The sequence below is a fragment of the Microbispora sp. NBC_01389 genome (genome assembly GCF_045040095.1).
Taxonomy (GTDB): Bacteria; Actinomycetota; Actinomycetes; order Streptosporangiales; family Streptosporangiaceae; genus Microbispora.
Genome location: NZ_CP109552.1, coordinates 675,001 through 905,686, shown reverse-complemented (window position 1 = coordinate 905,686; position 230,686 = coordinate 675,001). Strand labels below are relative to the sequence as shown.

The window sequence follows — 230,686 nt, the reverse complement described above, 5'->3', positions numbered from 1 at the left end:
ACAGGAAGCCGGGGCTGGTCCGCAGGAGTTCGCCGTACGTCACGATCACGGTGCGTTCCGGCGCCTCCAGCGCGTGCACGACCTGGCCGAGGTCGTCCTCGGTGACGGTGGCGTCGCTCGGCCAGACCACGTCGCTCACCCCGATCGGCAGGGTGGTCCTGGACAGCATCTCGCGTACGTCGGCGACCGCGCTCCGCTCCGCGCGGTCCAGCAGGCCGCGGCGGACGATCTGATAACCCAGGCCGGCGACGACGGCGGACGCGGTGACCGCCACCAGCAGGAAGGTGATCACCAGTCGGCCCCGAAGCCCCGAGGGCAGCCAGGTCATGGCGGGCTGAAGCGGTACCCGAAGCCGCGGACGGTGTGGATGTAGACGGGATCGGCGGGCATCGGCTCGACCTTGGCGCGGATGCGCTGCACGCAGGCGTCGACCAGCCGGGAGTCCGCCACGTGCGTGTGGTCCCAGACGGCGCGCAGGAGATAGCGGCGGGTGAGGACCTGGCCGGGACGGCGGACCAGTTCGAGCAGCAGGCGCAGTTCGGTCGGGGTGAGGTGGATCTCCCGGCCGGCCAGGCTCACCTTCAGCGCGCCGCGGTCGATCACCAGGTCGCCGAAGACGAGCCGGTCGGGCGAGGCCGACTCCAACCGGCGCAGGATGGCCCGGATGCGGGCGTCCAGGACGCGCGGCTCGACCGGCTTGACCACGTAGTCGTCCGCGCCGGCCTCCAGCCCGACCACCACGTCGAGGTCGTCGCCCCGGGCGGTGAGCAGGATGATCGGCAGAGGGTCGAGCCTGCGGATGCGGCGGCACACCTCCACGCCGTCGATGCCCGGCAGCATGACGTCGAGGATCGCGATCTCGGGACGCCGGGTGCGGATGTGGTCGAGCGCCTCCTCGCCCGTGGCGTACGCGGTCACGGCGTGGCCCTGCCGGGTGAGCGCGAGCTCGAGCCCGGTGCGGACCGAGGGGTCGTCTTCGACCAGGAGAATGCCTGCCACCTGGTCATTATGCGACGTACACAATGAATCCCCTATTCGTCCTAATCTCGATGCCGAGTTGTCATCGGACGAGGTGTGACGAAAATCACATCGGCGGGGAAAGCGCATGTGATCGGTGGTGGGGTCAAGGCGTCACCAAACAGGTACCACGTTTCGGTTGCGGACCACCCCCCGGGACAGGGCAAGCTCAGTGGCCGTGAGCTCTGGTCAGCAGTTGAAGGATCGCCCCCGCGCCCCCCGGTCCCGGCGGGGCGGAAACGGCCAATCCGGGCCTGGCTGGCTGACACCCAAGCGGATCGCGATCCTCGGTGCCTCGGTGGCCGTGCTCGCCGGGGGGACGTTCTACACGGTCCGCACGGCCGTCGAGCATTCGAACGCGCCGGCCAAGCCACTGGAGCCGGGCGACTTCCTGGCCCTCGACCCCGCCGCGCCCGACCCCCAGGGCGACACGCTCAAGGAGAACGCGGTCCAGGCCCTGCGCAAGGACCGGCTGGAGAAGGCCCGCGACCGCACGAAGGTCCTCGACCCGGTCGAGATCGTGGAGAAGGCCCCCGGTGGCGGCGGCCTGCCCCCCGCGAACTTCCCGCCCGGTTCGTCCCCCGACCCCGGCAGTAACAAGGCCCTCGGCAAGCAGATGGCCGAGGCGCGCGGCTGGGGCGGCGAGTGGGGCTGCCTGGAGAAGCTGTGGGACCGGGAGAGCCACTGGAACGAGCGGGCTGCGAACCGCTACAGCGGGGCGTACGGCATCCCCCAGTCGCTCCCCGGCAGCAAGATGGCGAGCGCGGGCGCCGACTGGCAGACCAACCCCGCGACCCAGATCAAGTGGGGCCTCGGCTACATCGCCGGCCGCTACAAGACGCCCTGCGGCGCCTGGGCCCACTCCCAGTCCACCGGCTGGTACTAGACACCCGGCCGTAGACACCGGGCGGCTCCGCGAAACTCTGGTCAGGGTTGGTCGATCCTTCGGCAAGCCCGCGCGTCCGGCGGGGCCCGCGCTGCACCCTTGGCGTCATGGGTGTGAAGGTCAGCGTGGTTATGCCCGTGTCCAACCCCGGGCTGTCGAACGACGACTTCGGCGCCGCCGTGCGTTCGGTGCTGGAGCAGTCGCTGCCGCCGGACGAGTACGAGGTCGTCTTCGCCGACGACGGGTCGACGGACGGGACCCGCAGGCGGCTCGACGCCATCGCCGGGCAGCGCGGAAACGTGCGGGTCCTGCACCTCGACCACACCGGCTCGCCCGCGCGCGGGCGCAACGTCGGCCTGTCGGTGGCCCGCGGCGAGTACGTCTACCTGCTCGGCCAGTACGACAGGCTGGAGCCGCACGCGCTGGAGCGGATGTACGACAGGGCGGTGGAGACCGACGCCGACGTCCTGGTCGGCAGGCTGGCCGACGGGGGCCCGCCTCCGGCCGCGTTCGCCCGCGACCACGACCGGGCGGACGTGCTGCGCGACCATCTCCTCGCGCTGCCGACCGCGCACAAGCTGTTCAGCCGGGAGTTCCTGGAGACCGGCGCGCTCCGCTTCGCCGACCGGCCGCTGTCGGAGCAGGCCTTCGTGACCCGGGCGTACCTCGCCGCGAAGGTGGTCGCCGTGCTGTCCGGCGAGATCTGCTGCCACCTCGGCCCGCCCGCCCCGGGGACGGCGGGGGAGGAGCGGCTCGACGCCGAGGCGCTCTTCGACGGGCTGAACGCGGTCTTCGACGTGGTCGACGCAGGCACGGAGCCGGGGCCACAGCGCCGGCGGCTCCAGGCCCACTGGTTTCGGGCGCTCGGGCTGCGCCGTCTCGCTGGGCCGCGCTTCCTCGCCGCCGAGCCCGACGAGCGGATGCTCCTGTTCTCCTTCCTGCGCCGGTTCACGCTCGACCGGTTTTCCCCGGAGCTCGACGTCCACCTGCCCGCGCACCTGCGCGCCCGTACGGCGCTGCTGCGGCAGGACCGGCTCGACGCGCTGCTCGCCCTCGCCGAGGCGTCGCGCGGCACCGGGATCAGCGCGGAACTGCGCGGGCTCCGGTGGGACCGGGGCGCGCTCCTGCTCGACGTGAGCGTCGAGGTGCTGCGGGCGGGCGGGAGCCCGATGTGGCTGCGGCAGCGCGACGACCGGCTGCTGTGGACGCCGCCTCCGGCCGTGGATGGGCTGCTCGACGGGCTGCTCGGCGACGAGGAGGCCGACGTGACCGAGGCGGTGCGCCGGGCGCGGGTGGAGGTCTGCGTACGGCATGCGGAGACCGGGGTGACCCACGCACTGCCGGTCACCTGCGCGGTCGGCCAGGCGACAGTGGGTCAGGGCACGGCGGGCCGGGGCCCGCGAGGTCAGGGCGCGGCAGGTCAGGACGCGCGAGGTCAGGGCACGGCAGGTCAGGGCGCGGGAGGCCGGGACGCGGGAGGCGAGGGACAGGCGCGCGTCTGGGTGAACGGCCAGGCGCGTCTCGACGTCGGCTCGGCGGCCCTCGGCCGGCCGCTGCCCGCCGGGCTGTGGGAGATCCACGTGCGCCTGCGGAGCCTGCCGGGGGGCCGGGCCAGGATCGTCCGCCCCACGCATGCGACGAGCTGCGCGGGAGCCCTCGCCGGAGAGCCCGGACGGCTGGTGGTGCCGTGCTGGTCCGAACGCGGCGAGCTGGGCGTGTGCGTGGAGCCGAGGTCGTTCCCCGAGTCGATCGCGCTGGTCTCGTCCCGGGCCACCGTGGCCAGGCAGGAGGGGCACGTCTTCGTCGTCGTGCCCGTGCCGTACGTGCCGCCGAGCGGTGGCCCGCCGGCCGAGCTGGTGCTGCGCGAGCAGGACGGGCGCGGGCGCAGCATGGTCGTGCCCGCGCTGGTCGAGCCGGGGATTCCCGGCCGGGTGGCCGGGCAGCTCGTCGCGCGGGTGCCGGTGAGCCGGCTCGGCGGGGACGACTGCCTCGGCCCCGGCCTCTGGCGGCCCGCCCTGCGGATCGGGCAGAAGGACGTCGACCTGCTGTTCGGGCTGACGATCCGCCGTGGCGGGCAGGTGTCCGTCCTGCCCGCCGGAGCCCCGCCGCGGGCGCCCTCGCCGCTGCGCCGCCTCGCCGTACGGGTGCTGCGCGACCGTCGCTGAACGGACCGGCCCCGTGGATCAGAGGGGGATCAGAGGGGGATCAGCCCCGCAGGTGGGCGAGCAGGGCCGCGCGGAACTCGGCGGGCCGGTCGAGGTGCGGGCCGTGGCCGGCGCCCTCGACGACCATCTCGCGGTAGGCGCCGTAGCGCTCCAGGACGGCCCGCGTCTGGGTGACCATCGGCTGGGCGGGCGTGCCGTCCCAGCCGGGCACGGCCCCGATCGCGCCGAGATGCGCGAGGTCGAACAGCGAGGTGTCCGACACGATCACGTCCTGGTCGCCTCTGATCCACAGGATCGGCGGCTTGGGGTCGATCTCGTGCAGGTCGTCGATCCGGAAGTTCGTCGGCGCGATCGAGTTGAGCACGCCGCGCTTGCCGGGCGCGAGGTTCGGCCAGGCCTCGGAGGGCAGGGCGTCGCCGGGGTAGTGGTCGTCGCCGATCCGGGTGGACAGCATCGACTCGACGAACGCGTCCTCCTCCTCGCCGAGGTCGGTCCCGGGCGCGACGTACGTAGCGCGCAGCACCGACCGGGGCGAGAGCGGGGAGCCGTCCGAGCGGTCGCCCTCCCGCAGCAGCCGGACGAACTCGGGGTTGGCCCCGCCGCCGCCGGAGCCCACGCCGTCGGGGGAGTTGAGCACGCCGTCCACGCCCGTCGTGCCGCCGAAGCCGTACGGCGAGACGGGGTTGACCAGCGTCAGGGTTCGGACCGCCGCCGGCCGGTCGCGCAGGACCTGCATGACGACCCCGCCGCCGAGGCTCCACCCGACGAGGTGCACGGGCCCGAGGTGGTCGAGCAGCGCGAGCACGTCATCGGAGTAGTCGCGCACGCCCCGGCTCGCGTCCACCGGCTCGGGATCGGAGCCGCCGAACCCCCGCAGATCCACCGCGTACGGCTGGAACCCCTCGCCGAGCGAGATCATCGTGGACCGCCAGAACGCGCTGCAGGAGACGTTGCCGTGCACGAACAGCACCGGCTCGCCCGACGATCCGGGGACTGACAGGACGTTGAGCGTGAGACGGTCCGTGCGGATCCGCTCGGCGGTTACCGTCTCGCTGGATATGGGCGGGGTCATGGTGTCGCTCCCAGTGTGCGGGTGTTCTCGAGGTCGCCCGTCTCCGGATGGCGCGGTGCCGGGCGGTGCGGTGAGGTGAGGTGCGGGGCGGTCCGGTGCGGGCGGGGCGGTGCGGGGCGGCATGGGGTGGCTGCCACGGTACGCAGTGACCGGGGTCACTCCTATGGTTCTTCTCCACACACCTCACACGTCGGGCATGTGGGTCCTGAGCCGGTGTAGCCGCAGGGCGAGCTGGATCTCCAGCGCGTGGTCGGGCTCCTGCCAGTCCACGCCCAGCAACTGCCCCACCCGGTCGAGCCGCTGGGTGACCGTGTTGACGTGGATGTGCAGCGCCTCGGCCGTGCGCGACAGCGAGCCGCCGGTGCCGAAGTAGGCGTTCAGCGTCGTGACCAGGGCGGTGCCCCGCCGCGCGTCGTAGTCGAGCACCGGCCCGAGCGCCCCGGAGAGGAAGCCCGCCACCTCGCGTCGCTCGCCCACCAGCAGGCCCACGAACCCCAGCTCTTCGGCGCTCGCGCCGTCGCCCGTACGGCCCAGTGCCACGAGCGCGCCGGCGCAGCGCCGTGCCTCGGCGTACGCCGCGGCGACCGACGTCACCGGCCCGCCACTCCGCTCGCCACTCCGCTCGCCGCCCTGCTCGCCGCCCTGCTCGCCGCCCTGCTCGCCGCCCTGCTCGCCACGCTGCCCGCCGGACTGGACGGCACCCTGCTCGCAAACCGGGCCGACCGGGCCGGCCGCGGGGGCGGCCCCGGCCGTCGCCGGACGCCCGAGCGAGGCCGTCAGCTCGGCGGCGACGCGCCGGGCCAGCGGGCCCGGCCGGTCGCCGGGCAGCAACAGCACCACCTCGTCGCCCCGCGCCGCGGCCAGGCCGTGGGCGAGCGCCGCCTGCGACGACGCCCAGAAGGCGGCCCGCTCCCGCTGCCCGTCGTGCCGGGCCACGACCAGCACGTGCGGCGCGCCGAGGTCGACGCCGAGCCGCCGCGCCCGGTCGCGCAGCCCGCGCAGCTCGGGCCGGGAGACCAGGTCGTCGAGCAGCTCCCCGCGCACCCGCCCCTCGGCCTCGGCCACGCTGCGGCGGAACAGCAGCAGCAGCGCGGTGACGAGCGCGGCGCGTTCCAGGATGCGCTGGTCGGTGTCGGACACCGGCCGGTCCGTCCGCAGCACCAGCGTGCAGAGCGGCGCCGCCCCCACGTCCACCGAGGCGACGTACGCGTCGGCGCGCTTGACCGTGCGGCCGAGCGCGCGCGACGACCGGGCGGCGTCGAAGACGCCCGCGTCGAGCTCGCGGGTCTCGCCCACGAGCGGGCGGCTCTCGTCGTCCAGCACGGTGAGGCGTCCGCCCAGCACCTCCGTGACCACCGCGGCGACGTCCTCCACGCCGCCGCCGCGCAGCACCAGGCCGGTCATCCGGTCGTGCGCGTCGGCGGCCCGCTCGATCGCCTGGCTGTGCGCGCTGATCACCGCGTTCGCCCCGCTCAGCTCGGCCAGCGCGGCGCGGGTCTCCTGCAGCAGCCGGGCGGTGTCGATCGCGACGGCGGCGTGCGCCGCCAGCGAGCATAGCAGCGCGACCTCCTCCTGCGCGAACGGCCGGGCGCCGCGGTTGGCCGCGAAGAGCACCCCGATCACCCGGGCGCCGAGCCGCAGCGGCACTCCGAGGATCGCGACCAGGCCCTCCTCGTGGACCGCGCCGTCGATGGTCGTGGTGTGCCGGAATCGCGGGTCGGCGAAGTAGTCGGCCGTGTTGTAGGGCGTGCCCGTCTGGGCCACCAGCCCGCCGAGCCCGGCGCCCAGCGCCAGGCGCAGCCGCCGGAAGTCGGCCGAGATGGACCCGTCGGTCACCCGCATGTAGGTGTCGCCGCGTTCGGGGTCGTTCAGCGTCAGGTACGCGATGTCGGTGCCGAGCAGCTGCCTGGCCCGGTGGACGATCGCCTCCAGCACGGCGTCGAGGTCGCGCAGCCCGGCCAGGTCGCCCGCGGTGTCGAACAGCGCCGACAGCTCGGCCTCCCGCCGGGCCCGCCGGCGCAGCATCGCCCGCACCCTCAGCGCGGCGACCTTGGCCTGCTCCAGCTCCTCCAGCGTGGCCGCGTCGGCGCCGGCCGCCCGGGCCTGGAGGACCGGGCCCTCGAACTCGAGCGCCGACGCCTCCCGCGCGAGCAGGTCGAGGTACGCGCGGGCGCCCTCCGCGGACGCCGGGGCCGGGGTGGTCAGCGGGCGCTCCATCCGCCGTCGATGGGGATCGACGCGCCGGTGACGAACGACCCACTCGGCCCGCACAGATAGGCGACCATCTCGGCGACCTCGTCCGGCTCGATCAGCCGCTTGATCGCCGCCGGGGCGAGCATGATCTGCTCCACGACCTCGTCGGGGCCGATCCCGTGCGTACGCGCCTGGTCGGCGATCTGGTTCTCCACCAGCGGCGTGCGCACGTAGGCGGGGTTGACGCAGTTGGAGGTCACCCCGTGCGCCGCCCCTTCGAGGGCGATCACCTTCGACAGGCCCTCCAGCGCGTGCTTGGCCGTCACGTACGCCGCCTTGTACGGCGAGGCCCGCAGGCCGTGGACGGAGGAGATGTTGACGATGCGGCCCCAGCCGCGCTCGTACATGCCCGGCAGCACGGCCCGGGCGAGCAGGAACGGCGCCTCGACCATCACCCGCAGGATCGCGCTGAAGATCTCGGGCGGGAAGTCCTCGATCGGGGCCACGTGCTGGAACCCCGCGTTGTTCACCACGATGTCGGCCCGCAGGCGGGTGTCCGGCGACGGCGGCAGCTGCCCCCGCCAGGCCACCAGGAACTCCGGATCCGACAGATCGACGGTCACCGGCGTCCCGCCGATCTCGGCGGCGGTCCCGCCCGCGGCCTCGGCGTTGACGTCCGCGACGACGACGTGCGCGCCCTCGGCGGCCAGACGGCGGGCACACGCCCGGCCGATGCCGCTCCCCGCGCCGGTGACCAGGGCCGTACGGCCTTCAAGGCTCATGCTGCCTCACGATAGGAACCACACCGGGCCCGGCACATGGCGGGGGGCGACATATCTCTCCGGTTTCCTATGTGGGCCGGGTCATCGAGAGGACGTCGAGGGCCTCGTCGAGTTGCCGTTCGGTCAGCGCGCCGCTCGCCACGTGGCCACGCTCGATGACGACCTCCCGGATCGTCCGGCGTTCCCTGAGCGCCTGCTTGGCGATCTTCGCGGCCTCCTCGTACCCGACGTACCGGTTGAGCGGGGTGACGATGGACGGCGACGACTCGGCGTACTCACGGAGGCGGTCCACGTTGGCGGTGATCCCGCTGACGCAGCGGTCGGCGAGCAGCCGGGAGACGTTCGCCAGCAGCCGGATCGACTCCAGCACGTTGCGCGCCATCACGGGCAGCATGACGTTCAGCTCGAACGCGCCCGAGGCCCCGGCCATGGTGACGGCCGCGTCGTTGCCCACGACCTGGGCGGCCACCATCGTGACGGCCTCGGGGATCACCGGGTTGACCTTCCCCGGCATGATCGACGACCCCGGCTGGAGGTCGGGGAGATTGATCTCGGCGAGCCCGGCCCGGGGGCCCGACCCCATCCACCGCAGGTCATTTGCGATCTTGTTGAGCGAGACGGCGATCACCTTGAGCATGCCCGACAGCTCGACCAGGCCGTCCCGCGCGCCCTGCGCCTCGAAGTGGTCCCTGGCCTCGGTGAACGGCAGTCCGGTCGTCCGGCTCAGCTCGGCGATCACCGCCTGCGCCCACCCGGGGCCGGGCACGTTCACCCCGGTGCCCACCGCCGTGCCGCCCAGCGGCAGCTCGGCCAGGCGCGGCAGCGCGGCCTGCAGCCGTTCGAGGGCCAGCTCGATCTGGGTGGAGTAGCCGCCGAACTCCTGGCCGAGCGTGACCGGCGTCGCGTCCATGAGGTGGGTGCGGCCCGACTTCACCACGCCGGCGAACTCCGTCGCCTTCTCCTCCAGCGCCGTGGCCAGGTGCTCCAGCGCGGGCGTGAGCTCGTGCACCACCGCGTACGCCGCCGCGACATGGATGGAGGAGGGGAAGACGTCGTTGGACGACTGGGCGGCGTTGACGTGGTCGTTCGGGTGGACGGGACGGCCCAGCCGCTCCTGCGCGAGCGTGGCGACGACCTCGTTCATGTTCATGTTGGAGGAGGTGCCCGACCCGGTCTGGAAGACGTCCACGGGGAACTGGTCGTCCCAGCGGCCCTCGGCGACCTCGGTGGCCGCGTCCCCGACGGCCTGCGCCATGTCGTCGTCGATCACGCCGTACTCGGCGTTGACCTTCGCGCAGGCCGCCTTGATCCGGGCGAGCGCCGCGATGTGGGCGGGCTCCAGGCCCCGGCCCGACACCGGGAAGTTCTCCACCGCCCGTTGCGTCTGCGCCCGCCACCTGGCCCGGGCGGGCACCCGCACCTCGCCCATGGAGTCGTGCTCGATGCGGAAATCGTCCATGCTCAGTCCTTCGGCCGCTCGTCGATGCCCTTCCTGCCCGGATCCACGGCCCTCCGAACGTGGTTCCGGGCACCGGGGAGGGCTCGACGACAAGGGCCGTCTCCGCCGAGGTCAGCGCCGGGCGTACAGCCCTCTGCGACGCATGATCACGGCGAAGGCGCCGAGGGCGAGGACCGCCACCAGGACGATGAGGCCGATCTTGAGCAGGGAGGAGTCCGTCGAGTCATCGCTGTCCGCCGCGGCCACCCGGTCGCGGGTGGCCGCCTCGGCCGCGGCCATCGGCGAGGCCGCGAGGTCCTGCGCCGTCACCTTCGTCTTCGCCTGCGCCTTGGAAGGCTTGGTCGCCGTCACGGTGACGTTCCACTCGCCGTTCGGCAGCGGCTCCGCGGGCTGGTAGACGTTCTGGCCCTCGGACGCGGACATGAGTCGTACGGGCCCGAAGGAACGGCCGTCGGCCGACTTGGCGGTCAGCGTCGCCTCGACGATCTCCTCGACGGGCTTGCCGTTCTTCCACGTGGCCACCACGTTGACGTTGTGGCCGCCGTCTCCGGTCACCTCCAGCTTGATCGGTCCGTTGTCGGCGGACGCCGCCGATGCGCCGAGCACCAGCACGAGCCCGGCCAGCAGCAGGGTCACGGCGTGGCGCAGTGTCTTGTTCACGAGTGGTGCTGCCCTTCGGGTCGTTCCTTCGGGTCGTTCAGGGGTGGTTCTCGGGGTGGTTCGCCGGGGTGGCGCTGGGGGGCGTTTCGTGGACGTGGCACCGCGCGCTCACGCGCTGAGCGGGGTGCTCCGGCCGTCCATGACGAGCAGCTTCTCCCTCCGCCTGCGGCGCAGGACAGCCGATACCCGGACGGCGACCAGGACGAGGACGATGAGAGCGAGGAGAGCCAGCTGCGGCCACGGCAGCGCCCACAGAGAGGTGACGCTCGCCACCCGCTCGGCGGTGATGCCCGGGAGCGGCTTGCCCGCGGGAGCGGGGATCGCCATGATCGTCGTGTCGATCGATCCCATCGGCCAGGCACCGGTCACCCGTGCGCTGAAACTACGGCTGCCGCCCGGCATGATCTCTCTGGCCTTGGCCTCGGACTTGTCGTCCCAGACGCTCTCACCCACCAACGTGGACGTCAGGACCCGGGCGTCCGGCGCCAGCCGGACGTTGCCGACGTTGGCGAGGGTGTAGCTCACGTCGACCGTTCCCGGGGCGAAGGGGTTCCACGACCAGTGGTAGTCGGCCCGCAGGCCGGTCACGGCGACCTTGGCCACGTAGTCGCCGGTCACCCGGATGTTCAGGCGGACGCCCACCCGGTTCTGGACGCGCACCTGGCCGGAGACGGTGTCGATGGACGCGGTGACCCCCGCGGGGTGGTCTCCCGGCGTCGCGTTCTGGGGGATCGAGACCTTGACGGGCACGACGGCGGTGGCTCCGCCGTCGATGGTCACCTTCTCGGGGAGCTCGATCCACGAGCCGCCGTCGGTCGGCTTGACGTCCGAGGGCCGCATGTCGAAGTAGCCCTTGGCGGTGAGGTAGCCGTCGTTGGCGTCGATGGCGAAGTCGACGGGCTGGGTGGAGCGGTTGACGACCGCGATGTGCTCGGTCACCTGCTGCCCGCCGGCGAGATCGATGTCGATGACGCTGCGGCCGTCGGGGCCTTTGGTGTCGGCCGGCACGACCGACCAGGTGGTGTCGGCGCTCGCCGGGGTGGCGAACGCGACCAGGGCGACCAAGACGGTCGCGCCGACAGCGTGAAGCACGGCGAGGAGGGCGAAGGCGCCCCGCGAACGGCTCTTGGTCACAGAGGTGTCTCCTGTCTCAATGCGGACGTCCGGAACGTTTGAGTCAGACTCGCACACGTTCCGGACGTTCGCACTGGGGCGGTGGGTTCCTGCCTCCTCGGGATGTCTCCCGGATAGGTCAGGACTGGTTGAACAGTGAAAGCGTGAGGGTGGAGTGGTACTGGCCGGCGGCGACGTCGACGGGGGTGCGCAGGGCGAGGTCGGCGTTGACCTTCGAGGTGCCGATCTCGGTGGCGGAGTCGGCGGTGGAGACGAGGAGTTCCTGGCCCTGGAGACCGACGTTGGGGGCTCCGGTGCCGTCGGAGACGACGGAGGAGATGGGTTCGCCGGCGGAGACGGCGCCGGTGGTGCTGTCGGTCAGCAGGCGGGGCTTCCAGCCGAGGTACTGGGGGCCGATGGGGGGTGCGGCGCTGCCGGTGGCGGTGAACGCGCTGGCCTGGCCGACGACGGCCCAGAAGTCGCCGGCGGGGATCTCGTCGGGCTGGCGGGTGTCGGTGACGGTGACGGTGGGCAGGGTGCCGACGAACTGGCGGGCGGCGGCGTCGGAGCCGTTCTCCTGGAGGGAGACGCCGTTGTTGTCGGCGACGGTCATGGAGACCTGGCCGGGGGTGGTGGTGGGGGTGATGGTGACGGAGACGTCGATGCCGTCGCTGGGCTCGTCGCCGGCGAGGGCGGGGGAGACGCTGAGGCCGGTGAGGGTGAGGCCGAGCACGGAGGCGGCGAGTATCTGGGTGGTGCGGGTCATTCGCATGGGGTGATTTCTCCGAATTTATGAGGGGGCGGGGCCGGCCGGCTGTTGTGCCGGCCGGCCCCGGTTGTGCTGTGGTGGTGGGTCAGCGCGTGCGCCTTGTCACCACCGGTGCGGTCAGCCGCAGCTGGCCGCGGGGTAGGCCGCGTCGTAGGACGTGGTGACCTGCTTGCCGCCGATGGTGGCGGTGCCGGTCACCGTGGCCTTGCCGGCGGCGAACTGGGTGGTCCGGGTGTTGAAGGACTGGTAGGCCTGCTTGCCCGGAGCCACGTCGGTCACGGTCTGCGAACCGAACGGGGTCTCCAGCTTCACCGTCGCCGGCACGTCACCGGCGTTGACGGCCGTGACCGCCAGGTACGCCGTGCTGCCGATGCAGCGGGGGACCGCGGTGACGGTCAGATTGACCTTCGGCGTGGCGATCGTCAGCGTGAGCGTCTTGATCGCCTCGACGTTGCCCGCCTTGTCGGTCGAGCGGTAGGTCAGCTGGTGCTGGCCGTCGCCGGAGACGGTGACCGGGGCGGTGTAAGCCGTCCAGGCGCCGCCGTCCAGCGCGTACTCGGTCTTGGCCACACCGCTGCCGCCGGCCTCGTCGACCGCGTTCAGCGTGACCGTGACCGGACCGGTGAACGAGCCGCCCTCCGGCTGCGCCGGGTTGGTCGTCGCGGTGGTCACCGGAGCGGTCTTGTCCTCGCTACCCGCCTTGACGAGCTTGAAGTAGTCGAACTTGACCGTCTTGGACGCCGCCTGGGCGGTGCCGATGGTGTAGACGCCGACCTTCGACGCGTTCGCCACGGCGCTGTTCTTCACCGGGGTGATCGTGCCGCTGGTGGTCAGGTCGGTCCAGGTGGTGCCGTCGGAGGAGTAGGCGCCGGTGAAGCTGTCGCCCACCTTCTTCAGGCGCAGCCACCACACGCCGGTGGTGCGGTTGGCGATCTGCGGCTGCGGGTTCTGCACGACGCCGCCGACCTCGCTGCGGAGCTCGATCGTCCGCGCCACCGACGACCCTGCGGCGTTGGTGGTGACGAAGTCGAACTTCACGTAGTTGTCGTCGTCGCCGTAGACGATCAGGCCGCCCTGCTGGTAGCGCTCGTTGAGCGCCGAGCCGTCGACCTTGGTCTCCAGCGTCCAGTCACCGCTCGGCGCGGTCTGGAGGATGAAGTTCTTCGTGCCGTCGTTGGGCGTCCCGTAGATGTCACCCGTGGCCGTGTCGATCTCCAGGTTGCCACCGGTCACGCGAACACCCGTGGCGTCGTAACGCACGTTCTGGTTCCAGCGGCAGGTGTCGAGCGTGGTGCCGTTGAAGTCGTCGTCCGGCGTCGGCGCGGTCGCCTTGTCGTCCGGCGTGATGTGGAACCAGTCGAACGACGCGTCGATTACCGTGCGGTTGCCGGTGTTCGCCAGCGAGATCAGGCCGATCTTCGGGTTGTTGATCCCGGCGAGCGGCTTGGTCTCCGGCATCGCCGTGAAGGTGGTGCCGTCCGGCGAGTAGTGCGCGGTGATGTTGGTGCCGTCGCTCATGAACCGCACGTACACCGTGTCGGGGTAGGCGTCCCCGAGCTGGGCCGTGTTGCTCGCCGTCACCTCGTTCGCGTTTCCGTTCACCTCACGGATGAACTGGAAGATGCGGTTGGCGTGGCTGGTCCCGGAGGTCGCCCGGCCCTGCAGCACCATCTTGGCGTAGTTGTCGTCGTCGCCGTAGATGATCAGGCCCGCCTGCTGGTAGGCGCTGGTCGCGTTCAGCGTGAGCTTGGCGGTGGCCGTCCAGGCGCCCGACGGCATCGGCTGCACGACGATGTTCGGCGTGTTGCCGCCCGCGCCGTAGATGTCGGTGGTCGAGGTCGGGATGATCAGGCTGCCGTTGGCGACCCGCAGGTCCTGGTTCTCCCGGATGACCGACCAGCGGTCCCGGTCGAGCTGGTTGCCCAGGAAGTCGTCCGAGCGGCCGCTGAAGCACACCGTGGCCGGCGCGTCCACCTTGACCTGCACCTGAGCGGTGCCGGCGGCGCCCTTGGCGTCGGTCACCGTCACCGTGGCGGTGTAGGTGCCCGGGGCGGTGTAGGTGTAGCTCGCGTTGGCCGTGGTGGGCTGCGGCGCGCCGTTGACTCCGAAGTTCCACTTGTAGGTGATCGCGTCACCCTCGGGGTCGGTGGCGGTCGAGGTGAAGTCGACCTTCAGCGGCGCGACGCCCGAGACCGGGTTCGCCGTCGCGGTCACGATCGGGCGCTGGTTCTCCGTGGCGCCCTTGCCGATGAAGTCGACCCAGTTGAAGTTGAGCAGGAAGGCGTTGTTGGCCGCGCTCGCCGGCTTGCGCACGACGAAGTACAGCGGGCCACTGGTCGTCGGCGGGTTGGTCAGGTTGACCGTGACGTCCTTGAACGTCTGCCAGTTGCCGGTGGGCGTGATGTCCACCGAGCCGATCAGCGTGCCGTCGTCGGGGTTGCCCTGCCGGATCTGCACGGTGCCGCCGGCGCCGGCCGAGGAGGCCCGGAGACGGATGGCGGTCATGCCGGTCAGGTTCACCGGGTCGAACGACCACCAGTCGCCGTCCTGGATGTTGGCGATGGCCTTGTTGCCGCCCGCGGTGTCGGTCGTGTCCTCGACCGTGACGCCCGCGGCGTCGGTGCCCACGCCGCCGGTGACGCGGCCGGTGGCGTTGAAGTGCTCGGCCTGCTTGTGCTTGGGCTGCAGGATGACCTGACCCCGCCCGGTGAGCGGCTTGGCCGACCCGGCGCCCTTGTCGGTGTAGCTGGCCTCGATCACGTAGAACAGGTTGTCGTACTCACCGTGGCCGCCCATCGCGGTCTGCACGGTGCCCTCGCACCCGGTCATCTGGTCGAGCGGGTGACCGTGGGTGTCGTGACCCAGGATCGCCTGGATCTGCACCTTGGCGCAGTCGATCGTGCCGTCCTCGGCGTCGGTGACGGTGACCTTGAACTTCACCTGGTCGCCGAACTCGAAGAACGAGCCGCTCGACGGCACGTCGACCGTGACCACGGGCTTGGTGTTGCCCGCGTTGATCGTCACACTCGCCTTGCCGGTCAGACCGTCGGCGTTCGTCACGGTCAGGACCGCGTTGAACTCGCCGGCCTGGGTGTAGGTGTAGGTGGGGTTGGCCGCGGTGGAGTCGGTCGTGCCGTTACCGTCGAAGTCCCAGGCGTAGGTGATCGCCTTGCCGTCCGGGTCCTTCGAGCCGTCGCTGCTGAACTTGACGGTCAGCGGAGTCGGGCCGTCCGTCTTGTCCGCGCCGGCGACGGCCGTCGGGGGACGGACGCCCTTGACGTAGTCGATGCGGTAGACGCCGGAGTCGGCGTTGTCGCCGCCGAAGCCCGAGCCCCACTCGATCAGGTACATCGACCCGTCGGGACCGAACTTCATGTCCATGGGCTTCTTGAAGCTCAGGGTCTGAAGGATCCGGTTGATCTTGACTAGCGAGGTGCCGTCCTCGTTGAGCTGGAACGAGAAGATCTGGTTGTTGTTCCACTCACCGAAGAGCGCCTTGCCGTCCCAGTACGCCGGCCACTTCGTGGTCGACTGCAGGGCGGCGTCGTAGCGGTAGACCGGGCCGCCCATCGGCGCGCCACCGGACAGCTCGGGGAAGACGTTCGCGTCTCTGGCGTAGTGGTAGTAGACCGTCGCCGGGATCGCCGCGGGCAGGTTGGTCAGACCGTCGTTGTTCGGCGAGTTGTTGACCGGAGCCGCGCAGTTGAACGCCGCGCCCGACTGCTTCGTGTTGAAGTCGTAGGCGATGAAGGGGGTGTTGTTGCCGAGGCAGTACGGCCAGCCGTAGTTACCCGGCTTGGAGATGAGGTTCCACTCCACCGTGTTCTGCGGGCCACGCGTGGGGCTGGAGGCGTTGGCGTCGGGGCCGTACTCACCCAGCATGATGTTGCCGGTCTTGGAGTCCAGCCCGATCCGGAACGGGTTACGGAAGCCCATGCCGTAGATCTCCGGCTTGGTCTTCGCGGTGCCCGGGGCGAACAGGTTGCCCGCCGGGACGGTGTAGGTGCCGTTCGTCTCGGGGTGGATGCGCAGCAGCTTGCCGCTCAGGCTGTTGGTGTTGCCCGAGGAGCGCTGGGCGTCCCACGAGGACCGGCCCGACCGCTCGTCGATCGGCGTGTAGTTGTCGGAGGCGAAGGGGTTGGTGTTGTCACCCGTTGCCAGCCACAGGTTGCCGGTCTTGGGGTCGATCACCAGGCCGCCGCCGTGGTGGCAGCACTCGGCCCGCTGCACCGGCACGTCCATGACCTTCTTCTCACTCGCCAGGTCCAGGGTGTCCCCGGTGACGGTGAACCGGCTCAGCCGGTCGACGTTCTCCGAGCCCGCGGGCGAGTAGTAAAGGTAGATCCACTTGTTGGTGGCGAAGGCGGGGTCCAGCGCCATGCCGAGCAGACCGCTCTCGTTGGCGGTGAACACGTTGAGGTGTCCCGCCGTCACGGTGCCGCCGGTGGGCTTGATGATCCGCACGTCGCCGAGCCGGTCGATGTAGAAGACCCGGCCGTCCTTGGCGACGTCCACCATCATCGGGTTGGACGTCTTGTTGTCCAGGGCGACCTTCTCGAAGCTGCCGCTCTGCGAGGCCGAGCAGTCGGCCTTCTCCGCACCCGCGGCGGTCTTGATGCCGCCCAGGAGCATCTTCACGAACAGCGGCTCGCTGTAGTTCGCCTTCGAGTGACCGAGCGCGGTGTACCACGAGCGGCCACCGTCGTAGTCCTGACACCACGAGTTCGGGTGGTCGACGCCCATCGTGCCGCCGGTGTAGGACTTCTCGTCCATCGACGTCAGCACGTGCACGTTGGCGCGAGGGTTCGACTGGAAGTCGTACCACTCGTCCGTGCGGGTCCACGACGTCGGCAGGTCCTTGGTGGACGGGTGCGCCGGGTCCTCGACCTTGATGGTGGCCTGCTGGATCGCCGGGTGCTGCTTGAAGTACGCACCCACCAGCTTGCCGTACCACGCCCAGTTGTAGCCGCTGTCAGCCGCGGCGTGGACGCCGACGTAGCCGCCGCCCTTCTGGATGTAGCGCTGGAACGCGGCCTGCTGATCCGGCGTGCTCACCGGGTCGCCGGTCGTGGACATGAACACCACGGCCTGGTACTGCGCGAGGTTCGCGTCGGTGAACGCCGCGCTGTCCTCGGTCGCGTCGACCGCGAAGTTGTTGTCCTGGCCGAGCTTCTGCACCGCCGCGATCCCCTCGGGGATCGAGTCGTGCCGGAACCCGGTCGTCTTCGAGAAGACGAGCACCTTGAAATCGGGGGCCGCCGCGGCCGCCGTCGTGGCGGCCTGGGCGCTCACCGGCGTCGCGAGGAGCGTGATCACAGGCGCGGCGAGGGCGATGGCCGTCGTTGCCGCACTGAATCGTTTCGGACGTTGTCCGTTGGTTGGCAGGGCCGCGTTGAGCAGCCTGGCCCACGTTCGAGAACGTGGAGACATGGAGAACCCTTTCCTGACTGGGGGGAAGGTCAGGCAAGGCGCGCGCCGCCGCGCTTGTTGCCACTTGGTTGTCGTGGATATTCCGGGGTGTTTCGGGTGCTGGAAGGTGCCGTTCCAGGTCTGTGGGGGCCGTCAGTGAACTGCCGGCCGGGGTAATGAATCGAGGATCGAGGTCGGGTCGGCGATGATCTGGTCGACCACCATGCTCGCGGCGCCGCGTGACGCGGCGCCGAAGCCGAGCGTGGACGCGACGAACCGGCACTGGGCGCCGGAGCCGGCCACCACCAGCCGGTTCAGCTGGTCCTGCGCGTGGGGCAGCAGCCACTGAGCCAGCGAGGCGAAGTAGCCTCCGATCACGATCACGCGGGGGTTGAACAGGTTGGCCAGGATCGAGCCGCCGAGCCCGAGCCACTGGCCGACCTGCGCGACCGCCTGCGTCATGCGCCGGTCGCCGGACGTCAGGCCCCGGGCGATGTCGGCCACGCGCTCGTCGGGGTCGGGCACCGGCATCCCGGGCAGCCCGTACGCCTGCTCCGGCATGGCCGCGCGGACCAGTGCGGCCAGCCCGACCTTGGTCTCCCAGCATCCGACGCGGCCGCAGCCGCACTGGTCGCCGTTCGGGTCGACCCGCAGGTGCCCGACCTCGCCGGAGTAGCCGTCCGCTCCGCACAGGAGCCTGCCGCCCGAGATGATGCCACCGCCGACGCCGACCTCTCCGGTGAGATAGACCAGGTCGGGCGTGCCCGCGGCGACGCCCGAGGTGAACTCGGCCAGCGCGGAGAGGTTGGCGTCGTTGTCCACTCTCACCGGAACGTCCAGCGGCCTGAGCATGGAGGTCAGTTCGTCCGCCAGCGGCAGGTCGTGCCAGTAGAGGTTCGGGGCGAGCGTCACTACGCCGCGCGCGACGTCCACGAGGCCGGGGACGGCCACCGCGATGCCGGCGGGGACGGCTCGGGCACGTTCCAACGCCTCCGCTGCCTCCTTCGCGACGAGCCCGAGGCGGCGGACCGCTCTGTCGGCGCCGCTGCCCATCGCGTCGAAGGCCACGCGGCGCTCGACCAGCACCCGGCCGCTGAGGTCGGTGCCGTGGACCGCGATGTAGTCGACATTGATCTCCAGTCCGAGGGCGCCGACGTGCGCGCCGTGCATTGCCACGGCCCTTCTGGGCCGGCCGATCGCGCCCACGTGCTCGACACCGACCTCCCGCACCAGCCGCCGTTCGAGCAGCTCGGCCATGAGGTTGGAGACGGTGGCCCGGTGCAGCCCGGTCGCGTCGGCGATGTCGGCGCGGGAAAGGGAGTCGTGGTCGCGCAGCTCGCGCAGCACCAGCGAGAGGTTCGCTCTGCGCAGGGCCGCGGGGCCCGCCGCGGGCGGCGTCGCGCCGCCCGGGGTGCGGAGGAGGTTCGGCTCGTACGTCACCTGATCCTCACCCGCCCTTTGTTTGTCTCTGAGATCAATTAATCAGCGTTGTAACACGAGCATGTCCGGACCTGCACCCATCTGTCGAGTAACGAGTTGGCATCGGCAGCCCTGCCGCAGCTCAACGGCTATATGACCTTGGGGTTACCGGACTGTTACGGAACCTGCAACCGGTTTCAGTCTTGCGTCTTCCGGAAGACGCTGGCATTAATTCGGCGAGCCACACGAACTAATTGAGGGAGAGGCGTGGACCGAAGCAAGGCCGACGGCCGTACGGGCGACTCGCTGAGTCGCGGCCTGTCCGCGGGTGTTCCCGCTGACCAGGCCACCGTACGCCGTTCCAACCTCGCTCTGGTGCTGCGTCACGTGAGCGCCTCGGGCCCGTGCTCCCGGTCGGCCGTCGCACTCGCCACCGGGCTGAACAAGACCACCGTCACCAGCCTGGTCAGCGAGTTGCAGGCACGCGGGCTGGTGATGGAGACGGGGCCGCAGCACGCGGGCTCCGTCGGCCGCCCGAGCGTCGCGCTCGCCCTCGACGGTTCACGGGTCGGCGCACTGGGCGTGGAGGTCAACGCCGACTACATCGCCGCCATCGCCACCGATCTGGCCGGCCGGGTGCTCGTGGACCGGCGCGTCGGCTTCGACGCGATGGGGTCCAGCCCGGAGCGCTCGCTCGACGAACTGGCCCTGGTGGTCGAGAAGACCCTGGCCGACCTCGACCGGCTCGGGGTGACGCCCGCGGGGATCACCGTGGCCATCCCGGGCCTGATCGACACGATCACCGGCACCGTCGTCGTGGCGCCGAACCTCGGCTGGCACGGAGTGGCGGTGGCGGAGCGGCTGTCCCAGGCGGGCATCCGCCCGGACATCCCCATCGTGGTGGACAACGACGCCAACCTCGCCGCGCTGGCCGAGTACACCTCCGGGTCCGAGGCGGGCACGTCCGACCTGGTCTACCTCACCGGCGAGGTGGGCGTCGGGGGCGGTGTCATCTCCGGCGGGCGGTTGCTGGGCGGAGCGGACGGATTCGCCGGGGAGGTCGGCCACATCATGGTCGATCCCGCCGGTGAGCCCTGCCGCTGCGGCCGCGTCGGCTGCTGGGAGACCAAGGTCGGACTGGCCGCGCTGGTGCGCATGGCCACCCCCGACCGGGCGTACGGCAGGGGCCGGCAGGTCGTCCGTGATCCGGAGGAGCGGCTGGCCGAGATCGAGCAGCGGCGGGCGGAAGGCGACCCGAGGGTCGACGCCGCCGTCGCGGAGGTGGGCCGGTGGCTCGGGCTCGGAGCGTCGGTGCTGGTCAACCTGTTCAATCCACGTGTTATCGTGCTGGGCGGCTACTTCGCCAGGCTCGCCGACCGGCTCATCCCCGCCGCCCGGCAGGAACTGGCGCGTCTCGGCATGACCGGCGCCGTCGAACGCTGCAGCTTCGCCGCATCCGATCTCGGCTTCGGCGCCGCGGCACGTGGGGCGGCGGGTGTCGTCGTCGAACGAGCCCTGTCCGACCCGACCGCCATATCGATCCGACAACCCCTGCCATCGGGGTGATCGAGGACTCCGACGACCTGTCCGGCGGCGGACGCCTCTGTCCGCGAGCCGGTTCCGCTCCCCCACTCCTCTGATCAGCCGTCCCCTTCGAACGTCCCGTCCGCCTGACCGTGCTCCCCCGCTCGGTACTCCCCCCCGCCCATCCCGCGTGCCGTGGCGATGGGACATGCGGTCAGGCGGACGGGATCACCACCACCTTCCGAGCCATTCCGAGCCCTTTCCCACAAGAACGTCCCGCCCGCCTGTACGGCTGTCCGGAGCCGCGTCGGCATCGTTGACGCCGACATCGGTGCCGTAGCGGCGGTGCAGCCGGCGCCGTCAGGCGGGCGGGGCCCGGCCGCACCCACCCCTAGGAGGCTTCTGTGCAGCCGTCATCGTCCGAGTCGTCCCTGCTGGAGATGCGAGGCATCGTCAAGCAGTTCCCCGGCGTGCGCGCCCTGAACGGCGTCGACCTCGACGTCCGTGTCGGGGAGGTGCACTGCCTGCTCGGCCAGAACGGCGCCGGGAAGTCCACTCTGATCAAGACTCTGGCCGGGGCGCACATGCCCGACGAGGGAACGATCACCTTCGACGGCCAGGAGGTCCGGCTGACCAGCCCGACGGCCGCGATCCGGCAGGGCATCGCCACGATCTATCAGGAGCTTGACCTGGTGGACGGGTTGAGTGTGGCCGAGAACATCTATCTGGGTCATGAGCGGGCGCGGTTGGGGTTCTCGCGCCGGGGGGAGGCCGAGCGGGCGGCGGCTGAGCTGTTGGGGCGGTTGGGTCATGGGGAGATCCGGCCGCGGATGGAGGTGGGCCGGTTGTCTCCGGCGCATAAGCAGATTGTGAGTATGGCGCGGGCGTTGTCGCATTCGGCGCGTTTGATCATCATGGATGAGCCGTCGGCGGCGCTGGCGCATGACGAGGTGGACAACCTGTTTCGGGTGATCCGGGATCTGACCGCGCAGGGGGTGGCGGTGATCTATATCTCGCATCGGCTGGAGGAGATCCGGCAGATCGGGGATCGGGTCACGGTGTTGAAGGACGGGGCGACGGTCGCGGTGGGTTTGGCGGCGAAGGACACGCCGACGCAGCAGATCGTGGCGTTGATGACGGGGCGGAATGTGGAGTATGTGTTTCCGCCGCGTCCGGAGGTCGGTGCTCATGAGGGCCGCGACGAGGTGTTGCGGGTGGAGAACCTGAGTCTGCCTGGGCGATTCGCGGATGTGTCGTTCAGCATCCGGGCGGGGGAGATCGTGGGGTTGGCGGGTCTGGTGGGGTCGGGTCGTAGTGAGATCGTGGAGGCGATCTACGGGGCGCGGCGGGGCAGTGGCCGGGTGGTTCTGGACGGTCAGGTGGTGCGTCCGGGCAGTACGAGCCGGGCGGTGCGGATGGGGATGGGTCTTGCGCCGGAGGAGCGTAAGGCGCAGGCGTTGTTGCTGGATCATCCGGTGGCGCAGAACATCACGCTGGCGTCGTTGAGCCGGTATACGCGGCCGCGGTGGCTGGGGTGGCTGGATCGTAGGAGTGAGTTCGCGGAGGCCAAGCGGTTGTCGGAGGCGTTGGACATCCGTCCGCCGGATGTGCGGCGGCCGATCCGGACGTTGTCGGGGGGTAACCAGCAAAAAGCGGTGCTGGGGCGGTGGCTGGCCGAGGATCGCAAGTTGTTGTTGCTGGACGAGCCGACGCGTGGGGTGGATGTCGGTGCCCGGGCCGAGCTGTACGCGCTGGTGCGCAAGCTGGCCGACGACGGGATCGGTGTGCTTTTGGTGTCGAGTGAGGTGCCCGAGGTGTTGGGTCTGGCGGATCGGGTGCTGGTGGTCCGGGAGGGCCGGATCGTGCATGAGGCCCCGGCGCGGGAGTTGGATGAGCATCGGGTGCTGGATCTGGTGATGGTCTCCGCTGGGGAGACGGCTGGGTCTGAGGTAGTGGGTTCTGCGGTGGCAGATTCTCCTGAAGGAGCGTTCCATGACTGAGGTCGATCAGGCCGCGCCGGCCAACGCGCCGGTCAAGCCGGCGGGTGCGGGCGGGCCGTTGGGCCGGTTGGGGTTGGCCCGGGTGGGTGAGGCCCGGCATGTCGGGCTGGTGGCGGCCCTCGTCCTGCTGGCGATCGTGGGGGTGGTGACCCGCCCGGAGAACTTCGCCACCTCCTCCAACCTGGTGAGTATTCTGGCGCTGGCCTCGACCATCGGGGTGATCACGGTTGGGATGACCTTCGTGATCATCGGTGGGGGGATCGACCTGTCGGTCGGCGCGGTGATGGCGTTGGCGTCGGTGTGGGCGACCACGTTGGCCACGCAGGCGTACGGGCCGGTTGTGATGATCGTGTGCGCGGTCGTGGTGGGCACCGGAGCCGGGCTGCTGAGCGGGTTCCTGATCGCCTACGGGCGGATGGTGGCGTTCATCGCGACGCTGGCCATGCTGGTGGCCGCGCGGGGTCTGGCGCAGCGGATGTCGAACCAGCGGACGCAGCTGGTGCAGCCGGACAACTCGATGATCGTGGATCTGTCCACGACCCGGGTGCTGGGGCTGCCGCTGCTGGTCTATGTGTTCGCGCTGGTGGTGCTGGTCGGGTGGCTGGTGCTGAACCGGACCACGTTCGGGCGGCGCACGTACGCGGTCGGCGGCAACCCCGAGGCGGCGCGGCTGGCCGGTATCAATGTGCGCAGGCACACGCTGATGTTGTATGCGCTGTCGGGGTTGTGCTGCGGGATCGCGGCGGTCCTGATCATGGCGCGGACCACGACGGGGTCGTCGACGCACGGTGATCTGTACGAGCTGGACGCGATCGCCGCGGTGATCATCGGTGGCACGCTGCTGACCGGTGGCCGGGGCACGATCATCGGTTCGATCCTGGGTCTGCTGATCTTCACGGTGATCACCAATCTGTTCATCCTCAACGGGCTGAACACCGCCGACCAGCTGGTCGCCAAGGGCGTCATCATCGTCGCCGCCGTGCTGCTGCAGCGGCGAAGTCTCAAGTCACACACATAGAGAACTAGGGAGAAAAAGATATGGACAAGAACGTCGCACGGCGCGGTTTCCTGGTGAGCGGAGCCGTCATCGGCGCAGGCGCTCTCATCACCGCCTGCACCAGCAACGAGCCGGCCGCGCAGGCCAGCGCCCCGGCCGCGGCCCCCGCCGCCGCCGCCGGCGGCAACGACACCCCCGGCGACAAGGTCGTCATCGGCTTCTCGGCCCCGGCCGCCGACCACGGCTGGATCGCCGCGATCAGCAAGAACGCCGCCGACGCCGCCAAGCAGTACTCCGACGTGGAGCTGAAGGCGGTCGAGCCGACCAACGACATCAACCAGCAGATCTCCGCGGTGGAGTCGCTGATCCAGGCCAAGGTCAACGCGCTGGTGATCCTGCCCAACGACGGCCAGCAGCTCAACCAGGTCGCCCGTCAGGCGATGGACGCCGGCATCCCGGTGATCAACCTCGACCGGGTGTTCCCCGACAAGCTGTCGTACCGGACCTGGATCGGCGGCGACAACTACGGCATGGGTGTGGCCGCGGGCAACTACATCGGCAAGACGCTGAAGGACAAGGGTGTGGCCGACCCGGTGATCCTGGAGATCCAGGGCATCGCGACGCTGCCGCTGACCCAGGACCGCAGCAAGGGCTTCGCCGACGCGCTGAAGACCTTCGGGTTCAAGGTGACCGCGCAGCAGGACGCGAAGTTCACGGTGGAGTCGGGCACGCAGGTGGCGAGCAACCTGCTGCAGGCGCACAAGAAGATCGACGCGATCTGGAACCACGACGACGACCAGGGCATCGGTGTGCTCGCGGCGATCAAGGAGGCCGGGCGCAGCGAGTTCTTCATGGTCGGCGGCGCCGGTTCGGCGAACGCGATGCGTGACATCCAGGCCGACAGCGGTGTGCTGAAGGCGACGGTGACCTACAGCCCGACGATGGCCGCCTCGGCGATCAAGCTGGCGCGTCTGATCGCGCAGGGCAAGGGCATGAGCGACCTGCTGGAGCAGCAGGTGCCGCAGTCCATCACGCTGACGTCGGAGACCGTCGTCAAGGACAACGCCGACAAGTACCTGCCGACCGGGTTCGAGTCGTGAGTCTCGGTAGCCGCTGCACGAGTGTGGAGGACTGATGACCAGGCCGATCACGTTGTTCACCGGTCAGTGGGCGGACCTGCCGTTCGAGGAGGTCTGCCGGCTGGCCGCCGAGTGGGGCTACGACGGTCTTGAGATCGCCTGCTGGGGCGACCACTTCGAGGTCGACAAGGCCGTGGCCGACGACTCCTACGTCGAGCGCAAGCTGGAGACCCTGGCCAAGTACGACCTGAAGGTGTGGACGATCTCCAACCACCTGGTCGGCCAGGCCGTCTGCGACCACCCCATCGACGAACGGCACAAGGGCATCCTGCCCGCCCGCATCTGGGGCGACGGCGAGCCCGAGGGCGTCCGCCGCCGCGCCGCCGAGGAGATCAAGGACACCGCCCGCGCCGCCGCCAAGCTCGGGGTCAAGACCGTGGTCGGGTTCACCGGATCGTCGATCTGGCACACCCTGGCCATGTTCCCCCCGGTGCCGCCGTCGATGATCGAGGCCGGCTACGCCGACTTCGCCGAGCGGTTCAACCCGATCCTGGACGTCTTCGACGAGGTCGGGGTGCGGTTCGCCCACGAGGTGCACCCCAGCGAGATCGCCTATGACTACCACACCACGGTGCGGACGCTGGAGGCGATCGGCAACCGGCCGGCGTTCGGGCTGAACTGGGACCCCTCGCACATGGTGTGGCAGGGTCTGGACCCGGCGGGGTTCATCCTGGACTTCGCCGACAAGATCTACCACGTGGACTGCAAGGACGCCCGGGTCGCCACCCGCGACGGGCGGCGGGGCCGGCTGGCCTCGCACCTGGCGTGGGCCGACCCGCGCCGCGGCTGGGACTTCGTGTCCACCGGCCGGGGCGACGTGCCGTGGGAGGAGTGCTTCCGCGCGCTCAACCACATCGGCTACGACGGCCCGATCTCCATCGAGTGGGAGGACGCGGGCATGGACCGGCTGCACGGCGCACCCGAATCCCTCGCCTACATCCGCTCGCTCAACGCCATCACCCCACCCGACGCGGCCTTCGACGCCGCCTTCTCCTCCGAGTAAGGCCTCACCCCCAGGCGGCGGCCGCGGTGTCCCCACCGCGGCCGCCGCCTCATTTCGCGAAGACCTCTCATTTCGCGAAGAGCACGACGGCCAGCAGGATCAGCACCACGAGCCCGGCGAGCACGACTCCCATCGTCACCAGCACCCGCACCCGCGTGCCGGGGGCCGGGCTGGAGGGGCCGCGCATCGCGAACAGGTCCGTGCCCAGGCTGTTCGACCCCGGTACGCCGTCCCCCGGCCCTCCGGGACCCCTGGGGCCCTCCAGCGGACTCCCGGAGCCGCCGCCCGGGCCGCCGGGCCAGGCGGGGCCTCCGGGCCCGGGAACCCCCGGCCCGCCGGGATACGCCGAGGGATGCGGGCCGAAATGCGGGCCGAAATGCGGGCCGAAATGCGGGCCTGAGTGGGGCCCGGCGGGTGGACCGGGGCGTGGACCGGGGCGTGGACCGGCGGGTGGACTGGGGCGTGGACCGGCGGGTGGGCCGGGATGTGCCGGCAGCCTGCCGGGGACGGTGGTGTCGTGCCTGCCGGTGGGACCGGAACCGGGATCTGAACCGGGCTCGGGGCGTGGCGGGGGAGGAGGCACCCGCGGCACGCCCGTCGGGCGGGCCACGACCATGGTGCGGTTCACGTCCTCCTCGTAGCCACCCAGCTCGCCCCCCGGAGCCGCGCCGGGCGGAGCCCCGCTGTTTGGGCCCCCGCTGTTTGGGCCCCCGCTGTTTGGGCCCCCGCTGTTTGGGCCCACGCTGTCTGGGCCCAGGCTGTCAGGGGCCAGGCCGCCCGGAGTCGCGTTGCCCGGAGCCGCGCCGGGCGGACTCGCGCTGCTGGGGGTCACGCCGGCTGGGGTCACGCTGCTGGGAGCCACGTCTGACGGGACATCCCCGGGTGCCGGGGCGGCGGCGGGTGCGGGGGCCATCCCCGCGATCTCTTCGGGCCGGGCCTGCTGATCCGTCCTGTTGTCCGTCCTGTTGTCCGCCCTGCTGTCCGCTCTGCCACCCGCCTTCCTGGCGGGTGCCGGGCGGGCGGGGGGAGCCTGAGCGGGGGCGGGTGACGCGCCTGTGGGCGTGTCGGCGACCATCCGGAGCAACGCGGCGGCGCGTTCGGGTGTGAGGCGCGCCCTGTGGTCCTTCTCCAGCAGTCCCTCCAGCACCGGGCGCAGCGGCCCGGCCTGCGCGGGCGGGTCGGCGCTCTCGGTCATCAGCGCCGCGAGCGTCTCGCCCACCGTGGCCCGTTCGTACGCCGGTCGTCCCTCGACGGCGAAGTACAGCGTCGCGCCGAGCGACCACAGGTCCGACTCCGGCCCGGTGTGATCGCCTCGCGCCCGCTCCGGGGCGGTGTATCCCGGGGAGCCGATGACCATGCCCGTCTGCGTGAGGGCGGTGTCGCCGAGGGCCTTGGCGATGCCGAAGTCGGTCAGGACGACCCGGCCCGTCTCGGTCAGCAGGACGTTCGCCGGCTTCACGTCCCGGTGCAGGATGTGCTGCGCGTGCGCGGCACGCAGCGCGCTGAGCAGGTCACAGCCGATCTCCGCCACCAGGCGTGGCGGCAGCGGCCCCTCCTCGTCGATCACCTGCTCCAGCGACCGGCCCTCGACCAGTTCCATGATGATCCACGGGATGCCGTCGGCCAGGATGACGTCGTGGATCGTGGCGACGGAGGGATGGCTGACGCGGGCCGCCATGCGGCCCTCACGCAGCATGCGTTCGCGCAGCTCCTGGCGTTGCCGGGGGCTGAGCGCCGGATCCTGGCGGATCTCCTTGACCGCGATCTCCCGGTCCAGCGACCGGTCGTACGCTCGCCAGACCGTGCCCATGGTGCCCCGACCGATGCGGACGCGTAGCTCGTAGCGCTCAGCGAGCATCCGCCCATGCTGTTCCGGCATGAGAAGAAAGATAGCGATTCCGCCTTGAAAAGCGCTTTCCCGTTACTTGATAAACATCCTCGGCCAGTACCGGCGCGGCAGCAGGATCTTGATCATCTTGGCCACGTGCCGCATCATGGGGATGCGCACGACCTGCTGGAGAGCCGGCTCCGCCGGCTTGCGGTGCAGCCCCTCGCTCGGCCGCCGCCGCTGGAACGGCACGGCCGCGACGTCGCCGCCGCTTCCCGGATCGCGAGGGTAGGCGAGGTGCCGGCCCGACTGTCCGTAGCCCGACTGTTCGTAGAAGGTGTGCGGCCCGCTGTGCCGGAACTGACCGCTGTGCCCGTACGGCCCGGTCTGTCCATAGGACCCTGACTGGCCGTAGGACCCTGACTGGCCGTAGGGCCCGGTCTGCCCGTACTGGCCGGCGGGCGGGAAAGACGGGCCGCCGCTCGGGCCGTACACCCCGTAGGCGCCGGACGGATCGTACGGTCCGCCCGCCTGGTACGGCTGGCCGTACGGCCCCGGCTGCCGGTGCGGCCCGGAGTCGCGGTCGCGCGGAGCGACCTTGGGGGCGGGTCGCGACTCGGCGCGGTGCTGGCCCCGGTGCTGCCCCCGGGGCGGATTGCGGTGCGGCGGCTTGCGGCTGCTGGGGGGAGCGGGCGCGGTGGGCGGCGGCGAGGGCCGTCCGCCGCGGAAGGGAGAGACCAGCGGATCGTCGACCACGCCTCCGGCCGCGACCCTGGACAGAACATGCGCCGCGCGCACGCCGTCGATCCTGGCCGCCGGGTCGATCTGCAGCAGCCCCCGCAGGACCGGGGCGAGCGGGCCCGCCTTCTCCATCGGGATGGGCGCCCCGCTGGTCAGCGCCGCGAGCGCCGCCGCCGCCGTACGGCGGCCGTGCAGACCGCGCCCCTCGACGGCGGTGTAGAGGGTCGCGCCGAGCGACCACAGGTCGGCGGCCGGGCTCGCCCGGTCACCGAGGACGCGTTCGGGGGAGATGTACCCGGCGGAGCCGAGCACGATCCCCGCCTGGGTGATGGACGCGTCGCCCTCCAGGGCGGCCAGCCCGAAGTCGGTCAGCACCGCCCGGTCGTCATCGGTGACCAGCACGTTGCTGGGCTTCACGTCGCGGTGCAGGATGCCCTTGCCGTGCACGGCCCGCAGCGCGCCGAGGACCTGCCGTCCGATGTCGGCGACCCGGCGCGGGGGCAGCGGGCCCTCCTGGCGGATGAGCTCCTCCAGTGACCGCGCCCGGAGCAGTTCCATCACGATCCATGGCCGGTCGTCCTCGGTGATTACGTCGAAGAGCGTGATGACCGAGGGGTGGGCGACCATGGCGGTCGCCCGGCCCTCGCGCTCGGTGCGCGCGCACAATTCCGCCCGCAGCTCCTCGTCGAGGACCAGCGGAAGCCGCACCTCCTTGACCGCCACCTCGCGGTCGAGCAGTTCGTCACGCGCCCGCCACACAGTGCCCATGCCGCCGCGCCCGACCGGCTCGATAAGCCGATAGCGCGCGGCTAGCAGGTATCCGGACGGCGCACGCATGGGTGGCAGCTTACCGATTTGTGCCATGCGACCTGTAGAGACCATGCCGGGAAATTGTTGAGATCTTCTGTCAAAGATCCTGACAACAAGCCCGTAGGGTCAGCGGCGGCCGATGGTAAGGACGGGACCGGTGGTGTCGGTGAAGAAGTCGCCGCCCTTGTCGTCGACGACGATGAAGGCCGGGAAGTCGACGACCTCGATTTTCCAGACCGCTTCCATTCCCAGCTCCGGATATTCCAGGACATCGACCTTCTTGATGCAGTCCTGGGCCAGCCGGGCGGCCGGGCCGCCGATGGAGCCGAGGTAGAAGCCGCCGTGCTTCTGGCACGCCTCGGTGACCTGCTTGGACCGGTTGCCCTTGGCCAGCATCACCATCGAGCCGCCCGCCGCCTGGAAGCGCTCGACGTACGAGTCCATCCGGCCCGCCGTCGTGGGCCCGAAGGAACCGGACGCGTAGCCCTCGGGGGTCTTGGCCGGGCCGGCGTAGTAGACGGCGTGATCCTTCAGGTACTGCGGCATGTCCTCGCCGGCGTCGAGCCGCTCGGCGATCTTCGCGTGCGCGATGTCGCGGGCGACCACGAGCGGCCCGGTGAGCGACAGGCGGGTCTTCACCGGATACCTGCTCAGCTCGGCGAGGATCTCCGGCATCGGGCGGTTCAGGTCGATGCTCACCACGTCGCCGCCGAGGTGCTCGTCGGTGGTGTCGGGGAGGAACCGGGCGGGGTCGGTCTCGAGCTGTTCGAGGAACACCCCCTCCGGCGTGATCTTCGCCAGTGCCTGCCGGTCCGCGCTGCAGCTCACCGCGATCGCGACCGGGCAGGACGCGCCGTGCCGGGGCAGTCGGATCACCCGCACGTCGTGGCAGAAGTACTTGCCGCCGAACTGCGCGCCGATGCCCAGCTTCTGGGTCAGCTCGAAGACCTTCTTCTCCATCTCCAGGTCGCGGAAGCCATGGCCGCTCGCCGAGCCCTCGGCAGGGATGGAGTCCAGATAGCGGGCCGAGGCGTACTTCGCCGTCTTCAGCGCGTACTCGGCGCTGGTGCCGCCCACGACGATGGCCAGATGGTACGGCGGGCAGGCGGCGGTGCCGAGCGAGCGGATCTTCTCCTCCAGGAAGGCGAGCATCCGCTTCTCGTTGAGCACCGCCTTCGTCTCCTGGTAGAGGAACGACTTGTTGGCCGAGCCGCCGCCCTTGGCCATGAACAGGAACTTGTACTCGTCCGGGTGACCGTTCGGGTCCTCGGCGTAGAGTTCGACCTGCGCCGGCAGGTTGGAGCCGGTGTTCTTCTCGTCCCACATCGTCAGCGGCGCCATCTGCGAGTAACGCAGGTTGAGCCGCGTGTAGGCGTCGTACACGCCTCGGCTGAGGTGCTCGGCGTCGCGGCCATCGGTCAGCACGTGCCGGCCGCGCTTGCCCATCACGATCGCGGTGCCGGTGTCCTGGCACATCGGCAGCACGCCGCCGGCTGAGATGCTCGCGTTCTTCAGCAGGTCGAGGGCCACGAAGCGGTCGTTGCCGCTGGACTCGGGGTCGTCCACGATCTTGCGAAGCTGGGCCAGGTGGGACGCGCGCAGATAGTGCGAGATGTCGTGGATCGCGGTCTCGGTGAGCAGCCGCAGCGCCTCCGGCCCGACCTCCAGGAACCTGCGCCCGGCCGCCTCGGTGACCCGCACCCCCTCGCCGGTGATCAGGCGGTACTCCGTCTCGTCGGGTCCCAGCGGGAGCAGGTCGGTGTAGTCGAACTCCGGCATCGTCCTCGGTCCTCGTGGTCTGCCTCGTCGGGCGCGCCCGACGCGCGGGCCGTCCATGTCCTGTCCGTGTCCCTGCACAGCGTACGGCGAACGAACAATGGTCATCATGCCCGGGGCATGAGTAGGTTTTGAATAAATTCAACCAGACGATATGCGCATAAAGCGGGATAATCGAGACGGGACGAGAGGAGGGGCCATGAACGGCGAAGTCATCGTAATGATCATATTCGCGATCGGCATCCTCGTGGCCCTCGCGCTGTCGCTGCTCGCGCTCGTGCTGCGGCAGGTCAAGGAGGGCGAGATGACCTGGTTGATTCCGTCCGGCGCGGCGCACGACCGTTCGCGCGACGGCTCGCGCGACGGCTCGCGCGACGGCTCGCAGGACGGCTCGCGGCCTCCGGGGCCGGACGCCGGGGCCGGGGTGAACGGAGCCCGAGAGCGATTCCGCTGACGACGAGGGCCGCTCCGGCGAGGTCGGCCGGGGTGGGGACGGCGATTCCGAGGAGGGCGGCCGTGGTGATCGCCCCTATGGGGATCATCCCGGCGAACAGCCCGGCCCGGTCCGGGCCCAGGCGGGGCAGCGAGCGGTACCACAGGAAGAACGCCACGGTCGTCACGACGAGGGCGAGGTAGGCGAGGCCCGCCGCCTCGGCGGGCGTGGGCGTCCGCAGGACGTCCCGGCCGTCCAGGGCCAGCCCGGCGGCCAGCAGGAGCGGCACGGCGAGCGCGGCCGACCAGGCCGACAGCCGCACGGGCCCGACCACCGGCAGCAGGGGCAAGGCCAGCAGCGAGAAGCACAGCTCGCAGGCGAGCGCGCCGAGCGACCACAGCAGGCCGGGCAGGTTCCCGCTCCCCGCGCCCGTTGCGAGAAGGGCCCCGGCGGCCACCACCAGACCCGCCCCGACGACGCGCGGGGACGGCCGCCCGCCCGTGGCCATCGGGCCCACGAGGGCGAGCGCCAGCGGCACGGTGCCGAGGACGATGCCGGGCAGCGCGGGACCGGACGCCCGGGCCGCCTCGACGACGCACACGTTGAACAGCACCAGCCCCGTCAGCGACAACGTGGCGAGCAGCCCCCACTGGCGCGGCCGGAGCCGTACGGGACCGAGACCGCGGGCGCGGGCCGCGGCGAGCAGGACCACGGCGGCGAGGGCATAGCGGAGCGCCTGGCCGCCGTAGACCGGATAGTCCGCGATCGCGCCGGAGACCGCGGCCAGCGTCCCGACGAGGAACATCGCCCCCGCGGCCCCGGTCGTGTAGGTGTTCACGTCTGACGATCCTAGGAAGCGGTTGGTCCCCGTAACCGGTCCAATCGGATGGCCCTAGAGTGGTCCAATGGCCGATCTTCATCTGGTGGTAGACCGGGCCAGAGGCGGGCTCGCCGCGCAGATCGCCCGCGAGGTGCGTGAGGCGGTGCGCTCCGGACGGCTCGGCCCGGGCGCCCGCCTGCCGGCCACCCGCGACCTCGCCCGCGATCTCGGCCTGTCGCGCGGCGTCGTCGTGGAGGCGTACGAGCAGCTCGTGGCCGAGGGGGTGCTCGAAAGCCGGACCGGCGCCGGGACCCGGGTCGCGGCGGGGGCCGGGCGGCACGTCGCCGCGGAGCCGGCCGGGCGGGAGGGGGAGGGCCGGCCCCACTACGGGCACCGGCCCACGTCGCCGGACCTCGGCGCCTTCCCCCGGCAGGCCTGGCTCGCGGCCGTCCGCCACGTCCTCGCCACGCTGCCGAACGACGCGCTCGACTACGGCGATCCCGGGGGTGTGCCCGCCCTGCGCCGTGAGCTCGCGGCGTACCTGGGCCGGGTGCGCGCCGCCGACGTGGTGCCGGACGACGTCGTGATCCTCACCGGGATGGCCCAGGGGCTCAGCCTCGTCCTGCACGCCCTGGCCCGCGAGCGGGGCCGCGACGTCGTCCTGGCCGTCGAGGACCCGACGAGTGAGCGGCAGCTTCCGCTGCTCCGCCGGACCGGGGCGCGGCTCGTCCCGGTGCGCGTCGACGGGGAGGGGATCGTCGTCGGAGACCTCCCGGCCGAAGCCGACGCCGTGCTCGTGACCCCCGCGCACCAGTACCCCACCGGTGTGGTGCTGTCCCCCGGCCGCCGCGCCGCCCTGATCGCCTGGGCCGCCCGCACCGGCGGCCTGGTGATGGAGGACGACTACGACGCGGAGTTCCGCTTCGACCGCGATCCGGTCGGGTGCCTGCAGGGGCTCGCGCCCGGCCGGGTCGTGCTCGCGGGCAGTGTGAGCAAGGCCCTCGCCCCGGGGCTGCGGCTCGGCTGGATCGCCGCGCCGCCCGGCCTCGCCCGCGCCGTACGGCTCGCGCGTGAGGAGCTCGACCTCGGTTCACCCGTCATCGAGCAGTACGCGCTCGCGCACCTGATCGCCGGCGGTGCGTACGACCGGCACCTGCGCCGGATGCGGAGAGAATACCGGCGGCGCAGGGACGCGCTCGTCGGCGCGCTCGCCGAGCACCTGCCCCGGCTCGCCGTACGCGGCATCTCGGCCGGGCTGCACCTCTACGCGGTGCCGGATCCCAAGGCCGGTGCCGGGACGGACGCGTCCGGCCTGGCCGGGGCGGCCCGGGCGGCCGGCCTCTCGGCCGAGGTCGCGACCCCGGCCCTCGGAACGGCGGAAGGGCGGCCGGCGGGGCTCGTGATCGGGTTCGCGCGCCTGCCCGCCCACCGCGTCCGGGAGGCCGTACGCGCCATGGCCGAGCGCGTCAGGACGCGATAGGGGCCGTCGTGGCGGCGTTCCCGGCCGTACGCGGCTGGAAGCCCCGGGCGAGCAGGATGATCGCGGCGGCCAGCACGAGCGGCGCGGCGAAGGCGACCTGGTAGCCGGAGGCGTCGGCGATGCCGCCGACGAGGGCGGCGCCGACGACGAACCCCACGTAGTTGAACATGTTGACCCGGGCGATGGCCACGCCCGTGCCCGCCGGGTCGAGGCGGCCGGCCGCGCTGAACGACTGCGGGGCGACCACCGACAGGCCGATCCCGGTGAGGGCGAAGCCCGCGATGGCCGCGGGCGCCGAGGGGGCCGCCACGATCGCGGCGAAGCCCAGCGTCGCGACGGCGCCGCCCGCGCGCACGATCGCCGCCGAGCCGAACCTGCGCACCGCGAGGTCGCCCCCGACGCGGACGAGGAACGTCGTGAGCTGGTACGCCCCGAGGGCCAGCGGGATCACGGGCGTGGCGGCGTGCACGACCCGGTCCATGAAGACGGAGCCGAAGTTGGAGATCGACGAGTCGCCCACGTAGAGGAACGCCATCGCGAGGCAGAGGGGAAAGATCGGACGCCACGCCACCTTCGCCCCGGCCGTCGGCTCCGCCGGGGAGCCGGCCCGGTGGCGGTGCTCCTCGCCCGGCAGGTAGAGCCAGGCCGAGGCGGCCAGCGCGACGGCGACGGCCGGGACGAGGGCGATCGTGAAGGTGGCGGGCAGCCCGAGGCCGAGCCCGGCCGCCGCCGACGCCCAGACCGCGCCGGCGACCGCCGCCGCGCTCCACAGCGCGTGGAATCCGGTGAGCACCGCCCGGCCGTACTCCCGCTCGACCGCCACGCCCTGCATGTTCATGCCCGCGTCCACCCCGCCGAGGCCGAGGCCGAACAGGACGTTCGCCGCGACGAGCGCGGGGATGTTCGGCGCGAGCCCGGCGAGCACCACGGCGGCGCAGGCGAGCGGCTGCGCGAGGCGCAGCACCAGGCGGCTGCCGTACCGGGAGGCGGCGGCGCCCGCGAGCACGCTCCCGGCGCCCGCGATCACCGGCACGACCAGGAGCAGGATGGACAGCTCGCCGTCGGTGAGACCATGCCTGCGCTGCAGCGTGGCCACCTGGGTGAGCAGCGTGGCGAAGGTGAGGCCCTGGACGGCGAACACCGCGAAGGCGGCCAGCCGGGCCCGCCGGTCACGCGGCGTGGGCACCGTACCCCCAGCCATGCCCCCGAAGGCGGCGAGTCCCGCGGACGGCGACCCTCACGGACATCGCGGCCTCCTGGAACATGAGGATGGTTCAGGTTTTCGCCAGCCTAGGAGCCGCGCCGCGCTCGGTCAATGGCCGGAACGGCGGGAGACTGTGAGGCGCGCCGCGGACCGAATACCCTCGAAGATGTGAGCAGCGAGTCCTCAGCCGCGAAATGGATCGCCACCTTCCTCGCGTCGCGCGCTCCCGGCGCCCCGGGCGGTCCCGCCACGCCCGATCCCGGGCTGATGCGCGCGTCGGACGCCGACCGGGAACGGGTCGTCACGGCGCTGACGGACGCCGTCGTCGACGGGCGCCTGACCCCGCTGGAGCACGAGGAACGGGTGGAGCGCGTCTGGGCCGCCCGGACCCTCGGCGAGCTGGCCGAGCTGACCGCGGACCTGCTGCCGCCGGAGAGCCAGCCGTTCCGCATGGACAACCGTCCCGTCACCGCCTTCTTCCGTACGGAGACGCGCGGCGGCCGGTGGGTGGTGCCCTCGCAGATCCCGGTGACGTCGCTGGGCGGCACGGTCTCGATGGACCTGTGCGAGGCGCTCCTCCAGTCGCGGCACGTGGTGGTCCAGCTCGCCGTCATGGCCGGCACGGTCACGCTGCTCGTTCCTGAGGGCGTGCGGATCGTGACCGCCCCCACCGCCCGCGTCCGGTCCTTCCGGAACGATGTACGGCTCCCGCCGGGCGCGACCGGCCACGCGCCGGACGCGCCCGTGATCGAACTCGCCGGGTTCGTCCTCGGCGGCAAGGTCGTCGCCCGTTCGCCGAAACCCCCCCGCCGCCGCCTGTTCGGCCGGTGAGCGCGGCCCTCTAGACGGCCGTGTCGAAGTTGATCGCGCTGTAGGCGCCGAGCTTCCAGAGCTGGTGTTCGCTCTCGATCTTCCGGATCGTCCCGGAACGGCCCCGCATCACGAGGGAGTGCGTCACCGCCGCGCCGCCCTGGAACCGCACGCCGTGCATCAGCTCGCCGTCGGTGATGCCCGTGGCGGCGAAGAACACGTCGTCGGAGCGTACGAGGTCGTCGGTGGTGAGCACCTGGTCCAGGTCGAGCCCGGCGTCGAGGGCCCGGCGGCGCTCGTCGTCGTCGCGCGGCCACAGCTTGCCCTGGATCACCCCGCCCATGCACTTGAGCGCGCAGGCGGCGACGATGCCCTCCGGGGTGCCGCCGATGCCCAGCATGAGGTCGACGCCCGTGCCGGTGCGGGCGGCCATGATCGCTCCGGCCACGTCGCCGTCGGTGATGAAGCGGATGCGGGCCCCGGTCTCCCGGATCTCCTTGACGACGCGCTCGTGCCGGGGCCGGTCCAGGATCACCACGGTCACGTCGGACGGCTTGGCGCCCTTGGCCCGCGCCACGGCCCGGATGTTGTCGGCCACCGGAGCGTCGATGTTCACCTGCCCGGCCGCCTCCGGGCCGGTGACGAGCTTCTCCATGTAGAAGACCGCGGAGGGGTCGTACATCGAGCCGCGCTCGCTCACCGCGATCACGGAGATCGCGTTGTTCATGCCGAGCGCGCACAGGCGGGTGCCGTCGATCGGGTCCACGGCCACGTCGCACTCGGGCCCGGTCCCGTCGCCGACCCGCTCGCCGTTGTACAGCATCGGGGCGTTGTCCTTCTCGCCCTCGCCGATCACCACGGCGCCCTTCATCGAGACCGTGTTGATCAGCTGGCGCATGGCGTTGACGGCGGCGCCGTCCGCGCCGTTCTTCTCCCCGCGCCCCACCCAGCGGGCCGCGGCCATCGCCGCCGCCTCGGTCACCCTCACCAGTTCGAGAGCGAGGTTGCGGTCGGGCGCGCGTTCTCCCGCCGCCAGTGCCGCCGGTACGTGATCAGCCATTGATCCCCTCACGTCGCAAGCTCCACTATGGGCGATCGTAGTGTGCGAAGAGTGCCCTTGTCCGATTGGTCTGAACCTGTCGGGCCAGGTCGCAGGCCTTCCCGGGCTGCGCCACGGGAATCGGGGGCCGTGGATGACGGGCGGGCGGGGATATCGTCACCGCTTGGCATCCTCCCCTCCCTGAAGGGAGGGGGTTCCAACCCTCACAGGTTGGTCTTCCTGTTTCGCTGCCGGTTGCCCGCTCGGAGGACTCCGTTGAGGTCTTACACCAGCTCCACAGGCGTTTTACCTCTCCGCCAGCCCGGCGGCGAGGATGTTCCTGGCGGCGTTGACGTCCCGGTCGTGGACCGCCCCGCAGGCGCATTCCCAGGTCCGGACGTGCAACGGCATCACGTCTTGCAGGGTCCCGCAGGCCGAGCACAGTTTCGAGCTGGGAAACCACCGGTCGATCACCACGAGTTCACGCCCGTGCCACTGCGCTTTGTACGCCAGCATCGAGCGGAGTTCCCGCCAGGAGGCGTCGGAGATGGCGCGGGCGAGGGAGTGGTTCTTGACCATGTGGCGGACGGTGAGGTCCTCGATCACGACCGTTTGGTTTTCACGGACGAGCGAGGTGGTCAGCTTGTGCAGGAAGTCCCGGCGCCGGTCGCTGATGCGGGCGTGGGCGCGGGCGACCTTGAGCCGGGCCTTGGCCCGGTTCGCGCTGACCGCCGCTTTGCGGGCCAGCGAGCGCTGGGCCTTGGCCAGTCTGCGCCGGTCTGTGCGCTCATGCCGGGGGTTGGCGACCTTGCCGTCCTGGTCGGTCACTCCGGGGATCGGGCGGGACAGGGCCACCAGGCTGGTGATCCCGGCGTCCAGGCCGACCACGTCCCCTATGGGGGTGAGGGGGTGGATCGTCTCCTCGACCAGGAGGGACACGAACCATCGCCCGGCCGGATCCTTGCTCACGGTCACCGTGGACGGCTGCGCCCCTTGCGGGAGTGGACGCGACCACACGATGTCCAGCGGGGCGTCCATCTTCGCCAGCGTGAGCTGCCCGTCGCGGTAGCGGAACGCCGAGCGGGTGTACTCGGCCGACGCCCGGGACTTCTTACGCGACTTGAAGGTGGGGTATTTGGACCGCTTGGCGAAGAAGTGGGCGAAGGCTGCCTGCAGGTGCCGCAGCGCCTGCTGCAACGGCACACAGGACACCTCGGCCAGGAACGCCAGCTCTTCGGTCCGCTTCCATGCCGTCAGCAAGGCCGAGGACTCCGCGTAGGAGACGCGGCGGCCTTCCCGGGTGTAGGCGCGGGTCCGTTCTTCAAGAGCCTTGTTGTAGACCAGGCGCACGCACCCGAACGTCCGGGCAAGCTCGGCGGCCTGCTCGGGGGTGGGATAGAAGCGGTACCTGTAGGCCCGCTTCACCGTCTGCGCCACGCCGCACATCATGCCACCCGCTCAATCGAGGATCGCGTAAATTCGTACGCGGTTCGCCTTCCGGCGAACCGCCTATCCCCGCCCTGCTCCGCAGGGAGTCCGATTCCTCCCCCGCCCGAAGGCGAGGGTTTCCTCGGAGGCTTTGATTGAGCGGCGACACCGGACGAGCACCCGTACGGCCGGCCGAGCGGCCCCTTGCGACGCGTACGTCGGACCGCGGGGCGGCGACGAGGGTCGTGCTCCTGGACGCCGCCAAGGAGACCTTCGTCACCAGCGGCTTCGCGGAGGCCTGCGTGACCGAGGTCGTGGCCCGGGCCGGTGCCAGCGTCGGCAGCCTCTACCACCACTTCTCGGGCAAGGCCGACCTCTATCTCACACTGTTCGAGGAGTTCCAGAAGCGTCAGGCCCAGCGCACCCGGCAGGCCGTGCAGGAGGCGAGGGCGGCGGGGGAGACCGACCCCATGCCCCAGTTCCTCGCCGCCGCCCGCGCCTACCTGGAGGGCTGTCTCGCCGAGCGCGACCTCGCCGCGCTCTTCCTGCGGGGTGACGCGCCGCCCGGGTTCGAGGTCGTCATGCGGGAACGGCTCCGGCAGTGGGCCAGGCGCACCGCCGCCCTGTTCGAGCACGAGGACGCGCTGGTCCTGGTCGTCACCGGCGCCCTCGCGGCGGTCGTGCAGGAGGTGACCTTGTCCGACGACCCGGAGGCGGCCCGGAGGATGGCTGGGGACGCTCTTCGCATCATTGGCAATATCCGGCATCCCTGACCGCCGGTACGGAGGGCGGCCACCCTGACGGCTAGTCTGACGTGACGTGGGACGATTCACCCAGGGTTTCTTCGGCTACGCGTTCGCGCTCCTCGTCTGCCTCGCGGGCGTGGGATTGTTCCTGCTCGTCACCCCGCAGAGCCGCACCGAGCACATCCCCCGGGTGCAGTACGGCATCGACCAGGCCAACGCGGTCCGCGCGGCTCCGTACGAGGTCGTGGCGCCCAGCCAGGTCCTGGCGAACTGGGTGCCTAACAGCTCGCGTCTGACCCAGGACGGCGGCGTCGTGACGTGGCGGCTGGGATTCGCGACCGGCGAGCGGGAGCACGCCATGGTCGCCCAGAGTGACGAACGCCCGATCGCGGCGTTCGTCAACCGGATGACCAACACCGACAAGCCCGGCGGAAGCCGCCAGATCGACGGCGTGACCTGGGAGGAGCGGGTGCGGGAGGACAAGAACCAGCGGTCGCTGGTCCGCGTTCTCCCCGATCACGCGGTGGTCGTCACCGGAACGGCCGGCTGGGACGAGCTGAGCGCACTCGCCCACACCCTCGCCCCCCAGGTCAAACCCTCTCCCGCTCCGTCGGCCGGCTGACATGTTCCGGTGCCGTAGCAGTACGACCGTGGTGAATTCGGAGGAGGTCACGTGCGGATCGCGGTAGTCGGCGCCGGGCTTGGCGGCGTGGCGGCGGCGGTGGGGCTGCATCGCCTGGGTCACGAGGTGACACTCCTCGAACGGGGCGCCAGGCTCCGGGAGGCGGGCACAGGGATCGTGGTCATGCCCAACGGGCTTCGCGCGCTGGACGCGCTGGGGCTGGGTGAGGACGTTCGCGGTCACGTCGTGCACACGGCCCGCGGCGGACTGCGGGACCGGCTCGGACGGCCGCTGCTGGTCACGGACCTGACCCGGGCGCGGCGGGAGGTCGCGCTGCCCGCCATGATCGATCGAGCGGAACTGCACCGGGCGCTGCGCGCCCCGCTGCCGGCCGAGCTGGTGCGGACCGCGACCCCGGTCGAGCGCCTGGAGCCCGGCCCCACCGGAGTGACCGTGATCAGCGATGGAAGCCCCATGGTGGGGGCGGACGCCGTGATCGCGGCCGACGGCCTCGGCAGCACGCTGCGCGCACAGGTCTTCCCCACCCACCCCGGGCTGCGGCGAACCGGCCGGATGGACCTGCGCGGCATGCTGCCGCGCCCGTCCGGCCTGGCCACGGAGCTGCTCGCCAGTCAACTCGTCGACCGCCGCAGCGGGGCGATGTTCGGCCTGTTCCCCGTCGGTGCGGACCGCCTCTACTGGTTCACCGACTCGCCCCTGCACGGTCCACCGCCCGGAGCGGACGAGGCGCGCCGGCAGATGCTGTCCCTGATGGCCGACTGGCACCCCCTCGTCACGACCCTGATCGAGGCCACCCCGCCCGGCGCCGTCTACGTCGATCCGATCACCTGCCTGGCCGAACCCTTGCCCTCGTTCGCGGCCGGCCGGATCGCGTTCCTCGGTGACGCCGCGCACGCCATGTCGCCCGACCTCGGTCAGGGCGCCAGTCAGGCATTCGAGGACGCGGCCGCGCTGTGCGGCCACCTGGCCGGCGCCGAGCCGGCGGACGTCGCCCAGCGGTTCCTGCGCTACGACGCCGAACGCAGGCCCCGCGCCAACCGCATGATGCTGGCGGCGTCCCGGCAGTCGCGGCTGACCTCCCGGACCGGCGTCGCCGCGTGGCTGCGCGACACGTTGCTGCGGGCCGTACCGTCCCGGCTGGCCAGCCGGCAACTCGCCGCCCTCTGGCACGCCTAGCGCCACGACCGCTGGCGCCACGACCGCTGGCGCCGCGACCGCTGGTTCCGCGACCGCGTCCGCCGGTCGGGACGGCCGTTGGTCACCGCCCGCTCGGAGTCAGAAGGGGGCGGCCTCGGGGCCGCTGGGCTGGGGCTCCTGCCGCTGGGCCATCGCGGCGGCGAGCTTGGCCCGCGCGCCCTGGAGCCACTCCTCGCAGACCGCGGCGAGTCTCTCGCCCCGTTCCCACAGCTCGATCGACTGCTCCAGCGTGAGCCCGCCGTTCTCCAGCCGCCGCACCACGTCGGTCAGCTGCTCGCGCGCCTGTTCGTACGACGGGGTCTGCCCGTCCTGCGCGGAAGCCTGTCCGTCCTGCCGGGAAGCCTGCTTGTCCTGCGGGGGAGTCTGCCTGTCCTCGCTCACGTCTCCACCTTAGAGGCCGGGACCGACACTTCGCGGCCTCATAGTGATGCCCGATTTGGGCATAAAAGTCCTGATTGGTGTGTTAGTTAGGTGTACTAACCATCTGCGGGAGTGATGAACCGGGGGGTCATCTCGATGTGCGGAATCAGTGGCTGGGTGGACTACGGACGCGATCTCCGGGAGGAGCGGCAGACCGTCCAGGCGATGACGGACACGATGGCGTGCCGGGGGCCGGACGCAGAGGGGGCCTGGCTCGCGCCGCACGTCGCGTTCGGCCACCGGCGGCTCGCCATCATCGACATCGAGGGCGGACGCCAGCCGATGACCGCCGAAGCCGGCGGCGAGGTCCTGGCCGCCCTCACCTACAGCGGCGAGGTCTACAACTTCCGGGAGCTGCGCGACGAGCTCGTACGGCTCGGCCACGCCTTCCGGACCAGGAGCGACACCGAGGTCGTCCTGCGGGCGTACCTCGAATGGGGCGACGACTTCGTCTCCCGGCTCAACGGCATGTACGCCTTCGCGATCTGGGACACCCGCCGCGAGGAACTGCTGCTCGTGCGCGACCGCATGGGCATCAAGCCGCTGTACTACTACCCGACGCCCGACGGGGTGCTGTTCGGCTCGGAGCCCAAGGCGATCCTGGCCAACCCGCTCGCCGAGCGGGTCGTCGACGCCGACGGCCTGCGAGAGATCCTCGCCTTCGTGAAGACCCCGGAGAACGCGGTCTTCCGGGGCATGCACGAGGTGCGGCCCGGCCAGGTGGTCAAGGTGCGCCGCGAGGGGCTGAGCAAGCGCCGCTACTGGCGGCTGGAGGCCCGCGAGCACACCGACGACCTGCCGACGACCATCCGGACCATCCGCGAACTTCTCGACGACATCGTCGCGCGGCAGCTCATCTCCGACGTTCCGCTGTGCACGCTGCTGTCCGGCGGCCTCGACTCCAGCGCGGTCACCGCCCTCGCGGCCCGCGCGCTGCGCGGCCGGGGCACGGTGCGGTCGTTCTCGGTCGACTTCAGCGGCTACACCGAGAACTTCCAGCCCGACGACATGCGCGACACCCCCGACACGCCGTACGTGCACGACGTGGTGCGGCACGTGGGCTCCGACCACACGGACATCGTGCTGGACTCGGCCGACCTGATGGATCCGGCCGTGCGCGCGGCCGTGCTGCGGGCGAGGGACGTCCCGCTCGGCATCGGCGACATGGACATCTCGCTCTACCTGCTCTTCAAGGCGATCAGGGAGCGCTCGACGGTCGCGTTGTCGGGGGAGTCCGCCGACGAGGTGTTCGGCGGATACCGGTGGTTCCACGACCCGGAGGCGGTCGGCGCGCACACCTTCCCGTGGCTCGCCACGCAGACCCAGACCGGCCTGACCACCCGGGGCGAGTTCCTGAACGAGGAGCTGCTGCGCAAGCTCGACGTCCCGGCCTACCGCGCCGACAGCTACCAGCGGGCGCTGGCCGAGGTGCCCCGGGTGCCGGGGGAGGCCGGCTTGCAGAGGCGGATGCGGGAGATCAGCTACCTGCACCTGACCCGGTTCGTGCAGATCCTGCTGGACCGCAAGGACCGCATGAGCATGGCCGTCGGGCTGGAGGTCCGCGTGCCGTTCTGCGACCACCGCCTGGTCGACTACGTCTTCAACGCCCCCTGGGCCATGAAGACCTTCGACGGCCACGAGAAGAGCCTGCTGCGCGCCGCGACGGCCGACGTGCTGCCCCGGTCGGTGGTCGAACGGCGCAAGGTGCCCTATCCCTCCACCCAGGACCCGGCGTACGAGCACGCGCTGCGCGCCGCCGTGGCCGACCTGCTGAGCGGAGAGCCGGCCATCGGCTGCCTGCTCGACACCGGCAAGGTGCGGAGCATCCTCGCTCAGCCGGTGGGCGCCGTCAGCCTCCAGGGCTCCCGTACGGCTCTCGAAGGGCTGCTCCAGGTGAACGCGTGGCTCGACGCGTACGGCGTCCGGCTCGCCCTCTGACACCTGCTCGCCCGCCCGCCCGCCTGCCGTCAGGCGGGCGGGCCGTCGGGGTCGGCGGTCACTGTGACGCGGTCGTCGGAGAAGCGGATGGTCAGCCCGTCGCCCGGCTTGACGTCCGCCGCCAGGCGGACGACCTCGCCCGACGGGCGCTGCGCGATGGCGTAACCGCGTTCCAGGGTCGCGGCGGGAGAGAGCGTTACGAGCCGGGCCCTGAGGTGTTCGAGCGAGTCGGCCGAGCGGTCGAGTGACGAGGAAAGACATCGCCGGGACCGCTCGCGCAGCGCGTCGACCTGCTCGGCCCGCCGGTCGAGCTCCCGCACCGGATCGGCGAGCGACGGCCGCGAGCGTACGGACTCCAGCCAGGACAGCTCCCGCTCGACCCAGCCGCGCAGCACCCGGCGGCCCCGGTCCCTCAGCTGGTGGACCAGGGTGAGCTGCTCGCCCACGTCGGGCACGACCTTCTTGGCCGCGTCCGTCGGGGTGGAGGCGCGCACGTCGGCCACGAGGTCCAGCAGCGGGCTGTCCTGCTCGTGGCCGATCGCGCTCACCACGGGCGTACGGCAAGCCGCCACGGCCCGCACCAGCGACTCGTCGGAGAAGGGCAGCAGGTCCTCCAGCGAGCCGCCGCCCCTGGCGATGACGATCACATCGACCTCGTGGTCGGCGTCCAGCCTGCGCAGCGCCTCAGTCACCTCGCCCACCGCGTACGGCCCCTGCACGGCGACCTGCTCCACCCGGAACCGTACGGCGGGCCAGCGGCGGCGGGCGTTCTCCAGCACGTCACGCTCGGCGGCGGAGTCGCGCCCGCAGACGAGCCCGACCGTGCCAGGCAGGAACGGCAGCCGTCTCTTCCGGTCCACGTTGAACAGGCCCTCGCCCGCGAGCACCTGCCGCAGCCGTTCGAGCCGGGCCAGCAGCTCGCCGATCCCGACTGGGCGGATCTCCAGAGCGGTGAAGGCGAACGATCCTCTGTTGACCCAGAAGTCCGGCTTGACGTGCACCACCACGCGTGCGCCGTCCACCGGGCGCGGCACGCTCGCCTCGTAGACGCCCCGGGCGCAGGTGACCCGCGCCGAGACGTTCGCCACCGGGTCCCGCAGGGTCAGGAAGACGGTGCCGCCACGTGCCGTCAGCTCGGTGATCTGCCCCTCGACCCAGACGGTGCCCAGCTTGCCGATCCACTGGGCGACCATCTGCAGCACCGACCTGATCGGCAGGGGCGCCTCCGGAGACGTCTTCGCGCTCAACCAGTCCTCCTCGCCCGGGCCCGGCGGCCATCGCCACCTCATCGCCCACGGTCATCGCCCACGCTTCTCGCCCACGCTTCTCGCCCACGGTCATCGCTCACCGTACGCTCGCCGTGCCACACTCGCAGGCTAGCCACAGCGCCCGACAGTTCCGGGCCCGACAGTTCCGGGCCCGGCGGCCCCGACCGGTGCGCGACTCGGGATGTGCCCTGTGCTCGGGATGTGCCCTGTGCTCGGGACGTGCCCTGTGCTCGGGGCGAGGCCGACGCTCAGGACTCGGACTGGAGCTTCGACAGCCGGTTCTGGAACATGCGGACCACCTCGGGACGGTTCGCGTGCGCCTTCTCGTAGTCGAGCAGCGCGTGCACCTGCTCGGCCGACTTGCCGCGCAGCCTCGACCGCAGCGACGCGAAGGTGAGGTTTGCGTAACCCGGCAGCGGCTCCGCCTGCTCACCTCCGCCCCCGCCCTCGCTCGCGGCGGTGCCCTCGCTCAGGGCGGCGCCCTCGCCGCCGGCCGCCGAGCCGGTTTCCTCGACGGCGCTTTCCGGTGTCTTCGCGGCAGTGGTCTCGGTGACGGGCTTGCGGCGGGCGCGTGGCTTCTTCGCGGGAGCAACCGGGGCGGCCTCGGCCTCCGTCGCGGTGTCGGCGGCGGGCTGAGCGGTGGTCTCCGCGGCGGGCTCGGCCTCCGGGGTCGCGGCGGTTTCCCCGGCGGCGCTTTCCGGTGTCTTCGCGGTGGTCTTCCTGCGGGTCCGGGCGGGCTTGGGCGCGGCGGCCTCAGCCGTCTCTCCGCCCGTCGCTGCATCTTCCGCGGCCTTCGCCGTTTCCTCGGCGGTCTCCGCGGCGGGCTTGCGGCGGGCGCGCGGCTTCTTCGCGGGAGCCACCGGCGCGGCCTCGGCCTCGGGGGTGGGCTCGGCCTCCGTGACCTGCGAAGCCTCCGTGACCTGCGCGGTCTCGGCGGTGGTCTCGGGTGCCACGGCCTCGGGCGCGTGCGCGGTCTCGGGTGCGGGCTTGGGTGCCACGGCTTCGGGTGCGGTCTCGGGCTTGGGGGCGCCGAGGGATTCCTGGACCTTCGCCTCGGAAGACGGCACCGCTTCCGTCTCCGCCGGAGCGGGCGTAGGAGTGACAGTGGGAGCGGCGGTGGGAGCCGGTGCGCTCGCGGCCGTCTTCTCGCCGTCCTTCTCGCCGTCCCGCTCCGCCTTGCTCGGGCGGGGCGCGAAGATGACGGGTTCCCTGCGCGTGGCCGGTTCCGCGGCCTGCTCGTCGCGGGTGGCGGCGTCCGGGGCCTCGGCCTTCTCGGGGCCCTCCTCCTCACCCACGACCAGGCGCTTGATCCGCGACCTGACCTTGTCGCCGATCAGCAGCGCCTGGCCGACGCCGTTCAGAGCGGTCTGGAGCATGAGCACTGGCAGCGCCCGCAGCCGTTCCCCACTCTCCATTGCGTCGCGAAAAGGTTTTGTTATAGCCCTAAGGACGGACATTTCGGCTCCCGGGGAGATGTGTATAGGTACACCCAGTCTCGCAAGACCAGGGTCAAGAGGCGGCTCGCGTTCCACATAGCATAGGAACATGGACGTGCAGACCTCAGCGAACCGCCGTGTCCTGGTCGCCAAGCCCCGTGGCTACTGCGCGGGAGTCGACCGCGCGGTGCAGGCGGTGGAGCGGGCGCTGGAGCAGTACGGCGCACCCGTTTACGTACGCAAACAGATCGTGCACAACACCCACGTCGTGAGGACGCTGGAGGAGCGCGGCGCCGTCTTCGTGGAGGAGACCGATGAGGTTCCCGAGGGCGCGATCGTCGTGTTCTCCGCGCACGGCGTCGCCCCCGCCGTCCACGAGGAGGCCGCCGGCCGCCGGCTGAAGACCATCGACGCCACGTGCCCGCTGGTCACCAAGGTGCACAACGAGGCCAAGAGGTTCGCGGCCAAGGACTACGACATCCTGCTCATCGGGCACGAGGGGCATGAGGAGGTCGAGGGCACCGCCGGGGAGGCCCCCGAGCACATCCAGCTCGTCGACGGCCTCGACGGCGTCGGCGAGGTGTCCGTCCGGGACCCGGAGAGGGTGGTCTGGCTCTCCCAGACGACCCTGTCGGTGGACGAGACGACCGAGACGGTCGCCCGGCTGCGCACGCGTTTCCCGAACCTCATCGACCCGCCGAGCGACGACATCTGCTACGCCACCTCCAACCGGCAGACGGCCGTCAAGGCGATCGCCGCGGAGTCCGACCTGGTCATCGTCGTCGGCTCGGCCAACTCGTCCAACTCCAAGCGGCTGGTCGAGGTGGCCAAGGACTACGGCGCCGCCGCCGCCCACCTCGTCGACGACGCCTCCTTCGTACGGGAGGAGTGGCTGGAGGGCGTGCGCACGGTCGGCCTCACCAGCGGCGCGTCGGTGCCGGAGGAGCTGGTGGAGGGAGTGCTCGCCAAGCTCGCCGGCCTCGGCTTCACCGACGTCGAGGAGGTCGAGTCGGTGCACGAGAGCATGCGCTTCGCCCTGCCCCACGAACTGCGCCGCGACCTCCGAGCCGGGTGAACGAGGCCGCGCCCCCCTACACGCGCTCCATACAGACGACACGACCGGCCGTGCGTACGGCCTATTCGTCGGCCGCCTTGCCGTACACGCGGGGTTCGAAGTAGCCCTCGGGCTCGGGGTCGAAGGCCTGGCCACGGTTCCCACGGCCCCCACGGCCCCCACGGCCCCTGCGGGCACGGCCGGGCGCGGTGGCGCGGGCCGCCCCGGCCCCAGCGCCGGCCGCCGTGCCGGCCCTCGCGGCGGCGGGTTCGGGCACGGCGCCCGTACGCAGCTCCCTGAGGTGGGCGGGCAGGCCGCGCGCCCAGGCGACGCCCAGCGCCAGCGCCGAGCCGGCGAACAGCCACGGGGCGGCCGACGACAGCGTCGTGAAAATGCCGAGCCCGAACGTCGGGAGCATCGAGCCGGACCCGAGCGACCGCAGCAGCTCCACCAGCAGGGCCGCGAGGAAGAAGACCAGCGGGGGCGTCACCACCAGCGGCAGCAGGTCGCGGGGCCGCACGAGCAGGACGGCCGCGAGGCAGCCGGCCACGAACGCGGGCCCGGGCAGCTTCGGCAGGAGACCCACCACAGTGATCACGAAGAGCATGACGATCGCCCCCCGAGCGGTCAGCCGCAGCCCGGCTCGACCGGTGCCTGTCATCGGGCCCCCCTCACGACAAGTCTCGCGCCAATTTACCGTTCTGACGATGCGGGGGAGGGGAGCTTACCCGCTCTTCACCTTCGAGTTCGGGGATCGCGACCGGCCGGGGGACCTCCTCCACCGCCGCCGGGGCGTCGAGCGAGTAGTCCACGAGACCGAGATCGTTCATCCTCCGCGCGCTGACCAGGACGCGGCTCTCCAGGCTGCCGACCGTCTGGTTGTACGCGGTGACCGCCCGGGTCAGCGCCCTGCCCAGGGTGTCCACGTGCCGCCCGAGGTTGCCGAGCCGGTCGTACAGCTCCTTGCCCAGGTCGAACACCGCCTTGGCGTTCTCGCTGACCGCCGCCTGCTGCCAGGCGTACTGCGCGGTGCGCAGCATCGTCACGAGCGTCGTCGGGGTGGCGATGTGCACGCGCCGCCGCATCGCGTACTCGAGTAACCCGGGATCACGCTCCAGCGCGGGCGCGAGGAAGGCCTCGCCGGGGATGAACAGCACCACGAACTCGGGCGACGGGCTGAACGCCTGCCAGTACGCCTTGGCCGCAAGCCGGTCCACGTGCTCGCGCAGGTGCCGCGCGTGCGCGTCGAGCCGGGTCGAGGCGAACGAGGGATCGGCGGTCTCGGCCGCCTCCAGATAGGCCGCGAGCGAGACCTTCGCGTCCACGATGACGTTCTTGCCGCCGCTGAGCCGCACCACCATGTCGGGACGGACCATCCCGTCTCGGGTCATGGCGCTCACCTGCTCGTCGAAGTCGCAGAACCGGGCCATCCCGGCGATCTCCGCCACCCGCCGGAGCTGCAGCTCTCCCCAGCGTCCCCGGGCCTCCGGCCGCTGCAGCGCCCGCACCAGCGCGTCCGTCTGGGCCTTCAGCCGTTCGGAGCTCTCCCGTACGAACTCCATCTGCTTGCTCAGCTCGGCCCGGGCGGCGCGGGTGCCCGACTCGCTCTCCCTGAGCTGGCTCTCCACCTTGGCGAGCGTCTCGCGCAGCGGCGCGACCAGGTTCTCGACCGCCTGGCGGCGCTGGTCGAGGTCGCCCGCCGCCTCCGCCCTCGTGGTGTTGAGCCGGTTCTCGGCCAGTTCGAGGAAACGCAGGTTGGCGACGTCGAGAGCGTGCGCCGAGATGGCCTGGAACCGCTCGGTGAGCTGGTTCTCGACGTAGCCGACCTTGTCCTCCGCCGCGCGCGTCCTCGCCTCGGCCTCCGCCACCCGGGCGGCGGCCTCGGCCGTACGGCCCGCGGTCCGCATTCCGGCGAGCGCCAGACCGGTCACCAGGCCGACGGCGAGTCCCAGTACGAGCGCCACGACATCCACGGTCTGGATGATTTCAGGCGTTGGCGTGCCAAACGGGGAGGCGCGCCCAGGAGGGAGCCGAGGCCGCCGATGTCCGGCGCACCCGCCGAGACCCCTAAACTCGTGGTACGTGAGCCTGAGCATCGGCATCGTCGGCCTTCCCAACGTCGGTAAGTCCACGCTTTTCAACGCGCTGACCAAGAGCGGGAACGCCCTGGCGGCCAACTACCCGTTCGCCACGATCGAGCCGAACGTCGGCATCGTCGGCGTCCCGGACGCGCGGCTGGACACGCTGGGGGAGATCTTCAACTCCGCCCGCATCCTGCCCGCCAAGGTGGAGTTCGTCGACATCGCCGGACTGGTGAAGGGCGCCTCCGAGGGGCAGGGCCGGGGCAACCAGTTCCTCGCCAACATCCGCGAGACCGACGCGATCTGCCAGGTGATCCGGGTCTTCTCCGACCCCGACGTGACCCACGTGGACGGCGAGGTGTCGCCGCGGCGCGACATCGAGACCATCAACACCGAACTGATCCTCGCCGACCTGCAGACGATCGAGAAGGCGGTGCCCCGCCTGCAGAAGGAGGCGCGCACCAACAAGGACCGCAAGGTCCTGCTGGAGGCGGCCGAGGCCGCGGCGAAGCTCCTCGACACCGGCACGACCCTGTACGCCGGGGGCAGGGGCGCCGGCATCGACCTCGCCGACCTGCGTGAGCTGCACCTCCTCACGGCCAAGCCGTTCCTGTACGTCTTCAACCTCGACGCGGACGAGCTGACCGACGACGACCTGCGGGCCAAGCTCTCGGCGCTGGTGGCCCCGGCCGAGGCCGTGTTCCTCGACGCCAAGATCGAGTCGGAGCTGGTGGAGCTGCCCGACGACGAGGCGCTGGAGCTGCTGCAGTCCGTCGGCCAGGAGGAGTCGGGTCTCGCCCAGCTCGCCCGGGTCGGGTTCGAGACGCTGGGCCTGCAGACCTACCTGACGGCCGGGCCCAAGGAGGCGCGGGCCTGGACGATCCGCAGGGGCGCCACCGCCCCCGAGGCCGCCGGGGTCATCCACACCGACTTCCAGCGCGGGTTCATCAAGGCCGAGGTCATCTCGTTCGGCGACCTGGTCGAGGCGGGCTCGATGACCGCCGCCAGGGCCGCCGGCAAGGCCCGGATCGAGGGCAAGGACTACGTCATGCGCGACGGCGACGTCGTGGAGTTCCGCTTCAACGTCTGATCCGGCTGCCGTTGCCAGGGCTCTCCGGTGCCGTCGGCCGCGAGGTGCCGCTCGTAGGCGGCCACCTTGCCGTCGATGAGATCCAGGCAGTCCCGCAGCTGTGCGAGCCGCTCGGTGACACGGCTCTGGTGCTCGCGCAGCACCTCGAGCCGTTCCGCTTCGTTGCCGGTGCCCTCGCGCACGAGCCGGGCCAGCCGGCTGATCGTGGCCAGCGGCATGCCGGAGGCCCGGAACTTCACGCAGTTGCCCAGCCACTCGACATCCCAGGCGCTGTAGACCCGCCGCCCAGCCTCGTCACGCCGCACCTCGCCCGCGAGCAGCCCTGCACGCTCGTACAGCCGCAGCGTGTGCACGCTCAGGCCGGTGCGCCTGGCCACCTCGCCGATATGCAGGACCTCAGCCGTCACGCGGTGATCGTAACCGGTTGACCTAGACCTCGGTCGAACACCTAGCGTCTGCGCCATGACCAGCGACATGACGGGTGACACAGGGCAGGACACCAGACACGGCGGGTTCGGCCCCGGCAGCACGGACGCCGAGGTTCTCGCGGGGATCGACCTGACCGGCAGGACCGCGGTCGTCACCGGCGGATACTCCGGCCTGGGTCTCGCGGCGACCCGCGCGCTCGCCGGGGCCGGGGCGCGCGTCGTCGTCCCGGCTCGCCGGCCCGAGACGGCGCGGCAGGCACTCGCCGGCGTCGACAGGGCCGAGGTCGAGCGACTCGACCTCGCCGACCTTGATTCCGTACGGGCGTTCGCCGAACGGTTCCTGCGCCGGCGGGCTCCCCTCGGCATCCTGATCGCCGGCGCCGGGATCATGGCCTGCCCCGAGACCCGGGTGGGGCCCGGCTGGGAGGCGCAGTTCGCCGTCAACCACCTGGGCCACTACGCGCTGACGCACCTGCTGTGGCCCGCCCTCACGGCCGCCGGCGCGGCCCGCGTCGTCTCGGTCTCCTCCGGGTACGACGCGGACTGGCGCATCCGGTGGGACGACCCGCAGTTCACCCGCGGCTACGACAAGTGGGCGGCCTACGGCCAGTCGAAGCTCGCGAACATCCTGTTCGCCCGCCACCTGGATCAGCTGGGAGGTCCGTACGGGGTCCACGCGTTCTCGGTCAATCCGGGCTGGATCCGCACTCCGCTCCAGCGACACCTCACGACCGGCGAGATGGTCGCCGCCGGCTGGATCGACGCCGCGGGCAACGCGGCGCCCGGCCTGTTCAGGGCACCCGATCAGGGTGCGGCGACATTGGTCTGGGCCGCCACGTCACGCGAGCTCGACGGGCGCGGCGGTGACTACTGCGCCGACTGCCGCGTCACCGGAGACGGCCCGGCGGACGACGGCGCGGCGGCCCGTCTCTGGGCGCTCTCGGCCGGACTGACGGGTCTCGACCGCATCCATTGATCGTTTCGCCGCGGAGGGGTAGCTTGGTCGTGATTACATAATTACAAAGGGGTTGATGCTGGTGATCGTCGAATACATCCGTTACCGGGTCCCCGACGGGGAGGAGTTCGAGGCCGCCTACCGGCGCGCCGTCGTGCCGCTCGGGCGGGCGCCGCAGTGCCTCGACTACGAACTGTCCCGCTGCGTGGACGAGCCCGCGTGCTACATCCTGCGGATCACCTGGACCTCGGCCCGCGACCACCTTGAGGGCTTCCGCGGCAGCGAGCACTTCCGGGAGTTCTTCGCCGAGATCAAGCCGTACGTGTCGGACATCGAGGAGATGCGGCACTACGAGAAGGTGATCGAGAAGACCGAGCCCACGCTGTTCGAGTGGGCGGGAGGCGCGCGGGCGCTGGAGCGGCTGACCGAGGCGTTCTACGGGCGGGTCAAGGACGACGACCTGGTCGGACCGCTCTTCGCGCACATGGACAGCCGCCATCCCGCGTACGTGGCGATGTGGCTCGGCGAGGTCTTCGGCGGCCCGGCCCGCTACAGCGAGGAGCGCGGCGGTCACTCGCACATGGTCTCCCACCACCTCGGCAAGGGCATCACGGAGCAGCAGCGCCGCAGGTGGGTGAGCCTGCTCATGGACGCGGCCGACGAGGTGGGGCTGCCCGCCGACCCGGAGTTCAGGGCGGCGTTCGCGGGTTACGTCGAGTGGGGCACCCGTCTGGCCGTCCACTTCTCGCAGCCGGGAGCCACGCCGCCGGGCGAGGAGCCGGTGCCGCGCTGGGGCTGGGGCGTCATGCCGCCCTACCAGCCCTGACGCCGGGGCCGGCGGCCAACGGCCATCGGTCTCCTCACTCCTCCTCCCACCTCGGACTCCCCTTCCGTACAAGCCGGTCCCAAGACGCGTGCCGGTAACATCCGTCGCGGTTCTCCCATCGGTCAGATCCTCCATGGCCTGCGGAAACGCTTGTATCAAATGCCCTGGACGCCCTTGGGACGCTCCACTGAGCATCGAATTGAGGCCGTTGGGTGGCGACTCGTCAGGTGAACCCTCCCTTTTCAGTAATTGATCCCATTTCGGGCTGTGTGTCGGCTTGATCGGGGAGAGGGAGACGCCCGCGGCGTAATTCGGGAACCGGGGAAAAGCCCAGGTGGCACGACCTGCGCGGCCCGATACGGGCCCAAGGAGGGACCATGCACTGGAAGTCCGGACAGCTCGCTCTCTCGGCGATCATCGCCGCGACGCTCACGGCCGGAGGGGTCGCTCTGGCGAGCGGCGCGGCCTCCGCCGGCCGCGGGCGATCTCCGGCCTGAGCGGCCTGAGCGGCGCGATGGAGGAGACGCGGGCCGACATCAACGCGGAGGCCGCCGGCGCCATGCAGCGCATCAGGGACGAGGCCGCGAGCGCCCAGCAGCGCATCCAGCAGCTGGCGAGCGACGCCACGGCCCAGCTGCCGAGCGAGTCCTCCTCGCTCCCGTCCTCGCCGGAGTCGTCCCTGGAGTCGGCCGAGCAGTCCTCGCTGGAGTCGGCGCAGCGGTCGTCGTACCAGGAGGAGGAGTCGAGCCTCGGGCAGGAGAGCGCGCCCTACTCGTCCTCCTGCGAGTGACGGGAGAGCGCGCACGACCGATCGGAGAGGGTCCCGCACGTGCCGCGTGCGGGACCCTCGCGTGCGGGGGCCGGCTCCGAGCGGTACGTCCGCACCGCCATCTCTCCAGGCTGTGAAGACACCAATAGATGGCGGTTAGGTAATCGCCAGCCCCGCTGGCCAGGCATAACGCACTTTTCCGCAGAGTGGATAGGCTTGGCGCCCCGCAACGCGATGTAGACCTGGTTTGCTCGCTCGCGGCGATGCTTGCACCATGGGCGTGGCTTACCTGGAAGAATTGGCTAGACCGCTAGGGTGAATACTTCAATGCGGCTAACCGGAACGAGAGCAAGAGGAAACCGCGCCAGCCGGATGGATCGGCGCGAGCGGAGGCGTGATGGCTCGCAGGTCAGACGTCCAGCAGGATCCTCGGATCGCTGGCGACCCTGAGCTGTACCCTCCGGAGGGCTTCGACCGGTCGGCAGCCCCTCACGGCACCGCCCCCCGGCGCAGGGGATGGAGCGGCGGCGGAGGCCGCTGGCTCGTCTGGGCCGGGCGGGCGATCCTCTGGGCTCTGATCATCGTGATCGTGGTCAACGGCGTCCGGGCCCTGTTCGAGCGCTCCATGCAGGACACCGGCACCGCTCCGGCCGAGACGGCCGTGTCCGCCTTCCCGACGACGCGGGCGGCGGCCTTCGCGGACCAGTTCGCGGCGGTTTACCTCAACTACGACGCGGCCAATCCCCAGCAGCGTGCGGAACGGCTGAAGGCGTTCCTGCCGGAGGGCGCCGACGCGCAGTTCGGCTGGAACGGCTACGGGCGCATGTCCGCCGGAGCCTTCCAGTACGCGGGGATCGACGTGATCGACGACCGCAATGCCCGGGTGAGCGTGTCGTACCAGTCCGGGGACTCCCGTGGCCTGCTGTCCGTGCCGGTCTACTACGACGGCGGCAGGTTCGTTGTCTCGGCGCAGCCCGCCCTGCTGCCCGACCCCGGCCCGGCCGGTCTGCCCCAGCTTCCCGAGCCCGACAGCGACTCCACCACCGGGGCCGAACTGCGGCCCCCGCTCGAAGGCTTCTTCAAGGCGTACGCGGCGGGTAACCAGGCGGATCTGCAACGATACGTCGCGAACGGCGTGACGATCGAGGGCTTCAACGGCAGGTTCACCTTCGCAGAGCTCAAGAAGATGTTCGTGCCACCAGGTGGTGCCGACAGCAGGAAGGTGACCGCGGTGGTGGTGTGGGCAGTGGCGTCCGGGGACGCGGCGGCGCCGAGTCCGTCCCAGGACCCGGCCGGCGAGCCGGGGGGCCTCGAGCAGGCCTACGAGCTGACGGTTGAGAAGCAGGGCGGCAAGTGGTTCGTCAAGGACATCCAGGGTGCGAACCGGTCCGTGGGGTAGCGCATGCCCGGCACAGACATCGCTGATCCATACCCCCGGGAGGGCGAGAGTTGATTGTGAAGACCATCGCGGATCATTTCCTTGATCTGGCCGCACCGTCGTCACCGGCGCCGGTGACGGGCATCAACACCGAAGGTCTCGCTGATTTCCTCAGGAAGTTCTTCGCCCCGCTGTTCCTCGCGGTCGTCTCCGTCGTGGCGATCTTCTTCCTCTTCACCCGCGAGATCACCAGGTTCGTGCAGTTCATCATCCTGGCGATCGCGATCGGTGTGATCTTCTATGTTCCCAACATCATCGAGGTGACAGCGAAGGCCATCGCGGGCGCGCTCGGGATCAAGTGATCGGGCGGAGAGGAGGTTCGGGGTGGATCTGCCCACATATACCAATATCTGGCGTATCGAGAAGCGGCTGTACAAGCTGTACGACCTACGGCTGCCGATGCCGCTTCCGGTCGTCTGGATCGGTGTGTTCGTGGGTGTCTCCGTACCCTGGTGGCTCTTCCTCCTCCTGGTGAGGCTGCCGCTGGAGGCGCCGTGGCACGTCGTCTACCTGGTTCCTCCCGGCGTGCTCACCTGGCTGTCCACCCGTCCGGTCATCGAGAACAAGCGTCTCACCGAGCTTCTCCAGTCGCAGGTTCGCTACATGGCCGAGCCCAAGACCTGGTGCCGGATGGCTCCGTTCGACGAGCCGGACGAGATCGCCCTCACCGGGCGCGTCTGGCGGGCCACCCCGCCCGCCCCCACCGGCAACGGCGGAGCCGTCTCCCGCGGGGTCAGAGCCAGGGCGCGCCGCCCGATCTCGGTCAAGATCGCCGCCGGTCCGGAGACCGCGCACCCCGCAGGCGCCGCACGGGCCGCCGCGGCGCGGGCGGGCGGGCCGCCGCTCGACCCGTCCCGCGTCGTGCGCCCCGCTGTGGCCGCCGCTGCCGCCGCGGCCGTGCCGGTCACCACCGGCAGCCCCGCCCCGCTCCCCTGGAGCGGCGCCGCGGCCGCCGCCAAGCGTGACACGACGGGCGACGTCACGGGTGAGCGGGTCTACTCCCTGCCGCACCCACCCGCGCCGGTGAGCCCCGCCCGCACGGACGATCCCGTGCGGGACCGTCGCACAGACGGGCCACCCGCCGGACGGGACGACGGCGCTGCCCACAGCAGCACGGTCCTTGGCAGCACGGGCCACGACAGCACGGGCCTTGGCAGCACAGGCCTTGGCAGCACGGGCCACGACGCGGAGCCGCGGGACCGGGGCTCGGACAGGCGGGCCCCCGGCGCGAGCCCCACCGCCGCCTCCGAGGCCAACTCCGAGGCCAACTCCGAGGCCAACTCCGAGGCCAACTCCGAGGCCAACTCGGAGACGCATTCCGAGCCCCGGGCCGAGTCCTCTTCCGAGACCCATCCCGTGCCGCCCATCGGCACGGAGACGCTGCGCCGCCTGCGCAGGCTCGCCGCGTCCTCCGAACCCCGCGCCGTACGGCCCGCCGCCCCGGCCTTCTCGACCCCGGACCGACACGATGCGGATGACGAGCGGGCCGCGGACCTCCCGGCCGCACCGGCCGTTCTGGAAACCACCGCAGACACCGCCCCGGAAGCTGCCCAGGAAGTCGTCCAGGAATTCGCGCCGAGGACAGCTTCCGACCGCGACGAGGCCGCGCGACAGGACGCGACCGCGCCTGGCGGGGCCGAGCCCGGCGCTCTCCAGGCTGCCTCCGAAGCCGCCGCCGGGCGGGCGGACGACGAGCGGGACCACGACGAGCGGGACCACGACGAGCGGGACCACGACGAGCGGGACCACGACGAGCGGGACCAGGGCGGCGGGAGGAGCGAAGCCCCCACGCGGCCCGACGACGCCGATGTCCTCGCGCAGCACCGCAGGGGGCGGCCGCCTCGGCTGGTGCGACCCCGTGAGCAGGGCGGCGCGTGGGGAGAGGTCATTCCCGCGACGGTCCATGCCCAGACCTCGCCCGATCGGCCCGCGGACATCGCGGACGCCAATGACATCGGGGACACCGGGGACGTCCCGGAGAACGCCGAGCCCGCGGGCGTGACGGTCATCGGGCCGGTCCGGATCGGCCCGACGGCGGCTGCCGGTCCCTCGGACGCCAACGCCAACCCCCAGGACAACCCCAAGGACAACCCCAAGGACAACCCCAACCCCAACGCCAACCCCAAGGCCAACCCCGACGCGGACGCGGACCGGGCCGGTGAGGTGCCTGCCCCGGCCGCGCAGCCGATCAGGATCAGGCCGCCCTATTCACAGCCCCCCGCCGCGCACCGCTCCGAGCCGCGGCCGCCCGGCGTCCAGACCGGGGATGCCCAGCCCGGTGACGCGGCGGGATCGCCCGGTCCGGCGGGCAAGGGGAGCGTCACGCCTCCGGCGGGTCCCACCGGAATGCCGATCCGGACGGTCCCGGCAGTGCCCCGCCACGCGGCCCCGTCCGGCGCGCGGCCCACGCTGCCGGCCGCCAGGCCCGCGACCGGCCGTCCGGGGCACGAGGAGCAGCCGAGGCTGCGCCGGGTCGAGGCGGTGGTGGGCCGCGACCCCTCCGGCGGCTGGCGGCGCCTGGCCCAGGTGGTCGTGGGCGGCAGCCGTACGGACGGCATGGAGGTCGACGAGGCGCGCGCCCGTGTCCCGCTGACCAGCAGCAGGCGGATCATGGTGCTCGGCTGCACGGGCGGCGCCGGGCAGACGACCACGGCCTTAATGCTGGGCCACACGCTGGCCCGATACCGAGACGACCGGGTGCTCGCGCTCGACGCGAACACCGGCGAGGGCACGCTGACGACGAGGATCGCCGCCGAGTCCCCGGAGACGCTGAGCTCGCTGCTGGAGGGCTCCGAGGAGGTGAGCGGCTACCTCGGCATGCGGTCCTACACGACGCGCTGCGAGTCGGGGCTGGAGGTCGTCGGAGCGGACACCGACGACCGGGTGACCCAGCGCCTCGCGGAACGCGCGTTCCTGGCCGACTGGCGCCGGACGCTCGCCGCGCTCGACCGGCACTATCGCCTGACCGTCATCGACCCCGCGGCCGCGCTGGCCGCCCGCCTCCTGCCGTACGCCGACCAGCTCGTGCTGGTCGCCCCCGCGAGCGAGGACGCCTCCGAGGCGGTCGCCATGACGTACGAGTGGCTCGACGGCCACGGCTGCTCCGACCTGCGGCGGCGGGCGGTCATGGTGATCAACGGAGTGAGCCGCCGCAGCCTCCCCGACGTGGAGCAGGCGGAGGCGGTCGCCAGCGGCCGGTGCCGGGCGATCGTCCGCATCCCCTGGGAGGACGAGCTGGCGCCCGGCCGGCCGGGACCGGTCGACATCACCCATCTCCGGACAGGCGGCCGCAGGGCGTACGTCGCGCTCGCGGGAGTGATCGTGAACGGCCTGGCGGCGGCCCAGGCCAAGCAGGAGGTGGCGAGATGAACGCCGGACGCGGGCCGCGGCGAGGGCGGTCGCGCGGGTCCGACGGGTCCCGGGACGTGCGATCAGGAGAGCTGGTGAAAGGTCGATGAGCAGGGCGCGCAGTCGCCTGGCGGTGCGGTACTTCGATGATCGGGTTCTGCTCACCGACTCGGCGGCCTGGGCCTACTTCCGCCTGCCGACGGTGAGCTACGAGTTCCTCACCCCCGAGGAGCGCGAGGCGCTGGCCACGAACGTCACGATCGCGCTGGCCGCGATCAGGATGCCCGACGCCGAGGTGCACCTTCGGGTCGCGCACCGGGCGTATCCCGCCGCGGAGTGGGCGATGGCCCTCAACGCGACCTCCGACGAGGGCCCCGGGTGGCGGGAGTACCTGGAGGAGATGTACCGCCACGTCTGGGCCAAGGACTTCTGGAGCAAGGAGGTCTACCTCGGCGTACGGCTCGGCCCGCGCGGCGCCCAGCTCGGCACCGGCGTCCTGGCCCAGATGTTCGGCTTCTACCAGCGCGGTGAGAAGAAGCTGGGCATCGAGGACGACCACGTGCCGGACCGGGAGATCGCCCGGTGGACCGAGGCCGCCGAGCGGCTCGGCCGGGCGCTGGGCTCCAGCGCGCTCTACGCCCGCCACGCCACCTCGACCGAGATCGCCTGGTTGTTCCAGCACGCCGCGGCGGCCGGTCTCGGCGAGCCGCTGCCCTCGGCGTCGTCCCGCCGCAGATGGGGCAAGGGCGAGATCGAGGCGCTGGTCGAGGGCCAGATCCACAACGGCAGGTCGCTGCTGCGCATCCAGCAGCCGGCCGGCGAGGCCTATGTCGCGCACCTGTCGTTCGCCCGGTTCCCCGATCTCATGCCGTTTCCCGACGGCGAGCCGTGGCTGCACTTCGCCGACCAGCTTCCCTTCCCCGTCGAGATCTCCAGCCGGATGCGGCTGATCCCCCCCGTACGGGCCAGCAAGGACGTGGCGCGCAAGCTCGCCCACGCCCGTGACATGGACATCCACATCCGCGAGGCGGGAGCCGAGGCCCCGCTGGCGCTGGCCGAGCAGATCGACGCCGCCCGCATGCTGGAGCACGGCATCACCAAGGAGCGGCTGCCCTTCGTCTACGGCTGGCACCGGCTGAGCGTCAGCGCGCCGACCGAGGAGATGTGCGTCCAGCGGGTCGAGGCCATCGTCGAGCACTTCCGCGACCTCGGCGTCGACGTCGTCAACTCCACCGGCGACCAGTTCTCGCTGTTCTGCGAGGCGCTGCCGGGGGAGCGGCTGCGGGTCAACGCGTACGCCCAGCGGCAGCCGCTGCGGACGATCGCGGGCGGCATGGCCACCGCGACCGTCGAGATCGGCGACCGGGTCGACGAGTCGAACGCCGGGTGGATCGGGCCGTACGTCGGAGAGACGCTGGGCCGGGCGCGCAGCATCGTCCACTTCGACCCGCTCGTCGCGGCGGCGCGCAACCGCCCGACGGCCATCGCGATCACCGGTGAGCCCGGCGGCGGCAAGACCACGCTGGCGCTGCTGCTGATCTACCAGATGGCGCTGCGCGGCGTCACGATCGCGGTGATCGACCCCAAGGGCGACGCCGAGTCGCTCGTACGGCTGCTGCGGGCGCGGGGCCGCAAGGCGAGGGTCATCCCGCTGGGGTCGGCCGCGCCGGGCCTGCTCGACCCGTTCGCGTTCGGCGACGACATCGCGGCGAAGAAGACGATGGCGACCGAGACCCTGCGGCTGCTGCTGCCGAGGATGTCGGAGGAGCGCGAGTCCGCCATGATCCAGGCGGTCGCGGCGGTGTCCAACGAGCCCGACCCCTCGCTGGGGAAGGTGGTCGGCCACCTGGAGCAGTCGTCCGACCCCGCGTCCAAGAACCTCGGGGCCGTGCTGCGCTCGATGTCGGAGATGCACCTCGCCCGGCTCTGCTTCGACGCCTACGGCGGCGAGCAGATCGACACCGCGGGCTGGACGACGGTGTTCACGCTCGGCGGCCTCACGCTGCCCGACGTGGCGACGGTCAGGGACGACTACTCCTACGAGCAGCGGCTGTCGGTGGCGCTGCTCTACCTGGTGTCGCAGTTCGCCCGCCGCCTGATGAACGGGCTCGACCGGCGCACGCCGAAGGCCATCTTCCTCGACGAGGCGTGGGCGATCACGTCCACCCCGGAGGGCGCCAAGCTCGTGCCCGAGGTCTCCCGGATGGGCCGTTCACGCAACACGGCGCTCGTCCTGGTCTCGCAGAACGCCGGTGACCTGCTCAACGAGCAGGTCACCAACTGCCTGTCGTCGGTGTTCGCGTTCCGGTCCACCGAGCGGGTGGAGGTCGAGCACGTGATGGAGCTTCTCGGCGTGGACCCGTCGGAGGATCACAAGGGCGTGCTGCGCTCCCTGGGCAACGGGGAGTGCGTCTTCCGGGATCTGGACGGCCGGGCCGGCCGTATTGGGGTGGACCTTATCTCCGAAGAGCTGCTGCGCTGGCTTGACACCAATCCGACACACGACAAACCCGGCGAGAACATGCATGATCTCTTTGACGGGGGCTCCGGTCGGTCGGGGGTCGCGCAGGAGGTGCGATCGTGAGCGTGCGCAGGAACGGTCCCAGAGGCCGCACCAGAGAGGGCGCAAAAGAGGGCGGCAGACGCGGCGGGAGGCTCCGGCGGAGCCTCGCCCTGCTGTTCGTCGCCTTCGCGGCGTTCGTGACGCTGCCGCTGGTCTTCCCGGCCGGCACGGCGAGCGCCGACGGGATCTGCGAGCTGTCGCCCAAACTCGCCCCCGAGATCGTGGGCGGCGGCGTCGACGGCCTGGTGCGGCCCCCGGCGCCGGAGGACGCGACGGCCGCCACCACCGGCAAGCCGCCCACCGGCGCGACGGACGGTGCCGGGGGTGCTGCGGACGGCACGGCGGGGGGCTCGGCGGGGGGCACGGCGCCGAAGGAGCCGCTCACCAACTACGAGCGGTACGGCATGGCCGGGCAGTTCTGGCACACCTACGGCCTCGGGTGCTCCGACGTCACCGCCGTCCTCGGCAACGCGTGGGCCAACACGGTCTTCTCCTGGGCCAAGGCCGTCGACCGGCTGACGATCAGCACGTACCAGGCGGCGGCCACCGAGGGCCCGCTGCAGCCCATCAAGGAAGTCGCCGACGACATCGTCAAGAACCTCGCCGACGCGATGTACTGGCCGTACCTGCGGCCGGTCGTCATCCTCGGCGCGATCTGGCTGGCCTGGTACGGCCTCATCCGCAAACGCGCGACGACGACCACCGAGGGCGTCGTCTGGATGGTCCTCGCGGTCACGGTCGCGATCTGGTTCTTCAGCCGCCCGGGAGACTTCACCGGCCTCGGCAAGACCGTGACCGACAAGACCGGCGAGATCGTCAACTCGGCGTTCTCCGGCCTGCCGGGAGCGGGCGGCGCGTCCTGTCTGCCCATGAAGGCGACCGAGCCGGGCGAGGTGCCGGGCGAGCCCACGGCGGGCGGCTACGGCCGGCAGGGCACCCCCGGCGTGGCCCAGAACGCCGACGCGCTGTGGTCGATCCTCGTCTGCAAGCCGTGGCTGATGGGTGAGTTCGCCACGGCCGACCCCAACGCCGGTCTCGTGAAGGGCCTCGGCCAGAAGGTCCTCGACCTCCAGGCGATCGACGCCCAGGAACTGGCCGCCAAGCAGACTCCGGCCTCCGACTCGCACCAGCAGCGGTTCGAGGAGGAGGTCGCCAAGCCGCTGCAGAGCACTCCGGTGTTCTTCCTCTTCCAGGGCAAGGACTGGACCAGCCGCCTCGGCATCGCCATCGGGGCGTTCATCGCGGCGATGGTCGCCGGTCTGCTCATCTTCCTCGTCGCGGTGTCGCTGCTCGTGCTGAAGGTCGGCTTCCTGCTGCTGCTGATGCTCGCGCCGGTCTTCCTGCTGATCGGCGTGCATCCCGGCTCGGGACGGATCATCGCCATGCGGTGGCTGGAGATGCTGGTCGGCACGCTGCTCCGCCAGGCCGTGCTCGCGCTGGTGCTGGGCATCCTCGTGTACGGCTACGCGCTGATCATCTCGACCAACCTGCCATGGGGCATGCAGATCCTCTTCATGGCGCTGATGACGATCGCGGTCTTCTTCTACCGCCGGCCGTTCCAGCATCTGTTCGCCTCGATGGACGGGCACACGCTCGCCACCCGGATGCTCGGCGAGGCCGCGACCGCGCCGACCCTCTCCCGGGCCGCCTCCGTGCTGCCGCCGGTCGCGGCGGCCCGGGCGGGCCGGTGGGGCCTGCGCAAGGCCGAGCCCGTCATCGGCGCCGCCGCGATGGCGAGCGGCGCGGGCGCCGCCGCCGCTGCCGCTGCCGCCTCCTCCGTGGCCCAGGGCCGGGTGCGCGGAGAGGAGGGCGCGGGCAACGTCCCGGCCCAGGCCGGCGCGCGCGCGGGGGCGCAACCCGCGCCGCTCGACGCCGACGGGCAGGCGGGCCGCCGCAAGGCCGGGGTCGCCGCCGCACGTCCCGGCACCGCCCCGCCGCTGAACCTGTCCGGCGTACGGCCGGCCGGGGCCCGGGGCCCTTCGAACGGCCCGGCCAACGGCTCTGCGAGCGGCCCTGCGCAGGGACGGACACCTGGACGGGTCACGGGAGGCGGGGCGGCGCCGTCACGGCCGTCCGGGCCCTCGGCTCCGTCCGCGCCGCCGCGGCGGGTGACGGGAGCCGCGGTCACCGGCGTCTCCGCCTCCTCCGCTCCCTCCGCGCCTCCCTCCGCCGCTCCCACGGGCGGGTCCGGTGGCGGGTCAGGTGGCGGCTGGTTCAGCGGCCGGTCCGGCGGCTGGGCCTCCCGGCCGTCGTCCCCGCGCGGCTCCGGCGGCTCAGGTGGCGGCTCAGGTGGCGGGTCGGGCAGCATCTTCGGCGGCGGCTCGGGCCGCTCGCCGCGGGGCTCCTCAGGTGGCGGGCCGGGGAGCCTGTTCGGCGGCGGTTCGGGCCGCTCGGGTGGTTCGGGAGGCTCGGGCGGCCTGTTCGGCGGCTCGTCCCGCCGGGGTGACACGGGCCGCTCCCGTCCGGCGCCGCCGCCACGTGACTCGCGTGACTCGCGTGACTCGGGGTCGTCCGCCGGGCGTTCGCGTCCGGCCGAGCCGCCCCCGCTCTGGCTGCCGAGCCGGGGGCAGAGCACGCGCCGCGAGGGTGACGCCCCGGCCCCGTTCTGGACCAAGCCGGCCGACCGCGACTCCGGCGAGTGACGGGACCACCGACGAGGCCATGAGAAGCCGGAACAGCGACCGGGGCAAGGGGCTCGCCTTCGGGGCGGCCGTGGTGGTGCTCGCCGCCGTCGGCGTCTACCTCACCATGAGCCCGCCCTCGGACGGCGACGAGCAGGCGAGACAGCAGTCGGTGGGGCGGTCGGCGGCCACCGGGCGGGCGGCCACTGGACGGGCGGCCACGGGGGCGCGGGAGCCCGGCCCGGTCGCCACCACTCCCGGCGCCTTCGACGTGTACGCGTACCTGCCGCTGTCGAGGGAGGAGATCGGCGCGGCGGCCGACCTCGCCCGCCGCTTCACCGAGGCGTACGGCACCTTCTCGTACGACGAGGAGGCGGCGGCCCGCGCCGAGCGGCTCACGGCGTTCGCGACCACCGAGTTCGCGGCCCAGCTCACCAGGACCGTCACCGATCCCGCCGTGGCGGACCAGAACGAGGCCGACCAGGTGGTCTCGAAGGGGTCGGCGAAGGTGGCGTCGATCCGCGACATGACGGGCGCCCAGGTGGTGTTGGTCGTCGACTCCACCCGGCACGTGACGGACCGGAGCGGCCAGAAGGACGTGCCCGAGCGGTTCGCCGTGACCGTCGTCAAGTCGGGCACCGACTGGCGGGTGTACGACCTGCAACTGGCCGACTCCGGCCAGGACGGGGACACCTCGCCGTGACCGTCCCGCCGCGCGGCACCTCGGCAGTCCGCCGGCTCGCCTCGGGAGGGCGGTCCTGGCGGTTGATCGCCGTGGCCCTCGTCGTGATCGTGCCGATCACGCTCTTCGCCTCGATCATCCTCATGACCCCGAGCCCGTCGATGCTCCTCGGCGGCGGCGTGTCCGGGAACTGCGCCGAGGCCGCCACGGGTCCCGGCGCCGGGACGCCCGGGACGGATCTCTCCAAGACGGCGCGGAGCGACATTCCCGAGGACTACCTGGAGCTCTACAAGAAGTTCGGCAAGCAGATCGGCGTGCAGTGGAACGTGCTGGCCGCCATCGGCAAGCGGGAGACGAACCACGGCCGGTCCTCGCTGCCGGGCGTGCGCAGCGGCACCAACTACGCGGGCGCCGCGGGCCCGATGCAGTTCCTCATCAGCACCTGGGGCGGCCAGGCCAAGATGAAGATCGAGCCGGGCGTCAACGGCTACGCCTCGGACGGCGACGGGGACGGCTTCGGCGACGTCTACAACCCGGCGGACGCCATCCTCGGCACGGCCAAGATGCTCAAGCGCAACGGCGCCCCCGATGACCTCAGAAAGGCGATCTTCGTCTACAACCGCGCCACCTGGTACGTCGACCAGGTCCTGGAGATCGCCAAGCGCTACGCCGCGACGGGGGAGATCGGCCTGCCCGCCGAGGCCGACCCCGCCTGCGACTCGGGGTTCGTCGACAGCGCCCCCGACGACGTCGTCCGCCAGATCCTCCAATACGCTCTGGCGCAGCGGGGCAAGCCGTACCGATGGGGTGGCACCGGCCCGGACGCCTTCGACTGCTCGGGGATCATCTACATGGCCTACCGGAACGCCGGTCTGAGCATCCCGCGGACGACCTTCGGCCAGTGGCCCTTCGGCACGCGGATCGAACAGGGCGAGGAGCAGCCCGGCGACCTCGTCTTCTTCGACGCCGGGCCCGGCACGTCCAAGGACAACCCCGGGCACGTCGGGATGGTCGTCTCGCCCGGAACGATGATCGAGGCGAGGTGCACCCTCTGCGGGCCGATCAAGGTGACGACCTACCGCGACCGGCCGAACATCGTCGGCTTCACCCGGCCGCTCCGCAACGACACCGTGCTGGCGCAGCTCAAGCGGGCCCAGACGTGACCGGCAGGCTGGTCGTGGGCGCCGCGATCGTGGCGGACGGCCGGCTCCTGGCCGCCCAGCGGTCCGCTCCGCCGGAACTGCGCGGCGGCTGGGAGTTCCCCGGCGGGAAGGTCGACCCGGGGGAGGACGAGCGCGCCGCGCTGGTGCGCGAGTGCGCCGAGGAGCTCGGCGTCGACATCGTGGTCTCGCGTCGCGTCGGCGGGGACTGGCCGTTGCCGAACGGCCATGTGATGCACGTCTGGCTCGCCGGGCTCGCCGCGGGCGTCCCCCGGCCGATCGAGCACCTCGCGCTGCGCTGGCTGGAGCCGCACGAGCTGTACGACGTCGCCTGGCTGCCCGCGGATCTGCCGGTGGTCGCCGCGATCGAGACGCTGTTGCCCGGATAGCTGTTGCCCGGACAGCTGTTGCCCAGATAGCTGTTTTCCGGATAGGACGCGGAATCGTTCCCTGAGACCGGCTTTGCGGTCCCGTGGACCGAACTACAATCGGTGTTGACCTCGCACACGCTGACAGGAGGCGATCGGTGATCGGACGCGCATACATCAGGGCCGCGTCCTCGGCCGCCGCGTCGCTGGCAATCGCCACGCTGGCGGTCGTGGTCATCAGCCCGGTGCTCGGCGCGACCGCCGACCCGGTGAAGCCGTGCGACCCCACTCAGGGCGACGAGTGCGACGTCGTCACGGTCACCGTCACGCAGACGCCGCCGGTCTCGCCCAGCCCGACCGCCGAGCCGGTGGTGACGAAGACCATCACCGTCACCCCGACGCCCAAGCACACCACCACCAAGCCCACGCCGACCCACGCCACCACCCCGCCCTCGTCGACCGGCGGACAGCAGGACCAGCAGGGCCAGCAGGGCCAGCAGCCTCCCGCGACCACGGAGCAGTTCCCCTCGACGACCGACGTTCCCACCGGGGCCGACGGCCCGTCCGCCACCTCCACCCCGGAGAGCGAGGGGCAGGTGAGCCTGCCGCCGGCCACGACGCCGGAGACCCCCCAGACTCCCACCGCGGCCGCGTCGTTCGAGGAGCCCGCGCCCGACACGGTGCCGTACGAGATCCGCAACGCCTCGCCCGAGTACGACAAGGCGTCGCTGGCCCACCGGCTCGCGATCCCCGCCGGCGTGCTGCTCGGCATCGCGCTGATCGCCTGGCTGATCTTCGAGGGCAGGCTCCGGCGGATGGCCCACGCCGCCGCCGTACGGCGGGGTGGCCCGGTCGCCGCCATGCCGGTCGCGCCGGAGACGCCGGCCGCCTATCCGGCGGGTTCCGGCTACGCCCCGATGGTCGGCTTCGTGCCGGTCCAGCCGTACGCGCAGCAGCCCTACCCCCAGCAGCCTTACCCCCAGCAGTACGCCATGCCCTATCCGCAGCAGCCCTACGGCTACGCCGTGCCGTACGGGTACGCCCAGCCGTACGGCTACCCGGCCGCGGACCCCGCAGCACAGGCGCAGGGGCAGGCGCCGGCGCAGCAGGGCGGCGTGCCCGACCCCTGGAGCACGGCGGCCGGAGAGCCCCAGCAGCGCCCGGGCGACACCCCCGACGCCCAGCCCCGGCCGTAGAGACCGGCAGTAGACACTTAAGAGCAGAACACACGAGAGGCGCCGCCCGGATGAGCCCGGGCGGCGCCTCTCGTGTCACGCGCAGGTCAGTGCTGGCGCTTGAAGATCTTCGAGCCCAGCCAGACCAGCGGGTCGTACTTCCGGTCGACCACGCGCTCCTTCATCGGGATGATCGCGTTGTCAGTGATCTTGATGTGCTCGGGACAGACCTCGGTGCAGCACTTGGTGATGTTGCAGTAGCCGAGGCCGTGCTCGTCCTGCGCCGGCTCCTTGCGATCCGCCACGTCGTACGGGTGCATGTCGAGTTCGGCGATCCGGATGAAGTAGCGCGGGCCGGAGAAGTTCGGCTTGTTCTCCTCGTGGTCGCGGATCACGTGACAGACGTTCTGGCACATGAAGCACTCGATGCACTTGCGGAACTCCTGCGACCGCTCGACGTCGATCTGCTGCATGCGGTATTCGCCCGGCTTCACGTCGGCCGGCGGCGTGAACGACGGGACCTCACGGGCCTTCTGGTAGTTGAACGACACGTCCGTCACCAGGTCCTTGATGACCGGGAACGTCCGCAGCGGCGTGACCGTGATGGTCTCGTCCTCCTCGAAGGTGGACATCCGGGTCATGCAGCCCAGGCGCGGCCTGCCGTTGATCTCCATCGAGCACGAGCCGCACTTGCCGGCCTTGCAGTTCCAGCGGACCGCGAGGTCGGGCGTCTGGGTGGCCTGGAGCCGGTGGATGACGTCGAGGACGACCTCGCCCTCGTTCACCTCGACGGTGAAGTCCTCAAGCCTGCCCTCGCCGCCCTCACCGCGCCAGACGCGGAACTTCGCCTTGTATCCCATCACGACTCCTTGACGGCGGCGTCGTACTCCGCCAGCTCTTCTTCGGTGAGGTACTTCTCCAGCTCGCCGCGCTCGAACAGACTGATCAGGTCGGAGCGCATGGACGGCTGGACCCTCTCCTCGACGTTCACGCCCGACTCGTCCGGCGTCAGCGTCACGCGCAGCAGCCTCCTGCGCCACTCCGGCGACATGCCGGGGTAGTCGTCCCGGGTGTGCCCGCCACGGCTCTCCTCACGCAGCAGTGCGGCCTTCGCCACGGCCTCGCTCACCAGCAGCATGTTGCGCAGGTCGATCGCGAGGTGCCAGCCGGGGTTGTAGATCCGGCTGCCCGCGGACGCGGTGTGCCGGGCCCGCTCCTTGAGCTTCTCGATGACCTGGACGGCCTCGCTGATCTCCGCCGACTTGCGGATGATGCCGACCAGGTCGTTCATCGTGCGCTGGAGTTCGTGGTGCACCTCGTACGGGTTCTCCCCGCCGGTGCGCTCCAGCGGCGCCAGCGCCTCCGCCCTGGCCTCCTCGACCAGCCCGGCGGCCGCCGCCGGCCGCCTCGCCAGGCCGTCGACGTACGCCGCGGCGCCCGCGCCGGCCCGGCGGCCGAACACCAGCAGGTCCGAGAGGCTGTTGCCGCCGAGGCGGTTGGAGCCGTGCATGCCGCCGGAGACCTCGCCGGCCGCGAACAGGCCGGGCACCGAGGCGGCGCCGGTGTCGGCGTCCACCTCCACGCCGCCCATGACGTAGTGGCAGGTCGGGCCGACCTGCATGGGCTCCTTGGTGATGTCGACGTCCGCCAGCTCCTTGAACTGGTGGTGCATCGACGGCAGCCGCCGGATGATCTCGGCGGCGGGCAGCCGGGTCGACACGTCCAGGAACACGCCGCCCTGCGGTGAGCCGCGTCCCTCCTTGACCTCGGCGTTGATCGCCCGGGCCACCTCGTCACGGGGCAGCAGCTCGGGCGGGCGGCGGTTGCCCGCCTGGTCGTCGTACCAGCGGTCCGCCTCCTCCTCGGTCGTGGCGTACTTGTCCTTGAACACGTCCGGGATGTAGTCGAACATGAACCGGCGGCCCTCGGAGTTGCGCAGGACGCCCCCGTCGCCGCGAACCGACTCCGTCACCAGGATGCCGCGCACCGACGGCGGCCAGACCATGCCCGTCGGGTGGAACTGGATGAACTCCATGTTGATGAGGTTCGCGCCGGCGAGCATGGCCAGCGCGTGCCCGTCGCCCGTGTACTCCCAGGAGTTCGACGTGACGACGAACGACTTGCCGATGCCGCCGGTGGCCAGCACCACGGCCGGGGCGTCGAAGACGATGAAGTCACCGGTCTCCCGCCAGTAGCCGAGGGCCCCAGCGATGGCGTCGCCCTCTTTGAGCAGGCGGGTGATCGTGCACTCGGCGAAGACCTTGATGTACGCCTCGGGGTCGCCGTGCAGCTTCTCGTCCTCCTGCTGCAGGGCGACGACGCGCTGCTGCAGGGTGCGGATCATCTCCAGGCCCGTACGGTCGCCGACGTGGGCGAGCCGCGGGTACTCGTGACCGCCGAAGTTGCGCTGGCTGATCTTGCCGTCCTTGGTGCGGTCGAACAGCGCGCCCCAGGCCTCCAGCTCCCAGACCCGGTCCGGCGCCTCCTTGGCGTGCAGTTCCGCCATGCGCCAGTTGTTGAGGAACTTGCCTCCGCGCATGGTGTCGCGGAAGTGCACCATCCAGTTGTCGTTCGGGTTGACGTTGCCCATCGCGGCGGCGGCGCCGCCCTCGGCCATGACCGTGTGGGCCTTGCCGAAGAGCGACTTGCAGACGATGGCCGTCCGCTTGCCCTGCTGCCGCGCCTCGATCGCCGCGCGGAGCCCCGCTCCGCCGGCTCCGATGACGACGACGTCGTATTCGTGACGCTCCACCTTGAGATCCTTACAACGACGTGCTGCTTAAGCGAACGGGAAGTTGATGACGCCCTTGGCGACGAGCCGGACGTACAGGTCCGCGACCACGATCGAGACCATGGACGCCCAGGCGAACTGCTGGTGCCGCGCGTTGAGCTTCGACACCAGGGTCCACGCCTTGTAGCGCAGCGGGTGCCTGGAGAAGTGGTTCAGGCGCCCGGCGGTGATGTGGCGGCAGGAGTGGCAGCCGAACGTGTAGCACAGGACCAGGACCGCGTTCACCACGAGGATGACCGTGCCGAGGCCGACGTGCCCCCAGTTGCCGTCCGCGTCGCGGAAGGACAGCACCGCGTCGTACGTCAGGATCAGACCGATGATCGCGGCGACGTAGAAGAAGTAGCGGTGGACGTTCTGCAGGATCAGCGGCAGGCGCGACTCGCCCGTGTACTTGCTGTGCGGCTCGGCCACCGAGCACGCCGGCGGCGACATCCACCACGAGCGGTAGTACGACTTCCGGTAGTAGTAGCAGGTGAACCGGAACCCGCCCGGGAAGGCGAGAATCAGCAGTCCCGGCGGGAGCCGGTACCAGTCGCCGAACGGTGCGAACCCGAACAGCCGGGCCCCTTCCGGACATGTCGCCGCCGCCAGGCAGGGCGACGAGAAGGGGGCGATGTACGACCCGGCGAGCATGCTCAGGTCGAACATCGCCCAGAAGCCGTAAATCAGGAACAAGAAGAGCCCGGCGAACGTGAGCACCGGAGCAAGCCACCATCGATCGGTGCGCAGAGTGCGCACCCTGATCTGCGCGCGTTGTTTCCGTGCCGCGCTCTCGGCCGTTGTCTGGGTCATCGGAGACCTTCCACCCTCACTGACTCCGCGCACGCCGGAGCGGCCGCGCGTGCTCGGGCCGGCGTCGCTCGGGCCGTGCTGCTCGGGCCGTGCCGACCCTGCTGCTCAGGCCGTGCGCGTTATTGGTGGGGCACACATTACGACGAGCACATCACGAACTGTGAGGAGGGTCACTCCTCCCCGCTGTGATCTCGGTCACTTCCCCGGGAGTTTGACCACAGTGACGAAGAATTCGTCGATCTGCCGCACCACTCGGGTGAACTGGTCGAAGTCGACGGGCTTCGTGATGTACGCGTTGGCGTGCAGGTTGTATCCCCGAAGGATATCCTGCTCGGCCTCCGAAGTGGTCAGGATCACCACCGGGATGCTCCGCAGGGCGGGGTCGGCCTTGACCTCCTGCAGCACCTCGAAGCCGTTCACCCGGGGCAGGTTCAGGTCGAGCAGCACGAGGTCGGGCCGCGGCGCCGAGCCGTGCGGCCCCTCGCCGCGCAGGAAGGCCATCGCCTGCTCACCGTCGTGGACCACGTGGAGATTGTTGCCGACCTTGTTGTGCGAGAACGCCTCCCGGCAGAGCAGCACGTCGCCGGGGTCGTCCTCCACCAGGAGAACCTCGATCGGGCGGAACTCACTCAACAGGGTCTCCCAGGGCCGGCAACGTCCAGCGGAACGTGGCCCCGGCGTTCCCGCCGGTGTCGAGCCAGATCCGGCCGCCATGATATTCGACAATCTTGCGGCACAGGGCCAGCCCGATGCCCGTACCGGGATAGACGTCCCGCGAATGCAGCCGCTGGAAGATCAGGAAGATCCGGTCGGCGTACTTCGGCTCGACGCCGATCCCGTTGTCCGCGCAGCTGAACTCCCACACGTCGCCGTCCCGTCGTACGCCGACGTGGACGCGGGGCGGCTCCTCGGAGCGGAACTTGAGCGCGTTGCCGACGAGGTTCTGGAAGAGCTGGGTGAGCAGGGTCCGGTTGCCGAGGACCCTCGGCATGTCGTCGTGCGTGACCGTCGCCCCGGTGTCGGTGAGCCGGGCGTCGAGGTTGCGCAGCGCGGCGGCCAGCGCGTCGCCGCTGTTCATCTCCGTCCGCTCGTCGCTCACCCGGCCGACCCGGGAGAAGTCGAGCAGGTCGTTGATGAGCAGCTGCATGCGCCGGGCGCCGTCCACCGCGAAGGAGATGTACTGCCGGGCGCGGTCGTCGAGCCGGTCGGCGTAGCGCTGCTCCAGCATCTGGGTGAAGCTCGCCACCTTGCGCAGCGGCTCCTGCAGGTCGTGGCTCGCCACGTACGCGAACTGCTCCAGCTCCCGGTTGGAGCGCCGGAGCTCCTCGGCCTGGTTCGCGAGCTGCTGGCGGGCCTCGACGGACGACTGCCACTCGGCCATGATCCGGCGGCGCATGCCGTCGATGTGCCCGGACAGCTCCCACAGCTCGGCCGGCCGGGCGACGCCGAGCTCGTGGTCGAAGTCGCCCGCGGCGACCGCCCGCACCTGCCGGGTCAGCCGCGCGACCGGGCCGACGACGGCACGGCGCACGATCAGCGCGCAGACGACGATGGCCAGCGCCATCGCGCCGCCCAGCACCGCGATCGCCGCGTAGATGGTCGTCCATGCGGAGTAGAGCCGGTCCCGCGCGGTGTCGTGGAGCCGGCCCAGGGCCGCCTGCTGCCGGTCGAGTGCGGTCTTGACGGCCGCGAAGCGCTGGAGGTTGGGCTTGGCCAGGCCGGCGAGCGAGCCGGGACCCTGGTCGAGCGTCCTGGCGACGACCGGCTCGGCGTAGTCGCGCCGCCAGGCGTCGGTGGCCTCGGTGAGCGCGAGGAGTTGGCCGCGGACGCCGTAGCCCTGGGGCAGCCGGGAGACGAGCCTGGCGATGTCGTCCTTCGCCGACCGCTCGTCGGAGACGCCCTTGTGGTAGGCGTCGAGGTACTGCTGCTCCCCGGTGAGCCCGAAGCCGCGGATCGCCCCCTCCTGCGCCTGTACGGCGGTGGCCACCCGCAGCGTGTGGAGGGCGGCCGGGTCGACCGCGTCGACGAGGGTCTGCCGGGCGTCCTGCGCCTGTACGAGCGCGAGCAGGGTCGCGCTCAGGGCGATCAGGAAGACGACCAGCACGCCCGCGCCGGTGAGCAGGAACCAGCGGCTGACGGTCAGGCGGGAGTCCAGCGCGGGCGGGGTGAGCGTGGGAGGGCTGAGCGGGGGCGGGCCGGCGAGGGGCGGCGGCGCGTCCGTCTCCGGCATGCTCGTCTCCTCGGTCCTCGTCTCCGGTGTGGTCGTCATGCCCTGCCCTCCTCCGCGCCCGTGATGCCTGGGATGCCCGTGATGCCTGGGATATCCGTCAGGCTCGCCTTGCCGCGGGAGACGAGGACGGCGGCGACGTCGTCGTGCATGGCGCCGTCGAGACTGGCGATGATGCGGTCGAGGTCGATGCCCCCCTGGGCGCGGATCAGGTTCGCCAGCCCCTCGGTGCCGAGCAGGTCCCGGTTCTCGCCGACTGTGGCCTCGATCAGCCCGTCGGTGTAGAGCAGCAGCGACCACTGGTCGCCCAGCGTGACGTCGATGGGCGTCCACACGATGTCCGGGAAGATCCCGAGCGGCGGGCCGGACGGCGTCTCGGTGACCACCCCGAGCACGCCGTCGCGCAGCAGCAGTGGCGGCGGATGGCCGATGACGTGCAGGCGGGCGGTGGTCAGGTCCGGGCTGATGGCCGCGCTGCACATCGTGGTGAAGATCTCCGGAGACTTGCGCTCGTGCCGCAGCAGCGTGTCCAGCGTCCGCAGCACGTCGTTGCCGGTCTGCCCGGCGAGGACGAGCGTGCGCCAGGCGATGCGCAGCGCCGTGCCGAGCGCGGCCTCGTCGGGCCCGTGCCCGCACACGTCGCCGATCAGTACGTGCACCGCGCCGTCGGGCGTCTGGACGGTGTCCCAGAAGTCGCCCGCCAGCAGCCCGCCCGTACGGCCCGGAAGATAGCGGGCCTGGTGCTGCAGCAGCGCGGGGTCGAGCAGCGGGACGGGCAGCAGGCCGCGTTCGAGCCGGGAGTTCTCCTTGCTGACGATGCGTTCCTGGAGCAGTTCGCGCATGGCGAGGTCGGCGCGCTTGCGCTCGATCGCGTAGCGGATCGCGCGGATCAGCAGGCGGGCGTCGACGTCCTGCTTGACCAGGAAGTCCTGGGCTCCGGCGGCGACCGCCTCGATGCCGGCGTGCGTGTCGCCGAGGCCGGTGAGCACCAGCACGGCCGTGTCGGGGGCCATGGCGATGACCTGCTCCAGCGCCTCCAGCCCGGTGGCGTCGGGCAGGGAGAGGTCGACGACCACGCACTGGACGTCGTCGGTCAGCCGCTCGCGCCCCTCGGACAGCGTCCGCGCCCAGGTGATCTTCGGTGGCCTGTCGGCGCCCGCCAGCAGCTCCTCGACGAGGAACGCGTCGCCGGCGTCGTCCTCGATCAGCAGGAGCGTCAGCGGATCGGGCAGGTCAGGTGGGACGGGGGTCACGAACGCCTCTCGGTCAGCGTCGGCAGCATCGTGGGGACAAACTTATCGTCAGGGGAAGGCTGGGCGCGGCTCACATGCCTACCTATAGAGGACTCACATGGCGACGAGGGCCTCGATTCCGGGGGCGAGGGTCCCGTCGTGCGCGGCCTCGCTCAGGAACGACAGCAGCGTCGAGCGGAAGGCCTGCGCGGCCCGCGTCGGCTCCACGTCCTTGCGGTGGGCGAGGGCGACCGTACGGCGGAGCCCCGGCACCAGCGGCGTGCCCACCAGACCCGGCCGGTTCTCCAGCACCATCGAGGGCACCACGGCGATGCCGAGGCCCGCCTCGACGAACCGCAGCACCGCGTCCATCTCCCCGCCCTCCACCGCGAAGCGCGGCTCGAAACCCGCCTGACGGCAGGCGGCGAGCGTCGCCTCCCGCACGTCGTATCCCCGGCGGAACATCACCAGGGGCCGTCCGCGCAGGTCCTCGATCCGCATGTACGGCTTGCGCCCCCGGTCGCCCCCGGAGGCCACGACGAGGTTCTCGCTCAGGATCTCCTGGGTGACCAGGGACGGATCGCTGCTCTGCAGCGGCAGGATGATCAGCGCCAGGTCGAGCTGGCCGCGGGCGAGGTCCCGCACCAGGTCGCGCGACCCGCCCTCCTCGACCCGCAACTCCACGCCCGGGTAGTCGCGGTGGAAACGGGCCAGCGCGTCGGCCAGCAACCCGGCGCAGAGGGAGGGGGTCGCCCCGAGGCGGACCCGCCCCCGCCGCAGCCCCGCGAGCTCGGCGACCTCGCGCCGGGCCGTGTCGGCGTCGGCCAGGATGCGGCGGGCGAGCGGGAGCAGCGCCTCACCCGCCGGGGTGAGCGTGACGTTCCCCCGCGCCCGGCTGAACAGCGGGGCTCCCAGCTCCGTCTCAAGGCTCTTGATCTGCTTGCTCAGCGACGGCTGGGCGACCCGCATCCGCTCGGCGGCCTGGGTGAAGTGCCGCGTCTCCGCCACGGCCGTGAAGTAGGCCAGTTGCTGGAGCTGCACGCTCGATAGCCTACGGCTATGGTCGCCGGCCGCCCGATGCGGCCCCCGGATTGTGAGTTTGGTCGCACCCGCCGGGCGCCTTCCCGGCCCGGCATCCGTACGGCGCAGAGCGCATAGCCCCCGGCTATCGAAACCAGAACCGCGATGACTTGGACGCCTGAAAAAAGCGAACCTAGCGTGTCCCTACGTGACTGCCACCATTGACCACTCTGTCGATCATGTTTCGGGGCACGGTTCTGTAGATCCCGGTTCTGTGGGGCGTGGTTCGGCGACGGCGCCGGTTCCCCGGCGGGACGTGCCGCGTGAGCCGGCCCGCCCCGGCCCGCGTACGCCCGCCCGGCGCGGCCTGTTCGGCACCTCCGCCGGCCGGAAGGCCGTCATGGCCGTCACGGGCGCCGTGCTCGTGCTCTTCCTGGTCGGCCACATGCTCGGCAACCTCAAGATCTTCCTGGGCGCCGGCTCCTTCAACCACTACGCCGACTGGCTGCGCACCGTGGGCTCGCCCGCGCTGCCCGACCGGACCCTGCTGACGATCACCGAGATCGCGCTCGTGCTCGCCGTCGCGCTGCACATGTGGGCGGCCGTGTCGCTCGCCCGCCGCGCGGCCAGGGCGCGGCCCGTCAAGTACGCGGCCAAGCGGAAGTCGCAGGCCGGTGGGTACGCCACGCACACCATGCGGTGGGGCGGCGTGATCATCGTGCTGTTCGTGATCTGGCACCTGCTCGACATGACCTTCGGCACGGTGAACCCCGGAGGCGGCGACGCCACGCCGTACGACCGAATGATCGCCGGCTTCCAGCCCGGCCGCTGGTGGGTGGGATTGTTCTACTTGGTCGCCATGGTCATGGTCGGCCTGCACCTGCGGCACGGCCTGTGGAGCGCGTTCCAGTCGCTCGGCCTCGCCCGCCGCCCCCGCGTCCGGAACGCGCTCAGGGCGGGCGCCGCCGTGGTCTCCGCCGTACTCGTGATCGGATTCGTCGCGGCGCCCGTCTGCATCATGATCGGAGTGGTCAAGTGAAGTTCCGCCGCCGCGCCCAGCAGGAACAGAGCACCCCGCAGGAGCAGAGCACCCCGCCTCAGCCCGGCGCTTACCGGACCGGCGAGCCCGTCCGGGACACGAAGGCGCCGTCGGGTCCCGTCGAGGACCGCTGGGACACCCGGCGCTTCCAGGCGAAGCTGGTCAACCCGGCCAACAAGCGCAAGCTGACCGTCATCGTGGTCGGCACCGGACTGGCCGGCGGCTCGGCCGCCGCGACGCTCGGCGAGCTGGGCTACAAGGTCAAGTCGTTCTGCTACCAGGACTCGCCGCGGCGGGCCCACTCGATCGCCGCGCAGGGCGGCATCAACGCCGCCAAGAACTACCGCGGCGACGGCGACAGCGTCTACCGGCTGTTCTACGACACCGTCAAGGGCGGCGACTTCCGCGCCCGCGAGTCGAACGTCTACCGCCTCGCCCAGGTCAGCGTGAACATCATCGACCAGGCCGTGGCGCAGGGCGTGCCGTTCGCCCGCGAGTACGGCGGCCTGCTCGACACCCGCTCCTTCGGCGGCGCCCAGGTGTCGCGCACCTTCTACGCCCGCGGCCAGACGGGCCAGCAGCTGCTGCTCGGCGCCTACCAGGCGCTGGAGCGGCAGATCGCGGCCGGCACGGTCGAGATGCACACCCGCCACGAGATGCTGGAGATCGTCGTCAGCGGCGGGCGGGCAAGGGGCGTCGTGGTCCGCGACATGGTCACCGGTGAGATCGAGACCCACCTCGCCGACGCGGTCGTGCTCGCCACCGGCGGCTACGGCAACGTGTTCTTCCTGTCCACCAACGCCAAGGGCTGCAACACCACGGCGATCTGGCGGGCGCACAAGAAGGGCGCGTACTTCGGCAACCCCTGCTTCACCCAGATCCACCCGACCTGCATCCCCGTCAGCGGCGACTACCAGTCGAAGCTGACCCTGATGTCGGAGTCGCTGCGCAACGACGGCCGCGTCTGGGTGCCGCTGCGCAAGGGCGACGACCGGGCCCCCGCCGACATCCCCGAGTACGAGCGCGACTACTACCTGGAGCGCATCTACCCGGCGTTCGGCAACCTGGTGCCGCGCGACATCGCCAGCCGGGCCGCCAAGAACGTCTGCGACGAGGGCCGCGGCGTCGGCCCCGGCGGGCTCGGCGTCTACCTCGACTTCGCCGGCGCGATCGCCCGGCTCGGCCGCGACGCCGTCGAGAAGAAGTACGGCAACCTCTTCGAGATGTACGAGCGCATCACCGGCGAGAACCCGTACGAGGTCCCGATGCGCATCTACCCGGCCGTCCACTACACGATGGGCGGGCTGTGGGTGGACTACGACCTCCAGTCGACCATCCCCGGGCTGTTCGTGATCGGCGAGGCCAACTTCTCCGACCACGGCGCGAACCGACTGGGCGCCTCGGCCCTCATGCAGGGCCTCGCGGACGGCTACTTCGTGCTGCCGACGACGATCGGCGACTACCTCGCCGGGGCCGGCGCGTTCGGGCCGGTCGAGGAGGACGACGTCGCGGAGGCCGGGAAGGCCGTCCAGGACAGGATCGACAGGCTCCTCGCCGTGAACGGCACCCGTACGGCCGACTCCTACCACCGCGAGCTCGGCCGGATCATGTGGGACTACTGCGGCATGGAGCGCACCGAGGAGTCGCTGCGCAAGGCGCTGGAGCGCATCCCCGAACTGCGCGAGGAGTTCTGGAACAACGTCAAGGTGCCGGGCGACGCCGAGGGGCTCAACCAGGCGCTCGAACGGGCCGGCCGGGTGGCCGACTTCTTCGAGCTGGCCGAGCTGATGTGCGTCGACGCCCTGCACCGCACCGAGTCGTGCGGCGGCCACTTCCGGGCCGAGTCGCAGGACGCCGACGGCGAGGCGCTGCGCGACGACGAGAACTTCGCGTACGTCGCCGCGTGGGAGTGGACCGCGGGCGGCCCGGTCCTGCACAAGGAAGAGCTGGACTACGAGTACGTGAAGATGACCCAGCGGAGCTACAAGTGAACCTGACCCTGAAGATCTGGCGCCAGTCCGGCTCCTCCGACAAGGGGCGGATGGTGACCTACCGGGTCGAGGACGTCTCCCCGGACATGTCGTTCCTGGAGATGCTCGACGTGCTGAACGAACGGCTGATCCTGGAGGGCGACGACCCGGTCGCCTTCGACCACGACTGCCGCGAGGGCATCTGCGGCATGTGCGGCATGGTCATCAACGGGGTGGCGCACGGCGAGCAGCGCGCGACCACCACCTGCCAGCTGCACATGCGGCACTTCGAGGACGGCGCCGTCATCACCATCGAGCCGTGGCGGGCCGCGCCCTTCCCGGTGATCAAGGACCTGGTGGTGGACCGGTCGTCGTTCGACCGGATCATCCAGGCGGGCGGGTTCGTCTCCGTCCCCGCCGGGTCCGCGCCCGACGCCCATGCCGTCCCGGTGCCCAAGGAGGACGCGGACGCCGCCTTCGACGCCGCGACCTGCATCGGCTGCGGCGCCTGCGTCGCGGCCTGTCCCAACGGCTCGGCCTCGCTGTTCACCGCCGCGAAGATCACCCACCTCGGCCTGCTGCCGCAGGGGCAGCCGGAGCGCGACTCCCGGGCGAGGGCGATGGTCGAGCAGATGGACGCCGAGGGCTTCGGCGGCTGCACCAACACCGGCGAGTGCACGGCCGTGTGCCCCAAGGGCATCCCGTTCGACACGATCGCCCGGATGAACGCCGACTACCTCAGGTCGGCTTCCAGGTAGCGCGACCCGGGGGACGCCGCCACGAGGCGGCGGGTGTACTCGTGGGCGGGGGCGGTCAGCACCTGCTCCCGATCACCCTCCTCGACCAGGGTTCCCCGGTGCAGGACGCCGACGCGGTGCGCGAGCACGTTGACGACGGCGAGGTCGTGGCTGATGAACAGCATGGCGAAGCCCAGCTCGCGCTGGAGCCGCAGGAACAGCTCCAGCACGCGTTCCTGCACCGAGACGTCCAGTGCGCTGGTGGGCTCGTCCGCGATCAGCAGCCGGGGCCGCGTGACGAGGGCGCGGGCCAGACCGGCCCGCTGGCGCTGCCCGCCGGACAGCTCGTGCGGGAACCGGCCGGCGTAGGCGGAGCCGAGATGGACGGCGTCGAGGATGCCGGCCACCCGCCGCCGCACCTCCGCCCGGTCCAGCTCTTTCCCGTGTTCTTTCCGGTTTTCTTTCCGATGGGTGAGCAGCGGTTCGGCGATGCTCTCGCCGATGGTCCGTCTCGGGTTGAACGAGGCCGACGGGTCCTGGAAGACGAAGCCGAGATGCGGGCGGATGGGCCGTACGGCCCGCTCGCGTGCGCCGGACAGCTCGGTGCCGAGCACGCGCAAACTCCCGGCCGTGGCGGGCACCAGGCCGGCGACGGCGCGGGCGATGGTGGTCTTCCCCGAACCCGACTCGCCGACCAGCCCCACCACCTCGCCGTGGGCGATGCGCAGGTCCACGCCGTTCACCGCGCGGAACGGCCGCTGTCCCAGCCGTCCGCGATGGTCGACCACCAGGCCCCTGGCCTCCACGACAGCTGTGTCCTCTGTGCCGCCCGTGCCGCCCGGGCGGGGCGGCCCCGGATCGCCCGGCCGGGGCAGGCGGGGTACGGCCCGCAGCAGCCGCCGGGTGTACTCCTCGCGCGGCTCCCCGAACAGGGTGCGGACGTCGGCCTCCTCGACCACCCGCCCCTCGCGCATCACCGCGACCCGGTCGGCGAGCTCGGCGACCACCCCCAGGTTGTGGGTGATCAGCACGATCGCGGTGCCACGGGTGTCGCGCAGGTCGCGCAGCAGGTCCAGGATCCCGGCCTGGACGGTGACGTCGAGCGAGGTGGTGGGCTCGTCGGCGATGACCAGCGGCGCCCCGGAGGCGAGCGCGGCGGCGATCACGACGCGCTGTTGCTGCCCGCCGGAGAACTGGTGCGGGTAGTGGTCCACCCGGCGTCCGGGATCGGGGATGCCGATCATGGCGAGCAGCTCGACCGCGCGTTGCCGGGCCCGCCGCCGGCCGGTCCGCGTGTGCGCGCGGATGCCCTCGGCGATCTGCCAGCCGACGGGGTAGACCGGGTTCAGCGCGGCGGACGGCTCCTGGAAGATCATCGCGACGTCGCGGCCGCGTAGCCGTCTCAGCTGGCGGGGGCGGGCGGACAGCACGTCCCGGCCCGCGACCCGCACCCGCCCGGAGGCGTCCGCGGTGTCCGGCAGCAGCCGCAGCGCGGTGCGCGCGGTGACGGTCTTGCCCGAACCGGACTCGCCCACGATCGCCAGGATCTCCCCGGGGCGCACCGTGAGCGTCACGTCCTCCACGGCGGGCACGACGCCGGAGTCGGTGGCGAAGGAGACCGACAGGCGCTCCACGCTCAGCGGCACGGCCTCCATGTCGCCGTTGGGGACATCGGGAGAGCCGGTCGCACGGCGCGTACGTCGCGTGCGCCGGGAGCGCAGGCGGGGGTCCCGGACGTCGTCGAGGCCCTCCCCGAGCAGGGTCAGGCCGAGGACCGTGAGGACGATCGCGAGGCCGGGGAAGACGGCGGTCCACCAGATGCCCGCCGCGACGTCCGACTGGGCCCGGTTGAGGTCGTAGCCCCATTCGGCGGCGGAGGTCGGCTCGATGCCGAACCCCACGAAGCCCAGCCCGGCCAGGGTGCCGACCGCGCCGGCGGCGTTCAGCGTGACGACCAGCGGCAGCGTGCGGGTGGCGTTGACGAGCACGTGCCGGGTGAGGACGCGGGTCCTGGGCACGCCGATCACCCGGGCGGACTCCACGAACGGCTCGTGCCTGAGCCGCAGCGTCTCGGCCCGTACGACGCGGAAGTACTGCGGGGTGAACAGCACGGTCACGGTCGCCGCCGTGGCCAGGATGCCCGTCCAGTGCCCCGACGCCCCGCCGCTGATCACGATGGACATCACGATCGCCAGCAGCAGCGACGGGAACGCGTAGGTCGCGTCCGCCACGATCACGGCGACTCCGTCCAGCCAGCCGCCCAGGTATCCGGCCACGAGGCCGATGACCGTGCCGAGCAGCAGGGCGGCGACGGTGCCGGCGACGATCACCTCGAGCGCGGCCCGCGCTCCCCAGATCACCCGGGACAGCACGTCGTAACCGCCGACGGTGGTGCCCAGCCAGTGCTCGGCCGACGGAGGCCGCTGCGCGCCGAAGTACCCGTGCCCGTCCCGCAACTGGGCGAAGCCGTACGGGGAGAGCAGCGGCGCGAGCACCGCGACGGCCACGACCAGCGCGGTGAGAGCGGTGCCGGTGAGCAGCATTCCGCGCTGGTAGCCGTGACTCCGGGCCACCAGCCGCGTCAGCCCTGTCAGCCGCGTCAGCCGCGTCAGTGGGAACCTGGAGGAGGAGATCGGCGTCATTCAGTACCGGATCCTGGGGTCGATGAGGGCGGCGACGACGTCGACGAGGAAGTTGACCACCGCGACGATCACCGCGAGGGCCATGACGACCCCCTGCACGGCGACGTAGTCTCGGGCCTGGAGATACCGCGTGAGCTCGAAGCCGAGGCCCTTCCACTCGAAGGTGGTCTCGGTGAGGACGGCTCCCGACAGGAGCGAGGCGACCTGCAACCCCATCACCGTCATGATGGGCACGAGCGCCGGACGCAGGGCGTGCCGGGTCGTCAGCCTGAGCTCGCTCACGCCGCGCGAGCGGCCGGCCAGCACATAGTCGCTGCCGAGAGTGCCGATCAGGCTCGTGCGGAACAGCCGCAGGAAGATCCCCGTGCTCAGCAGGCCCAGCGCGACCGCGGGCAGCACCGCGTGCCGCAGCACGTCGGCGATCATGGAGCCGCTGCCCGCCCGGATCGCGTCGAGCAGGTAGATCCCGGATTTCAGGCCGCGCTCCTGGAGCCCGATCTCGTTGACGGTGCTGAGCCTGCCGTTCACCGGCAGCCATCCGAGCCGGATCGCGAAGACGAGCTTGAGCAGCAGGCCGACGAAGAACACCGGCGCGGTGTAGCCCAGGATCGCCAGCACCCTGAGGCCGGCGTCGGCGCCGCGGTCACGCAGCCGCGCCGCGACGATCCCCAGCGCGGGACTCAGCGCCAACGCCACCACCAGCGAGTAGGCGACCAGTTCGAGGGTGGCCGCGCCGTACGTGCGCAGGATCACGCCGATCGGCTGGTGGTCGGTGAGGGCGGCGCCGAAGTCGCCGCGGGCGACCTGGCCGAGATACTCGGCGTACTGCGCGAGGACGGGACGGTCGTAACCGGCGGCGTGGACGCGCCGGCTCAGCTCGGCGGCGCCGAGGCGGCCGCCGAAGGCGGCGGTGATCGGGTCGCCGATCACCCGCATGAGGAAGAACACCAGCGTCGTCAGGACGAAGACCGTCGGGAGGATCAGCAGGAACCTGACCAGCACGTAGCGGCCCAGCCCGTGGTCGGCGGCCCGGTCGGCCCCGGCCCGCCCGATCGCTGGGCCTGTCACTGGGCCTGTCACTGGGCCTGTCACTGGGCCTTTAAGGCGCCGAAGGGGAGGCCACCCGTCGCCAGCGCCTCCCGCACGCCACCGACCCTGCCGTTGGCGACCACGCTGGCCGAGCTCTGCAGCAGCGGCACGATCGGCAGCGCCGCGGCGAGCTTCCGCTGAATCTCGGCGGACAGGCCGGCCCGGACGTCGTCTCCCGGGGTGGTGGCCTGTTTGTCGATCAACGCGACCAGATCCCGGTCGTCGTAGTGGTTGGCGATGAAGCCGTTCCCGCCGTACAGCGGCTGGAAGAAGTCCTGGGCGTCCAGATAGTCGGCGTACCAGCCGAGCTGGAACGCGGGGTAGGCGTCGGCGACCCGCTGCTTCGCATACTGGGTCCACTCGGTGGACTGCAGGTCGACGCGGAACAGGCCGGTCGCCTCCAGCTGGCTCTTGACCAGGGCGAACGCGTCCGTGCTGGAGGCACCGTAGTGGTCGGTGTTGTACTGCAGCCGGAGGGTGACCGGGGTGGTCACGCCGGCGGCCTTCAGCCTCCCGGCGGCCTTGACCGGGTCGGCGCCTCCGTTGCCGTCGCCGTAGAGAGACCTCAGCACCGGTACGCCGCTCGGCACGCCGTCCGGCAGGAACGTGTAGAGCGGCTGGTAGGTGCCCTTGTACACCTGGGTGGCGATGGCCTGCCGGTCGATCGAGTCGGCGACCGCCTGGCGCACCGCCAGTGCCTTGCCGGGGTCGGGGTCGGAGGCTCCGGTCCCGTACGGCTGGGTCCTGAAGTTGAACACGATGTACTGGATGCCGGTCGCCGCGCCGTTGTAGACCGTGAGCCCCTGCTGTCTGCCGAGCGACTCCAGGGCGGTGATCGACAGAGTCCGGCTGGCCAGGTCGAGCTCTCCCTGCTGGAGGTCCAGCTTGAGGTTGTCCTCGGACGCGTAGTACTTCAGATGCACCGTGGAGAACGACGGCGTGCCCAGCACGCCCCGATAGTTGGGGTTGGCCCGGAACTCGGCCAGTTGGTTGGCCTGGTACGCGGTGATGGAGTAGGGCCCGGAGAACGGCTTCTTCTCGACGATCGTCGCGTCCGGCGTCACCTCCGTCGGCGAGAACACCGCGTGGTCCACGATCTCACCGGCGCCACTGGCCAGGACCTGCGGGAACACCTGGTCGTCGGCGGCCTTGAGATGGAACAGCACGGTCCTGTCGTCGGGCGTCTCGACCTTCGCCAGGTTGTAGAGCAGCGCGGACGGGCCGTTGGGGGAGGCGATCCTGAGCTGCCGGTCGAAGCTGAACTTCACGTCCGCGGAGGTCAGCGGGTCGCCGTTGGCGAACTTCAGGCCCGGCTTGAGCGTCACCTTGTATTTCTTCGGAGCGGCGAACTCCGCCGACTCCGCCAGGTTCGGCCGCAGCTGAGCGCTGCCCGCCGGGTGGTCGAGCAGTGTCGCGAACGTCTGACCGATCACCGTTCCCGAACCGGCGTCGAACGACCCCGCCGGGTCCAGCGCGTACACCTTGTCGGTGGTGCCGATTATCACCGTGGTTCCGGAGCCGCTTCCGGAGCCGCTTCCGGAGCCCGACGCCGAGCCGGAACCGCACCCGGTCAGGAACAGGCCCGTGATCAACAAGGCCGCGCTCATTTGTGCGGTGCTCATACGTGCGGTGCTCATACGTGCGGTGCCGCGCTTGCGCATCCGGAACCTCGGCATTCCCTATTAAACATGTTGGTATTATGGGTATACCGCCAACAGGGATCACGGGCAAGTCCCGAAGTCGCGTCAGGGGGTGGAGTTCCGGTGTCCGGGCACATAACCTCCCCTGCTCCCGGGTAACGTGTGATTTGTGTTGGCGTAACACGTCTGCCGTGAACCCGCAGACGAGGGAGTGTGCATGTCCGTGTCCGGTCCCCGTTCGACCCTCAAGGTCGCGTCCGTCGCGCGAGGCGACGCCCTCGTCGTGCGCATGCAGGGAGACCTGGACGCCGGCACCGCCCACCTGCTGCGGGAGGAACTGCGGCAGGTCTGGGAGTCGTCCAGGACCTCCGTTCTCGTCATCGACGTCGCCGAGGTGATGTTCTGCGACTCGCGGGGGCTGAGCGAGCTGATCTCCGCGCTCCAGCGGGGTCAGGCCGCGAACGTCCGGCTGATCCTGACCGGCGTGCAGGGCGTGCTGCGCCGGGTGCTGACGATCACAGGCCTGCGCAAGGTCTTCGAGCAGCACGCGACGGTCGAGGAGGCGCTCGCCGGTGCTTCGGACGCGGGACCCCGGCAGCCCCGCGGCCCGGAGATGGGCGGCCTGTACGAGATCGCGGGCGACCGCTGACGGCCGTCGTGCCGGGTGTCCCGGCGGGGTGATCAGGCGCCCCGCGCGAGCGGAAGCCACCGGCATCACCGCCTTGCCTGTCCCCGTCGCCGTGGGATGCTCAGAGGTGTAGCTTCTCTGTAGATCTTTCCAGGCTGAGGACAGGCGATGACGACGAGACTTGCCGTCACGGTGCGCCATGAGGCGACGCACACTCTCGTCACCCTGACCGGCGAGCTCGACGTGATCTCCGGCGAGCGGCTGCGTCCCGCGCTCGACAAGCTTCTCGACGAGGGCCACACCCGGCTCGTCCTGGACGCCACCGGGCTCGGGTTCTGCGACTCCATGGGGCTGCGGCTGCTGCTGGAGACGCACGACCGCGTCGTCGAGGCGGGCGGCTTCCTGAAGATGGCCGGAGTGGACGGCGCCTTCCGCAGGATCCTCACGGTGACCGGTCTGTACGCCGCCTTCTCCATCTACGAGACCCTTCCCGACGCGCTCGCCAGCGTGACTGACTGATCACGACCGACTGGCCGGCCGGTCCGGCGGGCGGAACCGTCGGCGGGAAAACGGTTTGCCCCCCGACCTGCGATCTTGCGACGCTGGAACGACCATGCGCTCTCTTCCAGTGACCGATCCCGGCACTCCCGACGCCCGCGGGCCCCTGCGGTACCTGTGGTGGGTGGCGCGCGCCCAGGCCGCCCCGCTGCTGGCCGGAATGGGCCTGTCGGTGCTGTGGTGGCTGGGCCAGGCGCTGGTGCCGTCCGCGCTCGGCCGGGCGATCGACGCCGTCACCGCGGCGGACTCGGGAACGCTCCTCGCCTGGTCGGCGGTGCTGCTCGGGCTCGGCGTGGTCCAGGCGGTCACCGGTGTGCTGCGCCACCGCTTCGCCGTCTTCACCTGGCTGTCGGCGGCGTACCGCACGGTGCAGGTCACCGTGCGGCAGGCCGCGCGGCTGGGGGCGACGCTGCCCAAGCGCCTGTCCACGGGCGAGGTCGTCAGCGTGGGCAACTCCGACATCGCGCACATCGGCAACGCGATGGACATCCTCCTGCGCGGCGCCGGGGCGGTCGTCTCGATCGTCGCGGTGACGGTGATCCTCATCGCCACCTCGGTCCCGCTCGGCCTGGTCGTGCTGATCGGCGTGCCCTTGATGGCGGCCGCCGTGGGTCCCCTGCTCAGGCCGCTGCACCGGCGGCAGCACGAGCAGCGCGACCTGCAGGGCGACCTCGCCACCCGCGCCGCCGACATCGTGGCGGGCCTGCGGGTGCTGCGGGGCGTCGGCGGCGAGCAGGTCTTCGCCGCGCGCTACCGCGAGGAGTCGCAGCGCGTACGCCACGCCGGCGTCCGGGTGGCCTCGGTGGAGTCCCTGCTCGAAGGCGCCCAGATCCTGCTGCCCGGAGTGCTGATCGCGTGCGTGACCTGGCTCGGCGCGCACTTCGCGCTCGACGGCCGCATCACCCCCGGCCAGCTCGTGGCGTTCTACGGCTACGCGGTCTTCCTGATCGCGCCGCTGCGCACGCTGACCGAGGCCGCCGACAAGCTCACCAAGGGGCACGTGGCGGCCCGCCGGGTCTGCCGGATCCTGTCACTGGAGCCCGAGATCACGGGTGGCGACGCTCCCTTCTCCGCCGGCGAGGGCACGCTCCGCGACGGCGAGTCGGGCGTCGAGGTCCGGCCCGGACGGCTGACCGCGCTCGCCGCGGCCTCGCCCGAGGACGCGATCGCCGTCGCCGACCGCCTGGGCGCCTTCGCCCCCGGCGACGTGACGCTCGGCGGCGCGCCGCTGGCGGACCTGCCGCTCGCCGAGGTCAGGGAGCACATCGTGGTCGCCGACAACGGCGCGCGGCTGTTCTCCGGACGGCTGCGCGACGAACTGGACGTGCGCGGCACGGCCGGTGACGAGGAGATCGGCCAGGCGCTGTACGCGGCCTGCGCCGAGGACATCGTGACGGCCCTGCCCGAAGGGCTCGACGCGTACGTGGCCGAGTCGGGCCGGGAGTTCTCCGGCGGCCAGCAGCAGCGGCTGCGGCTGGCCCGGGCGCTGCTCGCCGACCCCGAGATCCTGATCCTGGTCGAGCCCACCAGCGCCGTCGACGCCCACACCGAGGCGCGCGTCGCCGAGCGGCTGGGCAAGGCGCGGGCCGGCCGGACGACCCTCGTCTGCACGACCAGCCCGCTCGTGCTCGACCAGGCCGACCACGTGCTGTACGTCGAGGGCGGCGTGGTCCGGGCCGAGGGCGGCCACCGTACGCTGCTCGGCGCGTCGCCCGGTTACCGCTCGGCCGTCACCCGCGGTGAGGACTGAGTAGAGGACTGAGGAGAGGACTGAGAGGTTCGACGATGGCCCGCGAGATCCTGCCGGTCGCCGACCGGGCGCAGGTGCGCGCCTACGCGCGCCGGCTGACCCTGAAGTATCCGCGCGAGCTGGGCCTGGCGCTGGCCCTGCACGCCCTCGCGGCCGTCGCGGGCCTGGTCGCCCCCCGGATGCTCGGCGGCCTGGTGGAGGGCCTCGCCGAGGGCAGGGCCGGCCTGCGCGTCGACGCCGTCGCCCTGTCCATCGCCGCGTTCGTGGCCGCGCAGGCGGTGCTGATCAGGTTCGCGGTGTACGCCTCCTCCCGGCTGGGCGAGAAGGTCCTGGCCGAACTGCGGGAGGAGTTCGTCGGCCGGGTGCTCGCGCTGCCGCTGTCGACGGTCGAGCGGGCCGGCGCCGGCGACCTGCTCACCCGCACGTCCCGCGACGTGGACGCGCTGTCGCGCACCGTGCGGCACGCCGTGCCGGAGACCCTGATCGCGGTCGTGACCGGGGCCTTCGTCGTCGGCGCCGTGGTCCTCGTCGGGCCGCTCATGGCGGTGCCGTCGCTGATCGCCGCACCGCTGCTGTGGATCTCCACGAAGTGGTACCTCACCCGCGCCAGGGACGGCTACCTGCGCGAGAACGCGGCGTACGCCGACATGACCGAGGGCCTCGCCGAGACGGTCGAGGGCGCGCGCACCATCGAGGCGCTGGGCCTGCGGGACCGCCGCCGCGAGCGGACCGACCGCGACATCGCCCGGTCGTTCGCGGCCGAGCGCTACACCCTCGGCCTGCGCATGGTGTGGTTCCCCACCGTCGAGTTCGGCTACGTCGTCCCGATCGTGGCGACCCTGCTCGCCGGCGGGCTGTTCCACATCGAGGGCTGGGTGTCGGTGGCCCAGGTGACCACCGCCACGCTGTACGTCCAGCAGCTCATCGACCCGCTCGACCGGCTGCTGTCGTGGACGGACGAGCTGCAGGTCGGCGGTGCCTCGATGGCCCGGCTCCTCGGCGTCGGCGGCGTCCCCGACGACCGCCCCGACGACCGCCCGGCCGGGACCGCCCGGCCGGCGGGGGAGGAGCTGAGGGCGGACGCCGTGCGGTACGCCTACCGTCCCGGCCACGACGTGCTGCACGGCGTCGACCTCGACGTACGCCAGGGGGAGCGGCTGGCCATGGTCGGACCGTCCGGTGCGGGCAAGTCCACGCTCGGCCGGCTGCTCGCCGGGGTGCACGGCCCGCGGACCGGGTCGGTCACGGTCGGCGGGGTCCCGCTGGTCGAGCTGCCGCTCGGCGAGCTGCGCGGGCACGTCGCGCTGGTCACCCAGGAACACCACGTGTTCCGGGGCACGCTGCGCGACAACCTGCTGATCGCCCGTCCGGACGCCGCCGACCCGGACGTACGCCGGGCTCTGGAGGCCGTCGACGCCTGGGAGTGGGTGGCCGCGCTGCCGCGGAGCCTGGACACGACCGTGGGCTCGGGCGGCACGGTGATCTCGCCGGCCCAGGCGCAGCAGCTCGCGCTCGCGCGGCTGGTCCTGGCCGACCCGCACACGCTCGTGCTGGACGAGGCCACCTCGCTGATCGACCAGCGCGCCGCCCGCCACCTGGAGCGCTCGCTCGCCGCCGTGCTGGAGGGCCGTACGGTGATCGCCATCGCGCACCGGCTGCACACGGCGCACGACGCCGACCGGGTGGCCGTCGTGGAGGACGGCCGGATCACCGAGCTGGGCTCCCATGACGAACTGGTGGCGGCGGGCGGCGCCTACGCCGCGCTGTGGGACAGCTGGCACGGCACCGCCCGGTAATCCGCCCGGTAGCTCACCCGGCGAGCGACTTCTTCAGGAAGTCGAGCTGCAGGAGCAGCAGGTTCTCGGCGACGACCTCCTGCGGGGTCATGTGGGTGACGCCCGACAGCGGAAGCACGGTGTGCGGGCGGCCCGCCGCGAGCAGGGCCGACGACAGCCGCAGCGTGTGCGCGGCGACCACGTTGTCGTCGGCCAGGCCGTGGATCAGCAGCAGCGGGCGCTCCAGCTTTTCTGCGTCTCCCTTCTCCGCGTCACCGAGGAGCGACGACCGCTCGTAGTGGCCCTCGTCGGGGTGGCCGAGGTAGCGCTCGGTGTAGCAGGTGTCGTACAGCCGCCAGTCGGTGACCGGCGCTCCCGCGACGGCGGCGTGGAACACGTCCGGGCGGCGCAGCACCGCGAGCGCGGCGAGGTAGCCGCCGAACGACCAGCCCCGGATCGCCACCCGCGACAGGTCGAGATCGCCCGGGTGCAGGGCCGCGACGCCCTGGAGGGCGTCCACCTGGTCCTGCAGGGAGATCGTGAAGTCGTGCAGCATCTCCCGCTCGAAGGCCGGGCCGCGTCCCGGCGTGCCCCGCCCGTCGGCCACGATCACCGCGAAGCCCTGCTCGGCCCACCACTGGGACTCCAGGAACATCCGCCGGGCGGACAGCACCCGCTGCGCGTGCGGCCCGCCGTACGGGTCCATCAGGACGGGCAGCGGACCCGAGCCGGGTACGTGCCAGGACGGCAGCAGGACCGCCGCGGCCAGTTCGCGCTCGCCTGCGCGGACCAGCGAGACACGCGGCTCCAGCCCGGGCCGCTCCGCCAGCGACCTGATCGAAGATCCCCCTACTGACGCTGCTCTGACCGAGACGGCGACGCCCTCGGTGTCGAGGCTCTGCCGGGTGACGAGCGTCGTCCCGCCCGCCCGGCGGCCCGAATGGACGCCCGGTTCGGTGGTCACCGGGCTGAGGGTGCCGTCGCGGTACGTCCACAGGTGGATCTCGGTGGAGTCGCCGCTCGCCTGGAAGAGCACGGTGTCGCCGTCGACGTCGAGCACCGCGCGGACCTGCAGCGACGGCGGCGTGACCGGCTCGGAGCCGACCACGAGGCGGCGCCCGCCGTCGGCGTCGGCCACCCAGACGAGCGTCCCGCCGGAAAGACGCGCCGGCACGCCGGGAACGATCTCCACCCAGGCCGGATCGGTGTCCTCACGCAGGATCGTCGTCTCGCCCGTGTCCGGGTCCGCCGACAGCAGGCGCATGCTCCTCTGGTCGCGCGAGAGCGTCACGAGCGCGAGGCCGTGGGCGTCCCACACGGCCGTCGCCAGGTACTCCTGCTCGAACGGCACCTCCGTACGCGTGCCGTCCAGGCCGATGACCCAGAGCGTGACCTCGGCGTTGGCGGTGCCGGCGGCGGGGTAGCGCTGGGGGACGGGCTCGCGGGAGGGGTTGGCCGGGTCGGCGATGTGCCAGAGCGTGACCGGCGCCTCGTCCACCCGGGCCACGAGCAGGCGGTCACCCGAGGGCGACCACCAGTAGCCGCGCATCCGGTCCATCTCCTCGGCCGCGATGAACTCCGCGAGGCCGTAGGTGACGGTGTCGCTCTCCGGCTCGGCGAGCACGGTGTCGGCTCCGGTGTCTGCTCCGGTGTCGGTCCCGCTGCCGATCTCCAGCACGTGCAGGGCGCCGCCCGTCACGTACGCCACCCGTGTGCCCGTGGGGTCGAGCCGGGGGTCGATGACCGGCCCGGCCGCCGGGAGTCGCCGCACCTCTCCCGTGACCTCGCCCGTGGCGAGTTCGGCGAGGTACAGCTCACCCGACAGCGCGAAGACGGCGAGCCGTGCCTCCCGGTCGGTCGCGTACGCGACGACGCCGCCCGCCGACTCCCGCGACCGCTCACGGCGGGCGCGCTCCTCCGGGGGCAGGTCCTCGTCGGCCGCGCCGAGCGCGAGCGGGTCGACGACCAGCCGCTCGGCGCCGGTCGCGCCGTCGGACAGCACGTCCAGCTCCCACAGGCACGTCACCGGATCGGTGCCCGACCTCGTCCTGAGGAAGACCACACGACCCCCGTCGGGGGAGATCGTGAAGCCGCGCGGCACCCCGAGGGTGAACCGCCGGGTCCTGGCATGCAACCGTGGGAAGCTCTCCGTCATAGCTCCTCATACTGCCAGCAGGAGGGCACTACCCTCGGAGGCATGACTGACCGCCGTCTGCTGCTCGTGCACGCCCACCCCGACGACGAGACCATCGGCACCGGCGCGACCATGGCCAAGTACGCCACCGAGGGCGCTCACGTGACGCTCGTGACCTGCACCCTCGGCGAGGAGGGCGAGGTGATCCCCCCGGAGCTCGCCCACCATGCCGGCGACCGGGACGACACTCTCGGCCCGTACCGCATCGGCGAGCTCACGGCGGCGTGCAAGGCGCTCGGCGTCACCGATCACCGGTTCCTCGGCGGCGCCGGCCGCTGGCGCGACTCGGGGATGATGGGCGGGGCGGCCAACGACCGCCCCGGCTGCTTCTGGCGGGCCGGCCTCGACGAGGCCGCGGCCGAGCTGGTCAAGGTGATCCGGGAGGTCCGGCCGCAGGTGCTCGTCACCTACGACGAGAACGGCTTCTACGGCCACCCCGACCACATCCAGGCGCACCGCGTCTCCCGGCGGGCCTTCGAGCTGGCAGCCGATCCGGAGCACCCCGGCGGGCAGCCGTGGCGCGTCGCCAAGTTCTACTGCACCGCGATGCCCAGGTCCGTGCTGCGGCGGACGGCGGAGACGATGCGCGAGGCCCGCGTCGGCTTCTGGGTGCCAGACTCGGTCGAGGACCTGCCGGCGTGCCCCGACGAGGACGTGACGACCGAGATCGACGCCCGGCCGTACGTCGAGGCGAAGATCGACGCGATGCGGGCGCACGCGACCCAGATCGCGGTCGACGCGCCCTGGTTCGCGTTGTCGAACAACATCGGCCAGCAGATCCTCGGGGTCGAGCACTACATCCTGCGCGCGGGGGTGCCCGGGCCGCCCAGCATCGGCGTGCCGCCGGAGGCGGGAGGCATCGGCGAGCCCTACAACCGCGAGAGCGACCTGTTCGCCGGCATCGGCTAGGTTGATGTGGTGACCCAGGAGACCGAGGAGACGCAGGCCGGCTCTGCAGCCGGCTCTGCGGCTGGTCCTGTAGCTGGTCCTGTGGCTGGGGCCGTGGCCGGTGCGGCCTACGGCATGCTCTTCCTGCTGGGGCTCGTGCTGGGGGTCGTCGGCGGCTTCCAGCACGCGTGGTACCTGGGCAGGCTGCCGATCGCCGCGATCGCGTGGCTGGCCGTGCTGTTCGCCCTGCCGTACGCGATGGGCAGGATGATGGGCGGCAAGCTGGGCGCGTTCGTCCCGGCCGCCGGCTGGCTCCTCGTCTCGTTCGTGCTGGCCACGCCGCAGCGGGCCGGCGACCTCGCCATCGCCGGGAACTCCGCCGGCTACTGGTACCTCTACGGCGGCGTCCTCGCCGTCGCGGCCGCCGTGGCCGTGACCCGCTCCACCGGCTCCTGGCTGCTGCGGTCGTACGACCGGGCGTGAGCTCGCTGTGCAGCTCACTGTGTAGCTGGCCCGGGTAGCTGGCCTAGCTTGCCCGGCGCCGGAGAGTCGCCGATTCTGGGGACATGCGGCGGTCGCACCGGGTCCGGCAGGTCGTCAACTACGCCAATCTCTCCACGCCTCTCGGCCTGCTGATCGCGAGGCTGGGCCGGGCGCGCACGTGCAGGGGGGAGCGGGGGCTCGTCTACGCGCACGGCTACCGGATCCCGTTCCCGGTCGCCGGGGCCTTCACGGTCGGCAACGTGATCCTCACCAAGCACGGCGAGGGTTATCTCAGCGGCCGGCTGCTCGAACACGAGGCGCGCCACGCCACGCAGTACGCCGTCTGCGTCGGCCTGCCGATGGTCGTTCTGTACCTCGTCGCCTCGGCGATCTCGTTCGTCCTGTGCGGCCATCCGGGTTCGTGGAACCTCTTCGAACGGATGGCCGACCTCGACGACGGCGGCTATCCCCGGCTGCGTCCCTGGTGGGGGAGAACTCGAATCCGCCGGTCGTAGGAGGAATGTTTCCGTTCTCGTGGGGATCATGAGAGCGGAAGGGAGTTCCCCATGTCGCAGACGATTCAGCCGGAGAGCCCTGAGGCCCCAGAAATTCCCGTTTCTTCCGATGTCGTCGTACGGCCCGCCACCACTCCCCGCCGGTGGCCGTCGAGCTTCGCCGACCGGCTGACCGCTCCCCTCCCGGACTTCCGCGAGGTGACGAGCGTCATGTGGCACGGGCAGCTCAGGCCCGACATCGGCGACGGCGACCAGATTCCTGTCCAGCGTGTGGGCCTGTCCCGTGCCGCGGCGACCGAGACCATGGTGACCTGGGTCGGCCACGCGACGTTCGTGCTGCAGATCGGCGGGCTGACCGTCCTGACCGACCCGGTGTGGTCCCGGAAGATCCCCGGCGTGCGCCAGCGGCTGACCCCGCCCGGTGTCGCCTGGTCGGACCTGACCAAGATCGACGCGGTCGTGATCAGCCACAACCACTACGACCACCTCGACGCGCCGACCATCCGCCGCCTGCCGCGAGACACGGCCGTCTTCGTGCCCGCCAGGCTCGCGGGCTGGTTCCGGCGCCGGGGCTTCCATAACGTGACCGAACTGGACTGGTGGGAGTCGGCCCGCCTCGGCGAGGTGTCGTTCGACTTCGTCCCGGCCCACCACTGGAGCCGCCGGACGTTGTGGGACACCTGCCGGACGTTGTGGGGCGGCTGGGTGCTCACCTCCTCCGAGCACCGGGTCTACTTCGCGGGTGACACGGCCTACGGGGAACGGCTCGCCCAGATCGGTGAGCGTTATCCGGGCATCGACCTCGCCCTCATGCCCGTCGGGGCCTACGATCCCCGCTGGTTCATGAAGGTCTCCCACGTCGATCCCGAGCAGGCCGTACAGGGGTGCCTCGACGTGGGCGCCCGGCGGATGGCGACGATGCACTGGGGCACCTTCGTGCTGTCCGGTGAGCCGCTCCTGGAACCGGTGCGCGAGGCCCGCGCCGCCTGGGAGTCGCGCGGTCTTGACCCGGGCGACCTGTGGGACCTCGCGGTCGGCGAGAGCCGCACGCTGCCCTGACGAGGCGCGCTGGCACAATTCCCCGCATGAGCTTCGCCACCGCCGACCTCTACGACGCGCACGGCGACGCGCTGCGCAGTTGCCTCACCCAGTTCCGTTCGTACGGCTCGCGTCCCCGGTTCTCCGGCCAGATCTCGACCATCCGCTGCCTGGAGGACAACGCGCTGGTCAGGCAGCTCCTCGGGACGCCGGGCGAGGGAAGGGTGCTGGTGGTCGACGGCGGCGGATCGCTGCGTACGGCGCTGCTCGGCGATCTGATCGCGGCCTCCGCCGTGAAGCACGGCTGGGCGGGCGTCGTCGTCAACGGCGCCGTACGCGACACGGTGGCGCTGACCGGCCTGGACCTCGGCATCAAGGCCCTTGGTTCCAATCCCCGCAAGAGCGCCAAGTCCGGCCTCGGGGAGGTCGACGTCCCGGTCTCCTTCGGAGAGGTCACCTTCGTCCCGGGCGAGTGGCTCTACAGCGACGAGGACGGCATCCTCGTCGCCTCCGCCCGCCTCGCCCTCTGACTGGCCCGCCCTCTGACGGCGCGCCCGATTCCCGTGCACCCCGCCTCTACACGCGCAGTCGGGTGGTTCGGGGGTTGCGGTAGGTGAAGGCCCAGCGGTCGTCGCCGATCTCGCGGCGGGTGTAGCGGGTGGGGTGGCGGTAGCGGTCGCGGTTGTGGAACTGGCACGCCGGCCCCAGCAGGTTGAGGTCGGTCAGCCCGCCGCTGCTCCAGTTGTCGGCGTGGTCGATCTGGCACATGGTGGCGGGCAGGGGGCAGCCGTCGACCCAGCACGTGGCGTACCGGGCAAAGACCGCCCGGCGCTGGGCCGGGGTGGCCAGGCGGACCTTGCGGCCCATGTCCAGGACCTGCCCGGCGGCGTTCATGACGATCCTCACCAGGGTGCTGCTGCGGGCCAGCCGGTGCACGCCGGAGGCGGGCAGCAGGTGCCCGGTCGCCAGGATCAGCCCCGGCAACCCCCGCAACCACACCCCCGGCGGACAGTTCACCCCCACCCCCGGCGAAGCATCAGCTCCCGCCCAGGCGCCACCTCCCGCCCAGGCGCCATCTCCCGCCCAGGCGCCACCTCCCGGCCAGGTGTTGCCGCCGTGTTCCGCACCCGGTGGAGCATCGGCTCCTCCGCCCGCCCATGCGTCACCTCCCGGCCAGGCGCCACCGCCAGGCCAAGCGTCGCCTCCCCCCGCTGGGGGGCGTTGCATGTCGGGCTCGGCAGCGGCAGGACGGTCGGGGTCGGCGCACTCCCAGCCGAAAGCGGGGGCCTCCGTGGCGGGATTCTCGCCGACGAAGTCGGTAGCCCGGTGCTCATCGCCGTACAGCGACGCGTCGCTCCCGAATCGCTCGCCATCGTGCAGGTGCGCGTCGCTCTCGCGGTGGGTACTCTCACCCACCGGCGCATCACCGGCGGGGGGTTCGCCGCCGGGAGCGGTCGGGGAGTGGCCGGGGTCCAGGTTCTCGCCATAAGGGACGGGCGTGTCGCTGGTGAAGTGCTCGCTGCCGGGGCCGCTCGCGGTGGTGTCGGAGCAGGTCGCGCAGGCGTCGGTCCCGGCGCCCTCCGTGGCGCAGGCGAAAGGCCCGGGGGCAGAGCCGGTGCCTGAGAAGCCGGGGGCAGGGCCAGGTTCGTCACCCGGATCGGTGTCTGAGGGGCCGGTCTCCGAGGGCCTGGTCTCCGAGGGATGGGCACCCGAAGGGCCGGGACCAGGGCGGGGACCGGGGCATGAAGGGTCCCTGGTGGGGTGGTCAGCTGAGGGGTCGCCTGAGGAGTCCGTGCCGGACGGGTGGTCGGCTGCTGGGCCGGTGGCTATGGGGCCGTCTGCTGTGAGGTCGGTGCTTGTGGGGTCGGTGCTTGTGGGGTCGGTGCCTGTGGGGTCGTCGGGGAGGGATTCGGCGTTGACCAGCACCAGAAGCTCAGTGACGATCTTGTTCTCCAGGAACGCGATCAACGCGTCGGCGTTCCGCACGCTCAACGTGCGGTCATCACCCTCTGCCTTCGGCTTGGCGTAGACGTCCAGCATGTGCTGCAACCGCGCGGCGGCCTCCACCGGCAGGTAGAACTCCCCCTCCAGCCCGCCGCCCCTACGCCGGCGGACCCGGAAGAACCGGCGATCGAAGTCCGCCTGCTCGTCCTTCTCATGCCCGTCAGGGTCGAGCACCGCGCGTAGGTACCGCCCCGCCTTCGCCACCTCCGCCGCACCCGCCGAGTTCGCCAACTCCAGCAGAATCCGCTCAGCGGTCGTGGCCTGGTCGTCGGTCAACCCCGCGGTGGCGGTGCAGATCGCCTCCACGATCCCCTCGGTCAGGCCACCCTCCGCGAACAGGCGGCGGACCTTCGGCAGACGGTGCAGTTCCGTGCTCATCGTCACCAACCGGCCCGCCCCCGCGGGCGTCATCCCCCCAGCGCTACGCAGCCACAACTTCGTGGACGCATGCCCATGGTGCTTCGCCTCCCCGGCCCGATGGACACGGCCCACCCGGGCCGCCAACGCCGAAGTGATCCGATCACGGACCGCAAGCAACTCCTCGGCCTCGGCCAGACATACACCCGCGTCCTCGGGCACCGGCACCAGCGCCACCACCCGAGCCGCCTCGACAAGAGCCGCCACCGCCACCCAGGACGACGACCCCGCGCCGGAAGCACCACCGGAAGCACCACCGCGAGCACCGCCAAGGCCACCGTCAGAGGCACCACCAGACGCGTTGCCGGGTGCGCTGCCGACGTCCCGATCACCCCGATCCCGGCCGGCTTCGTGGTCGCGGCCCGCATTGTTCCGGCCAGCGCCCGCGGCACCGTCAGACGCACCCTCGGGAACCTCGTCGGGAATATCGCTGAAGACATCTCGCGGAGCGCCAGCGGGAGTGCCGCCGTCGGCGCATCCGGCGCATCCGGCGCTGCCGGTAGAGACGCCGCCGGTAGAGACATTGTGAGGAGAGACACCGTCAGGAGAAACGCCGTCAGAAGCGACACCATTCGCGGTCTCTTCACGGGGGTGTTCAGCACCGGGCGCATGGCCGCGATGAGCATCGAATGGAGGGACAGAGCTGGGCGATTCCGCCGATTCGTCGAACCGGCTCACGTTCTTCCGCGCTCCGGGCTCGACGATCGGCACATATTCACGGGCAAGAGCGCCCTCGGCAGACCAGAGGGGCGATTTGGCGGTGAGCTGATCCCACCAGTCGCCATCACCATTATCGTTCGAACGATGAGGGTGCGCAGGGTCAGAGTCGAACAGATCCATCACACCTCCCCATCGATTCGAAAGCCTGTCTTAATTCTCCCATGCCAGCGCGCCGTGAACACCCCTGAGCGGCGATTAGCTGGGATCACATGTCGGCGGTCTGCTCATGTGTTTCAGCCATTCATCGAGTGATTTGTCGCTTTGAAGTGCCAGATGATGCAGCGCGTTGTCGCCTGCGGTTTCCGGCTCGCCCGCGGTGGACCCGCGGAGGACCCGCGGTGGACCCGCGGTGGACCAACTGCGGACCCGCAATGGCCCCGCCGCCCTGCGGTGAGGTAACCACTCACACGTATCTGTGAGCTTGGGTTATGCAGCTGTTTGAGGCAGGGCCCAGGGGCTGCCGAGGAAGGCGTCGCGCAGGGCGCGGAAGGCGTCGACTCCGTGGTTGGTGGCGGTGACAAGGTACGTGTGGACGCGGCAGAACGCCTGCAGGCCGCTCATGCTGCGCCAGCAGCCGCTGATCTTCATCTGGGTCTTGGCCCTTCGAAGGATCCGCTCGCTGCCGTTGTTGGTGGCCCCGACCCGCAGGTCGGTGAGGAAGAGCAGGGCCTTGTCGACTCGATCTTTCAGGCGTTCGGCCAGGACTCGGGCCTGGTTCTTGGGCCGTCCGGCGTGGTGGGGGCTGAGCTTGATCCCTTGCTCGGCAAGGTCCAGGTAGCGGGCCCGGATGTCGGCGATGACCCGCGGGTTCACATCGGTTCTCCCGTCGCGGACGGCCTGATTGGCGGTGTGGACGGCCTCCTGCAGCACGGTGCGGAGCTGTCCGGCCCAGGCGCCTCGTACCGGATCGGCCTCGTGAACCCGGCGCAGATCACGCACTATGTGGGCCAGGCAGATCTGCACCCCGGCCAGCAGGCTGTCCAGGAAGTAGTAGCCCACGTAGTCGTCGCGGACCAGGATGCCGGTGAAACCGGTCAGCAGGCCGAAGCCCTTGATGGTGGCGTGGCCGCGGGTGGCGCCGGCGCCGTACCAGACGACCTTGCCGTCGTGCATGCCGTAGATGTAGGCGACCTTCCCGGCCAGCGACACCGGGGTCTCATCGGTCCCGGCCACCTCGGCCGCGCGCAGGCGCGCCTTGACCTGCTCCTCAAAGCCGGCCAGCCGGGCGGCGAGCTGGGCATCCACCTTGGCCACGAACCCGGTCGAGAGGGCAAGGCCGAACATCAGCTTCATCAGCAGCGCGGTGCGTTCCATACTGGCGTGCCCGATCTCGGCGATCAGCGCGACCGCGGTCTTGACGTTCGGGCCGTAACACGCCTGACCGGGCTGGCGGCATCCGGTATTCGATCGTCTCCGGCCTGACCTGCGGCAGCTCGGTCACCTGGGCGCGGACGAACCCGACCTCGGCCCCGTGGCCGAATTCAGCGTCGCAGCTGCCGCACCGGTCCGGCGCCGGCAGTGTCCGGGTTCGGTCCGGGCTGGCCGTCATCTCCATCCGCGTGCCCTTACGGCCGCGCTGGCCCCCCGGCGGGCGCTTGGGCCCATACACCCCGCGCGAGCCCGGCGAGGCACCCTTCTTGTCCTCGGCCCGCTCCTTGCGCTCCCACACCTTCTCACTCGAGGTGGGCGTCCCGGAATTGTCGGAGTCGATGTTCAGTCGTCGCTGCAGCTGCGCGACCAGCTCCCGCAGCTGCTTGATCTCCTCGGCCTGAGCGGTGATGACCTCGGCCTGCCGGGCGATCCGCTCGCGCGCCACGGCCAGTTCGGCCTCGCGTTCGGCCAGCAGCTCCCGCAGCCGTGTATTGGTGGCCCGGACCTCGGCCACGTCCTGCCGCAGTGCAGCCATCTGCCGCGCGAACTCCTCCATCGAGGGCGCGCTCGGGGACATGGGCTGCTCGGACATGATCGGCGATCATCATGCCGGACCCCGGCTCAATCACCAAACCGACCAGCCTCAAGATCGTGAAAGGTGTGAGTGGTTACGCGGTGAGACCGACCCCATGTGCTGACCGCGCGCCGCCAGGCGAGGGCTCCGGAGTGGTTCGCGCGCAGGGGAACGCGGCGGCATTCGCCTGTGTGACGCAATGTTGCCGCGAAGGCGATGGGACGGAACATGACCGCCGAAGGCGCGATCGCCGCCGCACGAGGTGTGCGGTTTGTCGCCGCCGGGACGGCTCTCGGACCGCCGCCGGGACGGCTCTCGGGAATCAGCCGGCGGGACGCTTGGAACTCAGCCTCCTGGGAGCGCGGGAGAGCTGCCGCCGAGGCACTCGAACGCTGCCGTGGAGGGTCAAGCCTTGCCGATGTCGGCGGCCAGGTCGAGGGCGAGCACGTGGTCGAAGTGGAGGAAGGTCTCGAACTTGGCCCCCGGCGTAACCGACTCGTCGGTTTCCAGGTCGCCGAGCAGGCGCAGGGCCTGTGGAGTGTCGAGATCGGAGTCCAGCGCGTTCTGGACGCGCCCGGCGTACGTGGCGTCGATCGGGCGGCTGGACGACTCCGCCCACTCGGCCACGCGCCGCCGCAGGCGGCGCAGTTCCGCGTCGGCCGTCTTGAGGCTGTCCCAGGTGAGGTCCACCTGCTGCCGGTAAGGGTGCCGCAGCAGGGCCAGCCGTACGGCCAGGGGGTCGAGTCCGGCCGCGGCCACACGGGCCGGCGTCACGGCGTCGGCGCCACCGGGAGCGCCGCCGAGAGCGCTGCCAGGAGAGCCACCAGGAGAGCCGCCAGGAAATGTGCCGGGAGAGCCGTCAGTGGAGCCGCCATTGGAGCCGTCGTCATCGTCCACCGGCCGGCCCTCGAACAGCAGGCGTCCGGCGTGCGCCCAGTGGGCGGCCGCCTCTTCGCCGGTGGCGGCGTTCGACTGGGCCCGCACCCTCTCGTGGTGCGGGGAGCACAGGCCCTCACCACCGACGTAGAGCTCGAAGCGCGGCCCGAGGAACCGCAGTGGCGTCGCCGAGCACTCGATGTCGCGGCTAGGCAGCCCGCGTCCCCAGGGCGCGTCCCAGGCAGTGTCCCAGGCGGTGCCCGCGCGGTCCTCGCCGCCTGGCTCCCACAGTGTCCAGTCGCCGGAAGCCGCCTCGCCGCACATCTCGCCGTACGCCGGGAAGGACGCCGCGTCGAACATCACCGCACCCTCGGGAGTGGTGTACGCGTGACCATGCTCGATGAGCCGTCCGATGAGCTCGATGATCAGGCCCATGGTCTCGCTGGTGCGGGGGGAGTGCTCGGGAACGCGCATGTTGAGCGCGAGAGCGCCGGCTTCGAGCGAGGCTCCGCCGTCGCCTCCGTGCCCGAGGTCGGAGACGTTCCGGCAGGCGAGCACGCGTAACCCGGCCCGCTCGCTGACGCGGCGGATCAGGTCGGCGAGCAGATGCGGGCGCGGGTCGCCGAGACCGGCGGGCCTGTGGGCGGTGCAGGCGTGCATCCGCAGGATCCGCGAACCCGCCGGTGCGAGGGGCACGATCTGCCGGGTCAGGGTGTCGTGGAGCCGCAACATGCCTTGAGCCTACGTGCTGTGCCCCGCGTCCCCGTCACCCCAGCAGGACCCGTCACCCGAGCAGGACCCGTCACCCGAGCAGGACCCTTCACGAGCATGAGGATCGGTTCAGGGGAGGAAGCGGAGGATTTCGCGGTCACCGCGGTCGCGCAGGCGGTCGAGCACCTCTTCCCGGCCGGTCCCCTCGGCCAGGCCGATGCGCGCGCCGATGAGGCGCAGCCCCTCGGCCTCGGACGCCACCGGCGCGGTGTACCCGATCAGGTGCAGGGCCCGGTTGATCGCGGGCAGCCCGGCCGCCGCGGCGGGCAGGAACCGGGTCAGCAGTTCGCCGCCGTCGGAGACGGTGAGGAAGACGTGGTCGCCGTCGGAGGCGTTGTAGTCGGCCAGCACGTTCCTGATCGACCCGATGGTCGGCTGGTTGTGCCAGCTGATCACCACCTCGCCCGACGAGGTCGACACGGTGAGCTGCCCCCCGGGCGCCATGCCGAGATGGGCCGCGAAACCCGTCGGCAGCGGCGAGCCGGAGCCCCGCAGGTGTTCGGCGTTGACGTCGACCCTGTGCCACCACCGGCCGTCGCGGCTGCGGAAGCAGCGCCGGGTCATCGAGACGTCCCGGCGCGGCTGGTACGGCTCGCCCTGTGCCTGCCCCGCGACCCTGATGTAGCCGCGCTGGGTGCGTTCGAACCCGGGGCCTCCGGCGTACGCCCTGATTGAGCTCTCGCTCACGTCGTAGCGCGAGGTGAGGTTGTCGACGATCGTGCTCACCGACGCCTCGCCGCCCGCGCGCTCGATCTCCCGGCTGATCATCTCCCGGATGCCCAGGTACTCCTCGCCGCCCCAGCGGCGCAGGCCGTACTTGCTGCGGTCGAGCCGGATGAAGCGCTCGTCGGCGGCGAGCTGGTTGCGCAGGCCGACGAGGCTGTAGTCCTCGCCGATGCGGGCCTGGATCTCCTCCGGGGTCAACGGCCCGCCGGAGACCGCCAGCACGGCCTCGGCCTTGTCGCCCATGCTGCGCGGCCAGGGCACGGCGTGCCCGTCGAGCACGCGCAGCTGCGGCACCGACGCGAGCCAGCGCTCGGCCACGTCCTCGCGTACGCCGAGCTGGGCCACCTGCGCGACCGCCTCGTCCAGCGGGCGGGGGCCGTCGGCGAACAGCTGACGCGTCTTCTCCCTGAGCTCGTCCGCGCCGCCCGCGACCAGCCAGCCGTCCACCTGGTCGTACCCCGTGAGCAGCGTGCGGACGAACCGCCAGGCGGGGATCGCGAGGGTGATCAGCTCGGTGCGGTGCCACGGCACGGCCGCGGCGAGGTCGTCGGCGGGCACCGCGGAGCCGAGCCGGGTGCGCAGCCAGGCCAGGTGGGCGTTGAGCGGCGCGGCGGCCGGGCTCCGCAGCCACTCCAGCACGTGGTCGCGCAGGTCGCGTTCGATCTGCCGGATCCGCTCGCGGGTGACGGAGAAGCGTTGGGCGAGCTCGTCGAGCGTGGCGCGCTGGGCCTGGCCGGGGTGCTGGCCCGACTGCTGGGACGTGTCGTGATAGAGCCGGTCCCTGGCGATGGCCCGCTGGCGGTCGTCCAGCCGGGCGAAGATCTCGTCGATGAGCTCGGCCATCGGTCGCTCGGGGAGGGCCGGCGGCACCGGGGCCCCGGCGGGCTCCCCGGCCGGCTCGGTGGCCAGCAGCCTGTCGATGACGTCGATGAACAGCTTGTGGACGATCTCGCGGGGCCCCGGCGTCTGCAGGCTCTCCTCGGGGTGGGTGAACCTCAGCAGCGGCAGGATGTCGCCGAGGACCAGGTGCCCCCAGCAGGCGCTGGTGAGGTCGGCGAGCCGGGAGGCGATCTGGACGGTCCCCACAGCCGCGCAGGCCCGGTCGAGGGGGAGCGCCTGCCACCACGCGTCGGGAAGACCGGGGTCGCTCGCGATCGGCTCTACCTGGCTGGGGGCGGTCCAGCGCAGCGGAGGCACGATGTCGCTAAGGCTCAGGTTCATGCAGGTCCAACCGGCGAGGGGGAACATATCCGCAGTTCACACTAGGGGATCAGGGCTAACGTGGTCACACCGGAAGGAAGGGACTGGCGCGCCCCGAATAGGACACGTAGAGCAACTCTCCCGCTCGTGTGCACGCCACGTAGAGCAGCCCCCGTTCGCGTTGCAGATCGTGCGCCCGTGCCGTCGGATCCTCGGCGGCCGGGGTCAGCGCATCGGGCGCCGGCACGATTCCGTCAGCCACGCCTATCACGGCGACCCGACGGAATTCCAGCCCTTTCATCCCGTGAAGTAAGGCGACTTTGACCGTGATGCCCGCTTCGCGTAGTGCGGTACGGGCGGTGCGCACGAGGTCGGCGGTACGCGCGGCGACCGCGATCTCGGCCGTGGGCACGCCCTCCCGCAGCCAGTCGGCCACCGTCGAGACGAGGCCGGCGATCTCCGCCTCCGGGGTCACGTACTCGCGCACCATCGGGCGCGGCCCGTGGCCCAGCCCGCGGTAGCCGTACAGCCCGGCGTTGCCCGCGACCAGGCCGTCGGCGGGCCCGCCGCCGCGCAGCCGCACCCCCCACGAAAGCATCTCCGGCGGCAGCCGGTAGGAGAGCTTCAGATGGAACCGGCGGACGGGGATGCCGACGTCCGCGAGCGCGACCCGCGTGTCGAACATGCGCTGGTGCGGGTCGCCCAGGATGAACAGGTCGTTCGGGGCGGCGGGGACCGCCGCCCGCAGCAGCCGCCACTGCGCGGGGTGCAGGTCCTGCGCCTCGTCCACCACGATGTGCCGGTACGGCTCCCGCCCCGGCTCCCGGTCGCCGAGGAGGTCGCCCACGGCCCGCCCCAGCAGCCCCGCCGCCTCGGAGGCGAGCTGGAGCAGGGTCCGGCGGCCCGTCTCGCGCAGCCGCCCGATGACGTGCTGGACGGCCTCCCACACCAGGGTCCTCGCGCCGGCGTCCAGCGGCACGCTGCGGCCGGGCCGCGCCGCCGCCTGATACTCCTCCAGCGTCCGCAGGTTCTGCGCGAGGATCACCTGCTCCCACTCCCGCAGCAGGAACGCGCTGCCGAAGCGCCTGTCCGAGTGCTTCCCGTGCTTGCCGAAGCGCCCGGCGGCCGCCTCCTGCCACAGCCCGGCCAGGTCGTCGGAGGAGACCAGGGCCGGGGCGCGGCCCTCCGCCTCGGCGACGATGCGGTGGGCGATCCGGTCCACGTTCCCCACCTCGACGCGCTTACGCACCAGCTCGTCGCCGACCATCATGTCGAGCCGCGCGGACAGCTCGGTCGCGAGGCCCTGCGAGAACGTGACCAGCAGGATCGGGCCGGTGGCCGCGCGGGCCAGCAGGGCCGCGCGGTGCAGCGCGATGACCGTCTTGCCGGTGCCGGCGCCCCCGGTGATCAGCACCGGCTCGTCGTACGCCGGCCAGTTGGCGTACGTGTGCTGCGGCGGGTAGAGGAACGTGCACCAGTGGGGCTGGGCGACGATCCGCTCCAGCTCGGCGGCGTCGGCGGTGAACACCGCCCGGTCGGGGCTGCGCCGCAGCGCGGTGAGCAGGTCCTCGGGGTCGACCTCGTCGGCCGCCCGGCACCGGCAGGCGTCCAGCTCGCGCCAGGCCGCGGCGAGCGAGCCGCCCCGGGCGAGCGCCGACAGCGGCGCGAACTGGCTGCGCGGGAGCAGCGGCTCCACCGCGGCGAGGTGGGCCTCCGACGTCATCATCCGCAGCAGCGGCAGCAGGCGGGCGTCCACGCCGATGTTCAGCAGGTCGGTGTCGCAGAAGTCCTCGAACAGCGGACGGCCGCCGCTCCGCGACGCCCGGCGCAGGGCCGGCTCGACCCGCTCCAGCGCCTCGGCGTCCCAGACCTCGACGATCCCGACCGCCGTGTTCACCCCGATCCGGTGCCGCTGGGCGTACGACCACGCCTCGGCGTCCGGCAGCACGGTCAGCAGCCAGTAGACGTCGTCCTGCCGTACGACCACTCCCCGGTGGCGGTCGGCGAGCCGCAGCGTGGCGACCCGGGTGTCGCGGCCGTTGCGCACCCTCTCGGGGTGCGGCGCGGTGGAGGCGTTCAGCAGGAACCGGCGTACGGCGAGGATCGCCTCCCGGCGGACGGGCCGGGCGAGCGCGCCGAGCCCGTGCAGGAACTCCGGGGAGATCGCGAGCCGGGGCATCCCGCTATCCCAGCAGGGTCAGCAGGTCGCGGTCCCCGCGTTCGCGCAGCCGCGCGAGAATCTCCGGCCGCCCGGCGGGCCCGGCGAGCCCGACCCGCGTCGCGATCACCCGCGCCGCCTGCTCGGGCGTGCCGCCCGGAGCGGTGTAGCCGACGAGGCGCAGCGCCCGCCGCATCTCGTCGCCGCCCGCCGCCGGCAGGTGCCGTACGCGCAGCAGGCCCTCCTCGGACAGGGTCAGGAAGATGTGGCTGCCCTCTTCGGCCGAGACCTCGGTGAGGATCCGCCCCAGCGAGCCCAGCGACGGCCGGGCGTGCCAGGAGAGGCCGATGTCCCCGGCGGCGCTCTGCACGGTCCGGGTGTCGCCGGGGGCGAGCCCGACGTAGGCCGCGAACCCGGTCGGCAGCGTCACCTCGCCGCCGCCGAGGTGATCGCCGGAGACGTCGACCCGCAGCCACCATCTGCCGTCCGGCTGCCGGAAGCACCGCCGGGTCAGCGACACGTCCTTGAGCCCGCGCCCCCGGGGCACCCGCTGCGCGCGCAACTGCGGGACGCTGTCCAGCCACTCCCTGGCCGCGTCGGGACGGACGCCGAGCGAGCGGACCAGTTCGAGCGCCTGCGAGACGGTCGGCGGCCGCTCGGCCGCCGTGATGAGGGCGCGGGTCCGCTCCCTCAGGTCCTCGACGTCCCCGGCCACCAGCCAGTCGCCGGAGAGCCGGTGGTCGGGCAGGGTGGCGAGCACGAACCGCCAGGCGGGCACCTCCAGCGAGCGGAGTTCGCGTCCGTGCCAGTCGGCCGCCGCGACCAGCCGCGCCTTCGGCACCGCGACCCCGAGCGCGGCGGTGAGCTGGGCCAGATGCTCGTTGTACGGCGCCGCCTCCGGCGACGCGAGCCACTGGGCGATCCGGCCGCGCAGGGCCGCCTCGGCGCCGGCGAGCACCTCGGAGGGTACGGCGAGTAGCCTGGCGAGCTGCTCGGGCGCCGACGGGTCGTCGGTGAAGACCCGGTTCTGCGCCACCATCCAGGTCTGGTCGTCGAGGTCGGCGAAGGCCGAGTCGATCAGCTCGGGGATGAGCTCGGGAAGGCCGGCCGGCCCCGGTTCGGGCTCGGATTCGTCCGGCGGGCTCTCGGGCTCCTTCTTCCGAGAAGGCACCGCGGCCGTCTCCGACAGCCGGGCGAAGACCGCGGAGAACAGGGCGGCCAGCACCGGCCGCGCCTTGACGAAGGGCTGGTCGGCCAGCTCCCGGCCGGACAGCGCGAGCAGGCCGTGCCATGATCCCGCCCGGTCGAGCGCGATCGCGACCTGGGGGTCGTCGGCCTCGTCGGGATCCAGCACGTGCAGCGCGGGCAGCACGTCGCCCACGGCCGCCGCGGGCCAGTGCTCCAGGGCGAGGACGGTGAGCAACTCGGCGAGCGCGTCGGAGTCCGCGACGGCCAGCACCCGGTGCAGGGGGAGCGTGCGCCACCAGGCCTCGGGCAGCCCCGGCCGGTCGAGCGTCCCGATGCGGGCGGCATCACTCCAGCGCAGTGGTGGCACGAGGTCACTCAGGCAGAAGTTCATGCTGTCCCCATCGCTCACAAAGACCAGACCATAGTCTGGCAAATCTCCCCGCCGTGCTGGAGATCCCGGTTATCGGCTCAGTGGCGTTCGGCGGCGAAACGGAGGCGCACGTAGTCGGCCATCCAGCCCGACTCGCGCCGCAGCGCGGGGGCGGCCAGCTCGTTGACCCGCCGGAGCAGCGGCTCCACTGTCGCCGGAGGGACCCGGTCGAGCAGCCGGCCGGCGAACAGCCGCACCCAGCCGGCCGCGCCGTCGGGGCACTCGTCGAGCGGTGTGGGCCGGTCGAAGTGTTCGAGCAGCCGCACCGTGAACCCGCCCTTCTCCAGTCGCAGGGCGTACTCCGCCGGGCCGGGGAAGTACCACGGCAGCTCGGGCTCGGCCAGGCCGTGCTCGCGCCAGGCGGTGAGCATGGCCGAGGTCAGGGCCGCGCAGTTGCCCGCGCCGCCCATCTCGGCGACGAACCGGCCGCCCGGCCGCAGCGCCTCGCGTACGCAGTCGATCACCGCGTCGGGGTCGCGGTTCATCCAGTGCAGGGCGGCGTTCGAGAAGACCGCGTCGTACGACTGGGCCACGGTGAAGTCGTGGCCGTCGCCGACGGTGAAGTCGAGACCGGGGTGATGGGCGATGGCCTGCTCGATCATCGCGTGGGAGCCGTCGATGCCGAGCACGTGGGCGCCGCGCGCCGCGATCTCCGCGGTCATCACTCCGGTGCCGCAGCCGAGGTCGAGCACGCGCTCACCGGGGCGGGGGTCGAGCAGGTCCACCAGCGGCGCGCCCACGGGCGAGACGTAGCCGAAGGAGCTGTCGTAGGCGCGAGCGTTCCATCGAGTGGGACTGGGAGTTTCGTACCTCAAGATCGGCTCGCATTCTTACTGACCGGTGCCGGGATCGCCACGCGCTGATCCTCAGCCCGGCCACCACGACTCGATCACCACGGTCTCATGCCGACTCGTGAGACTCCTGGGATCTGGTGGGATTCCGGTGGGATGCGACACACTGTACGGCTTCCGCCGCCTCTGTGAGTGTGAGCTGTGAGTGCCGGCTGCGAGTGCCGGCTGTGAGTGTCAGCCCACGTCCTTCGCCCAGTGCGCGGCCAGGTAGGCCTTGGCCTTGTCCTGCTCGGGGATGGTGAGGATCACCGGGTCGCCGGACGCCTCGGGCAGGCGGGCGGCGGCGCCCCCGTCGAGGGCCCCGCGCGTCTCCATCGCCTCCATCCGCGACGGCCGGGCGTACGCCTTGAGGAAGAGGTTCTGGCCCTCGTCGGAAAGCAGGAACTCCTCCCACAGGCGGGCGGCGGCCGGATGCGGCGCCGCCGCGTCGATCGCCTGCATGTAGTAGGAGGCGAGCACCGCGTTCTTCGGGATCGTGACCCGCCAGGCCGACGCGCCGCGCCCGCCCGCGGCCCGCGCCGCGTTCATGAAGTCCCAGTCGACCACCGTCGCGGCCTGGTCGGGACGGCCGAGCATGCCGCCCCTGCGCAGCCGTGCGAACAGGTTCACCCCCCGCGCGGCGTCGGGCAGCCCCTGGCCGAGCGAGGCGGCCATGACGCCGCTGAACGCCGACGCCACCTGCCGGGGGTCGCCGGGCAGCGCGACCGTCGTCCCCCGCCGGGCCAGCGCGGCGTACGACGCCGGAGCGGGCACCTTCTTCGAGTCGTAGCCGATCGACATGTATCCGCCGTAGGCGGCGTACCAGCGGCCGTCCTGGTCCTTGGCCTCGTCGGGGACGTCCGCCCAGCCCGTCACCCGGTACGGCGCGAAGAGCCTGGCGTTCGCGACCGCGACCTCCAGCGTGACGTCGAAGACGTCCGGCGCCTGGGCCGTCCCGCGCAGCCGGGCCGCGGCGTCGATCTCCTGCCGGCTGTTCGCCTCCGGCATGACCGACGCCACCTTGATCCCGTACTTGTCGGAGAAGCGGGCGATGATCTCCTTGTAGCCGACCCAGCCGCCCGGCAGGCCCACGACGGTGAGCGCGCCCTCCTTGCGGGCGGCGTCGACGAGCCTGTCCATCGTGCCGAACCCGTCGGCCAGGCTCGCCGCACGGGGGTTCAGCGGAGGCGGCGGCCGGTCCGGCGTCCGCTGCCGGGAGCACGCGGAGGCCGCGGCCAGGAGGACCGCCGCCGAGGAGATCGTCACGACACAGGCGCGTAGGGTCACGTCGCGTATGCTCCGCCCCGCCGGCGCGGCCGGTCGAGGCGGCACGCTGCGGGATTGCCGCCTGATTACCTCATCCGACGGGCGGGCGGCACGACCTTGGCGGCGGCGAGGGTCTCCTCGGCGATCTCGACGAGGCTTCCGTCCCGCTTCCGTACGGTGAGCACGCCGTCGCGCCAGGATTCCAACACGCCGACGGCGTCCCGGTACCCACCTGGCGCCCTGCGCCGGGTGGTCACGCGTTCGCCCACGTCGGCAGGGGTGATCGCGACGACGAGACGGGCTCCGGCCTCAGGGGCCACGACGATTGCCCCCCTCCTGTTCCGGCTGGTGGGCAGGCACCGCAATACTAGGGCTAACAAACCGCGGTCGAGCCGTGCAACCCAGAAGGAGCCCGAGGTGACGTACGTCATCGCGCAGCCTTGCGTGGACGTCCTGGACAAGGCGTGCATCGAGGAGTGCCCCGTCGATTGCATCTACGAGGGCGAACGCATGCTCTACATCCACCCCGACGAGTGTGTGGACTGCGGGGCGTGTGAGCCGGTCTGCCCCGTGGAGGCGATCTTCTACGAGGACGACCTTCCCGAGCAGTGGAAGGACTTCTACAAGGCCAACGTCGACTTCTTCGAGGAGCTGGGCTCGCCCGGCGGCGCCTCGAAGGTCGGAAAGATCAACAAGGACCACCCGGTGGTCGCGGCGCTTCCGCCGCAGAGCGAGGAACACTAAAGAGTCACCGACCCTCGCGGGCCCACTCCGTGACGACTGGGGGATTTCCATTGATCGCGTTGCCCGACTTCCCATGGGACCGGCTGGCGCCGTACCAGGAGCTGGCGCGGGCGCATCCCGGCGGGATCGTCGACCTGTCGGTCGGCACGCCGGTCGATCCGGTTCCCCCCGTCGCCCGCCAGGCGCTCTCCGCCGCCGCCGACAGCCCCGGTTATCCCCTGACGTACGGCACGCCGCGGTTGCGTGAGGCGGCCGCGGGCTGGCTACGGCGGCGGCACGGGGTCGTCGTCGACCCCGCGGACGTGCTGCCGACGATAGGCACGAAGGAACTGGTGGCCTGGCTGCCGACGCTGCTCGGCGTGCGGCCGGGGGAGCGGGTGGTCTTTCCCGCGCTCGCCTATCCCACCTACGACGTGGGGGCGAGGCTCTCCGGAGCCGAGCCGTACGCGACGGACGGGCTGCTCTCGCTGGGGCCCGAGCGGGTGCCGCTCGTCTGGGTGAACTCGCCGTCCAACCCCACGGGACGGGTCCTGCCCGCCGAGCACCTGCGCAAGGTGGTCGCGTGGGCGCGGGAGCGCGGCGCGATCGTTGCCTCCGACGAGTGCTACATCGAGCTCGGCTGGGAGGACGAGCCGCTGTCGGTCCTCCATCCGGACGTGTGCGAGGGCTCGCACGAGGGGCTGCTCGCGGTCCACTCGCTCTCGAAGCGGTCGAACCTCGCCGGATACCGCGCGGGGTTCGTCGCCGGCGACCCCCGGCTCGTACGGCGACTGCTGGAGGTGCGCAAGCACGCGGGCATGATCGTGCCCGCTCCGGTGCAGGCCGCGATGACGGCCGCGCTGGACGACGACGCGCACGCCGGCGAGCAGCGGGCGCGGTACGCCCGCCGCAGGGCGGCGCTGCGCCCCGCGCTGGAACGGGCGGGCTGGCGGGTGGAGCACTCCGAGGCCGGGCTCTACCTGTGGGCCGCCAACGGCGAGGGCTGCTGGGACCAGGTCCGCGCGCTGGCGAGCCGGGGCATCCTCGTCGCGCCGGGCGAGTTCTACGGCGACGCGGGGCGTGGGCACGTGCGTGTCGCGATCACCGCCACCGACGAGCGCGTCGATGCGGCGGTCAGCCGCCTCCAGTAGGATCGCGCGCCATGACGACAATGACCGTGATCGTGCTGGGCCTCGTCACGGTCGTCGTCCTGCTGTGCGCCGTGCTGGGCGCCGTGGCGGCGAGCCGGCGCAGCCGGGCGCGTCAGCCGGTGCGCACCCCGCCCGCCGCCCCGGGAGAGTCACCGGCGCGGGACCTCGCGTCCGATCCCGACTACTTCGACCCCCGCACGATCAAGGTGGGGGACACGGTCTACGTCGAGGCCGCCCGCTACCGGGCCGTCGGCGCGGTGCACTGCGCGGTGCAGGGCGAGCAGTGGACCGACTACCTCCTCGACGAGGGCGCCCGCCGCTACGACAACTGGTTGACGGTCGCGGAACGGCCGGGCCCGGGGGGCGAGCCGTCCCACCTGGAGGTCCTGCTGTGGACCGACGTGCCGACCCAGGGGATGGTGCCGGCCAAGCACATGCTGATCGTCGACGGCGTCGAGTTCTCCCCGATCGAGCGCGGCACCGCCGCCTTCCGGTCCGAGGGGAGGACGGGCCTGCCCGAGCGCGGGCTGCTCGACTTCGCCGACTACCGCGCGGGCGACGGCCGCCTGCTGTCGTTCCAGCGTGTGCAGGGCGGCCAGTGGGAGGCGGCGTACGCCCGCCCCCTCACCCCCGGCTCCGTCCGCGCGGAACGACTGCCCTGATCACCGGGGTAGGTTCTGGATCGTGGAACGGCGCCTAACCAAACCAGTCGTGACCGTCGTGGTCATCGTCGCCCTGCTGGGCGGGGCGATCTTCTACGGCGCCTATCACCTGCTGAAGCGGACCGAGCCCTTCGCGCTCGGGGAGCACTGCCTCGTCACGACCCCCGAGGGCACGCTCGACATCGACATCGAGCAGGCCCAGGTGGCCGCCACCGTCGCCGCCGTCGCGGCCCGGCGCAAACTGCCCGAGCGCGCCCTCCAGATCGCGTACGTCACCGCGATCCAGGAGTCCAAGCTGGCCAACCTCCCGTACGGCGACCGCGACTCGGTGGGGGTCTTCCAGCAGCGGCCCTCGCAAGGCTGGGGGACGCCCGAGCAGTTGCAGGACCCGGTCTACGCGACCCGCAAGTTCTTCGCCGCCCTGGAGAAGGTGAAGCACTACCGGACCATGCCGCTGCACGACGCCGCCCAGGCCGTGCAGCGCTCCGCCGACGGCTCGGCCTACGCCGAGCACGAGCAGTCCGCCAGGATTCTTTCCGCGGCGTTCACCGGGCGGGTCCCGCGGGCCGTCCACTGCTGGTACCCGCCGCCCGCCAAGCCGGTCAAGCCGCAGCCCGAGACGGCCCGCAAGCAGCTCGTGCGGGCGCTCGGCACCGAGTCCGCCGGCAGGCGCGGCTGGCTGGTCGCCGCGTGGTACGTCGCCCACGCCCAGAAGTACGGCCTGCGCGAGGTGCGCTTCGAGGGGGTCACCTGGACGGCGGCCGCCGGGCACGACGGCTGGCGCAAGGACGCCAAGCCCACCGACGCCAAGCCCACCGACGCCGTCCAGGTGGCGTAAGGTCGGGAGGCATGCGACTTGACCTTGCCGAGGACGTGGGCGCGCTGACGGCGCGGCTGGTGGACATCGAGTCGGTGAGCGGCGCGGAGAAGGCGCTGGCCGACGCGATCGAGGAGGCCCTCCGCGCCCTGCCCCACCTGACCGTGCGGCGGGACGGCGACGCGGTGGTGGCGCGGACCGATCTCGGCCGGGCCGAGCGCGTGGTGATCGCCGGGCACATCGACACGGTCCCGGTGGCGGGGAACCTGCCGAGCCGGACCGAGGACGGCGTGCTGTACGGCTGCGGCACCTCCGACATGAAGAGCGGGGTGGCGGTGCAGCTCAAGCTCTGCCTGCTGGCCGCGCCCAACCGCGACCTGACCTTCGTCTTCTACGACTGCGAGGAGATCGAGGCCGAGCGCAGCGGGCTGCTGCGGCTCACCCGCACCCACCCCGAGTGGCTCGCCGGCGACTTCGCGGTCGTCATGGAGCCGACCGACGGCCTCATCGAGGGCGGCTGCCAGGGCACGCTGCGCGCCGAGATCACGGTGAAGGGCGTCCGGGCGCACAGCGCCCGCTCCTGGGAGGGCGTCAACGCCGTCCACGGGATCGCGCCGGTCCTGGACCGGCTGGTCCGGTACGAGCCGCGCGGCCCGCTCGTGGACGGCCTCCGGTTCCGGGAGGGACTCAACGCGGTCGGCGTGCGCGGCGGGGTGGCCGGCAACGTCATCCCCGACGAGTGCGTGGTGACCGTCAACTACCGCTTCGCTCCCGACCGGACGACCGAGGAGGCCTTCGCGCACGTGTGCGAGGTGTTCGACGGCTTCGACGTACGGCTCACCGACGGCTCCCCCGGGGCGCGGCCGGGCCTGACCGACCCGGTCGCCGCGGCGTTCGCCGCCGCCATCGGCGGCACGCCCCGGGCCAAGCTCGGCTGGACCGACGTCGCGCGTTTCTCCGCCCTGGGCATGCCCGCCGTCAACTGCGGTCCGGGAAACCCCGACATCGCGCACACGGCGGGGGAGAACGTGAGCCTGGCGCGAATCGCCGAAAGCGAGCGGCGGATGACGGAGTGGCTCACCGGGCCCCTCTAGGGGCCGCCGGCAGGTGCGGTGACCAGGGGTTCCGGGCGCAGACAGAAGAAAGTGGCTTTCCTCGCCGGCCATTGGCGGGGAAAGCCACTTTCGTCCCGAGCAGCACCCTCGTTTCTTAGACGGAGCCTCGGCGACGACCGGTTCCCTCCCGCCAAGATTTCACTCAAGATTTTTTCGCCCGTCCCGGCGACGGCCGTTAGCGTGACGGGCATGAACAACTCCCGACCCGAACGCCGGCAGGGCCCGTCGCTGGTTCGCGGCGGCCTCGTCCCCGAATCCACCCACGACCAGCGCCTGCTCGACCGCCGGGGCCCCACCGGCTGGCTGCACGAGGACCCCTGGCGGGTCCTGCGCATCCAGTCCGAGTTCGTGGAGGGCTTCGGCGCCCTCGCCGACCTTCCTCCGGCCGTGACCGTCTTCGGGTCGGCCCGCACCGGTCCCGACACCGCGGAGTACGAACTCGGTGTGAAGGTCGGCGCGGCGCTCGCCAAGGCGGGCTACGCGGTGATCACCGGTGGCGGCCCCGGGGTGATGGAGGCGGCCAACCGCGGCGCGCTGGAGGCGGGCGGCGTGTCGGTGGGCCTCGGCATCGAACTGCCGCACGAGCAGCGGCTCAACGACTACGTCGACCTCGGCATCGAGTTCCGCTACTTCTTCGTCCGCAAGACGATGTTCGTGAAGTACGCCAGCGGGTTCGTGGCCCTGCCCGGCGGGTTCGGCACGCTCGACGAGCTGTTCGAGGCGCTGACCCTCGTCCAGACGCGGAAGGTGACCTCGTTCCCGGTGATCATGATGGGTGTCGCCTTCTGGACCCCGCTGATCGACTGGATCCGCGACACCCTGATGGCGTCCGGCAAGATCTCCCCGCAGGACGTCGAGCTGGTCTCGGTCACCGACGATCCCGACGAGGCCGTACGGACCATCATGGAGGCGGACCGCCGCGCCACCAACGACTGAGGCGGCGAGTAGGGTGACCGGGTGTTCGTCTGCGTCTACTGCTCGTCCAGCCAGCGGATCGACCGGAAGTACGCCGATCTCGCCAGGGAGGTCGGCACGGAGCTGGCCCGCCGGGGCCACGGCCTCGTCAGCGGCGGCGCCGTCGTCTCCTGCATGGGTGAGGTCGCGCGGGCCGTCCGGGCGGGCGGCGGCCACACGGTCGGCGTCATTCCCCAGGTGCTCGTGGACATCGAGATCGCCGACACCGACTCCGACGAGTTGATCGTCGCCGCGGACATGCGCGAGCGCAAGGGGGTCATGGACGCCAGGTCCGACGCCTTCCTCGTGCTCCCCGGCGGCATCGGCACGCTGGAGGAGCTGTTCGAGATCTGGACCTCCCGAGTGCTCGGCATGCACGAACGGCCGCTGGTCGTGCTCGACCCCTGGGGGCTCTACGGACCCCTGCGCGTCCTGGTCGACGGCATGTACGAGCAGGGTTTCCTGCGGCCTGACGCCTTCGACGCGATCGCGTGGGCGACCACCGTGGAGGAGGCTCTCGACCTGCTCGAACGGCGGGTCCCGCACCTGCGCCCCACCGGAGAGGAACTCGGCGAGAGCTCCCCCTGAGAGCGAGCCTCAGGCCAGGCCGCGGCGGGTCAGGGCCGGGGGACGGCGGCCCAGCAGGGCCTCGGTCATGTCGAGCGCCTGCCGTACGGGATGGGAGTTCACGGCATGGGAGCTCACGGCATGGGAGCTCAGGGAGTGGGAGGTCCGGAAGACGCCCGCGCCCGCCCAGGCGTACGCCGCGGCGGCGGCGATCGCCTCGGTCTCGTCCTCCGGCAGCGTCACCAGGACGGTGCGCCCCGCCCGGACCAGCGCGGACACCTCCGGCAGCGAGGCGGCCTCGGCCCACTCCGGGTCGGCCGGGTCGTCCGGCCCGATCACCAGCGTCATGCCTTCCATGCTCGCACGCGCGCGAGTTGTGGCACGATTCGTATGTGCTGGTCGTACTCGTCATCGCCGGGCTCGCCGTGATCGCGTGTGTGGTGATGGTCTCGCTGGGCCACGGAGGCGAGATGGCGGAGTTCCCTTCCGACGCGCCGCCGCTCGGCCTGCCCGCCGCCGGACGGTTAACCCCCACCGACCTGATGACGCTCCGGCTTCCCATCAGTCTCGTGGGCTACGGCACCCATGCCGTGGACGAGACCCTGAACCGGGTGTCGGTCGCGATCGCGGAGCGGGACACCCGCATCGCCGTGCTGGAGCAGCGGGTGTCCGAACTGGCGTACGGACAGCCGCGGACGCGCGAAGCGGCCGACGAGACGGCTGACCAGAAGGCCGACGCCGCGACCGGCGACCGGCCCGAGGTGCCCGTGGCGGCGGTCAGAGAGAGCGCGGTCAGAGAGAGCGCGGTCAGAGAAAGTGCGGTAAGAGAGAGCGCGGTAGGAGAAAGCAGGGACGGCGACCGTTCCGACGCCGAAGAGACATGGTGACCGGCGACGGCCGGGTGACCCCGGTGATCCGGTGCGGCTGGGCGGGTTCCACGCCGGACTACGTCGCCTACCACGACGAGGAGTGGGGCCGCCCGGTCCGCGGCGACGACCTCGTCTTCGAGCGGATCACCCTGGAGGCGTTCCAGTCCGGCCTGTCGTGGCTGACGATCCTGCGCAAGCGGGAGAACTTCCGCAAGGCGTTCGCCGGGTTCTCGATCCCCGCCGTGGCGGCGTTCGGCGAGGCGGACGTGGAGCGTCTGCTCGGCGACACCGGCATCGTGCGCAACCGCGCCAAGATCGAGGCCGCGGTCGCCAACGCCCGGGCCGCCGCCGAACTGCCGGGCGGGCTGTCGGCGCTCGTGTGGCGGCACGCCGAGGAGCCCCGGCGCGTCGCCCCGGCCACCCTCGCCGACGTCCCCGCCCGCACCCCCGGCTCCGTCGCCCTGGCCAAGGAGCTGAAGAAGAACGGCTTCCGCTTCGTCGGGCCCACCACGGCGTACGCCCTGATGCAGGCCATCGGGCTGGTCAACGACCACGTCGCCGGCTGCCACGTCCGCGACGCCGTCACCGCGCTCCGCGGCGCCTGACCGCCGCCGGCGCCTCAGCTCGCGGCCAGGTGGCGGTCCACGAACGCGGCGGCGGCGGGCAGCAGCCGGGCGGCCTCCTGGTCGAAGAACGCGCGGGCCTTCTCACCCGGCCAGCCCGGCGGCAGCAGGTCGGCGGGCAGGCCGGGGTCGCGGAACAGGAAGTTGCGCCAGCCGTGCACCAGTTCGCTGCGCACCGCGAAGACCTGGTCGTCCGAGGCCCCCTCCGGCAGGGAGCCGACCAGGCCGGCCGCGCTGGCGAGCCACTCCTCGTACGCCCTGCCGATGGCGTCCAGGTCCCACGCGCGGGCGAGCAGGTTCCGCGCGTCGCCCTCGTAGGCCGCGTCGAACCAGTGGCCGGGGATCCGCAGCGCGTCGAGCTCCGGCGACGGCCGCGGCCCGATCCAGGTCATCTCGGACAGCGGCGCGTACCCGAGGAAGGCGAGGTCGGAGCGCAGGCGCTCGCGCCGTGCGCGGTCCCTGACCGGTTCGAGCACCAGCACGTGCCATCGTCCGTCCCAGGGGGTGTCGCCCCCGCGGTACACCCGGGTCGCGGCGTCGTCGAGCCTGCGCTCGCACTTCGGCGTGACGGCGTACCCCGGTCCCTGCGGGAGCCGTACGGGGTCCAGCCAGCCCTGCCGGACCATGCGGGAGATCGCGGTCCGCACGGCCGGCGCCGCGATGCCGAGCGGCGCGAGCAGCCGTACGAGCGCGGCCACGGAGGCGCGGCCGCCACGGGTGCGGAGGTGGTCCCCATAGAGATCGAAAAGCGCGGCTCGGGCGTTCACGCCACCCAGTGTGGGGTCACGTCCCGCCCTCCGACAACGCGCGCGATGCGTGCATTGATCCACCTACCGGAGCCGGGCCGTTACCTTTTTGAGCTCCGAGGCGGGATAATAGAACATCACAGAAACGTGAATACGCCGGTTACCCCCAGGGGCGGCCGGCAAGGCGGGAAGGGATACACGCATGGCGGCGATGAAGCCGCGGACCGGTGACGGTCCGCTGGAGGTCACCAAGGAAGGACGGGGCATCGTCATGCGGGTCCCTCTGGAGGGTGGCGGCCGACTCGTCGTGGAGCTCTCGGCGGACGAGGCCAGCGCCCTCGGTGAGGCGCTGAAGAAGGTCGTCGGCTGATCTGCCGGCCGGCTTGCTGATCTACGGCCCTGGCGGCGGGTCTCTCCGCGCCGGGGCCGCCCTGTTGGAGGTGGACGTGCCCATCGAGACCACGCCGGTCCTCTCCGGCCCCCGCACCGCCGGGCCCGCGCCGGAGGCGGACATCGTGGCCGTGCCCTTCGGTCCCGGCCGGACCCCGCCCGCCGTGCCCGGGGTGGAGCTGCCGGTGCCGGCGGACGCGCTCCTCGCGCAGTACGAGGCCAAGGGCGAGCCCGGAGAGGTCGTCGAGGCGACCGCCCTGCGCGAGGGCGGGCTGCGGCGCGTCCTGCTGTACGGAGTCGGCGACGGTTCGCCCGGCGCGCTGCGCAGGGCCGGGGCGGCGGTCGCGAGGCGGGCCAGGCGCCGGGCGTCGCTGTCGGTCGTGGTCCCCTCCGGGGAGGACTTCGGGGAGGACTTCGGGGGAGCCTTCAGGGGAGCGACGGCGTCGCTGGTGGAGGGGGCGCTGCTGGCGTCGTACTCGTTCGCCATCGGCGACGGCCGCGCGGGCGGGCCGGTGCGGGAGATCGTCTTCGTCGGCGGGGACGAGCGGGAGCTGCGGCGGGGCGAGGCGCTCGCGCGGGCCACCGCGCTCGCCCGCGACCTCGTCAACACCCCCGCCAGCGTGAAGACCCCCGCCTGGCTCGCCGACCAGGCGAAGGAGGTGGCGGCCGGTGCCGGACTGGACGTGCGCGTCTGGGCGGAGCCCGAGCTCGGCGAGTTCGGCGGCATCCGGGCCGTCGGCCAGGGGTCGGTTAACCCGCCGCGCCTCGTCCAGCTCTCCTACACGCCGGAGAACCCGCGCGCCCACGTGGTGCTCGCCGGGAAGGGCATCACGTTCGACTCGGGGGGCCTGTCGCTGAAGCCCACAGAGGGCATGAAGACGATGAAGACCGACATGGCCGGCGGCGCCGCCGTCATCGCCGCGATGAGCGCCCTGGCGGACTTCGACGTGCCGGTGCGGGTGACCGGGCTCGTGGCCTGCGCCGAGAACTCCATCTCCGGCTCCGCGCAGCGCCCCGGCGACGTCATCAGGCAGTACGGCGGGCGGACGGTCGAGGTGCTGAACACCGACGCGGAGGGCCGCCTGGTGCTGGCCGACGCGCTGGCGTACGCGGACGCCGAGCTCGACCCCGACGTCGTGATCGACGTCGCCACCCTGACCGGCGCGGCCAAGATCGCCCTCGGCCCGACGATCGCGGCCCTCTTCTCGACCGACGAGGCGCTGGCCGCGGGCCTGGCCGGCGCGGGGGAGGCCACCGGGGAGCGCCTGTGGCGGATGCCGCTGGTCGACGACTACCGCGCGATGCTCGACTCCGAGGTGGCCGACCTGGCGAACGTCGACCGGGCGATGTCGGGCTCGGCGGGGTCGATCGTGGCGGCCCTGTTCCTACGCGAGTTCGCCGGCGGGCGGCCCTGGGCGCACCTGGACATCGCGGGTCCCGCGCGGGCGGGCTCCGACGAGGGTGAGATCACCAGGGGCGGCACCGGCTTCGGCGTCCGCCTGCTCCTGCGCTACCTGACCGCCTGACGCCCGCTCAGGCGAGCTTGACGGCGGCCAGCAGGCCGGAGCCGAGCGGCAGCATCAGCGGGCGCAGCCGCTCGTCGTTCCGGACGAGCTTGCCCAGTTCGCGGATCGCGACCGTGTCGGGGTCCCGCTGGGTGGGCTCGGCCACCTGGTCGCCGCAGAAGGCGTCGCCGAACACCACGATCCCGCCCCGGCGCAGCAGCCGTACCGACTCCGTGAGGTAGTCGATGTACTCCTGCTTGGACGCGTCGCAGAAGACCATGTCGTAGCCGCCGTCGGCGAGGCGGGGGAGCACGTCGAGCGCGCGGCCGCCGATCAGCCGGATCCGGCTGCCGGAGAAGCCCGCCTCGGCGAACGTCTGGCGGGCCATGCGCTGGTGCTCCGGCTCCACGTCGACGCTCGTGAGCGTGCCGTCCGGGCGCATCCCGCGCAGCAGCCACAGGCCGGAGACCCCGCAGCCGGTGCCGACCTCCACCACCGAGCGGGCGTTCACCACCGTGGCGAGGAAGCAGAGCGCCGCTCCGCACCCGGGCAGGATCGGGTGCGCTCCGACCTCGATGCCACGCCGGCGCGCGGTCCGCAGGATGTCGTCCTCCGGGACGAACTCCTCCGCGTACTCCAGGCTGGCCGGTGTCGCCATCGGCCTCTCCCTCCCCTGCTTCATCTTGCACGCAGCCTAGGGGAGTCGGCCCGGAACGGGAACTCACGCCACAACGGGGACGTTGCACGCTTTGAACGGTCTTTGTTCAAGGCCGCTCGGCCCACGGTACGCAGGAAGGGGCGAAACCAGGCACTATGGCTGTAGCGACGATCCTGCAGAGAGGAATGCCGGTGGACGAGCACGACCACCAGGCGGAGACTTCGGTGTCCGACTGGACGCCTCCCACATGGGAGGAGGTCGTCAGAACGCATTCCGCGCGCGTCTACCGGCTGGCCTATCGGCTGACGGGCAACGTCCACGACGCCGAGGACCTCACGCAGGAGGTCTTCGTCCGGGTGTTCCGATCCCTGTCGAGCTACACCCCCGGCACGTTCGAGGGGTGGCTCCACCGGATCACCACGAACCTCTTCCTCGACATGGCGCGGCGCAGGCAGCGCATCCGTTTCGAGGGGCTGGCGGACGACGCCGCCGAGCGGCTGCACGGCCGCGAGCCGTCTCCCGCGCAGGCGTACGACGACGCGCACATGGAGCCCGACATCCAGGCCGCGCTCGACGCCCTGGCGCCGGAGTTCCGGGCGGCCGTGGTGCTGTGCGACATCGAGGGCCTGTCCTACGAGGAGATCGCGAGGACGCTCGACGTGAAACTCGGCACGGTGCGCAGCCGCATCCACCGCGGCCGCGCGCAACTGCGGGAGGCGCTCGACCACCGGGCGCCTTCGGCGAACCGGAACGGCGACCAAACCCCCCCTTCATTCAGCAGGGAGGGACTGTGAATCATCTTGGCGAGCGCGTCTCCGCGCTCATCGACGGCGAACTCGGTCACAACGAGCGGGAACGCGCGCTGGCGCACCTGACCTTCTGCGCGGACTGCCGCGCGGAGGTCGACGCGCTGCGGGCGCTGAAGACCCGCCTGCGGTCCATGGATCCGCCCGCCATGCCGGCGGACCTCACCATGTCGCTCCTGCGGATGGCGGAGCCGGGAGGGCCGTTGCCGCCGCGGATGCGGCCCTTTCCCGACCACCCGGCCTTCGGCCGGCTTCCCGCCATGCACGCGGCCGGGCCGATGGACAACCGGCCCCGGCGCCGGGACGACGGGCGGCCGGGGCCAGGACGGCCCGGCAGGGCCAGACGCGCGGGATACGTGGCCGTGGGAATGGCCTCCGCCGCCGTCGCCCTCGGCACCATGCTCATGGCCGGAGGATCGAGCGCCACTCCCAGCGGCCAGACTCCCGGGCAGATGTTCGTTCATCCCGTCCCGAACAAGGCGCCGGCGGTGAGCGTGTCGCCCACTCCGTCACAGAGCGTTACCAGGGGTCTTTCGCGCTGATCGGGGAAGACGGCATACGATCGGACACCGCACCCATTCGGGTGTGACAGGCGCGTCGTGTGCGAGGAGTGACTGTCGCGATGACCGACAACACGCGTTCCCACGGCGCGTCGGACCGGCCCGAGTTCCTGCCCGCCGGTCATGAGGCGCCGCAGGAACCCTCCCACGACTCCTGGGGCACCCGGTGGGCGCCCCCGCCCGGGTTCCCGCAGTCGTACTTCACGGAGACGGCCTTCACGGGGACGGCCTTCGCGGAGACGGCCTTCACAGAAGAGGCGCCGGAGCCCCGCGGGCCCAACATCGCGCTGTTCACGGCCCTGGCCGTGGTGATCGCGCTAGTGGCGGGCGGCGTGGCGAGCTGGGGGACGTTCCTGCTGACCCGCCCCGCCTCCGGCGTCGACCCCGGCTACACGCTGAGCGCGCCGTCGTCCCTCCCCACGGCGCGCCCGCCCGGGTCGATCGCGGGAGTGGCCGCCAAGGTCCTGCCCAGCGTGGTCTCGCTGGAGGTGAAGGGCAACAGCGAGGCCGGCACCGGGTCGGGCTTCGTCATCAAGGGCGGCTACGTCGTCACCAACAACCACGTCGTGGCCGTCTCGGGCCAGGTGGGGAACATCCGCGTGCGCTACAACGACGGCACCTCCGCCGTGGCGCGGGTCGTGGGCCGCGACCCGAACTCCGACATCGCGGTGGTCAAGCCCGAAGGGGCCGTCAGGGCGCCGGAGCTCCCTCTCGGGAACTCCGACGGGGCGGTCGTCGGCGACCCGGTCATCGCCGTCGGCTCGCCCCTCGGCCTGACCGGCACCGTCACCACCGGGATCATCAGCTCGCTCAACCGTCCCGTCGAGGCCGGCGGCAGCACCGGGTCCGACTACGCGCTCATCAACGCGATCCAGACCGACGCCGCGATCAACCCGGGCAACTCCGGCGGTCCGCTGGTGAACACGGCGGGAGAGGTGATCGGCGTGAACTCGGCGATCGCCACGGTCGGCGGCGGCTCGCCGCTCGGCCAGCAGTCCGGCAGCATCGGCCTCGGCTTCGCGATCCCGGTCAACCAGGTGCGCCGGATCGCCCAGGAACTGATCACCACCGGGGCCGCCCGCACCTCCCGGATCGGCATCACCATCGACCAGAACTATCAGGGCGAGGGAGTGCGGATCGCCGCGGAGACCGAGGGCGGCGCCGTGCCGGTCACGCCCGGCGGGCCGGCCGCGAAGGCGGGCCTGCGGGCCGGTGACGTCATCCTGGAGGTCGACGGCCGGCCCGTGAGCGACAGCCGCGAGCTGGTCGTCACCATCCGCAGCAAGGCGCCCGGCGACCAGGTCCGCCTGCGGTTCCGGCACGACGGCGAGGTGCGGACCGCCACCGTCACCGTGGGCGCGGCCCCCGCCCCCAGCGCCGCCCCGTCCTGATCCCACCGAGCCCCCGTCGCCAGCGCTCGGGCGTGGGCATTAGTCTGATTGCAGTCGTACTCGCTGGAGGAGATCGCCATGTTCGGACTCGGCTGGGGGGAGGCCCTGGCGCTCGTGGTGATCGCCCTGCTCGTCTTCGGCCCCGACAAGCTGCCCCAGGCCGCCCAGCAGGCGGGCCGCACGCTGCGGCAGCTCCGTCAGATGGCCAACAACGCCAAGTCGGACCTGCAGGCCAACATGGGGCCGGAGTTCGCCAACTTCGACCCGGCCGACCTCAATCCGAAGACCTTCGTGCGCAAGCACCTGCTCGACGACCTCGAGAAGGACTGGAACGACCCGGAGCGCACGGACCACGGGCCGGACTCCCCGACGCCCGAGGTGCCGGAGCTGGGCGTAGGGGAGATCCCGCCGTACGACAACGAGGCGACCTGAGCGCTCTCCGAGCGCCCGCTTGGAGCCCGCTGGAGTCCCCGGTCAGTGCTTGACCGGGGAGATGTCGAGTTTCAGCCCCTTGAGGCCGGTCGGCTTGCGGCCGAGCCCGGCCGCGATCCTGCGCAGCTCGGCCGCCGCGGGGGCCTCCGGGTCGGTCAGCACGAGCGGCTTGCCCTCGTCGCCGCCCTCCCGCAGCCGCATGTCGATCGGCACCTGACCAAGCAGCGGCACCCGCGAGCCCAGCGTGCGGGTCAGCGCGTCGGCCACGAACTGGCCGCCGCCCTCGCCGAACACGGAGATGCGCTCGTCGCAGTGCGGGCAGGGCAGCCACGCCATGTTCTCGATGACCCCCGCGATCTGCTGGTGGGTCTGGGCGGCGATCGACCCGGCTCGCTCGGCCACCTCGGCGGCGGCCTGCTGGGGGGTCGTCACGACCAGGATCTCCGCCGTGGGCAGGCGCTGGGCGACCGAGATCGCGATGTCGCCGGTGCCCGGCGGCAGGTCCATCAGCAGGACGTCGAGGTCGCCCCAGAAGACGTCGGTCAGGAACTGGTACAGCGCGCGGTCGAGCATCGGGCCGCGCCAGACCACCGGGGTGTTGCCCTCGGGCTTGAACATGCCGACCGAGATGACCTTGATGTCGTGCGCCACCGGCGGCATGATCATGTCTTCGACCTTGGTGGGCCGCTCGCTCACCCCGAGCATGCGCGGCACCGAGTGGCCGTAGATGTCGGCGTCGAGGACGCCGACCTTCAGGCCCTGGGAGGCCATGGCGGCGGCGAGGTTCACCGTGACCGACGACTTGCCGACGCCGCCCTTGCCGCTGGCGACGGCGAAGACGCGGGTCAGCGAGCCGGGCCTGGAGAAGGGGATCTCCTTTTCCGGCCCGCGGTCGCCGCGCAGCTTCGTCTGCAGCTCCTTGCGCTGCTCGGCGCTCATCACGTCCATGTCGACGTGGACGCGCGACACGCCGTCGAGCCGGGACACGGCGCCGGTGATGTCGCGGGTGATGGTGTCCTTCAGCGGACAGCCGGCGACGGTCAGGTACACGCCCACGCGCACCACCCCGTCGGGGGAGATGTCGACGCTCTTGACCATGCCGAGCTCGGTGATCGGCCGGCGGATCTCCGGGTCGTTCACCGTGGCGAGCGCGGCTGTGACCTGTTCAGGGGATGGTGCCATGAATCCATGCTATGGACTCAGCGGGGGTCCTCCGAACCCGCCCCGCACGATCTCGCCGGTTCGCCGCCCAGCTCCTCCTGGAGGCGCTGGAACTCCGACCGGATGTAGTCGCGCGTGGCCACCTCGCCGATCGCCATGCGCAGGGCGGCGATCTCCCGGGTCAGGTACTCGATCTCGGCCTGGTTCCGCTCGGCCGCCGTCTTGTCCTGCTCGTACTGGACGCGGTCGCGGTCGGCCTGCCGGTTCTGCGCCAGCAGGATCAGCGGCGCGGCGTACGACGCCTGGAGGGAGAGCATGAGCGTGAGGAAGATGAACGGGTACGGGTCGAACGTGACCGGCGCGAACACGTTCCACAGCAGCCACACCGCGACGAACACCGTCATGTAGACGATGAAGCGGGCGGTGCCGAGGAACCGCGCGAACCGTTCGGAGAACCTGCCGAACGCCTCGGGGTCGTAGTAGAGCCGCATGCGGTAGCCGATCTCGCGCGGCTGGTCGAGGCGTTCTGTCATGGTCGTTCCCGCCAGTCGTCCGGCAGCATGTGGTCGAGCACGTCGTCGACGGTCACGGCGCCGAGCAGGCGCCCCAGCTCGTCCACGACGGGGACTGCGACCAGGTTGTACGTCGCGAGGTAGGCCGCCACCTCGGACACCGTGAACTCCGGCCTGATCGGGTCCACGGTGATGTCTATCACGCTGCCGAGCAGCGTCGACGGCGGCTCCCGCAGCAGACGCTGGAAGTGCGCCACGCCCAGGAAGCGCCCGGTGGGCGTCTCGCTCGGCGGCCGGGCGACGTACACCTGGGCGGCGATGGCCGGCGTCTGCTCCTGCTGCCGGATGTGCGCGAGGGCCTCGGCCACCGTCGCGGTGGGGGGAAGGATGACCGGCTCGGTCGTCATCATGCCGCCGGCCGTGTCCTCGCGGTAGGTCAGCAGCCGCCGCACCGGGGCGGCCTCCTCGGGCACCATGAGGCGCAGCAGGCCCTCGGCCTGTTCGGCGGGCAGTTCCTGGAGCAGGTCGGCCGCGTCGTCCGGGCCCATCTCCTCCAGCACGTCGGCGGCCCGGTCCCGGTGCAGCCGGCTCAGCACGAGCACCTGGTCGCGCTCGGGCAGCTCCTCCAGGACGTCGGCGAGCCGGTCGTCGTCCAGCGCGGCGGCCACCTCGGCCATCCGCTCACCGGGCAGCTCGTGCAGCATGTTCGCCAGGTCGGCCGGGCGCAGCGCCTCGAAGGCGGCGAGCAGGTTGGCCGCGCCCTGGTCCTTCTGGACCCCGGTGAAGCCGGAGACGTCCCCCCAGTCGACGATCAGCGTCTCGCCCCGGCGCCGCGACCCCCGCCGTACGGCCACCTTCGCGATCAGCCAGTCGGAGGGGCGGGTCCGCTCCATCGCGAGGTCCTGCACGGTGACCCGCTCGCCGCGGTACTCGACGCCGCGGTCGAGCATCTCGCCGATGGCCAGCGTCTCGGTGTCCCGGCACTCGAACCTGCGCATGTTGAGCTTGCCGGTGAAGATGACGGCGCGGGGCTCGATGGAGGTGATCCTGGTGACCGGCAGGAAGACCCGGCGGCGTGGCTGCACCTCGACGACGAAGCCGTGGACCCGGGGGAGCAGCGGCCCCCGCAGTGAGACGACGACGTCCCGGATCCGGCCGATCTGGTCGCCGGCCGGGTCGAAGACCGCCACCCCCGCCAGGCGGGCCACGAAGATCCGATCCACCCTGCCAGATTACGCAAGGATGCGGACCGGTCCGTGTTGTGACAGGATCAAAGCCTTTTATTGGTGATTACATGGGCAGGTGACGATGAGGGCGGTCAGCCTGGCGATCGCGGGCGTCTCGGCCTTCTGTTTCGGGTTCTCCGGGCCGATGGCGAAGATCCTCGGCATGGCCGGGCTCGCGCCGCTGGAGGCCGTCTGGGTCCGCATGGCGGGGGCGGGCGTGCTCCTGCTGCTGGTCCTGGCCGTCTTCCGGCCGCGGGCGCTGCGCATCCCCCGCGACCGCCTGCCGTTCTTCGCGGCGTACTCGGTGATCGCGGTCGCCGCGGTGCAGGGCCTGTTCTTCGTGGCCATCACCCGCCTGCCGGTCGGGGTCGCGCTGCTGCTGGAGTACACCTCTCCGGTGCTGGTGGTCCTGTGGGTGCGGTTCGTCCGGCGGATCAGGGTGCCGCGCTCGGCCTACCTGGGCGCCCTGGTCGCGGTCGCGGGACTGGCGATCGTCGTCCAGGTCTGGGAAGGCCTGCGGCTGGACGCGCTCGGGCTGCTGCTGGGCCTGCTGGCCGCCGCCTGCTGCGCCGGATATTTCCTGATGAGTGATTCGTTCGGCGACGACGTGGACACGCTGGGCCTGATCGGCTGGGGCATGTTCGGCTCGGCGGTGGTCCTGCTGCCCGTCTCGCGGCCGTGGCACATCGACTGGGCGGCGTTCACCCGCACGGCCGAGGTCTCCGGGCACGCCGTGCCGGTCGCCGCGGCCGGTCTCTGGATGATCGTGGTGGCCACTGTGGTGGCGTACGTGACCGGGGTCACCGCCGTGCGGCGCCTGTCGGCGGCGGTCGGCGCGACGGTCGCGTCGGTGGAGGTCATCGCCGGGGCGCTGATCGCCTGGGTGCTGCTCGGCGAGCACCTCGGCGCGGCCCAGATCACCGGGGGCGCGATCGTGCTCGCCGGCGCGTTGTTCGCCCAGTCGGCGACCACGCGGATCGGCGCCGCGCGGCACGTACCCGAGGCGCCGCAGGCCGTTCGCGTGTAGGGCCGTGCCGCGGCGGGCTCTCACCCGCGGGATCTCGCTACGGTAGGGCTCATGCGCGCGCGACGTTCCTGCCTGGCGGTGCCCGGCAGCAACCCCCGGTTCCTGGAGAAGGCCCAGGGCCTCGGCGCCGACGAGGTCTTCCTCGACCTGGAGGACTCCGTCGCGCCGGGGGCCAAGGAGGAGGCGCGCCGCAACGTGGTCGCCGCCCTGCGGCAGGGCGACTGGGCGGGCAGGACGGTCGTCGTCCGGGTCAACGACCTCACCACCCGGTGGACCTACCGGGACGTCGTCGAGGTGGTCGAGGGCGCCGGTGACAGGCTCGACTGCCTGATGCTGCCGAAGGTCCGGGACGCCTCGCACGTGGTCTGGCTCGACACCCTGCTCGGCCAGATCGAACGGGCCGTCGGGCTGCCCGAGGGCGGCATCGGCGTCGAGGCCCAGATCGAGGACGCCCGGGGGCTCGTCGAGATCGACGACATCGCCCGGTCCTCGCCCCGGCTGGAGACCCTGGTCTTCGGCCCGGCCGACTTCATGGCCTCGATCGGGATGCGGACGCTGGTCGTGGGGGAGCAGCCCCCCGGATACGACGAGGGGGACGCCTATCACTACATCCTCATGCGCATCCTGATGGCCGCCCGGGCGTACGGCCTGCAGGCGGTCGACGGGCCGTACCTCCAGATCCGCGACCTGGACGGCTTCCGGCGGTCGGCCAGGCGGTCGGCGGCGCTGGGCTTCGACGGCAAGTGGGTGCTGCACCCCTCGCAGGTCGAGGCGGCCAACGAGGTGTTCTCCCCGTCCCAGGAGGACTACGACCACGCCGAACTGATCCTCGACGCCTACGAGTACTACACGACGGTCGAGAAGCGGGGTGCCGTGATGCTCGGCGACGAGATGATCGACGAGGCGTCGCGGAAGATGGCGCTGGTGGTCGCGGCCCGGGGCCGCGCCGCCGGGCTCGCCCGCACGAGCGCCTTCACCCCGCCCTCCTGAAGCGGGCGTTCGAGGGCCGCGAAGAATGGACACATGAGCGAGACACAGCCGGATCCGCGTCGGCTTCCCGCGGTCTACCTGGCTCCGGGGCCGTACGCGGGCGGGACCGCGTGGCCGGCCGGCCCGCCGCCGGGATGGCACCCCGGGCGGTATCCGGCCTGGGGCCCTCCCGCCTGGGGCCCGCCCGCGCGGACGCGCTGGGACGTCCCGCCGCCGCCGGGCACGCCGTACGACCAGATGGCGCGCACGGCCCTGAACCGCTGGTGGCGGCCCATCGCGGGCACCCTGGCGATCGTGGCGACCTTCGTCGTGGTCTCCATCGGGGCGGGGTTGGTGGCCTACCTCGTCTCCCTGGTGTCCGGGGTGCCGATGACGGAGTCGGGGGCCCGGCTGTTCGCCGATCCCGTGCTCGATCTGGGGTTCCAGCTGGGCGTCATCGCCTTGCTGCTCCCCCTGGTGCTCGGCGCGGCGTGGGTGTTCCAGCGGAGGCCGCCCGGATCGCTCTCCTCGGTGGCCCTGCGCCTGCGGTGGCGGTGGCTGGCGGTCTGCCTGCTGGTCGCGCTGGTCTCGGTCGTGCTCGGCCAGGCCGCCGAGGCCGGGATGCTGCTGTCGGCCGGAGCCGGTCCGGGGTACGGCTGGGCGGGCTGGGGGGCGTTCCTCCCGGCCCTGATCGTCATCGTGCTGCTCGTGCCGTTCCAGGCGGCGGCCGAGGAGTACGCCTACCGGGGCTGGATCATCCAGGCGCTCGGGGCGTACTTCCGCAATCCGTGGCCGGCGATCCTGCTGGGCGCGGTGGCCTTCGCCGCCTCGCACGGCTACACGGGCTGGGGGATCGTCTACGTCTTCGTGTTCGGCGTGCTCATGGGGTGGCTCGCCGTCCGCACCGGCGGGCTGGAGGCGCCGATCGCCCTGCACGTCTCGAACAACGTCGTGGCCTTCGGGCTCGTGGCCGCCTCCGGCGACATGAACGGCGCCCTGGAGCAGGGCGCGGTCCCATGGCAGGCTCTGATCGGATCGGCCGTCCAGTTCGCGGTTTTCGGGTTTGGTGTCCTAATAATCGCCCGAAAGTGGGCAATTCAGACTCTCTCCCGATAAATCTCACTAGAGAGGTATGGTCCCCTGGGCTTTCCCGTGTTGCTCTGGATTCGTGATGGGGTATCACTGTGATCGCTTTGCCGTAATAGAGGTGGAACGGTCCGGATTATCCTCTCCGGGGAGGAGGTACTGAGCGTGGCCTCGGGCCCCGACGAACGTGACCGCCGGCGCACGCCCGGTGAACAGGAGACGCCCGCGCCCCCTCCGGAGCTGCATCACCGGCCGCCGGGTCCCTCCCCGTGGGCACTGCCCCCCTTCGCCGCTCCCATCCCCGAGGAGCCCTTACCCGAGGAGCCCTTACCGGAGGAGCCCCTGCCCGGGGACGTCCTGGCCGGGGGCGACGAGGACACCCGGCCCTACCGCAGGATCGGCGACGCGGAGCCGCGCCCCGAACCGCGCCACGAACCCCAAACGGAGTCACGCGGCGAGGCGCACGACTGGGCGCCGCGGCCGGAGGCGGAGGACCCGCCCCACTTATCCGGCGGCCACCCGCCCCGGACGGGCCGCAGGCCCTACTCGGCCCCGTACGGCGCCGCGCACTCGGGAGGCACGGCCCCGGGCGCCACGGGCCCGCCGCCGGGCCCGCCGCACGACTCCACCACCTGGCACGGCGAGGGTGCCAGGTCGGCCGGCCCGTCCGAGGAAGGAGGCCGGCGGCGGCGCGTCGTGGACCGGCCGGACAAGCTGGTCGCCTCGGGCCCGCCCCGGCCGCGCCGGGCGCAGATCCCGCGCGAGAACCCCGACGGCCCCGGCGCCCCCGAGATCGAGACTCCGCCGTCCGGCCCGCTGCGCCCCCCGGCGGCTCCACCAGGGGGCGCGCACGTGTGGGCGCACACACCGCCGGAGCCCGCCTCACGCCACGGCCACGGCGACGACCCAGAGCTCGACGACCCAGAGCTCGACGACCCAGAGCTCGACGAGCCCGAGACAGACGGGCCCGAGCCGGGCATCCGGATGCGCCCGGAGATCCCCGTCGAGCCGGAGCCCGGACCGGAGTCCGGACCGGAGCCCGGATCCGAATTCGGACCCGAGCCCGGACCGGTCGAGCGCATCGGCCGCCCGCCGGGAGGCCGCCCGGCCCGGCACGACGTGCTCGTGGCCGTCGGGCCGCCGAGACCGGGCGGAGGGCGCCACCACAGGCGGGTGCTGCCGGGCCGTGGCTCGCCGATCCGGGGGCTGCCCCGGCTGGTCACGCCGGTGGTCGTCGCGGCGGTCCTCGTCGTGGCGGCCGTCCTGGGCGTGGCGGTGGTCAAGTGGTCCGGGGGACCGGCCACGACCGGGTTACGGCTCGCCGCGGGCGACGGCCAGTCGGGCGACACCGCCTTCGCGGCGCCGGGCCTGCCGGGCAACGGCTCCAGCCAGGTGCTCAACGCGTTCGCCTCGGCGGGTTCGACCGTCGTGGCGGCGGGCAGCGATATGACCGGCGCGCTCGCGCGTCCGCTGTTCCTCGTCTCCGCCGACGGCGGCGCGCACTGGCAACTGGGCCGGGTCACCGGAGCCCCGGGCTACGAGACCGCGGCGGCGGCCGTGGGCCGGGTCGCGGGCGGAGACGGCCGCTGGCTCGCGGTCGGCACCGACGCGCCGGGGCCCGCGGGCCCCGCCGCCCGCGGCATGTGGGTCTCCTCCGACGGCCGTTCCTGGACCGCGGTCGACCCGGCCCGGCTGACCGCGTTCTGGAGCCAGGACAGGATCACCGACGTGTCGCGGACCGCGACCGGCTTCCTGGCCGTGGGCGCGACGACCCTGCGCGACGGCACGGCGGGCCCGGTGGCCTGGGTGTCGGCCGACGGCACGGGCTGGACGCGGGTGGACACCGACCAGATCGGCACGCCCGACAAGGTCCGCGGCATGCGGGCGGTGGCGGCGCGCGGCGACCGGGTGGTGGCGCTCGCCGACCCCGGCTCGGGCGACACGGTCTCGGTCATCCTGCGGTCCGACGACGGCGGCCGCACCTGGCTGCGTACGGCCGCCGCGATCTCCGACGTACGGCCCGAGCCCGGCGCGCTCGCCGCCGCGGAAAAGGGCTTCGTGCTCGTGCCCACCCGCCAGCGGTCCGCCGGCGGCGAGGTGCGGGTTTACTGCTCGCCCGACGGCGCCGCCTGGACGCAGTGCGGCGCGATCGGGCCGCTCGGCGCGCAGGGCACGGGCGTACGCGGCCTCGCCGCGTCGGCGGCGGGGATCGCGGCGGTCGCCGAGTCGGCCTGGGAGCGGTACGCCGTTTACGCCAGCCCGGACGGGCGCGAGTGGGCGAAGAGCGCCGACCTCGGCGAGATCCCCGGCACGCTGCGGGGCCTCGCCATCACCGACGGCGGCACGCTGGTCGCGGGCGGCGACAAGCGGGGCCCCGGCGACGTGGAGAACCTGCCGGTGCTGATCACGGCGGGGAAGGGCGAGGCGGCCCGCGCCGTGCCGCTCAAGGAGATCGGCGGGCTCAACCGGCTGGCCAGGGAGACGGCGGACCTCGCCGCGGCTGGCGGCACGTTCGTGGCGGTGGGCTCGGCCAACGGCGACGCCGCCATCTGGACGAGTGGCAACAACGGGGCGAACTGGAAGGACGCCGGCTTCCCCGACCTGCTCGGCGGCCCCGGACGCCAGGCGCTCAGCGGCGTGGCGCACGGCCCGAAGGGGTGGCTCGCCGTGGGCGGCACGATGACCGACCCCGCCGTGACCCGGCCGCTGCTGGTCACCTCGGCGGACGGCAGGTCGTGGCGGCCCGGCCCGCCGATCGGGGTGCCCGCCGGGCACTTCCTGCTCACGCCCCGCGTGGTGGCGGCGGGGGAGAAGGGCTACGTGCTCGCCGGGGAGGACCGCGGCGCGGCGGGAGTGACCGCCGCGCTGTGGTTCAGCCCGGACCTCAGGCGGATCACCCGTTCGGCTCCCGGCAGCATGCCCGCCGGCGGGGTCGGCGTACGCCTGTCCGGGGTCACGGCGACGTCCCACGGGTTCATGGCGGTCGGCGGCTCGGGCTCGGCCGACCGTGAGACGGGGGTGGTCTGGGTCTCCTCCGACGGGCTCAACTGGGCCGCGCGGGGCAGGGTCCTGCCGCCGGACGCCACCTCGGCCGGGCTGCGCCACGTGGTCGCGACCAAGGCCGGGGTCGTCGCGGTGGGCGTCGCCGTGACCGAGGACGGCCCCCGCCCGTTCTCCGCCGTGTCCGCCGACGACGGCGAGCACTGGGAGTACGCCATGCTGCCGGCCGACGGGGAGGCCTCGGTCCTCGACCTGACGGCGACCGCGAAGGGCGTCGTCGCGGTGGGATCGCACCGCTCCGCCGACGCGGACGGCGAGGGGGACAGCACCGCCTGGATCTCCGAGGACGGCCTGGACTGGTCGCGGCACACGCTCACCCAGGACGGCCTGGGCGGGCGGGGCTCCCAGTGGCTCGGCGCGGTGGCCGTCTCCGGCAGCCGGGTCGTGGCCGTCGGCAGGTCCACCGACTACGCCGACGACCACCTGACGATCTGGCGCAGCACGGTCACGGACCATTGATCCCGGAGATGACCCCCCATTCGGCGAGGGCGCCGGCGAGGCCGTCGGTCAGCGGGAGGCCGGGCAGGTCGGCCGGCGCCCACCAGCGGGCGTCGGCGGCGTCGTCCCCGGCCACCGGCGTCCCCGAGGCCGTCCCCGAGGGTGTCGCCACGTAGTCGTGGATCTCGTACGTCACGCCGCCGGGGCCGGGCCGCAGCACGGTCCCGGCGAGCCGTACGACCGCGACGTCGAGGCCGGTCTCCTCGCGCAGTTCGCGGCGCACCGCCTCCTCGTCGGTCTCGCCGGGCTCGACCCTGCCGCCGGGCAGCGACCACAGCCCCTCGCCGGGCGGGCGGCCCCGCCGTACGAGCAGAAGCCGGCCGTCCGGATCGGCGATGATCGCCCCGACGCATCTGACGCGCTTCCCAAGACCAAGATGTCGCACAACACCAAGATTACGACTAGATAACGGGCAGGCTCTTGACTGATGGACGTCACCGACGCACCGTGAATATTTGTGAGAACCGCGCCAACCTGCCCGCGGTGCTTCGGGCCACTACATGAACCGAACATCTGGTCGAGCTCGTGGCGGTGCGCCGCCCACGGCGACGTGCTGCCCTTCCAGCCGCCCCACCGGCCCTCGCAGGCCGCGCTCGACGCTCTGTGCGAGGCCGCACGGGTTCCCGTGTGGCTTCCCTGGCCGCTTCCCACGGGGTGGCTGGTGACCGGCTTCGCCGAGGTGGGCGACGAACGGACCGGTGCGCGGGCGAGCGTCGTCGCGCTGACCGGCCCGTCGATCACCCACGGGCCCGCCGACACGCTGATCGTCGCCGAGGAGCCCGGGATCGGCCTCGGGGCGGCGTACGCCGGGCTGCCCGGGCCCGATCCCGGCGCCGGGTTCGACGCCGGCCCGCCGCACGCGAAGATCGACGTACGCGGCCACCCGACGGCGCTGTGGTGCGCGGGGCCGGGCGTGCCGGACGACCGCGCCGTCTACGTCGGGGAGGCCCTCGGAAACTGGCTGTGGACGGTCACCTGGCCGGCCGAGGCCGGTTGTTTCATCGCGCTGGCCGATCTCTCGCTGCGTGACCTGCGGGACCAGGACCAGGCGGTGGACCCGCCCTTCGGGGCGTTCTCGCCGAGACTGGACGGGCCGAGACCGGATGGGGATGTGCGGTAAAGCAGGTCCGAAGCGCCGGGGATAGTAAGGTTCTGAGCCGTGACAGCGCGTATCGAACGAGTGGTGACCTCGGGCCTCGTGGACATCGAGGGCGACGAGCACAAGGTCGAGAACAACACCTGGATCCTGGGCGACGACGACGAGGTGATCGTCATCGACCCGGCGCGAGACGCCGAGAAGATCCTGCAGAAGGTCGGCGACCGCGAGGTCCTCGCCGTCATCTGCACCCACGGGCTGCCCGACCACGTGGGCGCCGCGATCGAGGTGGCGGCCAGGGACGAGGCGGTGATCGCCGTCCACGCCAAGGACAGGCGCCTGTGGCGGCAGACCTGGGAGGAGACCTGGCCCGACATCGAGATGGAGGACGAGGGACTGTTCTCCGTGGCCGACGTCGAGCTCGAGGTGCTCGCCACCCCCGGCGTGACCACCGGCGGCGTCTCGCTCTACTGCGAGGATCTCGCGGCGGTCTTCACCGGGAAGACCCTGCTCATGGACGGGCCCGGCAAGCTCGGCGGAGAGTATCCCGCCCTCGCCGACCAGCTCACCTCCATCGGCGAGCGGCTCTTCACCCTGCCGCACGAGACCAGGGTGCTGCCCGCGCACGGCGAGGAGGGCAGGATCGGCGACCTGGAGCCGGAGTTCGACCGCTGGCTGTCGGGGTCGCTGACCGGCGCCCAGGAGGCCGAGCCGACGTCGCCGCTGGTGGACGGCACCGGCGTGTCCGGCATCGCGCTGAACCGCGACGAGTAGGGCCGTGGAGCAGCTCGGCCTCGACGGCATGCCGAGGCGGCTCTACACCTGCACTCCGTCACGCCTGAACACCTGGCTCGACTGCCGGCGCCGCTACCGCTTCGCCTATCTCGACCGGCCGGCCCCGCGCAAGGGCCCCGCGTGGGCCCACAACAGCGTGGGGGCCTCCGTGCACAACGCGCTGGCCGCGTGGTGGCGGGAGCCGTACGAGCGGCGCACGCCGGTCGTTGCGGCCACCCTGCTGACCGGTGGCTGGCTCCGCGATGGGTTCAGGGACGACGAGCAGTCGGCGGCCTGGCGGGACCGGGCCCGCGAGATGGTCTCCTCCTACGTCGCGACGCTCGACCCGGCCGACGAGCCGGTGGGCGTCGAGCGGACGGTCGCCACGCGCACGCCGGTGCTGGCCCTGTCCGGCCGGATCGACCGGCTCGACCGGCGCGGGGACGAACTCGTGGTGGTCGACTACAAGACCGGCCGCCGTCCGCCGACGCCCGACGACGCCCGGTCCTCGCTCGCGCTCGCCGTCTACGCGATCGCCTCGTCCCGCATGATGCGCCGCGCCTGCCACCGGGTGGAACTGCACCACCTGCCCACCGGCTCGGTCGCGGAGTGGGAACACGGTGCGGAGTCGCTGGCCCGCCACCTGCGCCGGGCCGAGGACATCGGCCTGGAGGCGGCGGACGCCGACGACGCCTACCGGGAGTGGGCCGGGCCCGCCGCCCGCGCGAGCGGCCGTACACAGAGCCGTACGGGGGGCCGTACGGGAGGCGCTGTGCCGGCCCCGAGGCGAGGGGAGGGCGCGTCCGCGGAGGACGGCGCGGCCGTCGCGGTGCCGCCGGAGATCGACGCGCTGTTCCCGCCCGAGCCGGGGCCCATCTGCTCGTGGTGCGACTTCCGCGCGCACTGCCCGGAGGGACGGGCCGTCTCTCCCGACCGCCTGCCCTGGGACGGCCTCCCCACGGCCGAGGAGGTCGCCGGTTAGCCTCCGTCAGCCTCCGGGCAGGGCGGCGGCGGGGTGGCGGCGGGATGACGGCCGGGATGGCGGCGGGGGTCGGCCAGCCCCCGCAGGCCCTGGCCGACGTCGTACCCGGCCGCGCCGAGGCGCTCCCGGGAGGCCCGCAGCATGGCCCTGGTGCCCTCGTCGAGCACGCGCTGGTGCACCGGGTCGGGAATGGTGTTCATGGTGAGCCGGAAGGCCCGCAGCGCCGCCGTGACCGCGATCCCCGGCACCTCGGGCAGCACGCCGTACAGGCGGCGGGCCCAGCGGGGCAGCGTGTAGTAGCAGAGCGCGCCGAACGGGAGGTAGACGGGCCTGGCCGGGGACAGGAACCGCAGGCGCTCCGGCAGGCGCGGCCAGAGCAGGAACCGGACGGCGGCGGCCGACTCGGGGATGACCCGCAGGCTGGGCCGCATCCGGGCGAAGTAGTCGTCCATCTCGCGCATCGTGCCCGGCACGTCCTCCGGGCGCAGCCCGACGTACGCCGCGCTGCGTCGTTGCTCGGCGAGGTAGCGGTCGGCCTGCCGGTCGGTGATCCGGGCGCCCGCCCGCCGGACGACCTCCAGGTAGGACGTGACCTCCGCGCAGTGGACCCACAGCAGCAGCTCGGGGTCGTCCACCCGGTGGACCCGGCCGGTGTCGGGGTCGTGGACGCGCAGCGCCCGGTGGATCGCGCGGACCCGCCTGGCGATGCGCTCGGCCTCCTCCGGGCTGCCGTACGTCACGCGGCCCACGAAGTCGGCCGTACGGCGCAGCCGCCCGAAGGGGTCCTCCCGGAAGTCGGAGTTCTGCCACACGCCCCGCATCGCCAGCGGATGCAGAGCCTGCAGCATCAGGCCGCGGACGCCGCCCACCCACATGGTCCGGTCGACGTGGACCAGCCACGTCACGGACTCGGGAGGCTGGACGGTGGGACCGCTGACCCCGGTCATGGCCGTCGCGTCAGCCGTGCTGGAGCAGCCGGCTCTCGGCCGCGTTCCAGAAGCGGGTCAGGGCGGCGGCGGTGGTCTCGGGCGCCTCGACGGCGGGCGAGTGGAGCGCCCCGGGGACGACGACGCACTCCGCGTCGAGCCGCCGGGCCATCTCGGCCTGCAACGGCGGCGGCCAGCCGTCGTCGTGCTCGCCGTACAGGACCAGGAGATCGAGGTCGCACCGGGCGAGCTCGCCGCACCGGTCGGTGGCGCCCAGCACCTCGTGCGCCATGGCCATGAGCCCGGTGGGGTGGTTGGCCAGCAGCCGCTTGCGCAGGAACGCCACGATGTCGTCCGGGACCCCCGCCTTCAACGCCTCCGGCTCCAGCCGGTTGGACCACAGGTAGTCCAGGCCGTACTCGGGCAGTTCGGCGAGCATCACCCGGCCCAACGCCTCCCGGGGTCCGATGATCCCGGCGGGCCCGGAGCTCATGAGCGTGAGCGAGGCGATCCTGGCGGCGCCGTTCAGCGTGGCCTCCCGGGCGACGAGGCCGCCGAAGGAGTGCCCCATGAGGTGCACCGGCTCGCCCTGCCCCACGGCCGCCGCGATCGCGTCGACGTCCGCGCCGAGCGCCCCGCACGTGTACGCCGCCGGGTCGTCGGGGCCCGGCGTCTCGTACTGCCCGCGCATGTCGACCGCGATCACCCGGCGGCCCGCCTGCGCGAGGGTCTGCAGCACGGAGATGAAGTCCTCCTTCGACCCGGTGAAGCCGGGGACGAGGAGGGCGGGCCAGCGCTCGGGGATTCCGCTCACGGGAAGCGCCTCCAGGGCCGCGAACGAGCCCAGCGGCGTCTCGATCTGCTCGCTGCTGACGCCCGGAGGGAGGGTCAGGAACCGTGGCGTGCTCACGAGACCTCCTCCATCTCACCCGGGATCCCCGGCATGGCCCGTCTGCTGAAGGCTCGCTCACTCACGTGGCATCACGATACCCAGCGGAGACTCCGGCGACACCGCCGTAAGATCCAAGCCGGTTGCGGACCGGCCGGGAAGAGGTCGTCCGGGTGGTCATGACGCGTGCCTCCTGTTCAGGTCATACCCACTGGGAACGTGGCGGCCCGCCGGGGGGGACCGTGCCTGCGTGTGAAGGCGTCCACGTGAAAAGGCAGGGAGCGCGCCGGGTGTCCGGCGCTCTCCCTGCCCTGGTGATCGTGCTCATCGACGAGCGGGCCTCGGCCGGCCCCTCACCCCGTACGGCGCGGGCGCGGCCGGGGCGGGCGGCGCCGCTGCTGGGCGCGCTCGGTCGCGGCGGACGGAGCCGGATCGTCGTCGTCGGTCGCGAGGTCGGGGGACCTGAACACGACCATGAACGGGCTGGCCGGGACGATCCGTTCCGGCTCCTGCCGCGCGACCGGCGGCCGGACGGGCTCGTCCGCCACGCCGTTCACGGTCGCCTCGGCCGGCGGCACGGATGGCACCGACGGCACCGACGACACGGATGGCACCGACGACACGGATGGCACCGACGACACGGATGGCACCGACGGCACTGACGACACGGACAGCGTGGACGGCGCCTCGTCGGAGGCGCCCGCGTCCGTGCTCCGCGTACGGCGGCGCGTGGGCCGGTCCGCGACGGGGTCCGCGATGGGCTCCGCGGCGGGCTCCGCGATGGGCTCCGCGATGGGCTCCGTGACGGGTGCGGCGACCGCCTGGTCCCCGCTCCGCGGCTCGGCGACCTGTGCCTCGCTGACCTGTGCCTCACCGACCTGTGCCTCACCGACCTGTGCCTCACCGATCCGGGGCTCGGCGATCTGGGAGCCGGCCGTGTCGGCGGCGCGGGTCCTGCGGCGGGAGGCCCGGCGCGGGGCCGCCTCCGGCTCGGACGCCGCACCGGCCGCCTGCTCCTCCTGGGGCCGCGCGGCCGGGACCTCGGCCAGCGCGCCGGTCAGGGCGTCCGTGTTGGCGCCCCCTCGCCGGGACCTGCGCCCCTGAGCCTGGACCTGCGCGCCCTGGGCGGGTTGGGCGGCCTGCTCGGGCGACCCGGAGCCGTCCCCCACCTGGGCGGTGGCCTGGGAGGTCAGGGCGCCGGCGTCGCCGCCGGAGGACCCTTCGGCCTCATGGAGGCGCCCGCCACGGGTCCGCCGCCGCTCGCGGGTGCGGGCGGGGCGCTCCCGGCGCTCCTCGGTGTTGTCGCGGTCGCGGTCGCGGTCACGGTCGCTTTCGCGGCCGCGCCCGCCCCGGTCGGACCTGCCGTGGGAGCGGGTGCGCCCGGTTTCGCCGAGGTCCTCGATCTCCTCGGACTCCAGGCCCGTGCGCGAGCGTTGGGCCCGCGGCAGCACGCTCCTGGTGCCCTCGGGGATGTCGAGCTCGCCGTAGAGGTGCGGCGAGCTCGAATAGGTCTCGACGGGATCGGCGAAGTCCAGCGAGAGGGCGTTGTTGATGACCTTCCAGCGGGTCAGCTCGGTCCACTCGACGAAGGTCACCGCGACGCCGGTGCGGCCCGCCCGGCCGGTGCGGCCGATCCGGTGGACGTAGGCCTTCTCGTCCTGCGGGCAGTCGTAGTTGACGACGTGGGTGACGTCGTCGATGTCGATGCCGCGCGCCGCGACGTCGGTCGCCACCAGCACGTTGATCTTGCCGTTGCGGAAGGCGCGCAGCGCCTGCTCGCGCTGGCCCTGACCGAGGTCGCCGTGGACGGCCGCCACCGCGAAGCCCTTGTCCTTGAGCTGCTCGGCGACCATGTCACAGGCCCGCTTGGTCTCGCAGAACACCATCGTGAGCCCGGAGCCCCTGCTCTGCAGCAGCCGCCCGAGAATCTCGATCTTGTCCATGCGGTGCGTGCGGTACACGTGCTGCGTGGTGAGCGTGGTCGTCTCTGCCTCGGCCGTAGTGGTCTCCGCGCGCACGCGGGTGGGCCGGTCGAGGTAGCGGCGGGACAGGTTCACGATCTCGCCGGGCATCGTGGCCGAGAACAGCATGGTCTGGCGGTCGTCCGGCACGAGCTTGATGATCCGCTCGATGTCCGGAAGGAACCCCAGATCGAGCATGCGGTCGGCCTCGTCGAGGACGAGCATGGTGATCTGGCTCAGGTCGAGGTGCTTCTGCTTGACCAGGTCGAGCAGCCGCCCCGGGGTGCCGACGATCACGTCGACCCCGTTCTTGAGCGCCTCGATCTGCGGCTCGTACGCGCGGCCGCCGTAGACGGTGAGGATGCGCGACCCCAGCTTCCCGGCGGCGAGGACCAGGTCCTCGGTCACCTGAAGGGCCAGTTCGCGCGTGGGGACGAGGACGAGACCGCGGGGCTTCTTGCGGTTCTTCCTCGGCTTGCCGACCAGTTGGAGCATGGCGACGCCAAAGGCATAGGTCTTGCCGGTGCCCGTGCGCGCCTGCCCGATGACGTCCTGGCCGGCCAGCGCCAGCGGGAGCGCCATCTCCTGAATCGGGAACGGTGAAGTGATGCCCTCGGTCTCGAGCGCATCGGCGATCTCCGGGATGACTCCCAGGTCTCGGAACGTCGTTGTCAGTGTGGCCTGCCTCAATCTGTGCGAAAGGCGGCCCTCCGGGACATCCGGCCGGCAGATCTTTCCCGGTCCGGGTCCTCGCGGACAGTCGCGCCTTCGTCATGAACAGCGACCGCGGCATCCACTGGTTCCTGAGGTCCGGGGGAGACCCCGGGTCGGCTCGGTTGTTGGCCAGTGCTGGTTGTTGGCCAGTGCGGTCGCACTTCCACGAACCAGTCTACTCGATACCACAACACGGAACCGATTTCCGCGTCTTCTCACTAAAAGTTGTTGTCCTGAGGGCGGCCGTACGGGGTGCCGAAGGGGCTCCGCCGGACCGGACCGGGCGGCTCCGCGGGCGCCCCGCCGACCCTTACGCTGCATCCATGAGTGATTCGTCTCCCGGGATCGTCGACCTGCTGGGCGTCCTCGCGTACGCCGAGCTCACCGCCTTCCTCAGGCTGGCCGAGGACGCCGCGCTGTTCGCGCCGACGCTGAACGACAGGGCGGCGCTCGGGGACGTGGCCGCGACCGAGTACGGGCACTTCCGGGTGCTGCGCGACCGGATCGCCTCCCTCGGGGCCGATCCGGAGGAGGCGATGGCTCCCTTCGTCGAGGCGATCGACGCCTGGCACGCCCAGACCAGGCCGAAGGACTGGTACGAGGCGCTGGTGAAGGCCTACGTGGGCGTGGGGATCGCGGGCGACTTCTACCGCGAGGCCGCCCGCCACGCCGATCCCTCGATCATCGCCCTGGTCGACGAGGTGCTGGCCGACGGGAGCCGTTCGGAGTTCGCGGTGGAGCGGATGCGCGCCGCGCTCGACGCCGATCCGCGCCTGTGCGGGCGGCTCGCGCTGTGGGCGCGCCGGATGGTCGGCGAGGCGCTGAGCCAGGGGCAGCGGCTGGCGGCCGCCCGTCCGCACCTCGCCGCGCTGCTCGTGGGCGAGCAGGGCGAGGATCTGGCGGAGGTCGGCCGGATGTTCGCCCGGCTGACCGAGGAGCACGGCAGGCGGATGACGGCTCTCGGCCTCACCCCCAACGGGTGAAACCTCGCCGTTCGTGATTCGCGCACCCGGCAAACGGATGTACGGTGCGAGCATGAGGGCCTCGCGCCGCTACGGCAGTTCCTTGACACGATGTGGGCCGAACAGCTGGACTCCCCGTGCGATCCTGCGGAGAGGAAGCACGGGCTGTCCGACGATCAGCGGAAGACGGGACGATCCGCATCGGGCGGATCTCACCCGCCGTCCCCGCGGATGCGGTTACGGGCGGTCCTGACCCGGGCGGCCGGATCCGGCCGCCGGCACGCCGCGCGTCGCGGGACATCCGCGCCGCCGGCCGGCTCCGGCCGCGCGTCAGACAGTCAAGTCGGACGGTCTCCAAGTCGGACGGTCTCCAAGTCGGACGGTCTCCAAGCCGGACCGTCCAGATCAGAGAGTTCCGCCGAAGCCGACGGGCCGCGTCTCGTCCTCGCCGATCTCGACGAACCCGAGCGAGGTCACGGGGACGACCACCCGGCGGCCCTTCGTGTCGGTGAGGGAGAAGACGCCCTTGTCCGAGGCGAGCGCCTTCCGGAGCTCCTCTTCGATCTGCTCGGCCGACAGGTTGGTCTCCACCACGAGCTCGCGGTGCACCGACTGCACGCCGATCTTTATTTCCATCAGGCTCCCCTTTCGCGAGGGCTGGTCTCTTCCCCATCGTCCTCGCCCCGCGGCGCGGCGAGCCCTGTGATCGCCTCAAGCGAACAGGAAATCGGGGGCCCGGTCAGCCCGTGCGGGGAAAGCCGCTGATGCCGCGCCAGGCCAGGCGTGCCATCAGCTGCGTCGCCGCCTCCTTGGGGATCGAGCCGTGGCTGCTCAGCCAGTAGCGGGCGCTCACCTCGGCCATGCCGACCAGGCCGACGCCGAGCAGGTGCGCCTCGTCGCTGGAGCAGCCGGTGTCCTCCTGGATCACCTGGCTGATCGCCTCGGCGCTCTCGTACAGCGAGCGCTCCATGCGCTGCCGTACGGGCGCCACGTTGCGCAGGTCGGATTCGAAGACCAGCCGGAAGGCCTCTCCCTGGCTCGACACGAAGTCGAAGAAGGCGCCGATGGCCGCCTGCACCCGCTGCTTGTTGTCGGTGGTGGACTCGAGCGCCTGGCGGCACCGGTTCACCATGTCGTCGACGTGCAGGTCGAGCAGCGCGAGATACAGCTCAAGCTTGCCCGGGAAGTGCTGGTAGAGCACCGGCTTGCTCACCCCGGCCCGCTCGGCGATCTCGTCCATCGCCGCGGCGTGGTAGCCGTTCTCCACGAACACTTCCTGCGCCGCGCTCAGCAACTGGCGGCGGCGGGCCATCCGGGGCAGCCGGGTGCCCCGGGGCTTGGCGTCCGGGGTAGCGGTCACGGCAGTCTCCTTGCACGAAGCGCATCGGGGGCTCCCGCCCCGGGGCCTCATCCTACGTGGCGGTATCTGTGATCAGCGATAGTCGTCGTCGTCGAGGTCGACCGTGCGCTCCTGCTCGGTCACGTCGGCCGGGTCGGCCTCGAACGGAACGCGTTCGGGCCAGCGCCTGTCCTCGGCGCCCTTGACGAGCTGGTGCTGCTCGACCGCGTCGGCCTCCGGCGCCTCGATCGAGATCTCCTCGGCGACCTCGTCGAGGGGCTCCATCTCGGGCATGTGATCTTCCTTCCGTTCGACGGGCGGCTGCGACAGGTCCAACACTACGGCCAGGGGTACGGCCGGGCTAAGCGCCGAGAGGCACCAACAGGTCGCCGTGTTCCGCGACGCGCTTCAGCACGTCGGAGGAGGTGAAGACGAGCTGCTCCGGGTTCTCGCACGCCTCGACCTCCTCCCACAGCAGGGGCGTCGACACGGTCGGCAGCGGGCCCGCGCGCAGCGAGTACGGCGCGACGGTGGTCTTGGCCGGATTGTTCTGGCTCCAGTCGATGAAGACCTTGCCCGGCCTTTCCTTCCTGGCCATCACGCTGGTCACGAACGGGTGCTCCTCCTGCATCCGCCGGGCCAGCGCCTTGGCGTAGTCGGAGGTGCCGGGCCCGCGGTCCCACGGCACGTAGAGTTGCATGCCCTTGTTGCCGCTGGTCTTCGGATGGCTCTCCAGGCCGTCTTCGGCCAGCGCCCGCCGCAGCAGGACGGCGACCCGGCAGCAGTCGGCGATCGTGGCCGGCGCCCCGGGATCGAGGTCGAAGACGAGGGTGTCGGGCGGCTGCGGCTCGCCGTCCTTGGCCACCCGCCACATCGGCACGTGGATCTCCAGCGCGGCCAGGTTGGCGTAGTAGACGAGCGTGGGCAGGTCCTCCACGACCGCGAACTCGATCTCCTCGCGGTTCTTCGTGCTGCCCGGCGCGGGGAGGGTCACCGTACGGACCCAGTCGGGCGTGTGGCCGGGGGCGTTCTTCTCGAAGAAGAACGCGCCGTCCGCGCCGTTCGGATAGCGCTTGACCGTAAGCGGCCGGCCGCGCAGATGTGGGAGCAGGACCGGGGCGATCCGGGTGTAGTAGTCGATCACCCCGGCCTTGGTGAAGCCGGTGCCGGGATAGAGGACCTTGTCCAGGTTGGTCAGGACGAGCATCCGGTCCTCGACCTTCACCCGCACCTTCTCCGTCATCACCGCTCCTCCCGCCGGGCCCCCGGCGGGCATCCCTGGGATCGCCCTGGTGAGATCGCCTTCGGCAGCCCGCCAGAGAAGGGGCTCTGCCCGATCTCAAGCGGCTCAATCAGGCCGTGGACGTCGCCCTGCACCGCGTTCGATCGGGTACGGCAGGGCCGTAGTGGGTACCTGCCCATGAGGTAACTCCCTTGAATCCCAGCATAGCGGTATTCGAACACAGAGACGAGAATGTAGCCATGCGGAGCATCTGGAAAGGCGCCATCTCGTTTGGTCTGGTCACCATTCCGATCAAGCTGTACTCCGCGACCGAACAGAAGGACGTCAGCTTCCACCAGGTGCACCGGGAGGACGGCGGGCGGATCAAGTACAAGAGGGTCTGCTCGGTCGACGGCGAGGAGGTGCCGTACTCCGACATCGCCAAGGGGTACGAGCTTCCGACCGGTGAGATGGTCGTGCTGACCGACGAGGACTTCGCCGACCTGCCGCTGACCACCTCGCGGCGGATCGACGTGCTGCAGTTCACCCCCGCCGACCAGATCGACCCCATCTACTTCGCGAAGTCGTACTACCTGGAGCCCGACGGGCAGGGGGCGAAGCCGTACGTGCTGCTGCGGGACGCGCTGGAGCGGTCGGGGCAGGTGGCGGTCGTGAAGATCGCCCTCCGCCAGCGGGAGTCGCTGGCCGCGCTGCGCGTCCGGGACGGCGTGTTCGTGCTGGAGACGATGCTCTGGCCGGACGAGATCCGCGAGGCCGACTTCGGCTTCCTGGAGGAGGACGTCCAGGTGCGGCCCCAGGAACTGAAGATGGCCGAGTCGCTGATCGACACGATGGTGGCCGACTTCGACCCGGCGGAGTACACGGACGCCTACCGCGAGGCTCTGCAGGAGGTCATCGAGGCCAAGGTCGCGGGCAGGGAGATCGTGGCGCCCGAGACGCCCGCCGAGCAGGGCCCGGCCGTCGACCTCATGGCCGCGCTGCGCGCCAGCGTCGAGGCGGCGAAGCGGGAACGCCAGGGCGCCGAGGCGGCGAAGGCTCCGGTGAAGAGTGCCGGGAAGGCCGCTGCGAAGGGCCCCGCGAAGAGTGCCGCGAAGAGTGACGGCAAGGCGGCTTCGGGCGGCGCGGAGGAGGAGAGCGCCCCCAAGAAGCGGAAGGCCCGCCGCTCCGCCTGATCGTTCGTTTCGCCTGATCGTTCGCGCCCCGCCGCTCCACGGGAGCCCCGGCGGCTGTCCCGCCGGGGCTTGTTCACGGTACGGAAGGAAGCGGCGCCGGGTAGCGCCGTCCGGGATCAGTCGTCGTCGTCGCCGTCGATGTCGACGACTGCGTCGCCGGACGCGAAGGCGGCGTTGTTCCGGTCGACCTTCTTGATCCTGTAGTACTTGAAGCTGCGGAAGTCGTTCCGGTTCACGAGCTTGTTCTTGTTCTTGTTGTAGTTGCGGCCGTGCCCGTGGCCGTCCCAGCCGCAGCCCCACTTGGTGACGATGGTGGCGGTGGTCGGGGTGGAGGCGTGGGCGGTGACGGTGCTCAGAGCGAGCGCGCCGCCGGCCATTGCCGTGCTGACCGCCAGACCGGTGATGACGTTCCGGAATTTGGGCATAGAGGCCCTCCTCGAAGGATGGATTGCCCGTAGTTCTGACTTCTCCGGTGGGAACCGGAGATGTCCGGTTATGACCTATATGTCCGGTCATCGCCGTGGTGTCTTGATTACCGAAGGGGCCCCCGGCCAAACGCGGCGGGGGAGAGTTTGAACTCTCGTTGCGACCCATGGCACGGGTTAACCGGTCGCTGACGCAGTCGGTGTCCGGTCCGCGATTCATCGACCGTGCCGGAGGGTACTCGCCGGCCCGCCGCATTCCCCGTCTCCGGCCCTCCCAATCCTCGCGGCCGTGGTTTCCGCCGGCCGTCCTGGGGCGGGGAAAGGTCAGGGCTCCGGCGAGTACCTCCGCCGGAGCCCTTGTCTCATGCCACAGAGAATTGATGGACGATTATCCGCGCCGGATGCCCGGCACCGCGGAAATCGCTTGTCTGCACTCTTCTTCGTTTTCGTCGCGGGACGGAGGCGGGAGAGCGGGACCACTCACCCCGCCCCTCCGTGCCGCGTTGAAGCGATGCCGCGAGAACGGAGCAACCCCGTTACTGGCGCAGGCGGTTCCAGTTGTTCCGGTCGAACCGGTCGTTGTTGTTGTACCAGTTGTTGTTCTGCCACCAGTTGTTGTGGAACCAGTTGTTGTCCCGGTTCGTCTTGTCCTGGAAGCCGAGAGCGACGTCCTTGGCGACGACGCCGAACGCGGAGTGGTCGTCCTTGCCGTCCTTGTAGAGGTTCTGGCCCCACCACCCCCGCTGGTCCCACCACCCGTTGTTGCCGTTGTTGTACTGGTTGTTGTTGAAGTGGTTGTTGTTGTTGCCGTTGTTCCTGTTGTTGCCGTCGACGAAGGGGTTGGTGGTGGCGAAGGCAGGGAAGCCCTGGCCGTTGCCCAGGCCGGTGTTCCCCTGGGCGATGCCGCCCGTGCCGCCCCGGTTGCCGTCGGCGACGCCGTTGTCGTTGGTGCCTGTGGTGAAGCCGGGGAAGAGGCCGTTGCCCAGGCCGGTGTTCCCCTGGGCGATGCCGCCCGTGCCGCCCCGGTTGCCGTCGGCGACACCGTCCCGGCCCCCGTCCCCGGCGCTGGCGGCCGTGGTCCCGAGGGCGATGGCGCCGCCGACGACCGCGGTGCTCAGAACGAGGCCGGTGATGACCTTCTTGAGGTTGGGCATTATGTGTCCTCCTTGACAGGATTCGATTGTCGATTGCCCGTAGTACCTGGCATTTCCCGCACATTTTCCGGCTGCGAGAATTGCCAATATGGCCCTTATCGAGCCCTACTTCCGACGCTAGGGTGATTTCCTCTGTGCGGGTCAGACAAACGAGGATCTGATGCTTTTGGGTAATGATTAGCTGCCTATAGGATTGATTCGAGGGATAATGCGCCTTATGTGGAGAAAGGTACGATTTGCGCCCCTGCTCCGAAGGGGTGTCCCGGCACGGCGCGTTGTCTCGTGCCGGCGGCGCGAACCGGGACCGGCCTGCATCTGGCGGAGAGTGGTGCCGAGGTGGCGGTCCCGGACCGGCGGTGCGCCGTACGAAGGGGGCCTTGAGGCGCGGCAGCGGTGGGGCCTGCGCTGTAGGCCTGGGGGGTGGGAGGGCCTGGGGGGTGGGATGGGGAGTTTGGGATGGGGCTCGCGGGAGGACTGGGGGAGGCTTCGGGAGGGCTTCAGAGGGAGGTCCTACGAGGCAGGGCTCCGGCGGAAGGTCCCGCCGGAGCCCTTGGTGGTGCATCGAGAGTCGAACGGCTGTCCTCGGATTCAGGCCGCTCCGGGAGCGGCCGATGTGCCGAGAGACCTGCTTCTGCACTCAACGGCGCCGGTCCGCTGGTCCGGGGCCGGAAGTTCCCGATGGCGCGTGGCTTCTTCCGTCACCTTCGCAGCGCGGCGTGGTCGTCTCGCAGGGCCGCTGGGAACCTGCCCTCTCAGCGCACGTTCTCGTTGTTGTTCCACCAGTTGTTGCGCTGGTCGCGGTTGTTCCACCAGTTGTTGTTCTGCCACCAGTTGTTGTTGAAGAAGGTGTTGTCGCGGTTGGTCTTGTCCTGGAAGCCGATGGCGACGCCCTTGCACACGATGCCGAAGCCGGAGGTGTCGTTGCGCCGGTCGGCGAACAGGCCCTGGTTCCAGAAGCCCTGCTGACCCCACATCGAGTTGTTGTCGTTGTTGTTCTGGTTCTGCTGCAGGTTGTTCCGGTTGTTGTTCCGGTTGTTGTTCTCGACGGGCACCGCGAGGACCGGGAAGGCGTTCCTGCCGACCAGGTTGTCCTGGGCGATGCCGCCGGTGCCGCCCCGGTCGCCGTTGGCGATGCCATCGGTGCCCGAGTCGCGATCGCAGTCGCCGGACCCGCAGGAAGCGCTGGCGGTCGTGATACCCATGGCGAGCGTGCCCCCGGCGACGGCGGCGCCGAGCGCGAAACCTGCGACGATCGTGGTGAGCTTGGGCATTGCGTGTCCCCCTTGACAGGATTCGATGTGCCCTGATTTCCCGGGGCCTTTCGCCGACGGCGCGGAGAAAGTGCCTCGGAGTCCCCGTGAGGCTTGAGGTCGTGTGGAGGTCAGGGCTCCGGCGAGAGAGAACCGCCGGAGCCCTTGTGAGTCACGCGTCGGATCGAACGGCCGTTCCCGTTGTGCCGGGAACGTGTGACTGCGCTCAACTCGGGGCGCCGCGCCGGCGCCGGAGGGCGGGAGAACTCCGCGAGTGCCTGTCCGGGTCGTCCCGTCACCCGTCCGGAGTCCGAACGGCGCGGTTGTCTCGCAGGCCGTTACGGCGGAGTGGTTTAGAAGCCGTTGCCGTTGTTGTTGTTCCAGCAGTTGTTATTGTTGTTGTTCCACCAGTTGTTGTTCTGCCACCAGCCGCTGTTGAACCAGTTGCTGTTCCGCTTGGTGGAGTCCTGGAAGGCGATGGCGGCGTCCTTGCCGATGACGGCGAAGCCGGAGTTGTCGTCGACGTTGTCGGTGAAGGCGCTCTGGTTCCAGAACGACTGGTTGTTCCAGAACTGGTTGTTGTTGTTGTTATTGTTCCAGCAACCGTTGCCTTCGCCGTTGTTGTTGCCGCAGGTGTTGCAGTTGTTGTTGTTGTTGCAGTCGCCGAACGGGATGAACGTGTTGTTCGAGATGGGCGGGGTCCCAAGGCCGAAGCCCAGGCCGCCGAACCCGTTGTCGGTTCCCGCGTTCGCGGCCGTCGCGCCCATGGCGATGGCGCCGCCCGCGACCGCGGTGCCGAGTGCGAGCCCGGCGATAACCCTCTTGAACTTGGGCATTGCTGTCCCCCTAAAGGATTGGATTGCCCCCGCATCCTTCGATATCTCGCGTCCGGCTGCCCGGGAGATATCTTTATGGCCCCTCACGGGACCGGGTTCCTGCGCTACGTTGATGTCCGGCGGTATCCTCGAACAAACGCCGCTCTATGCCTTTTGATCAGCCGATAGCTCTTTATGGCGCGAATTATAGGATAAAAGCGTGACTTGTCCCATAATGTCCGATTCTCGGATGGGCGGGCGTCGGCAGGCCGGCCGGAGGCGTGGGCGCCAGGGGCGCGGTGATCCCGGACCCTGGTGATCCCGGACCCTGGTGAGCCCGGGCCCTGGGGAGTCCGGCCCTGGGGAGTCGGGGTCAGGGGAGCTTGGGGTCAGGGGAGCTCGGGGTCAGGGGAGCTCGGGTCAGAGGGCGCCTGGGGGCGCGGACGCCGCCGGGAGAGCGCGTGGCCGCCCGGGGCCGAAGAAGCCGGTGAGCCGGATGGGGACCGGTGGAGACCGGCGAAAAGGGCCGAGAAGGGCCAAGAGGGCCGGGGAAGAGTCGGTGGAAGAACTGGGGGAAGAGCCGGGAAAGACGAAAGCGCCCGTGCCCGGGGTGCGGCCGGGAAACCGGTCCACACCGCGGCGAGCACGGGCACGTTCATCCGGCCCCGGGCCGGAGGCCCGGGGCCGGGGCATGTCTGACACTCTCCCTGGGCGCGGCCGGTCGTCCCGGCCGGCCGCGCGGCGATCACTCAGGATCAGGGAATGGCCTCGAAGTCGGCCGCCATCTCCCTCTTCTTCTTCTCCTCCTCCTCCTTCTTCTTGATGTCGATGTCGGCGTCGATGTCGAGCTTCTTCGCCTTCACGTTGGGGTTGATCTCGGTCGCCTGGTTCGTCTTCGGGTCGGCGATCGAGGCCTGGCCCTGGCGCGGCAGGTTCTGCGACTGCGTGTTGTCGTACTGGCTCGAGTAGGGCAGCGCCTGCGTCTGGCTCCACTGGGCGTTGTACGGCAGCGCGGCCGAGCCGTTGGACGACTTCTGGAACGGCGTGAGCACGAGCGTGAAGTCGCGCATCAGGAACTGGTCCTGGGACTCGGACTGACGAGCGTGCTGCCACTCGTGGTTCTTGTTCTTGTTCTTGTTGTGGTTGCGGTTGGCCGCCTTGTGGCCCTGCCGCTGCGAGTTGGCGTTCCAGTTGGTGTTGTAGCTGCGCGGGTAGTAGCGGGCCGGAGCGCTCGGGGCGGGAATGTAGCCGCCCATGACGGTCGTCGCGCCGGCCGCGCCACCGAGGGCGCCGCCGAGCACGACGGCCGCGCCGCCCAGCGCGGTGCCGAGGGCAAGGGCCCCGGCGATGTTCTTCAACACGGACATCTGGTTGGTTCTCCTCTGAATATCGCGACCCCGCCCGGTCCCGTACGGCGACAGGACGGGGTGACAGCAGGTATGTCGCCGCCGTGAGGCGGCGCGATGCGATGACCCGCGCCGGCGGCCCTCTCCTCGGAAACCCGCCGCCGGCGCTCCTTCCTCAACTGCTCACGCGTCCGCGTACGGAGCGGCGGTCCGGGTGACACCGGTCCGCATCCGCGGGTCTCGGTCGCCGCCCGTCCCGCTCCGCGGGTACGCCGCCGCTCCGCCGCTCGCGCGTGTTTCTCCCCCGGCTCGCGACCGTGGTCCCAGGCGAAGTCGCCCGGTCGCGAGCACGGGGTGGGCGTCCGGATGACGCGTCACCCGCCGGAGCGGGGACGTTCATCGGGACCGCCGGTCCGGATCGCGTCAGGGCACGAACACGGGGTCCGGGTCCATCTCCTTCTTCTTCTGGATGTCCGCGTCCACGTCGAGGTCGACGTTCGCCTCCTTCTTCTTGATGCGCGGGTCGATCTCGGTGGCCTGGTTGGTCCGCGGAGTGGCCGCGGACGCCTGGTCCTGGCGCGGGTTGTTGAGGGAGTCGGAGTTCGTGTACATGCGGTTCCACGGAATCGCCTGCGAGTTGCCGTTCTGCCAGTTGTACGGCAGGGCCCGCGAGTCGGTCTCCGACTTCTGGAACGGCGTGAGAACGAGCGTGAAGTCACGCAGCAGGAACTGGTGCTGGCCCTGGTTCTGCCGCTCGTGCTGCCACTGCTTCGTCTTGTTCTTGTTCTTGTTCTTGTTGCCGTTCAGCGCCTTGTGCTTCTGCCGCTGCGAATTGCGGTTCGAGTTGAAGTTGCCGTAGGGGTACGGGTAGCCACCGCCGCCCACGTAGCCGCCCATGACGGTCGCCGCGTTCGCGCTGCCGGCGGCGATCGCGGTACCCAGCGTGACGGCACCACCGGTGAGTGCGGCGCTGATCGCGAGGATCCCGACCAGGTTGTTGAACTTGGGCATTTCATGTCCTCCTTGAAGGATTGTTGCCCCGACACTCCGGCGTTTTCCAAGTCGTTCGGAAAATGCCCTTACTGATGACCCTTGGCGGATCATCCCTGCATTGTCTTGATTTCCTCGGTGTCCGAGCGACAAACGGCGATCGGCGGCTTTTGCCTTCCGCTTATCGCTTTATTGGCTCCGTTGAACCGCTAGCGCTCGGTTTGGTGTGGAATGTCATTCATATCCGCATTTCGAAATGTCCGAATGAGGTGGATATTGGGCTTATGTCGCGCCCGTCTGATCGGGACGAACCGGATGATCGATCCCGTTCCGCCTGGGTAGGGGGAGCACCCGCCGAGGCGTCGTACGGGCGGGGTTATGGTCGGAAACGCGAGGTGAAGCGGGGGAGGACGCGTGGGAGACGAGCCGATTCCGGTGTGGCCCGGCCGGTTCATCGACGTGGCGGGCGGCGGCCGCCTCCATCTCCGGGCGACTCCGGAGGGGCCACGGGAGACCGCCGTCTACGTCCACGGGCTGGCGGGCTCGGCGACGAACTGGACGGACCTGATGGGCGAGCTCGCCGGCGAGGTGCGGGGCGTCGCGCCCGACCTGCCCGGGGCAGGGCACTCCCCGGAGCCGCCGGACGGCGACTACTCCGTCGCGGCCGGCGCGACCGCGGTGATCAGGCTCGCCGAGGCGCTCGGGGACGGCCCGGTCCACCTCTTCGGTCACTCCATGGGCGGCGCGGTCTCGGTCCGGGTCGCGGCCACGCGGCCCGACCTGGTCAGGTCGCTGACACTGGTCTCACCGGCGCTGCCCGACCTGCGGCCGAGGTACGGCCCGGCCAGGATCGCCCTGTCGGCCGCCCCGTCCATCGGCGAGCTGGTCGTCCGCTGGCTGAGCGCGCTCCCGCCCGAGCGGCGCGTGATGGCGACGGTGAGCCTGTGCTACGCCGACACGGGCCGGGTGCATCCGGACCGATTGCGCGAGGCGGTCGAGGAGCTGCGCCGCCGCGACGCGCTGCCGCACGCGGTGATGGCCGTGGTCGGCTGCACCCGCGCGATCGTGCGGGAGTATTTCCGGTTGGGCGAGGACAACCTCTGGCGGCAGGCCGGGCGGGTGACCGCGCCGACCCTCGTCGTGTACGGTCTGCGCGACCGCCTGATCCACGCCCGCATGGTGCACCGGTCGGGCCGGGCCTTCCGCGACGTGCGCCTGGTCACACTCCCGCACGCCGGGCACGCGGCGCAGATGGAGTATCCCGAGCTCGTCGCGCGTGAGGCGCGCCGTCTGCTGGCCTACACGAGGATGTCACCCCGCCGACCAGCGTGATTGGGGAATGCGGGGCCACCCCGGTTAGGTTGTGAGAAGAGCTTGTGATGGGCCCATGGAGCCGAGCGCGACCATTGGCACGAAGACGGACACGCAAAGCAGGAGTGGAACTGTGTCGTTGCCACCGCTGGTAGAGCCGGCAGCAGAGCTGACGGTCGACGAGGTGCGCCGCTACTCGCGCCACCTGATCATCCCCGATGTGGGCATGGCGGGTCAGAAGCGGCTGAAGAACGCCAAGGTGCTGTGTGTGGGCGCGGGCGGCCTGGGCTCTCCCGCCCTGCTGTACCTGGCCGCGGCTGGGGTGGGCACCCTCGGCGTCGTCGACTTCGACGTCGTCGACGAGTCGAACCTCCAGCGCCAGGTGATCCACGGCCAGTCGGACGTGGGCCGGCTGAAGGCCGAGTCGGCCGCCGCGAGCGTGCGGGAGATCAACCCGCTGGTGAACGTCATCATCCACAACGTCGCTCTGACGACCGACAACGTGATGGACGTCTTCGCCGGCTACGACCTGATCGTGGACGGCACGGACAACTTCGCCACCCGCTACATGGTGAACGACGCGGCCGTGCTGCTGGGCAAGCCGTACGTCTGGGGGTCCATCTACCGCTTCGACGGCCAGGCGAGCGTCTTCTGGGCCGAGCACGGGCCGTGCTACCGCTGCCTCTACCCCGAGCCCCCGCCGCCGGGCATGGTGCCGAGCTGCGCCGAGGGCGGCGTGCTCGGCGTGCTGTGCGCGTCGATCGGCTCCATCCAGGTGAACGAGGCCATCAAGGTCCTCACCGGCGTCGGCGAGCCCCTCGTCGGCCGCCTGATGATCTACGACGCGCTGGAGATGAAGTACCGCGACGTCAAGGTCCGCAAGGACCCCGAGTGCCCGCTGTGCGGGAAGAATCCCTCGATCACCGAGCTGATCGACTACGAGGCGTTCTGCGGCACGATCTCCGACGAGGCCCAGGAGGCCGCCGCGGGCAGCACGATCACCGCGGCCGAGCTCGAGGCGATGCGCGACCGCGGCGACGACATCATGATCATCGATGTCCGCGAGCCGAACGAGTACGAGATCGTCAGCATCCCCGGCGCCGTACTGATCCCCAAGGGCGAGTTCCTCAACGGCTCGGCCCTGGAGGGTCTCCCGCAGAACCGGAAGATCGTGCTGCACTGCAAGTCGGGCGCCCGCTCGGCGGAGGTCCTCGCGGTGCTGAAGAACGCCGGCTTCTCCGACGCCGTCCACGTGGGCGGCGGCGTGCTGAGCTGGATCAAGACGGTCGACCCCAGCCTGCCGACCTACTGATCGCTGTCCCAGGGATCCGCCACGACGGCCGCCGCCTCCACCCCGAGGCGGCGGCCGTCGCCGTCCGCTCGGGCCGCTCCGGGAGGTGTGAGGCACTTTCCGTCGTGTTTGGGGGTATGGCGGGCGGTTGGTCGCGTTAAGGTCACGTAGGAGAGGAGGCCGAGACGCGAACGGAGGCGCAGTGGGGGAGACCCGCACCTGGCCGGCCGTCGCCGTGGCCTCCGCGATCACCTTGATCTGCGCGATCGCCGGTGGCATCGCGGCGAGCGCGGCGGTCGCCGAGCTCACCCGGGGGCCCAGCCAGGCCGAGTTGCGCGAGGCGCAGGCGGCCGAGACGGCGCTGCGCTGGGAACGCTGGCCGGTGGGGCGCGTCTTTCCCGCGAGCCTGGCGTACAACAGCGAGCAGGGCGGCCGCGAGCTGGCGCGGCGGGTGGGCGTCTCCACCCGCACCGACTGCCGGTCGGCCGTGGACACCGCCGCCGTCAGGGCGCTGCGCGCGGCCGGATGCCGGGCGGTCCTGCGGGCCACCTACCTCGACGGCCTGCAGGGCGTCGTGGTCACGATCGGAGTGGCGGCCTTCCCCGACGCGGCCCGGGCGCGCACCGCGCTCGCCGCCTTCCCCCGCGAGGGGGCGCTCGTCCCGGGCCTGCGCGCCCTCCCGTTCCCCGGCACCGTGACCGACCGCTTCAGCGCGGGCGGGCGGCAGGCCGCGACCGTACGACAGGCCGGGCCCTACCTCGTGCTCACGACGGCGGGCCAGGTCGACGGGCGGCCGGCCCGGGGGGTCGGGCAGCAGCGGGCGACGATCTTCTCGTTCGCCGGCGACCTGGCCGGGGACGTCGCCGCGATCCTGACCGCGCCGGTGCCCCCGGACTGCAGGGCCCGGGAGTGGCAGTGCTGACCCGGCGCGCTCGTACGAAGATCCGGACGAAGATCGGGAGGTGCGTCCTGGCCGCGCTCGCGGCCGGGACGCTCACCCTGCCCGGCGGGGCGTTCCTCGGCGCGGCCCGGGCCGACGACGTACGGCTCAGCCAGCAGGACGTGCTGCGGACCCTCGACGTCGACGACGCGTGGCAGCTGACGAAGGGCGCGGGCGTCACCGTGGCGGTCCTGGACTCGGGGGTGGACCCCGACCACCGCGACCTCGCCGGCTCGGTCGTCACCGGCAGGGACTTCACGAGCGGCGCCAACCCCCGGGGGGTGGAGCCGGTCCGGCTGCACGGCACGTACATGGCCTCGCTCATCGCCGGGCACGGACACGGGCCGGACGGGGCCGACGGCATCATCGGCGTGGCGCCGGAGGCCCGGGTGCTGTCCGTACGGGTGATCCTGGAGGACGAGGAGCCCGGGTTCCGCACATTCAACTCCGACGCGCGCTACGAGGGCGTGGTCGCCAAGGGCATCAGGTACGCCGTGGACCACGGCGCCGAGGTCGTCAACCTGTCGCTGTCGAAGGACATGCCGACGAAGGACGAGCGCGCGGCCATCCGCTACGCGATCTCCAAGGGCGTCGTCCTGGTCGCCGCGGCGGGCAACGACGGCGCGGGCAAGCAGACCGCGCCGTACTCCTACCCCGCGGCGATCCCCGGTGTGATCTCGGTGGCGGCGGTCACCTCCACGCTGCGGCGAGCCTCGTTCTCCAACCGCAACTCCTCGGTCATGGTGGCCGCCCCCGGCGTGGACGTCCTCGGGGCGGGCCCGGGCGACGAGTACTGGGTCGGCCGGGGGACCTCGCAGGCGACCGCGCTCGTCTCCGGGATCGCCGCGCTCATCAAGTCGCGCCATCCCCGGATGTCGCCCGCGCTCGTCGCGCAGGCGCTTTCCTCGTCGCCCGAACGCAAGGGGCCCTACAACACGGGCACCGGCTTCGGGGTGGTCAACGCGTACCGCGCGCTGAGCGTCGCGGCCACCCTCGCGCGGCACCGCGCCGTCGCGTCCGGCGCCGGAGTGCTGAACCCCTCGCGTCCCCTCCGTACGGCGGCGGGCGGCCAGGAGCCCATCGTGGTCGTACGGCGCGACACCGGCGCGATCCTGCTCTACGGCGGCATCGCGCTCGCCGCGTTCGCGGGTTCGGGCGCGGGGCTCGCGGTCCTGCTCGTGCTCGCCCGGCGGGCGAGGCGGCGGGAGCGGGAGGACGACGCGCTGCCTCCGGCTCCTTGGCCGTCACGCCTGCCGACGTAGCATCGGAGTATGCCGCCCGAGCAGCCCCACAGTCCCAGGAGGGCCAATCACAGGGGGGCCGGTCCCAGGAGGGCGCGGATCCCGCAGGAGGCCCGGCTGCCGCGCCGAGCCGCGCGGGCGCGGCCCTGGACGGCCTCGCGGGGGCGCGCCGCCGCGGCGCTGGCGGCCCGCGAGCGGGCGGAGCTGGCGCGCGGCGTCCGGTTCCGGTCGGCCTACCTCAGGATCATGGGTGTCGTCCTCGCCGTGGCCGCGCTCAACGTGCTGCTGGGGGCGTTGGGGCTCGTCCGCGAGACCCGGTCGAGGCCGCTCACCGACGCCGAGCGCGCCCGCTACGTGGCGCAGGACGTGGCCCGCCGATGGCAGGCCTGGCCCGCGGGCATGGTCTTCCCCGAGGAGCTTCCGTACACCGGCCTCGGCCGGACCCAGCAGTACGCGCGCAGGGTCGGCATCGCGCCCGAGGCGGCGTGCGGGTCGGTGGTCGACGCGCCGGTGGCGCCGGTGCTGGGCGAGCACGGCTGCCGGACCCTGCTGCGCGCCACGTACGTCGACCAGACGGCCACGTTCGCCGTCACCGTGGGCGTCGCCGTCATGCCGAGCGAGGACGCCCGCGCCGGCGCGGCGGCCGACCTGCCCGTGGACGACCGGGTGGGGGTGCGGCCGGTGGCCTTCCCCGGCACGGTCACCGACTCGTTCGGCGCGGCCCAGCGGCAACGCACCGGCTGGGTGGGCGCCGGGCCGTACATCGTCTTCCTCACAGTGGGGTACACAGACGGAAGGACACGCGCGTCCGTCCCCCTGGAGGAACAGGTGAACAGCGAGATGTGGCCCCTGGCCCAGACCCTGGCCGGGCGCATCGCGCGTGCCCTCGGAGAGCCCCCGGACGTCCCCCGCTGCACCCAGGGGAACGCGTGCTGAGGGTGGTCTCGCTCGGCGCGGCGCTGGCGGCCCTCCTGCTCGGGACCGGCCCGGCGGTCTCCGCGGCCGTCCTGCCGGAGGACACCGTCCCGGCCGTCGCGCCGGCGGCCACACGGGCGGCCACACGGGCTGCCGTACCGGGCGGCGGGGAGGAGCGCTGGGCGCTCGACGTCGTCAACGCGGCCGCCGCCTGGAAGGTGACCAAGGGCGCCGGGGTGGTCGTGGCCCTCCTCGGCGGGGGCCAGCCCGACTCCGGGCTGCCCGAACTGGCCGGCCGGGTCGAGCACGGCCCGGACATGACGGGCACGGTGTTCGGCGACGAGACGCAGCGTCCGGGCGACGACGCGACCGCGCTGGCGTCGCTGATCGCGGGGAGTGGCAGCGGCGGCGGGCTCTCGGGCGTCGCGCCGGAGGCGCGGGTGCTGTCGCTTCCTGTCGTGGTGAACCGGCCGGAGCGCGACTACGTCGATCCGGAGGAACGGCCGGAGGAGACGCGCGACAGCCCGCTCGCCCGGGGCATCCGGTACGCCGCCGCCCAGGGCGCGAAGGTCATCTGCCTGCCCGTCCCGGCGTACGGCGTCGACCGGGTGGAGCGCGACGCCATCTCCTTCGCGCTGACCAGGGGCGCCGTGCTCGTGGCCGCGGTGGGCGACGCGGGCCAGTCGGAGTACGCGCGGCAGAACGGCACCTCCTTCTGGGCGTTCCCGGCGGGATATCCCGGAGTGGTGGGCGTGGGGGCGGTCGACCGGCGGGGCGGCAAGACCTCCGGCAGCAGCGACAACCTTTCGGTCTTGGTCGCCGCGCCGGGAGAACGGGTGCCGGTCGCGCTTCCCGGCGGACGCCGGGGCACGGCGTCGGGCACCGGAGTGGCCAGCGCGATTGTCGCGGGAACCATCGCGCTTATTAAGGCGAAATATCCGGATCTGCCGCCTGAATTGGTCTCACGGGCGCTGACCGCGACGTCGCGTCCCCATCCGCCCGCCGGTTATGACGACAAAGTCGGATTCGGAGTAGTGGACGCGGCGGCGGCCCTCGCGAAAGCCGGAGAACTCGTCGGATACGGCCAGGCGTCGGCGGTCCAGGACGACGCGCACTTCGGCAAGGGCCCGGTCTCACGGGCGCCCGCGCGCCCGGGGCCGGATCCGGTTAGGCTCTGGGTCTACGGCATCGCCATCGTCCTCGGGATCGGCGGTTTCTGCGCCGGCGCCCTCGCGCTCAGCCGCCGGTGATCACATGTTGGCCGCCGTTTGGCGGCATTTCGGGCGCGGTCTTCCAGTTGTTCGCGTTTCCGGTCACAAAGCCGGGTCAATTTTCGCTAAGGTCGCGGCTCATGGGGTACGAGCTGCGCGTAGAGCGTGATGCACCGCTCGCCTACGCCGAACTCGCGAGCGTCTCGGCGCAGGCCGGATTCGAGCTGCGGGGGTCACACGAGGCGGGCGAGGTCCTGGCGCGCCACGGCGACTCCGTGCACCAGATCGCGACCTGGTCCGGACGGCTCGTGGGCCGGCCGGGGTCGGACTGGCAGGTCGCCCAGCTCGCCTGGCTCACCGACCTCATGGGAGCCCGGCTGGTGGGCGAGGACGGCGAGGAGTACGGCATCAGGAACGGGGTCGTCGAGCAGATCAACGGGGCGGCGACCTACGAGTTCGGCAAGCTCGAAGAGATCATCGCGGCCGGGCCCTCCGACTGGAGTGTCTGAGACCGGCCGCGAGCCCCCGCCGTACGCCGAACGGGTGCTCGACGTGGTGGACCGGATCCCGCCCGGCAAGGTCATGTCGTACGGGGACGTCGCCGAGTATCTCGGCGAGGGCGGCCCCCGGCAGGTCGGCCGGGTGATGTCCCTGTGGGGCGGCGCCGTGCCGTGGTGGCGGGTCATCCGCGCCGACGGGACCCCGGCGGCCGGTCTGGAGGCCGAGTGCCTGGCGAGATGGCGGGCCGAGGGCACCCCGACCCGGGGCGCGCGGGCCGACATGCGCACGGCCCGCTGGGACGGCCGCGGGTGACGCCTCGGATCAGGCCGGGTCCCTGACAGGTCACCCTTCGCCATCGGCGCGTCACGCGCCGGATCACACGATATTCACAGGCTGTCCCAAGTCAGGTCTGGCAGTGTCCTGGCAGCATTACCATTTTCTGAACACAGGTCTGGCGAAGGGCGGTGCCTCCCCTATGACACCCGCACCCACGAGCGACGCTGTCGCTGAACGATTGCGGGCTGTCCAGGAGCTCTACGACCGGGGCGAGCCCATCGACGCGTTGGTCGCGCTCGTGCGCGCGGAGGGCCTCAGCCCCGCGCAGCGCCGCGAGCTCGACCGTGAGGCGATCGTCGGCCCCCTGGGCCTGCGCCTCGACGCCGCGGCCAAGCGCGGGGCGGCCCGCCGCCGCCAGGCCGTCGACGTGCTCCGGCCGTACCTGGCGCAGGTCGATCCGAAGGTCAAGCGGGAGCTTCCGGTCGGGCGCCGGGTCGCCTGCCATCTCGTCGAGACCCAGGATCCGGGCACGCTCGCCGAGGGCGACGCGCTGGTCAAGCTGGCCGCCGCCGCGGCCGAGCCGTCCCGCCGGGTCCGGCGGGGCCTGCGGTGGTACGCCGACCTGCCGGTGGAGGTCGGCGATCCCTCGCTGCTGCGCCTGCGGGCGGCCGACCTCGTGCCGGTGACGCAGATCGACGACATCACCTGGGTGGGCAACCGGCTGCGGATCACCGGGCACGCCTACATCGCGGGCCTGTCGGTCCGCGGCCGGCGCTTCAACCACGCCACCGTCGTGCTGCGCGGCCCCCGCTGGCTGCCCCGGGTCACGCTGCGGACCCGGCGGATCTACCGGCCGGAGGCCACCCACGACGCGCGCGAGCCCGGGTGCAACTACGACTGGGCGGGCTTCAGCGCCGACCTGCACCCGTTCTCGCTGCGGTGGCGGGCGGGGGTGCGGGCCCTGGTGCGCGGCGCCAAGCGGCTGCTGCGCCGCCGCCACACCGTCCAGGACACCACCACCTGGCGGGCCGAGATCGTCATCTGGAGCCGCGCCGCCCGGTCCAGGGGCGTGCTGCGCGGTCCCGTGATCGGCCGCACCGAGCGCCCGGCCGGCCTGCGGGTGCGCCCGCGCTGGTGGGTGCGCCCGGTGTGGACCTCCGACAAGGCGCTGCAGGTGGTCTACCAGCCCACCCGCGCGGAGCTCACCGCCGTCCGGCTGGACGGCGACAGCGTCGAGCTCACCGGCTTCCTGCCGGGCCGGCCGGTCACCAGGGGCAAGGCCCGCGTCGGCGGGCACCGGATGTCGGCCGACTTCACCCCGGCCGAGGGCGGCAGCCGCTTCTCGCTCTCGCTCGCCGTCCACACTCTGCTCAGCGCCGAGTCCCGGCGGCTGTGGGTCGAGCCGAAGGGCGACCCCGCGGCGGCGGTGATGCTGGAGGGCGCGGAGGAGACCCGGCTGCTCGTGGGCGACCGCGAGATCACCGTGCAGGGCGACCGGCGCGACCGGGTCGTCATCTCCGGCCACAAGATCCTGCCCGTGATCACCTCCGCCGCGTGGCAGGACGAGTCGGTCATGCTGACCGGGCGCTACCCCGACCCGGACCACGGCCCGCGCGACCTCGTGCTGCGGCACCGGGGCGGGCTCACCATCCGCGTCCCGCTGGAGCGCGACGGCGAGCGGTTCACCGTACGGCTGTCGCCCGGCGCGATGCCGCGCTTCGGCACGGCCGTGCCGCTGGCCGAGGGCACCTGGAACATCTCCGTGGCCCCGCCCGGCAAGTACGGCCCCGCCATGGTGTCCACCCGGTTCGACCACGCGGCGCTCGACGGGCTGGACGAGGGACCCCGGACGATCGGCGGCCGGGTCTACCGGTTCGTCGCCACCCGGTTCGACGTGCCGGTGCTGGTCGCGGCCGAGGACCGGCCCGGCGACGAGCGCAGCGCGGCGGGCGTGTGGGCGCTCAGCCGCACGTTCTACCCCGCCGAGCGGGCCCGGCCGGTGCGCGACGCCACCGTCTACGTCTCCTTCGACGGCCGCGCCTACTCCGACAACCCCAGGGCGATCTACGAGGAGCGGCTGCGCCGCGGCGACGAGAGCGAGCACATCTGGGTCGTCAGGGACGGCGCGTTCGTCCCGCCGGGCTCGCGCGAGCTGGGGCTCGGCGAGGGCGTGACGCCCACCGTCGTCCGCGAGGGCAGCCGGGAGCACTACGAGGCGCTCGCCCGGGCGCGGTACGTCGTCTCCAACGGCTTCCTGCCGCAGTGGTTCCGCGCCCGCGACGAGCAGGTCTGCGTGCAGACCTGGCACGGCACGCCGGTCAAGCACATCGGCCGCGACCAGGCCCACATGAAGCGCGAGCCCCGGCCCCCGGTCTGGCACCGCCAGGCCGTCGAGGTGCGCGGGTGGGACCTGCTGCTGTCACAGAGCCCCTGGGCGTCGTCGGTGCTCCGCAAGGCGTTCGGCTACGAGGGCGAGATCCTCGAGTCGGGCTACCCCCGCAACGACGTGCTGCTCGCCGGTGACCGCGACGTCGTCGCGGCCGAGATCAGGCGGCGCATCGGCGTCCCCGAGGGCAAGCGGGTCGTCCTGTACGCGCCGACCTTCCGGGACTGGGACCGCAGGAACGCGGCGGTCAAGCTCGACCTGGCCGACGCGAGGCAGGCCCTCGGCGACGACCACGTCGTGCTGGTGCGCGGGCACATGATGCAGGCCTTCCCGCACGTGAACGCGCAGGGCGGCTTCGCGATCGACGTCACGACCTACCCCGACACCGCTGACCTGATGCTGATCGCCGACGTGCTGGTGACCGACTACTCGTCGGTGGTCTTCGACTTCGTCGCGACCGGCCGGCCGGTTGTGCTGTTCACGCCGGACCTCGGCAAGTATCGCTCGTCCCGGGGTCTGTACCTCGACCTGGAGTCGCAGCGGCCGGGGCCGCGTCTGGAGACCTCCGCCGAGGTGGTGGAGGCGCTCCGCCACATCGACACGGTCACCGCGAAGCTGCACGACCGCTACGCCGCCTTCGTCCGCACCTACGCCCCCCACGACAACGGCAAGGCCGCCGCCCGCGTCATCGACCACGTCTTCACCAGCTAAGACCGGCAGCTCTCCCACGCCCCCGGGCCCCACGGCCCGGGGGCGCCTTTATCGGATCAACCGCCACCCATCGTATCTATTCGATTACCCTGAGTATCATCGGCCGTATGCTCAGGAACCCGAGGCCGATCGACGGCCAGGACGATATCCAGCGCCTGTGCCAGGAGCTCAACGACGCCGGCTATACGGCCGAGATCACCTATGGCCGGGTCGTCGTGAGCCCGAAGGTCAGCCGGGAGCAGTCGAACATCACCTTCCGGCTGATGAACCAGCTTTTCGACGTGGTTCGTGAGAATCAGTGGGTCATCCACTCGAATTGGGGCGTTCACATCCCGCCGTACCCCGACATGCGGCTTCCCGACCTGATGATCGCGCCACAGGACGCCGAGCAGTACGACGACATGCACATCTTCGGCGACGGCGCGTTGCTGGTGGCCGAGGTGTGTTCCAAGGGGACCCGGTCGATCGACTGGGACGAGAAACCGCTGGAGTACGCCCGGGCGGGCGTGCCGCTTCTCCTGATCGTCGACCCGGTGACCGACCCCGCGACCGTCACGCTGATGCACGAGCCGCGCAAGGATCTCGCGGTGGACGACCTCCGCGAGCCGTACCAGCGGATCAGCGTGGCCGACGCTGGAGAAGTGCTCCGGCTGCCGGCGCCGTTCGGCATCGACCTGGACACCGGGACACTGTTCGCCTGACCGGTCCGCCGCCGGGCCGTCGATGCGTGGACGGCCCGGCGGCGGGGCGGCCTATGGGGGGAACGGTCAGGCGGGAGAGCGCGGCGGGATGCCCATGACACCGAGGGCGGCCAAGCCGATCAGGTGCATTCCGGCACTACGGGCCTCGGCGAGCGTCAGTTCGACGAGAGCGCGGTCGTCGATCTGCAGGTGGATGCGGGGTTCGTCGTCCCCAGGGCCGAGCATGAGGTCGAGCCACAGTCGCTGGGGGAGCCCCGCGAGCGGGAGGGCGTGGAGATCGACGGCCTGAATCCAGGCGTTGTGAATGCGTTCGGTGAGAGGCTCGTCGATGTGGGCCTCCATGCACCAGGGCGGGCACGACCGGGTGAGGCGTACGGTCCGGAGACGTAGCCGACCACCTGCCCGTCGAGCCCGCTGCTCAGGTCGGCTCCAAGCGTGCTGTTTCTGGTCGAGAGTCTGATGGGAGCCCTGGTCACGGGGCCACCGCGATCTCGGCGAGGCTCTCCTGCTCGGCCATGACACGGCACAGCTCGCGCAGGTCGTCGGCATCGACCGTACGGCAGGCGCCCGCCTCCTCGGCTGCCGCCGTGAAGGGCCGCTCCCGGCTGGCCCAGAACCGCCCGGCATCGCTTCTCATGATCCGCCACCCGGCGAACTCCGTACCGGGTGGGTCGGCACTCTCGTCTTCCAAGTCAGGACCTCCATCCTGATCGCTGTGGATCTCAATCGGGACGTTCCGAGGGGGGCCTCATTGCTCATCAGCGGAGGCAGATTTATAGTGTTCTAGAGCACTAGTGCTGTCAAGCGGAAATCTAAAGTGCTCTAGAACAGGAGACATGGTGGAGACTCCGCAAGCCCTCGCGCCGTACAGACGGATCGCCGCACAGATCAGAACTCGGATCGAGCGGGGAGAGCTGCGGCCCGGTGATCAGATTCCGTCGGTCCGGGAGATCATGCGAATCGAGGGCGTGTCGACTGCGACGGCAACGCGGGTCGCGGCGGTCCTGCGGGCCGAGGGCTACGCCGAATCGGTGCCGGGGATCGGAACCATCGTCACCCAGCGGCGCAAGCTGACCAGCGGCCCGGACCGGCTCACGATGCTCCGCGCCACAGGCGACAGCATGCGTCCTGGCGAGCGTACCGAGATCCTCGGTGCCGACCTGGTCCCGGCTCCGGGCCATGTCGCGGACGCGCTCGGCATCGACGAAGGGGACGACGTCGTGCGACGCCGACGTGCCTACTACGACGATCTCGGAGCTGTCGCGCTCTCCACCTCGTGGCTTCCTGGCCAGCTCGCCGACGCCGCACCTGAGCTGTTGGTGAGCCGCCCGCTGCCGAAGATGACCTTCGGGCTCGTCGAGGAGCGCACGGGACGCCGGGCGGTCAGGCGCCGGGACATAGTCGCGATCAGGGCTGCTCCCGAGGATGTGGCCGCCGCGCTGGAGGTCGATCCAGGCACACCTGTGTTGACCATGACGAACTGCTACTGGGACCAGCATGGCGAGGTGACCGAGTACGCGGAGGACTATCTTGGACAGGGCCGCGAACTGTCCGCCGACTTCGACCTCGACTGATCCTGCGACGAACCGGCCAAGTCTGTTGCGTCATCACCGCTGTGAGGAGAGACCATGCCTGCTGCTCCTGATCTGTCCGGCGCTGAGTTCCACAAGTCCAGCTTCAGCGGCAGCGGAAACGACTGCGTCGAGGTGGCGACGAACCTGCGTGGGCTGGTGGCGGTGCGGGACAGCAAGGATCGATCGGGGCCGGTCCTGACCTTCACGCCACAGGAGTGGAGCGCCTTCATCGCCGGTGTGCGGAGCGGCGAGTTCGACATCTGACCACAGCCCGCGCCTCGCGCGGTTCCCGGGCCCTGGGCGGGTGGCCTGGGGTGATGACCAGGGGATTCCGGGCAAGAGGCGAGACCGGATAGCGCTGTACTGGGCATTCGGGCACGATCTGCCGCGGGGATCTGGTGGAATGCTGTGTTGTGAGTGGTCAGAACTACCGGCTGGTGCGGCGTGGGGGCGTGGGACGGCGCGTGGCTCCCGTGCTGGACGAGCACCAGAGGGCCGTCGTCGAGCACGAGAGCGGGCCGCTGCTCGTGCTCGCCGGCCCGGGGACCGGAAAGACCACAACGATAGTGGAGACCGTCGTCGACCGGGTCGAACGGCGGGGCGTGGATCCCGAACGGGTGCTGGTGCTCACGTTCAGCCGCAAGGCCGCCGGGGAGCTGCGTGAGCGGATCACCGCGCGGATGCGCCGCACCACCAGGACACCGCTGGCCCTCACCTTCCACAGCTACGCGTACGCGCTGCTGCGGCGGGAGGCGGTGCTGGCCGGTGGGCCGCCGCCGCGCCTGCTGACCGGTCCCGAGCAGTTGCTGGAAGTCCGGCGGCTGCTGCACGGCGAGCTGGAGGACGGCGCCCGGCACTGGCCGCCGGACATGCGCGAGCTGCTCAAGACGCGGGGGTTCGCCGAGGAGCTGCGCGACTTCCTGTCCCGGGCCGCCGAGCGCGGCCTGTACGGCGACGCGCTGGTGCGGCTGGGCCGCGAGCACGGCAGGGCCGACTGGGAGGCCGCCGGGCTGTTCTCCGGCCGCTACCAGGACCGGTTCGACCTCGACCCCGTGCCCGCGCTGGACTACTCGGAGCTGATCCGGGAGGCGGCCGGGCTGCTGACCGACGGGGAGGTGCGGGAGCGTGAACGGGCGGCCTACGACGTCGTGCTCGTGGACGAGTACCAGGACACGGACCCGGCGCAGGAGTTCCTGCTCGCGCAACTCGCCGGGGACGGCCGCGACCTCATCGCCGTGGGCGACCCCGACCAGTCCATCTACGGCTTCCGCGGCGCCGACGTGCAGGGCATCCTGCGGTTCCCCGAGCGGTTCCCGGCCCGGGACGGCCGCGACGCGCCGGTGGTCGCGCTGCGCGTGTGCCGCCGCAGCGGCCCGGCCCTGCTGGAGGCCTCTCGCCGCGCCGCCTCCCGCCTGCCCGCCGTACCGGGTCATGACAACAGGGCCGGCGGGCACCGCGACCTGATCCCGGTCGGGGACGCGGACCCGGGCGAGCTCAGGGTCCTGCTGGCCGACAGCGTCAGCCAGGAGGCCGCGGTGGTGGCCGACACGCTCCGCCGGGCCCACCTGCTCGACGGGGTGCCGTGGTCGCGCATGGCGGTCCTCGTGCGCAGCGCCACGCGGCAGATGCCGCTGCTGCGGCGGGCGCTGATGTCGGCCGGGGTGCCGGTCGTGGTCGCGGGCGACGAACTGCCGCTCGTGCAGGAGTCCGGCGTACGGCCGCTGATCACGCTGCTGCGGGTCGCCGTCTCGCTTGAGGCTCGCCGTGCCGCTCCTGCCGCCCCCGGTGTGCCCGACGCGCTCGACGTGGCGACCGCCGAGGAACTGCTGACAGGTCCGCTCGGCGGCACCGACATGATCGGCGTACGCCGCCTGCGCCGCGCCCTGCGGATCGCCGAGCACGAGGTCATCGCCGCGGAGGCCGCCAAGGCGGAGACGACCACGGCAGAGACGACTAAGGCTGAGACGGGCCGGTCGGCGCCGCCCTCCACCCCGCGGTCGTCGGACGAGCTGTTGGTCGCGGCGCTGTGCGACGCCCGGGAGCTGACCGGGGTCGAGCCGCACGTCGCGGTCCCGGCGGAACGCCTCGCCCGGCTCCTCGCGACCGCCCGCGACGCCGTACGGCACGGCCGGGGCGCGGAGGAGGCCCTGTGGGAAATCTGGCAGGCCAGCGGGCTCGCGGAGCGCTGGAGCGAGGCCAGCCTCGCGGGCGGGGCGCGGGGCGCCCAGGCCGACCGGGACCTCGACGCCGTCGTCGCCCTGTTCGACCATGTGGCCCGCTTCGCCGACCGGCTGCCCAAGGCCGGGGTCGGGGTGTTCCTCGACGACCTGACGTCCCAGGAGATCGCCGGTGACTCGCTGGCCGAGTCGGCCCCCGAGGGTGAGGCCGTACGGATCCTGACCGCGCACCGGTCCAAGGGCCTGGAGTGGGACGTGGTGGTGGTCGCGGGCGTGCAGGAGGGCCTGTGGCCCGACCTGCGCCTGCGCGGGTCGTTCCTCGGCACCGAGGCCCTCGTCGAACTCGTTTCGGGCTCCGAGGCGGCCACCGAGAAGGTGACGGCCGCGACCATCACCTCCAAGCTGCTCGCCGAGGAGCGGCGGCTGTTCTACGTCGCGGCGACCCGCGCCCGCAGGAGGCTCGTCGTCACCGCCGTCGGCGGCGAGGACACCGACGAACGGCCCTCCCGCTTCCTCACCGAACTGCTGCCGCGGGGGATCGCCCCGGCCACCACCGACGACCGGGCCCGGTGGCTGAGCATGTCCGCGCTCGTGGCGGACCTGCGTTCCGTCGTGTGCGACACCGAGAGGCCCGAGCCGCTGCGCCGGGCCGCCGCCGCGCACCTCGCCCGGCTGGCGCAGGCGGGCGTGCCCGGCGCGAGCCCCGGCGAGTGGTACGCGCTGACGCCGATCAGCGACGACCGGCCGCTCGGCTGGCCGGGCGACGTGGTGCAGATCTCGCCCTCGGCGGTGGAGAGCTTCACCAAGTGCGGGCTGCGGTGGATGCTGGAGACGGCGGTGGGTGCGCGTGACACCAGCGTCGTCCAGAGCCTCGGGACCGTGGTCCACGCGATCGCCGTGCTGGCGACACAGGACGGCAGCGACCTGTTCGGGCGGCTGGACGACGTCTGGGACCAACTGGACTTCGGCGGCGTGTGGTTCAACCGCAAGCAGCGCCTCGTAGCCGAGCAGATGGTCGACCGGTTCGTGCAGTGGCACAAGAACAACGACCGCGATCTCATCAGGGCCGAGGAGGCGTTCACCGTCGAGATGCCGGAGATCGGCGTACGCATCAAGGGCCGGGTCGACCGGGTCGAGCGCGACGGGAACGGCCGGGCGGTCATCGTGGACATCAAGACCGGCGCCTCCAAGCCCAAGGACGGCGAGATCGACCGGCACCCGCAGCTCGGGGTGTACCAGCTCGCCACGACGCTGAAGGCGTTCGAGAGGCTCGGCCTGACCGAGCCGGGCGGCGCCTCGCTCCTGCACGTGGGCAAGGCGGCGGGCACCAAGGGGGCGAGGGAGCAGGTGCAGGGGGCGCTCGCGGACGACCCGGAGCCCAAGTGGGCCGAGAACCTGGTGGAGACTGTGGCGAAGGGCATGTCGGCGAAGGTGTTCCCGGCCACGGTCAACGACGGCTGCCGCACGTGCGCGGCCAGGATCGCCTGCCCGGTGGACGACAAGGGGGGCCAGGTGTGCTGACCGCGAAGCGCAACCCGGTGGTGTCGCCGGGGGAGCTCGCCGAACGGCTGGACATCCGCACCCCCACCGCCGAGCAGGCGGCGGTCATCGAGGCGCCGACGGAGCCGATGGTGGTCGTGGCGGGGGCGGGGTCCGGCAAGAGCGAGACGATGGCCGGACGGGTGGTCTGGCTCGTGGCCAACGGCGTGGCCAGGCCCGACCAGATCCTCGGCCTCACCTTCACCCGCAAGGCCGCCGCCGAGCTCGCCGAGCGGGTACGTCAGCGGCTGGCCGGGCTGGCGGAGGCCGGCGTCGTCGAGGACCCGCGGGTGCTGGAGTCCGAGCCGACGATCTCGACCTACCACGCGTACGCGGCCCGGCTGGTGACCGACCACGCGCTGCGGGAGGGGCTGGAGCCCACCATGCGGCTCGTCACCCCCGCCGTCGCCTGGCAGATGGCGGCGCGGGTGGTCGGACAGTACGACGGGCCGATGGACCGGGTCGACTACGCCCCCACCACCGTCACGGCCGCGGTGCTGGAGCTGGCCGGGGAGATGGCCGAACATCTGTGCGGCCCCGAGAAGGTGCGTGGGGTCGGCGACCGGCTGCGCGAGCGCCTGGCCGCGCTCACCGGACGGGTCACGAAGGACCAGCGCAAACCGGTGGACACCCAGGCGGTGCGCGAGCAACTGCTGCCGATGGTCGAGGCGTACGAGCGGCTGAAACGCTCCCGGGAGGTCATCGACTACGGCGACCAGATGGCGCTGGCCGCGCGGATCGCCTCCCGGCACGCCGAGGTCGGGGCGTCGGAGCGGTCCCGGTTCGCGGTCGTGCTGCTGGACGAGTACCAGGACACCAGCCACGCCCAGCTCGTGCTGCTGCGCTCCCTGTACGGCGGAGGCCACCCGGTGACGGCCGTGGGCGACCCCTGCCAGTCGATCTACGGCTGGCGCGGCGCGTCGGCCGGCAACCTGTCCCGGTTCCCCCACGACTTCCCCTCGGCCTCTGGGGAGCCCGCGCCGGTGCGGCAGCTGTCGGTCAGCTTCCGCAACGGTGAGCGCGTGCTCGACGTGGCGGCCCGGATCCAGGTGCCGTTGCGGCGGGAGGCCCGGCAGGTCCCGGTGCTGGTGCCGGGCGGCAACCGGGCGGGCCGCGGGCGGGTGCGGTGCGCGTTCCACCGTACGGCCGAGGACGAGGCGGAGTGGATCGCCGGACAGATCGGGGATCTGCTCGGGACCGGGCACGCCCCCGACGGCCTGCCCTGGAGCGAGAACGAGCGGACCAAGCGCGGTCCCGTCCTGCGGCCGCAGGACGTCGCGATCCTGGCCCGCAAGCGGTCCCAGTTTCCCGCGCTGCGCCGGGCGCTGGAGCAGCGGAAGATCCCCGTCGAGGTCGTCGGGCTCGGCGGCCTGCTGACCGTGCCCGAGGTCGCCGACATCGTGGCGACGCTGCGGGTCCTCTACGACCCCACCGCCGGTGACGCGCTGGTCCGGCTGCTGGCCGGGCCGCGCTGGCGGATCGGGCCGGCCGACCTGAAGCTGCTCGGTGACAAGGCCCGCGACCTGAACAAGGAGCTTCGCCGAGGCCGGGGCGGCCCGCGACCGGAGGACCCGCTCGACCAGGTCGTCGCCGATCTCGCCGAGGAGCGCGGGAGCCTGGTCGACGCGCTGGACGAGCTGCCGGACCGGCCTGACTGGCTGGAGCACTTCTCCCCGGCCGCTCGGGAGCGGCTGACCGCGCTCGCCCGCGAGCTGCGCGTCATGCGCTCCCGCGCCGGGCAGCCGCTGCCCGACCTCGTCAGCGAGGTGGAGCGGCGGCTCGGCCTCGATGTCGAGGTGGCCGTTCACGGCGGCAGCCCGCTGGCCGCCCGCGCCGATCTGGACGCCTTCCTCGACGCCGCCGCCCGGTTCGCCGGCGACTCCGAGGAGGCGACGCTCGGCGCGTTCCTGGCGTACCTCAAGGCGGCGGAGGCCGAGGAGTTCGGGCTGGACGCGGGGCGCGTCGGCGACAGCAACACGGTCAAGCTGATGACCGTGCACGCGTCGAAGGGCCTGGAGTGGCCGGTCGTGATCGTGCCGGGGCTGTCGGAGCTCACGACGAAGGACGGGGCGCCGACGAAGGGCACGCTGTTCCCGGCGGCGCCGGTGACGAACTCACGCTGGACGGAGAACTTCCGCAAGCTGCCCTACCCCCTGCGCGGCGACGTCTCCGACCTCCCCGCGCTGGCCGGACTCGACAAGGAGGCGCTGGCCGACTTCGACGAGCGCTGCCGCGACCGTGACCTGATGGAGGAGCGGCGCCTGGCGTACGTCGCCGTGACCCGGGCGCACTACCTGCTGATCGCCAGCGGCTACCGCTGGGGCACCTCGTCCAAGCCACTCGCGCCGTCCCGCTTCCTGCAGGAGATCCGGGACGCCGGCGCCGAGGTCGCAGGCTGGGCCGACGAGGCGGAGGACACGGACGACACCGTGAACCCGCTGCTCGCCGAGCCCGCCTCGGCCGAGTGGCCGTCCATCCAGGTGCCTCCCGCGGTCGAGGACGGCGCTCGCCTCGTGGAGGAGGCGATGGGCGGGTCCACTGCCGCGGCGGGCGACGACCACGTCCTGCTCAGCACATGGGAATGGGAGCGGATGCGGGCCTGGGCCCGCGACGCCGACCTGCTGCTGCGCGAGCGCGAGACGAACCGCCGGCGGGCCGGCGCGGTGGTGGAGCTGCCGTCGCGGCTGTCGGTGTCGTCGCTGGTGACGCTGGCCCAGGACCCGGCGGCGTTCGCCCGGCAGGTACGGCGGCCGGTGCCGCGCAGGCCCGCCCCCCTGGCCCGGAGGGGCACCACCTTCCACCGGTGGCTGGAGTCGCGCTGGGGCCAGCAACGCCTGATCGACGACCTTGAGCTGCCGGGTGCCGCCGACGAGCTGTCGGAGACCGACGTGCAGCTCGCCGAGCTGCAGGAGCGGTTCGAGGAGAGCGAGTGGGCCGTACGGGAGCCGGTCGACCTGGAGGTCCCGTTCGAGACGATGATCGGCGACCGGCTGGTGCGCGGGCGGATGGACGCCGTCTTCCGTGAGCGCGACGGCTATGTGGTGGTCGACTGGAAGACCGGCGAACGGCCGCACGGCCGGGCCGCCGACACCGCGTCGGTGCAGCTCGCGGCGTACCGGGTGGCCTGGGCCGCGCTCGCCGGAGTGCCGCTGGAGCAGGTCGGGGCGGCCTTCCACTACGTCCGGTCGAACGAGACCGTCCGTCCCGTGGACCTGCTCGACGCGGACGGCCTCACCACCATTATCCAGCGGGTTCCCGAGGAGTGACCCGGGGAAGCCGCCGGTCGTCGCCAGATCAGGAGGCTTTCACGCCGCAGGGGCCTGCGGTCAGTCGTGCCCCGGTCAGTCGTGCCCGCCCGCGACCGCCTTGATCAGACGCAGCAGGTCGTCCAGGTCGGCCTCGAACTCCGTGTCGAGGTCCCAGGGCAGGTCAAGCCACGGCGCGAGCCTGCCGTGGCCGGGCAGCTCGCCCTCGGGCAGCCGGCCGCGGCGGCCGCGCGGATCGAGGGAGCCGGTGCCGAATCGGCCGGAGGCCTCGGAGGCGGCGAAACCGATCACGAAGGTGGAGATCAGGCGCTCCAGCCGGGGCACCTCGCGGTCCGGAACCCCGGCATCGACAAGCGCGGTGTAGATGAGGTCCACCACCCGCACGGCGTCCGGTGTGACGGCCGGCCGGGAGAAGAGCAGCCCCGCCGCCCAGGGATGTCGCCGGGCCATCGCACGGACGGCGTACCCGAGGGCGGTGAGCCGTTCGTGCCACGCCTGACCCTTCCCCGCGTCCGGCGGCAGGAGCCCGGCGAGAAGCCGGCCGACCATGCCGTCCAGGAGCTCGGCCTTGTCGCTGACGTGCCGATACAGCGCCATCGGCGTCACTCCGACACGCTCGGCCAGCGCGCGCATCGAGACCTTGCCGATGCCGTGCTCGTCGGCGATCGCCAGCGCCGCGTCCAAGATCTCTTCTCTCCTGCCACTCACGCGTATACAGTGTAGACGTATACGGTGTAGACCTGATGGAGGCGGGATGCTCGTCGCGGAGGGGTTGGTGAAGCGCTACGGCCGGCGTGGCGCGCTCGACGGCTTCGACCTCTCGGTCGCGTCCGGTGAGATCGTCGGCCTGATCGGGCACAACGGAGCGGGCAAGACGACCTTCGTCGAGGTCGTCACCGGGCTCGTACGCCCCGATGCGGGCCGTGTACGCATAGGAGGTCGTTCCGGTCGTGCCGTACGTCGGCTGCTCGGCGTCGCCCCGCAGGAGTTCGCGCTCTACAACGGCGTCAGCGCGCGCGACAACCTGCGGCTGTTCGCCGGGCTCGCCGGGCTGCGCGGGCGGCGCCGGGACACGGAGATCGCCCGCGTCCTGGACGAGCTTCACCTCGCCCCGATCGCGGATCGGCCCGTCGGCGTCCTGTCCGGCGGCCAGCGCCGCCGCGTGCAGGCGGCCACCGCCATGGTGGGTTCGCCGCCGCTGCTGCTGCTGGACGAGCCGACCGCGGGTGCCGACCCGGAGACCCGCTCCGCCCTGCTGGCAGCGGTCAAGGCCCGTGCGGAGGCGGGGTCGGCGGTCCTCTACACCACGCACTACCTGCCGGAGCTCGTGGATCTCGACGCGACCGTGGCGCTTGCCCAAGCCGGTCGGGTCGTCGCGCGCGGCACCCAGCAGGAGCTGACCCGAGGGCTGCCGGGCGAGCTCAGGGTGACCTTCGCCGATCCCGCCGAGCCCGAACTGCGTCTGCCGACCACCGATCCCGGCGCCGACCTCGCCGCGTTGCTCGCCTCGGGCCGCACGCCCACGTCCGTCGACGTACGCCGTCCCGGTCTGGACGACCTCTACCGCGCGCTGGAAGCCGGGAAGGCTCGTGATGTCGCCGCGTGAGTCCGTGTTCCGTACGGGTGTCCTGGTCCGGCACAACCTGCTGCTGATGCTGCGGGAGCCCGGCCCGCTGCTGAGCAGGATGCTCCTGCCGCTCGCCTTCCTCACCCTGCTGCGCCCGCTCTACGTCGCCGCACAGGGACGGGCCGCGGGCACGGAACAGGCCGTCGTCGGCACGCTGGTCACCTTCTCGCTGCTCGCCCTCAGCATCTCGGGCAACTCGATTCTCACCGAACGACTCGGCCGGACCTGGGACCGCATGCGTGGCACGGCCCTCCACCCGGCGGAGATGCTCGTCGGCAAGGCCGTGCCCGTCTTCGCCGCTCTGCTCGCCCAGCAGCTGCTCATCGTCGGCTTCGGCGTATGTGTCCTGGACTTGGGCGTTCCCCATCCGCTTCCGCTGCTGGGCGTCCTGCTCTGCTGGAGTTGCACCCTGCTCGGCATCGGCGCGCTGCTCGGCGTTGTCGTACGGAGCATGGGCGAACTGTCGGCGGCGTACGACATCGGCGGCATGCTGCTCAGCAGCCTGGGCGGCGCGCTCGTCCCGCTCGGCGCCATGCCGGGGTGGATCGCCGCCGCGGCGCCGGTCTCTCCCGGGTACTGGGCCGTCCAGGGCCTGCGCGCCGCCGTCGCCGGGGATGCGCACACCGTGGCGACGGCCTGCGGCGTGCTGCTCATGGTCGCGTCGGCCTCCGGCGCCCTGGCCGCTGTCCGTCTCCAGGGGCGCGGCGGACGCCTGATCGCGCTGTGATCCGCGCGTCTTCAGCGGCCTCCGGGCGGGATCTCTAGTCGAACAGCGCGCTCGTCTCGATCTTGATCCCGAAGGGCTCGGGCAGCTCCAGGACCTCGCCCTCCTCCGCCGTGACGATCTTCCGGTACGGCTGCCGGTGGTAGTCGAAGGGTTCGAGGTCGGAGAGCGGATCGCTCATCAGCGTCACCCTGCGTGGAGTCGCCACCGGGTCCACGATCAGGAAGAGGGGTACACCCGCCCGCGCGTAGTCGAGCGGCTTCTCCCGCCAGTCGACCTCATGAGTGCCGGGCGAGCACGCCTCCACGACCAGCAGGACGCTGTGCCCGTGTACGCGCATCGGATCGAGGCTCTCGACTTTGGGTGGTACGACGATCATGTCGGGCAGTCGATGGTCGAGTAGCGGTGGAATGTGCACCCCCCAGTGGTAGTGAAAACGCCAGCGGTTAGCCAGCTTCAAGGGGTACAGAAGTTCGGTGAGCCGGTCGAGAACGTCGCCGTGCTGCATGGTTGCCGGCGGCGTCACGACGACCTGCCCGAGACGAATTTCCGCCCGGTAACCGGCGTCGTTGAGTTGCATGAACAGTTGCAGCACCTCGTCTGGGAGCTCTTGGGGCTCTTCGGGCTTCCCGGCCCCCTGGGCCTCGTGCTCGTCGGGGATGGGACCGTCCTGCTTGTGCGGGACGGGGTGGTCGTGCCTGCCGCGACGGGTCGGCTTCGTAAGGGCCATGTCGCCATCCTCTCCTACTCCTCCATGTCGATGGTACGGAACGTTCTTGTGCCGACACGGAAGGTAACCGATAAGTGATGGCACGGGTGCCTCAGGAGGCGGGTGAAGTGGAGGGACTTCCACCGGGTGGAGAAAACCACTCCGGTGATTCGGTCATTGGCCGTAAATGTTTGCCTGACTCGACGTCATCAGCTCGCTCAACGAGGCCCGCCTCGCCAACTCCGCGAAGGTTCTCGGCCCTCAGCGCAAGTAGTGGAACTCAGGCTTCGGGTGCATGAGGAAGTCGTGGTGGGAGATGTTCCAGGCGTACGCGCCGGCCATGGCGAAGGCGACCACGTCGCCGACGGCGAGTGCGGCGGGGACGCGGCGGGCGAAGACGTCCTTGGGGGTGCAGAGCCGTCCCACCAAGGTCACCGGCCCGTCCTCGCCCTCCCCGTTTCGAGGCAGCACGGCGCACGGCTGGTCGTGGCCCTTCGTCACCGGCGTCCGCAGGTGATGGGTGCCGCCGGAGAGCACGGCGAAGCGCTCCCCGTGGACCCGCTTCACGTCGAGCACGGTCGTCAGATACCACCCGCAGTAGGCGGTCAGGGCCCGCCCCGGCTCCACGCGCAGCGTCTCGCCTGGCCGGGCCAGTGCCCGCAGGCCCGCGCCGTACGCCTCCCAGTCGAACCGCTCCCCGGGACGCGTGTAGGAGACGGCCATCCCGCCGCCGAGGTTGAACTCCCGCAGGCCCAGGCTCCTGCCGTACGCGAGGACGGCCTCGGCGAGGGTGAGCAGGCCGGAAGCGGCCAGGCCGCTCGCCAGGTGGGCGTGGACGCCCCGCAGCCGCAGCGCCCCCCGCCCGCCCGGCTCGGCCCCGAGCAGGGCCAGGCATTCGGCGACCCCGTCCGGGTCCATGCCGAACGGCGTTGCGCCGCCGCCCATCGCGAGGGCCGCGCCGGTGACGGGCACGTCGAGGTTGACCCGCAGCAGCACGTCCGCCGGGCCGCGCAGACGCCGGAGCTCGGCCGGGCTCTCGATGTGCCACCGGTAGGCCGAGGGGGCGAGGGCCAACTCGGCGCCGGTCTTGCCCGGCCCGCCGAAGCTCAGCCGGGCGTCTGGCAGCAGCGCCCTGACGTGCTCGAACTCGCCGCCGGAGGAGACCTCGAACCCGTCCGCGTACGGCGCGAGCGCCCGCAGCACCTCGGGGTCGGGGTTGGCCTTGACGGCGTAGCAGAGCTCGGTCCCGGCCAGGGCGGCCCGTACGGCCGACGCGTGGCGGGCGAGCCCCGCGAGGTCATAGACGTAGGCGGGGACGTCGTCCAGCGACTCGGCGACCCGCCGCACGCCCGATGGGATGTCCATGCTCATCTGCGCCCCCTGGCGTGGGTCGGCTCGGGCCAGAGCGGGCCGGGGAGGGGCCCCGGCGGCGCGAGCGGGTTGGCGACGGGCACGTATCCGGCCTCCCGGTCGGCCGCCCTCGCCCACCGTACGGTGAGGTTCGCCTTTGCGGGCAGCGGCGCCCCCGCCAGCAGCCGCGTCAACGGTGCGAGGGCGTCGCGTCCGGCAGCGCGTCCGACAGCACGGTCGGCGGTACGGTCGGGCGCGTGGTCGGGCGCGTGGACGGCGACGTAGCGCTCCAGGGACGCGCGGGCGGCGGCCCACAGGTCCCGCAGGAGCCGGTCACCCCCCGCGTCCGCAGCCCGGTTCGCTACCGCGTCGGCCGCCCGTTTCGCCGCCGGGTCCGTGGCCGGGCCTGTCGTTCCGTCCGTCGCCGCGGCGGCCACTGTGGCGGCGACCTCCGCCAGATGGTTGACGAAGAGACAGTAGGCCACCCGGTCCCAGCCGCGCCCGGCGTCGTACGACAGGGAGCTCGCGACCTCGCCCGGCTGGCCCGTCAGGTCGTGGCGGCCGGTGACCAGCTTGGTGCCCTCCAGGTCGCGGAAGACGACCTCGGCGGGCCGGCCGTCTGCGTCGAACCCGACGAGCACGTTCTGCACGTGGGGTTCGAGCACGACGCCGTGCCGGACATAGGCGTCGAGCACCGGGTACGCCACCCGCTCGGCGTACGCCTCGAACCAGGCGACCGGGTCGGCCGCCCGGCGGGCCAGGACGGCCTTCGGGACCCCTTCGGCGCCCGCCGCCACGGCCGCGGCGAGGACCGGCGTGATCCCCGGCCCGCACACGGCCCACGGCCCGGTACGGACGATCACCGACAATCCTTCGAGCAGCCGCGTGCCGAGCGCGGCCGACCGGTAACCGGGCTCCGGCAGCCAGCGCGTGCCGGGAAAACGCCTGTCCAGCAGCTCGAAGACGGGGGCGAGCCGCCGGGTCAGCTCCACCGCGCCGGCCAGCTCGTACCACGCGTTCTTGCGCACGCAGTTGGTGATCCGCACGTCCAGGCTGAACTTCAGGCACACGCCGGCGCCGGGGTCGTACACGGTCCGGACCGAGGACGTCGGCACGACCGCGCGGGGGCCGGGCCCGAGGTCCACGAGCCGTCCGTCCGCGAGCGGCTCCCGCAGCTCGGCGGCCAGCAGGCGGAACTGCCACGGATGGGCGGGCAGCGGCAGATAGCCCGGCGGCGCCTCGCCGAAGCCGTCCAGCGCCGTCGTGTCGCCGTCCTGGGCCACCAGGTCGGCGCGCACTCCGAGCAGGCGCGGCGCGAAGCGCGCGTGCGCCTCCGGTGCGTAGTCGAGCCAGCCGTCGCCCGCGCGGGCCTTCGGAGCGGGATGGAACGGGTGCCCGGCCACGAGGGCCTGCTCGGAGGCGAGCCAGGGGTCGGCGGGCGGGGCGGCTCGCTCGCGGGCCGCGAGGATCGCGGCGGCCGCGTCGCGCCCGGCGCGGACCTGGCCGGCGAACTCCTCGTTGCCGCCGTCGAGATCGCTCTCCACGAGCGCGAGGAGGGCGGGCAGGTCGAGGGGCCGCCACCGCCCCTCCGTCAGGCATTCAGGCGGGTCGTCGAAACGCAGGGCGATGCCTCCGCGCGCGCGGACGCGCACCGGAGTCCCGGCCACCCGGAGCATCAGATGCGGCCCGGCGGCGCGTACGTCGCCACGCGGGCCGCCGACCTCGCGCAGCCAGCAGCGCAGCAGCGCCCGCAACGCGGTCCCCTCGGCCGTCAGATCCGCAGCAGTGAGATCCGCAGCAGTGAGATCCGCAGCCGGGAGATCCACTGAGCGGGCGCCTCTCAGATAGTTGGGGCCGGTCGTGCCGTAGAACTTGTTGACGTCCCGGGCCCCGGTGCGCTCCTTCGCGACAAGCGTCCCGGCGACCACCATCGACTTGCCGGTGAGGCGGGCGGCGTCGAGCGTGCGGGCCCGCAGCAGCCGGGCCATCGGGTCGTCCCCGTACGGCTCCAGCGCGGCCGTCAGCGCCCGCCGGACCAGCGCGGCGCCGGAGTCGGGCAGCAGGCCGTGGGCCACCGCCATGGCGGCCAGGTGCAGAGTGATCGTCACGAAGACGTCGGCGAGCGCGTACGGGTCGTCGGTCAGCATGCGCGCGTCGCTGAAGTCCGGCGCGTCGAGCCCGGCGGCCCGCAGCCGCCCGGGGGAGGCGAGCAGCCCGTCGTTGTCCTTGACCAGCAGCCGCATGGGCCCGTCGCCGAACAGCAGGGCCAGGTTCTGCTGGTGGGCCTCCAGCGCGACGCCGTACCGCACGAACAGCGCGACGTTCCAGGCCAACAGCGCCGCGAGGTAGTCGTCCAGCAGCGCGCGCACGTCGCCGCCGTAGTGCCGCCCGGCCACCTCGTGCGCGACGAGCCGGTCGTCCCCGTCCGGCAGGGGCGCGAGGAGGGCCGCGACCGGGACGATCTCGCCCTCGGGCAGCCCGCGGACCAGCCAGCCCAGATATTCGTGCCCGGCGTGCCCGTACGTCTGCTCGTCGGCGAGCGTGGCGCGCAGGCCGGGCTCGCGCAGCAGGATCCGGCGCAGCAGCGACTCGGCCAGCGCGCCGTCCCGCAGCGTGCCCGGTTTGATCGACCTGCGGTTGCGCAGGCCGAGCGTGCTGGTGGGCAGCGGCAGCTTGAGATGGACGCGCGGGCCGGCCTCGACCGTCCGCATCGACAGGGTCGGCCGCACGTCCAGGTACGGACGGCGCCCCGGCACCAGTCCGGAAAGCTCGGGGAGCACCCCGGGAAGCCCCGCCACCAGCGGCTCCGCCAGGGGATGGACGGGGAACAGCACGTGCGTCCGGGCGAGGCCGGGCGGCAGCCCCACGTCGCCTGGCCGGGGCCACCACGCGGGCGGCTCCGGCCGGGACAGCGTCGCGAGCTCCCTCGGCACCGCCGTCCAGCGCATCGTGAACTCGGGGGCGAACTCCGGCGCGTACGACGGCAGGTCGCCGGAAGAGACGCCGAGGCGGCAGCGGGCCGTCGGATAGAGCGGATGGTCCACCGAGGCGGCCAGCGACTCGTAGCGGATCAGCCCGTCCCGTTCGCGCAGCCGCCGGGCCACCTCGCCGCGCAGCCGGTGCCGGGCCTTCAGGGCCGTGAGCGTCTCGCGGCACTCCTGGGCGAAGGCGGCGACCCCCTCGGCGTCGGCCGGGTCGGCGACCTCCCGCAGCGTGTCCAGCACCTCGGCCAGGCGCAGGCGCTCGTCCGGGGCCGTCCAGAAGTCCTGGAACGGGCTGCCCGGCGTGAGGCCGGCCCGCCGTCCCGAGGCGAGGACGATCGCGACGCCGTCCCGGTCGCGGGTCACCCGGGAGGAGACGCCGCCGTAGTCCTCCCGCAGCAGCGCGTCGAGCACCCGCGCCGCGAGATAGTGCTCCGCCGTCATGCCAGCACCCAAGGGTGCTCCTTCCGGAACGCGTCCACCGCGGCGTCGACGCGCTCCCGGTCCGGGCCGACGGCGCGGAGCAGGCCGAGATAGTCGCGGTTGGTGCCGGTCACCTCCACGTGATCGCCGACCTGGCGCAGCGCCCGGTGCCACAGCCGTACGCCGTCCCCGGCGCCCGCCGCAGGGATGCCCGGCCCGGAAAGGCCCGCCGCGGAGAAATTCGGCGCGGGAAGGCCCGGCGCGGAGAAATTCGGCGCGGGAAGGCCCGGTGCGGAGAAGTCCGGCGGGGAGAAGTCCGGCGGGGGAAGATCCGGCGGTGCGGCGGTGACCGTGCCGGAGCGCTCGGCCACGAGGCTCACGACAGACCCGTACGCCGGACGCGGGCCGCCGGCGTCGAACGCACCGGCGCCGAACGCACCGGCGCCGAACGCACCGGCGCCGGACGCGTCGAAGTCGAACGTGGAGAGGGGTTCGCCCGCGTGGATTCGCAGGATCCACTCGTGCAGGGGCGCGCCGAGAAGGTCGGCTAGCAGGAAGTCGCAGGTGTCGCCGATGAGCCGATAGTTGATCTCGATGATCCGCGGGCCGTCCCGGGTGACGGCGTACTCGGTGTGGCACACCCCGAAACCGACGCCCGCGGCGTCCAGCGCTGCGGACAGGTGGGGGAGATGCCCGGGGTCCGGGGGCCGCCAGTCCAGGCGTTCCTCGATGAATCGCGGCGGCGGGCCGAGCGTGGTCGCGAACCCGCCGAGAACCCGCCGCGCACCGCCGTCGTGACGGCCGTCACCGGCCCCGTCGCCCAGGGTTTCCAGTGTGCGCACCGGCCCGTCCAGGAACTCCTCGGCCACCAGGACCTCGGCCGGACGGCGCTCCCGGATCTCCGCCACCGCCGCGCGCAGCGCGTCCGGACCATCCACGAGCACGACGTCCTCGCTCGCCACGCCGAGCGCGGGCTTGACCACCACCGGGTACGGCAGGTCGCGTGGGAGATCGCCGCCGGGAGGGATCCGTACGGACCTGACCGGTTCCACGGCGGCGAGGGCGCGGCGCGTCAGCGCCTTGTTCTTGGCGGTGACGCAGGCCCGCCAGTCCTTGCCCGGCAGGCCGAAATACTCGGCGGCGAGCGCGGCGGGGGCCTGGAGGTGGTCGGAGTTCGAGAAGATCACGCCGGGCGGGTGATGGGCGGCCACGGCGTCGATCACGGCCCTGGCGTCGCGGACGTCGGCCATGACGACCTCGCATCCGGGGTACCCGGCATACCGATCAGGCTGGTCGGTGAGTATCGTCACGTCCCAGCCCAGCGCGGCCGCGGCGGGGAGGAATCCGCCGGTCACCGAGTCGGTCGGGTTGAGCGTGGTGAGGTACAGCCGCACCGGCCCTCCGATAGGTAAGGCTAACCTAAGTGACTGCATCCTAGCGCGGCGACGCGGGGAACGGGCTTGGCGGGGAGATTGCCGCGGCGGCGGCAGTGGAAGGATGACGGGGTGGAAATCGCGGACGGACTGCTCGGCCCCCTGCTCCTCGCGAGGAGCGCCATCGACCGGTCGGCGGCCCTGCGCGGCGACGAGGAGTGGCTGCGGCGAGCCTGGGAGGCGGAGAAGACGAGGGTTCTCCTCGTCCACGACGGCCGCACGCTGATCAGCCGCTTCACCGACGGCGCGGCGCTGGTGCTCACCTCTCCGGCGGAGGCGCCGGAGGGCACGCGTTATCTCCTCGGCGTGGACGAGGACGGCGTGCCCTACTTCGCGGTCAACGCGCCGCTGCCCGAGCCGGCCCGGAGCGCCGGCGACGTGGCCGGCCTGCGGGAGGCCGCGGTGCTGCTCGACGACCGCGACGCGGGGCTGCTCGTCTACGCGGTGGCCCTGGAGGCCTGGCACGCCACCCATGAGTTCTGCCCCAGGTGCGGCGGCCGTACGGACGTGACCGCGTCGGGGCACATGCGGGTGTGCCCGCGCGACGGCAGTCAGCACTTCCCCCGCGTCGACCCCGCCGTGATCATGCTGGTCCACGACGACGAGGGCCGCGTCCTGCTGGCGCGCGGCCCGGCGTGGCCGGCCAACCGGATGTCGGTGCTCGCCGGGTTCGTCGAGCCCGGCGAGTCGCTGGAGCACGCGGTGGTGCGCGAGGTCCTGGAGGAGGTCGGCGTCGCCGTCGCCACCCCCCGCTATCTGGGCAGTCAGCCCTGGCCGTTCCCGCGCAGCCTGATGCTCGGCTTCTTCGCCCGCGCCGTCACGACCGACCTGCGCCCCGACCTGGACGAGATCGCCGAGGCCCGCTGGCTGTCCCGGGAGGAGCTTGAGGCCCAGGTGCGGTCGGGTGAGCTGCTCCTGCCGACCGAGGTCTCGATCGCCCGGCGGATGATCGAGACCTGGTACGGCGGGCCGCTCCCCGACTCCGGCCGGTAGGAGTCAGCAGGCGCCCTGGAGGTGCCGCTTGACCTCGGCGACCGAGGGGTTCGTCATGGTGTGGCAGTCGGTGACCACGGTCGGCACGACCTGGTTGCCGTTGTTCACGCTCATGACGAACTCGGCGGCGTCCGGGTGGCGCTCGATGTCGACCTCGCTGAAGGCGATGCCCTCACGCGTGAGCTGGCTCTTCAGCCGCTTGCAGGGGCCGCACCAGCTCGTGGTGTAGACCGTGAGCGCCATCTTCGTCCCTTTCCTGGGGCAACTTCCGGGGCAACTTCATGGGGCAGGTTCGTGGGCAACGCGTTGCTTGGGCAGTCATGGCAACATCCCGGACGCGCCCGCTGTTCCCCGCTCGGCCCTGCGGCCCGATGCGGTCCGGCGTCCGGTCAGCGGGCGGGCTGCGCCAGCCGGGCGGCGATCCACGCCCGCACGGTCTCGGCGACCCCGGGCTCACGGTAGAGCGGCGCGCTGTGGAAGGTGCCGGCCATCGTCTTGATGGTCATCGGGACCCCGACGTTCTCCAGCGACTCCCTCAGCACCTCGCTCTGGTACGGCGGCACGAACTCGTCGGCCGAGTGGACCGCGAGCATCGGCGCGTCGCCGGGGGTGGCGTGGAACGGCACCTCCATGCTCGACCAGACACGCGGGCACTGGGCCGGGGCGCAGCCGCCCGCCAGCCGTACCGCCGCCCGGCGCAGCTTGCGCTGCTCGAACGTGCCGTCGGCGGTGCCGTCCTCGTACGCCGAGAGCGGCGAGACGGGCGGGGAGATCCCGACGACCCCGCGCAGGCCCGGCCGGCCGTCGCCGTAGGTGCCGACGGCGGCGGCGAGGTGGCCCCCGGCGGAGAACCCGACGAGCACGTAGCGCCCGGGGTCGGTGTTGAACAGGGCCGGGTGCCTGCGCACGGCGGCGACCGCGGACAGGACGTCGGTGCGCTGGGCCGGCCACGGCGCGTCGCCGGAGAGCCGGTAGTCGAGGTTGACGACGGTGTAGCCCTGCTGGACGTAGTAGCGGGTGACCGACGTCATGTACTTCTTGTCGCCTCCCGACCACCAGCCGCCGTGGACGACGAACACGGCGGGACGCCGCGGGCCGGTGGGATGCCACCACACGTCCATGATCTGGCGGGGGTGCGGGCCGTACGCGTAGGTGCGCATCCTCGCGCCGGCGGGCGGCGTCGTGGACGCCGTGGGCGAGGCGGTGGCCGACGGCGTGGGCGACCCGGACGGTGTGGCGGACCCGGACGGCGTGGCCGACGCGGACGACACGGGGGAGGCGGACGGAACCGGACCGGCCGACGGCTGCGGCGCGGGGTCGCCGGTGGGGGTCGCGGCGGCGGCCCGCGCGCCTGGCGAGGTGAGCATCAGCGCGGCGAGGGCGGCGGCGCCCATGCCCATGGCAGTTCGGACCGCGGTTCCCACGGCGTCATCCTCCCCGATGTCGCGTCGTTGTTCGCGTCTTCTTCGCGTCGCTGTCGCGTCGTGCCCCGACCGGTCCGTGGGACACGCTCGGTCTGCTGCTGCAAGGATGATGCCAGTAACAACGTCCGCCACGCATGTTGGGAGCGGCTCCTTGGACGTCCTCGACGGTCTGGACCCCGAGCAGCGCGAGGTCGCCCAGGCGGTGCGCGGACCGGTGTGCGTGCTCGCGGGCGCGGGCACCGGCAAGACCCGCGCCATCACCCATCGCATCGCGTACGCCGTGCAGACGGGGGTCGTCGAGCCGCAGGGGGTGCTCGCCGTCACCTTCACGACCCGTGCGGCGGCCGAGCTGAAGCAGCGGCTGCGCCTGCTCGGCGCGCCGGGGGTGCAGGCCCGCACGTTCCACGCGGCGGCGCTGCGCCAGCTCAGCTACTTCTGGCCCCGGGTGATCGGCGGTGACCCGCCGCAGGTGGTCGAGTCGAAGCTGCCGCTGCTGATCGAGGCGGCCCGGCGGCTGCGCCGGAACCCCGAGCGCGGCGAGCTGCGCGACGTCGCGAGCGAGATCGAGTGGGCGAAGGTCACCCAGGTCGGCCCGGAGGACTACCCGGCCGCCGCCGTCAAGGCGCGGCGCACCCCGCCGATCGCGCCCGAGGAGGTCGCGCGGCTGTACGAGGGCTACGAGAACGTGCGCCGCCAGCGGAACCTGATCGACTTCGAGACGATCCTGGAGCTCACCGCGGCCGTGATGACCGAGCACCGGGAGGTCGCGGCGCAGATCCGCCAGCAGTACCGCTACTTCGTGGTCGACGAGTTCCAGGACGTCAACCCGCTGCAGAAGCTGCTGCTCGACACGTGGCTCGGCGGGCGCGACGACCTGTGCGTGGTGGGCGACCCCAACCAGACGATCTACTCGTTCACCGGCGCGACGCCCCACTATCTGACGAACTTCGCCGTCGAGCATCCCTCGGCGGCCGTGATCCGGCTGGTGCGCGACTACCGGTCGACGCCGCAGGTGGTCACCCTGGCCAACCGGGTCATGGCCCGCTCGCCGCACCGGCTGGAGCTGGTCGCCCAGCGGCCGGACGGCCCCGAACCGGTCTTCACCGAGTACGACGACGAGCAGGCGGAGGCCCTCGGTGTCGCGCTCACCGTCAAGAAGCTGATGGCCGACGGCGTGCCCACCCGCGCGATCGCGGTGCTGTTCCGGATCAACGCCCAGTCGGAGGCGTACGAGCAGGCGTTCAGCGACTCCGGCGTGCCCTACCTGCTGCGCGGGGCGGATCGGTTCTTCGAGCGCCCCGAGGTGCGCCAGGCCGTGGTGCTGCTGCGCGGCGCCGCCCGGTCGGCCGGCGACGAGCCGCTGGCGCCCGCCGTGCACGCGATCCTCTCGGGCATCGGGCTGACCGCCGAAGCGCCCGGAGGGGGCAAGGCGAGGGAGAAGTGGGAGTCGCTCAAGGCCCTCGCCGACCTCGCCGAGGACATGGCGTCCGAGGGCGCCGACCTGCCCCGCTTCGTCGGCGAACTGGAGCGCCGGGCGGCGGAGCAGCACGCGCCGCCGGTCGAGGGCGTGACGCTCGCCTCGCTGCACGCCGCCAAGGGCCTGGAGTGGGACGCGGTCTTCCTCGTCGGGCTCACCGACGGCATGGTCCCGATCGTCTACGCGGAGACGCCGGACCAGGTCGAGGAGGAGCGGCGGCTGCTCTACGTCGGGGTCACCCGGGCCCGCGAGCACCTGCACCTGTCGTGGGCGCTCGCGAGGTCGCCCGGCGGGCGGCGCGCCCGCAAGCCGTCCCGGTTCCTCGACGGACTCTCCCCGCGTACGGCGAGCGTGAGCCGGGCCGAGCGGCCCGGTGGCGGGGGGAAGGGCAGGCGCGCCGCGGCGGCGCCGCTGCACTGCCGGATCTGCGGCAAGACGCTGTCCGTCGCGGCCGAGCAGAAGCTGGGCCGGTGCGCGACCTGCCCGGCCGACTACGACGAGGCGCTGCTCGAACGGCTCAAGGCGTGGCGCACGGCGGCGGCGAAGGAGGCCAAGGTCCCCGCGTACGTCGTCTTCACGGACGTCACCCTGCAGGCCATCGCGGAGCGGGTGCCCACCGCCGAGGAGGACCTGCTCACGATCGCGGGAATCGGGCGCGTCAAACTTGACCGGTACGGTGACGCGGTCCTGGGGCTGTGCCGCGGCGACGATAGTGTTACCGACGAGTAATTCCCCCGCCTGCTGGAGGCCTCCCGTGAACTCGGCCCTGAAGGAGCTGCTCGACCTGCTCGACCTGGAGCAGATCGAGCTCGACATCTTCCGGGGGCGCAGCCCGGAGGAGCGGTTCCAGCGGGTCTTCGGCGGCCAGGTGGCCGCGCAGGCGCTGGTGGCGGCCGGGCGCACGGTGCCGGGGGACCGCATGGTGCACTCGCTGCACGCCTACTTCATCCGGCCGGGCGACCCCGCCGTGCCGATCGTCTACAACGTGGATCGGGTGCGGGACGGCAGGTCGTTCACCACCCGGCGCATCACGGCCATCCAGCATGGCAAGGCGATCTTCTCGATGTCGGCGTCGTTCCACGTCGAGGAGCCGGGCGTGAGCCACCAGGCCGCCCGGATGCCGGAGGCGCCGGCCCCCGAGACGCTGCCGACCTTCCAGGAGCGGATGCGCGACGTCTTCGGTGACGAGCCGGGGTGGCGCGACCTGCTCTCGAAGCCGCGCCCGGTCGACCTCCGGTACGTCAACGCGCTGCCCTGGGAGGCGGCCAAGGACCCGAGCCTGGTCACCCCGGAGAACCGCGTGTGGTTCCGGTACGACGCCGACCTGCCCGACGACCCGCTGCTGCACATCGTGCTCGCGGCGTACGCCAGCGACTTCACGCTGGTGGACACCGTGCTGCTGGCGCACGGGCTCGCCTGGGGGTCCTCCGCCGTGTCCGGCGCGTCGCTGGACCACGCCATGTGGTTCCACCGGCCCTTCCGGGCCGACGACTGGCTGCTGTACGCCCAGGAGTCGCCCTGGTCCGGCGGGGCGCGCGGGCTCGCCCGCGGGCAGATGTTCACCCCCTCGGGGGAACTCGCCGTCTCCGTGGTCCAGGAGTGCCTGATCCGGGTGTCTCCGGAGCCACATCCTCGTGTCACGAAGTCGTGAAAATCGCAGGTAGAAAATAGGTTGCCCGGTCTGCTGCGGCGGTTTAGGGTCTTGGACAAGTCAGCCGGACACTTCTGCCCGGCGGGAACGCACAGCGAACAGTAGAGCGCACAGAAACGGAGGTGAGTCCAGTGAGGAACATGACGACGTCCCGCGTGCTGTGGCTCGTCTCCGCGCGCCCGGCCGCCGTTGCCGCGTCGACTGTCACGCCGGCTGGAACGCCGGTGAAACTGCGGCGTGGCGAAGCCGCCGCCGCCCTGGCTCCGCTGAGCGGAGTCGCGGGCTCGGCCGCCTTCGGCGCGTTCGTCGGCCGCACCGGCCACAGCACCCCCACCCACCTTCCGGTGTATGTGAACCGGCCGATGGGTGATGAGCAGATCCGCGCCGCCGCTCGTGGCGGCGCCGCCCAGGGTCCGCACCACGCCTGGAGAGAACCAGTCATACCCTGACCGGTCTCCCTCTCCGGGCCGCGGATCCGCACCAGGATCCGCGGCCTTCTTGTTTGTCGGCCACGAATCCACACCCCGTAACGAGGACACCAGACCAGAAACACTCGAAGAGGTGACGCAGATGGCGGCCCCGGTCATGGACCTGATCGAAGCCGAAATCCCCTGCCGTACCGAGCCCGACCTGTGGTTCGCCGAGTCCCCCGAGGACGTGGAGTTCGCCAAGGCGCTCTGCGGCGGCTGCCCCATCCAGAAGGCCTGCCTGGCCCGCGCGCTGGAGCGCGAGGAGCCGTGGGGTGTCTGGGGCGGCGAGCTGATCCTGCGGGGGGTCGTCGTGCCCCGCAAGCGTCCCCGTGGGCGCCCGCGCAAGACCCCTGTCGCCGCCTGAACCGCACGACATCGAATCCGGAAGGAAACCGACCGAAATGAACATCGCCCCCATGACGACCATGTATCTGCACCAAGAACTGGTAGACGAGCGAATACGCACCCTGCACCGCGAGGCGGAGCAGGAGCGGCTCGCCGGCCGGGTCCGGAGCGTCGAGAAGGCGCGCCGGGAGGTCGAGCGCGCGTCCCGCAGGCTGAGATCCGCGCTGGCGCGCGTCTGACGCCGTGACCGGAGCAGAGTGAAACAGGGAAGGCCCGGGCCGGGGTGAACGGCCCGGGCCTTCGCCCATATCGGGCATCTAACCCGGCCTGCCGCAAAGATTGAGTCATCGGCCGCGCAGCAGAGCGCCTGCCGTGGGAGGTGCTCCGGGCCGCGGGGTATGAGCCGGACGGCCGTCCACGCCGCCGGGCGGAAGCGAGGGCGAGCAGCGGACGAGTGGCGGGGCGATCGGCGGACGGGATGCGGATGAGCGACAGGGCGAGACGGTTCCGCGGCCTGACCGCCGTAGCGCGGCGGCCCGCCGCCACCCCGACCACCGGCCCCAGCACCGGTCCGGTCGCCGACTCGATCACCCGCCAGAGCCCTGACCTGATTGGCGGCCCTAGCACCGGCTCGATCACCGGCTCGATCGCGGCGGGTCTGGTGGCCGCCGGCCTGATCGTCATCAGCCTGCCGCTTTTCTTCGTGCCGCCGGCCGGAGCCGCGCCGATCCCTCCGAGCCTGCGGTCAGCTCGCCACGCTCATGCCCGTGCTCACGGCAATGGTCACGGTGGTGGGCATGGACGCGGGGCGACGCAGAGCACCGGCGGCACCGGCACCTCGAACTCGCCCAGCATCGGCAGCCCCGCCCGGCAGGTCGCGGCCGGGCGGCGCAACGTGAACGCTCCGGCGGCCAACAGCGCCGTCACCTTCGCCGGCATCCAGCAGGTGTCGAGCGTCAGCGTCTTCACCAACACCCTCAACGGCAACTGCAGGCGGGGCATCAACCGCTGCGTCATCAACCAGACCCTGCGGGCAGTCGAAGGCCGCGGCGGCTAGCTCCGATTTCTCCACATGGAGGTGACGGGTCCAGCCCGCTACCTGGCGAACGCGTCTCTGTGGAGCACTCCTCAGGAACCGGGTCGACCGGTCTGTGTGTTGTCAGATGGTCGAGCGTTGCGGGGAGGAGTGACTCCAGGGATGACGTCAAGCCCCAGGTGTTCTTTAAGGAGGTGCTTCAGTTCGGCTCCGTTGATGAGGGTGATGCGGTTGCGTTGAGCGAACTGTTCGCTTGCTCGTCCGAACCATGAGGGGGTGACGAGGACGCCTGTGGTTGCGTTGTGGTCGGCCATAACGCCGGTAAGAGCGTGTACGGCATCGAGTCCCACGAGGCCCTTCCAGCGCTTGGCTTGGATCAGGCAGACACCACCGAAGAAGATGTTCTTGCTGGTTGCCACGGCGTCAACGCCGCCGTCCTTTGAGGGGACGGTGGCCCAGCTTTCGGCGCCCATGGCGATGAAGAGTTGCCGGATGAGGTGCTCGAACTCGGTAGGGGTGAGATCGAGGAGGTTGCGGCGTGAGTCGAGTGAGGCGACGACATCCGTGTCCTCGCTGAAGCGGAAGCGTTTGAGGTCGAAGGTGATGAAGGGCTCGATGGCTTCGACGTCATAGGGGTTGGGGGAGACCAGGGCGTGGAGTCGTTTGAGGCAGGCGGCCGGGTCTACTCGGGCCAGGACAAGTTCTGCGAAGTCGGAGCGTTCTGCTTCGACGCTGATGAGGTGTGGGCGGATCTCTTGGCCTGTGGCGTTGTCGATTGTCGTGATTCTGCCGTTGAGTACCACAGCTTCGACGATGTCCGAGGTTGCAGTGAATACTTCGTGCAGGGTTCGCAGGACGACGCGCGCGAGAAGCTGAGCATAGCGTTGCTTGATCTCAGTTGCCGGGCGGGGCACGGGATCGATGGCATCCCGGGACTTGACGTACTTGTATCCGCGGACGGTAGGGATCGCCGAGCTGACTGGGAGCTCTAGCTCGATCACTACATCATGGTTTTCTGGCCGGTAGGCGACCTGAAACTGTCGAGGGAAGCTGTCCGGGTAGTCCGAGGTTTCCAGCACTTGGCTGACGAACCACTCGACGGCTGAGGGCTCTCCGACACGCAGGGCTGCCTTCGCGACTTCCAGTTGCTGGTTCTTGGTATGCGCGGCCAGGTTCAGCGCTTGTACATGTTCGGCGTGAGCCTTGCGGGCTGCGGCAAGATCAGCGATGCGCTGTTCCTCACGTCGTGAATGCTTGGTGACCTCGTGTTCGTAGCGTTGCCGAGCGAGCTCCAGGTCGCGCTCGTAGCGGGATGGCCCTCCGATGAGACGAGCGAAGAACTTCGGCGGCTCCGGCTCAAAATCGCTCCAAGCCGGTGCTGGCTCCTGGTGGATCAGGGGTCCGGCATTGAACGGAGGCGTTTGGACGGTGACAGCCAAGTCATCGATGGACAGTGGTGGCTTCAAGAGCACCTCGGAGAGGATCGAGTCCAGGCGTGAGACCTCCAACTCGGCTTCCTCTGTCCGTCGTTCCGCAAGCTTCAGCTGATCCTCGACATGGCGTTGTTGGCGAGCCTTCTCAGCCGCCTTGGCTGCCCGGTCACGCTCCCGTGCCAGCCGCTCGGCCTCACGACGCTGGGCCGCCTGCTGGCGCTCCCATTCAGACCGCCCGCCTCCGCTGCGTGCCACGTAGAAACCTCCACGGTCGTCACCCAGATGCGTTCATAAGAGGCTTTCTCGCAGCGCTGTCGCAGGTCAAGACCAGTTCAGGACAGCAGTGCCGCACCGACCAAGGATTGAACCGACCGCGGTCGAGGTAGCGGGCATGTCGTTAACTCCCGTAGATCACGATCTTGTACTGGCATGGCACTCTACGCCTGCCGCCGGGGGCAGGTCCTCTAGATTTCTCGGTCGCCGTGGCTGCAAGAGAACCAGATTTATGCGACTCACTCGCCAATCACAGGCGTCTCAACCCGTCAGCCCTTGGCTCTGGGGAGCCAGTCGAGTGTGCCTTGGGTGAGGGCTTCCTCCGCAATTTCTTTGGCGCTGGCGGTGGTGAGGCCGGCGAGGGAGGTGTCGATCCAGTCTTGGACGTTGCGGTGGCCTTGCTCGGAGTATTCGCGGGCTTGGAGGAGGCATTCGAGCTTGTCGGCGTCGCGGGCGCAGCGTGATTCCAGCGTCTCGCGTCCTGTGTACTCCGAGACCGCCGAAGAGATCATTCGCGCGATGGCGTCGGGCAGCGGGGAGACCTGGTCGGCGGTTACGGTCTCGTTCTCGGCTGCTTGGACGTAGCGCTTCGTGAGGTGCGGGATGTCTGTGGTGCGGGTTTCTTGGCTGTCGTGCCAGAGGGCGAGGAAGGCGGCGCGTTGGGGGTCGGCGCCTTCCATGGCGGCCAAGACGGAGGCAATGACGGCGACACGGAAAGAGTGGTCGGCGATCGACTCTGGGGCAGGGACGCCCACGGTTGACCAGCCGGTTCGCTTAAACCGTTTGAGGAGTCCGATCTCGTAGAGGAAGCCGGTTAGGTCTCGCGTCTGGTCAGTACCCATTCCCGTCCTGTCGTTGGTCTCATCGTGTCGCGATCGCGACGCCGTACCGCAGCGCTTCCAGCTCTTGCCGGGCGCGTGGGGCCACAACGTTCTCATCGAGCAGACGCTCGATGTGGTTCTTCAGTTCTCCTCGGATCCTCTCAGGGGTCAGGAGGTCGGGGCGAGCCAATACGAGAGCCCACAGGGTGTGGATGTTCAGCTCGATGAAGCCGAGTTCGCCGGTCAGCCGGTCTAGGAGGTGTCGAATGAGACGGTCTCCTCGCCAGGCAGTGATCGGGTCTTCGGCCATGAAGGAGTCGCTGAGCCGGTCTCCGGATAGTTCGCCGGTCCAGAATGCCCAGTAGTTGAGGTTGGCGGTTTCGCTGACGTCATCGCCGAGCCGCTCGGCGATGAACGCCCGCATGGGTTCGGGGTCGCCGAGACGGGTGAGGGCACTCGCAGTGGAGCGTGCGAGGGGCCATGCGGCCGACCATCCTCGCTCTGACCGGACGATCCGTCGGTCTTTGCGATATCGCTCGACCAGCCATGCGGCGGTCTCTGCGGAGGAGCCGAATCCGAGGAGGTAATAGGTCTGTCGGGCGAGTAGGAGGCCGGCCTCTGACCGGCGGTCGGCACGTTCCGCGGCTGCCTGGAGATGTTGTGAGAGGTGGCGCCGTTCCTCGGCGCTGAGCGTCGGCCCTGCCGGGGTCGGTCCACGCCGCGATGAAGCATCGGGAAAGTCGTCGGGAGGGATGGCGGCCAATGGCCAGACGATGAGGCCGGTGAAGGGTCTGGAGACCACCCATGACCCTAGGAGATGGGCGTCTGCCTGGACCTCTCCCGGGCGAGACGTCAATGCGTCGCCGATGAACTGGTCTGCGTTGATGGCGAGTGTCAGGGCGTCGAGCAAACGTTGAGGCGCTCTGAGACGCAAGAGCGTGAACCGCAGCGCAGAGAACTCTCCAGCGGACATCGCGGCAAGGGGCCGCCGACCGGACTCCCATCCTTGGACGGCGGCGACCGACACGCCCAGTGCTTCGGCGAAGCGTTCTTGGGTCATTCCGACGGCCTCGCGCAGCAGCTTGAGGACATGGCCCGACACCCGGCCTTCCAAACCCTTACCGCTGGTCCGTGTTGCGCTGTTATGCCGAGGCATTCCCGCTCCGCAGGGGTGGCCACTCGTACTGCCGGTCAGTGCCGCACGGACGTCGCTCTCCGTACGGTCAGTTCCAGGACAACCACAGTAATCACCCAGTCCCGGAGCCGTTAGGACTTCCGGCGAAACCCACCCCCGAACGGAGGAACCCGAGTGTCCACCGCCATCCACGACAAGATCCATGTCGAGCTCCCCGAGGCATTCGACCCGCGCTGGAACCGCATCCCCGGCATCACGGTCGACGGCCACCGCGTCACCCTCGACCCCGAGGACTACTTCTTCAAGTTCACCAACCACACCTGGCTGGTCATCCCCTGGCCGCAGGTGCAGCGCGACATGCTCGACGCTCACGAGACGCCCGACACCTCGCTGGAGCAGCTCGCGCTCGACTACATCCGCGTCAACGCCACGCCGACCAGCGACGCCGCGACCGTCCTGCAGATCGGGTGGGAGGTGTACCGCTACGTGTTCCGCGCCGAGCACCTCGCCGACCTCGGCATGCCGGAGATCACCGAGAAGCATCTGACGATGCTCAGGCAGGCGGGCACCTTCATGGCGCTCAACAAGGTCGAGCTGACCGGCGAGATCTCCAACATCGGCCCGGCCTGGTTCTTCAACTCCATCACCCGGGCGGTGTTCGACCTCACCGACGCCGAGGGCGATCTGCTCGACGAGGTCTACCACGGCGGCTGGTTCAACGAGACTCGCCGCCTGGAGCTCGTCCGCGCCCACACCGCGCTCGGCGGGCGGCTCGTGCACGGATGCCAGTCCGTTCCGAACCAGACCGGCGGCGCGGTCGTCCCCTACGGTGCTCCGCTGGAGCGGTTCCGCAGCGAGCTCGCCGCCATGAAGGACAGCTGGATCGCGGCCGTCGAAGCCTGCCGTGTTCCCACCGCCCGATAAGTAAGGAAGGCCAGGGATTTTGGACACCATCGAGGTGAACGCTCTGCTCGCACGGCTGCTGGACGACTTCGGGCAGGGGCCGGCCGAACGCGAGGAGATCCGCGTCTGGGCACGCTCGGGCGTGGAACGTCTCCACCTGGCCAACGGCACCTCGGTGGTGTTCAAGTACGCCGAAGGCCCCTTCGCCGCCGAACACCACGCCCTGACCGTCGCCGAAGACGGCGCCTTGCCCGTCCCCGAGCGCCTCGCCGTCGACCACAGACCCGAGCTGCTCGGCATGCTGCTGACCGACCTCGGGCCAGCGGCACGCGAGGCGACCGACGACGACGGCGCGGCGCTCGCCGTTCGCGTCCACGCAATCACCGACACCAAAGACTTGCCAGTCCTCAGCCAACAGAGCCTCGCGGCGATGCCAGAGCAGATCCGCTCGCGTCTCCACCAGTACGGCCGCACCCAGCACTACCTTGGCGTCCTCACCGAGACAGCGCACACTCTCGCGAAGGTGGCCGACGGCCGCGCTGCAGGAGCTGACCTTGCGCCGTCCGGGCTCTGCCACTCCGAATGGCACCCGACCTCGATCTACATCACCAAGGACGACACTTACCTGCTGGACTTCGCCCGTGCCTTCCGCGGGCCTGGCCTGCTCGACCTGGCGTCCTGGCACGGCACGATCGAGGCTCCCGACGCTGGCAAGCTCAGCGAGCTCATCACCTCCTACATCACGGCCGGCGGACCCGAGGAGGCAGCCGCATCGAGAGGCGGGTTGAGCGCGGCCCGCTGGGCGCTCGGCTGGCACCGCGTCTGGGTGGCCGACTGGTTCACCCACCAACTCACGATCGGGTGGGCCGAAGGAGCCGAAGACGCATGGATCTCCGCGATCGCCCGCCATCTCACCGAAGCCGCCCTCCTGCTCCGGGCCTGACCGTCCGCGACCGATTCGAATGGACCCGAGCTGCGGGAACCGGCCCTCCGCCCGCCGTCTTCGGCGACCTGGAGGGCAGACGAGTGGTCGAACTCGGCTGCGGCGGCGGACACAACCTCGCCCACCTCGCCGTCCATCACGGCGCCGACGCGGTCGGCATCGACCACGACCCTCTCAAAATCCAGCGCGCCCGAGCGCTCTATGCCAACGTCCCCGGCCTCGCCTTCGTCCGAGCTGACGCCATTGCCTACCTCCGATCCCTCCCTCCCACCTCAGTCGACCTCTGCCTTTCGATCTTCGGCGTGTTCTCCTTCCTCGAACCCGCCGAACCCGGCCCGCTCCTGAGCGCGACCGCCCGCATCCTGAGACCCGGCGGGCGACTCGCGCTCACGTTGCGAACCACCGACACCACGGACCTGGTCCTCATCTACACCAGGAGCTGACCATGTACCTGCTGTGCGACATCGATGGAGTCCACATCCCCTTCCCCGGCCCCAATAGCGAGATCCCGCCCGGCTTCCATACCCACCACGTCACCCCCACCGGCTACGCCGAGCCCGTCAAGATCTGGCTCAACCCGGCCACCGGCCAACTCGTCCTCGACCTGGCCAATCGGTACGCCCTCACGCCCTTGTGGTGCACCAGCTGGCGCGCCGACGCCGCTCCTCTCATCGGCGGCCGCCTCGGCCTGCCCAACTGGGATCACGTCGATCTGCCCCGACTCCCGCTCACCACGAGCCACCCTGACGGCTACCTCTGGAAACGCGACACCGTCGCCCGGCTGTTCACTGACGACGTGCTCCTTTGGATCGACGACGACTTCACCCCCGCCGATCACACCTGGGCCGGCGACCGCACCCAAGCCGGGCTCCTCACGATCCTCGTCCAGCCGAACCCCCACCTCGGGCTGACCATCGCCGACCTCGAAAGGTGCGGCCTCAACCAGCAGCCTGGGGCAGAACGACGCCGGCGTTTCCGGAGAGGGGCCCGTGCCGACCGCTTGCCCAACGTTCCAGCCAAGGCGGAGCCGCCGACCTCGACCGTGGATGGACCACGGCGAGGGTCGGCCGGTTGACCTTGCCGCCTTCGCGCGCCCGGCGGAGGACGTGCCCGATGGCCACAGGACGGAGAGAGTCATGCTCACGCAGACAGCGACAGAAACGCTCATGAATCCCACCAAGACGCGCGCTGAGGAGCTCGCGTCCGTGCTCGTGAAGGGAACGCTGATCTTCCGGCCGCCGCCCGGCGGCCGGGAACGCGAGAAGACTGGAGGACAAATGCGATCAACGAACGGCACGGACAAGGAATGGCGGGCTTCGGCTCCACCTGGCGTGCTCCGCTATACCTTCCCGGGCGTGCCCGGGCAGGTCTGTCAGGCACGGAAGCTGGTGCAGGAGCTGTTCCTCGGCACCGGACGAGAAGACGACGCGGGCCTGGTCGTCGACGAGCTCGCGAACAACTCGATCCTCTACACGCGGTCGGGGAAGCCAGGCGGCTGGTTCGGCGTGGAGCTAACCTTCGGCGCCATGGTGCGAATCGGGGTAGTCGATCTCGGAGGGGCCGGATGGCTGATTGGAGCACCCGCCGCCTCCCGTCCCAAAAGCGACCAGCCCGATGACCTCGAGACCCTGGAGGGCCTCGGTGAGCTGGATGCGGTCGCGCTCGGCGGGCGCGGCCTGGCCATCGTCGCCGGACTCGCCGTCACCACCGGAGCCTGCGGAAGCGACGCGCTCGGTCACTTCGTGTGGGCCGACCTCGCACTGCCCGCGCCGGTGCGGGAGGCTCCGGAGAAGACGCTGCTGCTGGTGTCGTAGGGGAGGCCCAGCCTGTCGATAGCAGGCTGGCCCTCCTTGAGGCCAGCATAAGCCGCAAAGGTCGGCTTGAGGCCCTGTCCGCCTCGCTCCTTGATCCTTTCGAAGGGGCGTGCCCGGGCAGGGCCTTCGTTGTCTTCGGGACTCTGATCGAGGTGATCGTTGCTAGCCCTAGCCGAGGGCGTCGGCGAAGCCGGGGACCCAGCGGACGACCTCGTCGCGGAACCTGGCCGTCGCGCCGAGCTGGCACAGCACGCCCACGCCCGCCGCGTGTACGCGGTGGATCAGCACGTACGACGCGGGGAGGTTGAGCTGGCGGACCACGTTGTTCGGCCGCAGGTCGGCCACGTTCGCCGCCTGCTCGCGCAGCCACTCCCTGCTGAAGGTGAACTCCTCCACGCGGGTGGGCTCGACGTACGGCGCGAGGAACGCCCGCAGGGCGTCGACGTCCACCTCGATGTGCGGGCGGATGAAGCCCTCTGCGCGCAGCCCGCGCACGACGCTGTCCATGTCGCCCTGGTTGAAGATGCGGGTGAGCCGGCCGAAGGCGACGGGATGGCCGCCGGGCATCCGGTTGACGGCGCCGAAGTCCAGCACGCCGAGCCGCCCGTCCTCCATCAGCCGGAAGTTGCCGGGGTGCGGGTCGGCGTGCAGCATCCCCACCCGGGCCGGAGAGCAGAACAGGAAGCGGACGAACAGCAGGCCCGCGTGGTCGCGCTCCTCCTGCGTGCCGTCGGTGATGATCTTCGACAGCGGGGTCCCGGTCATCCACTCGGTGACCAGCACCTGCTCGTTGGCGGCGATGACCGCCGGGACGCGGAAGTCGGGGTCGTCGCGGAACTCCTCGGCGAAGGCCTGCTGGGCCTCGGCCTCCTTGAAGTAGTCGAGCTCCTCGGCCACCCGCTCCCTGAGCTCGGCCAGCACCGGTTTGAGGTCCAGGCCCGGCAGCAGCGCGCCGAACAGCTTGCCCAGCCGCGAGAGCTGGTTGAAGTCCGAGATCAGGGCCTTGCCCGCGCCGGGATACTGGATCTTCACGGCGACCTCGCGGCCGTCGTGCCACACCGCGTGGTGCACCTGCCCGATGGACGCCGCCGCGCTCGGCCTGTCGTCGAACTCCAGGAAGTTCTCCCGCCAGTCGTCGCCGAGCTGTTCGGTCAGGACCCGGTGCACGACGGAGGCGGGCAGCGGCGGCGCGGCGTCCTGCAGCCGCGTCAGCGTCGCCCGGTACGGCCCGGCGATCTCGGGCGGCAGCGCCGCCTCGAAGATCGACAGGGCCTGGCCGAGCTTCATCGCGCCACCCTTGAGCTCGCCGAGGACCTTGAAGACCTGGTCGGCCGTGCGGCGCTGGATCTCCTGGGCGACGATCTCCGCGGAGGCGCCGCCGATCCGCCTGCCCAGTCCGAGCGCGGTACGGCCGGCGAACCCGAGGGGGAGCGTCGCGAGCTTTGCCGAGCGTGTCACGGCACCGTGGGGAACGTCACTCACTCAACCATTCTTAGCGATGGCGGAGCCTTTCGACCACAATTCCCTGTTCGTATCCCCAGCCAGGGCCCGCGGACGCCAACGGCGGGCGAGGAATCCGTCAGGTGTGTCATTCGTCACAGTCAGGCTCGATCTTCCTGGTGGAGGCCGGCGACATCGTCGCCGAGGCAGCCGCATCCGGGGTGGGCGTCGAGGCGGCGGTGCCGCCAGCGCCAGCCGGGCGACACCTCCGTCAGGCCGCCCGGCACGCTTCCCTCGTCGAGGTACGCCAGCGCCTGACCGGCCGCCTGCGCCGCGACCAGGCCGGCCAGGGCCACGTCGCAGGCGATCTCACCGGCGGGATAACCCCCGAGCCGGGCGCCCACCACCGGCCAGGACGGGTCCCGGTCGCGGCGGGCCAGGTCGAGGCAGCGCAGGCAGGGCGTGAGCCCGGGGACGACGAAGGGACCCGTCGAGCCGTACCCCTCGAAGGCGCAGGCGAGCAGGTGCGGCACGCCCGAGGCGACGATCTCGCCGACCAGCGTGGTGCTGAGCGGGGTGGTCGGAGCGAGGATCACGAGGTGGGGGCGCGCGCCGCCGTCCGCCAGGCGGGAGGCGGCCCGGCCGGGCCACGCGTTGACGGCGGGGGAGATCCGCCGGGCGGCCAGCACCGCGGCGTCCTCCCGGGACATGCCGGTGTCGGACCGGCCGAGACCGCCCGGGACCACGTCGCCCGGCCCGGCCACGGCGGGATCGACCACGCAGATGTGCCCGACCCCGGCGGCGGCGAGCAGCGTGACGACCTGGGCGCCCACCCGGCCGGCGCCGTACACGCGGACCCGGGCCGCCCGCCTCGCGGCCAGGCCGCTCATGCCGCCGTCGGAGCAGGTCAGCGCCAGCCTGTCCAGGTCGGGGCGGAGCCGGTCGCGCTCGGCCGGCGGCAGATCGGCGAGCGGGCCCGGCCGGGCCGCGGCGTCCTCGATGAGGCCGTGCGCGGTGAGCCGGGCGACCACCTCGTGGGCGGACGCCTCGTCCAGCCCGCTGCCGGCCACCGCCTGCCCGAGCGTGCGGGTGCCGTCGAGCCCGTCGATCAGGCGGCGGACCGGTGGTTCGACACCGGTCAGGACGACGGCCCGCAGCGGGTGGACGCCGAACTGCAGCGTGTGGCCGTCCCGCTCCACCCTGCGCAGGACGGGCTTGAGGCGTGGTCGAATGCTCTGTCCCATGGTCGCCAGACCTTGGCACAGTTGGGCGCGGCCCGGCTCCGGAACCGCCGGGGCTGTGGATAATTACCGGGGTGATCGAGGTTGGTGAACATCCGCAACCCCGAAACTTCCACGCCCGCAAGGTAACGTTCGCCCGATTGACCAGGGAGAACGTGTACCACCCCCTGTGGAAATCGGCGTCTGTCGGCTACCTTTCATATGTGCCCCCCGAGACAGTCGAGGTTCGTCGGAGCGCACGACGGCGGCGAACCGTTTCCGCGTACCGTGATGGCGACAAGACCATCGTGCTGCTTCCGGCCGGTCTGAGCACGACCGACGAGGAGCAGTGGGTACTCCGCATGCTCGACCGGCTTGCGGCCAAGGAGCAGCGAAGACGTCCGAGCGACGACGACCTCCTGGAACGGGCGAGCGAGCTGTCCGCGCGCTACCTGGACGGCAAGGCCGTCCCGGAGAGCGTGCGGTGGGTGGAGAACCAGCTCCACCGGTGGGGTTCGTGCACGCCCGACCACGGCACGATCAGGCTCTCAGTGCGGCTGCGGGGCATGCCCGCCTGGGTCGTCGACTACGTCATCATGCATGAGCTCGTCCATCTGCTCGTGCCGAGCCACGGCCCGCGCTTCTGGGCGCTCGTGGAGCGCTACCCTCGCGCGGAACGTGCCAGGGGGTTCCTCGAGGGCTTCTCGATGGCGGCCAACGGTTCGACGGAGGAATGTTGACCCGCGTGGTCGCGGTGCTGGTCACTCCCGGCATGGCCGGGGCGGCTCCGCCCGGCGTCGACCCGGCCGAGTTCCTGACGGCGATGGCCGAGGACACCTACGAGATGATCGCCGGGCTCGAACTCGTGCGGCCGGTGATCCTGTCGGCCGGGGTGCCGGGGCTCGCCGAGATCGCCTGGCCCGGCACGCCGGTCCTGCCGATCGGCTCGCCCACCGGCGCCTTCGCGGCGCTGGCCGCGCTGTCCGAAGCGAGGGCGGACGAAGCAGGGCCGGACGAAGCGAGGGCGGACGAAGCGAGGGCGGACGAAGCGGGAGCGGACGAAGCGGGGGCCGAGACGGCGGACGAGGCGGTCGTCGTCAGCGGCGACGCCCCCGACCTGCCGCCGTTGTTGATCGGCAAGCTGTTCCGCGAGCTGGGCCGGGCGAACCTCGCCGTCTGCCCCGCCGAGGGCGGCGGAGCCGTGGCCGTCGCGGCCCGCCTGCCGGTTCCCGGCTGGGCCGCGCCCGATCTCGACGAGCCGGACGTCGTCGCGGCGATGCGCCGCCGGGCGCCGGGGCCGCGCATGGTCGCCACCGGCCCCGGCTGGCACCGCCTGCGGAAGCCGGAGGACGTGACCCGCCTCGACCCCGGCCTCGAAGGCTGGGACAACACCCGCGCCCTGCTCATGTGACCGCCTGCCTGAGGCCAGGCCGTCACAGGCGGGCGGGCAGGCGGAGCTCGGCGAAGAACGCGCGGTGGTCGCTCTCCGGGACGGTGTGGACGCCGGTGTCCACCGCCGCCGCCCTCCGGTCGTACAGCACGTGGTCGATCGTGATCAGCGCGGGGAACCGTCTGTTCGCGGGCCAGGTGGCCGCGAGGCCGTTCCCGGTCGCGCCGGCCGCGTCCACGTAGCCCCGCGCGAGCACCGCGCGCAGCGCCGCGTGATCGAGGCTGGCGTTGAAGTCGCCGGCCAGCACGCGTACGACGCCGGGGGAGGCGGACGGCAGCGCCGCCAGGTCGGCGGCCCACAGGGCCACATCGTGCTCGACCGGCGAGAGGGTGTGCACGTCGACGATCTCGACGGGCGGCCCGGAGGGCAGGGCGATCCGGGCCCGCGGCATGCGATGACTGCCCTCGGGCGCGAAGTCCGGCAGCCTGATCAGCGGGTGCCGCGAGTAGATTCCGCTGCCGGACGCCCCGGGGCCGTCCTCCAGATGCCGGTACGGCAGCAGCCTGCCCAGGCCCGCGTTGTCGAGCGCTTCGACGGCCACGGGTGTGAGCTCCTGCGTGGTGAGCACGTCCGGGTCGAGCGTGCGGACCAGGCCGACCAATGCCTCGGCGTCGCCGACCCCGTAGAAGAGGTTGGCGGTGAGGATCCGCAGCGTCGGCCCGGTGGCGGCGGTGGTGGTGGTGGCGGTGGCGGCCGTGGGCGCCGATCCGACCGCCCGGGGCAGGACCACGGCCGCCAGCGCGGCCGTCGTCGCGACCGCGGTCGCGATCACGGTCCACCGGCGGCTGCTCAGCGCGGCCAGGACCGCCACCACCGACGCGGCGGCGACGTACGGCGTGCCGGTCATGAGCGCGACCCCCACACCGGTGGCGTCGAGCCCGGCCAGCCGGGCGACCGCCCACAGGGCGAACGGCGTCACCGTGATCCACGCCAGCGGAGGGGAGACCCGCAGCCTCCGGCGGGGCGGAACGACGATCTCACCGCCCACGTCCACCTTGGTCATGATCCGACCCTAGTGAACGCCCCCGAAAGCCGGTGTAACGCCGACGTGCGCGAACGGTGCGAAACGGTGCTCAGGCGCGCAGCAGGGCCTGGGAGCGGCGGACCAGCCGCCGGGTGGCCTCGTCGCTCAGCTCCGGGATCTCGTCCACCGGGAACCAGCGCAGGTCGAGCGACTCATCGCTGATCACCGCCTCGGCCCCCGGCGGCGCGACCGCGCCGTACTCGACGTCCAGGTGCCAGCTGTGCGGCGGGTGGCACCACACCCTGTGCCGGTCGAGGGCGAGCGGGCCGTCCAGCAGCGTCAGCCCGGGGATGCCCGACTCCTCGGTGGCCTCGCGCAGGGCGGCCTCCCCGAGCGTGGCGTCGGCCACCTCGCAGTGCCCGCCCATCGGCAGCCACATTCCGGCCTTGGCGTGCAGGGTCAGCAGCACCCGCGCGCCGTCGTGGGAGAGGACGGCGGTGGTCGCCGTCAGGTGCCCCGGCACACACTCGCGCCACATCGCGTCCTCGTGGGCGTCCAGGTGCGCGAGGAAGTCCACGCGGAGCCGTTCCTCTTCCGGAGTGGGGGCCGTCCACCCGGTCAGCACGGCCCAGGCGTCACGATTCAGGCTCACCGGCGCAGCCTACCGGCCGCCAATGATCCCCTCGCCGGTCCCCTCGCCGGTTCCTATCGGCCGCTCTCCGGGCCGGGACCGGGTTCCCCCGCTTCGCCCGATTCGCCGGGCTCTTCCAGCGCGGACAGGTCGAACGCGGTGCCGCCCTTCACGAACGGCTCGGGGTTGTCGAGGTCGTCGGCCCTGGGCATCAGGTCGGGGTGCCCCCAGACGGCGTCCCGGCCGTCGACGCCGCGCTCGTCGCCGAGCGCCCTCCACAGGGCGGCCGCCTCACGCAGCCGCCTCGGCCGCAGTTCCAGGCCCACCAGCGTCGCGAAGGTCCGCTCGGCCGGCCCGCCCGTGGCGCGGCGGCGCCGTACGGTCTCGGCCAGCGCCGCGGCGGACGGGAGCTTGCCCTCGGCGGCGGCGTCCACCACCGTGGCCACCCACCCCTCGACCAGCGCCAGCGCGGTCTCCAGGCGGGCGAGGGCGGCCTTCTGCCGCTCGGTCTCCTCGGGCTTCAGCAACTCGCCGCCGCCCAGGACCTCCTGGATCCGTTCCGGGTTGCTGATGTCCAGCCCCTGGAGCTTCTCCTCCAGCGCGGACACGTCGACCGTGATGCCCCGGGCGTACTCCTCGACCGTGCCGAGCAGGTGCGCCCGCAGCCAGGGCACGTGCTGGAACAGCCGGTGGTGCGCCGCCTCGCGCAGCGCCAGGTAGAGCCGGATCTCGTCCGAGGGCGTCTCCAGGCCCTTGCTGAAGGCGGCCACGCCGCCGGGCAGCATGGCGGCGGTGTCGGACAGGGGCAGGCCGATGTCGGAGGAGCCGACGACCTCCCGGGCGAGCGAGCCGAGGGCCTGGCCGATCTGCTGGCCGACCATCATGCTGCCCATCTGCTTCAGCATGCCCATCAGTGGGCCGGCGACGGCCTGCGCCTCCGGCGGCAGACCGGCGGCGCCGAGCGTGCCGCCCATCGTCTCCACCATCTGGGCGGCGACGGGATCGCACAACTGCTTCCAGACCGGGATCGTCTTCTCGATCCACTCCGACCGGCTCCAGGCCTGGGGCGCCGTCACGCCGCCGGGCAGCGTGGTCACCTCGTTCAGCCAGAGATCGGCCAGGTTGAGGGCCTCGGCGATCTGCCGCCGCTCGCCCTCCATGACGCTCGGATCACCCTCGGCGACCACGGCGTGCCGTGCGATGTTCTTCGCCATGTCCCAGTTGACGGGCCCGGCCTCCGGCGAGGCCGACAGCATGTCGGCGAACTGCCGCATGGCCGCGGCCATCTGCTCCGGGCTGCCGAACATGGCGAACGGATTGTCGTTTGGGTCGTTTTCGCGACCTGGCAGGTCAGTCACCGCGCCACCTCGGGCAGGATGGAGGAGTCCACATCCGCCACGTTATCCGCCGTGGGGCGGATCAGTGCAAAGTGAGGACCTCGTGCCTACCTCGAAACGCCTGCGTCCCCCCGTCGTCGCGGTCACGGGCGCCGCCTCCGGCCTCGGCCGGGCGTTCCTCGCGAAAGTGGCCTCGTCTGCGGATTTCCGCCGCGTCGTGGCGATCGACGAGCAGCGCGGAGACGTCCAGGACGTCACCTGGCGGGTTCTCGACATTCGTGATCCGCTCTTGGCGAACCGGATCTCCGACGTGGACGTCCTGGTGCATCTCGGCGCGGACGAGTCGCTCGACACCGACGCCGGCGAGCGCCGGCGCTACAACATCCGGGCGGCCCAGACCGTGCTGACGGCCTGCGCGGCGGCGCGGGTGCGCCGGGTCGTGCTGGTCACGAGCGCGATGGTGTACGGCGCCGCCGCCGACAACCCGGTCCCGCTGCCGGAGGACGCCCTGGTCGCGGCGGAGCCCGACACCGGCCTGGTGGGCGACCACCTGGAGATCGAGGCGCTGGTACGCCGGTCCCTGCGGTCGCATCCCGGCCTGGAGGTGACCGTGCTGCGGCCCGCCGCCCTGGTGGGGCCGGGCGTCGACACCGTCATCACCCGCCATTTCGAGGCGCCCCGGCTGCTGGTGGTGAAGGGCTGCCTGCCCCGATGGCAGTTCTGCCACGTCGAGGACCTGGTGTCGGCGCTGGAGGCCGCCGCGCTCGGCCGGGTCTCCGGGGTGGTGGCGGTCGGCTCCGAGGGCTGGCTGGAGATGGACCAGGTGGAGGAGATCTCGGGCCTGAAACGGTTCGAGCTTCCGGCGGGGGTGACGTTCGGCACCGCGCAGCGGCTGCACCGGCTCGGCATCACCCCGACCGCGGCCACCGACCTGCACTACGTCGTCTATCCCTGGGTGGTCGACGGCATGGCGCTGCGGGAGGCGGGCTGGAAGCCGGCCTGGTCCAACGAGGCGGCCCTGCGCGAACTGCTCGAACTGGTCGAGGGCAGGCACGCGGTCGTCGGCCGCCGCCTGTCGGGCAAGGAGGCCACGATCACCGCCGCCGGCGCGACCGTGGCGGTCATCGGCACGGCCGCGATCGTCCGCGCCGCCCGTCGCAAGCGCCGCACCTGAGCCCGCCGCAGATCGGTCCCGGTCCCCGATCGCGCGGCGATCACGTACTACCCTCGGGATGGTGGACGTCATCCGATTGCTGGGGATCCGGGACACCCCCCTGTCCGTCGACGAGGTGCTGGGCGCCGTCGAGGACCACGCGGCCGGAGGCACGGCGGTCTTCGTCGGGACGGTGCGCGAGCAGGACGGCGGGAGGCCGGTGACCCTCCTGTCGTACTCGGCGCACCCGTCCGCGGAGGAGCAGCTGCGCAGGGTCGCGGAGAAGGTGGCCGCCGATCACCAGGTTACGGCGCTGGCGGCGGTCCACCGGGTGGGCGACCTGAGGCTCGGCGAGATCGCCGTGGTCGTGGCCGCCGCGTGCCCGCACCGCGCCGAGGCGTTCGGCGCCTGCCGCAGGCTGATCGACGATCTCAAGCACGAGGTGCCGATCTGGAAGCACCAGGTGTTCGCCGACGGGGGCGCCGAATGGGTCGGTGCCTGCGAATAGCGCCGTCCCGAACGCATAGAGTTCGTCCATGTCCCGACGCGCTCTGACCCTGCTGGTCGCGGGTTTCCTCGCGCTCGCGTTCGCGGTGATCGGCGCCATGGTCCCGGTGCCGTACGTCGTGCTGAGCCCCGGGCCGACGGAGAACACGATCGGGGACGTCAAGGGAAAGCCGGTCATCTCCATCTCGGGTCATGAGACGTACCCGACGCAGGGCAAGCTCAGCATGGTCACCGTGGCCTACCAGGGCGGGCCGGGCAACCGCCTCGACCTGGTCACCGCGCTGCGCGGCTGGCTCGACCCCACGGTCGCGGTGGTGCCGGAGGAGTCGCTGTTCCCCAAGACCTCCACGCCGAAGGAGGTGGAGGAGCAGAACACCCAGGAGATGACCACCTCGCAGGAGTCGGCCACCGCCGCCGCGCTGAACGCGCTGAAGATCCCCATCGGCAGGACGGTCAAGGTCGTCTCGACGAACAAGGGGGCGCCCGCCGACGGGAAGCTCAAGCCCGGCGACGAGATCACCGCGGTGGACGGCACTCCGGCGACCGCGCTGGACTCCGTCGCGGGAGCCGTCCGCACGCACAAACCAGGCGAGCAGGTGACGTTCACCGTCAAGCGTGGTGAATCGGAGACGCAGATCCCGGTGTCCACCATCGCCGGCAAGGACGGCTCGACGATCGTGGGCGTCACGATGCAGCCGTCGAGCGGCTACCGGTTCCCGTTCAAGGTCGACATCAGCGTCGGCGACATCGGCGGGCCCAGCGCCGGGCTGATGTTCTCGCTGGGCATCTACGACAAGCTGACCCCGGGGGCGCTCACCGGCGGCATGTCCATCGCCGGCACCGGCACGATCCAGGCCGACGGCAAGGTCGGTCCCATCGGCGGGATCGAGCAGAAGATGGTCGGCGCGCGGCGGGCGGGCGCCACCGTGTTCCTCACCCCCGCGGACAACTGCGCCGACGCCGTCAAGGCCGTGCCCGAGGGGCTGCGCCTGGTGCGGGCCGACACCCTCGAAAGCGCGGTCAAGGCGATCGACGCGCTGCGTGACCACTCGGGCGACGTGCCCGCCTGCCCCGCGGGCTGACCGTACGGCGGGCCCGTGGGGCGGCTGACCTGGCCCTTCCGGTCCCGGCCCCGCGTCCGTTCCGCGTTCGCCGCGCGGCGACGGGGTGCCACCATAACGATCAGATCCGTTACCGCGCGCACGCTCCTCGCGGTGTAGGTTTCCAGGAACGGACCGTTGCGCCGCGACAATCTGACACCCATCTGAGTTTCCGACAATCCGAGACAAGGGGTTGAGCGTTGAGCTTCCGGAGCCCCGGAGCCGGACGGGCGGTGCGCTTGCCCCGACGGCCGCGCCTGCTGATACCCGTACTGATCGCCGTGGTGGCGATCGTCGTATTACTGCTCGTCTTCGCGGGGATCTACACCGACTACCTCTGGTACGACTCGGTGCACTTCTCCTCGGTGTTCTCCACGATGCTGCTCACCCAGGTGCTGCTGTTCGTCGTGGGAGCCGCCCTGATGCTGGTCGTCGTGGGCGGCAACATGGTGCTCGCGCACCGCACCCGCCCGATGTTCGGCCCGGGGATGTTCGGCGCGCCACAGGGCGCCGACCGCTACCGGGTGGCCCTCGACCCGCACCGGCGGCTGGTCTTCCTGGTCGGCATGGGCGTCCTCGCCCTGTTCACCGGGTCGTCCACGGCCGGGCAGTGGAAGACCTGGCTCCTTTTCGCCAACGCCACGCCGTTCGGCCAGAAGGACGACCAGTTCGGGCTCGACCTCTCGTTCTTCATGTTCACGTATCCGTTCCTGCGGATGCTGCTGAACTTCCTGTTCACCGCCGTGATCCTGTCGATCATCGCGGCCACCGCCGTGCACTACCTGTACGGCGGGTTCCGCATCTCCTCGCCCGGAGGGGTGCACGCCACCCGGGCGGCCCGGGTCCACCTGTCGGTGCTGCTCGGCGTGTTCGTCCTGCTCAAGGGCGCGGCCTACTTCCTCGACCGGTACAGCCTGGTCTTCTCCGACCGGGGCAAGGTCTTCGGCGCCTCCTACACCGACGTGCACGCCGTGCTCCCGGCCAAGGGGATCCTCGCGGCCATCTCCATCATCTGCGCGCTGATCTTCTTCGCCGGCGTCATCCGCCCCGGCGGGATGTGGCCGGGGGCGGCGTTCGGGCTCCTCGTCCTGTCGGCCGTGCTGATCGGCACCGTCTATCCCTCGCTCGTCGAGCAGTTCCAGGTGCGGCCGAACCAGCAGAGCAAGGAGCAGGCGTACATCCAGCGCAACATCGACGCGACCCGCAAGGCGTACGGCGTCGATACGGCGAAGGTCACGGAGTACAGCGCGAAGACCGACACCGACGCCTCCGTGCTGCAGACCGAGGCGTCGGCCATCCCCGGCATGCGCCTGCTCGACCCCAGCCTGCTGTCGCCGACCTTCCAGCAGAAGCAGCAGATCCGCGGCTACTACCAGTTCCCCGAGCAGCTCGACATCGACAGATACTCGGTCGACGGCAAGCTGCGCGACACCGTCGTGGCGGTCCGGGAGATCGGCCTTCCGCCGGAGGGTCAGCGCAACTGGATCAACAGCCACCTCGTCTACACGCACGGCTTCGGGTTCGTCGCCGCGCCGGGCAACAAGGTGGACAGCAGCGGCCTGCCGGTCTTCAGCGAGAAGGACATCCCGCCGGTCGGCGACCTCGGCGACTACGAGCCCCGTGTCTACTTCGGGGAGAACTCGCCCGACTACTCGATCGTCGGCGGCCCCAAGGGGGCCAAGCCGGTCGAGCTCGACTATCCCCAGCAGGGACAGCAGGGCGACGAGCAGCAGAACAAGACGGGCCAGGTCGACAGCACCTACGAGGGCAAGGGCGGCGTCTCGGTCGGCAACTTCTTCCGCCGCCTCCTCTACGCCGTGAAGTACGGCGAGACCAACCTGCTGCTGAACTCCAACATCAACCCCGAGTCGCGCATCCTCTACAACCGCGAGCCGGTGGACCGCATCCAGCAGGTCGCGCCGTTCCTCACGCTGGACCGTGACCCGTACCCGTCCGTGGTGGACGGCCGCATCGTGTGGATCGTGGACGCGTACACGACCTCCGACTCCTACCCCTATTCCGAGCGCAAGAGCCTGGAGTCGCTGACGACGGACGTCCAGACCAGCCGGCTCGGTGTGCCGCAGGTGCCGAGGGACGAGGTCAACTACATCCGCAACTCGGTGAAGGCCACCGTGGACGCCTACGACGGCACGGTCACGCTCTACGCCTGGGACGAGAAGGACCCCGTCCTCCAGACCTGGCGGAAGGCCTTCGGCGGCGTCGTCAAGCCGGCCTCGGAGATCAGCCAGGACCTGCGCAACCATCTGCGCTACCCGGCCGACCTGTTCAAGGCCCAGCGGGAGATCCTGACCTCCTATCACGTCACCGACGCCAACGCGTTCTTCGGCGCGCAGGACTTCTGGAAGGTCCCCGAGGACCCGGCGACCCAGAAGAGCAAGCAGCCGCCGTACTACGTGACGATGAAGATGCCGGGCAGCGAAACCGAGCGGTTCTCGCTGACGACCACGTTCGTGCCCAACCAGCGGCAGAACATGGCGGCGTTCATGGCGGTCGACGCGACCGCAGCGACACCGAACCCGCAACTGGAGATCCTGCAGCTACCGAGCACGACCGCGGTGCAGGGGCCACCCCAGGCGCAGAACCTGTTCGAGTCGAACCCCACGGTCTCGGAGCGGCTCAACCTGCTGCGCGGCACCGCCGGCGCGACCGACGTGCTGTACGGAAACCTGCTCACACTGCCGTTCGGCGGCGGACTGCTCTACGTCGAGCCGGTCTACATCCAGCCGCGTGCGGAGAGCTCGGGCAAGTATCCGACGCTGCGCAAGGTCCTTGTGCTGTTCGGCGAGAAGGTCGGCTTCGGCGACAACCTGAGCGAGGCGTTGCAGCAGGTGTTCGGTGGCACCGTGGCCACCCCGCCGGAGCAGACGCCCGACCAGCGGCCGGAACAGCAGCCGGACCAGGCCGGCCAGCAGCCGGCGAACTCCTCGGCGCTCTCGTCCGCGCTCGACCGGGCGGAGCGGGCGTTCGAGGACTCGCAGAAGGCGCTGTCGGACACCCCGACCGACTGGAAGGCGTACGGAGACGCGCAGAACGCGCTCAAGAAGGCGCTGGACGACCTGGCCAAGCTCAAGTCGGGGACGTCGTCGTCGGCGACCCCGGCCCCGAGCGGGAGCGCGACGCCGAGTGCGAGCGCGAGTCCGACACCGAGTGCGAGCGGCAGCCCCTCGGCCGCCGCTCCCACCCCGGCGCCGAGCGGCTGAGCCCGGCGGAGCCCCGCGCCCACCGAGGGCCCGGGGCTCCGGTTTGCCTCCCGGAGCCGGGCAGGATAGTCTCGTAGAGCCGACGCGGGGTGGAGCAGCTCGGTAGCTCGCTGGGCTCATAACCCAGAGGTCGCAGGTTCAAATCCTGTCCCCGCTACTCGAAGTCGAAGGCCCGGTGTCCGGAAACGGACACCGGGCCTTCGCGTTGCCAGGAGCACTGCGCGTTGCCAGGAGCGCCGCGCGTTTGCCAGGAGCGCTGCGCATTGCCAGTGGCATGTGACGTTCTCTAGCGTCGTGGTGTGAGTGGAGTGTTCACGGTCACCGAAGCCACACCCGAGGACGGGGACGCGGTCGGTGAGATCCACGCGGAGTCGTGGCAGGCGGTCTACGCGAAGTTCTTCTCCCCGGAGTTCGCCGCCGAGGCGGTCAGGCACCGGCGTGGCAAATGGCGTGCCGTGCTTCTCGAGAATCGGGACACCGTCATGCTCGGCGCGCTGGACGGCCGGCCCCTCGCCTACACCTACTTCGGCGCCTCGCCGGCGCGACCGGAGTACGCCGAGATCTTCGGCTGCTACGCCCATCCGGACGGCTGGGGAACCGGTGTCGCCAACGCGCTGATGGCCGCGACTTTGCGCAGGATCGGCGAGCAGGGCTTCGGCCGGGTTCATCTCTGGACGCTCCGGGACACCCCGCAGTCGCGCCGCTTCTATCGACCTGTGGGCCAGTGCTCCGGCGTTCACGCCGGGGGTGAAGGCCGACGCGGGAGTGCCCGCCAGGGCGCGAGTGTGCCCTGGCCCTCCGCCCGTGAACAGCTCAGCTCATGGGTCAAGCCCTGGCGGCAGAGATGCTCACACTGTCCGCTCACATGGGTCGTCTCTGCTGGTCGATGGAGTGCTTGAGGACCGTGAGCGGTGCGTTTCCCACGCTTCCGGCAAGGTGACAGCCGCACCCAGAAGCGCCCACTCCACGGGGTACCAGCGGACGGGAGCGCTGTATATCTCGCTGGGGATCCGCTCCGAGACGCCCTTCAGTGCGGTTGGCCGCCCACGCCGCAGATCGGGTCACTCACAGTGTGGATTCCGTCACGCTGGCGTAAACCCGGGGGATGCGATCCGGGTGTGGAGGTGGCCAGGCAGGCGCGTGCGCACGTGGCGCGACTCGACCTCAGCACGGCCCAGGTGGCGGTGCTGGACGGTCAGGCGCACACCGCCCGCGCGCTGTGGAACCTGCTGCACGAGTACGTCACCTTCCGGCAGGGCCGGTTGGCCTCGGTCAAGGAGTGCGACACCGCGATCCGGCAGGCCCGCCGGGAGATCGACTGGATGGGGCGGCTGCCCGCCCAGGCGGCCCAAGCGGTGCTGAGAACCTACCGGCAGGCGTGGGCGAACTACTTCAACCCCGGCCACCCCGCCGGGCGGCCCACGTTCAAGGGCCGGTTCCGGTCCCGGCCGGCGGTGGATGTGCCGCAGGCCCGCGACCTGAACATCACGCGGCTGAACCGGCGGTGGGGCACGGTCAGTCTGCCGAAGGTCGGGCGGGTGCGCTTCCGCTGGACCAAGGACCTGCCCGGCGTCACCAGGGGCGGCCCCGCCGGGCGCATCACCGGCGCGCGGCTGGTCAAGGACGCCTACGGGTGGCAGATCGTGTTCCGGACCGAACGCCAGGTGCCTGCCCCGGCCGCCCACCCCGGCCCTGGGGTGGGGGTCGACCGGGGGGTCACCGTCGCCCTGGCGTTGTCGGACGGCACCATGCGCGAGCACGGGCCCTGGTTGCGCGACGGCGAGAAGGAACGCCTGCGCCGCCTGGAGAAGACGTCCGCCCGGCAGCGCCGCACTCGCGTTCCCGGCCGGCCTGCGTCCACACGGCTGGCCCGCACCTACGATCGGATCGCCCGGCTCCGCGCGACAGCCAAGCGCCGAGCCGTGAACTGGCAGCACCAGACCACCACCGAACTCGCGCGCACCTTCGGCGTGGTCGTGGTGGAAGACCTGCAGATCACGAACATGGTCCGCTCCGCCACCGGCACGATCGAGCGGCCCGGCCGGAACGTGCGGCAGAAGGCAGGGCTGAACCGCGCCATCACCGGGCAGGCGTGGGGCCGCACGGTCACCCTGCTGGAGTACAAGACCCGTGATCGCGGCGGGCTGGTGGTGAAGGTTCCCGCCGCGGGAACGTCGCAGACCTGCCACCGGTGCGGCCACCGTGACCCGGCGGCCCGGGACAAGATCAGGTATGCCTGTGTCAATCCCGCGTGCGGGTGGGCCGGGCATGCCGACACCAACGCCGCGATCAACATTCGCAACGCCGCAGGAACTGCGGTGTCAGGACGTGGAGACCTCGGGGCTGCCCGGTCCGCGAAGCGTCAACCCCCGCACGCCGCCTGACCGCGACGTGACGGGAGAATCTCCGGCCTTCAGGCCGGGGAGGAGTTCAACGGAAGATCGGCTTCACGGAATCGGGCGCGGTGCGCGGCCACGACTTCGGCGACGGCAACCCCATCGACCAGGTCGAGTACGCGCTGATCCTCCCCAGACCCCCGCGTTCCCCCGGCCCGGCAGCCCGGCGAGCGTGGTTCATGGACTTTCGGTCGAGTGCCGTGGCCGGGGGATGGGGATCCGCAGCACGAACCGTGCGCCCTGCTCGCTGTCCTCGATGACGAGCGTGCCGCCGTGGGCCTCGGCGATCTGCCGGGCGATCGGCAGGCCGAGACCACTGCCCCCGGCGTCCACGGCCCGCGAGGCGGCCAGGCGGACGAAGCGATGGAACACGACCTCCCGCTGGTCGGGCGCGATGCCCTCACCGTCGTCGGTCACCGTCAGCACCGCGGAGCCGTCGTGGTGACCGACCGTGACGGTAATGCTGGAGACGGCGTGCCGCTCGGCGTTGTCGAGGAGGTTGGTCAGCAGCCGGGCGAGGCCGATCCGGTCGCCGTCGACCACCACCGCGGCATCGAACCGCTCAACCACCGTCACCTTGCGCGGTCGCCGGTCCAGCTCGTCGCGCACCAGGCCGGTCAGATCGACGGGGTCGTTCCGGCCGCTGACACCCGCGTCCAGCCGGCACAGCTGGAGCAGGTCGGCGACCAGGGCTTGCAGGCGCTCGACGCTGCCCAGCACCGCCTTGCCGGTGTCCGGCCAGTCGGTGTCCTCCGGATGCGCCAGTGCGTCCTCCAGTTCCGCGCGCATGGCGGCCAGCGGGCTGCGCAGGTCGTGACTGGTGTCGGAGGCGAACCGGAGCTGCCGCTGCACCGCCGCCTGGGCCCGCGCCAGAGCCTGGTTGGCGGTCTCGGCCAGATGCCGCAGCTCGTCGCGGCTCTCGGGGACCGGCACCCGTTCGCCCAGGTCGCTGGCGGCGATCGTGGCGAGCTTGGCGCTGATCGCGTGCACCGGCGCCAGGGTCTTGCCCACGATGCGGTGGGCGCCCCAGGCGGTGAACGCGAGCAGCAGCAGCCAGCAGGCGATGAGCGAGCCCAGGAGTCCGGGGCTGACGTACCACGGCACGTCGGGGGCGGCCATGTACAGCCGCCACATGTCGCCTCTGACGTGGTAGGGGATGTCGATCACGATCCGGCACCGGCCGGGAAACGCGGGCAGGTCGCACAGCGTCTTGATCACATGGGAGTCGGGGTCGGGACGGAAATTGACGATCGGCGGCCGGCCCGCCAGGTCCGGCGTCGCCATGGCCTGTGCTCCGGACGGGGTGAACACCTGGATCGCGGTGCCGGAGATGTCCGGCCGGGGTGCGGACCAGGGCCCGTGGGTGCGGGCGTGCCGGAGGAACCGGACGGCGTCGGTGACCAGTCGCTCGGTCCGGGACTTCGCGGCGCTCTCCCGCAGCACCACCAGGATGAGCCCCGCGAGAGCGGTGTAGATCACCGCCATCACCATCCCGGCGATCATGGTCAGGCGGGTCCTGATGGAGCACCGTCGGTCCGTCATCGATCGGCTCCCTCCTGCAGGCCCGATCCCGAGTCCGCCGCCCACAGGGCCTCGTTGACCGCTGCCCCGGACAGGCGCAGCTTGGGCAGGAAGGCGATGGCGGGGCTGGCCTCGATCAGCTCCGCGAGGTCCTCCTCATGCCGGGCCGAGATCAAGATGACGCGCGGCCGGCCGTCGGCCGCCGTGTCGGCGATCCGCTGGGCCGCGTCCAATCCGCTTTCCTGCCCGAGGTCGACGTCCATAAGCACGACATCCGGTCGCGACTCGGCACACCGGTCGAGCGCTTCGGCCGTGGTGGACGCCACGCCCACCACGGCGATTCCTTCAGCGTGGAGCATCTCGCGAGCGGCCTGCAGGAAGCAGTCGCTGTCGTCGACGATCAGACAACGTGGAGCCATGCCTCCAGAGTCACAGCCGCCGGCGGGTCAGGGCATCGCGGTCAGCACGAATCCTGCTCGTGCCGCTGATGCGTAGTGGCGGTGGAGGCTACCGGGAAGCCGCCGATGCCGGGTAACTCCCGAAGCCCACCGACGACGGGCCTCCGGACCGGCCGGCCTTCCCCCGATCCGATTTGCTGTTCGCTCCGTGGGGTGGGTAACATAGAGACACAACGACGCGGGGTGGAGCAGTTCGGTAGCTCGCTGGGCTCATAACCCAGAGGTCGCAGGTTCAAATCCTGTCCCCGCTACCAAGAGTCAAGGGCCTGGTCTTCCGAATCGGAGATCAGGCCTTTGGCCGTTTTCGGGCTCAATCCACCACGAACATTCGAAAACCTTCCACCACGGTGGAGTTGCACATGATCAGGTTGGATCGCTTGGTCAACGTGCTGGGCGGGTACGGCGTACGGCTGTGCGGGCGGCCCGAGACGCGTTCGGCACAGTTGCGAAGCGTGGCGATACCGGACGCGACCGACAGCCGGGTCACCGGTGACGTGCTCGTGGCCGTGGGAGCCGGGTCGGTGGCCGAGGCGGTGCGGTGGGCGGTCGCGGCGCAGGCGAAGGTGGTCCTGGTGCGCGCCGGAGCCGAAAGCGAGCGCGAGGCCACCGCGACCGGTGACGACCAGGGCGTGGCCGTGATGCGGGCCGACCCCGCGGTGCCCTGGAGTCACCTCGTGGGCCTGGTCTACGGCCTGGTGCTGGAAGGCCGGGAGACCGAGGCGGGGCGGGGGCCCACGGACCTGTTCGCGCTGGCCGACAGCCTGGCGGACGTCGTCGGCGGCGCGGTGACCATCGAGGATCGGCTCTCGCGGGTGCTCGCCTACTCCCGCTCCCAGCAGGCGGGCGACCCGGCCCGGCTGGAGACGATCCTGGTGCGGCAGGTTCCGGACCGGCTGCGGGCCCTCTTCCGGTCACGGGGGGTGTTCGCTCGTCTGTCGTCGACGGACGAGCCGATCTTCGTCGAGCCGGACCCGGACCACGGCCTGACCGGGCGGATGGTGGTGGCGGTGCGGGCCGGGCGCGAACTGCTCGGCTCGGTGTGGGTGACGTGCGAGGGCCCGTTGACCGGGGCGGCGCACACCGCGCTGGCGAACGGCGCGCGCACGGTGACGTTGCACCTGCTGCGCTCCCGGGCGAGCGCCGACCTGGAGCGGAAGGTGGAGTCCGACCTGGTCATCCGGCTGCTTGAGGGCACCGCCGACGCTGAGACGGTGGTCAGCCAGCTGGGGCTGGCCCCGCGGGAGATGCGCGTCATCGCGGTCCGCGCGCACACGGCCGAGGACCGGCACGCCATGCTTCTGCTGGCCTTCGACCGGGCCACCGCGGGTTTCGGCTGGTCCAGGCCCGGGCGGAGCGCCCTGCTGGGCGACACGCTCCATACGATCCTGCCGGGCACGCGGGCGTCGGCGGCGCGGGAGTGGGTGGGCGCGCTGCGGGCCGCGCTGCCGTCGCGGGTGCGGATCACGGCCGGGATCGGCGGCGTGGCCCAGGCGGCGGAGCTGCCGGCCAGCCGGCAGGAGGCGGAGGAGTGCCTGGCGCTGCATGAGAGAGGCGCGCCCCAGGCCGAGCCACCCGCGTACGACGAGTCCTGGGACGACATCCTGCTGCAGCGGTTGCGGGCCGCGGCGCGCGCGGGCCGGACCCCGGCACGCGGGCCGGTGAGTGTGCTGCGACGGCACGACGCCCTCCACGACACCAACTACGTGCCGACGTTGCGGGCATGGCTGGAGGCCCAGGGCGATCTCGCGGTCGCCGCCGAACGGCTCGGCGTACACGCCAACACGGTCCGCAACAGGCTGCGCAGGATGAGTGAGGTGACTTTGCTGAACCTGGACGACCCGCGCAAGCGCCTCGCCATGGTCATCACCCTGGCCGCCGAGGACGAATAAGGGTTGTCTGGAACCCACAAGACGGACGTTGCGATTGTGCGGCTGCTACAACGGTTCGCGGCGCCGTACGGGCCACTCTGGGGGAAGTAATCGTCTGGTGTGGAGGTGGGGTATGTCCGGGGCCGAGCGCGTCAACGAGTGGCCGGGGTCGGTGATCGTGGTCGGCGCGGGGATCGTGGGTCTGTCGACCGCGTGGTTCCTGCAGGAACGCGGTGTGGAGGTGACCGTGGTCGACCGCCGGGGCGTCGCGGCCGGCGCGTCCTGGGGCAACGCGGGATGGATCGCGCCGGGCCTGGCCATTCCCCTGAACGAGCCCTCGGTCCTGCGCTACGGCCTGCGTTCGCTGCTGAATCCGGCCGCGCCGCTGCGCATCCCGGCGACCATCGATCCGGGACTGTGGGCGTTCCTGACCCGCTTCGCCGCCAACTGCCGGTGGTCGTCCTGGACCCGGGCGGTGCGCGCCAACCTGCCGCTCAACGACGAGTGCATCGAGGCGTACGGCGTGCTCGCGGCCAACGGCGTGGCCGCCCCCGTCGAGGACGCGCCGATCACCGCCGGGTTCCGCACGCCGCGCCAGGCCGCGGGCCTGCTCCATGAGCTGCGCAGGATGGCCGAGGCCGGGCAGCCGGTCGACCACACGCCGCTGGACGCCCGGCAGCTGGTCGAGACGGTGCCGCTCGCCTCGGAGGCCCTGACCGCGGGCGTGCGGATCGACGGGCAGCGCTACATCGACCCCGGCCGCTTCGTCCACGCGCTGGGCGAGGCCGTCACGGCCCGGGGCGCCACGGTCGAGAAGCACGAGGTCGCCGACGTGCGCAGCGACGGCAAGAAGGTCGTCGTGGTGGCCCGTGACGGCGCCGTCCTGTCCGCCGACGCGGTGGTGCTGGCCACCGGTGCCTGGCTGTCCAGGCTGGCGGGCCGCTGGGGCGTACGCGTCCCCGTGCGGGCCGGCCGCGGCTACTCCTTCACCGTCCCCGTGGACCACCCCGTCCCCGGCCCGATCTACCTGCCGGACGTACGGGTGGCGTGCACGCCCTACCAGGGCGGCCTGCGGGTGGCGGGGACCATGGAGTTCCGCGACCCCGACGCCCCGGCCGTCGAGGCCCGGCTGCGGGCGATCATCGCCTCCGCCCGCCCGCTGCTGCGGGGGGTGCGCTGGGAGGAGCACACGGACGTCTGGGTCGGTCCCCGGCCGGTCACGCCAGACGGGCGCCCGCTGGTCGGCGCGACGGACGCCCCGGGGATCTACGTGGCCGGCGGGCACGGCATGTGGGGCCTGGCCCAGGGCCCGGCCACCGGACGGCTCCTCGCCGAGCAGATCACCACGGGCAAGCAGCCGGCCGCTCTGCGGGAGTTCGACCCGCTGCGCCGATAGTCGTTTTTCCGGATTTGTCGTGAGGCGACAACAATCTGGTGATAGATGTCGCAGTGTGACATTGAGGCGGCACCCCCCGGTGGTGAAGGCTCCCCGCATGCAGGCCCGCATCACCTTGGAGGAAGTCGCCGCGCTGGCCCGTGGCTGCGCCGTGCTCGGCACCGGCGGCGGCGGCGACGTGCGCCCCGGCGCCATCGCCGCCCGGCGCGCGATCCGCGAGCACGGCGAGGTGCCGCTCGTGTCCCTCGACGATCTGCCCGCCGACGCACTCGTGCTGCCGCTGTCGGGCATCGGCGCGCCGACCGTCAGCCACGAGATGATCCACGGCGAGGACGAACCCGTACGGATCGCCGAGGAGATCGAGCGGATCTTCGGCCGCCCGCCGGCCGCCGTGATGTCGTCGGAGATCGGCGGCGGCAACGGCGTCGCGCCGGTCGCCTGGGCGGCGAGGCTCGGCCTGCCGTTGCTCGACGCCGACGCCATGGGCCGGGCCTTCCCCGAGGTCCAGATGGTCTCGATGTATGTGGCGGGCATCCCGGCCAACCTCGTGGTCATGGCCGACGTCGCCGGCAACGTCGTGACGATCCGGCCGATCGACGGACTGTGGTCGGAGCGGATCGCGCGGGCCGTCTGCGTGGCGGCGGGGTCGAGCGCGCTCATGGCCGACTACGTGCTGACCGCCCGCGAGTGCGCGGGAGCGGTGATCGAGGGGACGGTGAGCCGGGCGATCGCGGTCGGCCGGGCGACCGAGGGCGCCGCCGATCCGCTCGCCGCCCTCACCGCCGAGCTGGGCGCCGTACGGCTGCTCACCGGCAAGCTGGCCGATCTCGACCGCCGGACCACCGGCGGCTTCGTCCGGGGCACGGCGACGGTCGAGGGCACCGGCGACGACCGGGGCAGGACGCTGACCCTGGAGATCCAGAACGAGAACCTCGTCGCCCTGGAGGACGGCCGGGTCCGGGCCATGGTGCCCGACCTGATCACCGTGGTCGACACCCAGACGGCGACGGCGGTCCAGACCGAGGCGCTGCGGTACGGCCAGCGGGTCACCGTGCTCGCCTGGCCCTGCGATCCCCTGTGGCGTACGCCGAAGGGCCTGGAGACGGCGGGCCCGCGCGCCTTCGGCTACGACCTCGACTACCTGCCGGTGGAGAAGATCGCATGAGCGAGCGAAGCGAGCGAATCGGTAAACACAGTGGGACGTACGCATGCGACTCCGAGCCGTCAGGCGAGGAGGTGGCATGAGTAGGAGTCTGCGCGTCGGGATCGACGTGGGCGGCACCAACACCGACGCGGTGGTGCTGGACGACGACGACCGGGTGCTGGCCACGGCCAAGCGACCCACCAGCCCCGACGTCACCGGGGGCCTGCGCGCGGCGCTCGACGCGGTCCTCGCCGGGCTGCCCGACCCGCGCCTGGTCACCAGGGTGATGCTCGGCACCACCCACGCGACCAACGCGATCCTGGAGCGGCGGGCGCTCGGCCGGGTCGCCGTGCTGCGACTCGGCGCCCCCGCGACCACGTCGGTCCCGCCGCTCAGCGAGTGGCCGGACGATCTGCGCGACACCGTGGCCGCCGGGACGGCGATCGTCCGGGGCGGCTACTTCGTCGACGGGAGCGAGATCGCGCCCCTGGACGAGGACGCGGTGCGGAAGTTCGTGGCCGGCACGCCCGCCGACGCGGTCGCCGTCACCGGCGTGTTCAGCCCGGCGAGCGCCGACCAGGAGAACCGGGTCGCCGAGATCATCCGGGCCGAGATCGGCGACGTGCCGGTGAGCCTCAGCCACGAGATCGGCTCGCTCGGCCTGCTGGAGCGCGAGAACGCCGCCGTGCTCAACGCCGCGTTGTACGGCGTGGCGCGCGACGTCACCGCCGCGTTGCGCGAGGCCCTGGAGGCGCGGGGCCTGGAGGTCGAGACGTACTTCGCGCAGAACGACGGCACGCTGATGGCGGTCGGCTACGCGGCCCGCTACCCGGTGCTCACCATCGGCTCGGGCCCGGCCAACTCGCTGCGCGGCGCGGCGTACCTGTCGGGCGTCGCCGACGCGATCGTCGCCGACGTCGGCGGCACCTCGACCGACCTCGGCGTGCTCGTGGGCGGCTTTCCCCGGGAGTCGGCCGCGGCGGTCGAGATCGGCGGCGTCGCGACGAACTTCCGGATGCCCGACATCCTGTCGATCGCGCTCGGCGGCGGCACGATCGTCGGGGCGGAGCCGCGCTCGGTGGGCTACCGCATCGGCTCTGAGGCCCTCGTCTTCGGCGGCCCCACGCCCACCATGACCGACGCGGCCGTCGCGGCCGGGCGGGGAGTGGTCGGCACCCACCCCGTCCCCGGGGAGTGGCGCGAGAGGCTGGCCCGGGCCGTACGGGCCGCCGACGAGGCCGTCGCGGACGCGGTGGACCGAGTGGCGCTCGGGCGGGCCGACCGGCCGCTCGTGGCGGTCGGCGGCGGCGCGTTCCTGCTGGCCGAACGGGTGCAGGGGGCGCGCGAGGTGATCCGGCCGGAGCACGCGGAGGTCGCCAACGCCGTGGGCGCGGCCATCGCGCTCGCCAGCGGGCGGATCGAGACGATCGTCCCCGCCGCGGGAGGCGGGAGCACCAGGGCTAGATTGATCGACAACGCCAAGGAGGAGGCGGCCGCGAGGGCCGTCGCCGCCGGGGCGGACCCCGAATCGGTCCAGATCGTCGAGCTCAGCGAGATCCCCCTCAGCTACCTGCCTGAGCCCGCGGTGCGCCTGCACGTCAAGGCCGCCGGTCCTCTCGCCCGGCCGGCCGGATAGGAAAGGAACCCCTCCTCATGCGCTGGCACAAGCGTCTTCTCGCGGCGGGAGCCGTGGCCGCAGTGACCCTCTCCGCCGCAGCCTGCGCGGGTGGGCAGGTCCGCGGCGCCGCCGACTCCACCGAGCCCGCCCCGTCGGCGGGCGGGGCCGGGAGCACGGCCGACAGCACGTTCACGTACGTCCCGAACCTCGACGTCGTCACCGACTGGGACCCGGCGAGTTCGTACTCCAACGAGATCATCGCGATGCAGAACATCTACGAGTCGCTGACCCGCTACAACCCGCAGACGAAGAAGGCCGAGCCGCGGCTGGCCTCGTCGTGGACCTCCTCGCCCGACGGCAAGAAGTGGACCTTCACCCTCCGGCAGGGCGCGACGTTCCACACCGGCAAGCCGGTGGACGCCGCCGCGGCGAAGGCGTCGATCGAGCGCACCATCAAGGAGGGCCAGGGCGCGGCCTACATCTGGAGCGCGGTCAAGAAGATCGAGGCCAAGGACGCCACGACGCTGGAGTTCACGCTCAAGTACCCCACTCCGCTCGACCTGGTCGCCTCGGCCGGCTACGCGGCGTACGTCTACGACACCACGGCCGCCTCCGGCGACCTCAAGAAGTGGTTCGGCGAGGGCCACGACGCGGGCTCCGGGCCGTACACGGTCGAGAGCTGGCAGAAGGGCAAGGAGACCGAGCTCACGCTCAAGGCGTACGACGGCTACTGGGGCGGCTGGGACGGCTCCCACTACAAGAAGCTCGCCTTCCGGGTCACGCCCGAGCTGACCACCGCCTGGCAGTTGCTGCAGCGCGGCGAGGTGACGTTCGTGCAGCGGCTCAACGCGCAGCTGTTCGCCCAGGCGGGAAGCACGGACACGGTGCAGACCGCGCAGACGCCGTCGTTCCAGAACCTGCTCGTGCTGTTCAACACGGCCGACGGCCCGCTCAAGGACGTGAAGCTGCGCCAGGCCCTGCAGAAGGCGATCGACTACGACGGCCTCGTGGCGGCGCTGAAGGGCGCGGGCGTGGCCGGCGGCGGCCTGGTGCCCGAGGGCCTGCTCGGCCACACCCAGGGCCTCACTCCCACGCAGGACCTCGCGGGCGCCGAGGCGCTGCTCAAGGAGGCCGGATACGGCCCCGGCGGCAAGCGGCTGGAGCTGTCGCTGACCTACGCCCAGGGCGACAGCGACCAGGAGCTGCTGGTCACGCTGCTCAGCTCGGCGCTCGACAAGCTGAACGTCAAGCTGTCGGCCAAGCCGCTGCAGTGGACCACCCAGTGGGACCAGGGCAAGGCGAAGGACCCCGCCAAGCGGCAGGACGTCTTCGTCATGTACTGGTTCCCCGACTACGCCGACGCCTACTCGTGGTTCGTCAACGTCTTCCACGGTGAGGACGCGGTGCAGTTCAACCTCTCCTACCTGAAGGACGCGGCGGTCGACAAGGAGATCGACGGGCTGCCCGCGCTCACCGCGACCGACCAGCCCGCCGCGGAGAAGGCGTACTCCGATCTCCAGGAAAAGATCATCAACGAGAAGGCCGCGGTGGCCGTGCCGTACGTGCAGACCTACCAGCGGGCGTTCGCCAAGTCGGTCCAGGGCTACACGGACAACCCCGCCTATCCGAACGTGGTGTTCGCCTACGACCTGAAGCCCGGCGCCTGACCATGCCGGGGTACCTGATCCGCCGGCTCGGCCAGGCCCTCCTGGTCGTGGCCGGCGTGATCGTCCTCACGTTCGCCGTCATGCGCCTGGTCCCCGGCGACCCGGCCGTGGCGTACGCGGGGCCCAAGGCGACGGCGGCCGAGCTCGCCGGCGCCCGGCGGCGGTTCGGGCTGGACGACCCGCTGCCGGTGCAGCTGTGGAACTACGTGCGCGACCTGCTGGGCGGCGACTGGGGAACCAGCCTGCACACCCGGCGGCCCGTGCGCGAGGACCTCTTCCAGGCGTTCCCCGCCTCACTGGAACTCGTCGGCGCCGCGCTGCTCGTCGCGCTGGCCGTGGGCATCCCGCTCGGGATCGCCGCCGCCCGCTACAAGGGCCGCCTGCCCGACCTGTCCGTACGGCTGTCGTCGATGCTGGCCGTCTCGGTGCCGGTGTTCTGGCTGGCCCTCGCCCTGCAGACGCTCTTCGCGAGCGGCCTCGGCTGGTTTCCGGTCGCGGGGGAGTACGACGCGTCGCTCGACCGGACCAGCCCGCTGCACCTCTACACGAACATCACCGCCGTGGACGCGCTGCTCACCGGCAACTGGCCGATCCTGGCGAGCACGCTGTCGCACCTGGTGCTGCCCGCCCTGGTGATCGCGGCGTACCCGGCGGGGGTGGTCGCCCAGATGACCAGGGCCGCGCTCATCGAGGAGTCGTCGCGCGAGCACGCGCGGCTGGAGCGCGCGCTCGGCTTCGGGGAGACCGCCGTGCTCACCCGCTTCTCCCTGCGCCCGGCGCTGAACCCGGTGCTGGCGCTGATCGCGCTCGTCTTCGCGTACTCGATCGTGAACGGCTTCCTCGTGGAGGCCGTCTTCAACTGGCCGGGCCTCGGGCGGTACGCCGCCGACTCGATCCGCTCGCTCGACACGCCCGCCATCGCCGGGGTGACGCTGCTGGTCGCCGTGCTGTACGTCGTCGCCAACCTCGTCGTGGACCTCCTCCAGGGCGTGGTGGACCCGAGGGTGAGGGCGCGATGACCACCCCCGCACTGCCCCTCTACCGGCGCACGCCGCTGCGGCGCCTGGCCGGGGTGGACCGGCTCGCGGTGGCGGGCGGCGTGCTGCTCGGGATCGTCGTGCTCGCCGCACTGCTCGCGCCGTGGATCGCCCCCTACCCGGAGGACGGCGGCTCGGCCACGCATCCCCTGGAGGCGCTGCTGCCGCCGGGCGGCGCCCACTGGTTCGGCACCGACCAGGTCGGCCGCGACGTGTTCAGCCGGGTCCTGTTCGGCGCGCGCACCTCGCTGTTCATCGCCGTCGCGGTGCTCGCCGTCAGCGGCGTGGCCGGAGTCGCGCTCGGGGTGGTCGCGGGGTACGCCGGCGGCTGGGCCCGCGACGTGATCATGCGGGTGACCGACGTCTTCCTCGCCTTCCCCGCGCTGCTGCTGTCGCTGGCGCTCGCCGTGGTGCTCCAGCCGAGCGTGACCACCGTGATCGTGGCGATCGCGATCACCTGGTGGCCCTGGTATGCCCGGCTCACCGCGTCGGTCGCCGCGTCGGTGTCCACCCGGGGGTTCGTCGACTCCGCGCGCTGCCTCGGCGTGCCCGCGCCGCTCATCGTGCTGCGGCACGTGCTGCCCAACTCGCTCACGCCGGTGCTGGTGCAGCTGTCGCTGGACGGCGGCGGGGTCATCCTCACCGCCGCCGCGCTGTCCTATCTGGGCCTCGGGGCCCACGAACCGACCCCCGAGTGGGGCCTGATGGTCCAGCAGGGCCAGTCGCTCTTCACCACCGACTGGTGGGTGGTGACCTTCCCCGGCCTCGCCATCCTGGTCACCGCGTTCGCCTTCAACGTGCTCGGCGAGGGACTGAGGGCGAGGCTGGCCCGATGACGTTGATCAGCGTCAGGGACCTCGTCGTCCGGATCGGCGACCGGGTCATCGCGTCGGTCCCCGAGCTCGACGTCGCCGCCGGGGAGTGCGTGGCGATCGTCGGCGAGAGCGGGTCGGGCAAGACGACGACCCTGCTCAGCACGCTCGGCCTCGTCCACGGCGCCGACGTGGCCGGGAGCATCCGCGTCGGAGAGACCGACGTGCTCACGGCGAGCCCGGCGCGGCTGCGGGAGATCCGCGGGTCGCGTGCCGCCCTGGTCGTGCAGAGCCCGCAGGCCGCGCTCAACCCCACCATGCGCCTCGGCACGCTGATGCGCCGCGCGCTCGCCCGGCACGGGATCAAGGGCGCGCGGGCGCGGGAACGGGCCGAGGAGGCCGTCCGCGCGGTGCTGCTCGACCCGGAGATCCTGCGCCGCCATCCCCACCAGGTGTCCGGCGGCCAGGCGCAGCGGTTCGTCATCGCGCTGGCCCTCGCGCTCGGCGCGCAGGTCCTGCTGGCCGACGAGCCGACCAGCGCGCTGGACGTCACCGTGCAGGCGGAGGTGGTCGCGGTGCTGCGGCGGCTGCGCGACGAGCGCGGCCTCGCCGTGCTGCTGGTCTCCCACGACCTCGCGCTGGTCTCCACGATCGCCGACCGGGTCGTGGTGATGCGCGACGGCGCGGTGGTCGAGAGCGGGCCCGCCGCCGAGGTGTTCGCCCGGCCGCGCGACCCCTACACCCGCGAGCTGATCGCCGCCGTCCCCCGGCTGCCCGAGCCTGCTGATCTCGACGGGGAGGAGGAGCGATGACGTTGCTCGCCGCCGAGGGGGTCACCCTCGCGTACGGCACGACGGCGGTGGTCCACGACGTGGGCCTCGCCGTGGACGAGGGCGGGGTGGGCCTGATCGGGGAGAGCGGCTCGGGCAAGACCACGCTCGCCCGCGCCCTGCTCGGCCTCCTGCGCCCGCGCTCCGGCGTGGTCCGGTACGGCTCCGCCGACCTGGCCGGGCTCGGCCGCGCGGGCCGGGCGGAGTTCCGCCGGGCCGTGCAGCCGGTCTTCCAGGACGGCAGCGAGGCGCTCGACCCCCGCATGACCGCGGGGGCGTCGGTCGCCGAGGCGCTGACCACCCACCATCGCGTGCCCAGGGACGAGCGGCGCGACCGGGTGGCCGCGCTCCTCACCGGCGTCGGGCTCGATCCCGCGCTGGCCGGCCGCAGGCCGCACGAGATGTCCGGCGGGCAGCGCCAGCGGGTGGCCATCGCCCGCGCCCTCGCCGTGGAACCCCGGCTGCTGGTGCTCGACGAGCCGACGAGCGCGCTCGACGTCACCGTGCAGGCCCGGATCCTCGATCTGCTGGAGGGTCTCGCCGCGGACCGCGGGCTGGGCTATCTGCTCATCACCCACAACCTCGGCGTCGTGGGGCGGTTGTGCCGCACGTCGTCGGTGTTGTTCGCCGGGCGGGTGGTCGAGTCGGGCCCGACCACCGACCTGCTCACCCGGCCGGCCCACCCGTACACCCGGGCGCTGCGTGACGCGGTGCCGCGCCTCGGCGGCGAGCCGCCGCGTACGGCAGGGCGGACGGAGGCGGCGCCGGCTCCCACCGGCTGCCCGTTCCGGCTGCGCTGCCCCTGGGCGGCGGACCACTGCCGGGACGAGGCGCCGGAGCTTCGTGAGCTGGCAGGACGTAAGGTGGCGTGTCACCGCGCGGAGGAGGTGCTGACCACCCCGGCCTCTCCGGCCTCCCCGGCCGCGCGCGTCCCCCGCGACGGAGGTGAGGCACCCCATGCGCCGCGTCAGTGACCTGCTGAGGACCCCCGCGGGCCGGCGGCTGACGCTCGTCGCCGGGCCCTGGGACGCCCGGGAGGTCGACAGCGTCGTCCTCGTCGACGAGATGCGCGAACTCGCCGAGGCGGCCCCCGGCGCGCTGGCGATCCTGTCCCGCCACGCCATGCGGTCGTGCGACGTGCCCGGCGCGCTGCGCCTGGCGGGGGGCCGCGGCCTCGCCGGGATCGTGCTGCCGGGCCCCTCCGGCACCTCCCCGGAGATGGTGGAGGTGGCCCGGCGGGAGAGGGTCGCCCTGCTCGCCGGGGCCTCCGGCCACTCCCTGTCGGACACGGTGCTCGGCCTCAGCGCCGCCGTGCGCGCCGACCCCGGGCTGCTGCTGCGCCGCACGCGGGAGGCGATCGACGGGCTCGGCGCGATGGAGGGCGCGGGCGAGGACGACATCCTGCGCGCGGCCTCCGCCTCGGTCGGGGTCGCCTACCGGGCGTCCGGCCTGGCCGCGCCGGGGGCGAACGCGACCGTGATCCGGATCGGCGGACGGCCGGACGGCTACGTGTGCTGGGACGGCGAGGACCCCGCGGCGGCGATCGTCGCCCAGGTCGTCGCCACCACGCTCGGCCGGGTGCGGGCGGCCGCCCGCGAGGCGGAGGCGGCCCGCGAGCGCGCGCTGCTGGCCCTGCTCGGCGCCAGGGACGGCGGGGCCGCCGCCCGCCGCGCCCGGCACGCGGGCGTGCCCGTCGAGGGCTGGCACGTCGCGGTCTTCCTGCGCGACCCCGCCGCGTCCTCGGCGCCCTCGGCCTCCTCGGCGTCCTCCGTGTCCTCCGCCCCCGCCGCGTCCGTCGTGGCCGACGCCGTGCTCCGGGAGGCGCGCGCGGCGGCCGGCGCGGCCCTGCCCGGCCACCTGGGCCTCGGCGAGGCCGCCGATCTGGCCGCGCCGCCGCTGGTCACCCGGTGGCAGGACGGCGTGCTCGTGGTCCTCACCACCGACGAGCGGACGACCGCCCGTGCGCCCGCCGGAAGGCCGGCGGGTATCGACACGGGCATCGACACGGGCATCGAAACGGGCCTGGGCGCGGGAGTGGGGACCTGCCAGGCGGGGCCCGACGGGCTGCGCCGTACGGTGTCGCAGGCCCGCGCCGCCGCCGCCCGCGCGGAGGCGGGGCAGACCGTCGCGTTCGACCGGCTGGGGGTGCACGCGCTCCTCGCGGAGCTGGGCGGCAGCGAGAGTGCCCTGATGGCCGCCCGCGACCTGCTCGCCCCGCTGGAGCGTCTCGGCGCCCTCAGCGCCCATGCCGTGCCCACCCTGAAGGCGTACCTGGACTGCTGGGGGTCCCGGACCAGGGCGGCGGAGCTGCTCAGCCTGCACCCCAACGCGGTGGCCCACCGGATCAGGCGCATCGCCGAGACGCTCGACGCCGACCTGTCCGATCCGCAGACCCGTTTCGCGCTCCAGCTCGCCTGCCACGTGGTGCTCGACCACGACTGTCTCCCGGGGACAACAACGCCGATCACGTCGTCGTGAGGACACATCGACGCGGCGTGCGCCCCGTCCTACCGTGCCGGGCATGACCACCGTGATCGGAGTGGACGTCGGCGGCACCTTCACCGACCTCGTCCTGCACGACGCCGCGACCGGCGAGATCAGGGTCGCCAAGCGGCCCACGACGCCGGCGGCGCCGGAGCGCGGGGTGCTCGGCGCGGTCGACGCGGCCGTGCCGCCGGACCTGCTCGCCCGCTGCCGCCACTTCGTGCACGGCACCACCGTCGGCCTGAACGCCCTGCTCGAACGGCGCGGCGCGACCGTCGGCCTGATCACCACGGCCGGGTTCCGCGACGTGCTGGAGATCCGCCGCGGCGACCGCGACGATCCCTACGACCTGTTCTGGACCCCGCCGCCGCCGCTCGTGCCCCGCCGGCTGCGCCTGGAGGTGACCGAACGGGTGGCCGCCGACGGCTCGGTCGTACGGAACCTGGAGCCGGAGGACGTGCGGCGGGCCGCGGAGGTCTTCGCGGCAGAGGGCGTGGACGCCGTCGCGATCGTGCTGGTGAACTCCTACGCGAACGCCGCGCACGAGACGAGGGTCGCCGAGCTGCTCGCGCGGGCCGGGTTCACCGGGCCGGTCTCGCTGTCGCACGAGGTCTCGGGGGAGTACCGGGAGTACGAGCGCACCTGCACCACGGTCGTGGACGCGTTCGTCCGGCACCGGATGGGCCCCTACCTGCACGACCTCGACCGCGAGCTGCGGGCCAGGGGCTTCGCCGGCGACCTGCTCGTCACCCGCTCCGGTGGCGGGGCGCTGACGCTGGCCGAGGCCGCGGCCCGGCCGTTCGAGACGATCCTGTCCGGCCCGGTGGCCGGGGCCGCCGCGACCGCCCGCCTCGCCGCCTCCCTCGGGCCCTCCCTCGGGATCGGCACGGCGGTGGCCGCCGACGTCGGCGGCACCAGCTTCGACACCGCGCTCGTCGAGGACGGACGGCTGCCGCTGCTCTACCAGGGCGAGGTCGTCGGCCTGCCGCTGCAAAGCCCCTGGGTGGACGTGCGGTCCGTGGGCGCGGGCGGCGGGTCCGTGGCGTACGCCGACGCGGGCGGCCTGCTGCGGGTCGGCCCGCGCAGCGCGGGCGCCGACCCCGGGCCCGCCTGCTACGGGCGCGGCGGGACCGAGCCGACGGTCACCGACGCGGCCCTGCACCTCGGCATGATCCCGCGCGGGCACATCTCGGGCGGCATCGAGCTGTCCGAGGACGCGGCGGCCCGCGCGCTCGCGCCGCTGGCGGGCCCGACCGGCATCGACGGCGTGGACGCGGTCGCGGTGGGCGTGATCAGGATCGCCGCCGCGCACATGGCCCAGGCCGTGCGCGGCGTGACCGTGGAGCGGGGCGTGGACCCGCGCGGCGCGGCCGTCGTCGCCTTCGGCGGCGCCGGGCCGGTGTTCGGCTGCCTGCTCGCCGACGAACTCGACGTGGACACCGTCGTCGTGCCGCCCAACGCGGGCAACTTCTCCGCAGTCGGGCTGGTGCAGGCCGACGTCGTCCGCTCGGCCGCCCGCACCCTGGTGCGTCCCCTGGACGACGCGGCGCTGCCGGTGGTCGGACGGCTGGCGGAGACGCTCTTCGAACGGCTCGCGCAGCCGGAGGCCGTCCGGGAGGTCGATCTCGACCTGCGCCACCGGGGACAGGAGCACACGCTGACGATCCCGGTGCGCCTGGGAGACGACGACGTGGCGGCCGTGTCCGCCCGGTTCTCCGAGGCCTACCACCGGGCCTTCGGCCACACCCTGCCCGACCCGCTGGAGGTCGTCACCGTACGGGCGACCAGCCGGGTCGTGCTCGACGACGCCCGCCCCCTGGTGCCGGCCCCGCCGTCCGGCGAGCCGGGGGCCGGGCGGCGGACGACGCGGCTGTGGTCGTTCCGCCGGGAGTCCTTCGCCGAGGCTCCGGTCGTCCGCCGGGAGGACCTGCGCGGCGTGGCCGAGGGCCCCCTGCTGGTGGTGGAGCCGACCGCGACCACCTACGTGGACGCCGGCTTCGCCGTGGAGACGCACGAGAGCGGCAGCCTCGTGATCACAAGGAAGGAACGGCGATGACCGTCGTCCGCACCCGCTACGCGGAGGTCCACCCCGGGCTGGGCGACGGCGCCGACCCGGTCACCACCGAGATCATCCGGCAGGGCCTGGGCGCCGCCGCCGACCAGATGAAGCAGTCGCTGATCCGCACCGCGTTCTCGCCGATCATCTACGAGGCGCTGGACTTCGCGGTCGCCTTCTACGACGCCGACATGTGCATGCTGGCGCAGGCCCCGACGCTGCCGGCGTTCATGGGCACGCTCGGCTTCTGCGTCCGGGAGGCCGTCGACGGCGTCGGCGGGCCCGCCGCGCTCAGCCCCGGCGACGTCATCCTCTACAACGATCCGTACGGCACCGGCTCACATCCCCAGGACGCGGCGATGGTGGTGCCGATCTTCCACGAGGACGTGCTGGCCGGCTACTCGGTGATCAAGGCCCACTGGCTCGACATCGGCGGCAAGGACCCCTACTGCACCGACACGATCGACGTCCACCAGGAGGGCACGATCTTCCCCGGGGTCAAGCTGTACGACGCCGGGCGCCTCGTCAGCGACGTCTACCGGATGATCCTCGCCAACAGCCGGATGCCCGAGATGGTCATCGGGGACATCAACGCGATGGTCGCCGGGGCGCGGACCGGGGCCGAGGCCCTCGGCGCGCTCGTGCGGCGGCACGGCCTCGGCGTCTTCCGCCGGTGCGTGGCCCGGATGTACGCGCACGGCGAGGCGCTGGTGCGCGGCTGGTTCGAGCGCCTGCCCGACGGCGTCTACCAGGCGTCCAGCGTGATCGACTCCGACGGCGTGACCGACCGGCCGATCCCGTTCGGCGTCGAGGTCGTCGTGGACGGCTCGTCGGTGACCGTCGACCTGACCGGCTGCCCCGACCAGGTGGGCGGGCCGGTGAACTGCCCGCTGCCCTCGACGGTGGCGGCGGTGCGGATCGCGGTGTCCTTCCTCGCCGGGGCGGGCGAGCAGCCCAACGAGGGCCACTTCCGCCCGCTGGAACTGCTCACCCGGCCCGGCTCGCTGTTCCATCCCGTGCGGCCCGCGCCCTGCTTCATGTACGGCATCCCCTCCGACCACGCCATCGAGCTGATCATCAGGGCGCTCGCCGAAGCCGTGCCGGGATCGGTGCCCGCCGCGAGCGGCGGGGACATCAACGCCCTGGTGTGGTGGGGCAACCGCGAGGCCACCGGCGAGCCCTGGGCGGACGGCGCTCCGCACCCCGTCGGTCAGGGCGCCTCACGGTCCGCCGACGGCGCGAGCGCGCTGATGTACATCTCCGAGTCGGCCACCCGCTTCACCCCGGCCGAGGTCTGGGAGGCGCGCAACCCCTGGCGGATCGAACGGCTGGCGCTGGCCGAGGACTCCGGCGGCCCGGGCCGCCACCGCGGCGGGCTCGGGCTCGACCTGTCCTTCCGGATCCTGGAGGACCAGTACCTCACCGCGGGCCTGGCCAGGACGGCGCTCGCGCCCTGGGGCCTGGAGGGCGGCCTGCGGGGCAGGCCCAACCGGCTGACCGTGGAGTATCCCGGCGGGCGGGCCGAGGAGTTCTCGCTGAAGACGCGGATCTTCCTGCCGAAGGGCGCGGTCGTACACCTGCGCACCGGCTCGGGCGGCGGGTACGGCCCGCCGGAGGAACGCGACCCGGAGGCCGTGCGCGCGGACCTGCGGGAGGGATACATCACCCCCGGGCACGCCCGGCGCCACTACCCCCACGCGATCGGGGAACCGGAGATCACAGGGCCTGCAGTCCCCCGATCACCTCGGTGAGGAGCTTCAGCTTCTCGGTCGGGAAACGCGCGACGTTGGCGGGCGGGCGCACCTCCACGAGCCCCTGCTCGTGGAGGTCGCCCACGAGCACCCGTACGACGCCGAGCGGCAGATCGATGGCCACGGCGATGTCCGCGAGCGACGCCGCCCGCGCGCACAGGCTGAGGATCATCCACTGCTCCGGGCCGAGGCTGACCGGCGTCGGCCCGCCGATCGCGGTCACGATCGCGACTATGTCGATGTCCTTGTTGGACGGCCGGACGCGCCCGCGGGTCAGGGCGTAGGCCGGGACGACGGGCCCCGCGTCCTCGTCCAGCCACTGGTCCTGCATGCGGTCGCTCACCTCGGGTCCTCCTGGCCGGTGTTCTTTTCGTTCTTGGGCCCCCGGTTGAACGAGGCGAGAATGATGTCCTCCGGGGTGACCTCCTCCGTCCGCAGGCGGGTGAGGTCGTCGTCCTTCGGACAGACCATGAGCGCGGATGGGATCAGCACGATGGCGGTCGTTCCTCCGTAGGGCGAGGGCCGCAGGGTGACGCGGACGTCCCGCCGGGCGGCCAGGCGCGCGACGACGAACAGCCCCATGCGGTCGGTGTCCGCGATGTCGAACTCGGGGGCGTTCGCCAGGCGCTCGTTCAGCTCCGCGAGCCGTTCTTTGGTCAGCCCGAGCCCGCGGTCCTCGATCTCCACGGCGAAGCCGGTGCCCACGATCTCGCCGCGTACCGCGACCGGCGTGTGCGGCGGAGAGTAGACGGTGGCGTTCTCGATCAGCTCGGCGATCAGGTGGATCACGTCGGCGACCGCGGACCCGTCGAGCCCGTGCTCCTCCATCGGCAGCACGTTCACCCGGGCGTAGTCCTCGACCTCGGCCGCGGCGCCGCGTACGACGTCGTACATCGGGACGGGCTTGCGCCAGGCGCGGCCCGGGACCGAGCCGGACAGGATGATCAGGCCCTCGGCGTGGCGGCGCATGCGGGTCGTCAGGTGGTCGAGCCGGAACAGCTCCTCCAGCATGTCCGGTTCGGTCGCGTACCGCTGCATGCCGTGGAGCTGGGTGCGCTGCCGGTGCAGCAGCGTCTGGCTGCGCCGGGCGAGATTGAGGAAGACCTGGCTGACCCCGCGCTGCAGGCGGGCCTGTCCGATCGCGGCCTCCACCGCGGCCTGCTGGACGGTCGAGAACGCCCGCCCCACGTCCTGGATCTCGGCGGTGCCGCCCAGGGTCCGGATCGGCGGCGCCTCCGTCGCCAGATCGACCTCGTCGCCGCTTCTGAGCTTGGCCAGCACCCGGGGCAGCCGCTGGTTGGCGAGGTCGAGCGCGGCCTGCCGCAGCCCGGCCAGCTCGCGGGCGAGACGGCCGCCGACGTGCATCGAGATGAGGATCGAGGCGACGACCGCGAGGAGGCCGAAGCCGCCGGCCAGCACGGCCCGCCGCAGGATCGAGTCGGCGATCGGCGCGGCCCGGCGGGCGAGCATCGACGCCGCCTCGGTCTGCGCCTTCTGGAACGAGTCGGCGAGGTCGTCGGAGGTGGACTGCCAGACCCGCTGCGTACGCGCCGAGATCCGCGGCGCCTTGATGATCTGCTCTTCCTGGAGCCGCAACCGCTGGTAGAGAGGCGTGGTGATCAGGTTCACGTGGAGCTGCCGCAGGCTCGTGTCCAGCTCGGGCAGCGCCTGGTCGATGAGGAACCGCCGGTTGCCCACGAGCTGGGTGAAAAGCTTGCGCTCCTCGTCGGTGAGCCCGCCCGACGCGGCCGCGGCGAGGGCCTGCTCCCGGGTCAGCAGCTCCTTGGCGTACCCCAGCGAGATCACGACCCGCGACTGCTGGTAGATCGGGATGTCGTTGATCAAAGCGAGGCTGTAGTGCATCCGGTAGATCGCGTCGCTGACGAGGTTGTAGGTCTCGATGGCGTGCAGCCGCTCCGACAGCCCCTCGTCCACCTCGGCGCGGATCTCGTCCACCCGGGCCAGCCCCTGCAGCATCTCGTCCACCTGCGCGCGCATGGCGGAGGTGGTGGCGGAACGGGACTCCCGCGACAGGGCCAGGGTGCGCACCCGCTCCCGGGCGGCGTTGGTGCGCTGCCGCTGCAGGCCCAGCGCCGTACGGTCGCTCTGGCTCCGCGAGCCGAGGGAGCGGGCCATCGCCATCCGCTCCGCCTGCAGCTCGACGATCAAAGAGTCGGCGGGCTGGCGCAGCGTGGACCACAGCGTGTTGTACGTGCGCAGGCTCAGGCTCTCCTCGATGGTCACACCGGCGGTGACCGCCCACAGCGTGACCAGTGAGAACAGGGGGACGAGCAGCAGGCCGATGATCCGGGACCTGATCGGCCGGTCACGCCCGCGCGCACTCATGGCACCTCGCCACGTGAGAGACAAGCCTCACATTGGACACTTTTGCGACAGAGATAGAGGTTAGCAGTGAGATCGCCGGCACGCGGCCCTCGTGATCAATTGCCGGAAATATCATGGCCAATCGTGATCTTGCAGTAGGTTCGATCATGCTAGACACGGAAAGGACCCGCCCGCATGCGCCGTTTCCTCGTCCTGGGCGTGATGGCGGTGCTGGCCCTCACAGGATGCGGCGGGGGTGAGCCCGCCGCGATCTCCGCCGCGGGGCTGTCCTCGGCGAAGGACTCGACCTTCGTCTACCTGCACCATCTCGACATCGTCACCGACTGGGACCCCGCCAGTTCCTACTCCAACGAGATCGTCGCGATGGAGAACATCTACGACTCGCTGACGATGTACAACCCCCGGACGAGGCGTGCCGGCCCGCGACTGGCGGTGGCGTGGAGGTCGTCGGCCGACGGCAGGACCTGGACCTTCACGTTGCGCGAGGGCGTGGTCTTCCACACCGGCCGGCCGGTGGACGCGGCGGCGGTCAAGGCGTCCGTCGAGCGCACCAGGCGGCTGGGCGCCGGAGCGGCCTACATCTGGGACTCCGTCCAGCAGATCGTCGTACGGGACCCGCTCACCGTGGAGTTCCGCCTCAAGTACGCCGCCCCGCTCGACATCATCGCCTCCTCCGGCTACGCCGCGTTCGTCTACGACACCCACGCGGCGGGCGCGGGTGACCTCGCGAAATGGTTCCAGACCGGCCGCGACGCGGGCTCGGGGCCGTACACGGTGGCGAGCTGGAAGAAGGGCAGGGAGAAGGAGCTGGTCCTGCGGGCCTTCGACGGCTACTGGGGCGGCTGGGACGGCCCGCACTACCGGAACGTCGAGTTCCGCGTCACCCCCGACCCCGACCGGGCGTACCGGATGCTGCTGCGGGGCGAGGCGAGCTACGTGCAGCGGCTGAACACCCAGCTGTTCCTGCGAGCCAGAGCGACCGCGGGCGTGCGGACGATCCAGGTGCC

The 230,686-nt window shown here is 71.8% G+C and carries 196 protein-coding genes, 2 tRNA genes and 1 pseudogene (2 of these 199 running past the window's edge); 114 read left to right on the top strand and 85 right to left on the bottom strand.

The features are described 5' to 3' along the window. Both OG344_RS04130 and OG344_RS04125 read right to left on the bottom strand, forming a co-directional pair. Positions 1 to 328, bottom strand: partial view of a sensor histidine kinase gene (locus OG344_RS04130; RefSeq protein WP_405087041.1) — the 5' end (the start) only. The gene continues 1,118 nt to the left of window position 1, outside the view; 328 of the gene's 1,446 nt are visible here — the first part of the coding sequence; it begins with the start codon at positions 326 to 328; the stop codon falls past the left edge of the window. Next, positions 325 to 999: a response regulator transcription factor gene (locus tag OG344_RS04125; RefSeq protein WP_327047913.1), complete on the bottom strand. Its 675-nt coding sequence runs from the start codon at positions 997 to 999 to the stop codon at positions 325 to 327. The genes OG344_RS04130 and OG344_RS04125 overlap by 4 nt, the downstream gene beginning before the upstream one ends. A 316-nt stretch (positions 1,000 to 1,315) precedes the next feature. On the opposite strand from OG344_RS04125, the gene OG344_RS04120 reads away from it, so the two are divergent. Then, positions 1,316 to 1,903 (top strand): lytic transglycosylase domain-containing protein, encoded by a 588-nt coding sequence (locus tag OG344_RS04120; RefSeq protein ID WP_405087040.1) that lies wholly within the window; start codon positions 1,316 to 1,318, stop codon positions 1,901 to 1,903. A 107-nt stretch (positions 1,904 to 2,010) separates the two neighbouring features. Further along, positions 2,011 to 4,068 carry a glycosyltransferase family 2 protein gene (locus tag OG344_RS04115; protein WP_405087039.1) on the top strand — a complete coding sequence of 686 codons (2,058 nt, stop codon included), beginning with the start codon at positions 2,011 to 2,013 and terminating at the stop codon, positions 4,066 to 4,068. A 40-nt stretch (positions 4,069 to 4,108) separates the two neighbouring features. Here the strand turns inward: OG344_RS04115 and OG344_RS04110 are convergent, their stop codons facing one another. From OG344_RS04110 to OG344_RS04070, 9 genes are all read right to left on the bottom strand, one after another. Continuing rightward, positions 4,109 to 5,140: an alpha/beta fold hydrolase gene (locus OG344_RS04110; protein ID WP_405087038.1), complete on the bottom strand. Its 1,032-nt coding sequence runs from the start codon at positions 5,138 to 5,140 to the stop codon at positions 4,109 to 4,111. Positions 5,141 to 5,323: 183 nt separating this feature from the next. Further along, positions 5,324 to 7,357: a helix-turn-helix domain-containing protein gene (locus tag OG344_RS04105; protein ID WP_405087037.1), complete on the bottom strand. Its 2,034-nt coding sequence runs from the start codon at positions 7,355 to 7,357 to the stop codon at positions 5,324 to 5,326. Further along, positions 7,342 to 8,115: a 3-hydroxybutyrate dehydrogenase gene (locus OG344_RS04100; RefSeq protein ID WP_405087036.1), complete on the bottom strand. Its 774-nt coding sequence runs from the start codon at positions 8,113 to 8,115 to the stop codon at positions 7,342 to 7,344. The genes OG344_RS04105 and OG344_RS04100 overlap by 16 nt, the downstream gene beginning before the upstream one ends. A gap of 67 nt (positions 8,116 to 8,182) precedes the next feature. Beyond that, positions 8,183 to 9,574: a class II fumarate hydratase gene (locus tag OG344_RS04095; RefSeq protein ID WP_405087035.1), complete on the bottom strand. Its 1,392-nt coding sequence runs from the start codon at positions 9,572 to 9,574 to the stop codon at positions 8,183 to 8,185. Positions 9,575 to 9,685: 111 nt separating this feature from the next. Further along, complete coding sequence (locus OG344_RS04090; protein WP_405087034.1) at positions 9,686 to 10,234, bottom strand: hypothetical protein; 549 nt, start codon at positions 10,232 to 10,234, stop codon at positions 9,686 to 9,688. Between the two features lie 108 nt (positions 10,235 to 10,342). Continuing rightward, positions 10,343 to 11,368: a hypothetical protein gene (locus OG344_RS04085; protein WP_405087033.1), complete on the bottom strand. Its 1,026-nt coding sequence runs from the start codon at positions 11,366 to 11,368 to the stop codon at positions 10,343 to 10,345. Positions 11,369 to 11,486: 118 nt separating this feature from the next. Continuing rightward, entirely contained in the window at positions 11,487 to 12,119 is a 633-nt protein-coding gene (locus OG344_RS04080; protein WP_405087032.1) for a hypothetical protein, read from the bottom strand. 114 nt (positions 12,120 to 12,233) lie between these two features. Next, complete coding sequence (locus OG344_RS04075; protein WP_405087031.1) at positions 12,234 to 17,432, bottom strand: ThuA domain-containing protein; 5,199 nt, start codon at positions 17,430 to 17,432, stop codon at positions 12,234 to 12,236. 246 nt (positions 17,433 to 17,678) lie between these two features. Beyond that, entirely contained in the window at positions 17,679 to 18,965 is a 1,287-nt protein-coding gene (locus tag OG344_RS04070) for an ROK family protein (protein WP_405087030.1), read from the bottom strand. A 246-nt stretch (positions 18,966 to 19,211) separates the two neighbouring features. Here OG344_RS04070 and OG344_RS04065 point away from each other — a divergent pair, with 246 nt between their 5' ends. The 5 genes from OG344_RS04065 (at position 19,212) to OG344_RS04045 (ending at position 25,607) form a co-directional block, all read left to right on the top strand. Continuing rightward, positions 19,212 to 20,510 (top strand): ROK family protein, encoded by a 1,299-nt coding sequence (locus tag OG344_RS04065; RefSeq protein ID WP_405087029.1) that lies wholly within the window; start codon positions 19,212 to 19,214, stop codon positions 20,508 to 20,510. A 362-nt stretch (positions 20,511 to 20,872) separates the two neighbouring features. Continuing rightward, entirely contained in the window at positions 20,873 to 22,468 is a 1,596-nt protein-coding gene (locus OG344_RS04060; protein ID WP_405087028.1) for a sugar ABC transporter ATP-binding protein, read from the top strand. Continuing rightward, entirely contained in the window at positions 22,461 to 23,486 is a 1,026-nt protein-coding gene (locus OG344_RS04055; protein WP_327047899.1) for an ABC transporter permease, read from the top strand. The genes OG344_RS04060 and OG344_RS04055 overlap by 8 nt, the downstream gene beginning before the upstream one ends. Before the next feature lie 20 nt (positions 23,487 to 23,506). Continuing rightward, entirely contained in the window at positions 23,507 to 24,565 is a 1,059-nt protein-coding gene (locus OG344_RS04050; RefSeq protein WP_327047898.1) for an ABC transporter substrate-binding protein, read from the top strand. Between the two features lie 34 nt (positions 24,566 to 24,599). Then, the gene (locus OG344_RS04045) at positions 24,600 to 25,607 is read left to right on the top strand and encodes a sugar phosphate isomerase/epimerase family protein (RefSeq protein WP_327047897.1); all 1,008 of its coding nucleotides are present in this window, start codon (positions 24,600 to 24,602) and stop codon (positions 25,605 to 25,607) included. A 67-nt stretch (positions 25,608 to 25,674) separates the two neighbouring features. Here the strand turns inward: OG344_RS04045 and OG344_RS04040 are convergent, their stop codons facing one another. From OG344_RS04040 to OG344_RS04025, 4 genes are all read right to left on the bottom strand, one after another. After that, positions 25,675 to 27,486 (bottom strand): protein kinase domain-containing protein, encoded by a 1,812-nt coding sequence (locus OG344_RS04040; RefSeq protein ID WP_405087027.1) that lies wholly within the window; start codon positions 27,484 to 27,486, stop codon positions 25,675 to 25,677. A 42-nt stretch (positions 27,487 to 27,528) separates the two neighbouring features. Beyond that, entirely contained in the window at positions 27,529 to 29,013 is a 1,485-nt protein-coding gene (locus tag OG344_RS04035) for a protein kinase domain-containing protein (protein ID WP_405087026.1), read from the bottom strand. A 99-nt stretch (positions 29,014 to 29,112) separates the two neighbouring features. Further along, the gene (locus tag OG344_RS04030) at positions 29,113 to 30,765 is read right to left on the bottom strand and encodes a fumarate hydratase (RefSeq protein WP_327047894.1); all 1,653 of its coding nucleotides are present in this window, start codon (positions 30,763 to 30,765) and stop codon (positions 29,113 to 29,115) included. Between the two features lie 287 nt (positions 30,766 to 31,052). Further along, positions 31,053 to 32,033 (bottom strand): DMT family transporter, encoded by a 981-nt coding sequence (locus tag OG344_RS04025; protein WP_405087025.1) that lies wholly within the window; start codon positions 32,031 to 32,033, stop codon positions 31,053 to 31,055. A gap of 67 nt (positions 32,034 to 32,100) precedes the next feature. Between OG344_RS04025 and OG344_RS04020 the strand changes: the two genes are divergently transcribed. Further along, on the top strand, positions 32,101 to 33,495 hold the full coding sequence (locus OG344_RS04020; protein ID WP_405087024.1) for a PLP-dependent aminotransferase family protein: 1,395 nt from the start codon (positions 32,101 to 32,103) through the stop codon (positions 33,493 to 33,495). Here the strand turns inward: OG344_RS04020 and OG344_RS04015 are convergent. Continuing rightward, on the bottom strand, positions 33,482 to 34,681 hold the full coding sequence (locus OG344_RS04015) for an MFS transporter (RefSeq protein ID WP_405087023.1): 1,200 nt from the start codon (positions 34,679 to 34,681) through the stop codon (positions 33,482 to 33,484). The two genes, OG344_RS04020 and OG344_RS04015, sit on opposite strands and share 14 nt — an antisense overlap. A gap of 186 nt (positions 34,682 to 34,867) precedes the next feature. Between OG344_RS04015 and OG344_RS04010 the strand changes: the two genes are divergently transcribed. Next, a complete protein-coding gene (locus OG344_RS04010; RefSeq protein WP_327047890.1) occupies positions 34,868 to 35,530 on the top strand; it encodes a DUF1707 domain-containing protein in 663 nt (220 codons plus the stop codon). Positions 35,531 to 35,540: 10 nt separating this feature from the next. Here the strand turns inward: OG344_RS04010 and glpX are convergent, their stop codons facing one another. Together glpX and OG344_RS04000 are read right to left on the bottom strand one after the other, a co-directional pair. Beyond that, entirely contained in the window at positions 35,541 to 36,569 is a 1,029-nt protein-coding gene (gene glpX, locus OG344_RS04005; RefSeq protein ID WP_327047889.1) for a class II fructose-bisphosphatase, read from the bottom strand. 156 nt (positions 36,570 to 36,725) lie between these two features. After that, positions 36,726 to 37,994, bottom strand: a pseudogene (locus tag OG344_RS04000) (RNA-guided endonuclease InsQ/TnpB family protein). 137 nt (positions 37,995 to 38,131) lie between these two features. Here OG344_RS04000 and OG344_RS03995 point away from each other — a divergent pair. The 3 genes from OG344_RS03995 to OG344_RS03985 are packed head-to-tail and all read left to right on the top strand — an operon-like array spanning position 38,132 to position 40,541. Further along, on the top strand, positions 38,132 to 38,749 hold the full coding sequence (locus OG344_RS03995) for a TetR/AcrR family transcriptional regulator (protein ID WP_405087022.1): 618 nt from the start codon (positions 38,132 to 38,134) through the stop codon (positions 38,747 to 38,749). 46 nt (positions 38,750 to 38,795) lie between these two features. Further along, a complete protein-coding gene (locus OG344_RS03990; protein WP_405087021.1) occupies positions 38,796 to 39,344 on the top strand; it encodes a DUF4245 domain-containing protein in 549 nt (182 codons plus the stop codon). Between the two features lie 51 nt (positions 39,345 to 39,395). After that, positions 39,396 to 40,541, top strand: a complete 1,146-nt coding sequence (locus tag OG344_RS03985; protein WP_405087020.1) for an FAD-dependent oxidoreductase — start codon at positions 39,396 to 39,398, stop codon at positions 40,539 to 40,541. A gap of 99 nt (positions 40,542 to 40,640) precedes the next feature. Here the strand turns inward: OG344_RS03985 and OG344_RS03980 are convergent, their stop codons facing one another. Continuing rightward, the gene (locus tag OG344_RS03980; RefSeq protein WP_405087019.1) at positions 40,641 to 40,943 is read right to left on the bottom strand and encodes an exodeoxyribonuclease VII small subunit; all 303 of its coding nucleotides are present in this window, start codon (positions 40,941 to 40,943) and stop codon (positions 40,641 to 40,643) included. A gap of 114 nt (positions 40,944 to 41,057) precedes the next feature. Here OG344_RS03980 and asnB point away from each other — a divergent pair, with 114 nt between their 5' ends. Continuing rightward, positions 41,058 to 42,920 carry an asparagine synthase (glutamine-hydrolyzing) gene (gene asnB, locus OG344_RS03975; protein ID WP_405087018.1) on the top strand — a complete coding sequence of 621 codons (1,863 nt, stop codon included), beginning with the start codon at positions 41,058 to 41,060 and terminating at the stop codon, positions 42,918 to 42,920. Positions 42,921 to 42,949: 29 nt separating this feature from the next. Here asnB and xseA read toward each other — a convergent pair whose 3' ends face one another. Further along, positions 42,950 to 44,167, bottom strand: a complete 1,218-nt coding sequence (gene xseA, locus OG344_RS03970) for an exodeoxyribonuclease VII large subunit (RefSeq protein ID WP_405087017.1) — start codon at positions 44,165 to 44,167, stop codon at positions 42,950 to 42,952. A 269-nt stretch (positions 44,168 to 44,436) separates the two neighbouring features. Next, positions 44,437 to 45,603 carry a hypothetical protein gene (locus OG344_RS03965; protein ID WP_405087016.1) on the bottom strand — a complete coding sequence of 389 codons (1,167 nt, stop codon included), beginning with the start codon at positions 45,601 to 45,603 and terminating at the stop codon, positions 44,437 to 44,439. A gap of 130 nt (positions 45,604 to 45,733) precedes the next feature. Here OG344_RS03965 and OG344_RS03960 point away from each other — a divergent pair, with 130 nt between their 5' ends. Beyond that, a complete protein-coding gene (locus OG344_RS03960; RefSeq protein WP_405087015.1) occupies positions 45,734 to 46,699 on the top strand; it encodes a 4-hydroxy-3-methylbut-2-enyl diphosphate reductase in 966 nt (321 codons plus the stop codon). 61 nt (positions 46,700 to 46,760) lie between these two features. On the opposite strand, the gene OG344_RS03955 is transcribed toward OG344_RS03960, so the two are convergent. Together OG344_RS03955 and OG344_RS03950 are read right to left on the bottom strand one after the other, a co-directional pair. Then, positions 46,761 to 47,339, bottom strand: coding sequence for a DUF6542 domain-containing protein (locus OG344_RS03955; RefSeq protein WP_405087014.1), 579 nt, complete (start codon positions 47,337 to 47,339; stop codon positions 46,761 to 46,763). A gap of 10 nt (positions 47,340 to 47,349) precedes the next feature. After that, on the bottom strand, positions 47,350 to 48,651 hold the full coding sequence (locus OG344_RS03950) for a DNA recombination protein RmuC (RefSeq protein ID WP_405087013.1): 1,302 nt from the start codon (positions 48,649 to 48,651) through the stop codon (positions 47,350 to 47,352). Positions 48,652 to 48,760: 109 nt separating this feature from the next. Between OG344_RS03950 and ychF the strand changes: the two genes are divergently transcribed. Next, positions 48,761 to 49,849, top strand: a complete 1,089-nt coding sequence (gene ychF / locus OG344_RS03945; protein WP_327047878.1) for a redox-regulated ATPase YchF — start codon at positions 48,761 to 48,763, stop codon at positions 49,847 to 49,849. On the opposite strand, the gene OG344_RS03940 is transcribed toward ychF, so the two are convergent. Then, positions 49,801 to 50,256 carry a MerR family transcriptional regulator gene (locus tag OG344_RS03940; RefSeq protein WP_405087012.1) on the bottom strand — a complete coding sequence of 152 codons (456 nt, stop codon included), beginning with the start codon at positions 50,254 to 50,256 and terminating at the stop codon, positions 49,801 to 49,803. The genes ychF and OG344_RS03940 overlap by 49 nt on opposite strands. A gap of 55 nt (positions 50,257 to 50,311) precedes the next feature. On the opposite strand from OG344_RS03940, the gene OG344_RS03935 reads away from it, so the two are divergent. The 12 genes from OG344_RS03935 to OG344_RS03880 all read left to right on the top strand — a co-directional run bounded on the left by OG344_RS03935 (position 50,312) and on the right by OG344_RS03880 (position 66,203). Beyond that, positions 50,312 to 51,253 (top strand): SDR family NAD(P)-dependent oxidoreductase, encoded by a 942-nt coding sequence (locus OG344_RS03935; RefSeq protein WP_405087011.1) that lies wholly within the window; start codon positions 50,312 to 50,314, stop codon positions 51,251 to 51,253. Between the two features lie 55 nt (positions 51,254 to 51,308). Next, positions 51,309 to 52,058 (top strand): group II truncated hemoglobin, encoded by a 750-nt coding sequence (locus OG344_RS03930; protein ID WP_405087010.1) that lies wholly within the window; start codon positions 51,309 to 51,311, stop codon positions 52,056 to 52,058. Positions 52,059 to 52,572: 514 nt separating this feature from the next. Then, positions 52,573 to 52,848 (top strand): hypothetical protein, encoded by a 276-nt coding sequence (locus OG344_RS03925; protein ID WP_405087009.1) that lies wholly within the window; start codon positions 52,573 to 52,575, stop codon positions 52,846 to 52,848. A 376-nt stretch (positions 52,849 to 53,224) separates the two neighbouring features. Further along, the gene (locus OG344_RS03920; RefSeq protein WP_405087008.1) at positions 53,225 to 54,226 is read left to right on the top strand and encodes a conjugal transfer protein; all 1,002 of its coding nucleotides are present in this window, start codon (positions 53,225 to 53,227) and stop codon (positions 54,224 to 54,226) included. A gap of 50 nt (positions 54,227 to 54,276) precedes the next feature. Next, a complete protein-coding gene (locus OG344_RS03915) occupies positions 54,277 to 54,567 on the top strand; it encodes a hypothetical protein (protein WP_405087007.1) in 291 nt (96 codons plus the stop codon). Between the two features lie 22 nt (positions 54,568 to 54,589). Further along, positions 54,590 to 57,634 carry a TcpE family conjugal transfer membrane protein gene (locus OG344_RS03910; RefSeq protein ID WP_405087006.1) on the top strand — a complete coding sequence of 1,015 codons (3,045 nt, stop codon included), beginning with the start codon at positions 54,590 to 54,592 and terminating at the stop codon, positions 57,632 to 57,634. A gap of 85 nt (positions 57,635 to 57,719) precedes the next feature. Next, positions 57,720 to 60,197 carry an ATP-binding protein gene (locus OG344_RS03905; protein WP_405087005.1) on the top strand — a complete coding sequence of 826 codons (2,478 nt, stop codon included), beginning with the start codon at positions 57,720 to 57,722 and terminating at the stop codon, positions 60,195 to 60,197. Then, positions 60,194 to 62,818: a hypothetical protein gene (locus OG344_RS03900; RefSeq protein WP_405087004.1), complete on the top strand. Its 2,625-nt coding sequence runs from the start codon at positions 60,194 to 60,196 to the stop codon at positions 62,816 to 62,818. The genes OG344_RS03905 and OG344_RS03900 overlap by 4 nt, the downstream gene beginning before the upstream one ends. Before the next feature lie 19 nt (positions 62,819 to 62,837). After that, on the top strand, positions 62,838 to 63,500 hold the full coding sequence (locus tag OG344_RS03895) for a hypothetical protein (protein ID WP_405087003.1): 663 nt from the start codon (positions 62,838 to 62,840) through the stop codon (positions 63,498 to 63,500). Beyond that, complete coding sequence (locus OG344_RS03890; protein ID WP_405087002.1) at positions 63,497 to 64,642, top strand: NlpC/P60 family protein; 1,146 nt, start codon at positions 63,497 to 63,499, stop codon at positions 64,640 to 64,642. The genes OG344_RS03895 and OG344_RS03890 overlap by 4 nt, the downstream gene beginning before the upstream one ends. Continuing rightward, the gene (locus tag OG344_RS03885) at positions 64,639 to 65,028 is read left to right on the top strand and encodes a (deoxy)nucleoside triphosphate pyrophosphohydrolase (RefSeq protein ID WP_327047867.1); all 390 of its coding nucleotides are present in this window, start codon (positions 64,639 to 64,641) and stop codon (positions 65,026 to 65,028) included. The genes OG344_RS03890 and OG344_RS03885 overlap by 4 nt, the downstream gene beginning before the upstream one ends. A 137-nt stretch (positions 65,029 to 65,165) precedes the next feature. Further along, positions 65,166 to 66,203 (top strand): hypothetical protein, encoded by a 1,038-nt coding sequence (locus tag OG344_RS03880; RefSeq protein WP_405087001.1) that lies wholly within the window; start codon positions 65,166 to 65,168, stop codon positions 66,201 to 66,203. Positions 66,204 to 66,289: 86 nt separating this feature from the next. Here the strand turns inward: OG344_RS03880 and OG344_RS03875 are convergent, their stop codons facing one another. From OG344_RS03875 to OG344_RS03845, 7 genes are all read right to left on the bottom strand, one after another. After that, on the bottom strand, positions 66,290 to 67,042 hold the full coding sequence (locus OG344_RS03875) for a succinate dehydrogenase/fumarate reductase iron-sulfur subunit (protein ID WP_405087000.1): 753 nt from the start codon (positions 67,040 to 67,042) through the stop codon (positions 66,290 to 66,292). Next, positions 67,042 to 68,934, bottom strand: a complete 1,893-nt coding sequence (locus tag OG344_RS03870; protein WP_405086999.1) for a fumarate reductase/succinate dehydrogenase flavoprotein subunit — start codon at positions 68,932 to 68,934, stop codon at positions 67,042 to 67,044. The genes OG344_RS03875 and OG344_RS03870 overlap by 1 nt, the downstream gene beginning before the upstream one ends. Before the next feature lie 27 nt (positions 68,935 to 68,961). Next, positions 68,962 to 69,765 (bottom strand): hypothetical protein, encoded by an 804-nt coding sequence (locus OG344_RS03865; protein ID WP_327047863.1) that lies wholly within the window; start codon positions 69,763 to 69,765, stop codon positions 68,962 to 68,964. Positions 69,766 to 69,960: 195 nt separating this feature from the next. Next, entirely contained in the window at positions 69,961 to 70,398 is a 438-nt protein-coding gene (locus OG344_RS03860; protein ID WP_327047862.1) for a response regulator, read from the bottom strand. Continuing rightward, positions 70,391 to 72,034, bottom strand: coding sequence for an ATP-binding protein (locus OG344_RS03855; protein ID WP_405086998.1), 1,644 nt, complete (start codon positions 72,032 to 72,034; stop codon positions 70,391 to 70,393). Before OG344_RS03855 ends, OG344_RS03860 begins: the two co-directional genes overlap by 8 nt. After that, a complete protein-coding gene (locus OG344_RS03850) occupies positions 72,031 to 73,245 on the bottom strand; it encodes a PP2C family protein-serine/threonine phosphatase (protein ID WP_405086997.1) in 1,215 nt (404 codons plus the stop codon). Before OG344_RS03850 ends, OG344_RS03855 begins: the two co-directional genes overlap by 4 nt. A gap of 93 nt (positions 73,246 to 73,338) precedes the next feature. Continuing rightward, positions 73,339 to 74,265: a LysR substrate-binding domain-containing protein gene (locus tag OG344_RS03845; RefSeq protein WP_327047859.1), complete on the bottom strand. Its 927-nt coding sequence runs from the start codon at positions 74,263 to 74,265 to the stop codon at positions 73,339 to 73,341. 253 nt (positions 74,266 to 74,518) lie between these two features. Between OG344_RS03845 and OG344_RS03840 the strand changes: the two genes are divergently transcribed. The 3 genes from OG344_RS03840 to OG344_RS03830 are packed head-to-tail and all read left to right on the top strand — an operon-like array spanning position 74,519 to position 78,011. Further along, positions 74,519 to 75,283 carry a succinate dehydrogenase cytochrome b subunit gene (locus OG344_RS03840; protein WP_327047858.1) on the top strand — a complete coding sequence of 255 codons (765 nt, stop codon included), beginning with the start codon at positions 74,519 to 74,521 and terminating at the stop codon, positions 75,281 to 75,283. Continuing rightward, positions 75,280 to 77,274 carry a fumarate reductase/succinate dehydrogenase flavoprotein subunit gene (locus OG344_RS03835; protein ID WP_405086996.1) on the top strand — a complete coding sequence of 665 codons (1,995 nt, stop codon included), beginning with the start codon at positions 75,280 to 75,282 and terminating at the stop codon, positions 77,272 to 77,274. The genes OG344_RS03840 and OG344_RS03835 overlap by 4 nt, the downstream gene beginning before the upstream one ends. Then, positions 77,271 to 78,011, top strand: a complete 741-nt coding sequence (locus tag OG344_RS03830) for a succinate dehydrogenase/fumarate reductase iron-sulfur subunit (protein WP_405086995.1) — start codon at positions 77,271 to 77,273, stop codon at positions 78,009 to 78,011. Before OG344_RS03835 ends, OG344_RS03830 begins: the two co-directional genes overlap by 4 nt. Here OG344_RS03830 and OG344_RS03825 read toward each other — a convergent pair. Genes OG344_RS03825 through OG344_RS03815 form a run of 3 tightly spaced genes read right to left on the bottom strand, consistent with a single transcriptional unit; the run spans position 77,987 to position 83,343 of the window. Beyond that, complete coding sequence (locus OG344_RS03825) at positions 77,987 to 80,632, bottom strand: dipeptide ABC transporter ATP-binding protein (RefSeq protein ID WP_405086994.1); 2,646 nt, start codon at positions 80,630 to 80,632, stop codon at positions 77,987 to 77,989. The genes OG344_RS03830 and OG344_RS03825 overlap by 25 nt on opposite strands. After that, positions 80,633 to 81,700, bottom strand: a complete 1,068-nt coding sequence (locus OG344_RS03820) for an ABC transporter permease (protein ID WP_405086993.1) — start codon at positions 81,698 to 81,700, stop codon at positions 80,633 to 80,635. It abuts the gene before it with no gap. 20 nt (positions 81,701 to 81,720) lie between these two features. Next, positions 81,721 to 83,343 carry an ABC transporter substrate-binding protein gene (locus OG344_RS03815; protein ID WP_405086992.1) on the bottom strand — a complete coding sequence of 541 codons (1,623 nt, stop codon included), beginning with the start codon at positions 83,341 to 83,343 and terminating at the stop codon, positions 81,721 to 81,723. A gap of 235 nt (positions 83,344 to 83,578) precedes the next feature. On the opposite strand from OG344_RS03815, the gene OG344_RS03810 reads away from it, so the two are divergent. The 4 genes from OG344_RS03810 to OG344_RS03795 all read left to right on the top strand — a co-directional run bounded on the left by OG344_RS03810 (position 83,579) and on the right by OG344_RS03795 (position 88,093). Beyond that, entirely contained in the window at positions 83,579 to 84,010 is a 432-nt protein-coding gene (locus OG344_RS03810; RefSeq protein WP_405086991.1) for an STAS domain-containing protein, read from the top strand. 147 nt (positions 84,011 to 84,157) lie between these two features. After that, a complete protein-coding gene (locus OG344_RS03805; RefSeq protein WP_405086990.1) occupies positions 84,158 to 84,508 on the top strand; it encodes an STAS domain-containing protein in 351 nt (116 codons plus the stop codon). A 94-nt stretch (positions 84,509 to 84,602) separates the two neighbouring features. Further along, entirely contained in the window at positions 84,603 to 86,297 is a 1,695-nt protein-coding gene (locus OG344_RS03800; protein ID WP_405086989.1) for an ABC transporter ATP-binding protein, read from the top strand. A gap of 35 nt (positions 86,298 to 86,332) precedes the next feature. Next, positions 86,333 to 88,093, top strand: a complete 1,761-nt coding sequence (locus tag OG344_RS03795; protein ID WP_405086988.1) for an ABC transporter ATP-binding protein — start codon at positions 86,333 to 86,335, stop codon at positions 88,091 to 88,093. Positions 88,094 to 88,106: 13 nt separating this feature from the next. On the opposite strand, the gene OG344_RS03790 is transcribed toward OG344_RS03795, so the two are convergent. Then, positions 88,107 to 90,227: a prolyl oligopeptidase family serine peptidase gene (locus OG344_RS03790; protein WP_405086987.1), complete on the bottom strand. Its 2,121-nt coding sequence runs from the start codon at positions 90,225 to 90,227 to the stop codon at positions 88,107 to 88,109. A gap of 42 nt (positions 90,228 to 90,269) precedes the next feature. Here OG344_RS03790 and mshB point away from each other — a divergent pair, with 42 nt between their 5' ends. The 5 genes from mshB to rraA all read left to right on the top strand — a co-directional run bounded on the left by mshB (position 90,270) and on the right by rraA (position 93,720). After that, positions 90,270 to 91,175, top strand: a complete 906-nt coding sequence (mshB, locus tag OG344_RS03785) for an N-acetyl-1-D-myo-inositol-2-amino-2-deoxy-alpha-D-glucopyranoside deacetylase (protein ID WP_405086986.1) — start codon at positions 90,270 to 90,272, stop codon at positions 91,173 to 91,175. A gap of 81 nt (positions 91,176 to 91,256) precedes the next feature. After that, a complete protein-coding gene (locus OG344_RS03780; protein ID WP_327047847.1) occupies positions 91,257 to 91,637 on the top strand; it encodes a DUF6113 family protein in 381 nt (126 codons plus the stop codon). Positions 91,638 to 91,720: 83 nt separating this feature from the next. After that, entirely contained in the window at positions 91,721 to 92,152 is a 432-nt protein-coding gene (locus OG344_RS03775; RefSeq protein ID WP_405086985.1) for a hypothetical protein, read from the top strand. A gap of 51 nt (positions 92,153 to 92,203) precedes the next feature. Further along, positions 92,204 to 93,211: an MBL fold metallo-hydrolase gene (locus tag OG344_RS03770; protein ID WP_405086984.1), complete on the top strand. Its 1,008-nt coding sequence runs from the start codon at positions 92,204 to 92,206 to the stop codon at positions 93,209 to 93,211. Between the two features lie 26 nt (positions 93,212 to 93,237). Further along, positions 93,238 to 93,720, top strand: a complete 483-nt coding sequence (rraA, locus tag OG344_RS03765) for a ribonuclease E activity regulator RraA (protein ID WP_405086983.1) — start codon at positions 93,238 to 93,240, stop codon at positions 93,718 to 93,720. 46 nt (positions 93,721 to 93,766) lie between these two features. Here the strand turns inward: rraA and OG344_RS03760 are convergent, their stop codons facing one another. The 9 genes from OG344_RS03760 to OG344_RS03720 form a co-directional block, all read right to left on the bottom strand. After that, entirely contained in the window at positions 93,767 to 95,818 is a 2,052-nt protein-coding gene (locus OG344_RS03760; protein ID WP_405086982.1) for a DUF222 domain-containing protein, read from the bottom strand. A gap of 939 nt (positions 95,819 to 96,757) precedes the next feature. After that, on the bottom strand, positions 96,758 to 97,660 hold the full coding sequence (locus tag OG344_RS03755; protein WP_405089041.1) for a transposase: 903 nt from the start codon (positions 97,658 to 97,660) through the stop codon (positions 96,758 to 96,760). A gap of 1,021 nt (positions 97,661 to 98,681) precedes the next feature. After that, positions 98,682 to 99,884, bottom strand: a complete 1,203-nt coding sequence (locus OG344_RS03750) for a cysteine--tRNA ligase (protein WP_405086981.1) — start codon at positions 99,882 to 99,884, stop codon at positions 98,682 to 98,684. Between the two features lie 108 nt (positions 99,885 to 99,992). After that, on the bottom strand, positions 99,993 to 101,870 hold the full coding sequence (locus OG344_RS03745) for a sigma factor-like helix-turn-helix DNA-binding protein (protein WP_405086980.1): 1,878 nt from the start codon (positions 101,868 to 101,870) through the stop codon (positions 99,993 to 99,995). Between the two features lie 64 nt (positions 101,871 to 101,934). After that, positions 101,935 to 104,028 (bottom strand): UvrD-helicase domain-containing protein, encoded by a 2,094-nt coding sequence (locus tag OG344_RS03740; RefSeq protein ID WP_327047840.1) that lies wholly within the window; start codon positions 104,026 to 104,028, stop codon positions 101,935 to 101,937. Between the two features lie 4 nt (positions 104,029 to 104,032). Then, a complete protein-coding gene (locus OG344_RS03735; RefSeq protein ID WP_405086979.1) occupies positions 104,033 to 105,604 on the bottom strand; it encodes a hypothetical protein in 1,572 nt (523 codons plus the stop codon). Between the two features lie 59 nt (positions 105,605 to 105,663). Continuing rightward, positions 105,664 to 106,440, bottom strand: coding sequence for a class I SAM-dependent methyltransferase (locus tag OG344_RS03730; protein WP_405086978.1), 777 nt, complete (start codon positions 106,438 to 106,440; stop codon positions 105,664 to 105,666). Positions 106,441 to 106,650: 210 nt separating this feature from the next. Continuing rightward, the gene (locus OG344_RS03725) at positions 106,651 to 107,742 is read right to left on the bottom strand and encodes an ABC transporter substrate-binding protein (RefSeq protein WP_405086977.1); all 1,092 of its coding nucleotides are present in this window, start codon (positions 107,740 to 107,742) and stop codon (positions 106,651 to 106,653) included. Positions 107,743 to 107,807: 65 nt separating this feature from the next. Further along, positions 107,808 to 108,041, bottom strand: a complete 234-nt coding sequence (locus OG344_RS03720; protein WP_327047836.1) for a hypothetical protein — start codon at positions 108,039 to 108,041, stop codon at positions 107,808 to 107,810. A gap of 97 nt (positions 108,042 to 108,138) precedes the next feature. On the opposite strand from OG344_RS03720, the gene fdxA reads away from it, so the two are divergent. From fdxA to OG344_RS03685, 7 genes are all read left to right on the top strand, one after another. Next, entirely contained in the window at positions 108,139 to 108,465 is a 327-nt protein-coding gene (fdxA, locus tag OG344_RS03715) for a ferredoxin (protein WP_111701357.1), read from the top strand. A gap of 50 nt (positions 108,466 to 108,515) precedes the next feature. After that, positions 108,516 to 109,595, top strand: coding sequence for a succinyldiaminopimelate transaminase (gene dapC / locus OG344_RS03710; protein WP_405086976.1), 1,080 nt, complete (start codon positions 108,516 to 108,518; stop codon positions 109,593 to 109,595). Positions 109,596 to 109,606: 11 nt separating this feature from the next. Continuing rightward, a complete protein-coding gene (locus OG344_RS03705) occupies positions 109,607 to 110,257 on the top strand; it encodes a DUF4178 domain-containing protein (protein ID WP_327047834.1) in 651 nt (216 codons plus the stop codon). Positions 110,258 to 110,279: 22 nt separating this feature from the next. Then, positions 110,280 to 111,095 carry a hypothetical protein gene (locus tag OG344_RS03700; RefSeq protein WP_405086975.1) on the top strand — a complete coding sequence of 272 codons (816 nt, stop codon included), beginning with the start codon at positions 110,280 to 110,282 and terminating at the stop codon, positions 111,093 to 111,095. An 11-nt stretch (positions 111,096 to 111,106) separates the two neighbouring features. Then, positions 111,107 to 112,168: a succinyl-diaminopimelate desuccinylase gene (dapE, locus tag OG344_RS03695; RefSeq protein WP_405086974.1), complete on the top strand. Its 1,062-nt coding sequence runs from the start codon at positions 111,107 to 111,109 to the stop codon at positions 112,166 to 112,168. A 210-nt stretch (positions 112,169 to 112,378) separates the two neighbouring features. After that, entirely contained in the window at positions 112,379 to 113,125 is a 747-nt protein-coding gene (locus tag OG344_RS03690) for a TIGR00730 family Rossman fold protein (RefSeq protein WP_405086973.1), read from the top strand. Between the two features lie 21 nt (positions 113,126 to 113,146). Beyond that, positions 113,147 to 113,731, top strand: a complete 585-nt coding sequence (locus OG344_RS03685; protein ID WP_405086972.1) for a TIGR00730 family Rossman fold protein — start codon at positions 113,147 to 113,149, stop codon at positions 113,729 to 113,731. 9 nt (positions 113,732 to 113,740) lie between these two features. Here OG344_RS03685 and OG344_RS03680 read toward each other — a convergent pair whose 3' ends face one another. Further along, complete coding sequence (locus OG344_RS03680) at positions 113,741 to 114,058, bottom strand: hypothetical protein (protein ID WP_405086971.1); 318 nt, start codon at positions 114,056 to 114,058, stop codon at positions 113,741 to 113,743. A gap of 44 nt (positions 114,059 to 114,102) precedes the next feature. Between OG344_RS03680 and OG344_RS03675 the strand changes: the two genes are divergently transcribed. Together OG344_RS03675 and OG344_RS03670 are read left to right on the top strand one after the other, a co-directional pair. Next, entirely contained in the window at positions 114,103 to 114,597 is a 495-nt protein-coding gene (locus tag OG344_RS03675) for a hypothetical protein (protein WP_405086970.1), read from the top strand. Continuing rightward, on the top strand, positions 114,591 to 115,184 hold the full coding sequence (locus OG344_RS03670) for a DNA-3-methyladenine glycosylase I (RefSeq protein ID WP_405086969.1): 594 nt from the start codon (positions 114,591 to 114,593) through the stop codon (positions 115,182 to 115,184). The genes OG344_RS03675 and OG344_RS03670 overlap by 7 nt, the downstream gene beginning before the upstream one ends. 14 nt (positions 115,185 to 115,198) lie before the next feature. Here the strand turns inward: OG344_RS03670 and OG344_RS03665 are convergent, their stop codons facing one another. Then, positions 115,199 to 115,969 carry a PaaX family transcriptional regulator C-terminal domain-containing protein gene (locus OG344_RS03665; RefSeq protein ID WP_405086968.1) on the bottom strand — a complete coding sequence of 257 codons (771 nt, stop codon included), beginning with the start codon at positions 115,967 to 115,969 and terminating at the stop codon, positions 115,199 to 115,201. 181 nt (positions 115,970 to 116,150) lie between these two features. Here OG344_RS03665 and OG344_RS03660 point away from each other — a divergent pair, with 181 nt between their 5' ends. Continuing rightward, on the top strand, positions 116,151 to 116,318 hold the full coding sequence (locus OG344_RS03660; RefSeq protein WP_405086967.1) for a DUF3117 domain-containing protein: 168 nt from the start codon (positions 116,151 to 116,153) through the stop codon (positions 116,316 to 116,318). A 76-nt stretch (positions 116,319 to 116,394) separates the two neighbouring features. Then, positions 116,395 to 117,864 carry a leucyl aminopeptidase family protein gene (locus OG344_RS03655; protein WP_405086966.1) on the top strand — a complete coding sequence of 490 codons (1,470 nt, stop codon included), beginning with the start codon at positions 116,395 to 116,397 and terminating at the stop codon, positions 117,862 to 117,864. A 7-nt stretch (positions 117,865 to 117,871) separates the two neighbouring features. Here the strand turns inward: OG344_RS03655 and OG344_RS03650 are convergent, their stop codons facing one another. Then, positions 117,872 to 118,501 (bottom strand): O-methyltransferase, encoded by a 630-nt coding sequence (locus OG344_RS03650; protein ID WP_327047824.1) that lies wholly within the window; start codon positions 118,499 to 118,501, stop codon positions 117,872 to 117,874. 185 nt (positions 118,502 to 118,686) lie between these two features. On the opposite strand from OG344_RS03650, the gene sigE reads away from it, so the two are divergent. From sigE to OG344_RS03630, 4 genes are all read left to right on the top strand, one after another. Next, positions 118,687 to 119,295 (top strand): RNA polymerase sigma factor SigE, encoded by a 609-nt coding sequence (sigE, locus tag OG344_RS03645; RefSeq protein ID WP_111701367.1) that lies wholly within the window; start codon positions 118,687 to 118,689, stop codon positions 119,293 to 119,295. Beyond that, a complete protein-coding gene (locus OG344_RS03640) occupies positions 119,292 to 119,849 on the top strand; it encodes an anti-sigma factor family protein (protein ID WP_405086965.1) in 558 nt (185 codons plus the stop codon). Before sigE ends, OG344_RS03640 begins: the two co-directional genes overlap by 4 nt. A gap of 80 nt (positions 119,850 to 119,929) precedes the next feature. Next, positions 119,930 to 121,258: a S1C family serine protease gene (locus OG344_RS03635; protein ID WP_405086964.1), complete on the top strand. Its 1,329-nt coding sequence runs from the start codon at positions 119,930 to 119,932 to the stop codon at positions 121,256 to 121,258. A gap of 78 nt (positions 121,259 to 121,336) precedes the next feature. Next, positions 121,337 to 121,690 (top strand): sec-independent translocase, encoded by a 354-nt coding sequence (locus OG344_RS03630; protein ID WP_327047821.1) that lies wholly within the window; start codon positions 121,337 to 121,339, stop codon positions 121,688 to 121,690. A 42-nt stretch (positions 121,691 to 121,732) separates the two neighbouring features. Here the strand turns inward: OG344_RS03630 and OG344_RS03625 are convergent, their stop codons facing one another. From OG344_RS03625 to OG344_RS03615, 3 genes are read right to left on the bottom strand one after another with little or no spacing between them, the layout of a single operon-like run. Continuing rightward, complete coding sequence (locus OG344_RS03625) at positions 121,733 to 122,872, bottom strand: Mrp/NBP35 family ATP-binding protein (RefSeq protein WP_405086963.1); 1,140 nt, start codon at positions 122,870 to 122,872, stop codon at positions 121,733 to 121,735. Between the two features lie 17 nt (positions 122,873 to 122,889). Beyond that, the gene (locus OG344_RS03620) at positions 122,890 to 123,384 is read right to left on the bottom strand and encodes a DUF1003 domain-containing protein (protein WP_327047819.1); all 495 of its coding nucleotides are present in this window, start codon (positions 123,382 to 123,384) and stop codon (positions 122,890 to 122,892) included. After that, positions 123,381 to 124,586, bottom strand: a complete 1,206-nt coding sequence (locus tag OG344_RS03615; protein ID WP_405086962.1) for a magnesium transporter MgtE N-terminal domain-containing protein — start codon at positions 124,584 to 124,586, stop codon at positions 123,381 to 123,383. The genes OG344_RS03620 and OG344_RS03615 overlap by 4 nt, the downstream gene beginning before the upstream one ends. 85 nt (positions 124,587 to 124,671) lie before the next feature. On the opposite strand from OG344_RS03615, the gene OG344_RS03610 reads away from it, so the two are divergent. The 4 genes from OG344_RS03610 (at position 124,672) to OG344_RS03595 (ending at position 131,190) form a co-directional block, all read left to right on the top strand. Continuing rightward, the gene (locus OG344_RS03610) at positions 124,672 to 125,616 is read left to right on the top strand and encodes an EamA family transporter (protein ID WP_405089040.1); all 945 of its coding nucleotides are present in this window, start codon (positions 124,672 to 124,674) and stop codon (positions 125,614 to 125,616) included. A gap of 51 nt (positions 125,617 to 125,667) precedes the next feature. Further along, positions 125,668 to 126,606, top strand: coding sequence for a CoA ester lyase (locus OG344_RS03605; protein WP_327047816.1), 939 nt, complete (start codon positions 125,668 to 125,670; stop codon positions 126,604 to 126,606). A gap of 33 nt (positions 126,607 to 126,639) precedes the next feature. Then, a complete protein-coding gene (locus OG344_RS03600) occupies positions 126,640 to 127,701 on the top strand; it encodes a type II CAAX prenyl endopeptidase Rce1 family protein (RefSeq protein ID WP_327047815.1) in 1,062 nt (353 codons plus the stop codon). Between the two features lie 135 nt (positions 127,702 to 127,836). Then, the gene (locus OG344_RS03595) at positions 127,837 to 131,190 is read left to right on the top strand and encodes a hypothetical protein (RefSeq protein WP_405086961.1); all 3,354 of its coding nucleotides are present in this window, start codon (positions 127,837 to 127,839) and stop codon (positions 131,188 to 131,190) included. Here the strand turns inward: OG344_RS03595 and OG344_RS03590 are convergent. Further along, positions 131,177 to 131,614: an NUDIX hydrolase gene (locus OG344_RS03590; RefSeq protein ID WP_405086960.1), complete on the bottom strand. Its 438-nt coding sequence runs from the start codon at positions 131,612 to 131,614 to the stop codon at positions 131,177 to 131,179. The two genes, OG344_RS03595 and OG344_RS03590, sit on opposite strands and share 14 nt — an antisense overlap. A 72-nt stretch (positions 131,615 to 131,686) precedes the next feature. Here OG344_RS03590 and OG344_RS03585 point away from each other — a divergent pair, with 72 nt between their 5' ends. The 3 genes from OG344_RS03585 to OG344_RS03575 are packed head-to-tail and all read left to right on the top strand — an operon-like array spanning position 131,687 to position 134,081. Continuing rightward, positions 131,687 to 132,349, top strand: a complete 663-nt coding sequence (locus OG344_RS03585) for a DUF6758 family protein (RefSeq protein WP_405086959.1) — start codon at positions 131,687 to 131,689, stop codon at positions 132,347 to 132,349. 39 nt (positions 132,350 to 132,388) lie between these two features. After that, positions 132,389 to 133,099, top strand: a complete 711-nt coding sequence (locus OG344_RS03580) for an MBL fold metallo-hydrolase (protein WP_327047811.1) — start codon at positions 132,389 to 132,391, stop codon at positions 133,097 to 133,099. 4 nt (positions 133,100 to 133,103) lie between these two features. Next, positions 133,104 to 134,081: a RecB family exonuclease gene (locus OG344_RS03575; protein ID WP_405086958.1), complete on the top strand. Its 978-nt coding sequence runs from the start codon at positions 133,104 to 133,106 to the stop codon at positions 134,079 to 134,081. Here OG344_RS03575 and OG344_RS03570 read toward each other — a convergent pair. The 3 genes from OG344_RS03570 to OG344_RS03560 form a co-directional block, all read right to left on the bottom strand. Beyond that, entirely contained in the window at positions 134,078 to 135,028 is a 951-nt protein-coding gene (locus tag OG344_RS03570) for an oxygenase MpaB family protein (RefSeq protein ID WP_405086957.1), read from the bottom strand. The two genes, OG344_RS03575 and OG344_RS03570, sit on opposite strands and share 4 nt — an antisense overlap. Positions 135,029 to 135,038: 10 nt before the next feature. Beyond that, positions 135,039 to 135,917 (bottom strand): alpha/beta fold hydrolase, encoded by an 879-nt coding sequence (locus tag OG344_RS03565; protein ID WP_405086956.1) that lies wholly within the window; start codon positions 135,915 to 135,917, stop codon positions 135,039 to 135,041. A 332-nt stretch (positions 135,918 to 136,249) separates the two neighbouring features. After that, on the bottom strand, positions 136,250 to 138,439 hold the full coding sequence (locus tag OG344_RS03560) for a DEAD/DEAH box helicase (RefSeq protein ID WP_405086955.1): 2,190 nt from the start codon (positions 138,437 to 138,439) through the stop codon (positions 136,250 to 136,252). Positions 138,440 to 138,894: 455 nt separating this feature from the next. Here OG344_RS03560 and OG344_RS03555 point away from each other — a divergent pair, with 455 nt between their 5' ends. Then, positions 138,895 to 139,554, top strand: a complete 660-nt coding sequence (locus OG344_RS03555; protein ID WP_327047806.1) for a ferritin-like fold-containing protein — start codon at positions 138,895 to 138,897, stop codon at positions 139,552 to 139,554. A gap of 384 nt (positions 139,555 to 139,938) precedes the next feature. Here OG344_RS03555 and OG344_RS03550 read toward each other — a convergent pair whose 3' ends face one another. From OG344_RS03550 to ligD, 4 genes are all read right to left on the bottom strand, one after another. Beyond that, positions 139,939 to 140,169, bottom strand: a complete 231-nt coding sequence (locus OG344_RS03550) for a DUF3107 domain-containing protein (protein ID WP_327047805.1) — start codon at positions 140,167 to 140,169, stop codon at positions 139,939 to 139,941. 103 nt (positions 140,170 to 140,272) lie between these two features. Next, complete coding sequence (locus tag OG344_RS03545) at positions 140,273 to 140,893, bottom strand: TetR/AcrR family transcriptional regulator (RefSeq protein ID WP_327047804.1); 621 nt, start codon at positions 140,891 to 140,893, stop codon at positions 140,273 to 140,275. Between the two features lie 72 nt (positions 140,894 to 140,965). Beyond that, a complete protein-coding gene (locus tag OG344_RS03540; RefSeq protein ID WP_405086954.1) occupies positions 140,966 to 141,166 on the bottom strand; it encodes a hypothetical protein in 201 nt (66 codons plus the stop codon). A 67-nt stretch (positions 141,167 to 141,233) separates the two neighbouring features. Further along, positions 141,234 to 142,115: a non-homologous end-joining DNA ligase gene (gene ligD, locus OG344_RS03535; protein WP_405086953.1), complete on the bottom strand. Its 882-nt coding sequence runs from the start codon at positions 142,113 to 142,115 to the stop codon at positions 141,234 to 141,236. A gap of 239 nt (positions 142,116 to 142,354) precedes the next feature. Between ligD and OG344_RS03530 the strand changes: the two genes are divergently transcribed. Beyond that, complete coding sequence (locus tag OG344_RS03530) at positions 142,355 to 143,287, top strand: Ku protein (protein ID WP_405086952.1); 933 nt, start codon at positions 142,355 to 142,357, stop codon at positions 143,285 to 143,287. Positions 143,288 to 143,403: 116 nt separating this feature from the next. Here OG344_RS03530 and OG344_RS03525 read toward each other — a convergent pair whose 3' ends face one another. The 6 genes from OG344_RS03525 to OG344_RS03500 form a co-directional block, all read right to left on the bottom strand. Next, a complete protein-coding gene (locus tag OG344_RS03525) occupies positions 143,404 to 143,712 on the bottom strand; it encodes a hypothetical protein (RefSeq protein WP_327047800.1) in 309 nt (102 codons plus the stop codon). A gap of 536 nt (positions 143,713 to 144,248) precedes the next feature. Beyond that, entirely contained in the window at positions 144,249 to 144,866 is a 618-nt protein-coding gene (locus tag OG344_RS03520) for a hypothetical protein (RefSeq protein WP_405086951.1), read from the bottom strand. Between the two features lie 752 nt (positions 144,867 to 145,618). Further along, a complete protein-coding gene (locus OG344_RS03515) occupies positions 145,619 to 146,137 on the bottom strand; it encodes a hypothetical protein (RefSeq protein ID WP_405086950.1) in 519 nt (172 codons plus the stop codon). Between the two features lie 332 nt (positions 146,138 to 146,469). Then, positions 146,470 to 146,952 carry a hypothetical protein gene (locus OG344_RS03510; protein ID WP_405086949.1) on the bottom strand — a complete coding sequence of 161 codons (483 nt, stop codon included), beginning with the start codon at positions 146,950 to 146,952 and terminating at the stop codon, positions 146,470 to 146,472. A 734-nt stretch (positions 146,953 to 147,686) separates the two neighbouring features. Continuing rightward, entirely contained in the window at positions 147,687 to 148,298 is a 612-nt protein-coding gene (locus OG344_RS03505) for a hypothetical protein (protein WP_405086948.1), read from the bottom strand. Positions 148,299 to 148,700: 402 nt separating this feature from the next. Further along, the gene (locus tag OG344_RS03500) at positions 148,701 to 149,288 is read right to left on the bottom strand and encodes a hypothetical protein (RefSeq protein WP_405086947.1); all 588 of its coding nucleotides are present in this window, start codon (positions 149,286 to 149,288) and stop codon (positions 148,701 to 148,703) included. 393 nt (positions 149,289 to 149,681) lie between these two features. On the opposite strand from OG344_RS03500, the gene OG344_RS03495 reads away from it, so the two are divergent. The 10 genes from OG344_RS03495 (at position 149,682) to OG344_RS03450 (ending at position 160,751) form a co-directional block, all read left to right on the top strand. Continuing rightward, entirely contained in the window at positions 149,682 to 150,599 is a 918-nt protein-coding gene (locus OG344_RS03495; protein WP_405086946.1) for an alpha/beta fold hydrolase, read from the top strand. A gap of 112 nt (positions 150,600 to 150,711) precedes the next feature. Then, positions 150,712 to 151,890: an adenylyltransferase/sulfurtransferase MoeZ gene (gene moeZ, locus OG344_RS03490; RefSeq protein ID WP_327047793.1), complete on the top strand. Its 1,179-nt coding sequence runs from the start codon at positions 150,712 to 150,714 to the stop codon at positions 151,888 to 151,890. Positions 151,891 to 152,071: 181 nt separating this feature from the next. Next, the gene (locus OG344_RS03485) at positions 152,072 to 152,791 is read left to right on the top strand and encodes a hypothetical protein (RefSeq protein ID WP_405086945.1); all 720 of its coding nucleotides are present in this window, start codon (positions 152,072 to 152,074) and stop codon (positions 152,789 to 152,791) included. Then, positions 152,785 to 154,071: a S8 family serine peptidase gene (locus OG344_RS03480; protein WP_405086944.1), complete on the top strand. Its 1,287-nt coding sequence runs from the start codon at positions 152,785 to 152,787 to the stop codon at positions 154,069 to 154,071. The genes OG344_RS03485 and OG344_RS03480 overlap by 7 nt, the downstream gene beginning before the upstream one ends. Positions 154,072 to 154,080: 9 nt before the next feature. Then, positions 154,081 to 154,986 carry a hypothetical protein gene (locus OG344_RS03475; protein ID WP_405086943.1) on the top strand — a complete coding sequence of 302 codons (906 nt, stop codon included), beginning with the start codon at positions 154,081 to 154,083 and terminating at the stop codon, positions 154,984 to 154,986. Further along, positions 154,980 to 156,215: a S8 family serine peptidase gene (locus tag OG344_RS03470; protein WP_405086942.1), complete on the top strand. Its 1,236-nt coding sequence runs from the start codon at positions 154,980 to 154,982 to the stop codon at positions 156,213 to 156,215. The genes OG344_RS03475 and OG344_RS03470 overlap by 7 nt, the downstream gene beginning before the upstream one ends. A 101-nt stretch (positions 156,216 to 156,316) precedes the next feature. Further along, positions 156,317 to 156,685 (top strand): hypothetical protein, encoded by a 369-nt coding sequence (locus OG344_RS03465; protein WP_405086941.1) that lies wholly within the window; start codon positions 156,317 to 156,319, stop codon positions 156,683 to 156,685. Continuing rightward, on the top strand, positions 156,678 to 156,989 hold the full coding sequence (locus tag OG344_RS03460; RefSeq protein WP_327047787.1) for an MGMT family protein: 312 nt from the start codon (positions 156,678 to 156,680) through the stop codon (positions 156,987 to 156,989). Before OG344_RS03465 ends, OG344_RS03460 begins: the two co-directional genes overlap by 8 nt. A 202-nt stretch (positions 156,990 to 157,191) precedes the next feature. Further along, positions 157,192 to 160,050, top strand: a complete 2,859-nt coding sequence (locus OG344_RS03455; RefSeq protein ID WP_405086940.1) for a CDP-glycerol glycerophosphotransferase family protein — start codon at positions 157,192 to 157,194, stop codon at positions 160,048 to 160,050. A gap of 107 nt (positions 160,051 to 160,157) precedes the next feature. After that, the gene (locus OG344_RS03450) at positions 160,158 to 160,751 is read left to right on the top strand and encodes a Uma2 family endonuclease (protein ID WP_405086939.1); all 594 of its coding nucleotides are present in this window, start codon (positions 160,158 to 160,160) and stop codon (positions 160,749 to 160,751) included. 66 nt (positions 160,752 to 160,817) lie between these two features. Here OG344_RS03450 and OG344_RS03445 read toward each other — a convergent pair whose 3' ends face one another. Both OG344_RS03445 and OG344_RS03440 read right to left on the bottom strand, forming a co-directional pair. Continuing rightward, a complete protein-coding gene (locus tag OG344_RS03445) occupies positions 160,818 to 161,093 on the bottom strand; it encodes a hypothetical protein (RefSeq protein WP_405086938.1) in 276 nt (91 codons plus the stop codon). A gap of 130 nt (positions 161,094 to 161,223) precedes the next feature. After that, positions 161,224 to 161,388, bottom strand: coding sequence for a hypothetical protein (locus OG344_RS03440; protein ID WP_327047783.1), 165 nt, complete (start codon positions 161,386 to 161,388; stop codon positions 161,224 to 161,226). Positions 161,389 to 161,587: 199 nt separating this feature from the next. Here OG344_RS03440 and OG344_RS03435 point away from each other — a divergent pair, with 199 nt between their 5' ends. From OG344_RS03435 to OG344_RS03420, 4 genes are all read left to right on the top strand, one after another. Next, positions 161,588 to 162,325 (top strand): GntR family transcriptional regulator, encoded by a 738-nt coding sequence (locus tag OG344_RS03435; protein WP_327047782.1) that lies wholly within the window; start codon positions 161,588 to 161,590, stop codon positions 162,323 to 162,325. A 54-nt stretch (positions 162,326 to 162,379) separates the two neighbouring features. Beyond that, complete coding sequence (locus OG344_RS03430) at positions 162,380 to 162,589, top strand: DUF397 domain-containing protein (protein WP_327047781.1); 210 nt, start codon at positions 162,380 to 162,382, stop codon at positions 162,587 to 162,589. A 149-nt stretch (positions 162,590 to 162,738) separates the two neighbouring features. Further along, positions 162,739 to 166,023, top strand: coding sequence for an ATP-dependent helicase (locus OG344_RS03425; protein ID WP_405086937.1), 3,285 nt, complete (start codon positions 162,739 to 162,741; stop codon positions 166,021 to 166,023). Next, a complete protein-coding gene (locus OG344_RS03420) occupies positions 166,017 to 169,307 on the top strand; it encodes an ATP-dependent helicase (RefSeq protein ID WP_405086936.1) in 3,291 nt (1,096 codons plus the stop codon). Before OG344_RS03425 ends, OG344_RS03420 begins: the two co-directional genes overlap by 7 nt. A 75-nt stretch (positions 169,308 to 169,382) precedes the next feature. Here OG344_RS03420 and OG344_RS03415 read toward each other — a convergent pair whose 3' ends face one another. After that, positions 169,383 to 170,015 carry a TetR/AcrR family transcriptional regulator gene (locus tag OG344_RS03415; protein ID WP_405086935.1) on the bottom strand — a complete coding sequence of 211 codons (633 nt, stop codon included), beginning with the start codon at positions 170,013 to 170,015 and terminating at the stop codon, positions 169,383 to 169,385. A 46-nt stretch (positions 170,016 to 170,061) separates the two neighbouring features. On the opposite strand from OG344_RS03415, the gene OG344_RS03410 reads away from it, so the two are divergent. Further along, on the top strand, positions 170,062 to 170,913 hold the full coding sequence (locus tag OG344_RS03410) for an ABC transporter ATP-binding protein (RefSeq protein ID WP_405086934.1): 852 nt from the start codon (positions 170,062 to 170,064) through the stop codon (positions 170,911 to 170,913). Then, the gene (locus OG344_RS03405) at positions 170,900 to 171,661 is read left to right on the top strand and encodes an ABC transporter permease (RefSeq protein WP_405086933.1); all 762 of its coding nucleotides are present in this window, start codon (positions 170,900 to 170,902) and stop codon (positions 171,659 to 171,661) included. Before OG344_RS03410 ends, OG344_RS03405 begins: the two co-directional genes overlap by 14 nt. Positions 171,662 to 171,695: 34 nt before the next feature. Here the strand turns inward: OG344_RS03405 and OG344_RS03400 are convergent, their stop codons facing one another. From OG344_RS03400 to OG344_RS03385, 4 genes are all read right to left on the bottom strand, one after another. Then, positions 171,696 to 172,388, bottom strand: a complete 693-nt coding sequence (locus OG344_RS03400) for a Uma2 family endonuclease (RefSeq protein ID WP_405086932.1) — start codon at positions 172,386 to 172,388, stop codon at positions 171,696 to 171,698. Positions 172,389 to 172,628: 240 nt separating this feature from the next. After that, positions 172,629 to 173,738: a type III PLP-dependent enzyme gene (locus OG344_RS03395; RefSeq protein ID WP_405086931.1), complete on the bottom strand. Its 1,110-nt coding sequence runs from the start codon at positions 173,736 to 173,738 to the stop codon at positions 172,629 to 172,631. Further along, positions 173,735 to 177,154 (bottom strand): IucA/IucC family protein, encoded by a 3,420-nt coding sequence (locus OG344_RS03390; RefSeq protein WP_405086930.1) that lies wholly within the window; start codon positions 177,152 to 177,154, stop codon positions 173,735 to 173,737. The genes OG344_RS03395 and OG344_RS03390 overlap by 4 nt, the downstream gene beginning before the upstream one ends. Next, the gene (locus OG344_RS03385) at positions 177,139 to 178,515 is read right to left on the bottom strand and encodes a siderophore biosynthesis protein (RefSeq protein WP_405086929.1); all 1,377 of its coding nucleotides are present in this window, start codon (positions 178,513 to 178,515) and stop codon (positions 177,139 to 177,141) included. Before OG344_RS03385 ends, OG344_RS03390 begins: the two co-directional genes overlap by 16 nt. A 117-nt stretch (positions 178,516 to 178,632) precedes the next feature. On the opposite strand from OG344_RS03385, the gene nudC reads away from it, so the two are divergent. Continuing rightward, positions 178,633 to 179,547 carry an NAD(+) diphosphatase gene (nudC, locus tag OG344_RS03380; RefSeq protein WP_405089039.1) on the top strand — a complete coding sequence of 305 codons (915 nt, stop codon included), beginning with the start codon at positions 178,633 to 178,635 and terminating at the stop codon, positions 179,545 to 179,547. Positions 179,548 to 179,550: 3 nt separating this feature from the next. Here the strand turns inward: nudC and OG344_RS03375 are convergent, their stop codons facing one another. Further along, a complete protein-coding gene (locus OG344_RS03375) occupies positions 179,551 to 179,790 on the bottom strand; it encodes a mycoredoxin (RefSeq protein WP_111697897.1) in 240 nt (79 codons plus the stop codon). A gap of 146 nt (positions 179,791 to 179,936) precedes the next feature. Next, on the bottom strand, positions 179,937 to 180,971 hold the full coding sequence (locus OG344_RS03370; protein WP_405086928.1) for an alpha/beta fold hydrolase: 1,035 nt from the start codon (positions 180,969 to 180,971) through the stop codon (positions 179,937 to 179,939). Between the two features lie 151 nt (positions 180,972 to 181,122). Here OG344_RS03370 and OG344_RS03365 point away from each other — a divergent pair, with 151 nt between their 5' ends. From OG344_RS03365 to OG344_RS03340, 6 genes are all read left to right on the top strand, one after another. Further along, positions 181,123 to 183,177, top strand: coding sequence for an ATP-dependent DNA helicase UvrD2 (locus OG344_RS03365; RefSeq protein WP_405086927.1), 2,055 nt, complete (start codon positions 181,123 to 181,125; stop codon positions 183,175 to 183,177). A gap of 25 nt (positions 183,178 to 183,202) precedes the next feature. After that, positions 183,203 to 184,099, top strand: a complete 897-nt coding sequence (locus tag OG344_RS03360) for an acyl-CoA thioesterase (protein ID WP_405086926.1) — start codon at positions 183,203 to 183,205, stop codon at positions 184,097 to 184,099. Between the two features lie 140 nt (positions 184,100 to 184,239). Then, entirely contained in the window at positions 184,240 to 184,548 is a 309-nt protein-coding gene (locus tag OG344_RS03355; RefSeq protein ID WP_405086925.1) for a hypothetical protein, read from the top strand. 121 nt (positions 184,549 to 184,669) lie between these two features. Then, complete coding sequence (locus OG344_RS03350) at positions 184,670 to 184,933, top strand: WhiB family transcriptional regulator (protein ID WP_111697892.1); 264 nt, start codon at positions 184,670 to 184,672, stop codon at positions 184,931 to 184,933. Between the two features lie 37 nt (positions 184,934 to 184,970). Further along, positions 184,971 to 185,153 (top strand): hypothetical protein, encoded by a 183-nt coding sequence (locus OG344_RS03345; protein WP_327047766.1) that lies wholly within the window; start codon positions 184,971 to 184,973, stop codon positions 185,151 to 185,153. Between the two features lie 245 nt (positions 185,154 to 185,398). Further along, positions 185,399 to 185,971: a hypothetical protein gene (locus tag OG344_RS03340; protein ID WP_405086924.1), complete on the top strand. Its 573-nt coding sequence runs from the start codon at positions 185,399 to 185,401 to the stop codon at positions 185,969 to 185,971. 71 nt (positions 185,972 to 186,042) lie between these two features. On the opposite strand, the gene OG344_RS03335 is transcribed toward OG344_RS03340, so the two are convergent. From OG344_RS03335 to OG344_RS03325, 3 genes are all read right to left on the bottom strand, one after another. Further along, positions 186,043 to 187,638, bottom strand: coding sequence for a restriction endonuclease (locus OG344_RS03335; RefSeq protein ID WP_405086923.1), 1,596 nt, complete (start codon positions 187,636 to 187,638; stop codon positions 186,043 to 186,045). Between the two features lie 287 nt (positions 187,639 to 187,925). Continuing rightward, positions 187,926 to 188,498 carry an HD family hydrolase gene (locus OG344_RS03330; protein ID WP_405086922.1) on the bottom strand — a complete coding sequence of 191 codons (573 nt, stop codon included), beginning with the start codon at positions 188,496 to 188,498 and terminating at the stop codon, positions 187,926 to 187,928. 19 nt (positions 188,499 to 188,517) lie between these two features. Then, complete coding sequence (locus OG344_RS03325) at positions 188,518 to 189,579, bottom strand: helix-turn-helix domain-containing protein (protein WP_405086921.1); 1,062 nt, start codon at positions 189,577 to 189,579, stop codon at positions 188,518 to 188,520. 207 nt (positions 189,580 to 189,786) lie between these two features. On the opposite strand from OG344_RS03325, the gene OG344_RS03320 reads away from it, so the two are divergent. From OG344_RS03320 to OG344_RS03300, 5 genes are all read left to right on the top strand, one after another. Next, positions 189,787 to 190,536, top strand: coding sequence for a hypothetical protein (locus OG344_RS03320; protein ID WP_405086920.1), 750 nt, complete (start codon positions 189,787 to 189,789; stop codon positions 190,534 to 190,536). Between the two features lie 19 nt (positions 190,537 to 190,555). Then, positions 190,556 to 191,458 (top strand): hypothetical protein, encoded by a 903-nt coding sequence (locus OG344_RS03315; protein ID WP_405086919.1) that lies wholly within the window; start codon positions 190,556 to 190,558, stop codon positions 191,456 to 191,458. Between the two features lie 83 nt (positions 191,459 to 191,541). After that, the gene (locus OG344_RS03310; RefSeq protein WP_405086918.1) at positions 191,542 to 191,901 is read left to right on the top strand and encodes a class I SAM-dependent methyltransferase; all 360 of its coding nucleotides are present in this window, start codon (positions 191,542 to 191,544) and stop codon (positions 191,899 to 191,901) included. Between the two features lie 2 nt (positions 191,902 to 191,903). Then, positions 191,904 to 192,533 (top strand): hypothetical protein, encoded by a 630-nt coding sequence (locus OG344_RS03305; RefSeq protein ID WP_405086917.1) that lies wholly within the window; start codon positions 191,904 to 191,906, stop codon positions 192,531 to 192,533. Between the two features lie 202 nt (positions 192,534 to 192,735). Further along, complete coding sequence (locus OG344_RS03300; RefSeq protein ID WP_405086916.1) at positions 192,736 to 193,272, top strand: ATP-binding protein; 537 nt, start codon at positions 192,736 to 192,738, stop codon at positions 193,270 to 193,272. A 168-nt stretch (positions 193,273 to 193,440) separates the two neighbouring features. Here the strand turns inward: OG344_RS03300 and OG344_RS03295 are convergent, their stop codons facing one another. Both OG344_RS03295 and OG344_RS03290 read right to left on the bottom strand, forming a co-directional pair. After that, positions 193,441 to 194,754 (bottom strand): ABC1 kinase family protein, encoded by a 1,314-nt coding sequence (locus tag OG344_RS03295; RefSeq protein ID WP_405086915.1) that lies wholly within the window; start codon positions 194,752 to 194,754, stop codon positions 193,441 to 193,443. A gap of 119 nt (positions 194,755 to 194,873) precedes the next feature. Next, on the bottom strand, positions 194,874 to 195,956 hold the full coding sequence (locus tag OG344_RS03290) for a ThiF family adenylyltransferase (protein WP_327047763.1): 1,083 nt from the start codon (positions 195,954 to 195,956) through the stop codon (positions 194,874 to 194,876). 200 nt (positions 195,957 to 196,156) lie between these two features. Between OG344_RS03290 and OG344_RS03285 the strand changes: the two genes are divergently transcribed. After that, positions 196,157 to 196,672, top strand: a complete 516-nt coding sequence (locus OG344_RS03285) for a M48 family metallopeptidase (protein WP_327047762.1) — start codon at positions 196,157 to 196,159, stop codon at positions 196,670 to 196,672. Further along, on the top strand, positions 196,666 to 197,343 hold the full coding sequence (locus OG344_RS03280; RefSeq protein WP_405086914.1) for a hypothetical protein: 678 nt from the start codon (positions 196,666 to 196,668) through the stop codon (positions 197,341 to 197,343). Before OG344_RS03285 ends, OG344_RS03280 begins: the two co-directional genes overlap by 7 nt. 22 nt (positions 197,344 to 197,365) lie before the next feature. On the opposite strand, the gene OG344_RS03275 is transcribed toward OG344_RS03280, so the two are convergent. The 3 genes from OG344_RS03275 to OG344_RS03265 all read right to left on the bottom strand — a co-directional run bounded on the left by OG344_RS03275 (position 197,366) and on the right by OG344_RS03265 (position 200,335). Next, complete coding sequence (locus OG344_RS03275) at positions 197,366 to 198,385, bottom strand: endonuclease/exonuclease/phosphatase family protein (RefSeq protein ID WP_405086913.1); 1,020 nt, start codon at positions 198,383 to 198,385, stop codon at positions 197,366 to 197,368. A gap of 70 nt (positions 198,386 to 198,455) precedes the next feature. Further along, entirely contained in the window at positions 198,456 to 198,998 is a 543-nt protein-coding gene (locus OG344_RS03270) for an NUDIX hydrolase (RefSeq protein WP_405086912.1), read from the bottom strand. Between the two features lie 53 nt (positions 198,999 to 199,051). After that, positions 199,052 to 200,335: a zinc-dependent metalloprotease gene (locus OG344_RS03265; RefSeq protein WP_405086911.1), complete on the bottom strand. Its 1,284-nt coding sequence runs from the start codon at positions 200,333 to 200,335 to the stop codon at positions 199,052 to 199,054. Positions 200,336 to 200,417: 82 nt separating this feature from the next. On the opposite strand from OG344_RS03265, the gene OG344_RS03260 reads away from it, so the two are divergent. The 7 genes from OG344_RS03260 (at position 200,418) to OG344_RS03230 (ending at position 208,679) form a co-directional block, all read left to right on the top strand. Then, entirely contained in the window at positions 200,418 to 201,488 is a 1,071-nt protein-coding gene (locus OG344_RS03260) for an NAD-dependent epimerase/dehydratase family protein (protein WP_405086910.1), read from the top strand. A 58-nt stretch (positions 201,489 to 201,546) separates the two neighbouring features. After that, positions 201,547 to 201,975, top strand: a complete 429-nt coding sequence (locus OG344_RS03255; protein ID WP_405086909.1) for a molybdenum cofactor biosynthesis protein MoaE — start codon at positions 201,547 to 201,549, stop codon at positions 201,973 to 201,975. 28 nt (positions 201,976 to 202,003) lie between these two features. After that, on the top strand, positions 202,004 to 203,056 hold the full coding sequence (locus OG344_RS03250; RefSeq protein ID WP_405086908.1) for a PDZ domain-containing protein: 1,053 nt from the start codon (positions 202,004 to 202,006) through the stop codon (positions 203,054 to 203,056). A 251-nt stretch (positions 203,057 to 203,307) separates the two neighbouring features. Then, the gene (locus tag OG344_RS03245; protein WP_405086907.1) at positions 203,308 to 206,295 is read left to right on the top strand and encodes a UPF0182 family protein; all 2,988 of its coding nucleotides are present in this window, start codon (positions 203,308 to 203,310) and stop codon (positions 206,293 to 206,295) included. A gap of 83 nt (positions 206,296 to 206,378) precedes the next feature. After that, a tRNA-Met gene (locus OG344_RS03240) sits at positions 206,379 to 206,452 on the top strand. A 142-nt stretch (positions 206,453 to 206,594) separates the two neighbouring features. Beyond that, positions 206,595 to 207,194, top strand: a complete 600-nt coding sequence (locus tag OG344_RS03235) for a GNAT family N-acetyltransferase (RefSeq protein WP_405086906.1) — start codon at positions 206,595 to 206,597, stop codon at positions 207,192 to 207,194. Between the two features lie 219 nt (positions 207,195 to 207,413). Next, complete coding sequence (locus OG344_RS03230) at positions 207,414 to 208,679, top strand: RNA-guided endonuclease InsQ/TnpB family protein (protein WP_405086905.1); 1,266 nt, start codon at positions 207,414 to 207,416, stop codon at positions 208,677 to 208,679. A 189-nt stretch (positions 208,680 to 208,868) separates the two neighbouring features. Here OG344_RS03230 and OG344_RS03225 read toward each other — a convergent pair whose 3' ends face one another. Together OG344_RS03225 and OG344_RS03220 are read right to left on the bottom strand one after the other, a co-directional pair. Continuing rightward, positions 208,869 to 210,233 (bottom strand): sensor histidine kinase, encoded by a 1,365-nt coding sequence (locus tag OG344_RS03225; RefSeq protein WP_405086904.1) that lies wholly within the window; start codon positions 210,231 to 210,233, stop codon positions 208,869 to 208,871. Continuing rightward, a complete protein-coding gene (locus tag OG344_RS03220) occupies positions 210,230 to 210,631 on the bottom strand; it encodes a response regulator (protein WP_405086903.1) in 402 nt (133 codons plus the stop codon). Before OG344_RS03220 ends, OG344_RS03225 begins: the two co-directional genes overlap by 4 nt. Before the next feature lie 216 nt (positions 210,632 to 210,847). Between OG344_RS03220 and OG344_RS03215 the strand changes: the two genes are divergently transcribed. From OG344_RS03215 to OG344_RS03155, 13 genes are all read left to right on the top strand, one after another. Next, positions 210,848 to 210,924: transfer RNA gene (locus tag OG344_RS03215), tRNA-Met, on the top strand. Positions 210,925 to 211,029: 105 nt separating this feature from the next. Next, entirely contained in the window at positions 211,030 to 212,559 is a 1,530-nt protein-coding gene (locus tag OG344_RS03210; protein WP_405086902.1) for a PucR family transcriptional regulator, read from the top strand. A gap of 112 nt (positions 212,560 to 212,671) precedes the next feature. Then, the gene (locus tag OG344_RS03205; protein WP_405086901.1) at positions 212,672 to 213,934 is read left to right on the top strand and encodes an NAD(P)/FAD-dependent oxidoreductase; all 1,263 of its coding nucleotides are present in this window, start codon (positions 212,672 to 212,674) and stop codon (positions 213,932 to 213,934) included. A gap of 97 nt (positions 213,935 to 214,031) precedes the next feature. Next, positions 214,032 to 215,099, top strand: coding sequence for a DUF917 domain-containing protein (locus tag OG344_RS03200; RefSeq protein ID WP_405086900.1), 1,068 nt, complete (start codon positions 214,032 to 214,034; stop codon positions 215,097 to 215,099). Positions 215,100 to 215,175: 76 nt separating this feature from the next. Further along, the gene (locus OG344_RS03195; protein WP_405086899.1) at positions 215,176 to 216,714 is read left to right on the top strand and encodes a hydantoinase/oxoprolinase N-terminal domain-containing protein; all 1,539 of its coding nucleotides are present in this window, start codon (positions 215,176 to 215,178) and stop codon (positions 216,712 to 216,714) included. 17 nt (positions 216,715 to 216,731) lie between these two features. After that, on the top strand, positions 216,732 to 218,363 hold the full coding sequence (locus tag OG344_RS03190) for an ABC transporter substrate-binding protein (protein ID WP_327047748.1): 1,632 nt from the start codon (positions 216,732 to 216,734) through the stop codon (positions 218,361 to 218,363). A 2-nt stretch (positions 218,364 to 218,365) separates the two neighbouring features. Beyond that, positions 218,366 to 219,382, top strand: coding sequence for an ABC transporter permease (locus OG344_RS03185; protein ID WP_405086898.1), 1,017 nt, complete (start codon positions 218,366 to 218,368; stop codon positions 219,380 to 219,382). Continuing rightward, the gene (locus tag OG344_RS03180) at positions 219,379 to 220,236 is read left to right on the top strand and encodes an ABC transporter permease (RefSeq protein ID WP_405086897.1); all 858 of its coding nucleotides are present in this window, start codon (positions 219,379 to 219,381) and stop codon (positions 220,234 to 220,236) included. Before OG344_RS03185 ends, OG344_RS03180 begins: the two co-directional genes overlap by 4 nt. After that, positions 220,233 to 221,024 carry an ABC transporter ATP-binding protein gene (locus OG344_RS03175; protein ID WP_327047745.1) on the top strand — a complete coding sequence of 264 codons (792 nt, stop codon included), beginning with the start codon at positions 220,233 to 220,235 and terminating at the stop codon, positions 221,022 to 221,024. The genes OG344_RS03180 and OG344_RS03175 overlap by 4 nt, the downstream gene beginning before the upstream one ends. After that, positions 221,021 to 222,016 (top strand): ABC transporter ATP-binding protein, encoded by a 996-nt coding sequence (locus tag OG344_RS03170; protein ID WP_405086896.1) that lies wholly within the window; start codon positions 221,021 to 221,023, stop codon positions 222,014 to 222,016. The genes OG344_RS03175 and OG344_RS03170 overlap by 4 nt, the downstream gene beginning before the upstream one ends. Continuing rightward, on the top strand, positions 222,000 to 223,520 hold the full coding sequence (locus tag OG344_RS03165; RefSeq protein ID WP_405086895.1) for a PucR family transcriptional regulator: 1,521 nt from the start codon (positions 222,000 to 222,002) through the stop codon (positions 223,518 to 223,520). Before OG344_RS03170 ends, OG344_RS03165 begins: the two co-directional genes overlap by 17 nt. 43 nt (positions 223,521 to 223,563) lie before the next feature. Next, complete coding sequence (locus OG344_RS03160; protein ID WP_405086894.1) at positions 223,564 to 225,582, top strand: hydantoinase/oxoprolinase family protein; 2,019 nt, start codon at positions 223,564 to 223,566, stop codon at positions 225,580 to 225,582. Further along, a complete protein-coding gene (locus OG344_RS03155) occupies positions 225,579 to 227,333 on the top strand; it encodes a hydantoinase B/oxoprolinase family protein (protein ID WP_405086893.1) in 1,755 nt (584 codons plus the stop codon). Before OG344_RS03160 ends, OG344_RS03155 begins: the two co-directional genes overlap by 4 nt. Here OG344_RS03155 and OG344_RS03150 read toward each other — a convergent pair. Next, complete coding sequence (locus OG344_RS03150; protein ID WP_327047740.1) at positions 227,299 to 227,676, bottom strand: DUF742 domain-containing protein; 378 nt, start codon at positions 227,674 to 227,676, stop codon at positions 227,299 to 227,301. The genes OG344_RS03155 and OG344_RS03150 overlap by 35 nt on opposite strands. Next, on the bottom strand, positions 227,673 to 229,679 hold the full coding sequence (locus OG344_RS03145) for a nitrate- and nitrite sensing domain-containing protein (RefSeq protein ID WP_405086892.1): 2,007 nt from the start codon (positions 229,677 to 229,679) through the stop codon (positions 227,673 to 227,675). Before OG344_RS03145 ends, OG344_RS03150 begins: the two co-directional genes overlap by 4 nt. Positions 229,680 to 229,853: 174 nt before the next feature. On the opposite strand from OG344_RS03145, the gene OG344_RS03140 reads away from it, so the two are divergent. Beyond that, positions 229,854 to 230,686 carry the 5' portion of an ABC transporter substrate-binding protein gene (locus OG344_RS03140; RefSeq protein ID WP_405086891.1) on the top strand. Its footprint extends 763 nt past the window's final position, so 833 of the gene's 1,596 nt are visible here — the first part of the coding sequence; the start codon lies at positions 229,854 to 229,856; the stop codon falls past the right edge of the window.

Excerpts from the sequence above, each read along its gene's own strand:
- OG344_RS04115 (WP_405087039.1), top strand. The coding sequence starts at position 2,011 with ATGGGTGTGAAGGTCAGCGTGGTTATGCCCGTGTCCAACCCCGGGCTG.
- OG344_RS04110 (WP_405087038.1), bottom strand. The coding sequence starts at position 5,140 with ATGACCCCGCCCATATCCAGCGAGACGGTAACCGCCGAGCGGATCCGC.
- OG344_RS04105 (WP_405087037.1), bottom strand. The coding sequence starts at position 7,357 with ATGGAGCGCCCGCTGACCACCCCGGCCCCGGCGTCCGCGGAGGGCGCC.
- OG344_RS04100 (WP_405087036.1), bottom strand. The coding sequence starts at position 8,115 with ATGAGCCTTGAAGGCCGTACGGCCCTGGTCACCGGCGCGGGGAGCGGC.
- OG344_RS04095 (WP_405087035.1), bottom strand. The coding sequence starts at position 9,574 with ATGGACGATTTCCGCATCGAGCACGACTCCATGGGCGAGGTGCGGGTG.
- OG344_RS04080 (WP_405087032.1), bottom strand. The coding sequence starts at position 12,119 with ATGCGAATGACCCGCACCACCCAGATACTCGCCGCCTCCGTGCTCGGC.
- OG344_RS04055 (WP_327047899.1), top strand. The coding sequence starts at position 22,461 with ATGACTGAGGTCGATCAGGCCGCGCCGGCCAACGCGCCGGTCAAGCCG.
- OG344_RS04050 (WP_327047898.1), top strand. The coding sequence starts at position 23,507 with ATGGACAAGAACGTCGCACGGCGCGGTTTCCTGGTGAGCGGAGCCGTC.
- OG344_RS04045 (WP_327047897.1), top strand. The coding sequence starts at position 24,600 with ATGACCAGGCCGATCACGTTGTTCACCGGTCAGTGGGCGGACCTGCCG.
- OG344_RS04040 (WP_405087027.1), bottom strand. The coding sequence starts at position 27,486 with ATGCCGGAACAGCATGGGCGGATGCTCGCTGAGCGCTACGAGCTACGC.
- OG344_RS04035 (WP_405087026.1), bottom strand. The coding sequence starts at position 29,013 with ATGCGTGCGCCGTCCGGATACCTGCTAGCCGCGCGCTATCGGCTTATC.
- OG344_RS04030 (WP_327047894.1), bottom strand. The coding sequence starts at position 30,765 with ATGCCGGAGTTCGACTACACCGACCTGCTCCCGCTGGGACCCGACGAG.
- OG344_RS04020 (WP_405087024.1), top strand. The coding sequence starts at position 32,101 with ATGGCCGATCTTCATCTGGTGGTAGACCGGGCCAGAGGCGGGCTCGCC.
- glpX (WP_327047889.1), bottom strand. The coding sequence starts at position 36,569 with ATGGCTGATCACGTACCGGCGGCACTGGCGGCGGGAGAACGCGCGCCC.
- asnB (WP_405087018.1), top strand. The coding sequence starts at position 41,058 with ATGAACCGGGGGGTCATCTCGATGTGCGGAATCAGTGGCTGGGTGGAC.
- OG344_RS03965 (WP_405087016.1), bottom strand. The coding sequence starts at position 45,603 with ATGGAGAGTGGGGAACGGCTGCGGGCGCTGCCAGTGCTCATGCTCCAG.
- OG344_RS03960 (WP_405087015.1), top strand. The coding sequence starts at position 45,734 with ATGGACGTGCAGACCTCAGCGAACCGCCGTGTCCTGGTCGCCAAGCCC.
- OG344_RS03955 (WP_405087014.1), bottom strand. The coding sequence starts at position 47,339 with ATGACAGGCACCGGTCGAGCCGGGCTGCGGCTGACCGCTCGGGGGGCG.
- OG344_RS03935 (WP_405087011.1), top strand. The coding sequence starts at position 50,312 with ATGACCAGCGACATGACGGGTGACACAGGGCAGGACACCAGACACGGC.
- OG344_RS03930 (WP_405087010.1), top strand. The coding sequence starts at position 51,309 with ATGCTGGTGATCGTCGAATACATCCGTTACCGGGTCCCCGACGGGGAG.
- OG344_RS03925 (WP_405087009.1), top strand. The coding sequence starts at position 52,573 with ATGGAGGAGACGCGGGCCGACATCAACGCGGAGGCCGCCGGCGCCATG.
- OG344_RS03920 (WP_405087008.1), top strand. The coding sequence starts at position 53,225 with ATGGCTCGCAGGTCAGACGTCCAGCAGGATCCTCGGATCGCTGGCGAC.
- OG344_RS03905 (WP_405087005.1), top strand. The coding sequence starts at position 57,720 with ATGAGCAGGGCGCGCAGTCGCCTGGCGGTGCGGTACTTCGATGATCGG.
- OG344_RS03895 (WP_405087003.1), top strand. The coding sequence starts at position 62,838 with ATGAGAAGCCGGAACAGCGACCGGGGCAAGGGGCTCGCCTTCGGGGCG.
- OG344_RS03875 (WP_405087000.1), bottom strand. The coding sequence starts at position 67,042 with ATGGGATACAAGGCGAAGTTCCGCGTCTGGCGCGGTGAGGGCGGCGAG.
- OG344_RS03865 (WP_327047863.1), bottom strand. The coding sequence starts at position 69,765 with ATGACCCAGACAACGGCCGAGAGCGCGGCACGGAAACAACGCGCGCAG.
- OG344_RS03855 (WP_405086998.1), bottom strand. The coding sequence starts at position 72,034 with ATGACGACCACACCGGAGACGAGGACCGAGGAGACGAGCATGCCGGAG.
- OG344_RS03825 (WP_405086994.1), bottom strand. The coding sequence starts at position 80,632 with ATGACGCCGATCTCCTCCTCCAGGTTCCCACTGACGCGGCTGACGCGG.
- OG344_RS03815 (WP_405086992.1), bottom strand. The coding sequence starts at position 83,343 with ATGAGCACCGCACAAATGAGCGCGGCCTTGTTGATCACGGGCCTGTTC.
- OG344_RS03810 (WP_405086991.1), top strand. The coding sequence starts at position 83,579 with ATGTCCGTGTCCGGTCCCCGTTCGACCCTCAAGGTCGCGTCCGTCGCG.
- OG344_RS03805 (WP_405086990.1), top strand. The coding sequence starts at position 84,158 with ATGACGACGAGACTTGCCGTCACGGTGCGCCATGAGGCGACGCACACT.
- OG344_RS03800 (WP_405086989.1), top strand. The coding sequence starts at position 84,603 with ATGCGCTCTCTTCCAGTGACCGATCCCGGCACTCCCGACGCCCGCGGG.
- OG344_RS03795 (WP_405086988.1), top strand. The coding sequence starts at position 86,333 with ATGGCCCGCGAGATCCTGCCGGTCGCCGACCGGGCGCAGGTGCGCGCC.
- OG344_RS03790 (WP_405086987.1), bottom strand. The coding sequence starts at position 90,227 with ATGACGGAGAGCTTCCCACGGTTGCATGCCAGGACCCGGCGGTTCACC.
- mshB (WP_405086986.1), top strand. The coding sequence starts at position 90,270 with ATGACTGACCGCCGTCTGCTGCTCGTGCACGCCCACCCCGACGACGAG.
- OG344_RS03775 (WP_405086985.1), top strand. The coding sequence starts at position 91,721 with ATGCGGCGGTCGCACCGGGTCCGGCAGGTCGTCAACTACGCCAATCTC.
- OG344_RS03770 (WP_405086984.1), top strand. The coding sequence starts at position 92,204 with ATGTCGCAGACGATTCAGCCGGAGAGCCCTGAGGCCCCAGAAATTCCC.
- rraA (WP_405086983.1), top strand. The coding sequence starts at position 93,238 with ATGAGCTTCGCCACCGCCGACCTCTACGACGCGCACGGCGACGCGCTG.
- OG344_RS03750 (WP_405086981.1), bottom strand. The coding sequence starts at position 99,884 with ATGTTGCGGCTCCACGACACCCTGACCCGGCAGATCGTGCCCCTCGCA.
- OG344_RS03745 (WP_405086980.1), bottom strand. The coding sequence starts at position 101,870 with ATGAACCTGAGCCTTAGCGACATCGTGCCTCCGCTGCGCTGGACCGCC.
- OG344_RS03740 (WP_327047840.1), bottom strand. The coding sequence starts at position 104,028 with ATGCCCCGGCTCGCGATCTCCCCGGAGTTCCTGCACGGGCTCGGCGCG.
- OG344_RS03705 (WP_327047834.1), top strand. The coding sequence starts at position 109,607 with ATGACGACAATGACCGTGATCGTGCTGGGCCTCGTCACGGTCGTCGTC.
- dapE (WP_405086974.1), top strand. The coding sequence starts at position 111,107 with ATGCGACTTGACCTTGCCGAGGACGTGGGCGCGCTGACGGCGCGGCTG.
- OG344_RS03690 (WP_405086973.1), top strand. The coding sequence starts at position 112,379 with ATGAACAACTCCCGACCCGAACGCCGGCAGGGCCCGTCGCTGGTTCGC.
- OG344_RS03680 (WP_405086971.1), bottom strand. The coding sequence starts at position 114,058 with ATGACGCTGGTGATCGGGCCGGACGACCCGGCCGACCCGGAGTGGGCC.
- OG344_RS03670 (WP_405086969.1), top strand. The coding sequence starts at position 114,591 with ATGGTGACCGGCGACGGCCGGGTGACCCCGGTGATCCGGTGCGGCTGG.
- OG344_RS03660 (WP_405086967.1), top strand. The coding sequence starts at position 116,151 with ATGGCGGCGATGAAGCCGCGGACCGGTGACGGTCCGCTGGAGGTCACC.
- OG344_RS03650 (WP_327047824.1), bottom strand. The coding sequence starts at position 118,501 with ATGGCGACACCGGCCAGCCTGGAGTACGCGGAGGAGTTCGTCCCGGAG.
- sigE (WP_111701367.1), top strand. The coding sequence starts at position 118,687 with ATGCCGGTGGACGAGCACGACCACCAGGCGGAGACTTCGGTGTCCGAC.
- OG344_RS03635 (WP_405086964.1), top strand. The coding sequence starts at position 119,930 with ATGACCGACAACACGCGTTCCCACGGCGCGTCGGACCGGCCCGAGTTC.
- OG344_RS03630 (WP_327047821.1), top strand. The coding sequence starts at position 121,337 with ATGTTCGGACTCGGCTGGGGGGAGGCCCTGGCGCTCGTGGTGATCGCC.
- OG344_RS03625 (WP_405086963.1), bottom strand. The coding sequence starts at position 122,872 with ATGGCACCATCCCCTGAACAGGTCACAGCCGCGCTCGCCACGGTGAAC.
- OG344_RS03620 (WP_327047819.1), bottom strand. The coding sequence starts at position 123,384 with ATGACAGAACGCCTCGACCAGCCGCGCGAGATCGGCTACCGCATGCGG.
- OG344_RS03610 (WP_405089040.1), top strand. The coding sequence starts at position 124,672 with ATGAGGGCGGTCAGCCTGGCGATCGCGGGCGTCTCGGCCTTCTGTTTC.
- OG344_RS03605 (WP_327047816.1), top strand. The coding sequence starts at position 125,668 with ATGCGCGCGCGACGTTCCTGCCTGGCGGTGCCCGGCAGCAACCCCCGG.
- OG344_RS03600 (WP_327047815.1), top strand. The coding sequence starts at position 126,640 with ATGAGCGAGACACAGCCGGATCCGCGTCGGCTTCCCGCGGTCTACCTG.
- OG344_RS03570 (WP_405086957.1), bottom strand. The coding sequence starts at position 135,028 with ATGACCGGGGTCAGCGGTCCCACCGTCCAGCCTCCCGAGTCCGTGACG.
- OG344_RS03560 (WP_405086955.1), bottom strand. The coding sequence starts at position 138,439 with ATGGCGCTCCCGCTGGCGCTGGCCGGCCAGGACGTCATCGGGCAGGCG.
- OG344_RS03555 (WP_327047806.1), top strand. The coding sequence starts at position 138,895 with ATGAGTGATTCGTCTCCCGGGATCGTCGACCTGCTGGGCGTCCTCGCG.
- OG344_RS03550 (WP_327047805.1), bottom strand. The coding sequence starts at position 140,169 with ATGGAAATAAAGATCGGCGTGCAGTCGGTGCACCGCGAGCTCGTGGTG.
- OG344_RS03540 (WP_405086954.1), bottom strand. The coding sequence starts at position 141,166 with ATGCCCGAGATGGAGCCCCTCGACGAGGTCGCCGAGGAGATCTCGATC.
- ligD (WP_405086953.1), bottom strand. The coding sequence starts at position 142,115 with ATGACGGAGAAGGTGCGGGTGAAGGTCGAGGACCGGATGCTCGTCCTG.
- OG344_RS03530 (WP_405086952.1), top strand. The coding sequence starts at position 142,355 with ATGCGGAGCATCTGGAAAGGCGCCATCTCGTTTGGTCTGGTCACCATT.
- OG344_RS03525 (WP_327047800.1), bottom strand. The coding sequence starts at position 143,712 with ATGCCCAAATTCCGGAACGTCATCACCGGTCTGGCGGTCAGCACGGCA.
- OG344_RS03520 (WP_405086951.1), bottom strand. The coding sequence starts at position 144,866 with ATGCCCAACCTCAAGAAGGTCATCACCGGCCTCGTTCTGAGCACCGCG.
- OG344_RS03515 (WP_405086950.1), bottom strand. The coding sequence starts at position 146,137 with ATGCCCAAGCTCACCACGATCGTCGCAGGTTTCGCGCTCGGCGCCGCC.
- OG344_RS03510 (WP_405086949.1), bottom strand. The coding sequence starts at position 146,952 with ATGCCCAAGTTCAAGAGGGTTATCGCCGGGCTCGCACTCGGCACCGCG.
- OG344_RS03505 (WP_405086948.1), bottom strand. The coding sequence starts at position 148,298 with ATGTCCGTGTTGAAGAACATCGCCGGGGCCCTTGCCCTCGGCACCGCG.
- OG344_RS03500 (WP_405086947.1), bottom strand. The coding sequence starts at position 149,288 with ATGCCCAAGTTCAACAACCTGGTCGGGATCCTCGCGATCAGCGCCGCA.
- OG344_RS03475 (WP_405086943.1), top strand. The coding sequence starts at position 154,081 with ATGCCGCCCGAGCAGCCCCACAGTCCCAGGAGGGCCAATCACAGGGGG.
- OG344_RS03465 (WP_405086941.1), top strand. The coding sequence starts at position 156,317 with ATGGGGTACGAGCTGCGCGTAGAGCGTGATGCACCGCTCGCCTACGCC.
- OG344_RS03450 (WP_405086939.1), top strand. The coding sequence starts at position 160,158 with ATGCTCAGGAACCCGAGGCCGATCGACGGCCAGGACGATATCCAGCGC.
- OG344_RS03445 (WP_405086938.1), bottom strand. The coding sequence starts at position 161,093 with ATGGAGGCCCACATCGACGAGCCTCTCACCGAACGCATTCACAACGCC.
- OG344_RS03440 (WP_327047783.1), bottom strand. The coding sequence starts at position 161,388 with ATGAGAAGCGATGCCGGGCGGTTCTGGGCCAGCCGGGAGCGGCCCTTC.
- OG344_RS03435 (WP_327047782.1), top strand. The coding sequence starts at position 161,588 with ATGGTGGAGACTCCGCAAGCCCTCGCGCCGTACAGACGGATCGCCGCA.
- OG344_RS03430 (WP_327047781.1), top strand. The coding sequence starts at position 162,380 with ATGCCTGCTGCTCCTGATCTGTCCGGCGCTGAGTTCCACAAGTCCAGC.
- OG344_RS03410 (WP_405086934.1), top strand. The coding sequence starts at position 170,062 with ATGCTCGTCGCGGAGGGGTTGGTGAAGCGCTACGGCCGGCGTGGCGCG.
- OG344_RS03405 (WP_405086933.1), top strand. The coding sequence starts at position 170,900 with ATGTCGCCGCGTGAGTCCGTGTTCCGTACGGGTGTCCTGGTCCGGCAC.
- OG344_RS03400 (WP_405086932.1), bottom strand. The coding sequence starts at position 172,388 with ATGGCCCTTACGAAGCCGACCCGTCGCGGCAGGCACGACCACCCCGTC.
- OG344_RS03395 (WP_405086931.1), bottom strand. The coding sequence starts at position 173,738 with ATGAGCATGGACATCCCATCGGGCGTGCGGCGGGTCGCCGAGTCGCTG.
- OG344_RS03375 (WP_111697897.1), bottom strand. The coding sequence starts at position 179,790 with ATGGCGCTCACGGTCTACACCACGAGCTGGTGCGGCCCCTGCAAGCGG.
- OG344_RS03355 (WP_405086925.1), top strand. The coding sequence starts at position 184,240 with ATGACGACGTCCCGCGTGCTGTGGCTCGTCTCCGCGCGCCCGGCCGCC.
- OG344_RS03350 (WP_111697892.1), top strand. The coding sequence starts at position 184,670 with ATGGCGGCCCCGGTCATGGACCTGATCGAAGCCGAAATCCCCTGCCGT.
- OG344_RS03345 (WP_327047766.1), top strand. The coding sequence starts at position 184,971 with ATGAACATCGCCCCCATGACGACCATGTATCTGCACCAAGAACTGGTA.
- OG344_RS03340 (WP_405086924.1), top strand. The coding sequence starts at position 185,399 with ATGAGCGACAGGGCGAGACGGTTCCGCGGCCTGACCGCCGTAGCGCGG.
- OG344_RS03330 (WP_405086922.1), bottom strand. The coding sequence starts at position 188,498 with ATGGGTACTGACCAGACGCGAGACCTAACCGGCTTCCTCTACGAGATC.
- OG344_RS03305 (WP_405086917.1), top strand. The coding sequence starts at position 191,904 with ATGTACCTGCTGTGCGACATCGATGGAGTCCACATCCCCTTCCCCGGC.
- OG344_RS03300 (WP_405086916.1), top strand. The coding sequence starts at position 192,736 with ATGCGATCAACGAACGGCACGGACAAGGAATGGCGGGCTTCGGCTCCA.
- OG344_RS03290 (WP_327047763.1), bottom strand. The coding sequence starts at position 195,956 with ATGGGACAGAGCATTCGACCACGCCTCAAGCCCGTCCTGCGCAGGGTG.
- OG344_RS03280 (WP_405086914.1), top strand. The coding sequence starts at position 196,666 with ATGTTGACCCGCGTGGTCGCGGTGCTGGTCACTCCCGGCATGGCCGGG.
- OG344_RS03275 (WP_405086913.1), bottom strand. The coding sequence starts at position 198,385 with ATGACCAAGGTGGACGTGGGCGGTGAGATCGTCGTTCCGCCCCGCCGG.
- OG344_RS03255 (WP_405086909.1), top strand. The coding sequence starts at position 201,547 with ATGGTGGACGTCATCCGATTGCTGGGGATCCGGGACACCCCCCTGTCC.
- OG344_RS03250 (WP_405086908.1), top strand. The coding sequence starts at position 202,004 with ATGTCCCGACGCGCTCTGACCCTGCTGGTCGCGGGTTTCCTCGCGCTC.
- OG344_RS03225 (WP_405086904.1), bottom strand. The coding sequence starts at position 210,233 with ATGACGGACCGACGGTGCTCCATCAGGACCCGCCTGACCATGATCGCC.
- OG344_RS03220 (WP_405086903.1), bottom strand. The coding sequence starts at position 210,631 with ATGGCTCCACGTTGTCTGATCGTCGACGACAGCGACTGCTTCCTGCAG.
- OG344_RS03210 (WP_405086902.1), top strand. The coding sequence starts at position 211,030 with ATGATCAGGTTGGATCGCTTGGTCAACGTGCTGGGCGGGTACGGCGTA.
- OG344_RS03205 (WP_405086901.1), top strand. The coding sequence starts at position 212,672 with ATGTCCGGGGCCGAGCGCGTCAACGAGTGGCCGGGGTCGGTGATCGTG.
- OG344_RS03200 (WP_405086900.1), top strand. The coding sequence starts at position 214,032 with ATGCAGGCCCGCATCACCTTGGAGGAAGTCGCCGCGCTGGCCCGTGGC.
- OG344_RS03195 (WP_405086899.1), top strand. The coding sequence starts at position 215,176 with ATGAGTAGGAGTCTGCGCGTCGGGATCGACGTGGGCGGCACCAACACC.
- OG344_RS03190 (WP_327047748.1), top strand. The coding sequence starts at position 216,732 with ATGCGCTGGCACAAGCGTCTTCTCGCGGCGGGAGCCGTGGCCGCAGTG.
- OG344_RS03185 (WP_405086898.1), top strand. The coding sequence starts at position 218,366 with ATGCCGGGGTACCTGATCCGCCGGCTCGGCCAGGCCCTCCTGGTCGTG.
- OG344_RS03180 (WP_405086897.1), top strand. The coding sequence starts at position 219,379 with ATGACCACCCCCGCACTGCCCCTCTACCGGCGCACGCCGCTGCGGCGC.
- OG344_RS03175 (WP_327047745.1), top strand. The coding sequence starts at position 220,233 with ATGACGTTGATCAGCGTCAGGGACCTCGTCGTCCGGATCGGCGACCGG.
- OG344_RS03170 (WP_405086896.1), top strand. The coding sequence starts at position 221,021 with ATGACGTTGCTCGCCGCCGAGGGGGTCACCCTCGCGTACGGCACGACG.
- OG344_RS03165 (WP_405086895.1), top strand. The coding sequence starts at position 222,000 with ATGCGCCGCGTCAGTGACCTGCTGAGGACCCCCGCGGGCCGGCGGCTG.
- OG344_RS03160 (WP_405086894.1), top strand. The coding sequence starts at position 223,564 with ATGACCACCGTGATCGGAGTGGACGTCGGCGGCACCTTCACCGACCTC.
- OG344_RS03155 (WP_405086893.1), top strand. The coding sequence starts at position 225,579 with ATGACCGTCGTCCGCACCCGCTACGCGGAGGTCCACCCCGGGCTGGGC.
- OG344_RS03145 (WP_405086892.1), bottom strand. The coding sequence starts at position 229,679 with ATGAGTGCGCGCGGGCGTGACCGGCCGATCAGGTCCCGGATCATCGGC.